This window comes from Amycolatopsis sp. NPDC003865 (genome assembly GCF_053605345.1).
Genome location: NZ_JBSGJA010000001.1, coordinates 917070 through 1079136, shown reverse-complemented (window position 1 = coordinate 1079136; position 162067 = coordinate 917070). Strand labels below are relative to the sequence as shown.

Below are 162067 nucleotides of genomic sequence, written 5' to 3'. Positions count from 1 at the left end.
CCCGCCCGGCGCGACCCCGCCGGAGCACTGCACGTCGACGTAGTAGACGGAGCCGGAGAACTGGCGCACGGCCGGCGCGTCACATTGGTTGTCCAGACGGGGGCCACGGCGCCAGCGCGGCGTCGGCGGCCAGCCACGGCCGCTCGCCGACCACGTGGCGTTGCAGATCGTCGACCGGGGCCTGCCCGGCGGCCGCGCGGTATTCGTTGACCTTGGCGCCGAAAAAGCTGTTCCAGCGCCGCGCGTCTTCTTCCCACAGAGCGCGGTTGTCCTTTTCCCCGGGCGTCCGCCACGGCATCGGCGGCGGCGCGTGCAAGTCGGAGGGCAAGGTGATGGGGCAGAAACTCGCGTGGACGTAGGCGGCGCCCAGCCGCTGCGCGATCGAGCGCGTCGCGAACTGCAGGGCCCCGCCGGCGACGAGGACGTCGCAGCCCTCGGCGGCGACGGAGATCGTCTCGAACTGGGTCGTGACGGTGTCCTCAGTGGACTTGCGGATCTGCTCGGGCGTCGGCTTGCCCCGGTGCGCCGACGCGGTCGAGCGCAGTTCGGGGCCGTCGGCACGACGTCGAAGCCCCGCTCGTCGTCGCCCCGGATTGTGGACCCGCGCCGGGGTCTTGTCGCAAGCCCGGGGGGGGGCGGCTATACCTTGGAATGGGAGAGGAGACCATCGGCGTTCTTCGCCCCACCGAACGGCGCCGCCGACGTCTTCCGGACTGCCGTCCGGGACGATCGCCCACGGTTCGCCGGGGTACGGGTTCTGCGACGCGAACGTCCGCCCGGAGCGGGCTTGGACCGCTTTTCCTTTGATCAACAGGGAAAAACGCGGGAGTTCTTCGCCGGCGGCGGTCCTCCTCGACGTCGAGGCGTGCCGCTCTCAGCCTGCACCCGGACGGGGGCCTGACGTAACCTTTTACGAAGAACCCGGACCGGTGGGAAAAACCCGGTCGGCAGGAGGTCGGGATGACACTTCGCAGCGTTCTCCTCGAAGACGAGGTCATCCTGTCCGTCGACGGGGTGTTCGACGGAGGTTTGGCTCCCAGCTACCACCGCGCGGTCGAAGACGCCTTCGCCGCCGGGGCCCGCCGGGTCGTCGTCGATCTGACGATGGCCACGGCGGTCGACGGCGGCGGAGCGGCGGTCCTGGCCGCCACGGCGGCCGGCTGCGCCGCGCGGGACACGCATCTGATCATCGCGATGCCGCGCGGCGTCGAGGCCGAGGTCAGGGACCCGGCCCAGGTGAGGCTGCTGTTGCGCAGCTTCGAGCCCTGGCAGGACGCGGGCTGACTCACGCCGGGCGGACCCGGACCGTCAGGCGGAACCGGCGCAGCTCGTTTTCCGGCGCCCACGGGCGGGCGTGGCGCGCGACCAGCGTTGTTTCGCCCGGGGCGTCCGCGTGCAGGACGAACCGGTGCTCGCCCGCGGAGCCGGCCCGGTCCGGGGTGCCCGGGTGGCGGGTCTCTTCCACCACCCGCAGCGGCGGCCCCAGGTCGTCCAGCATCCACTGGTAGCCGGTACCCGCGTTCTCGGGCAGCCGCAGCTCGAGCCGCTCGCCGGGCGCGACGTCGGCCGCCGCGCCGTCGGCTTCGAGCGTGAGCACCTTCACCAGAGGTAGATCTCGTGGACCAGGCCGTCGGTAGCCTCGGGGTAGGTGATCGAGCCGGCCAGCCGCCCCGACGAGGCGAGGGCCAGCAGCGCCTCGTGCACGCTGTCGCTGTTCGTCGCGAGGCGCTTCCAGCCGACGCCGTCGACGTAGGCGTAGCCGTTGCGGTCGGAGTTGTTGGTCCAGAGCGCCAGTACCTTCTTGTTCGACTGCCAGGCCGTGGCGGTCGCGGCCGGGGCGGACGTCTGCGGCGCGCCGGGCGGGCTGAGCACCGGGGCCACGCTCGGTTCCGCGGTCACGGTCGTCGTCGCGGCGGTCAGCTGGTCCGGGGTGAGGGGCTGGGGCGCGTTGTCCGGGCTGGCGCCGGGTGCCACCGCCGCGGGCGCGGCGGACGGGCTGGTCGATGCGGCCATCTCGCGGCTCCTAGAAGACGTAGGTCTCGATGATCGTGCCGTTGTTGTTGAACACGTTGACCGGACGGCCACCCTGCTTCGCGACGACGAGCTCGGTGAGCATCGCCTTGTTGACCACCTCGTCGTCCGAGGCGAGGTGCAGCCAGCCCAGGTCCTTGAGGTAGGCCCACGTGTTGCGGTCCTGGTCGTTGCTCCACAGCCCGAGCACCGAGGTCGAGCCGGTCCACGAGCGCAGGTTCACCGCGCCGACCTGCTCCACCTGCCAGGTCTCGATGCCGCACTCGCCGTAGGCGATCCGGAAGAAGCCGCCGTCGCCCCAGCCGGTGCTCCAGCTGTTCTTCGCGATCCAGCAGCCCTGGGCGTCGTCGTAGCCCACGAGCGTGACGCAGTGGCCGCCGGCCAGCGCGCCGGTGACGTGGCGGTACACGCCCGTCTGATACGAGAAGAAGTCCTGGTACACGAGGAAACACGCGATCAGCGCGCCGCACGCGGCGAGCTTTTCCTTCATGGCCGCCGGGTTGCCGGTCAGCGCGGCGTACGACGGCGTGGTCGCGAGCCGGTTCGGCCAGTCGGCGTTCAGCCTGGCGCCGGACCGGTTGCGCGCGCTGTACGGGAAGTAGTCCTCGTAGGTGATGCCGACGTCGTGGCAGGCCTTCAGCGCCCGGTCGGGCATCCAGCCGGTGTCGCACGTCGCCCCGTCGTTCGAGCCGTGGGTGTAGAACAGGTGCGCCTCGGACAGGTCGAGCTTGAGGCCGGGCTGGCCGCGGGTGAACGCGGCGACCGTCTCGATCGCGGCCACCGTGCCGAAGGAGACGCACGAGCCGCAGTCGCCCTGGTCCTTGACCGGCGTCACGTAGTTGGCGCCGCCCGCGTTGCGGCTGTCGAACTGCGCGGGCGCACCGGCACCGGACCCCGCGCTCGCGCGGCCGGCTTCCCCGGCGGCGAGGGACTTCGCCTGTGATTCCAGGTCGCGCCGGTCGTTTTCCGGCGGGAGCGGGACGCCCAGGCGGTGGCGGCGCTGGTCTTCTTCGAGAATGGTCATGGAGTTCTCGCCCATGACCCACGGATGGCCTTGTGCGGCCAGTTCGGTGCGAACCCGGTCGAGCTCGACCGGCGACGCGGGGGCTGCGGGATCGGCCATGATGACTCCCCAAGGTCGGTGGCGCTGTGCCCGACCCGTTGTACGCCGGGGCCGGGCGAGGTCACCAGGGCTGTCATCCCTTTGCCGAGCAGTGAGTTTTGTGGCGCGGAAAGTCAGGAGATCTCGATGCTTCCGCCGTTTTCGGGATTCGTTTCCCGCGGCAGTTCTTCGGCGAAGATCGTGTCGATCTTCCGGGCCGCGGTCCGCAGTTTCGCGACGCTCGCGACGAGCAGCAGGAGGACGGCGGCGGGGACGACCAGCAGCACGGGCGGCCAGCCGGCGAAGACGACCACACCGGCGGAGACCAAGCCGAACGCGAGGAAGAGCACCCTGGCGACGACGCGCGGCCACGCGGGAAGCGGCTTGGCGTGCCGCCCGCGAGGTGTTCCGGAAACCGGCCGCGCGAGGGCAGCGTGGACGCTCATCAAGACCTCCGTGGAGTCGGGGAACCGGCCGGGACGGGGATTCCCGGCGGAGTGCCGCGGCCAGGCGGACACGTGGTGGTTGTCGGGTCGCGCAGGGTTCCGGTTACGGCTCGTTATTGGTTCGAGTCCGAATTCCGGAAAACAATTCCGCGCTATTCAGGAGCGCTTTCCGGCACTAGGGCCGTTGGACCCGGATCACGCCCGGCCGGAGGTCCCGGGGCCGGGACCTTTGCCCTTGCCGTGGATCCGCGGAGGCGGCGGGCCGGCGGGCTTCGGGTGCTGGGGCGGCGCCGGGCTGGCGTGGGTCACGGCGGCGGGTTCGAGCTCGGCGGACTCGGTGGCGCGGGGCCCCGGGCCGGGTGTCCCGGAGGCGGCGAGCGGAGTGGAGGAGGGGGTGGCGGGCGCGGGCGAGCTGGGGGCGGGCGGCTGAGCCGGGGTGCTGGTGCTGTCCGGCGCGGAGAGGAGGAGAGCGGAAACGGCGGCGACGGCGGCGGCGGTCAACCCGGCGGCCGCGGTGAACCGGCGGCGGTGCGCGGGTTCGCTCGCCGGCGAGAGGCCGATCGCGGAGAGGATTCTCCGCGGGGCGACCGGGTGGGGCCGGCGGGTGTCGGGCACCGTGGGGGCGGGGGAGCGGTGAACGGCTTCGGGTGCCTGGGCAGGCGCCGGGGAGCTGGGCGGGAAGCCGGCTGCGGGGGGCTCGTGCGGGGCGCGCTCGCCTGAGTGGCCCGCGTGGCCCGTGTGGCCCGCGTGGCGATCTGGCGCTGAGCTGGCCAGGATGCCGGCCGCCGAAGTCTCCAGCGGGGCGCGCTCTCCCGAGTGGCCCGCGCCGGCACCACTCGCCGCCGCGAGGCGCTCTCTCCTTCCGCCGCCCGCCGGGGCCGCGCGGTGGCGCCTCAGGACCTCGCCCAGCCGGCCCGCGGGCCACGGCCGCGCCGGGACCGGTGCGTGCAGCAGCGTCCGGACCTCCGCCGCCGTCGGGCGGTCGGCCGGTTCGCGGCGGGTCATCCGGCGCACCGTGTGCGCCAGGGACGGCGGCAGCCCCTCCGGGATCCGCGGGGGCCGCGTCAGCCGTGCCATGGCCGCTTCGACCATCGTGCCCGGGTACTCGCGCCGGCCCGTCAAGCACTCCAGCAGGATCAGCCCGAGCGCGTACACGTCCGCCGGCGGTCCCGCCCGCTCGCCGCCCACCTGCTCGGGCGCCAGGTACGCCGCCGTGCCGGGGACCACGCCCGTGCCCGTGATGTGCGTCGTGTCGAGGGCGTGCGCGATGCCGAAGTCGCCGATCAACGGGCCGTCCGCGGACAGGAACACATTGGCGGGCTTGAGGTCCCGGTGGACGACGCGGCGCGCGTGCACGTGGGCCAGCGCCTCGGCCAGCCCGTCGGCCAGCGCCATCGCCTCCGCCACCGGCATCGGGCCGGACAGCAGCCGCTCCGCCAGGTTCTCGCCCTCGACGAGCTGCATCACCAGGTACGTCCGGCCGTGCTCGGTGCCGCTGTCGAGCAGCGCCACCACGCCCGGGTGGGTGATGCTGCCCTGGATGCTCATCTCGCGCAGCCGGCGCCGCTGATCCAGCGCGACGGCGTCCCGCGCGTAGATCTTGACCGCGACCTCCCGCCCGAGCCGCAGGTCGTAGGCCCGGTACACCCGGGCCGTCCCGCCGCTGCCGACCAGCCTGCCGACCTCGTACCGCCCGCCCAGCAGGCCGGGCGGACGGTCGTCGTCGAAGGAGCGCGGGGCGGTGGCGAACTCGCCGATGGCGAAGCGCGCACACGTGACGTCGTCCGCGTCGCCCATCGGCGCGTTCCCCGTTCTGCCGGCTTCGTCGGCCACGGCCGCGATGTACCCCGATCCCGTGACGGGCAAACGTCAGAAGATCACGCGAAAGCGTCCACCCCGGTCAGCTCCGCCGACAGCGTCCACAGGCGACGGGCCTCGTCGCGGTCCACGGCGTACCGGCGGACACCCGACTCGGCCAGGCCTTCGGCGTCGTCCGGGGCGAGCTCGGCGACATCGCAGTCCTCGAGGTACAACCCGCCCAGCCCGGCCAGCTGCGGTGATGTCGCCGCCCAGACCGTCGTCGCCGCGCCCTGCTCCGGCGTCTTGAACCGCATCAGGAAGTTGCCGGCTTCGTCGATCCAGCCGCGTTCGATCATCTCCTCCTTCGGGAGGTGCCGCTGCAGCGGCGTCATGATGCCGCCGGGGTGCAGCGCGAACGCGCGCACGCCTCGCGAGGCGCCCAGCTCGTCCAGCCGGACGGCGAAGAGCACGTTGGCCGTCTTGGCCTGCCCGTAGGCCGCCCACTTTTCGTAGCCGCGCTCGAACTGGACGTCGTCCCAGCGGATCGGCGAGTAGTGGTGGCCACGCGAGGACAGCGAGACGACGCGGGCGCCATCGGCGACGGCCGGCCACAGGCGGTTGACCAGGGCGAAGTGGCCGAGGTGGTTGGTGGCGAACTGGGCTTCCCAGCCGGGCCCGACGCGGGTCTCCGGGCAGGCCATCACGCCCGCGTTGGCGATCAGGAGGTCGATCCGCCGTCCGGTCGCGAGGAAACGCTCGGCGAAGGCGCGGACGCTCTCGAGGTCGCCCAGGTCCAGCTCGCCGACCTCGACGTTCTCGAAGCCGGCGAGCGCCTCCTCGGCGGTCTCGCGGCGGCGAGCCGGGACGACGACGTGCGCGCCGGCGCCCACCAGGGCACGGGTGGTCTCGAGGCCGATCCCGGAGTATCCGCCGGTGACGACGGCGAGCTTGCCCGTCAGGTCGGCACCCGCGACGGCCTCGGCGGCCGTGGTGGTGGCGCCGAAGCCCGAACCGATCTTGTGCTGTGCGGTGGTCATACCCCGACGCTACGAGCTGGAGTGCGCTCCAGCGCAAATCGCGGACGCGCCCGAAAGAGGGGACAATCGGGGGCGAGAGGCAGCCGACCCAGGAAGGCTCTGATGTCCGACTACTACGGGAACCAGCCCCAGGACGTCCGCCCGGGGATCGACGCGCGCCGGCTGTGGGCGGGCGGGGTGGCGACGGCGGTGATCGCGGCCCTGCTCGCGGTGGTCGGGTTGCTCATCGCGCGTGGCGTGTTCGAGGTCGAAGTGCTGGCCCCAAAAGGCGAGGGCGTCTGGGGCAACGCGAGCACCACGACGTACGCGCTGGTCGCCGCCGCGGTGGCCCTGCTCGCCACCGGGCTGATGCACCTGCTGAGCGTGGCCACGCCGGCGCCGTCCCAGTTCTTCGGCTGGATCATGGTGCTGGTGACGCTGATCGCCGTGGTCCTGCCGCTGACGTTGACGGTCGCACCGAGCGCGAAGATCGCCACGGCCGCGATCAACCTCGTCATCGGGCTCGTCATCGCCGCGGTCGTGAACAGCATGGCGGCCAGCGCCCGGACCCTGCACCGGCGCCGGCAGAGCGCCGCCCCGCCCCCGGCGACCCGGCAGTACCCGCAACAGCAGCCCCCGCCGACCCGGTACTACGACCAGTGACCGCCGTGGACGTACGGGAGACGAACCGCCGCGTGATCGAGCAGTTCCGGGCGGGCGGCGAGGTCGAGGGCATGCACCGCGAGCGGCTGGTGCTGCTCACGACGACGGGTCGGAAGTCCGGCAAGCCGCGCACGGTCCCGATGATGTACCACCGCGACGGCGACCGGCTGCTGGTCGTGGCGTCCAACATCGGGGCACCGAAGCACCCGGGCTGGTACCTGAACCTCGCGGAGGACCCGCGGGTGAAGGTGGAGGTGGACGGCCGCGAGTTCGAGGCGGAGGCGCTGCCGCTGCTGGGGGCGGACTACGTGCGGATGTGGACCGAACTCGAGAAGCAGTACCCGTTCCTGGCCGACCACCAGGCCAAGGCTCGGCAGGCGAAGCGGGTGATCCCGATCGTGGAGCTGTCCGAAGAGGACTGACCGAGGTCAGTCCTCTTCGGACGGTGTTACTTGCTCGCCACCCGGCGGTACTTCGCCGTCGCCAGGGGAGCGAACACCGCGATGATCCCCAGGCAGCACAGGATCGCGTACAGCGCCGCGTGCTCCGCCGGCCACCCCGTCTGCGCCGGGCCGAAGCGGTTGCCGAACAAGTCCCGGGTCGCGTTGATCACCGCCGTGAACGGGTTCCAGTCCGCGATCGCCTTCAGGAACGGCGGCAACGTCCCCGTCGGGACGAACGCCGAGGAGATGAAGCTCAGCGGGAACATCCAGATCAGGCCGAGGCTCTGCGCCACCTCGACGCTGCGCGCCGCCAGGCCGATCAGCGCGCCCACCCACGACAGCGCCCACGCGAACATCAGCATCACCAGGTAGCCCAGCAGCGCGTCCCAGAAGCTGCCGCGGATGCGCCAGCCGACGATCAGCCCGCACGCCGACATCACGACCAGCGCCACCACGCTGACCACCAGGTCGGACGTCGTCCGGCCGAGGACCACCGCGAGGCGGGACATCGGCAGCGACCGGAACCGGTCGATGATGCCCTTCTGCAGGTCGTTGGCGAAGCCGATGACCGTGAACGCCGAGTTGAACGCCACCGTCTGGGCGAAGATCCCCGCGATGAGGAACTCCCGGTACGCCGCGCCGCCCGCTTCGCCGCCGATCGCGTTGCCGAACACGTAGGCGAACAGCAGCACGAACATGATCGGCTGCAGCGTCGCCGCCATCAGCCAGTCCGGGTTGCGGCGGACGTTCATCAGGTTGCGCCAGGTGATGACGCCGCCGTCGGAAATGCCTTTCGCGAGTGTGCTCACTTCGCCACCTCCTCGGCCGAGGCGCCGTGGCCGGTCAGGGACAGGAAGACGTCGTCGAGGGTCGGCCGGTGCAGGGCGACGTCCTGGACGGCGATGCCCTGGGCGTCGAGCCGGCGCAGGGCTTCGATGAGCGCCTTCGGGCCGGTGTCGACGAGGATTTCCGCGCGGCGCGTGTGGTCGTCGCCGGCCGGCTCGCCCGTCCCCACCTCGCGCAGCACCGCCAGCGTCGCCGGCAGGTCCGCGGGCGAGGCGACGACCAGCTCCAGCCGCTCGCCGCCGATCTGGGCCTTGAGCTCGTCGGCCGTGCCGCGGGCGATCACCCGGCCGTGGTCGATCACCACGATCGAGTCGGCCAGCTGGTCGGCCTCTTCGAGGTACTGGGTGGTCAGCAGCACGGTCGTGCCGTCCGCGACCAGCTCCTTGATGACGCCCCACGTGTCGAGCCGCCCGCCCGGGTCGAGGCCGGTGGTCGGCTCGTCGAGGACGACGACGGTCGGCTCGGCGACCAGCGCGCCGGCCAGGTCGAGGCGCCGCCGCATGCCGCCCGAGTAACCCTTCGCCGGCCGGTCCGCGGCCTCTTCGAGCGCGAACCGCGCCAGCAGCTCCCGGGCGCGCGAGCGGGCCGCGGGCTTCCGCCTGCCGTAGAGGCGCCCGACCATGTAGAGGTTTTCGAACCCGGTGAGGTTCTCGTCGACGGCCGCGTACTGCCCGGACAGCCCGATCCGCTGCCGCACCTCGTCGGGCTGGGCCAGGACGTCGTACCCGGCCACGCGCGCCGACCCGGAGTCGGGCCGTAGCAGCGTGGTCAGGATGCGGACCGTGGTGGTCTTGCCGGCGCCGTTCGGGCCGAGCAGGCCGAGCACGCGCCCGGCCGGGATGTCGAGGTCGACGCCGTCGAGCGCGCGGGTCGAGCCGTAGGTTTTGACGAGCCCGCGCACCTGGACGGCGCTGTCCGGTTCCGGCATGGCGGTTTCCCCTCTCGGTGACCCCGCCAAGCTAGGCCAGCTCGTCCGCTTTGTCCTCCGGGTTTATCCCTGAGCCGCCGAGAGGGTGACGGCGAATTCCGGCGGCGTCCGCAGCGTCTGGAAGACGACGCAGTAGCGCTCGGTCAGCTTCTTCAGCGTGGCGAGCTGCTCCTCGGAGGCGTCGGTGTCCAAGGTGAACGACAGCCGGATCGCGCGGAAGCCCACCGGGGCGTCCTTGGCGACGGCGAGGGTGCCCCGGAAGTCCAGGTCGCCTTCGGCGCGCACGCGCCCGCCGCGCACCTCGAGCCCCAGTGACGTCGCCACCGCCCGCAGCGTCACGCCGGCGCACGCGGCGAGCGCTTCCAGCAGCATGTCGCCCGAGCAGGCGAGGGTGCCGTCGCCGCCCGTCGCCGGGTGCAAGCCGGCCTCCACGATCGCGCGGCCGGTCTCGACCTTGCAGGAAATTCCGAGACCGTCCAATTCGGCGTCGGCGTGCAGCGTGACGAGCGCGCTCTCGGGCTGCTCGCGGTACTTGTCCTTCAGCGGGGCCTGGGTCGCGCGCAGCTCTTCGGTGTCCATGCGCCCGATTCTGCCCCCGGGAACGGCGAAACGGGGAGACCGGCAGCCCGGTCTCCCCGTCTCAGCGGTTCAGCTTCAGCTCAGGGTGACGGCCACGTCGTCGATGACGAACGAGGTCTGCAGCGAGCTGTCTTCGGTGCCGCTGAACTTCAGCGCCAGGGTGCCGCCGGCGGCCGACGAGACGTCGATCGTCCGGAGGGTGTACCCGGAGGCCTTGTTCAGGTTGGAGTAGCTGCCCAGCGTCGCGCTGCCGTTGGTGACGGTCAGCTTGTCGTAGGCGGTGGTGGTGGTCGTTTCCGCGGTGTCGATGTGCAGGTAGAACGTCAGGCTGGCGTGGCAGCCCGCCGGGATGCTCACCGACTGGGCGACGGACTCGGTGTGGGTCGAGCCGTAGCCGTCGAGCCAGGCGCTGTACGTGCCGCCGTGCGCCGCCTCACCCGAGGACGCCCACTGGCCGATCGCGCCGGTGGTGCCGGTCCAGCTGCCGCTGCCCGACTCGAAGCCGCCGTTGACGATCTTCTGGCCGGAGCAGCCGCCGGTGGTGCCGACGGTCCAGGTGAACGACGCCGTGCCGGTCTTGTTGGCCGCGTCCTTCGCCGTCACCGTGACGTTCGAGGTGCCCGCGGTGGTCGCGGTGCCCGAGATCGTGCCGGTGGAGGCGTTGATGGACAGGCCGGCCGGGAGACCGGTGGCCGACCAGGTGTACGGCGCGGTGCCACCGGAGGCCGACAGCGGCAGGTTCACCGAAGCGCCGGTCGTGGTGGACTGGTTGCCCGGGTTCGAAACCGTGACGGTGCCGGTCGCCGAGCAGGTCGGGTCGGCCGACTGCGCCGGGACGGAGATCGCGTCCCACGCCGCCTTGACGGTGTTGAACTCGGTGCAGCTGCCCGGGAACAGGTTCTTCGCCGCGGTCAGCGTCCAGGTGCGGTACTTCAGGTACGAGCTGCTGGAGGTCTTGAGCAGCATCGCGTTGTAGAAGATCTTCAGCGCGGTCTGCACGCCGAGACCGGTGACCGTGGAGCTGTTGCAGGTCGAGCTGGTCGGCTGCCCGTTGGTCGGGTTGGTGCCTTCGGCCAGCAGGTAGAACCAGTGGTTGCCGGGGCCGGCGGCCGCGTGCACCTCACCGTTGGGAACGCTGCTGTCGTAGCAGTTCTTGTCGCCCAGCGCCGAAGGGTTGTACATGTTGCGGATCGGGCCGGAGCCGACGAGGTTGACCTGCTCGCCGACGAGGAAGTCCGGCACGTCGTACGGCGACGGCTCGTTCGCGAACCACTCGGTGGAGGCGCCGAAGACGTCCGCGACGAACTCCTGCGTGCCCGCGCCCGAGATGCCGCCCGGGGTGTGGTCGTCGATACCGTGGCCGTGCTCGTGCGCGACGACGTCGATCGAGCCGATCCAGCCGCCGGCGGTGTTCTTGCCGATCTGGACCTGGGTGCCGTCGTAGTAGGCGTTCTGGTCGTTCAGGCCGACGCGGATCGGCCAGCCGCCGCCGCTGCCGTCGAAGCTGTTGCGGCCCAGCCACTGCGAGAGCATCTTGTTCTCGGTCTGGGCGGCGAACAGCGCGTCGACGCAGCCGGTTTCGCGGTTGCTGGCGGTGCCGTTGCCCCACAGGTCGTCCGGCCCGCTGAACGTGGTGTTGTTGGCCGCGTCCTGGCAGGACGTGTTGGTGATCGTCGGGTCCTTCAGCGAGTACGTGCTGCCCGAGTGCGTGGTGTCGAGGTGCACCGGGTTCGGGCCGTTCCACGCGCTGGTGCCGTCGCCGTTGAGGACGTGCTCCTGCGTCTTGAGCACCTTGCCGGTGGCGGCGTCGACGATGACGTCGAGCCGGCTCGGGCCGTCGGCGCCGCGGCCGACGACGGTGCTCTTCCACGCCAGCGCCGGCGTGCCGAGCGCGTACACGACCTGCTCGGCGGGGCTGACGCTGTCCACGGCGGACAGCTGCTGCCGCGCGGTCGCCTCGGCCGCCGCCTTCGTCACCTTCGCGCCGGTGGTGGCGACGTTGATCGTCTGGTCCTGCGCGACGGAGGTGCCGAGCACCTGGCCCGTCGAGTTCGTCGCGACGACGAAGTCACCACCGACGACCGGCAGGCCCTTGTAGCTGCGCTCGTACGGGATGTACTGCAGCCCGTTGGTCGAGGAAATCGCTTTCTGGGCCTGGAAAACGTCGTCCGCGCTCGCGTGCAGCGCGGCCGGCCTGCTCGCCACCAGGCCGGCGGCCGCGGTCGCGGCCTGGGCCACGGCGCTCGGGGCGGCGTCGGGGGTGGCGTTCGGGGTGGGTTGAGCCTGTGCGGTGCCGGTGATGCACAGCGCGCCGACGAGGACGCCGGTTGCTGCCAAGACGACAGGACGTCTCAGATCCATCGAGGAATTCCCTCCGGGCAGGGTGAACCAGGCCCGGTGTCGAGGCCGGGCCGGATCAAGGGGACGAGAGGTGGGGCAATGGAACGGAAATCAGAATCCGGTGCCGGAGCCTCGTGAACAAGCGACGAACGTACGGTCTTATCTATCGATAACAATACTTCCCAAAAAGGACATTTCTCCTCATTGGGATTCGGGGTGGTGACCGTCCATTAAGGACTGGACGGGGATCACCGCCGTTCGGGTGATCTTTCCCGCGTCCGAAACGGCGAAGGCCCCTTCGCCGCGGGTGGGCGAAGGGGCCTTCTTGGTACGACTGTGTCAGGCGGTCGTCTCGCGCTTCGGGAGCTTCCAGCCCGGGCGCACGAAGTGGCAGGTGTACCCGTTCGGGATGCGCTGCAGGTAGTCCTGGTGCTCCGGCTCGGCCTCCCAGAAGTCGCCGGCGGGGCTGACTTCGGTGACGACCTTGCCCGGCCACAGCCCGGACGCGTCGACGTCGGCGATGGTGTCCTCGGCGACGCGCTTCTGCTCGTCGTTCTCGAAGAAGATCGCCGACCGGTAGCTCAGGCCGATGTCGTTGCCCTGGCGGTTCTTCGTCGTCGGGTCGTGCACCTGGAAGAAGAACTCGAGCAGGTCGCGGAACGTGGTCTGCGCCGGGTCGTAGACCACCTCGATGGCCTCGGCGTGCGTGCCGTGGTTGCGGTAGGTCGCGTTCGGGACGTCGCCGCCGCTGTAACCGACCCGGGTCGAGACCACCCCGGGCTGACGGCGGAACAGCTCCTGCATGCCCCAGAAGCAGCCGCCGGCCAGGACGGCCCTTTCGGTTGACGTGGTCACGGCGTCACTCCTTCTCCTCGTGTGGTGCTGCCACCTGTACAACTTCGGTGGTCAGCCGATGATTCCACGGGAGTCTTACGGAGGTGTGACGTCACCCCGCCTGCAGCTTCGCGAGGGTGAGCACCTCCCCGCCGATGCCCCAGCCGCCGTCGGCGACCTCTTCGACCAGCACCATCGTGTTCGCGCGGGCGCGGTCGCCGTAGATCTCGGCGTAGAGGTCGGTGGCGCGGGTGACGAGCTGCTCCTTCTGTTCGGCGGTGAGGGTGCCGGCGGGGACCTTGAAGTTGGCGAACGGCATGGCTGCGTCCTTCGGTATCGTTGTTCTCGACTTGACGTGATCGACGCTAACACGTGGCGCGAATCGCCGCTACCCTCTTGTTGATATCGATGGTATCCGCTGGTAGCGTCGCCGGAGTGGACGTACGGACGCGGATCCTGGAGGCGGCGGCCGAGCTGCTGGCGCGCTCGGGCGAGTTCTCCACGCGGGCAGTCTGCGAAGCTGCGGGTGTCGGCGCGCCGGCGCTGTACCGGCAGTTCGGCGACAAGGAGGGGCTGCTCGCCGCCGTCGTCGACCACGCCTTCGAGGCCTACCTCGCCGGCAAGCGGGCCGCGAAGCCGTCCGGCGATCCGGTGCGGGACCTGCGGGACGGCTGGGACAACCACGTCGCGTTCGCGGTGGCGCACCCCAGCCACTACCGCCTGCTGTACGCGGGCCTCTCGACCCCGCCGGGAGCGGCCGCCGAGGCGCACGGCCTGCTGCTCGCGGTCCTCGAGCGCTGCGCGGCGGCCGGGCGGCTGAAGGTGCCGCCGCCGCTCGCCGCGCAGATGGTGATGGCGGCCAACGCCGGCGTCGCGCTGTCGATGATCACCCGGCCGGAGCTGTACCCGGATCAGGAGTTTTCCGTGCGGGTGCGCGAAAGCGTGCTGTCCGGCGTCCTCGCCGACGATCCGCCGGAGCCCGGTGGCATCGCGGTGACGGCGACGACGCTCGCGGCCCGGCTGACCGAGGCGGCGCCGCTGTCGGCGGCCGAGCAGACGATGCTGCGGGAGTGGCTGGCGCGCTTGAGCGTCCACAATGGACATTGAGCCGGACGGACCTGCCGGGTTGGGCCGTTCGCTTGCGGCGCGAGGTTTCTTCGCGCTCCACACGGCCGTCGCGGGGTGGTGGTGGGACGATGAGCCGGGGCTGCCCCGAATCGGCCCCGGGGAGGCGCGCCATGCGCGAGCACGACGAAGCGGTGCCGGAACGGACCAGCGGCGTGCTGGTCATCGAAATCCGCGGCGAGCTGGACATCGACACCGTGCTTCGGTGGACGACGCTGATCGAAGCGGCGCTTTGCGAATTGCCGGCGCCGCACCTGCTGGTGCTGGACCTCGCGACGCTCGAATTCCTTTCGGCGCGCGGAGCGAGAGGGCTGCTCGAAGCGGTGGAATGCTGCCAGGGCCGCGGAATCGACGGCTGCCTGATCGTCACGCCGGGGAGTGTGGCCGACCGGGTGGTGCGGCTGACGGGTCTCGGCGACCGGGTCAGGGTGTACCCGAACCGGCTGACGGCGATCGCGGCCAGCCAGCCGGTGGCGATGCGGTGGTTGCCGGGCTGACAGCGGTGGCGGCCGCCGGGGCCGGTGGCGGTTGCCGGCCGCGGTCGGCGGGCTGCTCCCGCCCGGCCGCCGGCGGTTGCGGTGCGGCTGGTCCCGGCCCGCCGCGGCCGGTCGCCGGGTCTGCGCCGGCTGCCGGAGGCTGGTCTTGGCCGCCGTTCGTGGTTGGCTGAGCCGGCTGCCGGGGGCTGGTCTTGACCGCCGGTCGTGATCGGCTGAGCCGGCTGCCGGGGGTTGGTCTTGGCCGCCGGTCGTGGTCGGCTGAGCAGGCTGCCCTGCCCTGCCCGGCCCCGCCTCAAGCCGGTTCCCTCACCAGCTCGACCGCCGCCTCGGCGAACGCCCGTACCCGCGCCGGCTCCTCCCGCCACACCAGACCCCACTCCAGCGGGGGCGCGCCGGCCAGCGGGACGTACGCCACGTCCGGCCTCGGGTAGTACCTCCGGAGGTGGGCGCCGACCGGCAGCACGCCTTCTCCCGCCCCGGCCAGCGTCAGCAGCTCCTGCAACCCCGCCCGCGGCCGCGTCACCGCGGCGGGGGCGTGTTCGTCCAGCCACGGGTCCGGCAGGGCGCAGCGCAGCACCGTCACCCGTGCGAGGTCCGAAACAGCCACCGTGTCGCGCCGCGCGAACGGGTGGCCCGCCGCCATCGCCAGGAACCGCCGCTCCCGCACCAGCACCGGGCCGGTGACCAGACCGGGACCGTCCAGCGGCAGCCCGGCCAGCACCACGTCCACCTCGCCCTCGCGCAACCACGGCAGGACCTCGGCCGGGCGCGCCTCGCGGAACTCGACCTCGCAGCCGGGCATCCGCCGCCGGAACAGCTCGGCGACCCCGGCGAGCAGCTGACCGCCCGCGGCGTCGCCGAACGCGACGCGCAGCGTGCCGGTGACCCCGCGCCCGGCCTCGACCGCCCGGTCCAGTGCCGCTTCGACCGCCGCCCACGCCGGCCCGAGGTCGGCGAGGAGCTGCCGTCCCACCGGCGTCAGCTCGACGCGGCGGCTGGTCCGGGCGAACAGCGGCGCGCCGATCCGCCGTTCCAGTTTCCGGATCGTCTGGCTGACCTGCGCGGTCGACACGCGCAGCCGCTCCGCCGTCCGGCCGAAGTGCAGCTCCTCGGCCAGCGTCAAGAACGACTCGACCTCGCGCGTCTCCGCCATCGAAACCCCAGCATCGTTGAGTCGTGCTTCACGATCGTGGCACAGAAGCGCGTTGATCGGCTGGGCGGGCATCGCGAGGCTGGGGGCATGGATCTTCACGACCGCACCGGAATCATCGACGCGCTGTACCGCTTCGGCCTCGGCCAGGACCTCAAGGACCGCGAGCTGTTCGCGTCGTCGTTCGCCCCCGACGCCGAGCTGGACTTCCGGCCGGCGGCCGCCCGCTGGGGTGCCGAGCCGCCGCTGATGACGGGCCGCGACGCGATCGTCGACACGATCCTCGCCCTGTTCTCCGGCCGCGTCGACACGACGCACCAGGTGACCAACCCGCGCGTCACCGTCGACGGGGACACCGCCCGGCTGACGGCCCTGGTCGAAGCCCAGCACCTGCTCAGCGCCGACCACAGCACGCACGCGCTGCTGAAGAACCGCTACGACGTGCACCTGGTCCGCGACGGCGACCGCTGGGTGATGCGCCGGGTGGTGATCGAAAACGCCTGGTACACCGGCGATCCGGCCGCGATCTTCGGCTGAGCTACTCGCCGCGCATCGACCGGCGGATCTCGGCCAGCCGGTCCTTGGCCGCCTGGTCGCGGTCGGCGATCTTCTTGTCGAGGGTCTCGGCCGTGTTCTCGGTGCCGAGCCCGGCGACCTCCACCGAGCCGACCGAGGTCTGGTACCGGTTCTCGATCTTGTCCCGGACGAAGTCGAAGCTCGGGACGCCGCCCGCGCTGTAGTCCGGGTCCGGCGGCGGCGGCGAGGGGATCGCGATCGCGGCGGTCGGCGTCTCGTCGACGAGCTCGCCGTCCACGACGTTCGCATCGTCCTGGGGCTTGTCCATCTCCCGACTTTAGCGCCGGTGCCCGCCCGCCGGCTGCGCCAGGAACGCAGCCGGTCGTCGACGATGCCCCGCTGCAGGTCGAGCCCGGATGAACTGAAGATGAACGACAAGTGAGATCCGGCCAGTGGGTAATTCGGCCGTGGGGCGGCCCGGCCCCGGTGGGAAATGCTCTACGCGCACAGCCGGTGTCCGGAGGGAGCAGACCATGAGTGCCGGGGCCTACCGCGCCGAAACCACGGAAATGGGGACGGTCGCCAAGGCGGTCGAGGAAGTGGGGTCGTCCTTCCTGTCGACCACGCGCGACCTGGAGGGCCTGGTGCTGGACGCGTTGTCGTTCGCCGGCATCGGCAGCGGGGTGGCCGCCGCGAACTCGGCCCTGCACTCGACGCTGGGCAGCGCGCTGCAGAAGTTCCTGAGCCTGATCACCAACGTCAACCAGAACGTCCAGACCGTCGCGAACGCCTACAACGCGGCCGACTCCGACGTCGCCCAGGCCTACGGCGGCGGCCAGGCGCAGACCGCGCAGGGCGGCGGGGGAGCGGCGGCCGCGGCGGCGCCGCAGCAGCTCGACTCGCGCGTGGTCGACTCGATCATGCGCTCCGAAGGCGCGACGGGTGAGCAGGGCGGCGTGCCCGAGGCGTACGGCTTCCGGCAGAACATGCACAACGGCTACGACCGGATCATCGCCGCGCGCGAGCAGTACGGCATCGGCAGCGCGGAGGAACGCGCCGTCGTCTCGGACCTGATGACGGCGAACGCGCGCACCGCGGGCGCGCTGAACTTCACCGACCCGGGCACGCAGGCCGCGATCATGTCCGGCGCGCACATGCGCGGCGCCGGCGGCGTCCGCGCGATCCTCAACCACATGGCGGGCGACGACATCGTCCGCAGCTCGCGCACGATCAGCGACGCGGCGGTCCAGCACGCGCAGGGCCTCACGCCCGAGCAGTTCCAGCAGGAGTTCCGCGACGCGCGCATCGAATACGACCGCCAGATCTACGGGGACACGACCACCCGCCAGGGCGGGCACACCGCGAACTGGTGGGACCGCTACGGCAACGGCCTGACCCAGCGCTACGACCGTGAGCAGAACGAGTTCCTGCAGTTGTCGCAACCGCGGAACTGATCCCCGGTTCGAAGATCGGAAAACTGGGCACCCTACATCGCGTAGCCGAACGACAACGGGAGGCACACGATGAACCGGAGGATGATCGCACTACTGGGCGGGGTCGCCGCGATGGCGGGGACCGTGGCGTTCGCGGGAACGGCCGAAGCGGCGTCGACGCCGTGCAGCGCCGAAGCGAAGGCCTGCGTCCAGCGCAGTTCGAATACGGCGTGGCTGACCGACGGCGCCGGTCACGTCACCTACGGGGGTGTTCCGATCACCGTCGGGCTGCCGAAGTACCCGACGCCGCTCGGGAAGTTCCACGTGCAGTACAAGGACATCGACCACTACAGCAAGCAGTACAACGGGCCGATGCCGTACTCCGTGTTCTTCACGACCACGGGCGTCGCGTTCCACCAGGGCAGCCTGAAGGTGAAGTCGCACGGGTGCGTGCACCTTTCGCACGCGGCCGCGGTGACGTTCTACAACTCGCTGCACCCGGGTGACGTCGTCGAGGTCGTGCGCTGATCCGTCCCGTGTGGACGGTCGAGCAGCGCGCCGGCGACGGCGCCGAACACCAGGTGGTCCAGGACCTGCGGGGCGTGGGGAAGCGCCCGCACGGCCGGGTAGGCCCGGCCGGCCGCGCACAGGTCCAGCGCCGCGATCGCGAGCCCGCTCGCCGCGCCCCGGAGCGTTCCGAGGCGGTGGCGGCGGGCGATCGCGGCGAGGACCCCGGTCCAGAAGGCGGAAACCAGGACGTGCGCGACCAGCCCGGCGGCGATGCCGGGCCGCTCGCGCCGGCCGGGGAGCAGGGTACCGGCCGCGCGGCTCGCGGCGAGCGGATCACGGCCGGTGAGCAGGGCGTGGGCGGTGGACGGGACGCCGCTGACGACAGCGGCGACGGCTCCGGCTCGGACGGCGCGGCTGATCATCGGCTCGGCGGCCGGGAACGAGTCGTTCCTGGCGTGTCCGGGGCCGGGGCAGTGGCCGCGAAGGCGTCGCCGGTCACCCCGCCGCCAAGTACGCGGCCACTCGGATCCGCAACCCCCGCACGTGCGGCAACGCGATCGTGAACTCCGTCGCGGGCCGGTAACCCGGCCACCGGTCGCCGTGGGAGCAGGGGCCGGCGAAGTACACGAAGCCGTCTTCGTCGTCGTAGCGGCCGGGGGACCAGCGCGCGGCGTCGCCCGCCCGGCGGTCCGCGCACGCCGCCCGGGCGATCCAGTAGGACTCGTGCTTCATGACGCGGCGCAGCTGCGCGGCGAACCCCGGCAGCTCTTCTTCCGGCAGGCCGAGACCGCGGGCGCTCCAGACGCGCGGCGTGCGGTCGGTTGCGCGAGCGGGGCAGCCGAGCGTCACCTCGCCACCCGTGTAGTGGCGGGTCCAGCGCGGTTTTTCCGTTGCCAGCGCGGCGAATTCGGGTCCGCCGGTGATCTCCAGCGTCATGGGGGAACGATAGTCGATCACGCGCGCGGGGGTACCGCCGCGCGGGTGTCGATGTTGGATCCCATGGTGTATACAGTATGCAGTAGGCTACCGTGGGCAGAGGAGGCCGCCATGTACACAGTCACCAACCCCGCCACCGGTGAACTCGTGGAGGAGATCCCGAACGCGACCGACGAGGAGGTCCGCGCGGCGATCGACCGCGTCCACGGCGGCTTCGCGGCCTGGCGCGCGCGGCCGGTGGCGGAGCGGGCGGCGATCGTCCTGCGCGCGGCGGAGCTGTTCGCCGAACGCGCCGGCGAGCTGGCCGCGATCATGACCCTCGAGATGGGGAAGCGGATCAACGAAGGCCGCGGCGAGGTCGGCGTCGTCGTCGACATCTTCCGGTACTACGGCGAGCGCGGGCCCCAGCTGCTGGCCGACGAGCCGCTCACCCTCCGCGGCGGCGAGGCCGTGCTGACGAAGGAGCCGATCGGGGCGCTGCTGGGCGTCATGCCGTGGAACTTCCCGTGCTACCAGGTCGCCCGGTTCGTCGCGCCGAACCTGGTGCTGGGCAACACGATCCTGCTCAAGCACGCGTCGATCTGCCCGCGTTCGGCGGCGGCGATCGAGAGCGTGCTGCGCGACGCCGGCGTGCCCCCGGACGCGTACGTGAACGTGTTCGCGTCGAGCCGCCAGGTGCCGTGGATGCTCGCGGACCCGCGCCTGGTCGGGGTGTCGCTCACGGGCAGCGAGCAGGCGGGCATCTCGGTGGCGGCCGAGGCCGGGCGGAACCTCAAGAAGTGCGTGCTCGAACTCGGCGGGTCGGACCCGCTGATCGTCCTGGACACCGACGACCTGGACGAGACGGTCAAGGTCACGGCGACGGCCCGGATGCGCAACTGCGGCCAGTCGTGCAACGCGCCGAAGCGGATGATCGTGCTGGGCGAACTGTACGACGAGTTCGTCGACCGGCTGGCCAAGCGCGTGACGGAGTACTACGTACCGGGCGACCCGGCCGACCCGGCGACGACGCTGCCCCCACTGGCCTCGAAGGCGGCGGCGGACGAGGTGGCGGCCCAGGTGGAGACGGCGATCCGCGAGGGAGCGACGCTGCGCGCGGGCGGGCACCGGGTACCCGGCGGAGGCGCGTACCTGGAGGCGACGGTGCTGACGGACGTGACGCCGGGGATGGCGGCGTACCACGAGGAGATCTTCGGCCCGGTGGTGCTGGTCTTCCGCGCGGAGACGGAGGAAGAGGCGATCGCGCTGGCGAACGACACGCCGTTCGGCCTGGGGGCGAGCGTGTTCGGAACGGACCGCGAGCGGGCAACGCGGGTGGCCCGCCGGATCGAGGCGGGGATGGTCTACCTCAACAAGTCGGGCGGATCGGAGGCGGATCTGCCGTTCGGGGGGATCAAACGGTCGGGCATCGGGCGGGAACTGGGCGCGTTGGGAATCGAGGAATTCATGAACAAGAAACCTATACGCCTCTGACCTGCTGTTTTGTTGGGTTTGGTCCCGCCAGGCCGTCGTCAGGCCGTCTCGGAATCCTGGGCCGTCTGCGGCGGGCGGCGGGGCTTGAACACGCGGTTGGTGGCCGCGCGGGCCCGCTTGTGGCTCGACGGGACGAGGTGGGTGTAGATGCGGAGCGTGTATCCGGGGTCGTGGTGGCCGAGGTACTCGGCGACCTCCTTGATCGACACGCCGTTGGCAAGCATCGTGGATGCGAAGAAGTGGCGCATGCCGTGCATCCCGTCCCGGCGGTCGACGTACTCCAGGCCAGCACCCTTGAAGGCCGGCCGCCAGATGTCCTTGGTGAAGTTGGAGCCCTTGATCACGTTGCCGATCGGCTGTTTGGCGTAGACGCTCCGCTTGGTCACCCGGCCGATCAGCACTCGTACGGTCTCCGGTCGGCCGCCTGGTTCGAGCCAGGGAAGCGTCAGCGTGACCGGCTCGAAGGTGGCCATGTAGTCGTCGATGTCATCAAGCACGCCTTGCCCGAGCGGGACCACCCGCGTCTTGCCGCCCTTCGGAGGCGAGAACACCGGCTGAGTGCCGATCCACCGGATCTGGCGCTGAACGTTGACGATCATCTCGTCCCGGTCGACGTCGTCCGGGCTGAACCCGAAGATCTCCATCTGACGCAGCCCGAGGCCGGCCCCGAGCGGCACCGTGACGGTGTACTCGGCGGGCAGGGCGAGCCGGACGGCGCGGACCCGGCTATCCGGCCACGGGATGACCTTCCGTTGGACAGGCTTGGGCCGCTTGACGCTCTTCGCCCGGCACGGGTTCGCCCGGATCTTCTTGTCGTCGTAGGCCGCCTGGAGGATGGCGGACACGGTGTCGAAGAGCACCGCCCGGGTGGACGCCATCAGGCCGCGCCCGCCTTCACTCTTCGGCCGTTCCAACCAGTCGAGCCAGTCACGAATGGTGTCGGTCTTCGCGGCCACCTTGAGCGGCTTGTCGCCGAGGAACGGGAAGATCCCGGTCTTGAGATGGTTGCTCACGGTCTGCCGGGTCCCCGCGTCGGCGGACTGGCCCTTGCGCCACTGGGTCGTGTAGTCGCGAAACTTCTCTTCGCCGGACTCGGCCGAGATGTACTCACCGGCGAGCACGTCGTGTTGCATCTTGGTCAGGAAGGTTTTGGCCTTCGTGAGTTGCTTGTCCGGAAAGGACTTGCTCCGCTCGTTGCCTTCGGGATCGTAGTAGCGGACCTTGTACCGGTCGCCCTTGCCGAACAGTTCGGTCTTCTCGCGGACAGGGTGACCCTTGGCGTTGAAGACCGGCTTACCGTCCTCGTCTTTCTTCTGCCGCCACCATCGATCTTGCACATGGCCTTTCATCGTTTTCTCCTATCCTGGTTGGGTTTTGATGCGGCTTAACCCCATGCCCGAGGTCGATCGGGCATGGGGTGTCGTAGCCGGGACCTTCTATGCGGCACCGTCATGGCTGAGCTGGTCGATCCAAGCTCGTACCGCTTCGGGGGAGTACCGGACGTGTTTGCCCATCCGAATCCAGGCGGGGCCGTAGCTCTTGAAACGCCAGTCCCGCAGGGTCTTCTCGGGTATCCCGAGGAAGGTGGCCAAGTCCTCAGGCGTCCACAGGCCCTCGATGCTCACCACCTTGATCCGTGCACTCATGTCTGCCCCCTCAGGCCGCCAGAGATGGAGTTGCCGAAGTAACTTCGCCCGGTGGTCCGGCCGCGAGTAGCGCTAGGTCGTACTCCGCCTTCCACGTGATCCGCTCCGAGATGGCATGCATGACCAGTTGGTCCCGTGGCGGGCAGTGGGTATCGCCCGGCTCGACTTTGCGCCACACGAACCGATCCGGGGTCGGTTCCGGCTTGCTGATTCCGACCGCCGCCAACGCCGAGAGCACGAACCCCCGGCGGTCGGCCTTGTGATCGGCCACCGTCTTGCCGGACCACTTGCGCGACACGAGGACTCGCCGCCCCGGTAGCCCGAGGGTTGACCGACGATGCGCACGCCCCTTGCAGTGGCCCGGAACGGTCTTCCCGTTCGCTCCCTTCGGGTTGATGCCATACAGCAGCCACACCGCGCAGCGCGGCGAGCACGGCGTCACGGCCAGGTGGGCATGAAGCATGTCGTGGTGGTCCCGCTGGCCGGCCGTGTCCGCGTCGACGACCTCACCGGTCGACTTCGTGAGGTACTTGGTCAGGTAGCCGATGTGCCGCCCGGCCTCCTCCGTCCCGCCGAGGATGCCCTTCGAGTGCACCTGCGTGCCGAACCGCACGACATGAGCCGGTTCCTCTACGACAGCCACCGCGTCGTCCCACGCCGGTAACAGCTCCCGGGTCTCCGGGTCCACAAAGGAACGGGAATCGGGATCCCACAACGGGTTCCGATCCGTGTAGACCAGTTCATCGTGAGCAGGCCACCACACCTGGTGGTAGGTCGCTTCGGTGACGAGGCGGATGGTTTCGTGCGAGATCGCGCCCCGCAACGCCGTGTGCAGATGCGGGGCCGCCCGTCGCTGCGGCTCGACCGTGGCGAAGTACTGCACGTCCCAGCCGACGACCCGGCGCAGGTTCTGCCACCACCGATCAACCAGCGCCGCGAAGTGCACCGCATCCCGCGCCGCCCGCCGGTAGTCATACGACGCCGGATCGACCGGGGACCCATCGGACCGGACACGGCCGTAGGTGTCGCAGGTCAGCGTGACGAACATCGACGGCCGGAACTTCCCCGCGAACTCCCGCCCCACCGTCGTCTTGCTCACCTTCCGCCGAGGCAGGTTCGGCGCGTCCTGCCGCCGCTTCGTCGAGCGCTTCACCGCCTTCCGCTCCACCTCATCCAGCGAAGGCAGCCGACCCGTCATCCCCGAGGCCCGCAGCTCCGCGTCCACGCCCGCGACCTCTGCCCGCAGCTCTTCGGCCTCGGACTCGTCCCCGGCCGCCATGACGTCGCGGTAGTGCGCCGCCAGGTCGGCCCGGTAGGTCAGCAGCTCGGTTTGGGTCTCCGAGGGCTTCTCACGGGTGATCACCGGCTCTTCGGTCAGGTGCCAGCCTTCCCGGCACTGGGCTTGCCGTAGCGCCTTCGCCTTCCGCGCGCACGGCAGGCACACCGACTCGACGGTGGAGCCGCAGGGGACGGGGACGTAGCGGACTTCGCCGGTTTCGGTGTCGCCGACCTCCATCGTGAACGGCCGGGTACACACGCCGTGCTTCTCTGCCGTGGCCTTGACGACGTCGGCGGAGAGGGCGCCGCGGATTCGCTCGATCGGGGTGGCCGGCACCGCCTGGGCCTGCGTGTCTTCGGTGGTGGTCATGCCGACCTCCCTTCGCCCGTGCGTCGATCGGCGAGGCTGATCACCTGGGCGCCGCCGTTGGTGACGTAGTGCTCCAGTTGTTTGATCGTGTGATCGGGCACCCATCCGGCCCGCACGCGCAGCGGTTCGCGGATGCCTTCGCCCCAGACGTAGCCGACCCCGGCCGCCGATTCCGGGATGCGGTTGGCCCACGCGCCACGCTCGTACGCGCCGTCGCCGAGGACCATCGGGACCTGCGTCTTCGAGGTCAGCCGCATCGCGATCCGCCGGGGCAGCAGCTCCCGCACCGGCACCGTGTCCTTGGTCGGTTCCTGCACGTAGCCCCGGACGGTGAAGCCGAGTGCCCGGCCTTGGGTGGTCAGGATCGCGACCTTCTCCACGATGGCGTCGCGGGTCTTGCGGTCGGTGTACTTGGTCAGCGCGCCGATCTCGTCGAACTCCAGCAGCTCCACCGGGTAGTCGGCGGAGATCGGTACCTGCCGGGTGTGCCCGGCGAACTCGCGCTTGCGCGTCTCCAGCTCGTCCAGGAGCGCGTCAAGGACCTGGACCGCTTCCTGTCCGCTCTGGCCGTAGCGGGCGAAGATCCCGCGCCCGTAGGACAGCTCCATCGCCTTCGGATCGATCCCGGACACTCGCACGAGACCGGCCCGGATTGCCGAGGCCGCCGCCACGAGGGGGCACCACATCACCGAGTTCTTGCCCGACCCGGTGGCCCCGGCGACCAGGGTGTGCGCGCCGGTGCCGACGAGGGGGAGCCGCCAGGGCTTGCCATACTCAGTCGACCCGGCGAACACCGACCGCAGGTCCACCCCGGTCCCGTCTACGGAGACCATCTCCGGCACCGGCAGGCAAGCGACCGGGGAGGCGAGCAGGTCCCGGCGCATGAAGTCGATCGACACGACGTCGGGCTCGAGTTCCCGGATCTGGCAGCGGGTGACCTGCCGGGCGACCGCCAGCGCGCGGGCCCCGTCGTCGAAGTCCTCCGGCTTCTGCCCCGGCACCAGCCGCACCCGGACCTCATCCCACGAGGCCCCGGACCGGACCGACAGCAGCGTGGGCACCGCGACCCCGGCTGACCGGTCCTGACTGCGGGCGACCGTGTTCCGGCCCCGTCGACGCCCGACCAGCGACACCGTGACGTCGACCGGCACCGACGCGTCCCGGACCACCAGGCCGCAGGCGGTGAGCCAGCCGGCCAGCTTCCGGCCGTAGAGCGCCCAGCGCAGCCACCAGCCCCGCAGCCACCGGCCACACCACTGGTCATAACTCACCGCGTCCAGCCGCCACCACACGAGCTGCACCAGGCCGAGCACGACGAGGGTGATTAGGAGGGAGAGCCCACCCAGCCACCGGCACCAAGCCCACGCCGCGACGAGGGTGAGGCAGGTCCGCCAGTGCGTCACGAGTTGCCGAACAACCCACCCGACCGCCCGGGCCAGGCCCCAGAGCACCATCCCGACGACGGCGAGCGCGGCCAGCATCTCCGCGAGGCCGGCCAGGGCACGCCCGATCTTCGCCAGCACCCACAGCAGCACGGCCAGGCCACCGCCGACCGCCATCAGCGTCATCACGCCGTGCGCGTCCATCAGCGACCACCCCGCACATCAGCCGTGCGGAGCACCAGCGGCAGCATCCCCAGGCACGGGGCGCACTTGGTCTCCCCGGGCAGCAGACGCGCGAACTTCTTGCATTCCGCGCAGCGCATCCGGGTGACCCCGGTTGACTGGCGTTGGTTGTCATCATTTATCGTTTGCATCGTTCACTTCTCCAGTGGACAGACGCAGAACCGGAACAGGTTGGTAGCCAAGGGCCGGTTCTGCGTTCTAAAAGGGACACTTGCGGGCACGTGGGGACGCGTTTATCCGCCACACGTCCCCACGTGCGGAATTGCCGATTTTTTAGTTCTTCTCAGGCCTGCCGGTACTGTCCTCGTGAGCGGAGCCGGACCCCCTCGGTGAGCAGGATGTTGCGAGTTTGGTTGTAGCTCATGCCATACATGGCAGCGACTTGCCGGATCGTTCGGCCGTGCTCGTACGCGTTGACCAATCCCGGCGGAGTCGGTGGCAGGCGGATCTTCGGCGGCCGCAGCACAACTTCGGCGTCGATAAGAGTGGTCCGCACCTTTCGGTAGCTGAACGGATACTCTGCCACCAGAGACTCAATCGTCTCACCGTCGGAATAGCGCTTGACCAGCTCGATCGCGACCGCCGGATCTACCTCGCTAGTCACCTCTCCTCTCCGAAACCCGATCGCCATTCCGGCCGTTTCGTCAGCTTCTCGACTTGACGCATTTCGTAGCCGACCCAGTACAACGCCTCCCAGTGGTGACGCCGGTCGGTCTCCGCGACCCGTTCGTACATCGCCGCGTTCGCCCGGTGAAACGCCACCCACTCCGACGTGTTCGCGTCGACCTCGGGGCGCAGCACGAACACCGCCTCCCGGGCGTCAGCCAGCGTCATGACCTCGTCATGCGCCTTGACCACCGTCGCCGTCTCCATCAGATCCGACCGGTGCCGCCGCGCGAGCCGTCAGTAGAGCCGCCAGATCGTCCACGCCGTCGCGGAGCCGGAGAAGGAATGCCACGCAGGCCGGCCACTGCTCCAGATCCTCCGGAACCGTGAGAGAGACCACCGACGTCGCGCCGGTCACGACCAGCATCGGAGGACTGGCCGGATGAGGTCCGGTCTCCTCCACCGTCACCGAATCCCGGGACTCGACCCTCCACGTCACGCCGAACCCGTCGACCCGAAGCACCATCACCGTCTGCCTTACTTGCCCAATCCCGTGCCAGCTCGGCGAACCCTTCGGCTGCCGACTCCAGAGCCGCGACACACCACCACGGCAGACCACGCGTCCGCGCCAGTTCATGCCACGCCCGCGACACCCGCCGCGCCGCATGCGACGTGTTGAGCGACGACGTGGGCGAGAAGACCCGCGTGCCGTGCTCCCAGGCCGCCATGTAGTCGCGGTACGCCGATTCCCACGCCCGGACCAGCTCGTTGAACGCCGCAGCGTCGCGAACCGGCCCGGACGCGTTCATGCCGCTCACGCCGCCTTGGTCGCAGCTTCGCCAGCCGTGGCGGAGCGCGCCGACTTCGAGCCTGAACCGCTCCCGGCCGCCTTGAAGCCGGTCGCCCGGAACGTGTACGACTGGTACTTGAACTCGCCCTGGCCGGCCACCTTCGGTTCCGCCGTCAGCCCCTCCAGCTCGATCGGACGCATGCCCGGCAGGGCTTCGGAGGTGGCCGGGACCGGCTGAACGTCCGCCAGCAAGGTGATCTCGAACGAGGCCCGCTTCGCCTTCGTCTCATCCGGGTCGGTCACCGTCGCCTTCCACTGGCGCTTGCCCGTCACCTCGTCCACTCGCTGCCGAGCCGGGCGGCCTGCCGTCCGGTCCTCGCGAGACTGGTACTCCGTGTCCGCCGTAACCTCGCCGACCATGACGAGCCCCTGCGGGAACGCCTGGTCGAACGCAATTTCGAACCTGTAACCCTTGGCGATAGCCATTTCACTTGCTCCCTGGATCTTGTTTTCGGTCAGTCGCTTCTGGTGCCTGGTCGTCGACTCGTGTCGTTGTCGAGTTCAGTGCGGCCCGTACCGCTTCGAGTTCCTTGCTCAGCACCGCAATGGCGTCCGAATCCACAAGCAGGACTACCGGGAACGCCTTGCCGAACCGGATCTCGGCTCGGTTCGCGTACGAGAGCGCGCGGACCCGGATGGGAAGATCTGCCGTGACGTGGATCTGGACCGTGTCACGCATGCCGGTCGCGCCTACACCGCAAGCCGACGCAGCGCCCGCGTTCCCACATCACGCGTCCGGCCATCGAGCACGGGCCCCACGCTTCGAGTCGTCATGCCTGCCTTCCTCTCTTCGCCGCCGGGCGAACCCCGGCAATCTGCCCTCCAATCTCCGGCAAAAGGCGGGACATGATCACCACGTGGCGGGACATCTCGGGACGTCCCTGGTACGGTCGAAGACGTCCCTAAAAGTCCCAAGGGGTGCTGATGCCGAACGAACGCCTGCGTGACGCGCTGCTGCGCAACGGCCTGACCTTGGAACAGGTCGCCAAGGCCGTCGGCGTCGACCAGAAGACCGTTGAACGCTGGATCACCAAGGGGCGCCTGCCGTACCCGAAGCACCGGCACAAGATCGCGGCGATGGCGCGCGAGTCAGAGACGTACCTGTGGCCGGACTCGGTCGCGCCGGAGCGCAAGGCCGAGACGGCGGCCGCCGAAGTCGTGCGTGTGTTCCCTCACCGCAACGCCATCCCGGTCGAGCTGTGGGACCGCCTGATCAGGGAGGCGTCGGAGACCGTTGAGGTCCTGGTGCACGCCGCTTTGTTCCTGGTCGAACGCCCGCGCTTCATCAAGGACCTGACGGCCAAGGCTGCGGCCGGCGCGAAGATCCGGCTGGCCTTCGGTGACCCTGAGGGCGACAGCGTCGCGCTACGTGGCGAGGAGGAGCAACTTGGCGACGGGACGCTTCCGGCACGTATCCGTAACGCGCTGGCGTTCTACCGACCGCTGATCGGCGTGGAAGGCATCGAGATGCGGTTCCACAACACGACGCTCTACAACTCGATCTTTCGGTTCGACGACGAGATGATCATCAACACACACGTGTACGGGTTTCAGGGAGCACATGCCCCGTCGCTCCACCTGCGGCGGCTCTCCGCCGGGGACCTCTTCGAGACGTACTCGGAGAGCTTCGAGTCGGTCTGGAACCTTGCCAAGCCAGCCACCTTGTGAGGAGGCAGCATGACCCGAGTCGACTACTACAACGACCCGAACGCACCCAAAGCGAACAGCATCGCGGTAGCGGTCTCTGTGTTCATACAGGACGACACAGGCCGGATTTTGATGATCAGGCGCACTGACAACGACCTCTTCTCTATTCCAGGTGGTCAGTTGGAGCTCGGGGAGACGCTAGCGCAAGCAGCGGTTCGCGAAGTTCGAGAAGAGACCGGAGTTTCGTGCGAGATCGTGAACGTGATAGGAGTCTACTCGAACCCGAATCACGTCATTATGTATAGCGATGGCGAGGTTCGCCAAGAGTTTTCTATTTGTTTCCGCGCGACTTCGTTGGGCGGTGCACTGCGTGGCAGTGATGAGAGCAGCGAAGTCCAGTGGGTTCCTGTCAGCAAGCTCGAAGACCTAGCCGTGCATGAGTCGATTAGGCTGCGAATTTCGCATGCCTTGAGCGGGAGTCGTGACACATTCTTTTCGTAAATATCATCTGAGTCCATGGCAGTGGGATAGTCGACTGGCAAAGGCAATAGATCGTAAATGGAAAATACGAATTTCTTCTCGGATGACCCGATTAAGTCCAATGGAGAGGATCGAATCGGTCGGCTAACCTTCGCGGGGCAAATTGCAGAGATTTGCGAACAGGTTGGCCAACAGAGTAAAACCTCTGTCATGGCACTGATTGGGCCGTGGGGTAGCGGAAAGTCGTCTCTTCTTGAGTTGTCCAAGAATGTTCTAGAAAGTCGGTCCGATCGCTGGAACGTGGTAAACTTTAACCCCTGGTTATTTTCTGACATAGAGAGCCTGCTTGGCAACTACTTTAGCACGCTGAAGTCTGCGCTCCCGGAAGACAAAGGTGAAAAAGCGCGCGAGAAGTTGGCTAATTATGCTGAGGCTCTTTCTCCGTTGGGCAAGCTAGCCTCGTTGGCCGGTTTTGATGCTAGTGGGATTGCCAAGAAAGTGGGGGAGGTGATCCGAGGGGACACGTCAATAGATAAACGTCGACAGGGGCTTGAGGAAGCTCTTGAAGTCTACGATAAGAAGATCTTGGTCGTTATTGACGATATTGATCGACTCCAGCCTCAAGAACTTCTGCTTATTTTCAAGCTCATACGGCTCATCGGTCGCCTGCCAAATATCTACTACATTCTTGCCTACGATGAGCGTACTGTGCTAGGAGCGCTGCAACGCTCTGATCTTGTCTATGAAAACGCAGAACGGGCTCACGACTACCTAGAGAAGATTGTTCAGATCCGACTGGACCTGCCTCCGTTGCATCCCGAGTATCAGGAGGCGCTGATCGATGAGGGTCTAGAGAACTTCTTCTCGCGATTCGATGTGTCGTTTTCTGATTCTGACCAGCAACGCTTTGGGTGGGTCTACCACTCATACCTCAAAGATGACTTGCGTGAGCCGCGGGCCATCAATCGGTTTATCGCGCAATTATATGCTATGTATGCCCTCGTGCACGGAGAAGTCGACGTGGTCGACTTTCTTATACTAACATTTCTGCGCACTTTTTACCCGGGTCTTTATGGGAGCATTCTAGCGAACCGTGAAGAACTTGTAGGCCAGTCTCTACGGCTTGCCGCAAGGAGGGCGACGCCTGAAGAAAAGAAGGAGCGATGGTTAGGTATAGCTGCGGAATCCCGCGTTCCGCAGCGAGCGCAGGAAAGAATCTTGAACCTGTTAGTTAATCTTTTCTCTGACTGGTTCAGTGGCCACTCATCTGGTGGACGAACTGTGCGGTCGGTTCAAAATGGAGACTATTTCGACAGGTATTTCCACTTCGGAGTTCCGCAGTCTGATATCCCTGACTCTATTGTTTTGCGAGCTCTGGCGCAGATGCCAGACGGTGACGGCGACGAATTGCGATCAGTTGTCGGAGCAATGCAGAGAAATCCATCTCGTGTACTGCGGAAAATTAGCGCGATCAGTGATCAGGGGGCTCTGGATAACACGTCAGGGGTGTTCGCCTTTTTGGCTGGGCAATATAGTATTCTTCCGCCTCGATCAGGATTCCTCGACTCGCCGGACGTTTCCCTTCAGATCGTTGCTATGGACCTGCTTGTCGCGCTCGATAAGCGAGAAGCGACGAGAATTTTGATGCAGGCTATTGATAATGGCGACCTAACGTTCGTGGCTGACATTACCATGCGTGCAATCCGGAAGTCGAATGAAACCGGTAGGAATTTTGAGTGGGTGACGGAAATTAAGTCCGTCGTGGTTGAAAGGCTTGAGCAGCGTTCCTTGGAACTTGGCCGGCAATCCATAGGGCGCATATACAGTGATTTCCCAATTATCTACCGGCTCAACTGGCTGCTGGAGGATAAACGCAAAATAAAAGAGATCTTGTGGGATAACATTCGCTCCGGCGAGTGGGATCTGATAGAGGTTCTTGGGAGGCTCGTTAGTGAAGGCGTATCAAGTGGTGGGACGAGGACGATCTTTGGTCTCGAAGAATCCGCAATTGAAGACTTGCTTGGAATAAATGCAGTTGTCGCAGAGTTGGGCGACGTGCTTGATCGGGAGGGTCCTTCGCTTTCGGATGCCGAGGACGTCCCTCCCACTAAAGAAAGCAAGGAGATCTATGCATTGTCTTTCATGCGAGTAATGAAGCGCAAACATTCGACGGAGTAGTCGGCTGTTCGTTGGTCGTCCAGTCATCTTGCGAAGTAGCGAGCGATGATTGCCGAATTCAGCTCTATGGGATCAAGGCGCGCCGCCGCAGGCGGCGCGCACGTCACCACCCGTGCGGCGGGCTCGCCCGCATGCGACACGGACGGCCTGCCGCTCCGCTCCGGCCGCCGGTCGCCGGGCGGCCCGCCGGAGGGCCGGCTGCGTACGCGCGCCGCCGCGAGCTGGTTGATCCACTCGTCCCCATACGCCCAGAGACGTCGGCGAGTCGATCAGTGTTACGCCGACCGGAGCACGATCAGGTGACCGCTCCCTCGTCAGCGATCGTTTAACACCGGCTGACCGCCCTCAAGGGCGCCTACGGCGTCGCTGCGCGATGGACGCAAGCGCCCACCCTTGACACCGGCCCTCCGGCGCTAACAGCAGCAGGGACGAGGAAGACGGGGCAGGGCTGCCACCAGGCCAGAGGGGCACGGCAGCAGCGAGGAGCCAGGCCGTCTACAGGCCGTCAGACGTCCAGACAGGCCCGGACGCGACCGGACCCAACAGACGCAAAAGAGCAGGTCAGAGGCGGTGCGCCCAAGAACGCCTCCAGGCCCACCGGCCGCCTGGATAGTTCATGAACAAGAAGCCCATTCGCCTTTGAGCGGAGCCGGCTTCACTCCCGTTCTTCGCGGTCCCTGACCGAGCGGGCCATCTCGCGGTCGATCTCCGCCTGCTCGCGTTTGTTGCGGTCGGAGGCGGCCGCCAAGCGGTCTCTCGCGCGGGTCACCTCGGCGCCGGCCCGGTCGAGGGCCTCGTGGTCGAATCTGGTGAGGTTCGACTCGAAGTCGGCCGCGGAGCCCGGGCTGGTCTCGAAGCGGGCTTCGTAGTGCCTGATGCGGGCTTCACGCTCGTCCGCCTGGGCTTCGCGGCGGTCGGCCATTCCTTCGCGCTCGTCGGCCCGGCGCTCGCGGCGGTCGGCCCGGCGGTCGCGGTCGTCGGCCCGGCGGTCGCGCTCGTCGGCGATACGGGCGCGTTCGTCGGCCCGCCGGTCTCGTTCGTCAGCCCTGCGGGCTCGCTCGATGCCGCCGTCCAGCTCCGCTGACTCCGACTCGCTCATCACTTCACGATACTGCCGGTGGCGGAGCCCGGCCGAGCGGCTCAGGGGATGATGCCGCGCGAATTCAGTGCGTCCGTCAGGCGCTCGCGCAGCTCCTGGGCCGTGGCCTGGACGTCGATCTCCGCCGGTGGGGAAAGCACCTTCGAAATCACCGTCGACAGGTTCTGGTACGCCGGGGTGAGCGGGCGGACCGCCGCGTCCGTCAGGGCCGCCTGGATGTCGCCCTTCATCGGGTACTGGTCGGCCATCGTCGGGTTCTCCTTCGGGTCCGCCGGTTTCGCGGCGTCCAAAGGCGCGTTGTCGCGGTAGATCGACGCGATGCTCGGCGGGATGCCGTCCACTAACGCCTGATACTTCTGCGAAGTCGCGTTGCGCAGGCACAGCGCCGCTTCGAACGCTTCCGGCTTGTGCTGCGAATACGTCGACACCGCCAGGTTGAACCCGCCGATCGTGACCCGGCTCGGCTGGCCCGCGACCACCGACGGGTACCGCGTCCACTTGAAGTGCGCCAGCTCCTGCGGCTTCTCCTTCGCGTAGGAGGCATACACGAACGGCCAGTTCAGCTCGGTCGCCGCCTGGCCGCGCTGGAACGCCTGGCGGATGTCGTCCTCCTTCTGGTTCGTCAGCGACGGGTCCGTGATCCCCGCCGTGGTGAGCTTCTTCAACAGCTCCAAAGCGCGAACCGCGCCGTCGTCCATCACCACGGACTTGCCGTCGTCGGACAGGATGTGCCCGCCCGCGGACGCCACCAGCGTGTTGTAGAAGACCACCAATCCTTCGTACTGCGCGCCGGTGAACACGACCTGGTACGGCTTCCCGGCCGCCTTCAGCTGCTGTGCCTGCGTCATGAGCTCGTCGAACGACTTCGGCGGCGACGGCGTGATCCGGTCGTCGTACCAGAGCAGCTGGACGTTCGTGTTCTTCGTCGCGCCGTAGAGCTTTCCGTTCCACTTCGCGGTGGCCAGCGGCCCGGGCAGCACGTCGCTCGTGGCCGCCGCCGCGTTCGCGCCCGTCCACTCCTCGGCCCAGCCCGCTTCGGCGAACTCCGGCACCCACGTGACGTCGAGGCCGAGCACGTCCAGCGAGGTGTCGCCCGCGGCGAGCCGGCGGACCATCTGCTCGCGCTGGCCGTCCGCGCCTCGCGGCAGCTTGTTGTAGACGATCTTGTACCGGCCGCCGGCCTCCTGCGTGCACCGGTCGACCACCGTCTGCAGGTGGTCCTCCGGCGAGATGTACAGGTTGATCGTCAGGCCGCTCGCCGACGAGCACGCGGCGAGCGCGGTCGCGGCCAGCAGGGTCGCACCGGTGAGCGGGAGGAGCTGGCGCATGTCGGCCTCCTTGCCGGACAGGCAACGCCATTGCAAGCGCTTGCATCGATGATTAGCCTTGATCAAGGCAACTGTCAATGGCGGAGACGCGGATGGTTGCAAGCGCTTGCAACAGATGGGGCAGAGCATGCCGGACAAGCTCGACGACGTGGCCCGGCTCGCGGGCGTCTCGTCCGCCACCGTGTCGCGGGCCCTGCGCGGGGTGCCCGGGGTCGCCGAGCGCACGCGGACCCGGGTGCTCGCGGCCGCGGCCGAGCTCGGGTACGCCGTCTCGCCCGCCGCGTCGAGCCTGGCCACCGGGCGGACCGGCACGGTCGGGGTGATCGTGCCCTTCGTCGACCGCTGGTACTTCTCGCGCCTCATCTCCGGGGTCGAGCGGGTGCTGCGCGAGGCCGGGCTGAGCCTGCTGCTCTACAACCTCGGCGACGACCCCGGCCGCGCCCGCTTCTTCGCCGACTTCCCGCTGCGCCGCCGGGTCGACGCGGTGCTCGTCCTTTCCCTGCCGCTGAAGGAATCCGAACGCGAACTGCTGCGGGGGCTCGGCACGCCGCTCGTCACGATCGGCACCGAGGAGCCCGGCGCCGACTCCGTCGGGATCGACGACCACGGGGCGGCGGTCACCGCGATGCGCCACCTCGTCCAGCTGGGCCACCGCGAGATCGCGTTCATCGGCGAGAACGCCCCGGTCCCGCTCGGGTTCACGACGCCGTTGCGGCGGCTGGCGGCCTACCGCGAGGTCTACCACGGCGTCTGCCGGGAGGACGGCCGTGTGCCGGAACCGGCGTTCGAGACCGGCGGCGGGTTCACCGTCGCGGGCGGGGAGCGGGCGATGGGCGCGCTGCTGGGCCTGCGCCGCCGTCCGACGGCGGTGTTCGCCGCCTCGGACGAAATGGCGTTCGGGGCGCTGCGGACGCTGCGCCGGGCCGGGCTGCGGGTGCCGGAGGACGTCTCGGTGCTCGGGTTCGACGACCACGACCTCGCCGACCTGCTCGAGCTGAGCACGGTCGCGCAGCCCGTCGCCGGGCTGGGCGAGCGGGCCGGGCGGCTGATCCTGGCGCGATTGTCCGGCGGAAAAATCGCGACATCGCCGTCGATTCTCGGGACACGACTAGTCCTTCGCGGCAGTACCGCGCCACCGGCAGGGCGTTGACCTGCGGTTTTTCCGGCGTTGCTCTGTTCGGTCGATTGCGGCCTACTCGATCTTTAGGTCAAATAATCGCCGACAAGGATTAATCGCCGTGAGGAGCTGGCTGTGCACTGGGGGTCCGTGCTCGAAGAAGGCGGGGCCGGGATGGTCCGCCCGTACTTCCGCACCCATGGCCGAACGCGTCCGACCCGGGATCTCCCGATCGAGACGCTCGTGTCGATCACCCAGCGGGGGCGGGCGGTCGTGCGGGGGAGCACGACGGAGGAGACGGAGATCTGTGCGCTGCTGCGGACCTCCCAGTCGGTCGCCGAGGTCGCGGCGCGGCGGCGGATCCCGCTGGGCGTGGCGCGGGTCCTGCTGTCGGACCTGGCCGACCGCGGGCTGGTCGCGGTGCACACCGCCCGGCGCGGCTCCGGGAACCGGCCGAGCCTCGAACTGATGGAACGCATCCTGCACGGCCTCAGCCGGCTGTGAACTCCCGGATCAGCCGGGCGAGCTCTTCCGGCCGGTCCAGCGGCAGCAGCGTGTAGCTGTCGTCGACGGAGACGAGCTCTGCCTTGGGCAGCAGGGCGGCCAGCCGCGCCCCGTGCTCCGGCGGCATCACGCGGTCTTCGCTCGCCCAGGCCACCAGGGCCGGCCGGTCGAACTCCGGGAGCCGGTCGGCCGCGTCGAGCAGAACCCCCGGGGTCGCTGCGAAAGCTCGCAGCATCCTTACTGTGTCCCGCCGGACGCCGGCTTCGTGAAGCAACGGCCGGAGCCAGCCCGCGGACACCGCGTCCCCGCGCTTGGTCAGCCACCCGAACGCGATCGGGAGCCGGCGCACCGCGCGCAGTCGCATTTGCTGCATGAACAGCCCGAACAAACCCGGTGACAGCTTCCCGGTCAGGAAGAGCGTCCTGCCGGTGAGCCCGGGCGGGAAGTTGCCGAACGCGTCGCACGAGGCCAGCACGACCCGGCTCACCCGCGGCTCGCCGGCCGCCATCACCAGCTGGACCAGCGCGCCGCCGGTGTCGACGCCGACCAGCGTCACCTCGCGCAGGTCGAGGCGCTCGAGGAACTCGGTGAGCAGCGCGGCGATCCCGGGCAGCGAAAGGTCGGCCTCGGGGCGCACCGGGTGGCGATGCGCGCCCAGCGGCAGCGTCGGGACGACACATCGGCACCCCGGCAGCGACGCGACCACGCTGTCCCACAGGGAGCCGTCCATCAGCAGGCCGTGTGCGAAAACGAGCACCGGGCCCGGCCCGCCCGTGTCGGTGTACTCGACGGTGCCCGCCCCCAGCTCGATCTCCATACCCAAAGTGAACCACGCGGTTCACAAAGTGTCGAGGGCTTCCTCCCGCTCGACCGCGCGCAGCAGCGCCTCGAACCCGGCGGCCGCGCCGGCGCCGTCCGGGCTGGTCAGCAGGTCGACGAGGAAGCCGCGCAGGGTCGCGAGGATCATCGACGCGACCTCGAACTTCCGCCGCTCCGGCCAGGCGGGCGGGCAGAACGACACCAGCGTCGGCAGGTACTGCTGCGACGCGCCCTGCCCCAGCGCCGCGTACCGGCCCGGGTCGTACATCGCCAGGCCCATCGCCTGGTCCAGCACGCGCCGCAGCTTCGTCTCCTCGTCGCGCAGGCTCACCCACGCGGCCCGGACGCGGTCGGTCAACGTGGCGGGGGACTCGGCGATCACCGTCAGCGCGTTGCCGATCCGCCGTTCCCGCAATGCGAAAACCACCTGCCGCAGCAGGTCTTCGACGCCGTCGAAGTGGTAGAGCAGCACCTTGTGCGTCGTCCCGGCCGACCGCGCCGCCCGCCGCAGCGAGAAGTCGACGAGACCGTTCTCGGCCACCTCGTCGGTGATCTTCGCCAGCAGCTCCCGGCGCCGGGCCTCGCCGCGGGCCGAGCCGGTCGATCGCCGGTAGCCGGTAGCGTTGTCCATGGCGGACAGCTTGGCACGGGGAGGGGACGCCGATGCGGGTGCTGGTGACCGGCGGCAACGCCGGGATCGGCTACTTCGTCGCCGAACAGCTGGCCTCGGCGGGTGCGGAGGTGGTGATCGGCGGCCGTGACCCGGCGAAGGCGGAAACCGCCAAGACCGCCATCCGTGCGGGAGTCCCCGGGGCGAAGGTCGCCCACGTCCGCCTCGACCTCGCCGATCTCGCCCAGGTCGCCGGCGTCGACCCCGGCCCGCTCGACGCCGTCGTCTGCAACGCCGGCGTCATGCTCGACCACCCGCCGCGCAGGGAGACCGAAGCCGGTCACGAGCTGATGTTCGGCACCAACCACCTCGGGCACTTCGCGCTGGTCGCCCGGCTGATGCCGGTGCTGGCGCAGGACGCGCGGATCGTCACCACCGGCAGTTTCGCGGCGAAGTCGGCGAAGCTGGACTTCGCCGACCTCCAGAGCGAACGCGATTACGTCCCGAAGCGCGCGTACGAGCGTTCGAAGCTGGCCCAGATGCTGTTCGCACTCGAACTCGACCGGCGGCTGCGCGAAACCGGCTCGAAGCGGCTGAGCGTCGTCGCCCACCCCGGTGGCGCGCTCGACTCGCTGACGCCGTCGCGCCCGCCCGTGCACGTCCGCACCACCGGCCAGTGGCTGCGCGGCCTGCCGGCCCGGGCCCTCCTGCAGGGCAAGGACGGCGGCGCGCGGCCGGCTGTCCGCGCGGTCCTCGGCCCGGACGTCACCGGGGGCCAGCTGTGGGGCCCGGGTGTGTTCGGGCTGCGCGGCCGGCCGAAGCTCGAAGAGCGCTGGGCGAACCTGACCGACGACGCGGCTGCCGGCCGCCTGTGGGCGGAAAGTGTCACGCTGACCGGAGTGGACCCGCTGGGCTGAATGCACAGCGCCGACGCCCCAGCTGTGCGCATCGCACGGTGACGTCACCGGGACCACTGCTTACGGTGCGGGGAACCGTTCCCCTTCCCGGATTAGGAGGTCGGCGTGGCCTCAACAGTCGGTGTCGATGACTATGCCCTCACCAGAGTGCCGGACCACGCCCGGTACTCGTGGTGGTCGGTCGCCGTCCAGCGGTTCGGCCAGGTGTCCGCCCTGTCCCAGTTCCTGCTCGGAGCCACCGTCGGCTTCGGGATGAGCTTCTGGAACGCGGTACTGGCGTTCACGCTCGGCTCGGTCATCCTGGAGCTCATCACCATCCTCGTCGGCGTCATCGGCGTCCGCGAGGGCCTCTCGACGTCCATGATCGCCCGCTGGACCGGCTTCGGCCGCGGCGGCTCGGCGCTCATCGGGCTCGCCATCGGGATCAGCCTCATCGGCTGGTTCGGCATCCAGTCGGCCGTCTCCGCGCAGGGTCTCGTCTCGCTCATCGGCGGCCTGCCGGAGTGGGGCTGGGCGCTCGTGTTCGGCCTGCTCGTCACCGCGATCGTGGTGCGGGGCTTCCACTCCATGGCCTGGACGGCGTACCTGACCGTGCCGGCGTTCCTGGTCCTCGTCGGCTGGTCGGTCATCTCCGAGCTGACCCGGCACGACCTGGGCGCGCTCGTCTCGTCGGCGCCGCCCGGGCCGTCCCTGAGCCTGCTGCAGGGCACCACGCTCGTGGCCGGCGGCTTCATCGTCGGCGCGGTGATCACCCCGGACATGACCCGCTTCAACCGGTCCACTTCGGACGTCGTCAAGCAGACGCTCGTCGGGATCACCTTGGGCGAGTACGTCATCGGCCTCTCCGGCGTCCTGCTCGCCCACGCCGTCGGCAGCGCCGGCATCACCACCATCGTGACGTCGTCGGTCGGCTGGGTGGGCCTGCTCATCGTCATCGCCGGCACGATCAAGATCAACGACTGGAACCTGTACTCGTCGGGCCTGGGCGTCGTGAACTTCATCGGCACGGTGTCCGGGCGCAAAGCCCACCGCGGCCTGGTCACGGCGGTGCTCGGCGTCGCGGGCAGCCTGCTCGCCGCGGCCGGGATCCTGGCCAGGTTCACCGACTTCCTCACCGTGCTGGGCGTCGCGTTCCCGCCGATCGCCGGGATCATGGTCGCCGAGTACTTCGTCGTGAAGAAATGGCGCGGGGATCTGGAAGCCGCCCGGGCGCGGGGAACCGTGCCCGAGGACGCGCCCGTGTGGGTGCCCGCCACGATCGTCGTCTGGATCGCCGCGGCGCTCTTCGGCGAGTTCGTCGAGTGGGGCCTGCCGAGCATCAACTCGCTCGTCGTGGCCTTCGTCCTGTACGTCGTCGCCGGGAAGCTCGGCCTGGTGCGGGGGATCGGCAGCAGCCGGACCGCCGACGCCGAACCCGCTCCCGCAGTCTGAAAAGGAGAATCCTTCGTGCGCATCGGCATCGACGTCGGCGGCACCAACACCGACGCTGTCCTGCTCGACGGCCGCCAGGTGCTCGCCTCGGTCAAGACCAGCACGACCGCGGACGTCACCTCGGGCATCGTCGCCGCGATCGACGGCCTGCAGCGGCAACGCGCGTTCGACCCGGCGGCGGTGCGGGCGGTGATGATCGGCACCACGCACTTCATCAACGCCCTCGTCGAGGCCCACCGGCTCGCGCCGACCGCGGCCGTGCGGCTGAGCCTGCCGGCCGGGGCGTCGCTGCCGCCGATGGTCGACTGGCCGCAGCGGCTCGTCGACGCGGTGTCGGGGCGCAGCTACCTGGTCCACGGTGGCCACGAGTTCGACGGCCGCCACATCGCGGAGCTCGACGAGAGCGAGCTGCGCAAGGCCGCCGACGACATGGGGGCGGCCGGGGTGCGCAGCGTCGCGATCACCTCGGTCTTCTCCCCGGTCAACGCCGAGTTCGAGACCCGCGCGGCGGAGATCATCGCCGCGCAGCTGCCGGACGTCGCGATCTCGCTGTCCCACGAGATCGGCCGGATCGGCCTGCTGGAACGGGAAAACGCGACCGTGATCAACGCGGCGCTGCGCGAGCTGGCCGCGCACATCGTCGACGGGCTGTCGGCGTCGGTCACCGGCGCGGGCATCACCGCGCCGCTGTACCTGAGCCAGAACGACGGCACCCTGATGGACGTCGACTTCGCCCGCCGCTACCCGGTCGCGACGTTCGCTTCCGGACCGACGAACTCGATGCGCGGCGCCGCCGTGCTGTCCGGGTTGGACACCTGCGCGGTGGTCGACGTCGGTGGCACGACTTCCGACGTCGGCGTGCTGCGGCAGGGGTTCCCGCGTGAGGCGACCACGGACGTGAGCGTCGCCGGGATCCGGACCAACTTCCGGATGCCGGACGTCCTTTCCATCGGGATCGGTGGTGGCAGCCGGGTGCGCGGGAACGTCACCGTGGGCCCGGACTCGGTCGGCTACGAGCTGACGTCGAAGGCCCTGGTCTTCGGGGGCGACACGCTCACCGCGACCGACATCGCCGTCGCCGCCGGGCGCGCGGAGATCGGCGACCCGTCGCTGGTGTCGCACTTGGACAAGGGACTGGTGCGCGCGGCGCTGGACCGGATCGCCGCGGACGTGTCCGATGTGGTCGAACGGATGCGGACCTCGGCCGAGCCGTTGCCGGTGGTGGCGGTCGGCGGTGGTTCGGTGCTGCTGCCGGACGAGCTGGCCGGCTGCGGCGAGGTGCACCGGCCCGAGAACTACGCCGTGGCCAACGCGATCGGCGCGGCCATCGCGCAGATCGGCGGCGAAGTGGACCGCGTCTACGTGATCGAGCCCGGCCGGCGGGAAGCCGTGGTCGACGAGGCGAAGCAGGAGGCCGTCGACCGCGCGGTCGCGGCCGGTGCGTCGCCGGCGTCGGTCGGCATCGTCGACTTCGACGAGGTGCCCATCCCGTACCTGCCCGGCAACGCCACGCGCATCCGCGTCAAGGCCGTCGGCGACCTGCAGCTGGGGGCGTGATGCGCGAGATCACCGAGCACGACCTCGACGACATCGCCCGCGGTGCCGCCATCCTCGGCACCGGGGGCGGGGGTGACCCGTACATCGGCCGGTTGCTGGCCGCTTCGGCGGTGCGCTCCCACGGATCCGTGCCGCTGGTGCCCCTGGCGGACGTGCCGGACGACGCCGTCGTGCTGCCGGTCGCCATGATGGGCGCGCCGACGGTGATGGTCGAGAAGCTCCCGTCGGCCGAGCAGGTCGGGCTCGCCGCCCGCACGCTCGCCGGCTACCTCGGCAAGGAGCTGACGCACATCGCGTGCGCCGAGGCGGGCGGGGTCAACTCCCTCATCCCGGTCGTCGCGGCCGCGCAGCTGGGCCTGCCCCTGGTCGACGCCGACGGCATGGGCCGGGCCTTTCCCGAGCTGCAAATGGTTTTGCCGACTTTGTACGGCATCCGCGCCACCCCGATGTCCATCGCGGACGAGAAGGGCAACCGTGGGGTACTGGACACTGTGGACAACCGGTGGGCCGAGCGGCTGGCGCGGTCGGCGACCATCGACATGGGTTGTTCGGCGATGATCAGCAACTACGCCATGTCCGGCGGCCAGGCGCGGGAGTCGCTGGTGCCCGGCACGCTGAGCCTGTGCGCCGAGCTGGGTGCGCTCGTGCGGTCGGCGCGCGCCGCGCACGAGGACCCCGTCACGAAGGTCGTCGACCGGCTGGGCGGGCGGCGGCTGTTCAGCGGCAAGGTCGTCGACGTCGCCCGCCGGACGGTCACCGGCTTCGCCCGCGGCGAGGCCCGGTTGTCCGGAATGGACGATGACACGGGCGCCGAGCTGGTGCTGCGGTTCCAGAACGAGCACCTGGTGGCCGAGCGCGACGGCGTCGTCGAGGCGTCCGTGCCCGACCTGATCTGCACGCTGGAACGCGAGTCCGGGGAAGCCGTCACCACCGAAGGCCTGCGGTACGGCCAGCGCGTCACGGTGCTCGCCGCGCCCGCCGACCCGCGCTGGCACACGCCCGAGGGCATCGCGCTGGCCGGGCCGCGGTACTTCGGCTACGACATCGACCCGATCGGAGTCGCCGGGTGAGCTGGACCCTGACCGAAGCCGACCTGCCCGACCTCGCCCGCGGCGCCGCCGTGCTCGGCACCGGCGGGGGCGGCGACCCGTACGTCGGGCGGCTGCTCGTGCGCGAGGCGATCCGCGAGCACGGGCCGATCACGATCCTCGACCCGTCCGAAGTGGACGACGACGCCCTGGTCGTCCCGACCGCGCAGATGGGCGCGCCGACCGTGGTGCACGAGAAACTGCCCAACGGCGCCGAGCCCGTGCTGGCGCTGCGGACGCTGGAGAAGCACCTCGGAAAGCGCGCGGACGCGACGATGCCGATCGAGTGCGGCGGCATCAACTCCATGATCCCGCTGATCGTCGGGGCCCGGCTCGGGCTGCCCGTCGTCGACGCCGACGGCATGGGCCGGGCGTTCCCCGAACTGCAGATGGAGACCTTCGGCGTCTACGGCGTCAGCGGGTCGCCGATGGCCATCGGCGGTGAGCGCGGCGAGACGACGGTGATCGACACCGGCGCGGACAACAAGCGGATGGAGTGGCTGGCCCGCGGCGTCACCATCCGGCTCGGCGGGGTGGCGCACATCGCCGAGTACGCGATGAGCGGCGCCGACGTGAAGCGGACGGCGGTACCGCAAACGCTTTCGCTGGCGCTGACCGTGGGCCGGACGATCCGGGAAGCGCGCGAGCGCAACGAGGACCCGGTTTCGCGGTTGGCCGCCGCGCTGACCGACACGCCGTACCAGCACCTACGGGTGCTGTTCCGCGGCAAGGTGTCCGATGTGGAGCGGCGGACCGAGGCGGGCTTCGCGCGGGGCCGCGCGGCGGCGGTGTCGTTCGACGGCTCGAGCAAGCTGGAGATCCTCTTCCAGAACGAGAACCTGCTGGCCACCGTGGACGGTGTGGTGCGGTGCCTCGTGCCCGACCTGATCTGCGTGCTGGAATCCGCGACGGCCGAGCCGATCACCACCGAGACGCTGCGGTACGGCCAGCGGGTCACCGTCGTCGGCATCTCGACGCCGCCGCTGATGCGGACGCCGGCGGCCCTGGACACGTTCGGCCCGGGCGCGTTCGGGCTGCCGCACGGCTTCGCGCCCGTCGAGGAGATCGGATGAGCCTGGCCGGGAAGCACGTCGTGGTCATCGGCGGTGGATCGGGCATCGGGCTGGAAGTGGCCCGGCGCGCCGCCGCGGCGGGAGCGTCGGTGCACCTCGGTGGGCGCACGGCGGAGAAGCTGGCGGCGGCGGCCGGCTCGATCGGAGCCACCTGGCACGTCGTCGACAGCACCGACCAGGACTCCCTGGCCGCGTTCTTCGGCGCGCTCGACCGCGTCGACTGCCTGTTCACGCCCGGCGCGTCCTACACCGTCGGGCCGCTGCGCGAGCTGAGCGACTCCGACGCCGCCAGCCCGTTCGTGACGAAGTTCTGGGGCCAGTACCACGCGGTCAAGCACGCGGTGCCCCGGTTGGCCCCGGACGCCTCGATCGTGCTGATGTCGGGTGCGGCGAGCGTCCGGCCGCCGGGCGCCGCGCCCGCGTACGTCGCTTGCAACGCGGCCGTCGAGGGGCTCGGGCGCGGGCTGGCGGTCGAACTGGCGCCGGTCCGGGTGAACGTCGTCGCGCCCGGGACGATCGACGGCAACCTCTGGGCGGGGCGGCCCGCGGACGTGCGGGAGGCGAGCTTCGCGCAGTACCGCGCCGACACGCTGCTGCACCGAGTCGGCAAGGAGTCCGAAGTGGCCGATGCGGTGCTGTACCTGTTCGGCAGCACGTACACCACCGGGTCGACGCTCTACCCCGACGGTGGCTACGCCCTGCGCTGAGCTCGTCTACTGTGGTCAGTCATGCGCATCACCGCCGGTGACGTGGCCGCCCTCGAACGCGGGGTGGCCCTGCTCGGGTCCGGCGGTGGCGGGGACACCGTCACCGCCGCCGTGCTGCTGCGCCGGTTGCTCTCCGGTGGCCGCGAGCTCGTCGTTTCGCCGGTCGCCGAACTGGCGCCGTCGGCCAAGGTCGTGCCGATCGGTGTCGTCGGCGCGACGGCGGCGTTCACCGAGAAGCTGCCGGGCGGGGACGAGTTCGCGTCCGCGGTGGCGGCGATCGAGCGGTGGACCGGGGAGCGCGCCGACGCGCTGATGTCCATCGAGATCGGCGGCCTCAACGGGCTGCTGCCGCTGGTCGTGGCCGACCAGCTCGGGCTGGGCTACGTCGACGCGGACCTGTCCGGGCGCGGGCTGCCGCGGCTCGACCAGTTCTCGGTGGCCGCGACCGGCCGCGGGGTGGCGCCGGCGGCGCTGGCCGAGCCCGGCGGGCAGGTGGTCGTGCTGGCGGCCGGGTCCGACGTCGTGATCGAGCGCGGCACGCGGGCGTTCCTGGCCAGCTCGGGCGGGTGGGCGGCGTTCGCGCTGGCCCCCATCCCGGCCGGCGAGCTGGCGTCGTGCTCGGTGACGGGGACGACGAGCGGCGCGCTGGAGCTGGGCCGCCGGGTGCTCGCGGCCGGGGAGAGCCCGGCGCGCCCGGTTCTCGAAGAGGCGCTGGCGGGCTCGGTGCTGGCGCGCGGCCGGGTCTTGGAGGTGGCGCGGCACCCCGGTCCGGGCCGGCACGGCAGCCCGGGGTTCGGCCGCGGCAGCGTCACACTGGCCGACCACCGCGACGGCGGGCTGGTGCGGCTGGAGATGGAGAACGAGTACCTGCTGGCCCTGCGCGACGGCGCACCGGTGGCCTCGACGCCCGACGTGCTGTCGGTGCTGGACCACCGGACGGGGATCCCGGTGTCGTGCGACGCGATCCGCGCGGGGGTGGAGGTGGACGTGGTCCGCCTGGCGGCGGCGGAGTTCTGGACCGACCCGCGCCGGCTGCCGGTGCTGCAGCCGAGGGCGTACGGCATCGACTGCGACCCGGTGGTGGTCCCGTGAGCCTGCGCCGAGTGCTTTCCCTGCCCGGTTGGTCGGACCACGTCCGCGTGCTCGCCGGCGCCGCCGGGCTGGACCGTCCACTCGCGACCGTTCAGGCCACTTTGGACGCTTCGCACCTGCCCGCGTCCGGCGAGCTCACCGTCGTCGCGCGGCCGATCGCCGGCACCGACTGGCAGATCGATGCCCTGCTCCGCCGCTGTGCCGACGCCGGGGCCACCGCCGTCCTGTTGTCCGGGACCGAGCCGCTCGGCGCGTCCCGGCTGCTCGCCGACCGTCTCGCCGTTCCGCTGCTCGTCACCTCGGCTTCGCCGCTGGACCTGCTCGTCGAGGCGCGGCTGCTGCTCGCCGCGCCCGAACTCGACCGGGCCGGTCTCCTGCTCGCCACCCACCGCGCGCTCGGGGACCGGCTGCGGCCGCCCGAAGAGGTCGTCGCCGTCCTGCGGCGGCTGCTGCGGTCGCCCGTCGCCGTGCTCGACGACCGTGGGGTGCCGCTCGCCGGGGAAGTCGCCGGGCGCGTCCGGCTGGACGAAGCCGTGCCGCAGCGGACCGGCCTCGACGACGGCGTCCTGCTCGCCCACCCCGTCCTCCTGCAGCGGCCCGCGCTGTGGCTGGCCGCCGAGCTGCGGGGCACCGAGGCGGCGCGGGCCGACGTCGTCCCGCCCGCCCTCGCCGTCGCCGCCGGGGCGTTGCAGCGGTGGCTCCTGGCCAACCGCCTCGAACTGGAACGTGACGCGCGCTCGCGCACCGCGTTGCTCGGCGACCTGCTGCGCCTGGACACCGAGCCGGGCGCGGACCTGCGCCGCCGCGTCGCCGACGCCGGGTGGCGGCTCGGCGGCTGGCACGTCGGGCTGCACCTCGGCGTCCCGGCGGCCGTCGACACGGTCGCGCGCACCCAGGAGGTCATGCGCGCGCTGGACGTCGAGGCGGTCGTCGAGCACGGCGACGGCTGGACCGGCTGGGTCACGTTCGACCACGAACCGACGGCGGAGCGGGTGCGCGCACTGGCGACCCGGCTGCAGGCGGCGCACCGGACGTTGCGCCTGGGCGCGCACATGGGTGTCGGGCGGCCGCACCCGCGTCCGGAAGGACTGGCCGCGACGGTCGCGGAAGCCCTCGACGCCGCCCGGCTGGCCGCCACCCGCCCCGAGACGGGGCACTTCCTGCACGTCGACCAGCTCGGCATGGCCCAGCTGCTGCTGGAATGGACCCGCACGGACACGTTCGAGCCCGCGGCGCGGGCACTGGTCGCGCCGCTGCGCTCGGCGCCGGGCGACCTCGTCCGGACCCTCGCGGCCTACCTGGACGCGGAGTCGTCGATCGCCGAGACCGCCACGGTGCTGGGCGTGCACCGCAACACCGTGGCGGCCCGGGTCGCGCGGATCGAGCAGCTGCTCGGCGTGGACCTGTCCCGCCCGGACGAGCGGCTGGCCCTGCACCTCGCGTCCCGGGCGGTGATCATCTCGGGCGGGTGACTAGTCGTCGTCCCCGCCGCCGGTGACGTTCCCGATGCTGGCGGGCACGCCCTTGATCATGTCGACGACGGTCTTGCCCGCCAGGCCCGACTTCCCGAACCACGGGTCGGTCATGATCTTGATGGCCGACTCGAACCGCTCGGCGCCTTCCTTGCCGAAGACCTTGCCGAGCTCGTGCACGGAGAAGTTGCTGATCTTGTCGAACTTCTGCATGATCTCGGGCGTCACACCGTCTATTTTGGACAGCTTGTCCTTGATGACGTTGGTCATCTGATCGGTGAACGGCTTGTGCGGCTTGGGATCCGGCGTCGGCGCCGGCGCCGGGTCCGGAGTGGACGAAGAGGACGACGGTGCCGGGTCCGGCTTGGGATCCGGGGTGGCCGAGGAGGGCTTGGGATCCGGTGTGGCCGAGGACGAGGACGGCGCCGGATCGGGCTTCGGGTCCGGCTTGGGGTCCGGCTTCGGCTCGGGGGTCGCCGAGGACGACGATGGCGCCGGGTCGGGCTTGGGGTCCGGCTTCGGCTCGGGCGTTGCCGAGGACGACGATGGCGCCGGGTCGGGCTTGGGCTCGGGGGTCGCCGAAGAAGACGACGGCGCCGGATCCGGCTTGGGCTCGGGCTTCGGCTCGGGGGTGGCTGAGGAGGGTTTGGGTTCCGGGTCGGGGGTCGCCGAGGACGAAGACGGTGCCGGGTCGGGCTTCGGTTCCGGGGTGGCCGAGGAGGGCTTCGGATCCGGTGTGGCGGAGGACGAGGACGGTGCCGGATCGGGCTTCGGGTCCGGCTTGGGCTCGGGCTTCGGTTCCGGGGTAGCCGAGGAGGGCTTCGGATCCGGTGTGGCCGAGGACGAGGACGGTGCCGGATCGGGCTTCGGGTCCGGCTTCGGTTCCGGCGTAGCCGACGAGGGCTTCGGCTCCGGAGTAGCCGAGGACGGCTTCGGCGCGGGCGTCGTGTCCGGCTTCGGGGTTGCCGGCGGTGGCTTGGGGGTCGGTGTCGGGGTCAGGCTGCTCGTCGGGGGCTTCACCGCCGCGATCTCGTCGCCCGCCTTGCCCATCTTCGCCAGCGCCTTCACCAGGTCGCCCAGCTTCTTGGCCAGCTGCATCAGCTTCGTGCCGATCTTGCCCAGCGCCGTGGCGACCGTGCCGATCGTCGTCGTGATGAACAGCGCGATCGACGCCCCGAACGTCACCGGGGCGAGCGCCGCCGCGATCAGGGCGCCCTTGATGATCGTCGCCAGCAGCATCGCGATCAGGTCGCGCAGGATGCCGCGGAACGCGCCGACGATGCCGCCCGCGATCATCATGTTCTTGCCGGCCTGGTCGAGGTAGCCGCCCAGGGACGTCAGCTGCTCGGTGACCGCTTCCATGTCCTTCTTGAACTGGTCCGCGGCCTTGCCGGACCAGTCGTTCATGAGCGTCTTGAGGGCCTCCTGGTGCTGCTGGGACCACCCCTCGAGCTTCTTCTTCTCGGCCTTGAGCGCCTCGCTCGCCGCCTGGATGCCGATGGGGTCGCCCATCAGGATGTCCAGCGGCCACCGCAGGATCGTGATGTGCTCGATGAGCCAGCCGATCCCGGCCGTGAGCAGGCTGCCGATCGGGTCCAGCACGAGACCGATGGTCTCCAGCGCCATGCCCGCCGCGCCGATGCCGATCGCGACCTTGTCGTTCTCCTTGACGGCCTTGTCCAGGCCGACCGCCGCCTCGAAGAACCCGGCACCGGCCGCCGCGTTGTCCTTGTTGAACAGTTCGGAGCCGTGGAGGCTGACGTCCTTGCTCTGGTAGTCGTCGCCCACTACTCGAACCTCACGATCGACTCGATGGCGTCTTCCTCGCCCGACTGGTAGCGCTTCGCCGCCTCGGCGACCTTGTCCGAGAACTCGCCGATGGTCTTGGCGTAGTCGCCGAACTGGTGGCGCGCCTTGTCGGTCCACGTGCTCGCGCCCGCCGCCATCAGCTGGCACGCCGGGTTGATGCCGAACATGCCCGGGTCGCAGACCATGCCGCCGACGAGGTCGGCCGTGCTCTGCAGGTTGCTCTGGAGCTCGTCGAGGTGCTTCCCGAAGGTGGCCAATGGCTCCGAATTGACCTTGAACCCGCCGCCGCTCACCAGGGGTTCGATTCGTCGTCGAAGCGGTCGTCGGCCGGGGGACGGCGACGCGGGGCGGGTCCGCCGGCCGGCGGTGCGGGCGGCCGCGCCGGGGGAGCGGCGGGCGGCGGCGGTGGGGTCCGCTCGGGCTCGGGCGCGCTCTCCGGCGCCGCGAAGTCGCCGTCCGGCGGCGGGTCCGGCGGCAGGAACGACCGGACCATGTCGGTCGACTCGCCGTCGCCGTTGATGGTGGCGAAGGAGTCCGCGACGGTGCGGGCGGTCTGGCGCTGTGCTTCCCGCACGGTGCCCATGATCGCCGCGGTCAGCCGCGCCGGGCCCAGTTCGCACGCCCGGTGCCCGAGCTCGAGGTTCGTGAGCGCCCCGTTCGGCGCGAGGGTGACGGTGACCGAGCCGTCGCGGGAGCGGACGGTGGCACCGGCGGCGGAAAGCGCTTCACTCAGCGCCGCCGCCTTCGACTGCATGTCCCGGACCTGCCGCTCGAGCAGCAGCTGGAAGTCCTCGCCTGGCCCCAGGTTCGGTTGCACGAATTCGACTCCTCGCCACGCCGGGGTGCGGGGCACCGGGCCCCTGATCGCGCCAGATTAGCGCACACCGGACATTCATCTGGTGATAGTCGGGGGTATGCCTGGATGACTCCCCGATGTTGCCCGCGAATGCCCTCGATCGGGTTTGACCCGGACCACGCTCCGGGTTGCACGATCGGGTGCATGACACGACTGGACGACTACCGGGCGCTCGGCCGCTCCGGGCTGCGGGTGTCCCCGCTGGCGCTGGGCGCGATGACCTTCGGCACCGGCCCCTTCTGCGCGGACGACGACATGGCGCGGAAGGTCTTCCGCGCCTACGCCGAGGGCGGCGGCAACTTCGTCGACACGGCGGACAACTACAGCGACGGCCGCAGTGAGGAGCTGGTCGGGGAGTTCCTCCGCGATGTCGACCGCGACGACGTCGTGCTCGCCACCAAGTACTCCGGCCCGGAGTTCTCCGGCGGGGGCCCGTACTCCGACCCGCGCCGCCGCAGCAACGGCCGCAAGAACATGGTCGCCTCGCTGGAGGCGTCGCTGCGGCGGCTGCGCGTCGACCACGTCGACCTGTACTGGCTGCACATCTGGGACGGCTTCACCCCGGCCGAGGAGGTCATGGCGGCGTTCGGCGACCTCGTGCGCGCGGGCAAGGTCCGCGCGGTGGGGCTCAGCGACGTCCCGGCCTGGTACGCGACGAAGGCCGCGATGCTCGGCGGCCCGCCGGTCACCGCGTTGCAGCTGGAGTATTCGCTGCTCGAGCGGGCGATCGAAGCGGAGTTCGTGCCGCTGGCCCGGGAGTTCGGCACCGCGATCCAGCCGTGGGGCGCGATCGGCGGCGGGTTCCTGTCCGGCAAGTATTCCCGCGACGGCGCGGGCACCGGCCGGCTCACCGGCGGCGCGGCGTTCCGGGCCCTGCCCGAGGTGCGCTGGGCCATCCTCGACGTCGTGCGCGAGGTCGCCGCCGAGACAGGCGCGACACCCGCTCAGGTGGCCCTGCACTGGGTGACGCGCCGGCCCGGGATGCCCGCGCCGCTGATCGGCGCGCGGTCACCCGAGCAGCTCGCCGAGACGCTCGGCGCGCTCGACCTCGAGCTGACCGAGGTCCAGCTCGACCGGCTGACCGCGGTCAGCGCGCCGGACCTGCCGTTCCCGCACAGTGTCCTGGCGCGCCTCAACGCGGGACTGCCGGGCTAGCCGCGGCCCCGGTGGCCGCCGCCGTCGTCGGCGACGGTTTCGGCGTGCGGCTCGCCGTCGCGGCACGTGACGGTCACCCGGTTCTCGGCCTGGTCGCTCTCGAACTTCACCGACGCTGTCGTGGCCGGGCCGCGGGAGACGTCGTCGATGTGGAAACCGGGAGCCGGGCTCCAGGAGTTCAGCGTGACCAGGGCCCCCGCGCACGTGGCGACGACGGTGCCGCCGGGAAGGGTCAGGCCGCGCGGTGCCGGGTCGCTCGACGGCGAAGGTGCCGGCGGCACCGAGGTGGCACTCGAGGGCACGGTGGCCAGGGCGCGGGCGACGTCGCCGGCGGACAACGGCTGGTTCTGCGGGCCGAGGATCCCGGCGCCGACGAGGTCCAGGGCCACCGTGCCGGCGCCCGCGGTGACGGCGGCGGCCAGCAGCCACCCCGCCGTCATCAGCACCCCGCGCCCGCTCATGCGTCCACTGTGCCACCCGGGCGGGTTAAGGCATGGCTAAGGAAGGCATAGCGTTCGCCGGCCGGCCGGCGCCGCGGCTTTCCGTGGGTAGCCTCCGGGCATGGCGACCGTGCTGCTCGTCGAGGACGACCCGACCATCCGCACAGCCGTGCTGCGCGCGCTGACCGAGCGCGGGCACGCGGTGACGTCCGCGCCGACCGCGATGGCCGGGCTGCAGGCGGCCGTCACCGACCGGCCCGACGTCGTGCTGCTCGACCTGGGGCTGCCCGACCTGGACGGCCGCGAGGTGCTGCGGATGGTGCGGGCGGTCAGCGCGGTGCCGATCATCGTGGTCACCGCCCGCGGCGCGGAGGAGGAGATCGTCCGGCTGCTCGACGCGGGCGCCGACGACTACGTGGTCAAGCCGTTCGGCGGGGCCCAGCTCGACGCGCGGATCCGCGCGGTGCTGCGGCGCGCCGAGCCGGAGGAGACGCACGAGCCGGTGGTCGTCGGCGGCCTGTCGGTCGACGCGCGGACGCGGCAGGCGTCCCTCGACGGCGCGCCGCTGGACCTCACGCCGCGCGAGTTCGACCTCCTGCACTACCTCGCGAGCCGGGCCGGGACCGTGGTGAGCAAGCGCGACCTGCTCGCCGACGTCTGGAAGCTGCCCTACGCCGGGGCGGACAAGACCGTGGACGTGCACCTGTCGTGGCTGCGGCGCAAGCTCGGCGAGACCGCCCAGGAGCCGCGGTACCTGCACACCGTCCGGCGCGTCGGCGTCCGGCTGGCCGAACCGGGGGCCGAGGCGTGAGGAAACGGCTCGCAGTGCTGGTCGCGGCCGCGATGAGCCTGGTGCTCGTGGCGTTCCTCGTGCCGCTGGCGATCCTGCTGCGGTCGGTCGCCGCCGACCGCGCGGTGACCGCCGCGACGGCGAAGGCGCAGTCCCTGACGTCCCTGGTGGCGACGTCCGACGCGGCGGCGCTGCGGCCGGCGGTCGACCAGCTGAACACGACGGCCGGGCACCCGGTGACCGTGTTCCTCCCCGACGGCACCGTGCTCGGCGCGCCGGGCACGCGCACGCCGGGTGTCACGCTGGCCGCGGCGCAGGGCGCCAGCCTCACCGTCGAGGACGCCGCCGGCCGCGAAATCCTCGTCGCGGTCCAGGGCCTGCCGCGCGGGACCGCCGTCGTGCGCGCGTTCGTCGACCGCGCCGAGCTGACCCGTGGCCTGGGCTCGGCGTGGCTGCTGCTGGCCGGGCTCGGGGTGGTGCTGCTGGCGCTCGGGGTCTTCGTCGCCGACCGCCTGGCCCGCTCGATCGTGCGGCCGGTCCACGAGCTCGCGGCCGTCTCGCGCCGGCTCGCCGAGGGCGACCTCGACGCGCGGGCCGTGCCCGGCGGGCCGGAAGAGGTGCGGTCGGTGGCGGCGGCGCTCAACCTCCTGGCCGCGCGGATCCGGGACCTGGTGCGCCAGGAACGCGAGGCGGTGGCGGACATCTCGCACCGGCTGCGGACACCGCTGACCGTGCTGCGGCTGGACGCCGAGTCGTTGCGCGACGCGGGCGAAGCCGAGCGGATCACCGGCCACGCGGAGAGCCTGGAGCGCCAGGTCACGGCGTTGATCGACCAGGCGCGGGCGCGGGACTCGGCGCCCGGCTCGTGCGACGCGGCTTCGGTCGTGGCCGAGCGCGCGGAGTTCTGGTCGGTGCTGGCCCAGGACCAGGACCGCGCGGTGACGGTCGAGGTCGCGCCGGGCCCGCTGCCGGTCGCGGCCGGGCCGGCCGAGCTGGCCGCGTGCCTGGACGCGTTGCTGGGCAACGTCTTCGCGCACACGCCGGAGGGGACGAGCTACGCGATCCGGTTGACGGGCACGCCCGAGGGGGCCCGCCTGGAGGTGTCGGACGAGGGGCCGGGGTTCGCCTTCGACGACGTCGAGCGCGGCGCGAGCGGAGCGGGGTCGACGGGCCTCGGCCTCGACATCGCGCGCCAGACCGCCCGCGCGTCCGGCGGGACGTTCACGGTCACGCGGGGCGGGCCGCGGGGGGCGCGGGTCGTGCTGGAGCTCGGGAAGCCCTTAGGGATGCCTTAAGCCGTGGGCAGCGCGCCGCTATCGCCGGGTGCGTGAAGCTTCTTTCGTTGGCAGGGAACGAAAAGGAGCAGACATGCGCAAGATTCTGGTGATCGCGGCGGCCGGTGCGGCGCTCGCGGTGGGCGGGACCACGGCGGCCCTCGCGCAGTCCGGTGCCGACGACACCCCACGGGTGCCGGCGACGGGCGCGCCCTCGGCGGTCACGGAAACCCCGGGCAGCGGCGAAGCCACGGAAACGAGCCGCCCGGCGCCGGGCACGTACTCGAGCACGCCCGCGCCGAGCACGCACCCGAGCCGCCCGGCGCCGGGCACGTACCCGACGCGCACCCACGACCTGGACGACGACCACGGCGGCCGCGGTGCCGAACCCGGTGACGACCACGGCGGCCGTGGCGGCGAAGCGGGCGACGACCACGGCGGGCACCACGAGGGTGGCGACGACCACGGCGGCCGCCGCTGACCCGCCGTCCACTTCGGACCGGGGGCGGCACTTTCACGTGAAAGTGCCGCCTCCGTCAGGACTCCGCGGCGGCCCGCGCGGCTCGCTCGATCTCCGCGCACCGCTCGGTCCAGAACCCGCGGTCCCGGGCCGGCGCGCTGGTCGTCCCGTCGAGCTGTTCGCGCAGGATGTCGGCGTGCCCGGCGTGCCGGGTGGTCTCGGTCAGCCGGTGGACCAGGACAGTGAACAGCAGCACGTCCGGCCGCGGCCACCACGGCACGTGCCCGGGCGCGTCGACGGGCAGCGCCTCGATCGTCGCGTCGGCGTGCGCCGCCGCGCGGTGGTATCCGTCGATCACCTCCGCGCGCGTCTCGTGCTCGGTCGCCCAGAAGTCCCGGCCGCGCGCCCCGGCGTCGTCCCAGCGGGGCAGCGGCTCGGGGAACGGCCTGCCGAACACCTCGCCCAAGTACCGCGTTTCCCACAGCGCCAGGTGCTTCACCAACCCGAGCAGGTTGGTCCCGGTCGCGGTCAGGGGACGCCGGACGTCGTATTCGCTCAACCCCTCCAGCTTCTCCAGCACGGCCTCGCGGGCCTCGCGCAGATCGTCGTGCAGGTACCGCTTCGCGAACTCGTCGATCACGGCACCCAGCTTGCCAGGATCACCCGACCGGCACCCCGCGCACTGCGACCGGCCCCCGCGTCGGGTCCAGCTCGACGGCCTGGTCCACTCCGGACGGCGTCAGCACATCCAGGGCCTTCGGGGCCGTCGCCGGGTCCGCCGCGCAGATCGGCGCGGTCCCGCCCGCGGCGCACAGGCCGAACGTGTACTGGCCCGCCGTCGGCGTGAACGGCCGCGCCTGGTCGGGGGAGTTGCCGTCCTGCCCGGTCAGCACCACCGCGAACGTCCAGCCGGCCGCCGGGGTCCCGAACGCCGACTTCGCGACGCTCATCGTGATGTACCGCGTCGCCTGCGAAGCCTGCACCGAAGGCGTCGCCAGCGTCGCGCCCGAAGCGTCGACGAGCGCCGGATCGGCGAAGCCCTGGACCTCGATCCGACGGCTCCACGCGTCTTGAGCCGCGATCGTGTACGCCCGGCTCGGGAACGGCGGGGCGGTCGACGTCGCCGTCGCGGCCGGGTCGTGCGCGTAGATCGTCAGCAGCTGCGCGCCCAGCGGCGAGCCGAACGTCGGCGTCAGGTCGCGGACCTGGGCGCGGAACACGAGGTTCGTGCCCGAGTCGATGACCTGGAACCGCTGCAGGTCGAACGCGCCCGCGTGGAAGTCCCCGGCCGTCGGGTAGGTGAACGCGGCCGGGCCGTTGTCGTCGCCGTCCGGGTCGGCCTGGTCGAGCAGGACCGTGCCGGTGACGAAGTCCGAGCTGATCGTCTTCTGCGCGTACCCCGTGCCGCCGCCGGAGGTGGCTGCCGCCGTGACGACGTTCGCGCCCAGCGGGGTCGGCACCGTCGCGCCGAACGTCCCCGCCGCCGTCGCCCGCACCGACACCACCGACGTCGTGCCGCCGTCGGTGTTCGAGACGGCCAGGTCGACCTGGCTGCCCGCGGGCGCGGTCCCGGTGACCGCCGCGGTCGCGGTGGACACCGACGCCGGCGCGTCGAGCGTGACCGCCAGCGCGGCCGGCGGGGCGTGCGTGACGTACCGGGCGCGGACGTCGGCGGGCTGCTCGGGCAGGCGGCCGTCGTCGAGGGCCCTGGCCAGCCGCACCGACTGCGACTGGGCCCAGCTCAGCGGCGCGACCGAACCCGCGGGCTGTCCGGGCGCGAAGCCGATCGACGCCGTGCGCGGGTCCGAGCCGTAGGGCGACGCGGGCAGCGCCGGGTCTTCCCACGTCTGCTCGGGAATCAGCCCGGTGCCGCCGGTCTGGGCCCGCATGGCGCGCAGCAGCGCCGCCGCGCCGGCCCGGTCGCCGGTCTGCACGGCCTGCTCGCCGCGTTCGCCCGCGAGCACCGGCCAGAGGTGGCCGGACCCGGTGTTCGGCCCGGGCCACGGTGCCCCGGTCGGCGCGCAGTTCGTCGGGTCGGGCTCGTAGCAGTCGCCGTAGCCGTCTTCGCTGCCCGCCGCGGAAGTCCCGTAGCGGTACCAGCCCGGGCCGGTGGGCGTGTCCCGCTTGATCACCCGGTCGACGACGCCGAGCGACGCAGTGACGTCCGCGTCGTTCGCCGGCAGCACGCCGAGGCGGGTCAGCTCGAGGAACCCGGCGTCGACGACCGCGCGCTGGTCGGCGTCGACCGAGCCGTTGCCGAGGTTGTAGATCCACTCGGAGTTCGGATCGCCGTTCTTGGTCAGCCGCAGGAAGTACCGGCCGCCGTACGGTCCGTTCTGCGTGACCGTCCAGCCCTTGATGCTGCGCTGGAAGTGGTCCGCAGTGGCCCGGTAGACGCGGGCGCGCGCACTGTCGCCGTTGCGGTCGGCGATCACGCCGGCGGCGACGAGCCCGGCGATCTCGGCGGCGATCGTCGAGGGGGAGTAGCCGCCCTGTTCCTCCCAGCGCTCGGAGCCGAACGCCGGGCCGTGCGCGACGACGAAGTCCGCGGCCGCACGGATGTGGTCGGTGTAGAGCGTCCGGTCGCGATCGAGGCCCGCTTGCAACGCCATCAGGATCGGGTACGCGCTCTCGTCGAGCTGGTCGCCGCCGGAGTCGGGGGCCTTCTTGCCGTTCAGCATCGAGTTGCGCGGGAACCGGCCGTCCGGCTGCTGCTGGCGCGAGAACAGCCATCGCACGCTGGCCTGCGCGGTGTCGCGGTCACCGGCCGCCAAGAGCCCCGAGAAGCTTTCGTAGAGGTCGCGGGCGAAGATCTCGCGGTACGACCCGAAGTAGACGGGCTTGCCGCCGGGCGCGTCCCCCGCGGAGACGGCCTGCCCCCACGGGCTGCCGAGCGACGCGACCACCGCGCCGGGGAACGTCTTGTCCTCACTGGCCTTCAGCACGTTGACCGACTGGAAGTACGCAGTGGCGTCTTCGGAGTCCTTGCCTCGCAAGGGAATCAGCCCGTTGTCGTAATCGCGCCAGCCGCGCGCGTACTCGCGGTAGCTCTGGTCGAACGGCGTCCGCAGGCTCGCGCCGGCGGTCCGGACCGCCGCGCGCGCGTCGGACCCGAAGCCCAGCGCCAGGGTGACCGGGCGGCGCGGTTGCAGGTCCAGCTGCGCGGTCTGCACGACGTTGCCGTTCACCGCCGACGGCGTCCGGTCGGTCAGCCGGTGGTCGCGGTCGAGCTGGGCCAGCCCGTCGCCGGCGGTACCGACGAACCCGCTGGAGGTGCTCAGGAACCGGCGGTCGGCGCGCAGCGCGGCGGCCAGCGGGGTCCCGTAGTCGCGGGCCGGCGCGCTCGAAACCGTGTTCGGGTCGGCGCTGACCAGCGCGGACGTCGCGGCGTCCACCGAAGCCGTGTCCCCGCCGCCGTTGGCCGGGCCACCACCGCCGTTGCCGTTGATGCTCGCGTCGAACCGCACGTAGACCTTGAGGTCGCTCCCGGATCCGCGCAGCGGGTCCAGGCGGGTCCGGATCAGCACGCCGGTGCGCGCGGGGTCGGTCAGGTACTCGGTGACCAGCTTGTACCTGCCGTTGCGCGGGGTCGAGGTCACCTCGCACGCCATCCCGCCCGCGCTCGTGCGGACGGTGTAGGTCATGTCCCGCGCCTGCAGGTCGGTGAACGTGCGGCCGTCGGTGACGGCGAACTGCAGCGTCTCGACGTTCGTGTTGTCGATCACCGGCGCGTAGACGTCGGACAGCACGCCGCCCGCGACCGTGAACCACGCCTTGCTGGTGGTGTTCCGGGCGGTGCCCAGGCAGTCCTTGCGGGCCAGGCCGAAGTGCGAGAGCGCGCCCGGCCCCGGATCCGGGGCCGCGGCGGCGGCCGGGACGGGGAGGAGGGCGGCGGCCAGCACCGCGCACAGCACCACGGACGACGTCGACCGAGTCATCGGCACATCCGATCACGCCCGGTCGCGGCGCACCAGGTCCGAAAGCAGCAGCCGGAGCCGTTACCCGTGATTGAGAAACCGGACCGGTGGGTAGCAAACCCACAGTCCCCCGGGGAGGTGAACGTGGAAGAGCACGAAGCGGACGGCTGGCGGTACCGCGGCACCATTTCGCCACGGACGCTGCCGAGCCTGCGGCGGCACCTGGTTTCGTGGCTGCGCAGACGCGCCGGCGACGAGGTCGGGCGGCAGGCCGACGACGTCGTCCTGGCCTGCTGGGAAGCGATGGCCAACGTGCTGGACCACGCCTACCACGGCCGGCCGGGGCTGATCGACGTCCGTGCGCGGATCGACGAAGACGTGCTGATCGTCACCGTCGCCGACCAGGGGCGCTGGACGTCGGTCACCGAGCGGCCCGACCGGGGCCGTGGCCTGCGGCTGATCCAGGCGCTGGTCGACGGGCTCGACATGCGCTCGACCGACGACGGCACGGTGATCACGCTGACCTGGCCGTTCCCGGCCCGCCGCACCGCCTGAGCGTCAGTCCGCCGAGGACAGTCCTTCCACGAACCGCGCCGCGACGTCCCGGAGCTTCACGTTGGTGTGCTGGGACTCCGCGATCAGCCGCTTCATGGCGTCGTCGGCGGTGATCCGGTGCACGGCCATCAGGATGCCCTTGGCCTGCTCGATCACCGCCCGCGAGCTCATCGCCGTCTCGAGCTCGGCGACGCGGCGGCGGGCGGTCAGGTAGCGGCGGGTGGAGCGCAGGCCGAACGAGACGATCGTGGTGTAGAGCGCCAGCAGCCGCGAGTCGGTCTCGGCGAAGCCGTGGTCGCCGTAGCCGAACAGGTTCAGCGCGCCGGCGAGGGCGTCGTCCACGCGCAGCGGCGCGGCGAGGTAGCTGCCGACACCCTGTCCGCGTGCGTAGCTGGTGAACTCGGGCCAGACCGCCCCCGCCGTGGCGAGCGGCAGCCGGACGATCTCGCCGGTCTCGGCCGCCCGCAGGCACGGGCCTTCGCCCGCCTCGTACTGCACCCGGTCGATGTCGACGGCGCGGTCGTCGGTGGAGGCGGCGGTTTCCGGCTCGCCGTCGCGGATCGCGGTGATGCTGGCCATGTCGGCCCCGGGCACGGCCCGGACGGCTTCGGCGCAGACGGCCTGGAGGATTTCGGACTCGGACGGCTCGGTCTCGAGGGCCGTGGCCAGGTCCGCCATCGCCGCGGTCAGCTCGTCGAAGTGCTCGGGCGGGATCGGTTCGCCGGTCACTGCGGTCACCTCCGTCCGGCTGCTGCGGCGAACGATACCCGCGCCGGCGGACGAGGAGGGGGCGGTGGCTCCCGGCCCGGCGCTCGCTGCTGAACGTCGTGGGTTGGGCGCCGGGGCCACCTGGCGACAGCCGGCAGCACAACCCACCCCGCGACCGTCGCTGCCGCCCGCTTACCCCGTTGGCCGGTGGCCAACCCCTCAGCGGATCGTCACTTTCGCGACCAGGGTGAGACCCGAGACACGCAGGACGCGGTCGAGCAGGCGCGGCGCGATCAGGCGCACGTCGTGCCCACCCGCCCGGTCGAAGAGCGCGGCGATGCCGGCGCTGTCGAGGTAGGCCACCCCGGTCAGGTCGACGGTCAGCGCCACCCCGGCCGCCAGCTCACGCTCGAGGGCCGCGCTGAAGTCCGCGGCGTTGCCCATGTCGATCTCGCCGGTCACGGTCAGGATCCGGTCTCCGTCGTCGCCCGCGGAGGCGACCAGCGTGAGTGCCGTGGTCACGAACCGATTCTCCATTCCAGGGTGACGGTGGTGCCGGTCGCGTCGTGCCGGACGGAGACCGCGTCGGCGAGCGCCTCCATCATCGGCATCCCGCGGCCGCGCAGCACGTGGTTGTCCGGTGGTGCCTGCTTCCAGTGTCCGCGATCGGTCACCGTGACGACCAGGTGCGCGCCGGCGAAGCGGGCCGACAGGTGCGCGACCCCCTCGGCGCCGGGGTAGGCGTGTTCGACGGCGTTCGCGCAGGCCTCGCCGGCGGCGACGAGGATGTCCTGCGCGAGCTCCTCGCCGAGCGAGGCGGTGCCCAGCCACGCGCGCAGCCAGTGCCGGGTCGAGGCGAGGTTGTCCGGGTGCGCCGGGAAGTCCAGCTCCAGCGGCGGCACCGACCGCCGGTACAGCAGCAGCGCGACGTCGTCCTCGTAGCCGTCCGCCGGCCGCAGCCTGCCCATCAGCGTGGCCGCCAGATCGGCGAGGTCGGCCTCCCGCGCGCCGTGGGCGACCGAGGTTGCCCGGTCGATGCCGTCGTCGAGCGCCTCGCGGCGGCGCTCGACGAGACCGTCGGTGTAGAGCATCAGCAGTGAGCCGACCGGGACGACCGCCGTGGCCTCCGGGCGCGCGACCGGGACGCGGACCGCGAGCGGCACGCTGCCGCCCGCGTCGAGGAACTCCGCCGAGCCGTCCTGGTGCACGAGCGTGGCGGGCGGGTGCCCGGCGCTGCTGTAGGTGAGCGTGCCGGTCGCGGGGTCGAGGACGCCGCAGAAGACGGTGGTGCACAAGGCACCCGGCAGCCGGTCGGCGAAGCGGTCGAGCGTGGTCAGGGTGTGCGCCGGGCCGTTGGCCTCCAGCAGCAGGGCGCGGCAGGCGCTGCGCAGCTGGCCCATCACCGCGGCCGCGGCGAGCCCCCGGCCGACGCAGTCGCCGACGACGATGCCGATCCGGTCGCCCGACAGCGGGACCACGTCGTACCAGTCACCGCCCACCTCCAGCGGCGGGTTCGCCGGTTCGTAGCGCACCGCGAAGCCGTCGGGCAGCAGCGCCGGGCCGAGGATCGAGCGCTGCAGCGCGATGGCGACCTCGCGCTGCCGGTCGTCGCGGTGGGCGCGGCGCAGCGCGTGCGCCAGCGTCCCGGCCAGCAGCGCCAGCAGCGTCCGGTCCTCGATGCCGAGCGGGCGGCCCGGGTCGGGCTCCACCCAGAGCGTCAGCCGGCCACCGGGGTGGTCCAGCGTCGCGCCGGCGCCGCCCTCCGCGGGCGTCGCGTGCAGCGCGGGCAGGGACCGGACCTCGCCGAGCTTCGCGCGCAACGGCGCCGCCAGGTCGGTCCACCGCCGGTCGCCGGCGTCGGTGGAGGTCAGCTCCGGTTCGCCCTCGCGCACCCACGTCACCGCGAGCACACGCTCGGCCTGCCACAGCTCGCGCAGCAGGTCCAGCGCCGTGCGGAGCACTTCGGGCACCCCGCTGACGCCGGCGAGCCGCTGGTTCATCGCGGCCAGCGCGGTTTCCCGCTGCACCGCGTAGCGCTCGGCCGTGACGTCGCGGATCGTGCCGACGAGCCGGCGACGGCCCTCGTCGTCGTGCAGCTCGTTGTAGGAGATCGCGGCCCACACCCGGTGCCCTTCGCGGTGGCGCAACGGCAGCACGAAGTTCCCGGACGGCTCGGTCCGCGACCGGCCCAGCGCGTCGGCCACCTGCCGGTAGGCGACCGGGTCGTCGTCCGGGTCCGGCGCCCACGGGAACGGCGGCGAGTAGGGCAGGCCGTCGGGCCCGTACCCGATCAGGTCGCTGCACGCGGCGTTCATCTCCACGACCCGCCCGTCGGCGTCGCAGACGAAGAAGCCCTCCTGCATCGACTCGATCATCGCCGCGCGCCACCGCGAGTGCTGCGTCCGCAGCCGCGCCAGCCGGATGGTCGTGCGGACGCGGGCGAGCAGCTCCCGCGCGGAGAACGGCTTGACCAGGTAGTCGTCGGCCCCCGCGGCCAGCCCGTCGACGGCGGCCTCCTGCCCGGCGCGGGCGGAGAGCAGCAGCACGGGCACCGCGGCGGTGCGCGGGTCCCGCCGCAGCTCGGCGAGCAGGCCGAGCCCGTCCAGCCGCGGCATCATCACGTCGCTGATGATCAGCTCGGGCGGCTCGGCGGCCGCGGCGGCGAACGCCTCGACGCCGTCGCGGACCGCCGTGACCACGTAGTCCTCGCGCAGCAGCCGGGCCAGGTAGTCGCGCATGTCGGCGTTGTCGTCGGCGACCAGCACCCGGGCGCCCGTGGCCGGGGCCGCCCCGGCGGCGGGTCCGGGATCGTCCTCCGGCAGCCAGCGCAGCGCCTCCTGGACGTACGGCTCGACGGTGTCCGCGGCGAGCCCGCCCGCCGACGGCTCCGAGGCGACGTGCTCGGCGGGCAGGTGGCGGGTGCCCAGCGGCAGCCGGATCCGGAAAGTCGTGCCCTCGCCCGGCGTGCTCTCGACGGCCACCGTGCCGCCGTGCATCCCGACGAGCTCGCGCACCAGGGCCAGGCCGATCCCGCTGCCTTCGTTCGAGCGCGACCGCGAGGAGGGGATCCGGTGGAACCGCTCGAACAGCCGGGGCAGCTCGTCCGCGTCGATCCCGATCCCGGTGTCGGAGACGACGACTTCGGCGTGCTCGCCGTCGAGGGCGGTGCGCACCCCGATCTCGCCGTCGAAGGTGTACTTGACCGCGTTGGACAGCAGGTTGAGGACGACCTTCTCCCACATCCCGCGGTCGACGTGCACCGGCCTGCCCAGCGGCGGGCAGCCGACCTCGAAGCGCAGCCCGGCCCGCTCGACGGCGGCGCGGAACACGCTCGCCAGCTCCGCGGTGAACGCCGAAAGGTCGACCGGCTCGAAGCGCGCCTGCATCCGGCCCGCCTCGATCCGCGAGAAGTCGAGCAGGTTGTTCACCAGCCGGCCCAGCCGCAGCGCGTTGCGGTGGATGACGGCGACCTCTTCGCGGACGCGCTCGTCCGCGTCCTCCAGCGTCTTGGCCAGCTCGGCGACCGGGCCGAGGATCAGGGTGAGCGGGGTCCGGAACTCGTGGCTGATGTTGGCGAAGAACGTCGTCTTCGCCGCGTCCAGCGCGGCCAGCTCCTCGGCGCGGCGCAGCTGGGCCTGGTAGGCGAGCGCGCCGTTGACCAGCGCCGCCGTCTGCTGGGCGACGAGCCCGAGGAACGTCCGGTAGGACTCGTCGAGCGCGCGCCCGGCGCTGGCCGCCAGCACGATCACGCCGGTGGCCGCGGTTCCGGGTGCGCCGGGCAGCGGCAGGACCATCGCCTCGGTGGGCGGGGTGGACCACTCGCCCGACGGCAGCTCGCCGAAGGCGGTGGTCAGATCGGAGACCGTGCGCGGGGTGCCGTCGGCGAGCACCTCTTCGAGGGGCCAGCCGCCGGTGTGCCCGGGCCCGCCGGGGGTGGCGGCGGCGAGGGCGAGCCCGCCGTCGTCCTCGCGGACGTGGATCGCCGAGTACGGCACGTCGGCGCCGGCCCGGCCGAGCACGCCGGCGACCAGCTCGCAGGCCTCGCCGACGGTGCGGGCGATGCCGGCCTGGGCACCGAGCTCGCGCAGCGTGGCCATCCGGCGCTCGCCGATCACGCGCTCGGTGGTGTCGGTGACCGCGGTGAACACCGCGCGCACGACGCCTTCGTCGTCGTGGACCGGGCTGTAGGAGTAGGTCCAGTAGGTCTCTTCCCAGTAGCCGTGCCGGTTCATCGGCAGCAGCAGGTCCTCCGACCAGGTCGCCTCGCCGGTGGCCATCACGCTGTCGAGCATCGGGCCGATGATGTGCCAGATCTCGTCCCAGACCTGAGCGCCCGGCTTGTCCAGCGCGGGGTGCTTGGTGCCGAGCAGCGGCAGGTAGGCGTCGTTGTAGAGAAACCGCAGCTCCGGGCCCCACCAGACGATCATCGGGAAGCGTGAGGTGAGGCAGATCCGCACCGCCGCGGTCAGGCTCGCCGGCCAGCCCGCCGGTTCCCCGAGCGGCGACGACGCCCAGTCGAAGTCCCGCATCCGGGCGGCCATCTGGCTGGTGCCCGGGAAGACGGCCCGCTGGCCGGATTCCTCGCCGACGGTCATCACACTCCCGATCACGCGGCCCCGGCCGAGCCTACCCGCCCGGGACGGGCCCCGCCGCGCACGCGAACGCCACACGCACGGGTGACGCGGGCCACGGAAGCCGGTCGTGCGCGGCGGTGCGATCGACGTGTGGTCGGGACCGCCCGGCGAGCCGCCACCGGCCGAAGCGGCCCCCCGCGCCCCGGTGCGGCGGCTTCAGCCGAGCCAGGTCATCGTGACCGTCGTGCCGTCCTCGCGGTGCACCTGCGCGCTCTGGTCGGCGAGGCTGTCGATCAGCAGCAGGCCGCGGCCGCGCAGCCCGTTCGTCGCGGTGGGGGTGCGCCAGGCGCCGTAGTCGGTGACCGTCACCGTCAGCCGCCCGTTCAGCTCTTCGGCGCGGACGTCGACCGGACCCGGTTCGCCGTGGCGGTAGGCGTGTTCGGCGGAGTTGGCCATCGCCTCGTAGCCGGCCAGGACGATGTCCTCCCGGCGCTCTTCGCTCAAGCTGAGGGCGCTCAGCCAGTCCGCCAGCGCTTCGCGCAGCTCCGGCAGCCGGTCGGCCACCGCGGCGATGCGCCGGTGGAACGACGCCGGCGGCGCGGGCGCGCCCGGGGGGAGGGGGTCCGTCATGCTGGGTCCTCTCCGCGGTGGCGCACGTGGATCAGGGCGATGTCGTCGTCGTGCCTGCCGAGGGTCAGCTCGGTGACGAGCTTGTCCCAGGCTGTGCCGAGGTCGGCCGCGGCGAGCACGGAAGGGATGCCGGCCAGCAGCCATTCGACCCCGAGGGTGAGGTCGCGCGTGCGGCTTTCGACCAGCCCGTCGGTGTAGAGCACCAGGTCCGCGCCGGGCGGGAACCCGGTGCCGCGCTGGGGGAACTCCGAACCGACGCCGAGCGGTTGCGCCAGCGCCTCGCCGATCTGCTCCGGTCCGCCGTCCGGCCGGACCAGGATCGCCGGCAGGTGACCGGCGTTGGCGTAGGTCAGCGTGCCCTCGTCCGGCCGGTGCACCGCGTAGAAACACGTGACGAAGCTTTCGCCGAACAGCCCGCCGGTCAGCGCGGAGACATTGCGCAGCACCTCCGACGGGGGCAGCTCGAGCAACGCGTAGCAGCGGATGGCCGTGCGGACCTGGCCCATCACGGTCGCGGCCGTGACGCCGTGGCCGACGACGTCGCCGATGACGAACGCGGTCGCGCCGGACGGGAGCGCGATGACGTCGAACCAGTCGCCGCCCACCTTGCTCCCGGTCACCGCGGGCAGATACCGGGTGACGACGTCGAGGCCGGGCGTCGGCGGCGCGACCGGGAGCATGCTGCGTGACAGCTCCGAGGCGAGGGTGCGTTCGCGCTCGTACAGGCGGGCGTTGTCCAGCGCGATGGCCGAGTAGGCGGCGATGCCCTCGGCGAGGTACTCGTGCCGCGCGGTGAACCGGTCGGGCTCGGAGTGGCCGAAGAAGAACCCGCCCAGCACCTCTCCGCTGGTCGGGCTGAGCACCGAGACGGCGAGGTAGCTGCACACGGGCAGGTGTCCCGCCGGCATCCCGTGGTAGGGCGCGTTCCGCCCGAACCGCGGGTCCTTCGTGATGTCGGGGCTGCGCACGGTACCGGTGCCGTCGAAGGTCGGCGCGAACACGTCGGTGTTGCGCGGCATGGGAAACCGCTCGAACGCCGCCCGCGGCACGCCCGAAATCGTGTACAGCGTGTAGGACTCGCCGAGCTCGTTCACCAGGTTGTAGAAGAACGCGCCGAACTCGGCGCCGGTCGCTTTCGTGGCGGCGTCGGTGGCGTCCTGCACGATCCGGTCGAGGTCCAGCTGCGCGGTCAGCTCGCGGCCGGTGGAGTGCAGCGCGTCGAGCACGACCGCTTCGCCGCGCAGCTGCCGCACGGTGGCCGACAGGCGGGCGGTCGCGGCTTCGACCGCGGCGGCGACGGCCGACGGTGCCCCGGTGACCGCGCCGGTGGTGTGGACCAGCGCGCCCCCGTCGTCGGCGGCGACGGCGATCGCGGCGGTGATCCCGCGGCCCGGCACCAGATCCGCGAGCAGCGCGGGGTCGGTCACGGCCACCGCGACGCGGTCGCCGAGCACCGCGCGCGCTTCGGCGGGGTCGAGGGGCCGGACTTCGGTGGGCACGGGGGAACCGGAGGCGTCGGCGAAGGCCCGGCGCACGGCACCGAGCAGCTCGTCGAACTCCGGGGTGGTCATCCGGCGGCCAGTGCCTCGGCCAGCGACGGGTAGATCGCCAGCTCGTCGGTCAGCCGGGTCAGCTCCAGCGGGCGCAGGGTGATCCGGCCGGTGGCCACCACCCGCAGCGGTGCCGACACCGTCCGCCCGCGGTGCGCCCGCACGAGTTCGGCCATGCCCGCCGAGGCCAGGAAGGTGACGCCGGTCAGGTCGATGACGAGCACCGCGGGTTCCAGGCGCGCGGCGCGTTCGGCGAGCTGCCGCAGCTTCGGCGCCAGTGCGAGGTCGAGTGCGCCGTCGACGCGCAGCACGGCGGTGCCGTCGTGGTGGTTCAGCGCCACCGTGCCCGCTGAGCTCGCCGCGTCCCCGAGTGTGTTCCCGGTCGCGTCCGTTTCGGCCATGCGGCTCATCCTGCCTGGTCCCGGACGCCCCGCAAAGCGGAGGGGGTGCTGACACGGCGGCGGCCGCGGGGTGCGGGCATGATTGATCCCGGTTGAGCAGACAGCCTTCGTGATCACGCGCGCCCTCCGGACGTTCCGGGGCGCTGCCGAAGGCGAGGAGAAACACGATGACGGAGCACATCCACACTGAGGGCTCGGCCACCGCTGTGCCATTCGGCGAATTCCGGATCGCCCGGATGGAGCAAGGCGACGCGGTCGTCGTCGAGGTGGCGGGAGACGTGGACACGACCACCGCGCCCGCCCTCGTGCAAGCCGCGGAAGAGGCGCTGGCGGCGGCCCCGCCGCTGCTGGTCGTCGACCTGACCAGGGTGGAGTTCCTCGCCTCTCCCGGGTTGACGGCGTTGCTGACCATCCACCGCGACGCCGGTCCCGGCACCGTGGTGCGGATCGTCGCGTCCGGCCGGGCGACCCTGCGCCCGATCCAGCTGACCGGGCTCGAGGACAGCCTCTCGCTGTTCCCGACCCGCGAGGCGGCGCTGACCGCGTCGTGAGGGGCGTCCCGGCCGGGGTCAGTCGCCGGCCGGGACAGTCAGGCGCTGGATGGCCAGCAGGGCGACGTCGTCCTGGGCCGCCCGGTTGCCGATCATCGTGGCCATCAGCTTCGCGCAGACCCGCTCGGGGGCGTCGGCGCGCAGGACTTCCGCCAGCTGCCGCATCCCGGTGTCCACCGGCCGGTCCCGGCGCTCGACCAGGCCGTCGGTGTAGAAGGCGAGCACGCTGCCCGGTGCCAGGTCGAGCACCGTGGTGTGCCGGTGGGGCTCGCCGATGGTCAACCCGATCGGGGGATCCGGTCGCACGTCCACCAGCCGGCCCGGCTCGCCGGGCACCGCGACCGCCGGCGGCAGGTGCCCGGCCAGCGACAGGGCGATGCTCCCGCGGCCCGGCCCGACGATCCCGTAGGCGACGGTCGCCATCGCGCCGTGCTCGAAGTGGTTGGCCTTGCGGTCGAGCTTGGCGAGCACCTCGTCGGGGCTTTCGCAGTCGAGGGCGTACGCGCGCAGGGCGCTGCGCAGCCGCCCCATGATCACGGCGGCCTCCAGCCCGTGGCCGGAGACGTCGCCCATCACGATCCCGAGCCGGTCGCCGGGCAGGACGAACAGGTCGTACCAGTCGCCGCCGAGCCCGCTCTCCGCGCCCGGCACGTACCGCGCGCCGAAGGCCAGGCCGGGCACCTCCGGCAGGCTGCTGGGCAGCAGGCTGCGCTGCAGCGCCATGGTGGCGGTGCGGTTCTCTTCGAGCGCTTCCACCTGGATCGCCATGGCGAGGCGGTCCGCGAGCAGCTGCATCGTCGCGACTTCGGCCTCGGTGAACTCCCGCGGGGTGACGGACCCGACGTGCAGCACGCCGACGAGCTCGGACCCGGCGACCATCGGCACACCGAGCATCGCGCGCAGTCCCCGCTCCCACAGCAGCGAGTTCACGACGGTCGTCTCGTCGACGTGGTCGAGCACGACGGGCCGGCGCTCGAGCGCCACCCGGCCGGCGAACCCGCTGCCGATCGGCACCCGGACACCCTGGTGGACCTCTTCTTCGATGCCGGCCGCGGCGAAGGCGACGAGCTGGCGCCCGCTGGCCTGGTACCGCAGCACGGTCGCGGTGTCGACCTCCATCACCTCGCGCAGGCGCTGCAGCGTCTCGGCGAGCAACTCGGCCAGCCCCAGGTGTTCGGCGGGTACGCCGAGGATCTTCTCCAGCTGCTGCAGCCGGTCGTGGGCGCCGAGACTCCGGGACATGGAAAGACCCTAGCCGGAACTCCTTTGCGCGCCTAACCATCCCGGGTTTCGGCGGCGGGTCCCCGCGGGTAACCACCCGGGCGTGAGCGTCGACTTGGAGTGGGTGGCCGTGCTGCGCCACGGGCAGAGCACCGGGAACGTGGCCAGGGAAGAGGCGGAGTCGGCGGGGGCGGATGTGATCGACATCGCCGAGCGCGACGCCGATGTGCCGTTGACCGACCTCGGCCGCGAGCAGGCGAAGGCCGCGGGGGAGTTCCTGGCCGAGCGCCCGCCGGATCTCGTCGTCACCTCGACCTACCGCCGCGCCTGGGACACCGCGCTCCTGGCGACGCCGGACGGGGTCCCGGTCGTGCCCGACGAACGGCTGCGCGACCGCGAGCTCGGCGTGCTGGACCTGCTGACCTCGCACGGTGTCGAAGAGCGGTGGCCCGACGAGCTGCGGCGCAAGCGGCGGCTGGGCAAGTTCTACTACCGGCCGCCCGGCGGGGAGTCCTGGGCGGACGTCGTGCTGCGGCTGCGATCCCTGATGCGGGAGCTGAGCGCGGATCACGGCGGCAAGCGCGTGCTGCTGGCCGCGCACGAGATGACCGTCTTCGCCCTGCGCTACCTGCTCGAAGGCCTGCCGGAGCCCGACCTGCTGCGCGCGGCGAACACCACCGAGGTCCCCAACGGGTCGGTGACGGCCTGGGAGCGCGACCGCGACGGCGGGTTCACCATGGTGCTGGCCCAGGAAGTCGGCCACCTGCACGCCACCGACACCCCGCCCACGGCGGACGACGATGCCGCCGAGCAGCTCTCCTGACCCGGCGCCGATCAGCCCCGCGCTGTTGCGGGAGGAGCGGATCGGCACCGAGGACCGCGGCACCGTGCTCGTGCTCGGCGGCGCCCGGACGGTGCCGGGTGCGCCGGCGCTGTCCGGGACGGCCGCCCTGCGCGCCGGGGCGGGCACGCTGCAGCTCGCGGTGAGTGAGCGGCACGCGGGCGCGCTCGGCGTTGCGGTACCCGAGTCGTCGGTGTTCGGGCTGCCGGAAACGGAGTCCGGGGCGATCGCCGGGGACGCCGTCGACCGGCTGGCCGACGTGCTGCCCGGCGCCGGCACCGTCGTGATCGGACCCGGGCTCACCGGTGCCGGGGAAACCGAGGACCTGTTGCGGCGCTTGGTACCCGCCATCGCCCCGGACGCCCGCGTGGTGCTCGACGCCTTCGCGCTCGGCGCGCTGAGCCGGGCGCCGGAGCTGGCGAAGCCGCTGTCCGGCCGGCTCGTGCTGACGCCGAACCGGACCGAAGCCGCGTTCCTCGACGGCTGCGACGAAGCCGACGTCGACGACCTCGAGACCGCGATCCGGATAGCCGAGCGCTACGAAGGAGTCGTGCTGCTCTTCGGGGTGGTCGCGGACCCGGACGGGCGAACCTGGCGGGACGGCAGCGGCCACATCGGGCTGGCGACGTCCGGCAGCGGCGACGTCCTGGCCGGCCTGACCGGCGGCTTCCTCGCCCGGGGCGCGGACCTCGGCCAGGCCGCCCGCTGGGCGACGCACGTCCACGCCGTGGCGGGACAGCGGCTGATCCCGGACACCGGCCGCACGGGACTGCTGGCGCGCGAGCTGGTGGACGGGATCCCGCGGGTGATCGCCGAGCTGGAACGCTGACTACCGCTGGGCGGTGGGCCGCACGATGACTTCGTTGACGTCCACGCCGTCCGGCTGCCCGATCGCGTAGGAGATCGCGCCGGCGATGGTGTCCGGCGGCAGCGTCACCGCGCGGTAGGCCCGCATCGCTTCCCGCGCACCGGCTTCGGTGATGGAATCGGCCAGTTCGGACTCGACGACGCCGGGCGAAACGGTCGTGACGCGGATGCCGGGCTCCGCTTCCAGCCGCAGGCCTTCGGTGATCGCGCGGGCGGCGTACTTCGTGCCGCAGTAGACCGCGGCCGTCGGCACGACCTCGTGCGCGCCGGTCGAGGCGATCGTCACGAAGTGCCCGGTCCCCTGCCGCCGGAAGTGCGGCAGGGCGGCCGCGATCCCGTGCAGCAGGCCGCGGACGTTGACGTCGATCATCCGGTCCCACTCGTCGACGTGCAGGGAGTCCAAGCGGGACAACGGCATCACGCCGGCGTTGGCGACGAACACGTCGAGCCGGCCGTGCGCTTCGACGGCGGCGTCGGCGAAGGCGGTGACGCTCGCGCGGTCGGTGACGTCGAGCCGGTGCACGTCGGCGGTGCCGCCGGCGTCGTGGATCTCCTTCGCCAGCGCGGTCAGCCGGTCCTCCCGGCGGGCGCCGAGCACGACGTGGTGGCCTTCGCGGGCCAGGCGCAGCGCGGTGGCGTGGCCGATGCCGCTGCTGGCGCCGGTGATGAGGACGGTTTTCACGCGGTTCCTTCCGGGAAGTCGGCGGCGAGGGTGGTCTCGCGCCAGGTCTCGAAGCCGGCCCGCAGGGTGTCGAGCCGGGCGGTGGCGATGTCGTAGGCGGCCTTGCCGAGCAGCAGCCGCAGCGGTGGTTCTTCGGCGTGCACGGCGGCGAGGATCGCCTCGGCCGCGCGGACCGGGTCGCCGGGCTGGTGGCCGTAGGTGGCGGTGGTCGCCGCGCGGCGCGCGCCGGCGGTCTCGGCGTAGTCGTCGATCCGGATCGACGACTGCCGCATCGACGGCCCGGACCAGTTGGTGCGGAACGCGGCGGGCTCCACGATCGTCACCTTGATGCCCAGCGGCGCCACCTCGGCGGCGAGGGACTCGGAAAGCCCTTCCACGGCGAACTTCGTCGCGTGGTAGTAGCCGGTGGCCCCGAAGGCGGCGAGCCCGCCCAGCGACGACACGTTCACGACGTGCCCGCCGCGCCGGGCGCGCATGCCGGGCAGGACGGCTTTCGTGACGTCGGCGAGACCGAAGACGTTGGCGTCGAACAGGTTCCGGACCTCGGCGTCCTCGCCTTCCTCGATCGCGGCGAGGTAGCCGTAGCCGGCGTTGTTGACCAGGACGTCGATCGCGCCGAACGCGCTTTCGGCCTGCTTGACCGCGTCGACGACCTGCGCGTGGTCGGTGACGTCGAGCGGGAGGGCGAGCGCGCGGTCGCCGTGGTCCGCGACGAGGCCGGCGACGCTCGCCGGGTCGCGGGCCGTGACGGCGGCGCGGTGGCCGCGGGCGAGCACGGCTTCGGCCAGTGCGCGGCCGAGGCCGGTGGAGCAGCCGGTGATGAACCAGTTTTCGGGCATGACGAAGAAACCCGTCCTTTCCGACGGTGTGTGAGGGTGGTTCAGCTCGCGGCGAGGCTGCCGAGCAGGGCGAGCGCCGCTTCGGACGAACTGCCGGGCTCGGCCTGGTAGACGACGAGCTGCTGGCCGGGCGCGCTGTTCACGGTCAGCGCCTCGTAGCTGAGCGTCAGCTCGCCGACCTGCGGGTGGTGGAACCGCTTGGTTTCGTGGGTCTTCTGCCGGATGTCGTGGCGGGCCCACAGCCGGCGGAAGTCCGCGCTCTTGACCGACAGCTCGCCGACGGTCTCGATGAGCCGCGGATCGTCCGGGTCGATCCCGGCGGCCACCCGCAGGCCGCCGACGGTGTTGACCGCGACGCGCTCCCAGTCCGGGTAGAACTCGCGCGCGTCCGGGTCGAGGAACACCAGCCGGACGAGGTCACCGCTGTGGGTGTGCCCGGCGAACAGCGCCTCGCCCAGCGCGTTGTGCGCGAGCACCTCGAGGCAGCGGCCGAGCACCAGCGCGGGCGTGTCCGGCCAGCGGTCCATCAGGCGCAGGAGGTTGGGGCTGACCTGCTCCCGGCGACGCGGGCGGCGACGCTGCGGAGCGGGCCGGGCCAGCCGGTGCAGGTGGGCGGTGGCGTCCTCGTCGAGGGCCAGCCCGTGCGCGAGCGCGTCCAGGACCTGCGGCGACGGGTTGCGTTCGCGGCCCTGTTCGAGCCGGACGTAGTAGTCGGTGCTGACCCCGGCGAGCACCGCGACCTCTTCGCGGCGCAGGCCCGCGACCCGGCGCGCCCCGCCCGCGTGCAGGCCGAGCTCCTCGGGTCCCACCTGTTCGCGGCGGGCCCGGAGGAACTCCCCGAGTGCGTTGTCCCTGGTCATGACCCGACCCTAACGCCGATCACCGGCACCTGGGTGGCCGCGCCGCACCCACCCTCAGGCGAGCCGGATCGGCTCCCCGTCGTGGTCCGGCCGCAGGAGCGTCGCGGTGGCTTCGCGGCCGTCGACGTCCAGCGTCATCACGGCGTTGCCGAAGTGCGGTCCCGACACGCAGCTCCAGGTCAGCGGCGCGGGCGGGACGCCGACGCGGCGCGCCAGCCACCCGCTCAGCCGGGTCAGCCCGCGCGCCCAGCCGGCCCGGAACAGCCGGTTCATGTACCAGGGCACGGTGTTGTGGACCGGCGAGCAGGTGAGCTGGTGCACCGGCGCGCCCGGCAGGTCGGCACGCGCGACGTACGCGTGGTGGACGTCGCCCGAGAGCACGTTCACCGACGCCGGACCGTCGTCCGCGACCCGGGCGATCAGCCGGGTCAGCCGGTCGAACGACGCGTGGAACGCCGGCCAGTGCTCCAGGTCGGCGAGCTGCCGGAACCACTCGGACACGCGCCCGATCAGCCCGGGCCGCGCGCAGAGCCGCTCGTTGACCGACTGCGCGGCCGACAGCGCGGTCGGCATCAGCCACGGCAGCGACGTGCCGATCAGCAGGTGGCCGAAGTCGCCGTCGGTCTGCTCTTCGATCCAGCGGAACTCCTCTTCGCCGATCATCGACCGCTGCCCGCCCTCGAGGATCCGCCCGGCGCGGGAGTCGATGACCAGGAGCCGGACCGGGCCGAAGTCGCGCCGGTAGGACCACCGGGTGCCCTTGGCGCCGTCGGCCTCGCGGTCGGCCCGGTCGGCGAACTCGCGCAGCAGGCCGGCGTTGTCGATCCCCGACTTCACGACCTGCTGGAAGACGTCGTCCTCGGCCAGCTCGCGCGGCCCCAGGTTGCCCAGGTGCTGGTAGACCCAGTACGACACGAGCGCCCCGCGGATCCGCTCCGGCCACCACGGTTCGCGCGCCATCTGCTCGCGCCACGCCTGCGAGGTGTTCCAGTCGTCGCGGACGTCGTGGTCGTCGAAGATCATCGACGTCGGCACGGTGGACAGCAGCCAGCGCACCGACGGTTCGCACCAGGCCTCGAAGTACAGGTGGCAGTACTCCTCGAAGTCGGCGACCTCCTTGCCCGGCGGCACTTTCGGGTCACGCCGGCCGGCGAGCCACTCCTGTGTCGCGTCGGTGGTTTCGTCGGCGTAGACCTGATCGCCCAGCAGGAGCAGCGATTCCGGCCATTCGGCCTCGTCGAGCCCGGCCATCCGGTGGGCGTAGGCGGCGAGCGCGTCCGGGCCGAGCGCGTCCTGCTCCCGCGGCTTGCGGCACGACCCGAACACCAGCCGGAACCGCGGATCGCCCGGCGTCAGCGTCCGGATCCGGCTGGGCGGCAGGTCGCTGTCCGGCTCGGGCCACACGAGCTCGTCGTCGAGCCGGACCTCATACGGCGTGCTGCGCCCCGGCGCCAGCCCGGTGAGCACGACCAGCGCGTAGTGGTGCCCGGACACCTCGAAGGTCCGCGCCCGCGCGTCGGCGACCCGGACTTCGCACGGTCCGCTCGTCTCGACCCAGATCGTCGCCGAGGTGGCGTCGACGTGTCTCAGCAGCGGTCCCAGGAGCAGCTCCGTCATGCCCCGGATCCTTGCAGCAGCAAGCCAAGCCGGCAGTTCGAGAGGTCCCGAAACTTTCCGAAAATCGTTGACCGGTCCCGGGCGGCGAACGAACGATCGTCGCAGCTGCGCCCTGCTCCCGGAAAGGATTGACTCGAGTGCGAAGACTCTTCACCGCCCTCCTCGCCGCGGTGCTGTCGATCGCCGCCGCCATCGTTCTGGTGGTCACGGCGCAGCCCGCGTCGGCAGCCGCGCTGACCCGCGTGACCGGTTTCGGCACCAACCCCAGCAACCTGAACATGTACGCCTACGTCCCGGACCACGTCGCCGCCCGCCCGGCGCTGCTGGTCGCCATCCACTACTGCACCGGCTCCGCCTCGGCGGTGTTCAACGGCTACGCGCGCGACTACGTCACCGCGGCCGACCAGTACGGGTACGTCATCGTCTTCCCGGAGGCCACGCGCAGCGGGCAGTGCTTCGACGTCTCCTCGCCGCAGGCCCTCACCCGCGGCGGCGGCAGCGACCCGGTCGGCATCCTGTCGATGGTCGACTACGCCAAGGCGCACTACAACGTCGACCCGGCGCGGGTGTTCGTCACCGGGTTCTCCTCCGGCGCGATGATGACCAACGTGCTGGCGGCGGAGTACCCGGACGTCTTCGCCGCCGGCTCGGCGTTCATGGGCGTGCCCGCCGGCTGCTTCGCCACCACCGACGGGTCGAGCTGGAACAGCCAGTGCTCGGGCGGCCAGCTGATCAAGACCGCGCAGCAGTGGGGCGACCAGGCCCGCCAGATGAGCGGCGGGCGCAGCGGCCCGTACCCGCGGATGCAGCTGTGGCACGGCACCGCCGACGACACCCTGCGCTACCCGAACTTCGGGGAAGAGATCAAGCAGTGGACCAACCTGCGCGGGGTGAGCCAGACGCCGTCGTCGAGTGATTCACCGCAGTCCGGCTGGACGCGCACCCGCTACGGCGGGACCGGCGTGCAGGCGCCGGTCGAGGGCATCAGCGTCCAGGGTGCCGGGCATTCGCTGCCGCAGAACGGGATGGTGGCGTACGCGATCGCTTTCCTGGGCTTGAACAGCGGCTCCACCACCACCACGACGACGCCGACCTCGCCTTCCGCCGGTACCACGCTGGGCAGCGCGGCGAGCGGGACCGGACGCTACTTCGGCACCGCTGTCTCGGCGAGCAGGCTCTCGGACAGCGTCTACACGGGCATCCTCAGCCGTGAGTTCTCCATGATCACCCCGGAGAACGAGATGAAGATCGACGCCACCGAGCCGAACCAGAACCAGTTCAGCTACTCGAACGCCGACCGGATCGTCGCCCAGGCGGCGAGCCAGGGCGCCCGGATGCGCGGGCACACACTGGCCTGGCACGGGCAGCAGCCCGGCTGGATGCAGAGCATGGAGGGCTCCGCGCTGCGGTCGGCGATCCTCAACCACATCACCCAGGTCGCGACCCACTACCGCGGCAAGATCTACGCCTGGGACGTCGTGAACGAGGCCTTCGCCGACGGCGGTTCCGGCGCCCGCCGCGATTCGAACCTGCAGCGCACCGGCGACGACTGGATCGAGGCGGCGTTCCGCGCCGCGCGGTCCGCCGACCCGGACGCGAAGCTTTGCTACAACGACTACAACACCGACGACTGGAGCCAGGCGAAGACCCAGGCCGTCTACCGGATGGTCCAGGACTTCAAGTCCCGCGGCGTGCCGATCGACTGCGTCGGCTTCCAGGCGCACTTCAACGCCAACAGCCCGGTGCCGTCGAACTACCGGACCACGCTGCAGAACTTCGCCGACCTCGGCGTGGACGTGCAGCTGACCGAGCTGGACATCGAAGGGTCGGGCAGCACGCAGGCGGACAACTTCCGCACGGTCACCAACGCCTGCCTGGCGGTGGCGCGCTGCGCCGGCATCACCGTGTGGGGCATCCGCGACACGGACTCGTGGCGGGCGTCGGCCACGCCGCTGCTGTTCGACGGCAACGGCCAGAAGAAGGCGGCCTACACCGCCGTGCTCGACGCGCTGAACGGCGGGACGACCCCGACGCCGACCACCACGCCGACCACCCCGACCACCACCACCCCGACCACCACCACCCCGACCACCACCACTCCGACGACGACCACCACCCCGGCGCCCGGTGGCTGCACCGGCACCTACGCCAAGACGGCGGAGTGGAACGTCGGCTTCAACGGCCAGGTGACGGTGACCGGCTCGAACAACTGGGTCCTGACGATCACCTTCCACGCGCCGCAGAAGGTCATCGGCAGCTGGAACTACACCGGGACCTGGGACAGCACCGGGTACGTGCTGACCGCGCGGCCCAACGGCAGCGGCAACGTCATCGGCTTCACCGTGCAGCACGGCGGGAACCTGACGGACCCCACTGTCACCTGTTCGGTGGGCTAGAACAACCGGCCGACCTCGTCCGCGGGCGGTTCCTCGAGGCTCAGGAGGAACCGCTTGCGGGCGAGGCCGCCGGCGTACCCGGTCAGGCCGCCGCTGGTGCCCACCACCCGGTGGCAGGGCACGATGACGCTGATCGGGTTCCACCCGTTGGCGTTCCCGACGGCCTGCGCGGCGCCGGGGTCGCCCAGCTCGGCGGCCAGCTGCCCGTACGTGCGGGTTTCGCCGTACGGGATCTTCGTCAGCAGTGCCCAGACCTGCTTCTCGAACGCCGAGCCCCGCGGCGCGAGCTCGAGGTCGAACTCGCGCCGCGTGCCCGCGAAGTACTCGCCGAGCTGGGCTTGCGCGGCTTCGAAGGCGTCGTCGTCGCGGGGACCGAGGTCGGTGAGGCGGGGTGTCCGGAGGTGGCCGTCGAAGTAGAGGCCGGCCAGTGCCGCGCCGTCGCCGACCAGGGTCAGCGGTCCGATCGGTGACGCGATGACGGCGTGCTTCATGGCGCCAGCCTACGGGTTCAGCTGTCGCTGACCTTCACCGACAGCGAGTCGATGCTCATTTCGGCGCCGGGGGTGATGTCCGCACCGGGGGAGGTGCAGCCGCAGACCTTGTTCGGGTAGGAGCCGCCGATCGCGACGTCGAAGATGACGAAGAAGCCGTGGTCGACGGCGGCCTTCCAGGTCGCGTCCGAGACCTGGTTCTGCTTCACCGAGAAGGTCTGGGCGCCGTCCAGGTAGAAGCGCAGTTCCTCGGCGGCGGCGTCGCGCCGGTCCACGACCACCGAGTAGCTGTGGTAGCCGTCCTGGCAGCCGGCGCAGTCCTGCAGGTCGCTGGTGATGCCGTCCGGGTCGTGGCACTCGCCCTGCCACTGTCCACAGTGGAAGGTGGTGGAGTGCTTGCTCAGCGCGTTGACGTCCTCCATGATGTCCAGCTCGCCGATGCTCGGCCAGTTCGTCGCGCCGACCGGGCGGGCGTCGGCGCCCATCGCCCAGAACGCCGGCCAGTAACCGAGACCGTGCTCGGGGGAGGGCTGCTTCAGCGTCGCGCTGATTTCGAGCTGCCCGCCGGCGGGGGCGGCGAAGTCGGTGCGCTGCGTTTCGATCCGGCCGGAGGTCCACTGGCCGGAGCCGTCGCGCAGGGGCTTGATCGCCAGGTGGCCCTGGCCGTCGTGGTGGACGTTGTCCGTCGAGTTCGTGGCGGTCTCGATCTCGCCGGTGCCCCAGTTCGCCGCGCCGCCGGGGTAGCCGGTTCCGGTGTCGTAGAGCCAGTCCTGGGTGTTCAGTCCGGTGCCGGCGGCGCCGTCGAAGTCGTCCTGGAAGACGGTGGTCCAGCCGGCTTCGGCGTGGGCCGGGGCGGCGGTGAGGGTGAAGGCCAGTGTTGCCAGCACGGCGGTCAACGACTTGGTGGTGCGCATGAGGTCTCGCTTCCTCGCGAAGAATCTGGTCGTCCACGACCTGCGAGGCCGTCCACTGTCACGGTTCTTCCGCGCCCGCGTCAAGGGATGTGCCCGGAAGTACCCGGCACGCGGTACCCGTGGGCAGTCCTGGGGGAGTCCGGTTTGGAATTTCTTCCGCCGGGGCACCGCGCGGGCCGGGTGTGGCGGTGGTCTGGACCTTCTTTCGAAGGGTTGCCAGGTAACCAAATGGTGGTCATAGTTTGTTGGCGTCCACAACGAATCCTGCGAACCGTCCTCGGACGTCCACTATGGACTCCGCCGTCTCCTCAACGTGGAGGACACCATGATCTCCCGTCGCTCGTTCCTCGGCCTCACGGCCGCGACGCTCGCCACCGCGGTTCCCCTCGCGCGCGCCGCGTCCGCCGCGACGCCGGACACGTTCGGCCTCAAGCTGGTGAACAACTCCGGCTCCGGAACCGTGTACGCCTATGTCACCGGCACCACCCCGGACGGCCGGCTCGTGCTGCTGCGCGCCGACGGAACGCCGTACTACCCGGCGTCGCCCTCGGCGCCGACGACCCCGCTGCCGGAAGACTGCGCCATCCCGATCGCCTCCGGCGCGCAGGTGCCGGTGCCCAAGATGGGCGGTGCGCGCGTCTACGTCGTGACGGACGCGAAGCTGGACTTCTTCCTCGACCCCGGACCCAACCTGGTGCACCCGAGCTTCCTCAACGCCGGCGACCCGAACCACGGGAAGAACTGGTCGTTCAGCGAGTTCACGTTCAACGACACGCAGCTGTTCGCGAACATCAGCTACGTCGACTTCGTGGGTATCCCGATGGGCCTGTCGCTGACCTCCGGGTCCGGCACGTCGACGGTCGACGGCCTGCCGGCGGGCGCGCTCGACCAGATCGCTTCTTCGCTTTCCTCTTTGGGCGGCGAGTGGGCGAACCTGGTGCAGACGGGCGGCGGCGGGAACCTGCGGGTGCTGTCCCCGCACCACCACGCGGCGCAGTTCGGCGGCTACCTCGACGGCTACCTCGACCAGGTGTGGCAGAAGTACGCGGGCACGGACCTGGTCGTCGACTCGCAGAACCCGGGCCTGGGGAAGTTCACCGGCCGCGTTTCGGGCGACCAGCTGGTGTTCGGAACGGAGTCGTTCGCGAAACCGTCGACGGCGGACGTGTGGAGCTGCGACAGCGGCCCGTTCGCGTTGGCGCAGGGCGCGAGCGACGCGCGCAAGGCGATCGTCCCGCGCCTGGCGGCGGCGCTGAACCGCACGACGTTGCTGGACAACCCCAACCAGCCGACGGACGAGGACCCGGCCCGCTTCTACGGCGGCGACGCGACGAACCACTACGCGCGGATCGTCCATTCGAAACTGCCGGACAACCGGGGATACGCGTTCCCGTACGACGACGTGAGCCCGGGCCCGGACTTCAGCGGAGCGGTCTTCGCCGGCGACCCGCAGGTGCTGACGATCACGGTCAACGCGGCGCACACCTAGAGGCAGTGCGAAAACTGTCGGTGGTGACGGCTAGCCTCATGGGCATGAACACGGACGACGCGACGGTCCCGGCGGACCAGCTGACGAAGGGCCAGTGGTTCTGGCACGAGCCGGCGCCGGGCCTGCCCGCGTGGCAGCTGCAGGTGACCTCGGCGGAACTGCTGGGGGATTCCGTCGAGATCTTCACGACGGACGAGGAGAGGGAGCTGGTTTCCTACCCGCGGGGGCGGCTGGTGCGGTTGGCCGATGTCGCTTGAGGGGTTTGTGAAGTAGGACACTCCGGGGCCAGGGTTAAGGGCCAAGGGGTAGGGGCAGGGGTCCGGGCCGGAGCCGGGGCCAAGGAGTAATGGGCCGGGGACCGGGGCTGGGTCGAGTCCGAGCCGGGGAGTCGGGGGAGGGGCCGGGGCCGCGGGCCGCGTCATGCACTCATGCGCGTGCGGCCCGCTCTGCGCCCGCAATCCCTTGCGGGCGCAGAGACTTGCAGCTTCGGTCCTGCTCGCGGCCCGAGCCGCCCTTGTCTTTCCGGCCGTGTCTTTCCGGCCGGCCGGTTGCCGAGCGCCGCCCGGCTCGCGTAGCCGCGTCTCAGGCCGGGCTCTCGTCCCTCAGCGCCGCCGGGCGCCAGGTCATGCGGACCGTTGTCCCGTGCTCGCCCGACTCGATGTCGGACTGGTCCGTCACCTTGTCGATCAGCACCAGACCCCGGCCGCCCGAGGTGCGCAGTCCCGGTTGGCGGGGGCGCGTGGCCGGGATTCCGCAGCCGGTGTCCGTCACCGTCACCGTTACCGCGTCGCCCGTGCGCGCCGCCTCCAAGCGGGCCCAGCCGTTGCCCTTCGGGTAGGCGTGGGCGGCCACGTTCGCCAGCGCTTCGTACGTCGCCAGCGTGATGTCGTGCGTACTGCCCGGGTCGAGGGGCAGCTCGGCCAGCCAGTGGGTCAGCTTGCGGCGCAGGCCCGCCATCTCGTTCGGCAGCGCGGGCGCCAGTTCTTCGAACGTCGAGGTGACCACGGCGCCGGCGCTCGGGCGCGCCGGGGACGTGGTCCCGGTTTGGTCGGCGTCGGCTCCCTCGCCCGTATCGACGCCAGGTTCCGGGATATGTCGATACACGATCCGCTCCCATCGTCAGCCGCGGGTCCCCCGTTCTCGGGCTTCACTTCAGACCTACCCACCGCGACGAGGTCTTACCCGTTGTGCTTTCCGTGACGTCGCGCTAACGTGGAGGTGCTCCTCGCGGATGCCGGCCCCTCGGCCGCCCGGAGGAAGCTCTCGGATCCAGGCTCATCCGCCTCCTTCCGCCTCCCCGGCCCCGCCGTTTCGCGTGGGCCGTTCACCTCATCAGGAGACACCCATGTCCTTTCACGGAATCCTTGACACATCCGGAAAAACTCCGTTCGTCCGCACCGGCTACCGGCCGGCCCCGGACGACGTCGCACTGCCGCTTTCCCTCGTCCGCAAGCACAAACTGCGCCCGGGCGACGAAATCACCGGCACCACCGAGGAAATCCTCAGCGTCAACGGTGCCGATCCGGGCCGGTCTCGGCCGCACTTCGCCGAGCTGGTCCCGGTGCACCCGGACGAGCGCCTGCTGCTCGAAACCACCCCAGCACGCCTGCTGACGCGCGTGGTCGACCTCGTCACACCGCTCGGCAAAGGGCAGCGCGCACTGGTCGTTTCGCCACCCAAAGCCGGGAAGACGACCGTGCTGCGTGACATCGGTCACGGCATCTCGGTCAACCACCCCGACTGCCGGCTGATGGTGCTGCTCGCCGACGAGCGGCCGGAGGAGGTCACCGAGCTGCGCCGGACCGTGCGCGGCGAGGTGATCGCGTCCACTTTCGACCGTCCGCCCGCCGAACACGTCGCGGTGGCGGAACTCGCGGTCGAGCGCGCGAAACGGCTGGTGGAGCTCGGCGAAGACGTCGTGCTGCTGCTCGACTCGCTCACCCGCCTCGGGCGCGCGTACAACCTTTCGGCCCGCCCGTCGGGGCGCACGCTGTCCGGCGGCGTCGACGCGGCCGCGTTGCAGCCGATGAAACGCATCCTCGGCGCGGCCCGCAACCTCGAAGGCGCCGGTTCGCTCACGATCGTCGCGTCGGCGCTGGTGGAAACCGGTTCGCTGGCCGACACGGTGTTCTTCGAAGAGCTGAAGAGCACCGGCAACGCGGAGCTGAAACTCGACCGCAAGGCGGCGGAGCGCCGCACCTTCCCGGCGGTCGACATCCCGGGTTCCGGCACCCGCCGCGAGGAACTGCTGGTCACCCCGGGCGAACTCGCCGCGATGCGCGACGTGCGCCGCGCGCTGCAGGGCCCGCACGCGATCGAGCAGCTGCTCGACCAGCTCCGCAAGACCGGTTCCAACGCCGAGTTCCTCCTGCGCGTGACGGGTGCCGCGTTGCCCGCGGCGGCTTGATCCGCGGCCGGCCGCGTCACCGGGGCGGCTGATACGGAGTGGCACGCGGGTAGGACGGCCGCTCGGGCCCGCGATTCAGCGTGGCGACGAGAAAACCGAGCCCCACAACGACGACCACGAGCGGCGCGGCCCCCGGCGAGACAGCCCACCAGGCCAGCCCGCCGACGCCGACCACCCAGGCCACGACGAACGTGCGCTTCGCGGTCAGCGGATAGGGCTTCCGCAGTTCGCGAAGAGTGGTCGCGCCGAGCACGAGCAGCCCGGCCAAGGCCGCGAGCAGCACGGTCAGGTACACGGCATGCCTCCTTCGGGGTCGGACACCTGAGCAGTGATTACCCGTGGGAGAGGGGGACACGCCGTGGCGAGAGGCACACGATCCGCGGCGAGCGGCTGCCCGCAAACGGAATCGCAGCACCCGGCTCGCCGGGCCCCGTCAGGCGCCCCGGCCGGTGGCGCGCTGCAGCTCGTCGATCCGCGCCGAAGCCTCGGCCTTGGTCAACCCGTCCGGCACCTCCTCGCCGGCCTCCTGCGCCAACGTCTGCAGGTACGACTTCTGCGGCCCGGTCATCGGCTCGTCGCCGGTCGTCCAGTCGCTCGGGTCCTTCTCCGGGTTCGGTTCCACCTGGTCGGTCACGACATCCTCCGATCGAACACCTGTTCGCTTGGCTCCGACTGTAGCGCAGAGACCCGGCGATCGCCGGTCACGAGCCGGCCGGCGGGGCCGACGGCGCGCCCGCCTCGTGGCCCGGCCTGCCGTGCGTCCGGCGGTCGTCCTTCATCTGCTGTTCGTGCAGGTGGCGGCGGCCGTTCGTGAGCGACTCGAGCAGCGATCGCTCGAAGTCGCGGCACGCCTTGTAGTAGCCGTCGTCGTACTCCTCGACGACCTGGAACGTCCACCGATCGGGTAACACGTTGAGCCCGATCAGCTCCTCGTTCAGCCGGCGCGCCCACTCCGCGTGGCCGGCCTTCTCGAGCTTCTCGACCGCTTCGCCGAGCGCCAGGTCCGCGCTTCCGGTCAGCTGGTGGAACGAATAGAGGTGCCCGCGCGCCCGCTCGATCGTCTCGAGCGCTTCGGTGACTTTGCCGACGGCCTCGACCGTCGCGGCGTCGTAGTTGTCGACCATGCGCGGAAGATGCCCCGTTCCGCGATTTCTACACCTCGCGGAACGGGGCACCCGGTTACGCCGTGGGTCGCGTCGCGCCCGCGTACTGGCTCAGCAGCGGCGAGATCTTGACGACGTCGCCGGTGGTCGGGGCGTGCACCATCTTGCCGTCGCCGATGTACATCCCGATGTGGGACACGGGGGAGTAGTACGCGACCAGGTCGCCCGGCTGCAGCTGGTCGCGCGGCACGGGCGTGCCGAAGCCCGCCTGCGCCGACGACGTGCGCGGCAGCGAGATCCCGGCCTGCTTGTACGCCCACTGCATCAGGCCGGAGCAGTCGAACGTGCTCGGCCCGGTGGCGCCGTAGACGTAGGCGCTGCCGAGCTTGCTGAGCGCCGCGTCGACCGCCTTCTGCGCGGCCGGGGTGGCCGCCTTGACGGTCGGCGCCTTGCCGCCGGTGTCCTTCTGGGCGGTCTTGTCCGCGGTGCTGAGCGTCTTGCTCTGCGCCTCGATCTGGTCGATCTGGGCCTGCAGGTTCTTCTTCTTGCCTTCGATGTCCGACGCGAGCTTGGCCGCGGCGTCCCGGGCGTCCTGCGCCCGCTTCGCCGCGTCCGTCGCCGCCTTCTCGGCGGCGGTGGCCTTTTCGGCCGCGCCGCTGAGGTTGTCCATCGCGGCGTTCTTGTCGGTCGCGATGACCTCGAGGGCCGCCGAGCGGTCCAGGAAGTCCTGCGTCGACGTGCCGGCCAGCAGGGCCGACAGCTTGTTCATCTGGACGCCGCTGGTGAACGACGCGCCGGCGAACTTGTCGACCTGCGTCTGGTACTTCTGCTTCGCCTCGATGGCCTGGGCGCCGGCGTCCTTGGCCGCGGTGACGTCGGCGTTGGCCTTGTCGAGCTGGCCTTGCTTGGCGGTCAGGTCGTCCTGCGCCTTGAGCAGGTCCTCGTTGAGCTTTTCGGCCTGCGCCGAGAGGTCGCGGTACTTGGCCAGGGCGTCGGACCCGGTGGGTGGGGCCTGGAGGGCGGGGACGGGGGCGGCGGTGGCCGTCGGCTGGGCCATGGTGACGACAGTGATCACCGACGCCGCGGCGAGGGCACCTGACACCACGCGCTTGACGGGATGCGAACGCATTCTCGCGCGGGTCTCCTTTGCTGATCGGCCGCCGTCGGGCACCGGGGGCGAGTCGGGGGCCTCGCCTCGGCCCGGCGCGCGCTCGACCGCAACAGGAAGAGCCCGCGAAGGGGTCCGGTACCCGTCAGGGGGTATCGGCGGCGATCTCGCGTCGCCGTCTCATCGACGACCGGGGGCCGCGAGATCTCGAACAGGTTACGAAAGGAGCACGGGAACGTCCAGAGCTGGCCCATGACAACTCTGCGTGACCTCAAGAAACACGGCTGGACCAGCGGGAGCCGGATCGGTAGTGGCTGGGATTACACGTCGTGACACCGGGCCGAATGCCGCTTTTGTACGTCCCTTGTACCGCCGGGCGTGATCCTCGTGGCCGTAGTGATTCCGACCAGTGGAGGACAGGGATGTTCACGAAGGCCGCCGTCCTGACGGCACTCACCGCCGCGGCGTTCGCCGTGGCCGCCCCGGCGCAGGCCGCGCCGGCGGCCACGACGGCGCTGCCCACGGCGAACATGGAGGCCGTGCTGAAGGCGGCCCAGATCGACCCGCGCCGCGCCGACGACACCCAGACGCCGGGCGCGCACGACAGCGTCCTGCTCGTCGAACAGGCGCTGCAGGCGAAGGGCCTGCTGGCGAGCACCTACGTCGACGGCTACTTCGGCACCACGACGATCACCGCGTACTCGCAGTACCAGAAGTCGCTGGGCTACACCGGCATCGACGCGTCCGGGCTGCCGGGCAAGACGTCCCTGGAGAAGCTGGGCGAGGGCCGGTACACGGTGACGAACCCGGTTTCGGCGGGCAGCCACGTGACCTACCACGGCGTCACGCTGAACACGCGCACGAAGGCGATGCTCGTGGCCGCCGAAGGGATCTTCGGCTCGTCCGTGAGCCTGACCCAGGGTTCGTACAACCCCGGCGGCGTCGACGCTTCGGCCGGTACGCACGACGGCGGCGGCGCGATGGACATCTCGGTGTCCAGCCTGTCGTCGACGAGCCGGACGAACCTGCTGAAGGCGTTGCGGAAGGTCGGGTTCGCGGCTTGGCTGCGCACCCCGGACCAGGGCTTCGCCTACCACATCCACGCGATGGCCATCTCCGACCCGGACCTTTCGTCGGGGGCCCAGCACCAGACCGGTGACTACTACCTGGGCATGAACGGCCTCGCCGGCCGCGGCGCGGACGACGGCCCCGCGGTCACCAAGGTGACCTGGGAGGAGTACCAGCGCGGCTGACCGGCGCTCCCCGTCCGGGGCGTCTCGCGGTGGCACCGCGAGACGCCCTGGTGGTTTGATCGAAATCACCAAACCAACCTGGGGAGTGCTGCGATGGGGAAGAAGGCGTTCCGGTTCGGCGTGGTCGCGGGCGCGGCCGAGGGTGGCGCGAAGTGGCTGCAGACGGCGCGACGGGCCGAAGAGCTCGGCTACTCCACCCTCCTCTGCCCCGACAACCTCAACCTCCCCACGCCGACCGCCGCGCTCGCGGCCGCCGCCGCCGTCACCACCGATCTCCGGGTCGGCTCCTTCGTCCTCGCCAGTCCGCTGCGGACCGCACGGGCCGCCGCCTGGGAGTCGCACAGCCTGACCGTCGTCACCGGCGGGCGGTTCGAACTCGGGCTCGGCACCGGGCTGCCCACCATGCGGCAGCAGGCCGGGGAGCTCGGCCTGCCCTACGGCTCGGGCCAGGACCGGCTCGACTCGATCTCCGAGACCGTCGACCACGTCCGGCGGCTCGACGGCGACACGCACACGCCGGTCATGATCGCCGCTGGCGGTCCCAAGGCGCGGCGGCTCGCGGGGGCGAAGGCCGACATCGTCACCCTCGCCGGGGGCGTGCTGACCACCCGCGAAGAGATGGCCGGCCACGTCGAGGAGATCCGGGCCGCCGCGGGGGAGCGGGACATCGAGCTCGCGCTCAACATCTTCGTCGTCGGGGAGCAGGTGCCGCCGTGGATCCGGGGCTTCATCGGCGTCGACGCCGAGACGCTCGTCGAACACGATTCGCTCGCCATGATCCGCGGCAGCGTCGACGACATGGCCGCCGAGCTCGAACGGCGGCGCGCCGAACTCGGCGTCTCCTACGTCAGCGTCAACGGCGCCTTCATCGAGGAGTTCGCGCCGCTGGTGGCGCGGCTGTCGGGGAAGTGAGCGTCGCCGGGTCGGTGTTCGCGCCGCACAGCAGCACCGCGACGCGTTCCCCGGCCGACGGGCGGTAGGCGCCGCTCAGCAGCGCCGCGAACGCCGTCGCGCCGCCGGCCTCGACGGCCAGGCGGTAGCGGTCCCACAACGCCGCCCGGGCTTCGAGGATCGCCGAGTCGTCCACCAGCACGGAGCCCGCGTCCGTGCGGGTGGCGACCGTGAACGCGATGTCGCCGAGCCGGGACGCGCCCAGGGAGTCCGCGGCGACGCCGGACACCTCGACTCCGACCGGCTCGCCCGCCGCCAGGGCCGCGTGCAGCGTCGGGGCCGTGCGCGGTTCGACGCCGACCACCCGGGCCCGGCCTTCGACCGCGGCCGCGATGCCGGCCAGCAGCCCGCCGCCGCCCACCGCGACCAGGATCGTGTCGACGCCGCCCGTCTGCTCCAGCAGCTCCAGACCCACCGTGCCCTGGCCGGCGCAGATCTCCGGCTGGTCGTAGGCGTGGCAGAAGAGCGCGCCGCGGTCCGCCGCATCCTTCACCGCCGCGTCGTAGGCGTCGGCGTACCTGTCGCCGATTAGCTCGACCGCCGCGCCCAGCTGCCGCAGCTTCGCCACCTTCACCGCCGGCGCGTTGACCGGCACGTACACCCGCGCGGCCACGCCGAACTCGCGGGCCGCGTGGGCGACGGCGAGCCCGGCGTTCCCGCCCGACGCGGCGACGACACCGGCCGCCGAAAGCGGACCGGCGGCGATGATCCGGTTGAACGCGCCCCGGGCCTTGAACGACCCGGTGTGCTGCAGCTGCTCGAGCTTGAACCACAGGTCGTCGCAGGCGAACACCGGCGTCCGGCGGACCCGGCCCTCGATCCGCGCGGCGGCCTGCTCGACATCCGAAGTACTGATCACGGGCCCAGCATGCGCGCAAAACCGCCGTAAGCACCAGCGAGGTCTTCTAGGCTGGCCTCAGCAACACTTACGGCCGGAGGTCCCGTGCTCGACGCTCGCCGCCTCGCCCTGCTCGCCGAGGTGGCCCACGCGGGCTCGATCGCCGCGGCGGCGCAGAAACTCGCTTTCACGCCGTCCGCCGTCTCCCAGCAGCTGGCGAAGCTCGAACGGGACGTCGGCGCGTCCGTGCTGCACCGCCACGCGCGCGGTGTCACGCTCACGCCGGTGGGGGAAGCGCTGCTGGTCCACGCCGAGACGATCGCCGGGGAACTGCGCGAGGCGGAAGCCGTGCTCCGCGCGGAGCCGGCGCGGCTCGCCGTCGGCACGTTCGCCAGCGCGGGCACGGCGCTCGTCCCCGCGGCGCTCGCGGCGTTCCGCCGGGCACACCCGGCCGTCGCGCTGCGGCTGCTGGACCTCGAACCGCCCGACGGCTACGACCTGGTCCGCTCGCGCGAACTGGACCTGCTGATCACCCACCGCTACCCGGGCGCGCCGCTGCCCGGCGCGCGCGGGCTGACCCGGTCGCTGCTGCGGGCGGAACGGTTCCGGCTGATCCTGCCCCCGGACCACCCGAAGGCCCGGGTCCGCCGGCTCACGCTGGCGGCGCTGGCCGGGGAGGACTGGATCTCGGGCAGCCCCGGCGTGCCCAACCGCGCGTGCCTCGACCAGCTCGCCGACGCGGCAGGCGTCACGCTCGGCGTGACCTACGAAACCCGGGACTACCAGGTGATCCTGGCGCTGGTCGAGGCCGGCCTGGGGGTCGCGTTCGTGCCGGAGAGCGTGCTCGAGCGGGCGGGGACGGCACGGCTCGAGGTCCGCGAGGTGGCCGACGCGCGGCCGGCGCGGGACATCTTCCTGGTGCACCACCGGCGGCCGGGCGAGCTGGTCACGGAGATGGTGGACCGGCTCGCCCCGCGCTCTCGAACCGCGCGGAGGCCGCTTTGAGGGCGTCCAGGCACGCGCGCACCGCCCCACGGTCCTCTTCCCCCGCCCGGCAGATCGCGTGGATCGTGCGGGTCAGCGCCGGCCGGGTCGTCAGGATGCGGACCCCCTCGGGCAGCCGCTCCCGGGCCAGCCGCGGGACCAGCGCCGCGCCGACGTTGCCCGCCACCAGTGCCAGCTGAGTCGGGTAGCCACCGACCGTGCAGCTGATCCGCGGCTCCAGCCGCTGCTTGCGCAGCACCTGCACCAGCCACTCGTAGCAGCCGGACCCCAGGCTCCAGCCGATCCACGGCAGGTCGTCCACTTCGGACAGATCGACCGCCTTGCGGTGCGCCAGCCGGTGGCCGGCGGGCAGGGCGAGGTCCGCGACGTCGGAGAACAGCGCGATCCGCGTCGTCGACGGCGGGAGCACCGTCGGGCGGTCCGCCCAGCTCTCCAGCACCGCGACGTCGAGGTCGCCGGCCAGCACGCGGGGCATCGTCTGCTCCGCTTCGCCTTCGTGCAGCGTTACCGCCAGCCGCGGGTGCTGCGCGGCGAGCGTCGCCAGCGCGGGCGGGAGCAGCGCGTGCACCGTCGTGGGGATCGCGCCGATCCGCAGCGGCCCGATGACGTCCTCGCGCAGCAGCTCCAGGTCCGACTTCGCCGCGGCGACCTGGGCCAGGATCCGCTCGGCGTGCGCGGCCAGCACCTGACCCGCCTTCGTCAGCCGGACCCCGCGGCCGCGGGGCTCCAGCAGCGGCTGCCCCGCTTCCCGTTCCAGCTTCGCCAGCTGCTGCGACACCCCCGACGGCGTGACGTGCAGGGACGTGGCCGCCGCGGCGACCGAGCCCTGCGTGGCGACGGCGTGCAGCGCGCGCATCCGCTCGAGTCCGAACACGGTAGCGATCCTACCGAATTTCGCGCACAAACATTCGCTTGTCCTTGACATTTGTAACCCGCACGCTGGACCCCGTGACCACGACCGCACCCCGCCCGATCACCCCGACGCCGTTCACCGAGCGCGTCGACCCGCGCCTGCTCGCCGCGCTCGGCGGCTTCTGCATCTCGCTGTCGTCGGTCTTCATCAAGGTCTCGCACGCCAGCGGCAGCACCAGCGCGTTCTGGCGCTGCCTGCTGGCCCTGCCGGTGCTGCTCGTGCTCGCCGCGCGGGAACGGCGGAAGTCCGGCAGCGCGCCCCGCGCGCTCCTCCCGCTGCTGGCCGGCGTCGGGCTCGGCCTGGACTTCGTGCTGTGGGGCGAGGCGATCCCGCGGGTCGGCGCCGGCATCGCGACGGTGCTGCTCGCCGTCCAGGTGGTCATCGTGCCGCTGCTGGCGTTCGCGTTCCTGCGGGAACGGCCGGCCAAGCGGTTCCTCTTCGCCGTGCCCGTGCTGCTCGGCGGTGTGGTGCTGGCCGGCGGGTTCGCCGGGAGCGGCTCGTTCGGCCCGGACCCGGTCACCGGCGCGGTGTTCGCGATGCTCGCCGGCGCCGGGTACGCGGTCTACCTCTTCCTGATCCGGCTCAGCGGCGGCCGGGGCGCGCAAGCGCAGTCCCTGGTGCTGGCGACGCTCTCGGCCGGGGTGGTCGCCGCTGTGCTCGGCCTTCCGACCGGCACGCTCGACCCGAGCCCGAGCGCGGAGACGTTCGGCTGGCTGGTCGCGCTCGCCGTCGTCGGCCAGCTGATCGGGTGGATCCTGATCTCCGCCGCGCTGCCCCGGATGCCGGCCACCACCGGCGCGACGCTGATGCTGCTGCAGCCGGTCGGCGCGGTCCTGCTGGGCATCGGCCTGCTGGGGGAGACCCCGAGCGTGCTGCAGCTGACCGGCTGCGCGGGCGTGGTCGCCGCCGTCTGCTTCGCCGGGCGGGGCCGCCGCGGATGATCTGCGGGCGGCGTCCGTCCCGGCTACCGTCGCCGGTATGCGTGTGCTGGTGGCCGGGGCTTCGGGGTTCGTCGGCAGCAGGTTGTGCCCGGCGCTGGAAGACGCGGGCCACGACGTCCTCGCGATGACCCGCCACCCCGCGAAGTACCGCGGCGCCGGGACGCCCGTGCGCGGCGACGTCGCCGACGTCGGATCGCTGCGGGACGCGCTCAAGGGTGCCGAAGCCGCCTACTACCTCGTGCATTCGCTCGACAGCACGGACTTCAAGCGCCGCGACGCCGACGCGGCCCGCGCGTTCGCCCGGGCGGCGTCGGACGCGGGGGTGCGCCGGATCGTCTACCTCGGCGGCCTCGGCGACGACGAGGATGTCCTGTCCGAGCACCTGGCCAGCCGCCGCGAGGTCGAGCGGCTTTTGGGGGAGACCGGCGTGCCGGTGACCGTGCTGCGCGCCGGGATCGTCATCGGGCACGGCGGGACGTCGTGGGAGCTGACCCGCCAGCTGGTCGAGCACCTGCCCGCGATGGTCACGCCCCGCTGGGTGAGCACGCGCACCCAGCCGATCGCGATCGCCGACGTCGTCCGCTACCTGGCCGGCGTGCTCGACCACCCGGAGGCCGAGGGCCGGACGTTCGAGATCGGCGGTCCCGAGGTGCTGGCCTACCGGGACATGCTGCAGCGGGTCGCGGCGATCGAGGGGCGGCCGCTGGTGATCGTGCCGGTGCCGCTGCTCTCACCCCGGCTGTCCTCGTACTGGCTTTCCCTGGTCACCGACATCGACGTCACCACCGGCCGGGCGCTGATCGACTCGATGACGAACGAGGTCGTCGTCCGCGACGACGCCATCCGCCGGATCGTCGAGTTCGAGCCGATGGGCTACGACGAAGCCGTGCTGCAGGCGCTCGGCGAGCGGGCGAAGAGCCGGCGGCCCGCGTGAAGAAAGCCCGTCTCGCCGGAGTACTGGCCACCGGATCCGGGTTGCTGGGCGCGTCGCTGGCCAGCAACCCGGGTTCGCGGCGCTTCCACGTCCTCACCGCGTCGGTCGCGGCGACCTGGTTCGCCGGCTCCGGGCGGGTGCCGCGGGGCCGCCGGGACGTCGTCCAGCCGGTACTGGCGGGCGCGGGCGCGTTCGGCGTGTTCTACGGCTGTGCCCTGGTGGCCCGCCACATCCCGCCGCTGCGCCGCGCCATCGCCGGCGTCCTCGACCACGCCCACCGCGGTTCGACGCCGTCGGTGGTGACGACCGCGCTCGTCACCGGAGCGGCGGAGGAAGTCTTCTTCCGCGGCGCGCTCCACGACGCGTTCGGGCCAGGCAAGGCGACGGCGCTGTACGTCCTCTCGACGACGGCGACGCGCAATCCCGCGCTCGTACTGGCTTCGGCGGTGATGGGGACGCTGTTCACCGTGCAGCGCCGCCGGGCGGGCGGGGTGCAGGCGCCGCTGCTGACGCACGTCGTGTGGTCGGCGCTGATGCTCGCCTTCCTGCCGCGCCTGTTTCCCCCGCCTACCCCGTGATCCCGTCGTAGGCGGCCATGACCGCGCCGAGGCCGCGGTCGTACCCGCCGTCCCAGAGGACCTGGTTCATCACGTACGCCACCACCATGCGGTTCTCCGCGTCGACGAGGACCACCGAGCCGCCCCAGCCGCCCCACGAGCACGTTCGGCCCTCCAGCCGGTAGCCCAGGCCGTAGCGCATCGGCGCGCCGAGGACGCGGTCTTCGCCGTGGAACTGCTCCTCGAAGACCCGCTCGGCGCCGGCCGCCGACAGGAGACCACCGCCCGCGAGCACCGATTGCACCGCGGCGACCGACCGCGCGTTGCCGTACCCGTTGACGGCGGGCAGTTCCGCGCGCCGCCAGGCTTCGGAGTAGGAGTCCGAGACACCGACCAGGAAGCCCGGCGGCTTGTCGCCCCGGGGGTCGGGGATCAGCGGCGCCACGCGGTGGTCGTGCTCGGCGGCGAGCCCGATGTGGAAGTCGGCGCCCAGCGGGCCGGCCACCTCCTCGGCGAAGAACGTGCCGAGGCTGCGCCCGGTCACGCGGCGGACGACTTCGCCGACCAGGAACCCGAAGGTGACCGAGTGGTATCCGCCCGCGGTGCCGGGCTCCCACGCCGGGGCCTGCGCGGCCAGCCGGGCGGTCACGGCCGGCCAGTCGAAGAGGTCTTCGACGGCGATCGGGCCGTCGAAGTCCGGCAGGCCGGCGGTGTGCCCGAGCAGGTGCCGGACGAGGGTCTTTTCCTTGCCCGCCGCGGCGAATTCGGGCCAGTACGCGGCGACCGGCGCGTCGAGGTCGAGCTCGCCGCGGTCGGCGAGGACCAGCGCGCACACGGCGGTCATCGTCTTGGTGGTGGACCAGACGGTGGTGATGGTGTCGCGGTCCCACGCCGTCGTCCGGGCGGGGTCGACGTACCCGCCCCACAGGTCGACGACCGGCTCGCCGTCCACGAAGACGGCGACGGAAGCACCCACGTCGTCGGTGTCGAGTGACGCCGCCAGGACGTCACGTACCTTGCTGAACCGTTCTTCGCACGTACCGGAGATGTCGGCCACGGCGGCCAGCAAACTCCGTCCGGGGCGGGCGCACCACTCATTTTCCGGTGGCGAACCATTGTCCGGAACGAGCCAGAACCGGGCGGAAACCTTCACCGACCGCGGCCCGGCTTCCTATGCTGGAGCGAACCCCGGTGCGTGGAGAGGGATGTCGATGCGGACATTGCTCGTGCTGCTGCTCGTGTTCGGTTCCCTGACCCCGATCCCCGCCGAAGCGGCCACGGCGGTGTGCGTGACGTCGTGCGACCAGCTCGACCCGTCGCGGGCCGCGCGGGAGAGCTTTCCCCTGCCCGACAAGGTGATCAACGGGCGAGTGCTGCGCCTGCACGCCTCCGACCCCGACGGCATGGCGTGGGCGAGCATCGACAACGGCGTCGCCGGCGACGCCGTCTGGCTCGACCGTTCCTGGGATGCCGGCGCGAGCTGGGAAGGCTTGCTGGGCAAGGCGAGCATCCCCGGCTCGTGGACCGGCACGCGCACGCTGATGTACAACCTCACCGATCCGGCGCACCACCGCCGCGGCTGGGTGCGGGCGTGCGGGGACGCCCAAGGCGTCGGCTGCACGGCGTGGATCTACCCGGACGTCTGCGACGCGGCGTGCGACCGCACGCCACCCGGCACCGGGGACAGCCAGCCGGTCGCGCCGACGACGCTCTTCGGCCGCACCATCCGGCTCCACTTCGACGGCCGCGGCCTGGCGTGGGCCGGGATCGAAGCCGGCGGCGCCGGCGACGAGATCTGGCTCGACCGCTCGTGGGACGCCGGGACGAGCTGGCCGGACGGTTCCTCGCTGGGCCGCACGAGTGTCGCCGCGGGCGCGACTTCCACGCGCACCACGGCGTTCGCGACGCGCGACCCCCGCGGCCGGCTCTACGGCGGCGCCGTGCGCGCGTGCGGCCGCGAAGCCACGCACGCGCAGGGAAGCTGCACCGCCTGGGCGCGGCCGGCCACCACTCGCGCGGCCGGCGTGCTGGACGCCCTGATGTGGTCTTACGATCCGTACACCGCGTGGTGGCCGTCGAGCTGGTGGAACTCGGCGGTCGCGGTGACGGCGGTGGCCGACGCGGGCGGGTTCGACGCCGCGCTGGCCCGCACCTTCGACGTCAACCGCGCCGCTTTTCCCGCCGGGGCAAGGAGTTCCGACGCGATCGAGGGCGACTTCGTCAGCCGCGCCATCGACGACAGCGCGTGGTGGGGCCTGGCCTGGATCGCCGTCTACGACCGCACGCACGACCCGCGTTACCTCACCGAGGCGACGACGATCGCGAACTACGTCCACGGGTTCTGGGACACGGGCAGCTGCGGCGGCGGGGTGTGGTGGAACCGGGAGCGGACGTACAAGAACGCCGTCACGGCGGGGTTGTACCTGCGGCTGACCGCGTCGCTGCACAACCGGCTCGCCGGCGACACGGTGTGGGGCCAGCGGGCCCGCACGGCGGGCGACTGGTACCTGAACAGCGGGCTGATCAACTCCGCGGGCCTGGTGAACGACGGCCTGACGTCGTCGTGCGCGAACAACGGCCAGACCGTGTGGACCTACAACCAGGGCCTCGGCATCGGCGGGCTGCTGGAGCTGTGGCGGGCCACCGGCGTCCAGTCCTATTTGGACGCTGCCGAGCGGCTCGCGGACGCGGCGATGACGCGGCTGACGTCGAACGGCGTGCTCGTCGAGTCCTGCGACACCGGCACGGCTTCCTGCGACGACAACCAGAAGCAGTTCAAGGGCATCTTCCTGCGCTACTTCGGCGACCTCGCGACGGCGACGGGCTCGGCGGCCTACTCCGCGTTCGCCCGGAAGCAGGCGGACGCGCTGTGGGCGAACGACCGGGACGCGCTCAACCGGATCGGCCAGCGCTGGACCGGGACGACGCCGAACGTGACCGACTGGCGCACCCAGGCCTCGGGGCTCGAAGCGATCCTGGCGGCCGGGTAGCTCCGCACGCCAGAATGAGCGGCGTGCGGATCCTCCTGCTCGCGGCCGTCGCCGTGCTCGCCACCGGGTGCCAGGCCGAGGTCGCGGGGCACGCCGCGCCCACCGGGTTCGTCGTCACCGACGGCACGCAGCTGCGGTTCCGCCCGGTCCTCGCCGAACTGCCGCCGGGGCCGGCGACCGGCTCGGCGACCGACCGGCAGAGCACCGACCCGGCCGTGCAGCAGGCCGCGGCGCAGGCGTTCGACTGCGCCCAGGGCGAGCCGGACCCCCTGGCCGGCCGGGACGATCCGGCGTTGCCCCTGGTCAGCTGCGACCGCGCGCAAGGCACGAAGTACGTCCTCGGCCCGGGCTTCCTCAGCGGCGCGGACGTGAGCCGCGTGGACGCCGTCCTCGACCCGCAGACGGGCGGTTCGGTCATCACCCTCAGCTTCACCGCCAAGGGTGCGAGGACCTGGGCCGAGTGGACCGGGCAGAACGTCGGCAAGCAGGTCGCGATGGTGCTGAAGAGCCGCGTCCTGACCGCGCCCACCGTGCAGTCCGCCATCACCGGCGGGGAAACGCAGATCACCGGGAAGTTCACGCTGCCCGAAGCGCGGCAGCTGGCCCGCGACATCGCCGGCGGCTGACGCTCAGCAGGTCGGCGGCAAGGCTTCCCGGCAGGCTTCGGTGTTCGTCTTGTTCGTCGCCTGCTGCAGCAGTTCGTAGAGGGTCTCGCGCTGCTCGTCGCTGAGCCCGCTGAACACCTCGTCCTCGACCGCGGCCAGCGCGAACTCCGCGCGCGCCAGCAGCTTCGCGCCGACGTCGGTGAGCTCGACGACGTGCCGGCGCCGGTCGACCGGCGACCGGCGGCGCTCGATCAGGTTCTCGGCTTCGAGGTCGTTGAGCAGCCCGACGACGTTCGTGCTGTCCATCTCCAGGGTCTTCGCCAGGTCCTGCTGGGAGCTGCCGCCCTGGTCGCGCAGGACGGTGAGGGCGATCAGGTGCCGCGGGCGCAACCCGAGCGGGGTGAGCACCGACTCGCTGCGCGTCTGCAGCCGGCGCGTGAGCTGGCCGAGCAGCGCCCCACACCGGTGGGGCGGCTGGTTGACGACCGGCAGCGACGACATGAGCCCAGTATATGGGCACCCCAACGGTCGATGTGCTATTAATGGTTTGTCCAACACCAACGATCTATGGGCGGCTAACGACATGGCGCATCTCCTCCACATCGACTCGAGCATCCAGGGCGAGCGCTCGGTGAGCCGCGCGCTCAGCGCGCGGGCCGCGGCGGCGTGGCGCGCCGCGCACCCGGACGGCACGGTCACCTACCGCGACCTCGGCGCGAACCCGCTGCCCCACATCGACGCGGCGAGCGGGCTGGCCGGCATGGTGCCGCCGGAGCAGCACACGCCCGAGCAGGCGGCGGCGTGGGCGCGGACCCGCGAGCTGGTCGACGAGATCAAGGCGGCCGACACGGTCCTGCTGGGCCTGCCGCTCTACAACTTCGGCCCGCCGAGCAGCGTCAAGGCGTGGGTCGACCACCTCATCGCGCCCGGCCTCTCGGTCGACCACGAAACCCAGACCGGCCTGCTCGGCGGCCGCGAGTTCATCGTGCTGGCCTCCCGCGGCGGCGGTTACGGCGAGGGAACGCCCCGCGAGGGCTGGGACCACGCCGAGCAGTGGCTCCCGCACGGCGTTTCCCTGACCGGCCTCGAGCCGCGCTTCATCACCGCGGAGCTGACGCTGGCGCACGTGAACCCGGCGATGGCGGAGCTCATCCCGCTGGCCGACGCGAGCCGGGCCACCGCGGAGAAGGTCATCGACAACCTGTGGGTTCCCGCCCGCGTCTGAGGAGTGGTCGCCGGGCGCCACGGCGTCCGGCGACCGTTCGGCGCGCGAATCCTCGCCTTCGACGACGGTGCGTGGGCCCCCGGCGCCACCGCGGTCACCCGGCCGGTACCGTGCCGCCGGAGGCCGGGTGGCAAGATGCCGGGACCCGGACAGTCGACCTGGGCGAGGAAGGTCAGGTTTGAGCGCGCACACCTCCCAGATGGACGATATCCGCCTGGTCGCGCAACCCAGCGCGTTGCCGGTCACGGAGCTGTTCGTCCGCCTGATTCTCACCGACTGGTCCCTGCTGCCGATGCTGGAGCACGTGACCGCGACCGCGAGACGGCTGGTCGAGACCGTCATCGAAGCCGGCGACCCGCGGTCACCCGCGTTCGTCACGCTGCGGCTGCGGCTGCGGGCCGACGTGCTGGTGATCGAGGTCGACGACGACGTGCCGGGCCTGCCCGAGCCGAAGGTCGTCGGACCCGGCGAGCGCGTCGGCGTCACGCCCGGCGTGGGCGGTGCCCGCACCACCTGGTGCGAGCTCGAGCTGCCCGGCGGGATGAACGCCAAGCAGGTCCGCCTGCCGCGGCGCCAGGACCGCCGGACCCTGGTCGACGAGCCCGTCTCCGGTGACCCGGTGGCGGCGGACCCGGAGGTGCTGGAGCGCCTGCTCACCCGGCTGAGCGGCTGGTCCGGCCAGGGCTGACGGTTTCCGCACCACCGGCCGCGGGCTGAACCGGACCCGCCTCCCGATCCGTGCATCCAGGCAGGGAGAGGACGAGGAGGCGGCCGTAGTGCGGATTGTCATCGCGGAGGAAGACGCCCTGCTGCGGGAGGGGCTCGTGCTGCTCCTGCGCAGCGAGGGCTTCGACGTCGCGGCGGCGGTGGACCACCCCGGCGACCTGCCGGCCGCCGTCGCGGCGGAGGCACCGGACCTGGCCGTCGTCGACGTCCGGATGCCGCCGACGTTCACCGACGAAGGACTGCGGGCCGCCCTCGAAGCGCGCCGGCTCATGCCGGGGCTGGCGATCCTCGCGCTCTCGGCGTTCATCGAAGACGGCTACGCGGGCGACCTCCTGGCCGCCGGGGGCGGCGGCGCGGGCTACCTGCTCAAGGAGCGCGTCGGCAGGCCCGGCGAGTTCCTCGACGCCCTTAAGCGCGTCGCCGCCGGGGGCACAGTGCTCGACCGCGACGTCGTCGCCGTCCAGCTGGCCCGGCCGCGGCCCGGCGACCCCGTCGCCACGCTCAACGCGCGCGAACGCGAAGTCGTCGCACTGCTGGCCGAAGGCCACTCGGTGCCGGCGATCGGGCGGCTGCTCGGCATCGGCACCGCCGCCGCCCGGCGGCACGCCGGGGACGTCAGCGCGAAGCTGCGCGTCCCCGACGGCGCCCAGGCGATGCTCAGCTACCTGCGGGCGTGAGGACCTCGGCCCGCTTCTCCCGGTACCGGGCGACGTTGGCGAGCTTGACGTCCTCGTACCCGCGGACCAGGTCCGGCAGCTCGGCCAGCGCCAGCACCCGGGCCCGGTCGACGTCGGCGGCCGTGAAGGCCTCGAGCACCATCCCGCGGTAGTCCTCGATCAGCTCGCGCTCGACCCGCCGCACCTCGGCGCGGCCGAACGGGTCGAACCGCGTGCCGCGCAGCCGCCGCAGCGCGTGCAGCAGCCGGAAGGCCGGGCGGAACCACGGGCCCAGGCTGATCTTGCGCTTCATCCCCAGCGCCCGCAGCACCGGCGGGTGCAGCCGGTAGGCGTACTTCGTGCCTTCGCCGAACTGCTCCTCGAGACCCGCGGTGAACGCCGGGTCGAGCGAAAGCCGCGCGACCTCGTACTCGTCCTTGTACGCCATCAGCTTGTACAGGTGCTTCGCGACGGCTTCGGTGATCTCCGTCGGCCCGTCCTCCAGCACCCGCACCCGCTCGACGAACTCCGCGTACGCCCGCGCGTACCGCTTGTCCTGGTAGGCGACCAGGTCCGGGATCCGGACGTCGAGCAGCCGCGCCAGCTCCGAACCCGGTTCCGCGTGCACCAGCTTCCGCACGGACGGCTGCGCGACCGGCCGCGCCGGAGCGGGGGTGCTCGTGAGCGCGGTGGGGTCGGCGATGAGCTGGCGGCCGCGGCGGAAGGCCTGCAGGTTCGCCGCCACGGCGGTGCCGTTCAGTTCGATCGCGCGCTCGATCACCGCGGCGGGCAACCCGATCGCGCCGGTCTGGAACGCCGCGCCGAGCTGCAGCACGTTCGCGAACTGGTCGTCGTCGAACAGCTCTTCGGCCAGGCCGCGCGCGTCCAGGGAGACCGTGCGCTTCGCCGCGGCCTCCAGGGGCGCGAGGACGCTGCTCGGGTCCGGGAAGGACACCGTCGTGTCGACGACCATCCGGCCGGTCGGCACCTCTGTGGTCGACACGACCGCGGTGGTGCGCGCGGCGTCGGCCACGCCGAGGTTCGCCGCGTCCGCGCCGACCAGCGCGTCGCACGCCAGGTAGAGGTCGCACTCACCGGCGGCCAGCTTCGGGGCCTGCTCGACCGGCTCCGCCGTCACCTTCAGGTCGGACACCACCGCGCCGCCCTTCTGGGCCAGCCCGGTCTGGTCGAGCGTGCGGACGTGCCGCCCGTCGAGCACCGCGGCGGTGGCGAGGATCTGTGTCACGGTGACCACACCGGTACCGCCGATCCCGGTGATCCGCACGGTGAAGTCCGTTGCGGACACCGGGGGAGCGGGGACGGCATCGGCGGTCAGCTCGCCGAGCTTCCGGCGCTGCTTCTTTCCGGTCGGCACGACGGTGACGAACGACGGGCAGTCCCCGGCCAGGCACGAGTAGTCGACGTTGCAGGACGACTGGTGGATCGCGGTCTTGCGGCCGAACTCGGTCGCGACCGGCTGCACCGACAGGCAGTTCGACTTGGTGCCGCAGTCGCCGCAGCCTTCGCACACGCGCTCGTTGATGACGACGCGGGTCGTCGGCGTGGCCTGCTTGCCGCGGCGGCGCTTCCGCCGTTTTTCGGCCGCGCACTCCTGCTCGTGGATCAGCACGGTGACGCCCTTGACGGCGGCCAGTTCCTCTTGGGTGGCCAGGAGTTCCGTGCGATCGCGGACCTCGACGCCGGCGGGGAGCCTGCGGCGTCGCAGCTTCGCGGGCGCGTCGCTGGTGATCACGACCTTCTTCGCGCCTTCGACGAGCAGCAGTTCGGCGACCTTCTCCACCGGCAGCCCGCCGACGGCGTCCTGGCCGCCGGTCATCGCGACCGCGGAGTTGTAGAGCAGCTTGTAGGTGATGTTGACGCCGGCCGCGACGGCCGCGCGCACGGCGAGGCTGCCGGAGTGGGTGAACGTGCCGTCACCGATGTTCTGGACGAAGTGCTCGGCCTCGACGAACGGCGCCATGCCGATCCACTGGGTGCCCTCGCCGCCCATCTGCGTCACGCCGAGGACGGTGCCGACCTGGTCGGGTTCCATGAACAGCGCCATGGTGTGGCAGCCGATCCCGCCGCCGACCAGCGTGCCCTCGGGCACCTTCGTCGACGAGTTGTGCGGGCAGCCGGAGCAGAAGTACGGCGTGCGCGCGAGCAGCGGTACCGAGATGCGCTCGCGGCGACGGCGCGTTGTGAAGGCGTCCACCGAGGCGATGCCCGCGGGCAGCCGCCGGGCCAGGCCGGCCGCGATGCCGTCCGGGTCCAGCTCGCCGAGTTCGGTGAACAGCGTCCGGCCATCGCGGTCCTTCTTGCCGGTGACCGCGGGCGCGCCGGGGACGCCGTAGAGGACCTCCTTGAGCGCCGTCTCGACGAAAGACCGCTTCTCCTCGACGACGACGATCTCGTCGAGGCCCTCGGCGAACTCGCGGACGATCCCGGGCTCGAGGGGGTGGATCGCGCCCAGCTTGAGCACGCGGATGCCGTACTCGGCCAGGCTTTCCGCGTCGAGGCCGAGGGACCGGAACGCCTGCTGCAGGTCCAAATAGGACTTCCCGGCGGAGACGATGCCGATCCGGTCGGCGGGGCCGCGCGCGGTGATCCGGTTGACGCCGCTCGCGCGCAGGTAGTCGGTGACCAGCGGCAGCCGGACGGTGAACAGGCTGCGTTCCAGCTCGGCGAGGCTGGTGCCGAGCAGCCGGGACGTCGGCGTGTGCCGGTAACCCCGCTCGAGCACCGGTGCCGTCCACTGCGGATCGACGATGGCCGTGCCCGAGGCGTCGGCGACGTTGGCCACGATCTTCAGCGAAGTCCACACGCCGGCGGCGCGCGACAGCTCGACCGCGTGCATGCCGAGGTCGAGGACGTCCTGGGGGTCGGCCGGGAAGAAGATCGGGATCGCCAGGTCGGCGAGCGCCAGTTCGGACGCGCACGGGACGGTCGAGGACTTCGCGTTCGGGTCGTCGCCGACGAGGGCGACGGCGCCGCCGCGCGGGTCGGTGCCGGCCAGGTTGGCGTGCCGCAGCGCGTCGGTGGCGCGGTCGAGGCCGGGGGCCTTGCCGTACCAGAACCCGGTGACGCCACGCCGCCCGCCGGCGCCGGCCACGAGCTGGCTGCCCATCACCGAAGTCGCGGCCAGCTCTTCGTTGAGGCCGGGGCGGTGGACGACGTCGTGCTTCTCCAGCAGCTTCGCGCGCCGGCCGAGCTCGAGGTCGTAGCCGGCCAGCGGCGAGCCCTCGTAGCCGGAGACGAACACGGCGGGGTCGCCGCCCCGGGCGCGGTCGTGGCGGACGCGGTCGAACAGCAGCCGGACCAGGGCCTGCACCCCGGTCAGGTGCACGGTCCCCGCTTCCCGCAGGTAGCGGTCCTCCAGCGTGAACGTCTCCACGGCCCGGCTCCTCTCGTGTGCTTCCCGGCACAGTGCGGCGTGGGTCACGCGCACGCAACAGGCGATGCCGGATCAGCATCCCAGACGCAAACTTCGGCAGGATTTCGCGCCGGCTGGCCCGGATTTTTGCGCCCGGTTACGCTCGGGCGCATGACCGAAGACCTGCTCGACGCGACCGACCACGAGATCCTCGGTCTGCTGCGCGAAGACGCCCGCCGCACGCTTTCGGACATCGCCGGCCGCGTCACGCTGTCGACGGCCGCGGTCAAGCGCCGCATCGACCGGCTGCGCGAGACCGGTGTGATCACCGGGTTCACCGTGCAGGTCGACCACGCGAAGCTGGGCTGGGGCATCGAGGCGTTCACCGAGCTGCGGTTCGTCGGGAACACGAAGGTCGCGGAGATCCTGCGCACGACCACGCGGATGCCCGAGGCGCAGGCGGTGTTCACGATCGCGGGCGACCCGGACGCGCTCGTGTGGCTGCGGGTGCGGGACATGGCCCACCTGCAGAAGACGATCGACGAGATCCGCCGCCAGCACCAGGTCACCGGCACGAAGACGCTGATCGCGCTGGAATCCTGGTCGCGGGGCACCTGACGTGCTCGTGACGCTGGCGCAGCGCCCGGACCTCGCCGACGCCGTCTACGCGATCCCGTACCCGCCCGGCTCGCCGTCGTTCATGGCGGGCAGCCTGACGAGCCTGCTGGTGCGCAGCCGCCGCGTGGCGCGGCGCTGGCCGCACCTGGTCGTCGCGCTCCTGGAGGACGGCCGGCCGGTGGCGCGCGGGATCATGGTGCCGTTCCGCGGCCGCGGAACGCTGCCCGCGCGAGGCTGGGACGAGGTCGCGGTGTGGGCGGCGGAGGACGCGCTCGACGGCGTCACCGCGGACACCGCGTGCGCGCTGGAGATCGCGGTCCACCCGGACCACCACGGTCGCGGCCACTCGGGGACGGTGCTGTCGGGCATGCGCGCGGCCGCGGCCGGGCTGGACGCGCTCGTGGTCCCGGTCCGGCCGCCGGACAAGGCGGCGGTGCCGGAGGTGCCGATGCGCGAGTACGCGGCCGAGACACGGGCGGACGGCCTGCCCGCCGACCGCTGGCTGCGCACCCACGTCCGGGCGGGCGGCCGCATCGAGGCGGTCGCCCCCTGCTCGGCAACGGTCCAGGCGCCCCTGGAGGACTGGCGCCGCTGGACCGGGCTGCCGTTCGCGAACGACGGCCCGGTCCTCGTCCCGGGTGCGCTCGCCCCGGTGATCGTGTCGGTGGCCCAGGACTTCGCGGTGTACGTCGAGCCGAACGTCTGGGTGTCGCACCGCGTCGGCTAACCGCGCAGCAGAACCCCGGACGTGCGCTCGCGCTCGATGAAGAACTCCGGCCACTCCAGCCCGTCCGGCGGCGCGTCGATCGCGGCCGCCCGGCGGCGGAGTTCGTCCAGGTAACCGGTGTCGAGGAGCGTCCGCGCCGACAACGGCTCCCTCAGCAGCAGGTCGGCCGGTCCCTGGTACAGGTACGCGTCCACGCCCGGGAAGCCCTTGCTGCCCGACGGGTACTCGCGGTTCGTCGGGAAGTACGTCGTGTCGAGCGCCCCCAGCCAGGACCCCGCGATGGGTGTCAGCGACGGCCACGAACCCAGGCGCTGCTCCAGCCGGGCATTGTCCGAAGTGAACCCGTAGTGGTCCGCCACGACGTACGCCGCGCCGGGGTACTCACGCTCCAGTTGCGCGACGGCCCCGCTGCCGCCGTCGTGCTTCAGGTGCCCGAGCCCGAACAACATGAGCGCCTTGCGGTGCTTCTGCAGCACCTGCGTCTTCACCACCGACGTGATCGACGCGTCGCGGTCGTGGAACACCTCCATGTCCGCCGGGCTGGTGATCCGGCTCCAGTCGATGGGCGGGTCGCCCGCCAGCACGCGGATCTTCCGTTCGGCGGGCAGCTTCGTGTCGACCTGCCGCACCAGCGCGAAAAGCTGTTCGTAGAACAGCGAAAACCCGCAGCTCGGCTGGGTCGTGTCCCGCCAGACGCGGCTGATGTCCGGGACGTCACCGCCCGCGATGTAGGCGTCCAGCACCGGCTGGAGGCGCGAGTTGCCGCACTCCACGACGACGTCGTTCACGCGGGCCGGGAAGCGGGGATCCCGGACGAGGTCGAAGACGAACGGCCCGGGGTCCGGACTGGACTTCGCGACGATCGAATGGGTGTCGAACGCGGCGAGCAGGGCACCGACGGGGTCGGCGGGCGGCCGCGGCTGGCCCGCGTCGGCCGGCGCGGCCACCAGTGCGGCGGCCGCGAGCACGGCCAGGACGGTCTTCACCAAGCGCATGACAGCTCCCCAGAACGGATTACCTATTGTCTTACAACTGTAGGACAACTCGGTCAGCATCCAGCTCCGCCCGGGCCGCTGTCAAGGCCGGGTCAGTGCTTGAACGCCTCCGCGAGCCACCACGAACCGCCGTCGTCGGCGATCTTGGCGTCGATGACCAGCGGGGCGTCGCGCGGACCCGCCAGCCATTCGCGTACCGCGAAAAGGTCTTCGGCCGACCGCACGGTCACGCCGTCGGCGCCGAAGCCGCGGCCGATCGCGGCGAGGTCGGAGTCGGGGAACCGGACCGTGGTCATGTCGGCGTCGCCGAAGTGGTGGATCTCCGCGCCGTAGGCGGCGTCGTTGTAGACGATCACCACCAGCGGCAGGCCCAGCCGGACCGCGGTGTCCAGTTCGGACAGTGCCATGTGGAACCCGCCGTCGCCGGTGCCCAGCACCGGCAGCCGGTCCGGACGGGCGAGCGCCGCGCCGATCGCCGTACCCAGGCCCAGCCCGATGCTCTGGAACGCCTGCGTGAAGCAGAATCCCTGCTCGTCGGGCACCGACAGGTACGCGCTCGGGTAGCCCATGAAGTTGCCGGAGTCGATCGAGACGATCCGCTCGGCGGGCAGCATTTCGTCGAGCAGCCTGCTCAGCGTCCGCGGGTCGATCCGGCCACCCCGGGAGAGGTCCTCGTGCTCGACATCGTTCCAGCGCCCCGCCGCGATCCGGGCCGCGACCTCGTCGGTGCGGTAGCCCCGCTGCTCCTTCGCCGCGGCGAAGACGTCGGCGGCGGTGACCCCGACGTCGCCGACGATCCCCAGGTCGATCGGCCGGTGCGCGCCCAGCGCGCTCTGCTCGACGTCGACCTGGACGAGCTTCGCGTGCGGGCTGAGCAGCTTCCCGTGGCGGGTGGTCCACATGTTCAGCGCGCAGCCCCAGCCGACGACGAGGTCCGCGCCCAGGATCAGCTCGGCGGCCGTCGGCGACGCGAACCCGCCCGAAATGCCCAGCGCGAACGGGTCCCCGTGGAACAGCCCGTGCGCGACGGCCGACGTCGCCAGCAGCGCGCCGCACCGGGAAGCCAGCTCCCGCAACGGTTCCCGGCTGCCCCGAGCGCCGCGGCCGGCGATGAACACCGGCCGCTCGGCGGCCGCGAGGAGGTCCGCGAGCGCGCCGGCCGAACCGGCGTCCGGGCGCACCGCCGCGGGTCCCGCGATGTCCGGCACGGGCGCCGGCGAAGGTGCCGGCTCGGCCTGGACGTCGAGGGGCAGGTTCAGCACGACGGTCCGGCGCTGCTGCCGCGCGGTCCGGAAGGCTCGCACGGTGTCGGCGAAGGCGCTCGCGGCCGAGTGCACCCGCTCCGGCACGGCGCCGATCGCGGTGGCCAGCCCGTCCTGGTCCACGCGGAAGTTCGACAGCACCGACGCGCTCGCGGAGTCCGCGGTGACGACGAGCATCGGCGTCCGGCTCTTGGCCGCCTCGGTGATGCCGGTCATCGCGTTGGTCAGCCCGCACCCCTGGTGCAGCGACAGCACCGAAACCTTGCCGCTCATCCGCGCGTACGCGTCGGCCATGCTCGCCGCGCCGCCTTCGTGGCGGGCGGCGACGAACCGGACGCCGCCCGCGCGCAGCGCGTTCGTCACCTCGAAGTTGCCGCTGCCCACCACGCCGAACGCCGGGCCCACGCCGAGACCGGCCAGGGTCCGGCCGACGAGTCCGGCGACGTTCACCGCTCCACCAGGGCCAGCACCCGGGCCGGGCTGCCGGAGCCGCCGACGATCGGCAGCGGCGAGACGACCAGCAGCGTGCCGGTCGGCGGCAGCGCGGCCAGGTTCTGCAGCTGGGTCAGGCCGTGCTTCCCGGCGCCCAGCAGGAGTTCGTGGCAGGGGAACATCGGCTCCAGGCCGGGCGCCTGGCCCGCGTCGGTGCCGACGGTCTCCACACCGAGCCCGGTGATCGGGGTCTGCTCGGCCAGCCACCGCGCGCACTCGGGCGAGACGCCGGGGGAGTGCGAGCCGGTGTCGTCGGCGTTGAGGAAGGCGTCCTGGTCGTGGCTGCGCGCGTCCCAGCCGGTGCGGTAGAGCAGCCAGCCGCCTTCGGGCAGCGGGCCGTGCTCGGACGTCCACGCGGTGACGTCGTCGATCGACAGCAGGAAGTCCGGGTTCTCGGCCGCCCGCGCGGAGAAGTCCAGCACGACCGCGGGCGCCACCAGTGTCTTCAGCGGCACCTGCGAGACATCGTGACCGTCCTTTCCGGACACCCAGTGCACCGGGACGTCGAGGTGGGTGCCGGTGTGCTCGCCGGTGTGGATGTCGTTCCAGTACCAGCGCGGGCCGCGCTCGTCGTAGCGGCTGATCTCCTCCAGCCGGAACGGGATGGTGTTGGCGAACGGTTCCGGCAGCCGCAGGATCGGCGTGCTCGCGCTCAGGGGCGCGGTGAGGTCGACGATCTCGACCGACCCGTCGCCGAGCGCCTTGCTCAGCCCGTCCAACAACGACATGCCTGCCTCCCGGGTGCCGGTGTGCGTCTCGATCGAGACCCTATGCCCGCGGGACGCTCCTTGACAGCTGTGTGCTCGCGGGTGTTGTCTTAATGTCGTAAGACAATAGGAAGGTGTTGGGTGATCGAGTTCGTCCTGGACGGCCGCTCGCGGGTCGCCACGTACATGCAGCTCGTCGTCCAGGTGAAGCAGGCGCTGAGGGTCGGCCTGCTGCGCCCCGGCGACCAGCTGCCGAAGGTGCGCGAAGTGGCCCAGGCGCTGGCGATCAACCCGAACACCGTGCTCAAGGCCTACCGCGAGCTGGTCCTGGAGGGGCTCGCGGAGGGCAGGCCGGGGGTGGGCACGTTCGTCACCGGCGACCTGGCCGGGCCGTCGCTGGGCAACCAGGCGCGGCTGCGCGACGAGCTGGTGGCCTGGCTGGAGCGCGCCGAAGCCGCGGGGATGTCGCCCGACGACATCGCGGCCCTGATCGAGACCACGTTGCGGGGCACCGCGGTGCCCCGCAACCTTGCGTAGGGAGTTCCGGAATGGAGCTGGCCGTGCAGACCCGGGCGCTGGGCAAGCGCTACGGGCGCACCTGGGCGTTGCAGGACTGCGCGCTGGACGTCCCCGCCGGGCGGATCGCCGCGCTGGTGGGCCCGAACGGCGCGGGCAAGACGACGCTGCTGCACCTGGCCGTCGGGCTGCTGCGGCCCGACGCGGGGGAGGTGCGCGTGTTCGGCCGCGACCCGCGGTCCGTGCTGCCCGACATCGGGTTCGTCGCCCAGGACACCCCGCTGTACCGCGACTTCACCGCGGCCGAGCTCGTCACGATGGGCGGCAAGCTGAACCGCCGCCGCTGGGACGCCGCGCTGGCCCGCGAGCGGCTCGCCATGCTCGGCATCCCGCCGGACCGGCCGGTCGGGAAGCTGTCGGGCGGGCAGCGCGCGCAGGTCGCGCTGGCGCTGGCCCTGGCCAAGCGCCCGCGGCTGCTGCTGCTCGACGAGCCCATCGCGAGCCTGGACCCGTTGGCGCGCCGTGAGTTCATGCAGGCGCTGATGGGGGCGGTGGCCGAGAGCGAGACGACCGTGCTGCTGTCTTCGCACCTGCTCGCCGACCTCGAGCGCAGCTGCGACTACCTGATCGTCCTGCAGCAGTCCCGCGTCCAGCTGACCGGGGCGGTCGACGATCTGCTCGACACGCACCGCACGCTGGTCGGCCCGCGGGCCGGCAGCGAGTCGATCGCGGGGGTGGCGAAGGTGGTCCGCGCGAGCCACACCGAACGCCAGTCGACGCTGCTCGTCCGCCGCGGCGACGGACCGGTCGATCCTTTGTGGACGGAGCACGAGGTGACCCTGGAGGACCTGGTGCTGGCGTACCTGGCCGAGGCGACGGAGACCCGGGTCGAGTGGGAGGTGCCGGCATGATCTGGCTGACCTGGCGCCAGCACCGCAAGCAGGCGCTGTTCACCCTCGGCGCGCTGGCCGTGCTCGCCGCGATCATGGTCCCGACGGGCCTGGCGATGCACACGAAGTACGACAGCCTCGGCTTGCCCGCCTGCCGGGCGGCGCTCGGCACCGCGTCGATGATCACGCAGACCGAGGCGGTGGGGCGGTGCGAGGGCCTGGGACACCAGTTCCAGCAGCAGTTCAGCGGCATGGTGTTCGTCGCGGTCCTGTTCGTGGTGCTGCCGGTCCTGGTCGGCGTGTTCTTCGGCGCGCCGCTGGTGTCCCGTGAGTTCGAGCAGGGCACCCACCGTCTCGTGTGGACCCAGGGCGTCAGCCGACTGCGGTGGGCGCTGGTGAAGTTCGGGCTGGTCGGCGCGATCACGGTGGTGCTGGCGGTCGGGTACGCGCTCGGTGTGTCGTGGTGGTTCCAGCCGCTGGTGTCCGCCTCGACCGGCCGGCTGACGTACTTGTCGTTCGACGTCCAGGGCGTGGTCCCGATCGCGTACACGCTGTTCGCGCTGGCGCTGGGGATCTTCGCGGGAACGTACTGGCGCAAGGTGCTGCCGGCGATGGGGATCGCGCTGGTCGGCTTCGCGGCGGTCCGCGTGGCGATCGAGGTACTGGCCCGGCCCCGCTACCTCCCGGCGCGGACGTTGTCGTTCTCGCCGTCGGGCACCCAGACGCCCAACCCGGCGTCGGGTGACTGGGTGATGTCCGAGGGCGTCCGCAACGCGGCGGGGGAGATGGTGCTGCCGAACGCCCGGATCGGCCCGTGCCCACCCAGCGGCTGCGGCGCGGGCCCGGGTCCCGGCGAGGCGGGGGCGGGTGCGTACAACTGGATGGAGTTCCAGCCGGGGGACCGGTTCTGGACGTTCCAGGCGATCGAGACGGGGGTCTTCGCGCTGCTGACGGCGGCGCTGGTCTACTTCGCGCTGCGCAGGCTGCGCACGATCGCCTGACCGGAAGCCCTGCTCAGCGCTTGACGCCGACGATCCCGGCCACGCACTTCGCCGAACCCGACAGCGGCGTAAGCCGGGGGCCGTCCGGCCACCACTCGTCGCACACCGCCAGGCCCGGGCCGGACGTCGCGTTCGGCGGGAGGAACTCCAGGCCCGGCAGCATCGCCTCGATCTCGACGCGGGTGCGGAACCGGCCGGCGCCCAGCGGGCCCTGCACCAGGATCTGCTCGATCCGCTTCGCGATCGCGGTCAGCTCCGGCACCTCGGGGTCGAAGAAGTGCGACAGCACCACGTACGAGCCCGGGGCGAGCGCGTCGATGTACTCGCGCATGACCTCGACCGCGCCGTCGCCCTCGAAGTGGTGCATCGTGCCCACGTGCAGCAGCGCGACCGGCTCGGAGAAGTCGATGTGCCGCCGCACGTCCTCGTGGGTGAGCACCGCCTCGGGCTTGAAGATGTCGGCCTCGACCATGTGCGTGAAGTCGTTCTCCACGAGCAGCGCGCGGCCGTGCGCGAGGACCACGGGGTCGTTGTCGACGTAGACGACGGTGTTGTCCTTGTCGATGCGCTGGACGATCTGGTGCGTGTTCTCCGCCGTCGGCAGGCCCGACCCGCAGTCGAGGTACTGCCGGATCGACGTCTGGCTCGCCAGCATCCGCAGCGCGCGGTTGTGGAAACCGCGGTTGCCGCGGGCGATGTCGACCGCTTCCGGAACCGCCGCGCGGATCTTCTCCATGACGAGCCGGTCGACCTCGTAGAAGTTGTTTCCGCCGAGGAAGCCGTCGTAGATCCGCGCGATGCTCGGCCGGTCGGGGTCGACTCCCACCGGCTTCTGGCTCGGGGACAGCGTCTCGGACATGGCGACCTCACTGGACTTCGACGTGGAGGCCACCCAGCGTAGTAGTTCGCGTCCGCGCGGTAAACGCGAGGTCAGCCGCTCGGACGAAGCCGCTGGTCGGGGATGACGTCGCGGGCGCGCTCGGCGCGTTCGCGACGCAGCCGTTCGAGGTGCTGCTCGATCCGCCGGTCGAGGTCCAGCGCGGCCTCGGACAGTTCCGTCAGGTCGCGACGGGACGCCGGGTGGCCGACGGCCCCCGTGTCCACTTCGTCCCCTGCCCTGTCCACTCGCGGCACCTCCCGGATCGGATCTGCCCTGACCCCGTTCAAAGGCGTTACTGCCCCAACGGGCGCTTGCCAAAACACGGGGGGTCGTGATGCCGGGCACGCCGGTGCCGCCGTCCGGTGGACCGGCGGCCGAATCCCTGGTGCCAATTTTGACCAAGTGGTAGAAATTCAGCGAACCCCGCGACCTCCAGGAGCCGGTGATGAGCGAGCTTTCCGTGCAGCTGTACTCGGTCCGCGACGCCTTCGCGGCCGATCCCGACGGCACCCTGCGGCAGCTCGCCGCGCTCGGTTTCACGCGGGTCGAGCCGTACGGCGTCGTCGAAAACGCCGAGGCGCTGCGGGCCGGCCTGCCCGCCCACGGCCTGACCGCCCCGACCGCGCACGCCCGGCTGATCGGCGTCGACCAGGCCGCCGTCTTCGCCGCCGCGGCCGAGCTGGGCATCGGCCTGGTCGTCGACCCGTACGTCGAGCCGGAGCGGTGGCAGGACCCGGCCGACATCGCCGCGACGGCGGACGCGCTCAACGCCGCCGCCAAGGTCGCCGCCGAGCACGGCGTGCAGGTCGGCTACCACAACCACTGGTGGGAGCTGCGGGCCCGGATCGACGGCCGCAGCGCCTTCGAGGTCTTCGCCGACCAGCTCGACCCCGCCGTCGCGCTGGAGGTCGACACCTACTGGGCCACCGCCGGCGGCGAGGACGCGCCCGCGCTGCTGCGCCGGCTCGGCGACCGCGTCCGCGCGATCCACGTCAAGGACGGCGGCCTCGCCACCGACGCCACGGGCCAGGTGCCCGCCGGCCAGGGCCGGGTGCCGGTCGCCGACGTGCTCGCCGCCGCGCCGGACGCGCTGCGCGTGATCGAATTCGACGCCTACGACGGCGACCTCTTCGCGGCCATCGCGGCCAGCCGCGCCTTCCTGACCGGGGCCGGCCGATGACCGGCGGGCCGGTCGGCGTCGGGATCGTCGGCACCGGCGTCATCAGCGGCACCTACCTCGAGAACCTGACGAGCTTCCCGGACGTCCGCGTGCTGCGGGTGGCCGACCTCGACGCCGGGCGCGCGGCCGCCCGCGCGGCCGAGTACGGCGTGCCGGCCTCGGGCACGGTGGCCGAACTGCTCGACGATCCCGAGGTCGAGATCGTCGTCAACCTGACCGTCCCGGCTGCGCACGTCGACGTCGGCCTGGCCGCCCTCGAAGCGGGCAAGCACGTCTGGGCCGAGAAGCCCCTGGCGCTGGACCGCCAGACCGGCCGCAAGCTCCTCGACCGCGCACGGGAGAAGAACCTGCGCGTGGCGAGCGCGCCCGACACCGTCCTCGGCGCCGCGCTGCAGACCGCGCGGCGAGCCGTCGACGCGGGCCGGATCGGCGCGCCCATGACCGCGCTGGCCCTGTTCCAGGTGCCGGGGCCGGAAGCGTGGCACCCGGCGCCGGAGTTCTACTACCAGCCCGGTGGCGGGCCGCTGCTCGACATGGGCCCGTACTACCTGACGACGCTGGTGCACCTGCTCGGCCCGATCCGGCGCGTCACCGGCGCGGGCGGCCGGGCGCGCGACACCCGGGTCGTCGGCTCCGGCCCGCGCGCGGGGACGGAGTTCCCGGTGCTGGTGCCGACGACGGTCACCGCGCTCGTGGAGTTCGAAGCCGCCTCGGCGCAGATCGTGCTGAGCTTCGATTCGGCGCTCAAGCGGACCGGGCTCGTCGAGCTGACCGGCACCCTCGGCACGGCCGTGCTGCCGGACCCCAACCGCTTCGACGAGCCGACCCGGCTGCACCTGCTCGGCCACGAGGAGCCGGAAGAGCTGGCGGCGCACGGGCACGCGGCTTCGCGCGGCACCGGGACGCTGGAACTCGCGCGGGCGATCCGGGCCGGCGTGCCGGAACGCGCGTCCGGCGAGCTGGCCTACCACGTGCTCGACGCGATGCTGGCCATCGACGAGTCCATGACCCGCGGGCAGGCCGTCGAGGTCGCGAGCACCGTCGGCGTCCCGCCCGCGCTGCCGGCCGGCTGGGACCCGTACGCGAAGACCCTCTAGAGCGGGACGGTGAGCAGGTTCTGCAGGTAGAAACGCAGCGAACCGACCAGGTCGACGTCGCCGGGGACGGTCAGCCACTGCACCTGCAGGCCGTCCATGAGCGCGATGAACGTCAGCGTGGCCAGCTCCGGGTCGACCCCGTCCCGGAGCTCGCCGCGGGCGGCCAGCACCGCGAACGATTCGTGCACGCCGGCGCGCGCGGCTCGGTAGTGGCGGACGAAGTACGCGTGCGCCGGGTGGTCCGCGGCGACGGCTTCGGCGGCGAGCCGCGAATAGAGGTCGACGATCCCGGGGTGGCGGACGTTGTGCTCGGCGAGCGCGACGAAGTGGCGCAGCACTTCGAGACCCGGCGGCACGGTCAGCTGTTCGCGCTCGGAGTCCTCGCTGTCGCGCCGCTCGAGCACGGCGGCGAGCAGCGCCTCCTTGGTGGGGAAGTAGTAGAGCAGGCCGGCGTGCGAGATCCCGACCCGCTTGGCGATCTCCCGCAGCGACGAGCCGTGGTAGCCGAGCTCGCCGTACGCCGCAGCCGCCGCGGTGATGATGTCCTCGCGGCGGATCCGGCCCTTCAGGTAGCCCCCGGTCACGGGGTCGCGGTGGTGTCGGCGGCGTGCACGCGCCCATCATGCCGCAGCGGTTTTTCGCACAAGCAGCGTGAGCGGATGAACAAATCGGTTGTGCGAACGCCCGCGGCTTGCGAGCATCGCCGGGTGAAGAGCGCGGAACGGCAGCGGATCATCGTGGAGCGGCTGCGCGACGCCGACCAGGTCGCCGTCGCGGAGCTGGCGTCGGCGACCGGCGCGTCCGAGATGACCGTGCGCCGGGACCTGGACCAGCTGGCCTCGCGCGGTGTCCTGCGGCGCGTGCACGGTGGGGCCGTCCCGGCGTCGCCGTCCGGGATCGAGCCGCCGTTCGCCGCCCGGGCGACGGCGGAGCTCGCGGCGAAGCGGGCCATCGCGGCCGCGGCGGCCGAGCTGATCCGCGACGGCGAAACGATCGTCCTCGACAGCGGCACCACCGCACTCGAGCTCGCGCGGCTGCTGCGGGGGCGCCCGGTCACGGTCATGCCGCTGTCCCTGCACGCGGTCCGCGAACTGGCCGACGACCCGTCCGTCCGGCTGCTGCTGCCCGGCGGCGAGCCGCGGCCGGGGGAGCAGGCCCTGGTGGGGCCGCTGACGTGCGCGTCGCTGCGGGCCCTGCGGTTCGACGTCGCCGTGCTGAGCCCGTGCGCGTTCGCCCTCGACGCCGGGCTGACCGCCTTCGACCTGGTCGACGCCGAGGTCAAGCAGGTGGCGCTCGACGTCGCGGCCCGCGCGATCGTGCTCGCCGACGGCGCCAAGTGGGGCCGCGCCGCGCTCGCCCACGTCTGTCCCGCCGACCGCGCCGATGTAGTGATCACCGACCCGGGCGCGCCCGAGGACCAGCGCGCGGCGCTGGCCGGACTGGGTGTGCTCGTGCACGTCGCCGTCCCCCTGGAGAGCCGATGACCGCCCCGCCCCGCCCGCGCGCCGCCCGGTTCGCGACCTTCATGTTCTTCGGCCTCAACGGCTTCGCGATGGGCATGTGGGTGGTGCACATCCCGAACGTCGAGCGCGCGACCGGCATCTCGCACAGCACGCTGGGCGCGCTGCTGCTGGTGCTCGGCGGCGCGGCGTTCGCGGGGATGCAGATCTCCGGGCCGCTCGTCGACAAGCTCGGCCACCGCCGCCTGGTCCCGGCGGCGGGCGTGCTGCTCGGTCTCGCCGTGTGCGCGCCGGGATTCGCGAACTCGTGGTGGACGCTGGGGCTTTCCCTGATCTTCTTCGGCTTCGGCAACGGCGCGATCGACGTCGGCATGAACTCGCACGCGGTGGTGGTGGAGCGGGCCTACCCGCGCCCGATCATGGCGGCGTTCCACGCGATGTGGTCGATCGGCGGCGCGTTCGCGGCGGTCATCGGCGCGGCTACGCTCGGCGGCGGCGTGCCGACCGGCGTCACGCTCACGGGCACCGGGCTGCTGTGCGTGGTGCTATCCCTGGCGTCGGCGCGGTTCCTGATGGAGCCGTCGGACGCGCCCGCGGAGGTCTCTTCCGAGCCTTCGCCGGCGGTTCGCCACCGCACGCCGGGGCGCGTGGTGTGGCTGCTCGGCCTCCTCGCGCTGGCGCTGATGCTGTCGGAGGGCGTGGCGAACGACTGGGCGGCGCTGCACATGGAGAAGGTCCTGGGCACGTCGGCCTCGACGGCGGCGCTGGCGTACGGGGCGTTCGCGGTGGCGATGACGACGGGCCGGTTCCTGACCGACCGGGTCGCGGCGTGGGCGGGCCCGGCGGCGATCGTCCGGTACGGGGCGACGCTGGCGGCGATCGGGCTGACGACGGCCGCGGCGGCGCCGTGGGTCCCGCTGTCGCTGGTGGGCTGGGCGCTGTTCGGCCTTGGCCTGTCGGGCGGGGTCCCGCAGCTGTTCACGGCGGCGGGAAACCTGGACACGCGGGCGTCGGGCGCGTTGATGGCCCGGGTGGTCGGGCTGGGGTACGTGGGGCTGCTCGCCGGGCCGGCGCTGATCGGCGGGCTGACGCGGTGGATGCCGCTGAACGTGACGTTCGCGGTGCCGGTGGTGCTGTGCGTGCTGGCGGCGGTGTTCGCGGGCGTGCTGAGCCCGAAGCCGGACCCGGTGGAGGAACCCGTCGGTTAGGGCACGCGTTCCCCGGCCGGTTCGGTGTGGACGACGACCGCGGCCAGGTGGGGCACCGCGTGCACCATCCGGTGCTCGACCTCGTGCGCGAGCGTGTGGGCGGCGCGGACCGTCAGCTCCGACGCGACCGCGACGGCCAGTTCGGCCCGCAGGTGGTGCCCGATCCAGCGCATCCTCACGTCACGGACCTCGACCACACCGTCCACTTCGGACGCCGTCCGCTCGGCCAGCTCGACCGACGCCGGGTCGACGGCGTCCAGCAGCCGCCGGAACACCTCCTTCGCCGCGTCGCGCAGCACGAACACGATCGCGACCGTGATGCCGAGCCCGACGACCGGGTCGGCGGCGGGGAAGCCGAACGCGACGCCGGCCGCGCCCGCGACGACGGCGAGCGAGGTGAAGCCGTCCGTGCGGGCGTGCACGCCGTCGGCGACCAGCGCGGCCGAGCCGATCTCCCGCCCGACCTTGATCCGGTGCCGCGCGACGAGTTCGTTGCCGGCGAAGCCGATCACGCCCGCCGCGGCGACCACCCACGGGTGCCCGACCGGCTGGGGATCGAGCAGCCGCCGCACCGACTCGTACCCCACGAGGACCGCCGAAGCGGCGACGACGAGCACGACGACCACGCCGGCGAGGTCCTCCGCGCGGCCGAGGCCGTAGGTGTAGCGCCGCGTCGCGGCCCGCCGGCCGAGCACGAACGCGACGGCGAGCGGGACGGCGGTCAGCGCGTCGGCGAAGTTGTGGATGGTGTCGCCGAGCAGCGCGACCGACCCGGTGACGAGCACGAGCGCGAGCTGTGCGACGGCGGTCGCGAACAGGGCGGCGAACGACCAGGTCAGCGTGCGCAGCCCGCGCCGGCTGGTCTCGAGGGCGTGGTCGACGCGGTCGGCGCTGTCGTGGCTGTGCGGGCGCCACCGGGAGTGGCCGTGTCCGTGTCCCATGGTGTGAGTCTATCTGCGCACACACGCAGATACGCAAGTAGTAAGGTTCAGGGCATGCACGCGTCGCTGCCGGACTTCGACATGCCCACCGACGAGCAGGTCCACCTGGCGGCGGAGTCGTTCCGCCTCCTCGCCGACCCGACCCGCATCAAGGTCCTCTGGGCACTGCTGCAGGGCGAGTCATCGGTGGCGTGCCTGGCCGAGCTGGCGGGAGCGGCCCCGACGGCGGTGAGCCAGCACCTGGCGAAGCTCAGGCTGGCGGGTCTGGTGAAGGGCCGCAGGGAGGGAACATTCGTGTACTACTCGGCGGCGGACAACCACGTGCGCGGCTTGCTGGCCCAGGCCCTGCACCACGCGGACCACCTGGACCGCGATCTGCCCGCCGAGCACGCCCACCGGCCCTAGCCGATCGGCTCCTGCAGCTCCGTCACCCACCCCGCCGGGTCCTCGGGGCAGTCCAGGTACAGCTCCCGCTGCGGCCCCGCCGACGCGAACCCCTGCCCGTCGGCCCACCGCACCACCGCCTGCCAGCTCGGCAGCACGCCGTCGATCGGGCCGTGGTGGACCAGCGTCGCCGCGCGCGTCGCCGGGAGGTCCGCCACCGTCAAGCCGTTCAGCGGCCCCGGTCCCACCGACGCCGGGACCGCCGCGTGCACCACGACCTCGTCCTCCGCGAGCTGCTCGTAGTAGCACGTCAGCCGTCCCGCCGGGGTGACGTCCGCGGTGGCCAGGCGGCGGCCGAGTTCCGCGCACAGCGGGCGGACCACCGGCCCGATCGCCTCCGGCGCGAACCCCGCCGCCAGGCCGGTCAGCTCGACCACCCGCGTCGACGGCAGCTCCTTGACCACGACGTCGGGCGCGCTTCCTTCCGCCTCGATCGTCCGCAGCCTCGCCTCGACCTGTGCCAGCCGCGCCGCGCCCTCCGCCAGCGCGGCCTCCAGCTCCGCGCGCCGCAGCTCCAGCATCCCGCGCACCTGCTCCGCCGACACCTCGTCGGCCAGCAGCGTCGCCACCTGGTCGAGGGTGAACCCCAGGTCCTTCAGCGCGACGATCCGGTTGAGCCGCGCCAGCTGGCCCGCCGCGTAACTGCGGTAGCCCGTCGCGGGGTCGACGCGCGCCGGGCGCAGCAGCCCGAGCGCGTCGTAGTGGCGCAGCATCCGGACCGACACGCGGCCGTGGCGGGCGAAGTCGCCGATCGAGAACACGCGCCGATCATCCCGCAGGCGGGACGAAGCCGCCGACGACGTCCGCGGCGAGCTCGGCGAACGTGATCGCCGTGTCGTCCTCGCGGGACGGCCCGACCACCTGCAGCCCGGCCGGCAACGGGCCGCCGACCGGCGCGCTCACCGCCGGCAGCCCGGGCAGCGACGCCTGGGCGATCCAGAACACCTGGTCGTCGTAGCGGCGCCGGTCGTCGTGCGCGGGCGCCGTCGTGAACACCGTCGGGGTCAGGAAGACGTCGAAGTCCGTGAAGTACCGGGCCCACGCCGCGCCCAGCGCCGCCCGCTGCCGCTCCTGCTCGTCGGCGCCGTCCGGTTCACGGCCTTCCTGCGCCGCGAAGAACCACTCGACCTGGAAGCCGAACGCCTCCGCCTGGACCACCGGGTCGACGCCGTCCGGCCAGCCTTCGACCACGGGCACACCCGCGACGGCGAGCGCGTCGACGGCGTCGGACAAGGCGGCGCCGACCTCGTCGGTCACCGGGCAGGCCGGGTCGTCGAGCGCCACGCCGACGCGGAAGTCCGCCGGCCGGGACCGCCGCGACGGCGCGAGCGCCTCGCCGGTGACGCTCAGCGCGAGCCGCAGATCGGCGGCCGAGCGGGCCAGCGGGCCGACCGTCGACGGGAACTCCCGGCTGAGGTCGGTGACCGGCCCGGGCGGCTGGAAACCCCGCAGTGGCACCATTCCCGGCGTCGGCTTGAGGCCGTAGACGCCGCAGTAGGCCGCCGGGATCCGGATCGACCCGGCCAGGTCCGAGCCGTACTCCACAAAGGACAGTCCGGCGGCCAGTGCGGCCGCCGCGCCGCCGCTCGAGCCGCCCGGCGTCCGCGTGCGGTCCCGCGGGTTGAGCGTCCGCCCGAACACCGGGTTCTCCGTCCGGCCGAAGTCGGCGAGCAGGTGGTGCACGTTCGACTTCCCGGCGACGATCGCGCCCGCCGCCTGCAGCCGCTCGACGACGACGGCGTCGGAGTCCGCCACGGCTTCGGCGAACGCGGGCTCGCCCCAGGTCGTCGGCAGGCCCGCGACCGCGAAGGCGTCCTTGATCGTCATCGGGACGCCGTGCAGCGGGCCGCCGGTGGTCGCGTCGGCGCGCGAAGCGGCTTCGAGCGCGAAGTCGCGGCGGGTGGCGACGACGGCGTTGACGTCGGAGGCGTCGATGCGCGCGAAGAGCTGTTCGGTCAGCTCACGCGACGACAGCGCGCCCCGGCGGAGGCCGGCGGCCACGTCGGTGGCGGTGCGGAAGAACGTCATGGGTCCGGAGTACGGCCTGACACGGTGTCAGGGTCAACTGTCGAGTTCGCCCGCGCTCGTTCGTCCTCGGGGAAATCCCCTCGGCGAAGGAGCGAAATGGACACGATGGACTTGTACCGGCGCGCCCAGGACGGGTTCGACGCGGTGCTGGCGGCGGTGCGGGACGACCGGTGGGACGCGCCGTCGGCGTGCGCCGGGTGGTCGGTGCGGGACGTCGCCGGGCACGTCGTCTGGGGCCAGCGCCAGTTGCGGGCGTGGGCGAGCGGCGAAGACTACGGCGAGACCGCGGGCGCGCCGGGCGCACCGCACCCCGCCGTGCTGGCCGGGACGGACCCGGTCGCGACGTGGCGGGCGGCCTCGGTCCGGACGCTGACCGAGGCCGAGCTGGGCCGCAAGGTTTCGCTGCCCGGCCTCGGCGAGGTGCCGGTCGCCGGGATCGTGCCGCTGCTGATCACAGATCTGGTCGCGCACAGCTGGGACATCGATCAGGACGTGCACCTCGCGCCGGAGCTGGTGGCGGTGGCGTTCGGCTGGGCCCGGGCGAACGTCGTGCGCCGGCCGGGCTTCTTCGGCCCGGAGCTCGAGCCGCCGGCCGGCGCCGGCGAGCAGACGCGGATGCTCGCCTTCCTCGGGCGCCGCGCGCCGGTGGCCGCGGGGGTTTCCGGATCGGGCCCCGGTGGTAGCCGAAGGTGATCGCTGTCCGAAGAGCGGACGGCGCAGCGTGGCGGAGGGAAGACCGATGCCGACCGCAGCCCGCATGACCGCACCCCCGGCGCCGCCCGAGCCGATCCCGCCCGATCCGGTCGGTCCGGACCCGGACCCGGTGCCGCCCGGGCCGGACCCGGTGCCGCCCGGCCCGGGTCCGGACCGGCCCGCGCCCGAGCCCGGCACGCCCGTCCCCGACCCGGTGCCGCCGGAGTCGCAACCCGGACCGGAGCGACACTGATACGAGTCGCAGATAATACGAGTTCCATATGAAATGGTGTACGGTCGTGGCATGACGACAGCGCAGAGGTACCGGCGGATGGTCAACGCCGGCAACAAGATCGTGGTGGGGCTCCAGCGGCTGGGTGTCGCGTTCGGCCCGATGCAGCTGCTCACCGTCCCGGGACGGCGCACGGGGGTGCCGCGCACGTTCCCGATCGCGGTCATCCCCATCGACGGCGGCCGCTACATCTTCCAGGCCTACCCGAAGGCGGCGTGGGTGGCGAACGCCCGGGCGGCGGCCGAGGTGACGCTCACCCGAGGCCGCCGGACTTCCCGGGCGCGCCTGACGGAGGTGCCGGTGGAGCAGCGCCGGCCGCTCCTGCGCCGCCTGGTGGCGGAGAGCCCGGCGAGTGTGGGAAAGCGGCTGGTGACCACGGGGCTGGCCGAAGCGCCCACGCCGGACGCGGCCGCGGCGGCGGCCGAGCGCATCGCGGTGTTCCGCGTCGAACCGGCCTGAGCCCCCGCGGGGCCGCGGGCCTCAGAGGCCGGTCAGCTCCGTCGGGCTGGGCTCGAACGCCCGCAGCACCTGTTCGGCGGCGCCGCGCGCGGCGGGGCCCGGATCGATCGTGCGGTCCCCGGCGGGCTGCGGCGCCGGTGCGCCGGCCAGCAGTTCCACCAGTGCGACGGCGAGCTCGCGCACCTTGACGTTGAACTGCTGGCTGGCGCGCCGCAGCGTCGCCCACGCCTCGTCGGGATCGCAGCGGCGCAAGGCCATGACGATGCCCTTCGCCTCCTCCAGCGCGGCGCGCGACTGCAGCAGGTCCAGCATCTGCTCGGTCCGGTCGGGCCGGGCCGCCTCGGCGACGACCAGCGCCAGCGCCGTGAACCTTTCGTGCCGCCGCAACACCTTCAGCGTCTCGTCGGTGGCGGGCCGGTCGAGCGTCATCGACAACACGAACCTGCCCTCGGTGTCCCACGGCGCGGGCAGCGCGGCGACGCCCCGGACCCGCGACCAGTCCGCTCCGGGATGGCGCTCGAGCAGAGCGGCCGCCGTGAGCGACGGCCAGCGTTCGTCGGCGAAGACGTCCGCGGTGACGACCGGCAGGCCCGTGTCCCCCGCGGTCGCGACCGGTCCGCCGAGCCCGTCCAGCTGGGCCGGGACGAAGATGCCCCCGAGCCCGTAGGCGGCGGCCACGTGCAGCGGCAATCCGTGGTGGTGCACGGAAATGGCGACGCCGAGGGCACCCGGCACGTCGGCGGCGATGCGCTCGAGGAGCTCTTCGAGCAGCGCGGTCACGGACTCGGTGATCACGTGGTCGTCCTGGACGCTGTGCGGGCGTTCAGGCCGCGGTTCGCCGGCTGCCGCCGGAGCTCGGGTCGCGAAAGGATCCGGTGGGCTGCGCCATCGGGAACCACCTCCGGCAACTCGACGTACGGTTGTTCCTGTTCTAGCATGTCATCGAAATGATGACAACATGAGGGTCGTCGGAAGGATGACGAATGGGTGATAGCGATCCCACCGGCGCCGTGAGCCGGATCCACGAGGTGGTCGCGGCGGCCCGCGCGGGCACCGCGGACCGGGAGGGCCTGCTGAGCGCGTTGGCCGGCCTGCGCGTGCTGCGCGAGGAACTGGCCGCCTGGGAACCGGAGCTCATCACGGCCGCCCGCACGGCCGGCGCGAGCTGGGTGGCGCTGGCACCGGCGCTGGGGGTGGCCAGCCGCCAGGCCGCGGAACGGCGGTACCTGCGGCTGCAGCCGTCGGACACGGGCGAGAAGACGGGCGAGGCGAGGGTCGACGCGGAGCGCGACCGCCGCGCGGGCGACCGGGCGGTCGCCGACTGGGCCCGCCGCAACTCGGCGATCCTGCGCAAGCTCGCCGGCCGGGTGAGCGCGCTGGACGGCCTTGGCCCGGCGGCGCAGGAAAACGTGGACCGGCTGGGGGCCGCCCTGGGTGACGACGACCCGGCCACGCTGCTGCCGCCGCTGGCCGCGGCCCGGTCCCACCTGGCCGATGATCACGCGGGGCTGGCGGAGGAGCTGGGGGAGATCTCGGAGCAAACGGACCGCCTCCGCCGTGACGCGGCCGGCAACCGGCGCGCGAGGGACTGAGGCGGCCGCGTTTGCCCGCTTTTTCGCCGGGCACCCGTCGCGGAAGCGACCGCGACGGAAGGACCCGCCATGACCGCCCAGCCGCCGGATCCGGACCCGGGCCGGACCCCGGACCTCGAGGCCGGTGGTGGCGTGCCGCCGGGCAGTACGCCACCGGACTCCGCGCAGACCTCGGGCCTCTCACACCCGCAGCCGATGCCCGGCAAGACCGCGCCCGTGCTCTGGCTGATCCTCACCGGCGTCCTGGTGCTGATGGTCGCCGGGCTCGTCATCGCCCTCGCCGTCGGCTGGCTGGGTGTCTGAGCGCCGCCGTGATCGGGTACCACCCCGGCATGGACGACAAGATCCCCGACCGGACGGAAACCCGCGCCGAGCTGCTGCCGGAGGAACAGGCCGCCGACAGCGCCGATCCCGAAGCCCAGGCCCGCCAGGTCCTGGAGGACTCCGACCGCCGCACCGAGGACCCGAAGCCGACGATGCGCCGCCGTCCCGAGGAGACGGCCTAGTCGCCGCCGCGGAAGTTCTCGTGCGCGCCGGGGTGGCCCGGCCGCGCGCGGGCTTCCTCATCCTCCAGCGGTCCTTCCGGCTCGTCGCGGCGGGGCGGCACGTCGACCGTGTTGCCGCTCGAGTCCTCTTCGCCGACTTCGTCGTGTGGTTGCGTCATCCTGGCGGCTACCCGGCGGACGCCGACGTCAATCGCGACGACGTCCGCGTCTCGCCGCGCAGCATCAGCACGGCGACCAGCCCGAACGCGGCCACCACGGCGAAGAAGTAAAAGCCCCAGGGGTAGGCAACCCCGGCGGTGACCAGCGCGCCGGTCACGAACGGCCCGAGGATCGAGCCGAGCCGGCCGACCGCCGACGTCAGCCCGAGCGCCGTCCCGCGCGCCCGCGCCGGGAACGCCTGGGCGACGTACCCGTAGATCAGCACCTGCGCGGAGAACACGAACACGCCGGTCAGCAGCACGACGGCGTTGAGCAGGACGGCGTTGCCGATCTTCAGGCTCAGCGCCGCGAGCAGCACGGCTCCGGCGCCGAACCAGATCCGGGCGATCGGCCGGATGCCGAACCGGTCGGCGATCGTGCCGGCCAGCACCAGCCCGAGCACCGCCCCGATGTTGAGCACCAGCAGCAGCGTGATCGACGTCGAAATCGGGTAGCCCGCCGTCCGCATCAGCTGCGGCAGCCACGTGTTGAGGCCGTAGACCAGCAGCAGTCCCATGAACGACCCCGTCCACACCGCGATGCTGATCCGCCGGAAGCGCGCGCCCAGCAGGTCGCGCAGCCCGACGCGGTCGGTCGCGGGTTCCTCCTTGGCGGCCAGGTAGGCCGCGGACTCGGGCAGCTTCCACCACATCAGCGGCACGGCCAGCAGCCCGACGATCCCGCCGCCGTAGAACAGCAGGTGCCAGTCTTCCTTCGCGGACAGCGCGAGGATCGACGTCAGCACCGCGCCGACGTGGTAGCCGGTCATGGTGAACGTGCTCGCGCTGGCACGCCGCCGCGCGGGCAGGTTCTCCGACATCACGGTCAGCGCCACCGGCATGCACGCGCCGAGCCCGAGGCCGGCGACGAACCGGAAGACCCCGAACGTCGCGACGTTCGGCGCGAGCGGTGTCAGCAGGGTGAACAGGGAGAACAGCAGGACCGAGCCGATCAGCATCACGCGGCGGCCGAACCGGTCGGTGAGCGGGCCGAGGCAGGCCGCGCCGACCGCCACGCCGACGAGCGACACGGTGGCGACCGCGGTCGCGCCGGCCGCGGTGAAGCCGAGGTAGCCGCTCTTGAGCAGGGTCGGGATGGTGGCGCCGAGCGCGACCAGATCGTAGCCCTCGAGCAGGACGGTCAGCCAGCAGAGGACCGCCGTCCACACGGGACGGGAAGACGTCGTTGTCATGGTTTCCTCAGAACGGGTAGCCGGCGATGTCCGCGCGGACGGTCAGCCACTGGGTTTCGGTGAAGGCCTCGATGTTGGCTTGGGCGCCGCCGAAGCGAGAGCCGTTGCCGGAGTCGCCGACGCCGCCGAACGGCGCGGTGGGCTCGTCGCCGACGGTCTGCTCGTTGATGTGCACCTTGCCCGAGCGGACCTCGTCGGCCAGCGTCATCGCGGTGCCGACGTCGCCGAGGATGCCGACCGACAGGCCGTAGTCGGAGGCGTTGACCAGCCGCGCGGCCTCGTCGAGGTCGCGGTAGGCGCGCACCGGCGCGACCGGGCCGAAGATCTCCTCGCGCCACGCCGGGGTGTCGTCGTCGAGTCCGAAGAGGACGGTCGGCGGGTAGAACGGCGCGTCGGGCTTGCCGCCGGCCAGCACGCGGGCACCGGCGGCGACACTGCGGTCGACGACGTCGGTGACGTGCGCGAGCTGGCGGTCGTCGATGATCGGGCCGAGCGCGACGGCGCGCTCGGCCGGGTTCCCCACGGGCAGCCGCCGTGCCTTTTCCGCCAGCGCCTCGACGTATTCGTCCACTTGGGACTCGTGGACGAGGTGGCGGCCGGTGGTCATGCAGATCTGGCCCTGGTGCAGGAACGAGCCGAACGCGCCGGCGGACGCGGCCTTGGCGACGTCGGCGCCCGGCAGCACGACGAGCGCGTTGTTCCCGCCCAGCTCGAGGTGGACGCGCTTGAGCGAGCGCGCGGCGGCCTCGCCGACCTTCCGCCCGGCCGCCGTCGAGCCGGTGAAGGACACGATGGACACCTCGGGCGCGTCGACGACCGCGGCGCCGACGGCGGCGTCGCCGGGCAGCAGGTGCAGCAGGCCTTCGGGCAGGCCGGCCTCCTCGAAGACGCGCAGGATGCTCACCCCACCGGACACCGCGGTGCGCAGGTCCGGCTTGAGCAGCACGGCGTTGCCGAGCGCGAGGGCCGGCGCGACCGACCGGATCGCCAGGATCAGCGGGAAGTTGAACGGCGAGATCACCGAAACCACGCCGGCCGGGACACGCCGGGCCAGCGACCACCGCGGTTCGCCGGTGCTCAGCACCTCACCGCGCGGGTGGGTGGGCAGCGCCGCGGCCTCGAAGCAGATCCCGGCGGCCAGCTCCGTCTCGATCCCGGCCTTGGGCCGCGTCGAGCCGGCTTCGCGGACGATCCAGTCCTGCACCTCGGCGGCGTGCGCCTCCCACAGCTCGCCCGCGCGGCGCAGCACCGCGGCGCGCTCGGCGGGCTTGCGCCGCGCCCAGTCGCGCTGGGCCTTCGCCGCCGCGGCCGCCGCTTCGGCGACGTCGTCCGGCGTCGCGATGCCCACGCTGCCCAGGGTTTCCCCGGTCGCCGGTTCGACGACCGCGTGGGTCCCGCCGCTGCCGCGCAGGAACTCGTGCTCCAGCAAGGTCATGATCACTCCGGTGTGGTCGGTTCGGTGTCGACCTGGAGCAGCCGGGGGCCGTCCGGGATCGTCTTGAGCTCGGTGTAGAGGTGGTCGAGGTCGGCGACGGCGGTGCCGGGGACGCCGTAACCGGTGGCGATCGCGGTGAAGTCGAGGCCGGGGATCTCGGTGCCCGGCACGTCCGGCGTGCCGAGCAGCTCGCCGAACCACTTCAGCGCGCCGTAGACGCCGTTGCGCAGGATCACGAACGTGACGGGGACGCGGTAGTGCGCGGCGGTCCACAGCGCCGTGATGCCGTAGTTGGCCGAACCGTCGCCGATGACGCCGACGACCGGGCGGTCCGGGCTGCCCAGCGCGACGCCGACCGCGGCGGGCAGCCCGAACCCGAGGCCGCCGGCGGCGGGGAAGAAGTACGAACCCTCGCGGCGCAGGTCCATCTGCCGCCACCACGCCGAGTTCGTCGACGTCGACTCGACGACGTACCGGGTGCCGGTGGCCTGCGTTTCGCGCAGCGCCGCGAAGACCTGCTCGGGGTGCAACGCCTTCCCGGCCGTCTTGGGCTCGGGGTTGCCGACGTAGTCCCCGCTTTCCGCCGTGCGGGCCGGGAGCTTCCGCAGCAGCGCCTCGATCACCGGCGCCGGGTCGGCGACCAGTGCCTCGCCCATCGGCGCGCGGGCCGCGGCGCCGAAGTCGTCGGTCACCTGGACCAGCCGCGTGCCCTCCGGCAGGTAGGCGCCGGGCACGTACTGGTGGTAGCGGAAGACGGGCGCGCCGAGCACGAGCACGAGGTCGTGCCCGGTCAGCGCGGCCGAGACGGGCGCGATGCCGGCCGGCAGCACCCCGCGGAAGAGCGGGTGCCGGTTGGGGAAGGGCAGCCGGTGCGGCGAGGGCGCCACCCAGGTCGGCAGGCCGAGGTGCTCGGCCAGGGCGACGGCGCGGTCGAACAGGCCGAGGGCGTCGATGTCCCCGCCGAGGACGAGCGCCGGGTTCTTCGCCTTCTTGAGGCCCTCGGCGAGGTTCTCGAGCTGGGTCCCGCTCGGCGAGAGTCCTCTTTGGACGTTCCGGTCCAGTGTCACGGCGGCGGTGGCGTCCAGGTCCGCGGTCCAGTCGTCGTAGGGCACCGACAGGTAGCTCGGGCGCCGGTGCAGCTCGGCCTCGAACACGGCCTGGGCGAGCGAGCGCGGGACGTCCTCGGCGCAGCTCGGCTCGCCGGACCAGGCGGCGAGGGGGCGCATCAGCTGCGTGGCGTCGACGTTGGCGAGCATCGCCTCCTGCCCGATCGCCGCGCGTACCTGCTGACCGGCGGTGAGCACCAGGGGAGAGCGCGAGTAGACGGCGTTGGTCAGCGCGCCCATCGCGTTGCCCGAGCCGGCCGCCGCGTGCAGGTTGACCAGCACCGGGCGGCCGGTCGCCTGGGCGTAGCCGTCGGCCATCCCGACGACGGCGCCTTCGTGCAGCCCGAGGACGTAGGTGAAGTCACCGGGCAGCTCGGCGAGGAAGGGCAGCTCGTTGGAGCCGGGGTTGCCGAAGATCGTGGTCAGGCCGCGGCGGTGCAGGAACTCGTGGGCGAGCCGGCGGGCGGTGGGCATGCGCTTGTCCTCCTCGGGCGGGTTGGACCAGACCCTAGGGAGCCGGCGTCGTGTGTTCCAATAAATGTTGCCTCGGTAGTTCATAGACAGGATCGATGATGCGGGAATTCGACCTCAACCTGGTGCGCACCTTCGTGCTGCTGTACGAGACCCGCAGCGTGACCGCGACGGCCGAGTCCCTGCACGTCACGCAGCCGACGATCAGCTACAGCCTCCAGAAGCTCCGGCGCCGCTTCTCCGACGAGCTGTTCCGCCGCACGGGCGGCGGCCTGGTCCCGACGACGACGGCCCGCGCGCTGTACGAGCCGCTGCACAGCGCGCTGTCCGGCATCGAGCGGGCGGTCAGCGGCGCGTGGTCGTTCGATCCCGCTTCGGCCAGGGCGGCGTTCACGCTGTGCCTGTCGGACCTGGGGGAGATCTCGCTGCTGCCGCGCCTGATGGCGGCGTTGCCCGCGGTCGCGCCCGGCGTGACCCTGACGGTCCGCCCGCTGGACGTCGACCGCGCGGCCGACCAGCTCGGCCGCGGCGAGATCGACGCGTTCATCGCGTCCCCGCTGATCAGCTCGCAGCGCGTGGCACGGATCCCGCTGTTCTCCGAGGGGTACCTGGGCATGGTGGCGCACGACCACCCGCGCCTGGGCGCTTCGGTGGACTTCGCCTCGCTGGCGGCCGAGCGGCACGTGACGGTGTTCGGCCCCACCGGCCACGACGGCCCCCGCCGGGCGCTGGAGGCGCACGGGCTCCTGGACCGCGTGATCCTGGAGGTGACCCGCTTCGCGGCGCTGCCGTACCTGGTCCAGGACGGCGAGCTGGTGGCGATGGTGCCCCGGCTGGTGGCGGAGATGTTCGCGGCCCAGCACCGGGTCCGGCTGTTCGAGCTGCCGCTGGAGGTGGAGCCGGCCCAGGTGTCGGTGTACACGCGCCACACGCACGCCCGCAGCCCGGCGCAGCATTGGCTTGTGACATTCATGCGTGAAGTGCTCAGCTGATTTAACACGCATTTTTCTTGCGTGCCCTTTTCCCGCCGAAAGGTCTGGGCCGATCGTGTAGTGCTTGGTGCTGAACCGATCCCGCCCTGCCTAGTGTCGATCTCGGTCCTGACAACCGCACTAGGGAGGAATCCGGTGAAGCTCGTCCGCCTGGTCAAGAAAGCGCTTCCCAAGAAGAGCCTGAAGGCTTACGCCTGGTACGGCTGGATCTGATCGCGCGGCCGGTCCCGGTCACCGGGACCGGCCCGTTCCTGTGCGAGGAGTGCCGAACGTGGTCATCGCCCCCGCCCACCGCACCGTCGTCTTCGCGCCCCGCCTCGAGGAACTGCTGCGCGAGCACCGGGACGGCGGGCTCTTCCGCCTCGAGCCGGACACGGTCGGGATCGCCGATCCCGACCTGATGGACGCCGTGCTGCGCGCGCGCCCGGCGGGTGCGGAGGAGCGCCCGACGTTCAAGCCGGTGCTGGGCCGCAAGGTCACCCGCGCCGAGTCCGCGAGCCTGATGCAGGCGCTGGGCGCCGACGTCCGCGCCGCGCTGAAGCGGCCCGCCGACGATCCCGATCTCACCGGTTCGTGGCCGGCCGTGCCCCACGACTACCTGCGCCGATTCGTCTTCGGGCCGGAGACGCGCCGGTTCCGCGTGCTCGTCGACCGCCGCCTGGAGCTGACGCCGAAGCTGACGTGGTCGGCCGTCGCCGCCGGGGCGGCGCTGGCGCGCCGTCCGGGTCCGGACGCGGAGCTGTCGACGCTCGCCCGGCAGGTCCTCGCGGCCGGAACCCTGGCCGAGCGGCGCTTCCGGATGTACCTCTACCGCCGGGTCGCCGCGCCGATCTGCTTCACGGTCGCGGCCCTGGTGACCAACGCGGTGTGGCTGGGCGCGCCGTTCGACGACGACGTCCCGAACGAGTACGTCCTCAACGAGGCGCTGCGGCTGCTGCCGCCGTCGTGGAACATCCTGCGCGTGCGCTCGCCGGAGTTCACCGAGGTGGACGCCCGCATCACCCCCGGCGACGACGTCCTGCTGCTGCCGCTGCTGAGCCACCGCTCACCGAAGCTGTGGGAAGCGCCCGACGAGTGGCGGCCGCGCCGCTGGGCCGGCCTCGACGCCGACCGGCACCCGGGTTACCTGCCGTTCGGGCACGTGAGCGAGCGCTGCTGGGGCCGCCACCTGGTGCTGCCGCTGGCGAGCCGCCTGCTCGACGTCGTCCGCGCGGAGGGGCTGGCACCCGACCCGCGGCGCACCCGCGCGCGCGTCGAGCTGGACGGCCTGCTGGAGCTGGCCGACGTGCGGATGGTCAGCCCGCGTCGCAGCGGGCGCCGTTGAGGGTGAACGCGGTGGGGGCCGGGTTCCCGTGGTCGAAGGCCCCGTTCAACCCGGTGCTGACGGTGGCCCCCGGCGCGAGGGTGGCGTTGTAGGACTCGGCGGTGACGGACACCCGGCTGCCGCTCTGGCTGTAGGTGCCGTCCCAGCCGTGGGTGACCCGTTGCCCGGCGGTGAAGGTCCAGGTGAGCGTCCACGGCGAGAGCGTCTTGCCGCTGTTGTTGGTGATGGCGACGCCCGCGGTGAAGCCGTCGTTCCACTGGTCGGTCACGGAGAAGCGCACAAGGCAAGCGGCGCTCTCGACCGGCGGCGGCTTCGGCGCGGCCGAGGTCGAGGACGTCTGCCGCAGCACGGTGGGTATGGGCGTAGGGCTCGGCCGGCTCACGGTGGGACGCGAGGTCGTCGTCGCGGGCGCGAGCGGGTCCAGTGGCGTGGCCTGCCGAGGCTGCGCGCTACCGGAGGTGACGGCGATGAGAACGAGGCTGCCGAGCACCACCAGGGCACCGGCAAAGGCGGAGATCCACCGAATCCGCCGCCCGGCCCGCTGCTGCCCGGCGGCGGCCTCACGAGCGCGTTGCTCAAGCCTTTCCCGGTAGCCGTCACCAGTGTCTTCCTCACGGGCGGCCGAGGAGGCGAAGGGCCCCCCTAGAGAGCGCGGCGTGGCTCCGGTCTCCCGAAGCAGCTCGGCGACGGAGAGTTCGTCGTCGTCCCGCCGCCGACCCATCCGAAACCTCCCGTCCTGCGGCCCGACCGGCGAATCCTAGAAAGCGGCGTGGAGGTTGTAAACCATGTGCACGCGGCGTGCACCCGCGGTACACGAGCGGCTGATCCCCAGCCGGTTCCGTGGGGCACCGCCCGCTTCTGGAGTGGGCACTCGCCTTGGAGTCCCTGGTGGATGCGTCCTTGCCGGAGGTGCCAGGCCCGGCCGTCCTCTGAATCGATGTAGATGGCCGAAACCGGCTGATGATGCCAGAGGGTCCGGGGGTGCGGATCGAGACCCCCCTGAACGAGGCGTCGGAGGCGCCGTATACTCTTCCTTCAGCAGGTCCGAGTGGCGGAATGGCAGACGCGCTAGCTTGAGGTGCTAGTGCCCTTAACGGGCGTGGGGGTTCAAGTCCCCCCTCGGACACCAAAAGTGGTGAACTTTAACCAACTCTCTCACATCGAGCCGATCACCGTTCATGGTGGTCGGCATCTTGCGTTCCGTAGCCGGATCACCCTTTCGGGGCGGTGGTCGGCGTGATCGTGGCACCCGTGATCCTCGGCTCGGCTCCGGACGGACTTCTGGACCGTTTGGCCTCTCCTGCGGTGGCTCTGCCGTTGCCTGAGCTGCTGCCTGATCGGACTCGGACGGGGCTGGAGTACGCGATAGCGCGAATCAGCCCCTCCGGCCGGGTTTGTGTGTGGCCGTTGCTGGATCGGCTGGGCTGGCACGACGACGTCCGTCTCGCCGTGACGGCGGTTGGGACGTCGCTGCTGATCCGGCCGGACGCCGGCGGTGTGTTCGCGCTGGGGAAGCGGCGGATGGTCGTGTTGCCGATCGTGCTCCGGCGTCAGTGCGGGATCTCCGCTGGCGAGGACGCGTTCATGGTCGCCGATCCGGCGCGCGATGTCCTCGTCGTGCATCCCGCCAGCGCTCTCGACCAGATGGTCACCGACTATCACGCGTCGCTGGCTGGTGGTGATCGTCGATGACCGCTAGTCCGATGGAGCTGGACGCGGCCCGGTTGCTGCTGTCGAAGATGGGTATCGCTCCGGCGGATCTCCTTGCCGAGACCGAGGAGCAGTGGACGGTCCCGACGTTCTCGGAGTACATCCCGCAGGTCTCGCGGGCGGTCTCGCCCGCGACGGCCAGGTCATACGGTTCGTACTGGCGCCGGGTCGAGGAGGCGTGGGGTGGCCGGCGGCTTGATGAACCGTCGCCATCGGAGATCAAGCAGCTGGCCGAGCAAAGCCGCGCGAACGCGCTGGTGCGCCGCAACAGCCGGGGCGGCCGCAACGCGGCGGAGAACCTCATCGCCGCGGTCCGCTGTCTTTACCGGCACGCGGTGAACGACCGGCTGCTGACGGAGGGACAGAACCCGGCGTTGAAGGTGGCCAAGCCCCGCCGGTTGCCGTCGCCGCGGCGAGCTTTGGCCGACCACGAGTTGGTCGACATCAACACCGCGGCCGCGACCACCGGCGACGACCCGCACCTGGACACCCTTCTGCTGCGCCTGCACACCGAGACCGCGTGCCGCCGCGGGGGAGCACTCGGTCTCCGGCGACGAGACTTGGAGGAGACCCAGTGTCTCGTCCATCTCCGGGAGAAGGACGGCACCAGCCGCTTCCAGCCGGTTTCACCGACGCTGATGCGCCTTCTGGTCGCCCATGGCAACGAGCGAGGCGCGAGCCATCTGGAAGCGCAGTTGCTGCGTTACCGCACGGGTGAGCCGATCACCAAGCGCCGTTACGACCACCTGTGGGATCGGATCGGGCGGCAGGTGCCGTCGGTGCGCACGCAGAACGTTTCCACGCACTGGCTCCGCCACACGACGCTGACGTGGGTGGAGCGCCGCTTCGGCTATGGCGTGGCCCACGCCTACGCGGGCCACTTCGACTCCGCCGACAGCGCGACGGTCACCTACGTCAAAGCCTCGCTCCACGACGTCGCCACCGCCCTAGCCGTCCTGACCGGCGAGCCCCATCCGCTTGCCCATAACCATGCCCGTGGAGGTGCGTCATGACCCGCACGGATCGATGGACAACCGCCCTGGTGATCCAGTGCGCCTGCACGGGCATGGTTGCACTTGGCGCGGCGTATGCCTCGTACCGTCACGGCCGGGTCTTCGCGCTCCGCTTCGGCGGCGACCCGACGACGGCGTCGATCTGGCCCCTGATCGTCGACGGCCTGCTGACCATCGCCACGGTGGAGTTGTGGAAGACCGGCCACGACACGGGGCGCCGAATCGCATGGGTGGCGTTCGGGTTCGGGATCTGCCTGTCGTTGTGCGCCAATGTCGGATCCACTGAGGACCACACCGTGTTCGGGGTGATCGTGGCGGCCAGCCCGCCGCTGGCCTTGCTGTTGGCCGTCGAGCTGCTGAACCGATCTCTGCGCCGCCGTCGAGCCCACGGCGAGACCGACGAGACTACCAAGATATCGGAAGGAGACCTCGTCTCGGAGGGACTGGAGGGGACGGCGGAGCAGCGGATGTGGCAGCACTACCTCCGCGAGCACGCGCGCGGCCGCGTCCCCACCGGCGCAGACCTGGATCGTGTCGCCAACACGTCCAACTACGGCCGCCGGATCCTCCGCACCTGGAAGGCCACTGGTCGGCTGGATAAATCGGGACGACCACTTGAACGTCTTGGTCTGGTCTCGGCAGACCCGCCTCGCGACCAACGCGGCTGTCTCGTAGGGCGATCCCGTTCGAACCTTGCCAGTCGATCTAAGCGCGTCTCCTAGCGAGCTGCTCCGCCGTTGGCCGAGACATCTGGAGTCGGGCGGGGTCTTCCCCACCCCGCCCGACATCGCCAAGCGTAGAACATACGTTCGACTCTGTGCAAGTTGGGTGCCGCCGAGGTCGAGGCGTCCGAGCACGCCGTGTGGAAGTGACCACGACCCGACCCGCTGATTAGGAGTGGTGATCTTGAGGTTTCGGATGGTGCCGAGTAATGCCGGGCAGGTCGTTTTCTTCGGTCGTGGGGTTGGCGGCGGTGTCGGCCCGTGACGCAGTCTGTCGTTGCGTCCATGTGCTCTCGGGCTCCCCTCGGGCTCGCAAATGCCCGGCAGTGTCGCCTGGTCCAATCCTCTCGTCAGCGTTACTTGATCGGACGGGCGAGCGCGTTCGGAAAGCTGTCGAGCCCAGGAGAAGGCCGAGCGACCATGAGTCGGGTCGGGGCTGGCTTGCTCAAGACCTTGCCCTGTCCGTTCAGTGCTTCTGTACGGGGCTGGTCGCGCTCGGGGCGGCGTATGTCGCGTATCGTCACGGACGTGAGTTCGCGCTCCGTTTCGGCGCGGACACGGAGACGGCGTCGGTCTGGCTGCTCTTGGTCGACGGTCTGCCGACGATTGCGACGGTCGAGCTGTGGAAGGCCCATCGCGGCGGCGGCGGGTCGGGCCGGTGGGTGGCGTGGCTGGCGTTCGTGTTCGGCATCTGTCTGTCGTTGGTGGCGAACATCTGCTCGGCGCCCGCATTGAGCCTGTTGCAAGTCACGGTCGCGGCGTGTCCTCCTCTGGCGTTGCTGTTGGCGGTCGAGTTGTTTGAACGGGGCATCGATGCGGCGGTCTCGCGAGACTGGCTCCGAGCCCACTGGTGCTGGTAGCGAGACGTCCGGTCAGCATTTCGGGACGGCGGCGGACGACGAGACCTCGCCGCTGGTTCAGTCGGTCATCATCTCACCGTCGAATATGCAGCACTCCGGGCGAACGGCTGAGCAGCGGATGTGGGAGTACTACGTCGGCGAGCGGGCGCGGCCGCATGCCAACGGGCGCTGATTTGGATCGGTTGGCCGGAACGCACAACTACGGCCGACGAATCCCCGAAAATGGCGAGCTGGGAATTGTCAGCTCACTCGGATGCGTCAGCCGGCTGCGCCGCCTTCTAGTCAACGGGAGGGAGTAGATGCTGCTCTGGTCGTCCGCTGACATCCGCTCGTAACCGATGAGGGGGCGAAACCGGCGAGCCTCAGCGTGACGCCGTGCAGGATGACCGATGATCACAGCCGGACGCCGGGCGGTTTCCGTGATCGGCCGGTGGGCGCGAATGTCCGGCAGAACCAAGTATGTTGCGTGGAGCGGTGGTCGACTTCGGGGAGTGGGGACATGGGGCTGGAAGTGGCAGTGGGTTTCCTGATCGCGTGGGCAGTCGGAAAAGCGCGCCGGGTGGGCAAGCAGTTGGACGGGGTCGCCGATCAGGTGATGGATGCCTCGGCTGTGCGGTTGCGGGACATCCTGGTGCGCAAGCTGGGCACGGACTCGGCGGTGCAGCGACTGCAACTGGAAGCCGCGGAGTCCCCGGAGATCAGCGAACGCACACTCCAGCGTGTGACGTTGGCTCTCGAAGAAGCAGTCGTGCAAGACGGCGAATTCGCGGCCGAGCTCGAGTCAGCGCTGGCGGAGGTAAGCGATTCCGACGGGACGCCCCAGACGATGGCGGTTTCGGGGTCGGCGGTGGCGCACGGGGGCGGCATCGCGATCGGCGCGGTCGGGCGAGACGTGCACCTTGGGCAGGCACCGGACCCTCAGGGCCCGGACCGGGGATAGAGCGTCCCCGGTCCGGGGCTGGACCTGCTCGGCCCGAACCGGCACGGGCGCAGGCCTCGAACGGTGGCTTCGCCGCCGGCGTCATCGCGGGGAACGTGACTATTCACCAAGCCACCATGAGCCGTGTCGCCGCAGTGGTCACGGTGGTCAGCGACCGGCCGCAGGACACACCCGAGCTGTTCGTCGGTCGCGAGGCGCAGGTGGACGAGCTCTTGCGGCTACTTGCGCCCGTATCCCACGATCGTGGCGCGGTCGTCACCGGAATGGGCGGGGTCGGCAAGACCGCGCTGGTCCGTCACGCGTCGTCGATCGCCGCGGGACGAGGCTGGTTCCCGGGAGGGGTGCTATTCGTCGACTTGCGTGGCTACGACCTTGACGACGACCACGTCCGGCCGGAGCAGGTCTTCGCGCCGATGCTGCGGGTCCTCGACGTCCCGGACGACGAAATCCCGGCTACCGCGGATGAGCAAGCCGCGGTGTACCACCGGGTCCTGGACCGGCTTGCGGGACGGGACGAGCCAGTGCTGGTCGTCTTGGACGACGCCGCGACCGGCCGGCAAGTGGCGGATCTGATCCCGCGCCGCGCGGCTCACCGGGCCTTGATCACAACCCGAGACGCCGTCGCCGTCCCGGTGGCGGGCCGGCTCGACCTCGACGTCATGCCCGAGCACGAGGCCGTGCAGCTGCTCGGCGCCATCCTCACCCGACGCCTCGCCGACGACGGCCGCGCCACTCGCGATCCGCGCGCAGCCGCTGACCTGGTCTCGGTTTGCGGCGCGTTGCCGTTGGCCGTCGAGATCACCGCCTCGATCCTGGCCGACGAACCTGACCTGGCGATCGGGGGCCTGGTGACCGAACTTTCCGCGGCGGAAGGTCCCGGCGCACACCGGGTCCGGTATGGCGAGAACACCCTGACCACGGTGTTCCACTCGTCGTGGCGACGGCTTCGCATCCGCGAGCCGGAAGCGGCAGAGCTGCTCCCCTTGCTGAGCCTCAATCCCGGTTCGGACTTCTCGAGCGACACTGCGGCCGCTCTTGCCGGACAACCGCCGGCGCGAGTCTCGCCTTGGCTGCGCGCTCTTCGTCAGGCGAGCTTGCTCCAGTGCCGCAACGGGCGGTGGTCCTTGCACGACCTGATTCGCCTCAACGCTCGCGACCAGTGTGCCGCCCGGGAGCGGGAGCCGGCTCTGGATCGCCTTTTCGCCGCGTTCCGGCGGAACGTCACGGCCGCGAACGACCATCTGCGGGTCCTGCCCGGCGAGCCCCTTCTAAGTCGCTTCGGCAGCCGGACCGAAGCCCTCGCCTGGCTCGACGCCGAACATGCCAACCTTGTCGCGGTCGTGGTTCTCGCGCTCGAGACGGGCCGGCACGTCGTCACCATCGGGCTCGCCAACCAGCAGGCGAGATATTTCGCCTGGCGGCGGCATTTCGCCGACTGGGTTACGGTCAGCCAGCTCGCGCTCGCCGCCGCTCGGCACCTGGACTCGCCTGCCGGCCTCGCGGCGTGCTTGAACCACTTCGGACTCGCGTTGCAGTCTGTGCGGCGGTTCGAGGAGGCCGTGGCAGCCTTGAAGCAGGCAGCTGCGATGAACCGCGAGATGGGGGACCTGCACGGCGAAGGCGCAGCACTGAACAACCTGGCAGGAGCCCTGAAGGAGATCGGACGGCTCGACGAGGCGGTGGCGGTTTACCAACGTGCCATCGCGGTCTTGCGGGACGACGGTGACCACCGCCTGGTCAGCCAGGGGTTGAACAACCTCGGAGCCGTCATGACCGCCGTCGGCCGACTCGACGAGGCCGTGAAAGTCCATCGGGAGGCCGCACTCGTCTTCAGGCTGCTCGGTGATCGGCACAGTGAGGCCATGGCACTGAACGGCCTGGGGCTGGCCCTGGAGCGGTCAAGCCGATTCGAGGAAGCGGCCGCTGCCTACCGGCTGGCCGGCACACTCCACCGAATGACAGGTGACCGGTACGGCGAGGGCCAGGTGTTGAACAACCTCGGGGCGACGTTGCTTGAGGTGTCCCGGTACGACGAGGCAGTCGTCGAGTTGCAAGCCGCCGCGGCAGTCTTCCGGGAGTTCGGCGACGACCGTTCTGAAGGGCAGACGTTGACGAACCTCGGGCTGGCGTTGTGCGGTGCCGGAATGTCCGAGGCGGCGGTCGCCGCCTTCGAGGCTGCCGACGTGTGCCACCGTAAGGCGGGTGACATCGCCGGCTACGGGCGTGCGTCGGGCAAATGCGGACTGGCGTTGCAGGCGGCGGGCAAAGTCGAGGAGGCCGTCACGGCCCACGGGAAGGCGGTCGCCGCCTATCGCGAAATCGGTGACCTTCGCCGCGAAGGCCAGGCGCTCAACGGACTGGCGTTAGCCTTGCTCGAGCTGGAGCGGTTCGGCGATGCAGCAGCCTCCGCCGGTGCCGCAGCGGCGATCTTCCGCAGGCTCGGTGACCGGCGCGACGAGGCCATTGCGTTGTTCAGCTTGGGACAAGCTTGGCATGCGGTCGGCCGGTCCGCCGACGCGGAGAAGGTCGGCAAGCGTGCGGTGGCCGCCTTTCGCGAGTTTGACGACACGTTCTGGTTGGAAGACGCGGAAACCTGGATCCGAGGGCTGGCGTAATGCCGGCGCGGTGTCTACGGCGTGACCAGACGGGTCATCCTGACCTCAGCCTCCGGTACTCTCTGTCTACTTCTTCAGGGATTGCGACCACGGTCCCGGAGTAGGCGCGGAACGGGCGTCCGCCACCGCGGAAAGCCAGCCAGGGAAAGTCCGATACCACCCATATGCCGTCGTAGATCAAGGCGTTCCCGTGGTGGTCGTCCGTGGTGTGGTGGATTCGAAGCCGGTTGTGGTAGCGCCTCGCGAGTTGGTCCAGGTCCCGCTCGGCGGCGCCGTCTTCTCTCGGAAATACCAGGTCGGTCTGGACGTTTCGCTTCAGCGCCTGTTCCAGTTTGCCGAGAAACGTTGCATCCACGACCGAGCGGGTTGCTCCGTCGGTGACGATCAGGAGCCGATCCGTTGCCTCCTCGAGCGCGGTCATCAGGATGATCTGGTGTTCGAAAAGCCGGATTTCGCGGAAGAATGGTGTGCCACCTTCCGGCTGTGGTCCCCGGTCGACCTTTTCGCGTGCGACACCGAGGTGCGGAGGCAACGGCGCGGCGGGACCGGTCGGAACGACGCGAAATCCCAGGCCGGCGGGGCCGCCGAGGGTGTTGAGCACCGATTCGTGGGCTTCGCTGGGATCACCGTCCAGGACGACGGCGGTTTCGACCTCGCCGCGGTCCGGGTCACCGTAGATCAACATCTCCACCGGCATGTACCGATGCGTCGACGGCGTCACGTCGTTGACGTCCAACACGTCGATCTTCACGTCCCGGCCCGGTGGCCGCAGAATGGCGTTCACTCCCGACGGGGTGACGTCCGAGGTCTTGATGCGGGTGGTGCGCTGTGCGGGCAGGAGGAGGTAGCCCTCGGCGAGCGCCACGCGCTTGGTCATGAGGTCCCGCGGCTCATAATCGGCCACCCTCCAGGTCAGCCGATCGAAGGCCAACTTGAAGGTCTTCTGGACCGGTCTGATCGACTCGAGCTCGTCGGCGAGCCGGCGCCCGCGACCGGTCAAGGTCAGCTGCCCGAGCGCCGGGCCGAACTCCAGCGCACCCTGCCGGTAGTGATCGGCGACGACGGCGTTGACCAAGTCTTGCTCCAAGCCCAGGAAAGCGGCGATCTCGGCCGCGCCGCGGACGTTGGCTTTGGTCAGACGCAATACGAATTCGTCGAGCAGCGGCAGAGCTTTGACCTCCTGGGCCAGGATGTCGGCGGCGACGATGGTGACTGGCACAGCGGCTTTCTCAATACCGAGCAGGGTCAGGCCCGGGCGTTCCTCCCGGAATCGTTTACTGAGCAGAAGATTTGCGTCAACCACGGTCCACCCCTTGGATCTCGCAATCGTCGGGATGCTTGGCGATGTACTCGACGATGTCCTTCAGCGCGCCGTTGCCGGTCCGGCAGAACTCGGCGTCACCCACGATGGTCATCCCATAACGCGCCCGGGAGACTGCGACGTTGATGCGACGCCAATGCTCGGCACCGAGGAAGCCGAGCTTCAGCCTGGGGTTACTCCGCGTAACGGAAAACATCGCCACGTCGCACTGCCGGCCCTGGACGGCATCCACGGAAAGCACGTCCACGGCCAACCGGCTGAACCCTGCAGGGGAGAGCCGGCGGCGCAGCTCGGCCACCTGCCGACGGTACGGTGCGATGAGCAGCACCTCCAAGTGCTGCTGGGAGTCCGGAACCTGAACCACTCCTCGCTCGATGGCGTTGTTCAGCGTGGTGAGCCGCTGGAAGACCACTCTCGCTTCGGCTCGGTTGGCGTAGCTGATGCCTCCCGGGCCGCGGTCCTCCCGGCGTTCCTCGCCGAGTTGCGAAGTGTCCAGCCAGAGGACGGGCTTGCCGAGCATGCTGTAGCCCGGCAGGCCGTCGTCCTTCGGGGATCTGAGTTCTCCCTCGTAGAAGCAGTGCGACACCATGTCACCGATCGGCCGGATCATGCGGTACTGGTCACGCAGCCGGAACTTCGAATGGTCCGGCAGCCGGTCGGCGAACCACTTGAACAGGGTCTCCTGGACCAGTTCCCGGTCGATGCTGTGTTCGTTGAGGATTTCCTGGGAACGGAGAAGCTCTTCCTCCTGAGGGGGCAGCTGGTTCGTGTCTCCGACCAGGATCGCCCGGCGTGACCGGGACAGCGGCACCAGCGCTTCGGTGGCCGTGGCCTTCGACGCCTCGTCCAAGATGCACAAGTCGATCTCCAGGTTGCGCACGGCGGCCTGGCCGACGAAGCCGACACAGGTTCCCGCGATGACCTGGGCGGTGCCGAGGAACGCCTCGGCGAGGCGGTGGTCGGTCCTGGTGCGCTGGAGCCACTCCGCCTGCAGTTCGACCAGCGTGAGCAGTCGCTGGGACGATGCTGACGTCCCGAGCAGCGCTTGCGCGGCCGTGAGCGCGTCACCTGCGGTCAGCTTCGGTGCCAGCGTCAAGTCCCCCTCGAGATGGCCGTCGGCCTCGGCGCACAGCTGGTTGTAGCGGTTGTCGAGTTCGTCGATGCGCTCTTGCAGACCGCTGTCGTCCTCGACGATCTCCAGCGAGGTGGCCAGCATGGAGGTCGTGGTGCCGCTACCCGCCCGGCGATCGATCTCCCGTCTGAGATCGTCGCGTTCGCGCACGACCTCGGCCAGCTGCTTCAGAGCCAGTGCGGCTCGCAGGTGCCGGACGTCGATCCCCTGCTTTCCCGCTACCTTCTCCAGGTAACGCTGGGCGCTGCGTCGGATTCCTTCGGCCCATTTCGTCATCTTTTGGTTAAGCAGCATGTGGTGCACGGACTTGTCGACTCGGGGATCGTCCGGGTGACCCAAGCGGACGATCTTCGAGATCCCGGCCCGTTCGAGGCGGGCCAACGCGTTATCCACCGCGACGTGCGTCTGGCTGACGATGAGAATCCGTGCGTTCGGCCGCTCGCGCAGCGACTGCACGACAGTTTCTGCGATTAGGTCGGTCTTCCCGGTTCCGGGCGGTCCTTCGACGAGCAGGATGTCCGACATGCCGAGTGCAGACTCGACGACCTTCTTCTTACCGGTGTCGAGCACTCCCGACCAGTCCTCGACGACGTGCGGTACCGGTGCATCGACCAAGGCCGGATCCTGGATCTTGGCTCGCAGTTCCGGTCGGGCTGCGGTGCCGTCCCGAAAGGCAGAGATGGCGTCTCGTTGACGTTGCAGGGCCTTCCTCGTCGGTCCCAGGAACGGCCGGATGGTGCCTTTTCGCTCGAGGGATGGGATACGCGCCTTGGCTCGCAACGTGATCGCGTCGTCGTCTTGGCCGATGACCTGGCCGTAGGCGAGCACACGACGCGAGTCTCCGGCGACGATTTCCCAGTCGGTGCCGATGATGTCGTCCTCGATCGGATCCTGCAGTTCGAGATCGACCTCGCGGGCCCGGATGGTCCTGTTTAGGTAGCGGATCGCCCGGAGAGAGCCGCGCGCCAGGTCTTCGCGCGCCTGCAGGACCTTGTTCCACTCGTGGAAGATGTCCAAGCCGTCATAGCCGGTGGCGAGGTCCGTATTGCGCTTGGCCTCCTTGTCTTCGTCGAATGCGTCGAGAGAACGCAGCAAGTCGTGGCGCCCATTCTCCGCCTGGACGCGGTTGCGGGGCTCACGGCAAACCCAAGTCGTGAAATCGGCGACGTTGAGGGCGTCTTTGCGAAAACGTTCAAGCTCTTCGTATTCGGGTGTCCGAGCTCCGGTGACGACCATGGTCGGCGGCTCATCGAGCTTGACGGTAAATTTCCACCGCTTTCCCGCCAGGAACACCGTCGAACGGTCGGTGGCGCGCTTCGCGCTATCGTAGCGGTAAGCTGCGTGCACGTCATCGCTCATGTCGTCCAGAACGGCGGCCTCCGCGCTCATGCCGGGGCCTGCCAGCTTCTGCTTCGCCGAGTGTTTGAGGTGCAGCCAAACCGTGCTTCTGCTGGCGACTGGAAGAACGGACCGGCCACGAAGGACATTCTTCAATTCGTCGTCCAAGGCGGCACCGTTGACGGGGCGCAGAGTGTGGTCCGGTTGGACGCATCGACTCAGCAGCTTTCGCACATCAGGCGGCACATTGATCGCTTGCAGGGCAGGCTCGATGTCCGCGAAGTTCCGCAGCTTCTCCTGGTGCAGCGCTTGAATCAGCAGTACGCCCGTCGAGTAGACGTCACGCACGTACTTCACGTCCCCGTCTCCCTCGGGTGGAGTGTAGGGACCGGAACGAAAGTGCATGACGGTATGTTCTGTGGGGCTCCCTTGCGCCACCTTCGCTATGCCGAAGTCGGCGAGCAACGGGGAACCCGCATCGGTCATGAGGACGTTGCTCGGCTTGATGTCGCGGTGCTCCACCCCTTTGAGGTGTGCATACGCCAGCGCTTGGACCAAGGGCGTAGCCACTTCGCCGGCCAGGTCGTCCCACGTGTATGGGCCGTTCTCCTTTAGCACGTCGGAGAGTGAGGCCTCCACCCAGTCCAAAACCAGGTAGTGCGCGTTTTGGTCTTCGTCGAAACCGGCATCTCGCAATTTGATGATGCTGGGGAAGCTCAGCGCGCGAAGGCTCTCCAGTTCCCTTACGACGGCGAGCTCCCGATGAGGGTCGTCCGATCTGACCACGAGCTTGACCGCGACGAACGTCTGGTCGGTGATGTCGATCGCCTTATGGACGCTGGCGAACCCGCCTGGTCGGGGTGGTGTTTCGAGCAGTACGTACCTGCCGCCGATCGCGTCTACCACGTCGTCGCACCAGTCCTGAGAAGCTCGCGGAACGCATTTGCGTTCTGCGGCCGATCGGCCGGATCCTCGCGCGTCGCCGCTACTACGATCGATCGCCACGGCTCGTCTTCCGGCAGCAATGGCGATCCGTTTGCCGGTAACCGCCCCGTCCGTGCCCAGCCGATGATCTGCCCGAGGCTGTAAAAATCGGCACTGGCGCTGGCGGCGTGGGCATCGACCGCCTGCTCCGGAGCGGCGAAGCCGATCGTGCCGAAGAACTCACCCTTGGTCGTCCGGCCCGTGAAGGTTGTGTCTCCCTGTGGCCGTCGGCCGAGCCCCCAATCCGCGACTGTCCACCGGCCGTCCAGTGACAAGAGGTTGGCGGGCTTGAGGTCACGGTGCACCCAGCCTGCTTGGTGCGCCTCTTCCAGCGCCGAGCAAACGGCCAGGAGCAAACCGGTCAGTGTGTCGTCGTGGGCCAGTGAGGACCTGACCTGCTCGGCATTGCCCTTTGCCAACGGCATCACGAACCAGTCGTGGCCCTTGCCGTGGTCGAGAACCGGCATGATGTGCTCGTTTCCGAGCAGGAGTTGACCGAACTCGATCTCGCGCTGCATCCGCGCCACTGCTTCGACGCCGAAGGAAAGCCGTCGCTTGAGCGCGATCGGCGTCCCGGTCGGCCGGTGTTCACCGGGGAAGACCTCTGCTTGCCCACCCTGTCCCAGGGGCCGCGGACCCAGGCGGTACGCCCGCCGGTCGTGGCGCGGAGCGTCCCCCAAAGGATCGTTCCAGGTCAATTCCGTTCCCTCCTCGCCCGGACGAGCGACATCCAGGGAAGACACACTACCGAGCGCGAATCCGGCAGTCCGAGGGGCCAAGCGCGGTCCGTTCCGCCGAAGCGACGAGCTCCCCGTGGCGGCTGAACGATCACGGGAACGCGTCGGGTCGGCGCCGATCGCGGCTGTGACTGATAGCTTGTTGCAGCGCGCAACGCTGGTGGGGCGGTTCTTAGTTCGACTCGATTGCCGAATGTGATTGCTCCTCACTCTGAGTGCGCTTTCGGGCCAGTCGTCCGGCAGGGCCGGAAAGAAGAGTGGATCTCCGGTGACGCCGATCCCCTGTTCAACACGTGGGTAGAGAGGTAGTACCTCCTTCAGTGCCGGATGGCCACGTCGCGCCCGGGGTGTCCTTAATTTCAATAGACGACGTGCGGTGGTTGAGGCACCGATCGGTCAGCGGGCATCGCTGCGCCGGCGCGGCGCGTCCCTCCCACGATCTCCCGTCGTAGGCCGGTTGGTGGATACCCTGCTTCGGCGCGCGTTGTTGGTGCACACTTGTCCGGTGCCTGCGCCTTCTTTGCCGGATGGTCTCGAACGGGAGCCGGGTGTGTCGGGACGTGCTCGCCGTGCCGGACTCCTCTCCTTCTCGCTGCTCGGTCTGACCATGATCGTGTTCGTCACCGTCGGCGAGACGTTGAGGCCGGAGTCATTGGTGCTCCTCGGCGTCGGCTTCCTTTTTGTCGTTCTGGGCTTCTTCCTGCTCAGGGTCGGCAACTTGGAGGCCCTGCAATGGGATGAAGACGACGAATGGAATGTTGGCAGGAAGCAACCGGACGACGAAATCTCGAGGTATCTCCGAAGTCCAGAGTTCGACGACTTCGGCACCTGGACGGCCCGCCTTGCGCTGCGGGTACTGGTCGAGGACGCCTTGGCCGACGAGACCGTGATCAAAGCCCTGGCGGGCGAGCACCTGCAGCGTGAGGACGCCAGGCTGAGCATTCTGGCAGACGACTCGCTCACCGGGCGAATTCGGATCGAACAAGACCGGGTGGCCCGTGCCGAGGAACAGCATTCATGGCCCGGACTGCACCCCTTGGTCCGGCTGGCGAACTTGCCTGCCGGGCACTACGGCTGGCTGACTGCCGTTGCGGTGTTCGACATCGGGTACATCTCGTTGATGCGAGCTGTCTGGCCTTGGTTGCCGCTGCCCTTGCATGTCATCGCCGTGGCCGGATTCATCTCGGTGGCCGTGTTGTCGGTCCGGACGGTCGGCCGGCGCGCTCCGGGTGTTCTCGGCTGGACGGGCGACGATATGGCCGAGGAACCGCACCCGGAGCTTCTCATCCTCGGCGACCGGCGTGAATACCTGCTGGTCGAGGTCGTGGTTCCAGCCATCCACGAATTCGTCCGCGCGAACCGATCGGTTCGTTTCGGAACGCGGCTCGTCCACGCCGATATCGGGAATCTCGCCGAGGTGGACGACGGTGAGACGGTCATGACCGCCGGAGCGGAGCGGATGCGGCGCATCATCGAGCGGTCCGGGGCCGGGGCGGTCGCACTCGCGGGTTCCCGGGGCGTCGGCAAGACGACCGTCATCAGGGCGATGCGGGAAGGGAGGCTGAGCGCTGGCGAGTCGCGACCGCTCGTGGTCATGGCTTCCGCACCCGCCAACTACGAGGCCAGGGACTTCGTGCTGCACCTGCACGCACTCCTGTGCCGAACAGTGATCGACGAGATGAACCTCGCCTTGTACCCCTTGCTGCCCGACGGGCCGGAAGGGCTCTGGGCGGCAGTGCGCCGAAGTGGAGAACGGGTCGTTCGATTCCTGATCTTCGCGGTCGTGTGCTGGAGCCTGGCGTGGTTCCTCTGGGGTGGCTCCCTGTCGACGCTGTGGCAAGAGGTGCGCGCGCTCGGCTCTGCCGCAGTCGCGAGTTCGCCGTCGTCCGTAGACGCCTTGTGGACCGAGCAGCCGCTCGGGCACCGCATTGCCTTGGGGCTGATCGGTCTGGTCGCGTTGCGCGCCGCCTTGGCGCTGGTGGTGGTGCCGGTTGCGCTGCTCGTGTCCTACATTCGGCGTCGAATGCGCGATGATTTGCTCGATCTTCGCAAGTCGGCTCTGCAGCAGCTGGCGGAGACCAGGTTCTTGCAGACGCACACCAGCGGTTGGTCGGGCAAGCTGAGCCTGCCACTGAAAGGGGAGGCCGGCCGAACGTGGTCGACGCAGCGGGCCGAGCAGCAGTTGACGCACCCGGAGATCGTCGAGAAGCTGCGGTTGTTTGCTGAAGAGAGTTCTGAGGTACTGCGGGAAAACGGCGTTGTCGACCGAATGGTCATCGCCATCGACGAACTGGACAAGATCGGCGAGCCGGAGAAAGCGCAACAGTTCATCAACGACATCAAAGGTGTGTTCGGCGTTCCTGGCTGCTTGTTCTTCGTATCGGTTTCCGACGATGCGGTGCACAACTTTGAGCAACGCGGATTGGGTGTCCGAGACGCCTTCGATAGTGCGTTCTCGGAAATGGTGCGCTTGGAGCACTTCACCCTGAACGAGAGTCGTCAATGGGTGATGTCCCGGCTTCCGCGGGTAACCGAAGAGTTCTGCTACCTGCTGCACTGCCTCTCGGGTGGTCTCCCTCGCGATCTGCATCGCTACACGGTCGAAGTGATCGACGTGGCTGCCAGGGTGTACGAGCCGAGTCTTGCCGTGGTGGCGGGCACTCTCGTTCAAAAAGATCTTTCGAGCAAGGTGCACGCCCTGGTTGCTCACCTGAGCACCTTGGACGTCTCGTCGGAGCAGTTGGCATTCATTGCGAAGCTGCTCGCCGTCCGGGAGGCCGAGGGTGCGTTCGAGCTCGGCCGCGTGGCGCGGGACCTCATTCGCGACACTCGTCCGGATTCGGTGAACCGGATCGACATCCTTCGGTGGAACGCCGGATGTGCTGGATTGTTCTGTGCGACTGTTCTCGAGATTTTCGCCGACGACCTCGCTCCGGCGTCGTTAACCGACGAGTTCAATGAGCTTGCGCTCGCGCGCAGACAGATGCAGGCGCAGCCACACCTGGCGTGGCAGCGGATCGTGACCTTCCGCAAAGCACGAGATCTGGAGCCTGAAGCGTACGTCGGCAACTGAACACGGGCGGCAAGGCGCACCTGTGCGAACTGGAGCCGGAAGATGGGTCGCATCGCACTCCTCGGTCAGGCGGCCAGGGCTCCTCGGCGTGCAAGCGCGGGTTGACGGTACTCCACTCCCGTCGTACCGGTCGAGTGGGCGAGCCAAGGCGCGCCGGGCGTCATCTCGGAATTTCTGAGAACACTTTTGGTACACTTCTGCGGTTGGATCCCAAGGGGAAGAGGGTTGATGGCCGATACGGCAGCAGTGGCGCGCATGGTGCGCCTGGTTCGCGAGGCCAGGAGCTGGGCGCAGCACGACCTGGCGACCGCCGCCGGGATCTCGCAGGGCTTCGTGTCGAAGATCGAAAAAGGTCTCCTGCCTCTGACGGATGACTACCTCGACAAGGTCGCTACCGCCCTTGCGGTGCCGCCGGACCTGCTCCGAACTTCGGATCCGATCGGCGGCGTCGAGGTCACGTGCCTGCACCACCGGCGCCGTTCCAGCGTCATGTCGGTGACGACGATGCGGGCGGTCGAAGGGCTGACACACCTGACGCGGCTTTCCGTTGATGGCTTGTCGAGGGGCGTGGACACGCTGCCGCGGCGCGAGCTGATCCGGATGCCCGTCGAAGAGCATGGAAGCCCGGCGACGATCGCGGGCGCGCTCCGGAAGATCTGGGACTTGCCTTACGGTCCCGTCGACGACGTCGTAGGCCTGCTCGAATCCGCAGGTGTCCGCGTCATGCGTCGTGACCTGGGCACGACGGCACAGGATGCGGTGAGTACCTGGCCCGCCGGGGAGCAACCCCTGATCCTGATCAACCATGGTCTACCGCCGGATCGCGAGCGGTTCACGCTCGCGCACGAAGTCGGCCACCTGATCATGCACGAGTTGCCGTCAGAGGAGCAGGAGAAGGAAGCCAACCAGTTCGCCGGTGAGTTCCTCACGCCAGCGACGGACCTCGAACCGCTGCTCGAAGGCCTGACAGTGCGGCAGTTCCCGAAGCTGGCCGAGCTGAAGCTGACTTGGAAGGTCTCGATGGCGATGCTGATCCAGCGCGCTGCTGACCTCGACTGCATCTCGGCCAACCAGTTCAAGTCGTTCCGCATCCGGCTGAACCAGTACGGCTGGAGCCAACGCGAACCCGGTGACCTCCGCGCGGAGTCGCCGCGGCGCATCGCCAGCCTGGTAAAAACCCAGCTCGACCGGCACGGACACGATGTCGACACCGTCGCGGGAATCGCGCTCATGCTGCCGGAGCCCTTCCGACGTCACTATCTGCCCCTTGTGGTGGACGAATCCGGACCGGCGGCGGTGCGATCATGAAATCGGACAACCTGGGACCCGAGGGGGTCAGCGTGGTCGAACCCATCTCCATCGCGTCTGCACAGGACTCGCCGTACAGCCGTCTGAAGACGGCCCTCGCCGACGTCCTCCTCGTGCAGGCCGACGCGAGCGATGCGCACGTCGACATCGCGATCGAGCGCGCGAACCGTGCGGGCGGCGGCATCGTACTGACCGGGGAAAAAGCGCTGCAGAAGGCCGAGCACCTCGTCCGCGTGCAGCGCTACGAGCGGCCGATCTTGGTCGACCGGTCTCGGTACACGGGCAAGAACCGGTTGCCGGCAGCGGCCGCCTTCGACGCCGGCTGGATCCGGCGGCAGCGCCTGCTGGGGCTGCCTGCGGTGATCCCGGACGGCGGGTACGTCGACGATCACGACGAGGACGGGCTCCGCAGCGTGCTGAGGCGGGCCGCGGAATGGGGGCCTGATGTCGTGGCGCCGCTGTTCCTCCACGTGAGGTGGCTGCACCCGGACAACCTGCCGTGCCTGGTCGAGGCTGTGACGGAGGCAGGAGTTCCGATCGTGGTCGCCCTCGAACACCTGGACGACCCGCTCAGTACGAAGTGGGCGGTCTACGGGCTGGTTGCTCTGTTGCAGGTGCCCGTTCCGGTGCTGCTCCTCCGGTGCGACACATCGTCGATCGGCGCCCTGGCGTACGGCGCTGTCGCCGCCGCGGTCGGGACGCGCTCGAACCTGCGGCACTTCTACCCGAGCTCGGATGGCGGCGGAGGCCGTACACCCAAGCCCGCGGCCGTCGTCGAACGGCTCCTGTCCTACGTCCACCTCGACAAGATCGACCAGACCGCGCAACTGGACCCAGATCACCCGGATTGGCACTGCTCGTGCGACTGGTGCAACGGCCGGTCGCTGCAAGCACTTGCGTCGGCGCCGGACCCTGAGTTGGCTGCGTTCCTGCACTCCATCGAGATCCTCGACCGGATCCGAAGCGACATCCTCCGGGCTGGCGACCTCGCAGCACGGCGCCAAGCGTGGACCGAGCAGTGTTCGTCCGCGCAGTTCAAGCACATGGACATCAACGACACCCGGTTCGTCTGGAGCGTCCCGAAGTACCTCGGGCACTGGACCGGGAGGGGCAACGATCAGGCTGACCTCAGCGCGCCGGCGATGCCTCGACAAGGCCGTCTTCGATGAGACGCGCGTAGACCAGTTCCTCGGTCCACCGCGTCACCGTCGTCGGTCGTGCGGTGGCGACCGGGCCCACGCGGCCCTGATGTTCGACGACCGCGCCCGATGAGCTGCCCCGCACCACCCAGACCCCGTAGCGCTCGGCGTCCGCGAGGCAGGATCTTGGTGCCGGCGTGTCCTGGGGGAGAACCAAGACAGTCGAGCTGAAGCCTGCGAAGCCGCTGACCGCCTTCAGTCCTTGTTGCCAGCGCGACCCGGTTGCCAGGACAGCCGAGAGCGTGACTGCCGATGGCGGTGCGGTCAGCTCGGGCCACTCCCACAGCGCGACCGACGCGCGCTCGGTGACGGGCGGTGTGTTCGTCCGTTGCCGAAAGGCGTGAGCCTCCTCGTCGACCTGTGCCAGGACCGAGACGCGGCTACCGAACAAGGTGATGTTCTTGATCAGGCTTCCACGCCAGCCGAGAACCTGGACTGCGAGCTCTTCGAGAGCCTCGCCGTCGCGGTCGGCGGAGATGAGCAGGCCGCCTCGCCGCTCACTGGACATCGGTCGTGCCTTCTTCCCGGATTCGTGCTGACGGCCGGTCCTGGAGCCTAGACGCGTCACTCGATCGGGCACCAGGGTGTGGGTCTTTATCACCGCCTGTGTAGCGACTGTGCACCTGCCATTCGGCCACGATGGTGAGTTCGCCACTCGTCTCGTCGCGTAGTTCGAAGTACACCGAGTCACCAGGTGCCAGGCCTAGCGCGCGTAGCAGCTTGACGGGGATCGCGACCTGGTTGACCGGCGAGATCTTCCGTGGCCCCACCAAGTCCTGCATTTTTGTAATCCTACAAAAACTATAAGTTCCGGTCCAGGCCGACGGCCGAAAGTCAGGCAGTGGGAAAGACGCCGTTGACCTCGCGGTTTCCCGACCAACGGCACCTGTCGACCTGGAACCTTTCGAGTGAACCTCGGCTTGCTCCCGAGCGGGGCAAAGATCCGAACCAGCGAAGGACCGAGCAGCGGCTTCGACGCTGGCGCGGATTCTGTTCGTCCGAGCTGAGGAGCCGTTGTCATGACCGCGTCGACCCGTCCGTCCCAGCCGAACAGCCCGCTGACCTCGCTGCAACGCCAGTTCGGCCATCCGCGTGTAGTCGCCCGCTTCGACCGGGCTCTGCTCGGCTGGTCCGCCGAGGACCAGTCACTTGAGGCCGTCACGTGCCATCGAGATCTGGCGGCAGTCTTGGTGACACGGGACTACGCGCGGCACGACGAGGTGCTGCACGCGTTGCTGGTCCGGGCCGCCGAGCAGAGCGTGACCGGGGTTGTGGCCACGGAAGTTGTGGTCAACGCGATGCTGCCGGTCGTGCCGGGTATCGTCGGCCGGGTCGTTCGGGCGGCTCGCGCGGCCGCCGGCGGAAGCGGCGTCCGGCGTGGAGTGACCGGCGGCGGTGTCTCGACCTCGGAGGACAGCCGTGACATCCAGGCTTCGGTGATCGGACACCTGTGGGAGCAGACCCGCTGCTACCCGCTGCGGCGCCGGCATCACGTCGCAGCGAACCTCATGCGGGAGACTCAGCGCGCCGCGCAGCGAGACTTCGGTGTCGACCATAGCCAGGCGGCCGCGGACGTCGTCAGCATCGACGATGACGAGGTGCACCGGCCGTTGGCCGCCGCGCCGACGGAGGTGGACGCCTCGGAGGAGCTGCTTGAGCTGCTGTCGTGGGCGGTCGAGCAGGACCGGCTCGACGAGCATTCCGCTGCCATCCTGGTCACCCGCTACTTCGGCGATCCGGTCGGCCGCGACGGTGTGGCCACCGATCGCCAGATCGGGGCGTCGATTGGGCTGAGTCAGCCGACGATCACCCGTCACCGCCGCCGCGCGTTCGAGCAGCTGGCCGAAGCTGCGGCGGAGTACCCGGGCCACGAGCTTCCTCGGGCCGGCTGAATCAGACCGCGGCCCGGCGTGCGTGCCTTCGAATGGGGAATCTGGACCGGCGGAGGAGGTCGTGTAGTGCTTGGTCGTCGCGCCCGCCCTGATCGAGGAGCGCTGGCTGAGCTGTTGCCGGACGCGGATGCCGAGACCGTGATCTGTGGCGCGACTCGTCGTGCCGGCAGGGTCGCGGCGTGGCTGGCCGTGCTGGCCGGCCCGCTGCTGATCATCGCTGGTCTGGTCGTTCTCCAGCCAGCGGGTGCGCCGTCGATGCGGGACGGCGGCGCACCCGCGACCTCCACCTCTCCGGAGGGCTGGGCGGAGATGTACGTGCGTGCCTGGCTCTCGGCGACCCGGGACGACTCCGCCGAGCTCGAGGTCTTCTACCCGCCGGGGATGAAATCGCAGCGAGCTGTCGGCACGCAAGTCCCGGTCGATACCGCGGTCGTATCGGCGACTTTGTCGGCGCCTGGGGTGTGGTCGGTCGTCGTGGTCGCAGACGTGCTGGTGCTGCAGCCGGACGGCAAGCGCAAGGCGTCACTCCTGTGTGCACAGGTTGCGATGGCCGGGACCGGCGACACCTATGTCGCCACCTCGCTGCCCTCGCCGGTTGCTTGCCCCGGCACGCTCGGCGCCGCTGCGCTCGCCTACGACGAGGTCGCCGATCCGGCTGGTCCGATCGGGCGGTCGGTCACGGGGTTTCTGGCCGCCTACCTGGCGGGGCAAGGCCAGCTCGATCGGTTCGTCAGCCCGGGAGCAAGCCTCGGTCTGCCGAAGCCGGTGCCGTTCGCCGCGGTGCAGCTGACCGAGGTGCGGACGCACGAAAAGTTCGAGCCGGGGCAAGCTGCCCGGCCGCCCGACGGGACCACCGTCCACAGCCTTGCGCGGGCCTCGGCCTGGGATGCCACCGGACAGAGCACGCCGGTCGACTACGCGCTGGCACTTGTCGCGCGGGCCGGCCGGTGGGAGATCAACCGCATCGATCCGGCGCCGCTGATCGCGGGCCGCTAAGGCCGAGGAGAACTCCGATGATCGTGCTCGCCGCGGACGTGAAGTCCTGGATTGACACCAACCTCGCCTGGGGAGATCAGTCCGTTCGACGGCTGATCCTGCTGGCCGCGATCGTCGGCGGGATCGGGCTGCTGATCGGTACCCGCGGGAACTTCACCCGGGCGATCAAGTACGGGGTGATCGCGGCGATCTTTCTCGGCATCCTGCTCAACCTCGACGGGGTCGCCGGCATGTTCGGCGCCTGGTTCACACATTGAGCGCCCCGAAGAGCCGCGGCGAGGTCCTGATCGGCCGCTCCTACACGCGTTCGCGGCGGTTTCCGCGGATGTTCGGGCGGATGCCCGGCCGCGACGGCGGCTACCTGCCCGGCGGCCCCTACACCGTCACCCAGGGCGCCCTGTTCCTAGTGCTGCTGGTCGTGGTGTGGAAGCTGCCGCTGTTGGACTGGCTCGGGCCGGCCCGCTGGGGGCTGCCGTTGTCGGCGGTGTTCCTCCGGCGCGCCCGGATCGAGTCGCGGACGCCGCTGGGCTGGCTGGTTGGGCTCGGCGCTCACCTGCTCGCCCCGAGGGCCGGCACGCTCGGCCGTCGTCCGTACCGGCCGGCACGACCCGAACGGAGCCGCGCCAGCCTCTACGTGCACCTGCCGGACGAGGGAGTCGAGGAGACGCCGGTGTCGCCGCTGCAGCTGGTGCTGGCCCAAGCCCGGGAGCGGTGATGGAAAGCCCGGTGACCGACGTGGCCGGCAACCTGCTGTTCTGCGTCGACGGCTCGACCTGGGCGGTGTGGCGGGTGCTGCCACACGAGAGCGCCCGCTCCACCGGACGCCAGCTCCGCGAGCTCTACGACCGCACCGTCACGCTGATGAAGTCCCTGCGGGGCGAGGTCATGATCGCCTCGCTGTGCGGGCAAGTCCACGCCCACGCAATCGTCCAACGCTGCCTCCAGGGCATCGACCTCGATGCGAACCCGCACTGGGCGGAGACCGTCCACAACGCCTGGGACCAGCTCGACACCCTCGACGTCCTCGGCCGCAGCTACTGGCTCGCCAAGCCCCTGTCCGGGCGCGGCTGGAAGGACACCGCCCAGGCCATGTTCCGCGCGACCAGCGCGGTGCTTGGCAACCAGCTCGGACTTCCCGCTCGACCGGCATCGGCAGCTGCGGTCGCGGCCGGTCGAGAGCGCGCTCGGGCAGCGGCGCAGGAACTCGGCGGCGCCGTCCCGATGCGGCCGGCGACCGAGGCCGAGCTGCTGTGGTGGCTCTGCCGCGCGCCGGTCCGCGGCGTCGACGAGCCGCAGCTCGATCGCGCGGCCGCGGTACACAACACGGGAGCGACCCTGCGACGGGGGAGCGGACGCGCCCGGCTCACGACCTTGCGCTCATGCGTGTTCGACGAGGGCGGCCGCACCGACCCGCCCGTGGACCGCCACGGCTGGGGCCCGCTCCGACTGCTGAACCGCCGGTTCGTCAAGTGCGTGACCCCGCGCGATGACGGCGCGGTCGCCAGCTACCAGGCCTTCCTCGTGCTGGCCGAGATGCCGCGCGCGTTCACCTTCCCCGGCCACGAGATCCTGGCCAGGCTGGCCGACATCGGGTTCGGTGTCGACTACGCGCTGCGGATCACCGCCCGCTCGAACGAGGACGCCAGAGCGGCCAACCGCCGCCGCACCCGGGACCTGATGAGCCAGGACGAGGAGCACGCCGGCGACACCGCGGGTGTCCCGGCGGACGTCGTGTCGGCGCAAGAGGAGATCCAGCACAAGAACGCCCGCCTCGGCGCCAGTTCCACCGAGATCGACCTCGAAGTCGGTGTCGTCGCCTGCGTCTGGGGTGAGACCGCCCGCGACGCCGACGCCCGCGCGAAAGTGTTGCGGCAGGCGTTCCTGGGCGGGGAGTGCCGGTGGGAACGACCGCTCGGCGGCCAACGGCAGCTGTATCAGACGCTGCTGCCGGGCAGCCGGACGCCGATGGTGGTGCGCGAATGCAGCCAGAACCTCCTCGCCACCGACGCCGCGATGCTGCTGCCGGTCTCGGCGACCGACTTCGGGGATCCCGCCGGCGCGCTGTTCGGGTTGACCGTCGACGGCGGTGCCATCGCCCCGTTCCTGCTCGACCCGACCTACGGGCCGACTCACGACTCCTCCGGCGGAATCGCCGTGATCGGCGAGCTCGGCGCCGGGAAGTCGGTCGTGCTGAAGAACGTCGCCGCGGTCGTGCGGCTGATGCTCGACGGGCGGGTGATCGTCATCGACCGGACCCGCAGCCGCGAATGGGCCCCCGTCGCAGCCGCGCTGCCCGGCGACGCGCAGATCGTCGACATCCTCGACCCCAGCCTCGACGACCGCCCTGCCGCGGCCGAGCTGCGGCACTCCTGCGATCCGCTGCGGGTCTTCCGCACCGCCGGGAAGTCCAGCACCGGCATCGCCGAGACCTTCTTCGCGTCCTGGCTCGACCTGGAGTCCAACTCCGCCGAGCGGGACGCCCTCGGCCGCGGCCTCGACGCCGTCAGCGGACACCCCGAAGCCTCCAGTAACCGCCTTGTCGACATCCTCCGCAAGCACGGTGGACGCGATGCCGCTGCTCGCGCGCTGGCCGATCGGCTCGAGCGGCTGCGCCGCGACCCGATCACCCGCCCGATCTTCGACCCAGACCTCGCCCCGGTCGACCTGTTCGGCGCGGACATGGTCGTGTTCTGCACGAATGAGATCCCGCTGCCCAGCGCGCTGGAGATGAGCAACGAGCGGATGGCCGCCCGGATCCCGCCGCGCAAGCTCTTCGGCCGCGCCTTCCACCTGCTCATCGCCGCGATCGCCAAGGAAATCTGCTTCACCCCGGGGCGGTGGGGTGAGTTCATCTGCGACGAGGCCTACAACGTTACCGGCACCCCCGAAGGCCAGCAGATCGCCTTGGAGTTCGTCCGCGACGGCCGCAAGCACGGCGCCGACGCCGCCTTCGGCTCGCACGCTCCGAGCGATCTCGGCGATGACGTCCTGCGTGGCTTGATCGCGGTGCGGTTTCTTGGCCGCCACCGCGACAACGGGCTGGCTCGCAATGGCCTGGCGTGGCTCGGCGTCGACCCCGCCGATGCTCGCTACCACGAGGTCGTCACCAAGGACCTCTCGCCGCTGAACCCGGCCGGCGGCGAAGACGAACGCCGGCTCCGAGCGGGCGAGTTCCTCGTGCGAGATCACGCTGGCCGCGTCGGCAAGGTCAAGGTCATCACCCAGCCGTACCGCACCCTGCCGGAAGCCGTCCTGACCACCCCTACCGTCTCCCGAGGCCGCCAGACCCCTTGAAGTCTCTCGAGGGCTCGGCTCGACGAATCGCGCTAGTCGTCGTCGCTGACCGGGCCCGTTCGCCACATCGAGATCACGTAGTGCTCCGGCCCGGCGGATTCGTTGGCTGCTGTGTGGACGTCGGTGCTCGATCGGGCCCGCTCGTCGAGGATCTGCTGGCGGCGCTCGGCGGCCGCTTGGCGGCCTTCGTGCTCGACGATCACAGAGTAGGCGCCTGGCTCGACTTCGATGCCGATCGCGTCGCCGGTCGGTGAGCCGAGCGCGAGTTCCCCGCTCGGGCATTGGAGGTCGAGTACGGGACTGCGGTCGATCGCACGAGATAGCTCGGGTGATTCATTCCGGACGTCGACGGACACGGTGACGGACAGGATGTCCTGTGCGCAGTCGATGAAGAGCTCGTAGCCATCCGACGCGGCGACCGCTCGACGTGCGTCGTCGATCGTGCTGGCGGAGTCCGGGGCCGCGTCGCAATCTTGGTCGCGCAGAGTGATCAAGCGGTACGAAGGCACCATGACCAGCTGATACGTCGCAAGGGGGGCAACCTCGTCGTCGTGTGGCATGCAGCCGATTGTGTCGTGCCCGTGGTGGGACGGCACCCGCGCGGTGCCGTCCCACTCCTGAGCTGTGGCTATGGCACCACGGTCACGGTGAACGGGTCATGATCGAGGACGCGGTTCGCGCCGTAGAACTTGCCGAGCTCCGTCCCACCCTTGCCGTTGTCCGCGGCGGGGATGGGGCGGGCTGAACCGTGCCAGCTGCCTGGGTGGCCGTCGGTGGACACGCTCGAGCCTTCGTAAGTCGACTTGAAGGGGTACTCGTCGCATTCCATGTCGCCGGCCGTGTAGTTCGGGCCCCAGATGTCGGTGCATATCGCCACTGACGCCGTGTGGTTGGAGTCGGCTCGGTCTTTGTCCATGAGCCGGTGCAATGGGTCGTCGGTTGTTTCGCCGGGTGCGTTCTTGCCGATCAAGGCGGGGAAGGTGCGTTCGGGATGATGGAGCGTGTCGTCGACGTGACGCGCTTCCTCGTCGTACCCGGCTCCGCTGAGGTGCAATTCGAGCCTCGGTGCGTTGTCGGTGAAGACGGTTCCCTTGAACTTCCCGTTGCCGAGGGCGGCGTTCGCGCTGTCGAATCGAACACGGTTGATCGCCTGCGTGTCCTTGTAGAACGGGACGGTGTTCCCGTTCCGGTACTCGCCGGTAAAACCGATGGTCTCCATGAAGTCGACGATCTTGTAGGGGCCGGTGCCCACGTCGTCTGGCGACGTGATCGTGATCGTGTCCATCGTGGACTTGGTGTACCAGCCCCGGATCGTGTCTGTTCGGGACAGATTTGTGCTGCAGCTGACCTCGGAGGATCGGCAGTCGAAGCGGATGGTCAGGAAGGTGAGGTCGTCGGAGAGGGATGTGCTCTGGTGTACGTTCTCGACGCTGGTGACGTAGTCGACGCGCCGGCTGCCGTCATAGGCGAAAGCGAGGATCCAGAGCTCGAAGTCGAAGTAGCCGTAGTAGTTTCCGTTGGTGTCGTACAGGTTTACCTTCTCGGTGGAGTGGTAGCACTGCTCGAACCGGCTGCGGGCCCATCCCTGAACACGGGCTGCTTCGGTTTGGTGCCGGCCGCAGTCGGTGCGAAGGTCGTCGGCCAAGGCTGCAGTGACCCGGGAAGGGGCGGTCGCGGCGTCGGCTGGCGCCGCTGCCAGCGTGCCGCTGAGCGCGACGGCGGCAGCCGCGACTGCAAGCGCCCGGCGAGTTCGTTTCCAGGTCATGAGGCGTCGCGTCATCGTTTCCCCCGGTACTTCGCGTCGACGAAGGCTTGAGCTCGCAGCTCGAGCTCGTGGGCTTCAGCGGCATCGACGGTGGATTGAGCGGCTGCATCGGTCCGCGCGGACGCGGCTCCGGGCCGGACGATCGGCTTGGTGACGTCCCACGACGTGACGTAGGGGTAGCTGGACCCCGGAGTTGTCCTGACGGCGGTGTCGAAGCGGAAGCAGTAGTTCGGGTCCGCGCCAGGAGCACAGTTGCCGGCCGGTGCCCTCGTCGAGGTGTTGGCCTGGGCGAAACGCTGGAACTGGTAGTTGCCGTTGAGGTACATCACCCGGTTGCTGGTCGTGCTGAGCCCCACAAGTCCAGACATGTCGACGAGCGACCAGCCGGTGACGAGGTGGTGGGAGGACGGCCCGGGCTGTGTACCGGTCGTCCCGACCAGGGCGAAGTCGTAGTAGATGTCCCAAGTCGTGCAGTTGTCGCAGTGGGGCATGGCCATGAAGGTGTGCAGTCGGCTGTCGGACTGCGTCTTCGCGCTGCCGATCTTCTGGTACGAGTAGCCGGCGGTGTAGTCCACCCAGTAGGGCTGGAAGTCGGTCTGCGTCCCGATGTAGTGCATGTTCAAGCCGAAGCCGAAGGATTTCGTCATCGCTTCGTCGGTGAACATCTGGGTTTCGTTGTAGAAATCGGCCGAACCGAAAGGTGGTGGGCCGCCGTATGAGGGAGTCGGGTACGTGAACGTCACGAACATCCCGTACATGTATTCGTCCTGGTCGCCGCACATTTGCGCGACGGCGTCCCGCGGTTCCCGCTGGCAGATGCTGGGGCCCGCTGCATTCGCGGGTGCGGCATTCATCAGGATTTGCGTGACGGCGAGCAGGCAGAGTGCAGCCAGAGTTTTTATTCTTCGTCGCATGAGTGTCTGAGTCCCCTCGAGTCTGAGCGCGCCCGTTATCGGCGGGCGCGCACAGAGGCTCACGATAGGGTGACACTTGATCGGGCGACCAGTGCTGATCGGAGAATCAGTCGGCTAGCTCAGCTCCGACGGTCAAAGTGCAACACAGAGTAGGCGTCAACGGTTAGTTGATCACCGTGTTGGCCTAGCGCGACGGTAAACTGTGTGGTCAGGACCCTGCGCGGCCGCGCCGACGCTGGTCAAGGACCGCCAAGGCAGCACAGATTGCGGCGGCCCCGCCGGCGACACTGCCGACAACCGTTTGCCGAGTTCGCGCATCGCGGCACGCTTCGATCTGCTGATGCGCTTCCTCGGACACCAGCACCTGACTGGACGGTGCACCGCCACCGAGGAGGCGGTGGACATCGTCGGACCAGGAGAACGCGTCTCCGCACGGAAGCGTCGTACCTGACGTCGAGATGCTGACGTCCACGGTCAGTGCCCAGTAGGCGACAACGGCAGAGATCGCAGCCGCAATGCCCAACCACAGACCCACGCGCATAGCAAGATCATATCCCGCCGCCGTCCAGCGCAGAGCCTTGCGCGGACTGCATGGAAGCGCGCCCGCGACGACCTGTCTGAAAGGACATGTCGTCGCGGGGAGGGCCGATGAGGCTGGCACTTGCTGTGGCAATCGCTGCCGCGATCACCTTGCTGGGAGCGGGAGGAGCCCAGGGGCAAACGTCTACGAATCCGTGCGAACCGTATCCGACGTGCCTCTGGGTGCCCGGCAACCAGCCGGCACCACCGAAGCCGGACCCGGACGTGCCGCCACTGCCGTTGCAGGACGACCCCGGGCATCACGTTCACCTCGGCGGGATCTTCAGCATCGACGACGGCTATGGCCGCGACCTGCACAACTACGACCTCTTCGCCAATCTGCCTTCGCTGCTGGACAATCCGATGCCGGCGATCTGGCTGTGGCTGGGCAACATCGGCTTCGCCGCAGGCAAGTACGCGGTCGGGTTCTCGGTCTGGTTCACCGAATGGGCCGCCTCCACCCAGGTCTTCGACTGGATCAAGGCGCCGGCCCGCGACCTCGAAGGCATCTGGCAGACCTCGGTCATCGGCGCGCTGAAGCTGCGCGAGATCGCGCTGCTCATCGCGACCTGCTACCTCGGGCTGCTGTTCGCCCGCGGCCTGACCACCCGAGCGTGGCGGGAGACGGCTTCCACCATCGCGGTCAACGTCCTCGCCATCGCGATCCTCACCCACCCCGTCGACTTCCTCATCGGCGACGACGGCGTGCTGTCCCTCTCCCGCGACCTCGGCGCCGACGTCTCGAGCGTCATCATGGGCCAGGAGCCCGGCGGCACCGGAAACCCGGCCGCGCCGATCGGCCAGGCGTTCATCGACAACCTGCTGGTCACGCCCTGGGAGACGCTCAACTACGGCACGCCGATCAGCCGCGTCAAGGGCATCTCCGGCGCGTGCCAGTACTCGGTCAAGAAGGTCCTCGACGATGGGCCGTGGTCCGGCAAGGACGACAGCACGAAGGCTCGTGAGCTCGACGGCTGCCCCGGGGACTACGGGAAGTACAACGAGGTCGCCGACGGCGACCGCGCCCTCGGCGCCTGGCTGTACGCGATCGCGATGCTCCTGTTCGCGATTCTGGTGGTTTGCCTGAATACCGTCCAGGTTCTCGCCCCGTACCTGCTGCTGTTCGAAGGACTTCTGCTCGCACTCGCGTTGGTTGCTGCGCTGGTGCCCTCGATGCAGCACCAGCTCGCCTACCGGGTCAGCTGCATCGCCGCCACCATCGCCAAGCTCCTGGCCGGCATGGCGTTCCTCGCCGTCATGACCGTGCTGCTGCGCACCCTCATGCTGGCCGACCTCGGTCCGCAGCTCGTCCGGTTCGCCGTGATCGACCTCGTCGTCTTCTCCGGCTTCGTCTTCCGCAAACGACTCGCCGCGAACCTCCAGCGTGTCCGCGGCCAGGTCAGCTCCCGGTTGCAGCGTTTAGGCCGGCCTCGGCGTGCTCCGAAAGCATTGCCGACGCCGGTCGTTCCGGCCGGCCCGGATCGGCTGGCCCGGACGGTCAAGGCCGGGACGTCAGCGTTTGCGGAGACCTTCGCCCCGGTCGGACGGCTGAAGGAGCGCCTGGTCACCGCGGGCCGCGCCGGTGGTCAGGCCGGCGGGAAGGTGCTCAAGTACACCGTCGGGGCGCCGGTCTCCTGGCCGCACGCCGCTCAACGCGCGCAGACGGCGCTCACCGCGAAGGCCGGCGTCGCCAAAGTCGCGCTGGCTCGCCGTGCTGACGCCGCGAAGACCTACTCGGTCGCCTACGCCGGCAACCTCGGCACGGCGACAGGCGCCGTACCGGCCTGGCACGCTGCCTCGACGGTGCTCACCGCTCTCGGTGAGCGCACGGACCGGCAGAAGCAAGGACCGTCGACCTACCTCGCCACCGAACTCGCTGGGGCGACGCCGCCGGCCGCCGGCCGGAAACCGGAGTTCGCCGGCGCAGACCTCGCCGCCGCAGCCCACGACCGCGGATTCCTCTCGAAGCCAACGACGCAGCCAGTGGAAACAACTCTGCCGCCTGCAATGCTGCCGCCGTCCGTGACCTGGGCGCAGCGACTGCGTGACCGGCTCGGCGACTCCGCCGGCCGACGATGAACCCGCTACTCGTCCTGCGTGCTGCCGAGTTTGTGCGAGAACAGGTCCGTGAGCATCCCGGCCGCTGGGGATGCCTCGCCGTGCTGCTGCTCTGCGGGCCACCCGCCATCTGCGTGCTGATCGTCGTCGTCCTGTTAACCACGCTCTCCGGCACCGGCGACACGAGCTCGGCAGCTGCGCCGAGCGACGGCGCGGTGGCCGACATCCCGCCCGACTACCTCGTCCTCTACCGCCAAGCCGCCCAGACCTGCCCCGGGCTCGACTGGTCGATCCTCGCCGCCATCGGCAAGATCGAAACCGACCACGGCCGCTCCACGTTGCCCGGCGTCCACAGCGGAGAGAACCGCGCGAAAGCCGGCGGTCCGATGCAGTTCCTGCAGTCGACGTTCGACAGCGTCATCGCCCGCCACCAGATCCCATCCGGCGGCGCGCACCCGCCGTCGCGGTACAACCCGCACGACGCGATCTACGCCGCCGCGGCCTACCTGTGCGACTCCGGCGCCCGCGACGGCCGCGATCTCCACGCTGCGATCTTCGCCTACAACCACGCCGAGTCGTACGTCCAGAAGGTCCTTACCCAGTCCGAGCGTTACAACTGCGGAGCCGTGCAGGCGCCGAACCACGAGGCTCAGCTCGCGATCACCTTCGCGTGCAGCCAACTCGGCCTCCCCTACGTCTGGGGCGGTAACGGCCCGGCCAACGGTGACCGAGGCTTCGACTGCTCAGGGTTGACCAAGGCGGCGTACGCCTCGGCGGGGATCGACCTGCCGCGGACGGCGGAGGGCCAGTACCTCGCGGGACCGCAGATCGCGCCTAACGATGTCCAACCTGGAGATCTCGTCTTCTTCGGAAGTAGCCCGAGCCACATCACCCACGTCGGACTCGTCCTTTCCAACGGGTCGATGATCAATGCCCCGGACTTCGGCAAGCCTGTTCAAGTCGACAACATCGGGAAGGCGTTCGGGGCCAGCCGGCCTGCGCAATGAAAGATGCAGCTAATCCCGGCGTCGGCACTCTGGATGCGTGCTGGACTCAGCATTAGAGCCACCGAGGCCGGGTTCCTCGGAAGTCCTCAACTCAGGCTGTAACTGAACAGACAGCCCCAGCGACTCCTCAGCCAGGCTCCTCGGGGAGCTACGGACGCGGTGACTTCGAGAGGAACTGGGATGAAGAAGCTCGTGATACCGGGAATCTTCACGCTCGTGGCTGCTGTGATCGCCGGCATCTTCGGCTTGGTTCAAGCGAACATCAACAAGCCACCGTCGCCCGCGTCCCAACCGGTCACCCCGACTTCTTCGACGGCGCCGAGTTCTACGCCGGTTCCGACTCCTGCGTGCGTCAAGCGGGTGGCCATCACCACGCCGTCGACGGGAATCGAGATCGACGGAATCCAGGGCGTCAAGGTCAGCGGAACGATTTGTGGTCTCACGGAAGGAGAATCGGTCTGGTTGTTCGACTTCGACCCCTACGATCAGAACTACTATCTCGTCTACGACCCCGAGGTCGGGCCGCAGCCGGCGGCGAACTCGAACGACACCGAATTCGCCATGCTGGATCATCCAATCGGCGATCCAGGAGACCGGCGAAAAAGTACGTGATAACGGCCGTCGTCGCCACGGCCGGGTGTGCCGACAAGATCAAGGAGAGAAAGCCGGACAGCGAAGGCAACTATGTCTTCCACCCGCTCCCGCCGACTTGTGATATCAAGGACCAACGGCAGATCTTCGAAAGCCAGCGGTAAAGCAGCAGCAGCGACTTGCCGACGGCGCTTGGCGCATAGAAGCGCGTCGAACACGACCTGTCTTGTCCCATGACAGGAGCAAGTACTCAAGATGGTGCGGTCGCGGCGTCGACGAGCTGGAGCAGAGCGATCGTTCGCCCTCGCGTTGGCGGCGCGTTCGCATCTGCCGTTCAACACCGCCCTTCCCCTGGTCAGAACAGACTTCCAGGCCTGGCCCCTAATGCCGACATGTTCCCCAGCACGCATGGCCGCCAGGCCATGCTGGAGAACAGCGCGCCGGAGGCGCTCCGTCTGGGCGACGTCCTCGCGAGCGGCGCGTTCTGGTGGGTGACCACCGCCGTAGTCGCGATCCTGATCGCGGTCTTCGTCCTCCACCGACACCTTCGTTCCCACCACCTCCGCTCCCGTGTCCGGTTCGACCTCCTGCCGACCGTCGGCTTCGATCCCTCGCCGCAAGCCGTCGTCGGGTTCGCGCACCAGCTCGGGCGTGTCCGGCCGGTGCGCGGATGGGTGCCGCAGGCCGTGGTCGGCGTGCGGATCCGGTTCAGCACGGACCCGGAGTTCGGGAAGATGGTGATGAGTGTGGAGGGGCGTGAGTCGGTGACCGGTGTGCTCAACAAGCTCGTCTATCCCGACGTCGAGATCAGGCGAGCGAGGTACCGAGGTGAAGCGTCCTCCTTCGGCGGTGAGGGAGATTCCGCCTCGATCGCGAAAGGGCGGTCGTAGCACACGTCCAGAACTTGAACTGTCGGAGAAATGCACATGCATTTGCGTGTGCTGTCCGGCTCTGTTGACAGTGCGCGTTCTTCGCCGCCGGCTTGGTGAAGCTGTCAGCCTTTTGTCCAGTCTCTATGAGCAGTTCGTCAACAGTCGGGGAATGTGCCGTTGACCTGGGACATCTATCCCTCCGGATTGTGTCCACCCCTCTTCTCGGTGATCACGAAAGCATCTTGCAATCGGGAAATCGCCTGGTTCACGTACACAGCTTGTAATTGATCAGTTACGGTGACTAGTGCGGCTGATCCGCCGTGCTGGTCATTTCTGATCGGCTCGGCAGGTCAGCCCGGCCGATCACCCAGCTGTCGGGAGCGGGGGATCGAAGGACACGCAGCGCTGAGCAGGAGGGGTTCACGCGGCCGTGGCACAACCACACACAGATGTCGATCCGTGGCTGGCGGGTGTCGACGTACAAGTCCAGGACAGTACCGGCGCAACGACGTCGGGAGCGGGTTTCAGCTTGTCGTGGGGTGAGGCGAAGACGATTCTTGCGCAGGCATTCAATGCGCTCGACCAGCTTCAGCAGCTCCAGCGGCAGACTCAGATCCTGAAGCAGGTCAGCCCCGCAGCACACGACCCGGCCAGCATCGCCTACAACGCTCGACTGGCGAGCGGGCACGGTGTCTTCGACGCGGCCGGCGACCACGTCAACGCCGAGGCCAAGTATCTACATGAGCTGATCGCGAAGATCCAGGTTGCCCTGCGCCAGATCGGTGATCGCGACGGCGAGGCCGCTCGTGAACTCGGTTCGCCCAACGGGGGGGTGGCGGGATGAATCGCTGGCACTACGTTGTCGTCGCGTTCGGCGTCGTCGGTCTGGCGAGTAGTTGTTCAGTACCGGACAGCACCCAAGTCGCAGGGAACGCCCTTCCGGCGCCGGCCGGCCAGAACGCCTCGGCTCCCGGCCTGCCCTTTGCCGGTGCGCCCAGAGTCAGTGATCCTTTGCCGGTGTCAGTGCTTTCCGGCGATCCGTGCGCAGACGCTCTCACCCCGGAGCAAGTTGTCGCGGCCGTCGGCGTCAGCGTCGCTGGAAAACGCGAAGATCTGGCTCAGACCGGTCCGGCATGTGCGTGGTCCAATCACGGAACCGGAGGCGCCGTCGGCGTCTCCTACACCGTCAACACCCACGTCGGACTCAGCGGGGTCTACGCCAACACGCAACCCCAATCGGCCGTGTGGCGCGTCCTCCCGGACATCCAAGGCTTCCCAGCGGTCGCGCACGCAGGAACCAAAGGCGGCGAAATACCCGTCGGGTTCTGCCAGGCGAGCATCGGTCTCGCCGACAGCATCTCGATCGACGTGAGCCTGACCTTGGGCGCGAGCAAGCGCGACACCGAAGACGCATGCAGCCTGATCCCTCAGATCGCTGACATGACAGTCACGACGCTGAGAGCGAAGGCAGGTTCCTGATGTTTCCCTTCGATCAACTGGGGACGGCCGCGCATCACGCCCTCCGCGACGCCGAGGAAGCAGGCTCCGCGCTCGTGCACACCGTGCAGGATGCCGTCCGATGGGCCGGCGACCTCTTCGCCGGCAACGTCGGCGTCCAGGCGATGCCGGTTCCCGCTGTCGTCAGCCACGTCATGGCCGGCAACAGCTCCAGCTGGACCACGAGCGGCATCGGGTCCGGCGACGCCGCCGCGGCACACCACCAGATAGCCGCGGAACTGACCACGATGCTGAACAACCTCGAGCCGACGTGGACCGGCAAGGGCGCAGAAAGTGCGAAGCAACGCACCAAGGCGTTCAGCGATCTGGTCGAGCGCGCGGCGAAGACGCTGGGTTCGAATGGCAGCAACGTCACCGACGCCGCGTACGGCTTCGAGCTGGCGAAACGCTCGATGGAACCCATGGGCGACCGCCCGGACAAGTCGTTCTTCGACGTCGCGACTCCCTGGGACACCGACACCGAGGACGCCATCGCGGCCTACAACGCGAAGGCGCAGAAGAACCTCGAGATCTACAATGCCTACGTCGCACACCTGGACGGGCAAGGGCAAGGCTTGTCCGGCGATTACGGCCAGCTCAACCCTGCGACGTCCGCCGTGCCGGAGGACACGACACCGGCCGACACGCACCGCGTGACCGCGGCTCACGACGAACGCCCAATCGAGCAACGGCGGAACGGCGGCGATACCACCTCGTCGGACCGACAACTGCGTCTCGATGTCAGTCCGGGAAATACCGAAGATCGCCGTGGAAGCGATGCCCACGTACCTGCCGGCACGTCGGGGCCCGGGGTGCAACCTGACCCTTCCGAGCCCGCAGGCGTGACCAGCACGGTCGGGGTGCGGGATGGGCGGACGCTCAGCGGTCTGCCGTCGATGTCGCAGCTGGAACAGGCCGTCGGCAGTCCGCTTTCCGACTCGGATGGCCGGAAGCTCGCTGGGTTCTCGTACTCGCCGCTCTCCTCGGCACCGAATGCGGCGTCGCCGCGGGCCGGCACAGGCGAGGTGGGCAGCGCACCGCCTCGCAGGTCGCCGAGTGCCGGCGGGCGGATCACCAGCGCCGGTCGAGGCGTCGGACGGGCGGGGATTGGAACTGCCGGCGTCGGCCCTGCGGGCCCAGCACGTCCGGCTGAGGAAGACGAGGAACACCAGCGCAAGTACGTCTGGGACGACGACAGCGTGTTCGCCGACGTCGAGGACGGGCTTGTCGATCCGCGCACCGGTTTCGTGCCGGTCCCGCCGACTATCGGCACCTGACGCACTTCGGGTGTACCGGCATTGGCCTTCCCC

At 70.8% G+C, this 162067-nt stretch carries 165 protein-coding genes, 1 tRNA gene and 1 pseudogene; 86 read left to right on the top strand and 81 right to left on the bottom strand.

All coding sequences use genetic code 11. The annotated features are described in order from the left end of the window. Positions 1 to 79: 79 nt before the first annotated feature. Positions 80 to 811 carry a hypothetical protein gene (locus ACWEVP_RS04845; RefSeq protein WP_452061297.1) on the bottom strand — a complete coding sequence of 244 codons (732 nt, stop codon included), beginning with the start codon at positions 809 to 811 and terminating at the stop codon, positions 80 to 82. Positions 812 to 960: 149 nt separating this feature from the next. On the opposite strand from ACWEVP_RS04845, the gene ACWEVP_RS04840 reads away from it, so the two are divergent. After that, positions 961 to 1284: an STAS domain-containing protein gene (locus ACWEVP_RS04840; RefSeq protein WP_452061296.1), complete on the top strand. Its 324-nt coding sequence runs from the start codon at positions 961 to 963 to the stop codon at positions 1282 to 1284. 1 nt (position 1285) lies between these two features. Here the strand turns inward: ACWEVP_RS04840 and ACWEVP_RS04835 are convergent, their stop codons facing one another. The 6 genes from ACWEVP_RS04835 to ACWEVP_RS04810 form a co-directional block, all read right to left on the bottom strand. Further along, positions 1286 to 1603: a protease inhibitor I42 family protein gene (locus tag ACWEVP_RS04835; protein WP_452061295.1), complete on the bottom strand. Its 318-nt coding sequence runs from the start codon at positions 1601 to 1603 to the stop codon at positions 1286 to 1288. Then, on the bottom strand, positions 1600 to 2013 hold the full coding sequence (locus ACWEVP_RS04830) for a hypothetical protein (RefSeq protein WP_452061294.1): 414 nt from the start codon (positions 2011 to 2013) through the stop codon (positions 1600 to 1602). Before ACWEVP_RS04830 ends, ACWEVP_RS04835 begins: the two co-directional genes overlap by 4 nt. Positions 2014 to 2023: 10 nt before the next feature. Beyond that, entirely contained in the window at positions 2024 to 3154 is a 1131-nt protein-coding gene (locus tag ACWEVP_RS04825) for a C1 family peptidase (RefSeq protein ID WP_452061293.1), read from the bottom strand. A 113-nt stretch (positions 3155 to 3267) separates the two neighbouring features. Next, the gene (locus ACWEVP_RS04820; protein WP_452061292.1) at positions 3268 to 3579 is read right to left on the bottom strand and encodes a hypothetical protein; all 312 of its coding nucleotides are present in this window, start codon (positions 3577 to 3579) and stop codon (positions 3268 to 3270) included. Between the two features lie 195 nt (positions 3580 to 3774). After that, positions 3775 to 5412, bottom strand: coding sequence for a protein kinase domain-containing protein (locus ACWEVP_RS04815; protein WP_452061291.1), 1638 nt, complete (start codon positions 5410 to 5412; stop codon positions 3775 to 3777). A 44-nt stretch (positions 5413 to 5456) separates the two neighbouring features. After that, entirely contained in the window at positions 5457 to 6416 is a 960-nt protein-coding gene (locus ACWEVP_RS04810) for an SDR family NAD(P)-dependent oxidoreductase (RefSeq protein WP_452061290.1), read from the bottom strand. Positions 6417 to 6518: 102 nt separating this feature from the next. Here ACWEVP_RS04810 and ACWEVP_RS04805 point away from each other — a divergent pair, with 102 nt between their 5' ends. Then, on the top strand, positions 6519 to 7058 hold the full coding sequence (locus ACWEVP_RS04805) for a DUF6069 family protein (RefSeq protein ID WP_086682824.1): 540 nt from the start codon (positions 6519 to 6521) through the stop codon (positions 7056 to 7058). Then, a complete protein-coding gene (locus ACWEVP_RS04800; RefSeq protein WP_452061289.1) occupies positions 7055 to 7480 on the top strand; it encodes a nitroreductase/quinone reductase family protein in 426 nt (141 codons plus the stop codon). Before ACWEVP_RS04805 ends, ACWEVP_RS04800 begins: the two co-directional genes overlap by 4 nt. 26 nt (positions 7481 to 7506) lie before the next feature. On the opposite strand, the gene ACWEVP_RS04795 is transcribed toward ACWEVP_RS04800, so the two are convergent. From ACWEVP_RS04795 to ACWEVP_RS04770, 6 genes are all read right to left on the bottom strand, one after another. Next, on the bottom strand, positions 7507 to 8310 hold the full coding sequence (locus tag ACWEVP_RS04795; protein WP_452061288.1) for an ABC transporter permease: 804 nt from the start codon (positions 8308 to 8310) through the stop codon (positions 7507 to 7509). Next, a complete protein-coding gene (locus ACWEVP_RS04790) occupies positions 8307 to 9275 on the bottom strand; it encodes an ATP-binding cassette domain-containing protein (protein ID WP_452061287.1) in 969 nt (322 codons plus the stop codon). The genes ACWEVP_RS04795 and ACWEVP_RS04790 overlap by 4 nt, the downstream gene beginning before the upstream one ends. 63 nt (positions 9276 to 9338) lie before the next feature. Next, positions 9339 to 9854, bottom strand: coding sequence for an OsmC family protein (locus tag ACWEVP_RS04785; protein WP_452061286.1), 516 nt, complete (start codon positions 9852 to 9854; stop codon positions 9339 to 9341). Between the two features lie 75 nt (positions 9855 to 9929). After that, the gene (locus ACWEVP_RS04780) at positions 9930 to 12215 is read right to left on the bottom strand and encodes a M4 family metallopeptidase (RefSeq protein ID WP_452061285.1); all 2286 of its coding nucleotides are present in this window, start codon (positions 12213 to 12215) and stop codon (positions 9930 to 9932) included. Between the two features lie 318 nt (positions 12216 to 12533). Continuing rightward, positions 12534 to 13049 carry a peptide-methionine (S)-S-oxide reductase MsrA gene (msrA, locus tag ACWEVP_RS04775; protein WP_452061284.1) on the bottom strand — a complete coding sequence of 172 codons (516 nt, stop codon included), beginning with the start codon at positions 13047 to 13049 and terminating at the stop codon, positions 12534 to 12536. Positions 13050 to 13140: 91 nt separating this feature from the next. Continuing rightward, positions 13141 to 13347 (bottom strand): tautomerase family protein, encoded by a 207-nt coding sequence (locus ACWEVP_RS04770; RefSeq protein WP_364464538.1) that lies wholly within the window; start codon positions 13345 to 13347, stop codon positions 13141 to 13143. Between the two features lie 116 nt (positions 13348 to 13463). On the opposite strand from ACWEVP_RS04770, the gene ACWEVP_RS04765 reads away from it, so the two are divergent. Both ACWEVP_RS04765 and ACWEVP_RS04760 read left to right on the top strand, forming a co-directional pair. Further along, on the top strand, positions 13464 to 14135 hold the full coding sequence (locus tag ACWEVP_RS04765) for a TetR/AcrR family transcriptional regulator (protein WP_452061283.1): 672 nt from the start codon (positions 13464 to 13466) through the stop codon (positions 14133 to 14135). 131 nt (positions 14136 to 14266) lie between these two features. After that, complete coding sequence (locus ACWEVP_RS04760) at positions 14267 to 14650, top strand: STAS domain-containing protein (RefSeq protein ID WP_452061282.1); 384 nt, start codon at positions 14267 to 14269, stop codon at positions 14648 to 14650. A 292-nt stretch (positions 14651 to 14942) separates the two neighbouring features. On the opposite strand, the gene ACWEVP_RS04755 is transcribed toward ACWEVP_RS04760, so the two are convergent. Beyond that, positions 14943 to 15803, bottom strand: a complete 861-nt coding sequence (locus tag ACWEVP_RS04755; RefSeq protein ID WP_452061281.1) for a LysR family transcriptional regulator — start codon at positions 15801 to 15803, stop codon at positions 14943 to 14945. An 87-nt stretch (positions 15804 to 15890) separates the two neighbouring features. Between ACWEVP_RS04755 and ACWEVP_RS04750 the strand changes: the two genes are divergently transcribed. Continuing rightward, the gene (locus ACWEVP_RS04750; RefSeq protein ID WP_452061280.1) at positions 15891 to 16337 is read left to right on the top strand and encodes a nuclear transport factor 2 family protein; all 447 of its coding nucleotides are present in this window, start codon (positions 15891 to 15893) and stop codon (positions 16335 to 16337) included. A 1-nt stretch (position 16338) separates the two neighbouring features. Here ACWEVP_RS04750 and ACWEVP_RS04745 read toward each other — a convergent pair whose 3' ends face one another. After that, complete coding sequence (locus ACWEVP_RS04745; protein WP_452061279.1) at positions 16339 to 16644, bottom strand: hypothetical protein; 306 nt, start codon at positions 16642 to 16644, stop codon at positions 16339 to 16341. 205 nt (positions 16645 to 16849) lie between these two features. On the opposite strand from ACWEVP_RS04745, the gene ACWEVP_RS04740 reads away from it, so the two are divergent. Then, positions 16850 to 17770: a hypothetical protein gene (locus tag ACWEVP_RS04740; RefSeq protein ID WP_452061278.1), complete on the top strand. Its 921-nt coding sequence runs from the start codon at positions 16850 to 16852 to the stop codon at positions 17768 to 17770. 69 nt (positions 17771 to 17839) lie between these two features. Then, complete coding sequence (locus tag ACWEVP_RS04735; protein ID WP_452061277.1) at positions 17840 to 18277, top strand: L,D-transpeptidase; 438 nt, start codon at positions 17840 to 17842, stop codon at positions 18275 to 18277. Here the strand turns inward: ACWEVP_RS04735 and ACWEVP_RS04730 are convergent. Together ACWEVP_RS04730 and ACWEVP_RS04725 are read right to left on the bottom strand one after the other, a co-directional pair. Further along, positions 18232 to 18681, bottom strand: coding sequence for a hypothetical protein (locus ACWEVP_RS04730; RefSeq protein ID WP_452061276.1), 450 nt, complete (start codon positions 18679 to 18681; stop codon positions 18232 to 18234). The two genes, ACWEVP_RS04735 and ACWEVP_RS04730, sit on opposite strands and share 46 nt — an antisense overlap. A 73-nt stretch (positions 18682 to 18754) precedes the next feature. After that, positions 18755 to 19195, bottom strand: a complete 441-nt coding sequence (locus ACWEVP_RS04725; protein WP_452061275.1) for a hypothetical protein — start codon at positions 19193 to 19195, stop codon at positions 18755 to 18757. 111 nt (positions 19196 to 19306) lie between these two features. Here ACWEVP_RS04725 and ACWEVP_RS04720 point away from each other — a divergent pair, with 111 nt between their 5' ends. After that, the gene (locus tag ACWEVP_RS04720) at positions 19307 to 20668 is read left to right on the top strand and encodes an NAD-dependent succinate-semialdehyde dehydrogenase (protein WP_452061274.1); all 1362 of its coding nucleotides are present in this window, start codon (positions 19307 to 19309) and stop codon (positions 20666 to 20668) included. 38 nt (positions 20669 to 20706) lie between these two features. Here ACWEVP_RS04720 and ACWEVP_RS04715 read toward each other — a convergent pair whose 3' ends face one another. The 8 genes from ACWEVP_RS04715 to ACWEVP_RS04680 all read right to left on the bottom strand — a co-directional run bounded on the left by ACWEVP_RS04715 (position 20707) and on the right by ACWEVP_RS04680 (position 27722). Continuing rightward, positions 20707 to 22017: a tyrosine-type recombinase/integrase gene (locus tag ACWEVP_RS04715; protein WP_452061273.1), complete on the bottom strand. Its 1311-nt coding sequence runs from the start codon at positions 22015 to 22017 to the stop codon at positions 20707 to 20709. Positions 22018 to 22104: 87 nt separating this feature from the next. After that, positions 22105 to 22314, bottom strand: a complete 210-nt coding sequence (locus ACWEVP_RS04710; protein WP_285993152.1) for a helix-turn-helix domain-containing protein — start codon at positions 22312 to 22314, stop codon at positions 22105 to 22107. 10 nt (positions 22315 to 22324) lie between these two features. Continuing rightward, on the bottom strand, positions 22325 to 23962 hold the full coding sequence (locus ACWEVP_RS04705) for a replication initiator (protein ID WP_452061272.1): 1638 nt from the start codon (positions 23960 to 23962) through the stop codon (positions 22325 to 22327). Further along, positions 23959 to 25548, bottom strand: a complete 1590-nt coding sequence (locus ACWEVP_RS04700) for an FtsK/SpoIIIE domain-containing protein (RefSeq protein WP_452061271.1) — start codon at positions 25546 to 25548, stop codon at positions 23959 to 23961. Before ACWEVP_RS04700 ends, ACWEVP_RS04705 begins: the two co-directional genes overlap by 4 nt. Before the next feature lie 322 nt (positions 25549 to 25870). Further along, complete coding sequence (locus ACWEVP_RS04695; RefSeq protein ID WP_452061270.1) at positions 25871 to 26191, bottom strand: helix-turn-helix domain-containing protein; 321 nt, start codon at positions 26189 to 26191, stop codon at positions 25871 to 25873. Then, positions 26188 to 26460: an AMED_5909 family protein gene (locus ACWEVP_RS04690; protein WP_452061269.1), complete on the bottom strand. Its 273-nt coding sequence runs from the start codon at positions 26458 to 26460 to the stop codon at positions 26188 to 26190. The genes ACWEVP_RS04695 and ACWEVP_RS04690 overlap by 4 nt, the downstream gene beginning before the upstream one ends. Positions 26461 to 27007: 547 nt before the next feature. Then, entirely contained in the window at positions 27008 to 27469 is a 462-nt protein-coding gene (locus tag ACWEVP_RS04685) for a hypothetical protein (RefSeq protein WP_452061268.1), read from the bottom strand. A gap of 1 nt (position 27470) precedes the next feature. Beyond that, complete coding sequence (locus ACWEVP_RS04680) at positions 27471 to 27722, bottom strand: hypothetical protein (protein WP_452061267.1); 252 nt, start codon at positions 27720 to 27722, stop codon at positions 27471 to 27473. Between the two features lie 245 nt (positions 27723 to 27967). On the opposite strand from ACWEVP_RS04680, the gene ACWEVP_RS04675 reads away from it, so the two are divergent. From ACWEVP_RS04675 to ACWEVP_RS04665, 3 genes are read left to right on the top strand one after another with little or no spacing between them, the layout of a single operon-like run. Beyond that, positions 27968 to 28711 (top strand): helix-turn-helix domain-containing protein, encoded by a 744-nt coding sequence (locus ACWEVP_RS04675; RefSeq protein ID WP_452061266.1) that lies wholly within the window; start codon positions 27968 to 27970, stop codon positions 28709 to 28711. A gap of 9 nt (positions 28712 to 28720) precedes the next feature. Continuing rightward, complete coding sequence (locus tag ACWEVP_RS04670) at positions 28721 to 29191, top strand: NUDIX hydrolase (RefSeq protein ID WP_452061265.1); 471 nt, start codon at positions 28721 to 28723, stop codon at positions 29189 to 29191. Between the two features lie 57 nt (positions 29192 to 29248). Continuing rightward, positions 29249 to 31348 (top strand): KAP family P-loop NTPase fold protein, encoded by a 2100-nt coding sequence (locus ACWEVP_RS04665; RefSeq protein ID WP_452061264.1) that lies wholly within the window; start codon positions 29249 to 29251, stop codon positions 31346 to 31348. 655 nt (positions 31349 to 32003) lie between these two features. On the opposite strand, the gene ACWEVP_RS04660 is transcribed toward ACWEVP_RS04665, so the two are convergent. After that, on the bottom strand, positions 32004 to 32447 hold the full coding sequence (locus ACWEVP_RS04660; protein ID WP_452061263.1) for a hypothetical protein: 444 nt from the start codon (positions 32445 to 32447) through the stop codon (positions 32004 to 32006). Positions 32448 to 32488: 41 nt separating this feature from the next. After that, entirely contained in the window at positions 32489 to 33775 is a 1287-nt protein-coding gene (locus ACWEVP_RS04655; protein ID WP_452061262.1) for an ABC transporter substrate-binding protein, read from the bottom strand. 127 nt (positions 33776 to 33902) lie between these two features. Between ACWEVP_RS04655 and ACWEVP_RS04650 the strand changes: the two genes are divergently transcribed. After that, complete coding sequence (locus ACWEVP_RS04650; RefSeq protein WP_452061261.1) at positions 33903 to 34925, top strand: LacI family DNA-binding transcriptional regulator; 1023 nt, start codon at positions 33903 to 33905, stop codon at positions 34923 to 34925. A gap of 102 nt (positions 34926 to 35027) precedes the next feature. Beyond that, complete coding sequence (locus tag ACWEVP_RS04645; protein ID WP_364467177.1) at positions 35028 to 35396, top strand: DUF742 domain-containing protein; 369 nt, start codon at positions 35028 to 35030, stop codon at positions 35394 to 35396. On the opposite strand, the gene ACWEVP_RS04640 is transcribed toward ACWEVP_RS04645, so the two are convergent. Then, complete coding sequence (locus ACWEVP_RS04640; protein ID WP_452061260.1) at positions 35383 to 36213, bottom strand: alpha/beta fold hydrolase; 831 nt, start codon at positions 36211 to 36213, stop codon at positions 35383 to 35385. The genes ACWEVP_RS04645 and ACWEVP_RS04640 overlap by 14 nt on opposite strands. Positions 36214 to 36234: 21 nt before the next feature. After that, positions 36235 to 36846: a TetR/AcrR family transcriptional regulator gene (locus ACWEVP_RS04635; RefSeq protein ID WP_452061259.1), complete on the bottom strand. Its 612-nt coding sequence runs from the start codon at positions 36844 to 36846 to the stop codon at positions 36235 to 36237. A 32-nt stretch (positions 36847 to 36878) separates the two neighbouring features. On the opposite strand from ACWEVP_RS04635, the gene ACWEVP_RS04630 reads away from it, so the two are divergent. From ACWEVP_RS04630 to ACWEVP_RS04595, 8 genes are all read left to right on the top strand, one after another. Then, the gene (locus ACWEVP_RS04630) at positions 36879 to 37742 is read left to right on the top strand and encodes an SDR family NAD(P)-dependent oxidoreductase (RefSeq protein ID WP_452061258.1); all 864 of its coding nucleotides are present in this window, start codon (positions 36879 to 36881) and stop codon (positions 37740 to 37742) included. Positions 37743 to 37847: 105 nt separating this feature from the next. Continuing rightward, on the top strand, positions 37848 to 39173 hold the full coding sequence (locus ACWEVP_RS04625) for a purine-cytosine permease family protein (protein WP_452061257.1): 1326 nt from the start codon (positions 37848 to 37850) through the stop codon (positions 39171 to 39173). A 15-nt stretch (positions 39174 to 39188) separates the two neighbouring features. Beyond that, positions 39189 to 40730, top strand: coding sequence for a hydantoinase/oxoprolinase N-terminal domain-containing protein (locus tag ACWEVP_RS04620; RefSeq protein ID WP_452061256.1), 1542 nt, complete (start codon positions 39189 to 39191; stop codon positions 40728 to 40730). After that, positions 40730 to 41800 (top strand): DUF917 domain-containing protein, encoded by a 1071-nt coding sequence (locus tag ACWEVP_RS04615; RefSeq protein ID WP_452061255.1) that lies wholly within the window; start codon positions 40730 to 40732, stop codon positions 41798 to 41800. The genes ACWEVP_RS04620 and ACWEVP_RS04615 overlap by 1 nt, the downstream gene beginning before the upstream one ends. Further along, on the top strand, positions 41797 to 42891 hold the full coding sequence (locus ACWEVP_RS04610; protein WP_452061254.1) for a DUF917 domain-containing protein: 1095 nt from the start codon (positions 41797 to 41799) through the stop codon (positions 42889 to 42891). The genes ACWEVP_RS04615 and ACWEVP_RS04610 overlap by 4 nt, the downstream gene beginning before the upstream one ends. Next, complete coding sequence (locus ACWEVP_RS04605; RefSeq protein WP_452061253.1) at positions 42888 to 43598, top strand: SDR family oxidoreductase; 711 nt, start codon at positions 42888 to 42890, stop codon at positions 43596 to 43598. The genes ACWEVP_RS04610 and ACWEVP_RS04605 overlap by 4 nt, the downstream gene beginning before the upstream one ends. A gap of 21 nt (positions 43599 to 43619) precedes the next feature. Next, on the top strand, positions 43620 to 44690 hold the full coding sequence (locus tag ACWEVP_RS04600) for a DUF917 domain-containing protein (RefSeq protein ID WP_452061252.1): 1071 nt from the start codon (positions 43620 to 43622) through the stop codon (positions 44688 to 44690). Continuing rightward, positions 44687 to 46162, top strand: a complete 1476-nt coding sequence (locus ACWEVP_RS04595) for a helix-turn-helix domain-containing protein (protein ID WP_452061251.1) — start codon at positions 44687 to 44689, stop codon at positions 46160 to 46162. The genes ACWEVP_RS04600 and ACWEVP_RS04595 overlap by 4 nt, the downstream gene beginning before the upstream one ends. On the opposite strand, the gene ACWEVP_RS04590 is transcribed toward ACWEVP_RS04595, so the two are convergent. From ACWEVP_RS04590 to ACWEVP_RS04580, 3 genes are read right to left on the bottom strand one after another with little or no spacing between them, the layout of a single operon-like run. Further along, positions 46163 to 47950, bottom strand: a complete 1788-nt coding sequence (locus ACWEVP_RS04590) for a hypothetical protein (RefSeq protein ID WP_452061250.1) — start codon at positions 47948 to 47950, stop codon at positions 46163 to 46165. Continuing rightward, a complete protein-coding gene (locus ACWEVP_RS04585) occupies positions 47950 to 48264 on the bottom strand; it encodes a hypothetical protein (RefSeq protein ID WP_452061249.1) in 315 nt (104 codons plus the stop codon). The genes ACWEVP_RS04590 and ACWEVP_RS04585 overlap by 1 nt, the downstream gene beginning before the upstream one ends. Then, positions 48261 to 48788 carry a YbaB/EbfC family nucleoid-associated protein gene (locus ACWEVP_RS04580; RefSeq protein WP_452061248.1) on the bottom strand — a complete coding sequence of 176 codons (528 nt, stop codon included), beginning with the start codon at positions 48786 to 48788 and terminating at the stop codon, positions 48261 to 48263. Before ACWEVP_RS04580 ends, ACWEVP_RS04585 begins: the two co-directional genes overlap by 4 nt. A gap of 183 nt (positions 48789 to 48971) precedes the next feature. On the opposite strand from ACWEVP_RS04580, the gene ACWEVP_RS04575 reads away from it, so the two are divergent. Then, on the top strand, positions 48972 to 49982 hold the full coding sequence (locus ACWEVP_RS04575) for an aldo/keto reductase (protein ID WP_452061247.1): 1011 nt from the start codon (positions 48972 to 48974) through the stop codon (positions 49980 to 49982). On the opposite strand, the gene ACWEVP_RS04570 is transcribed toward ACWEVP_RS04575, so the two are convergent. Beyond that, positions 49979 to 50443, bottom strand: a complete 465-nt coding sequence (locus ACWEVP_RS04570) for a hypothetical protein (RefSeq protein WP_452061246.1) — start codon at positions 50441 to 50443, stop codon at positions 49979 to 49981. The genes ACWEVP_RS04575 and ACWEVP_RS04570 overlap by 4 nt on opposite strands. A gap of 100 nt (positions 50444 to 50543) precedes the next feature. Between ACWEVP_RS04570 and ACWEVP_RS04565 the strand changes: the two genes are divergently transcribed. The 3 genes from ACWEVP_RS04565 to ACWEVP_RS04555 all read left to right on the top strand — a co-directional run bounded on the left by ACWEVP_RS04565 (position 50544) and on the right by ACWEVP_RS04555 (position 52967). Beyond that, positions 50544 to 51233, top strand: coding sequence for a response regulator transcription factor (locus tag ACWEVP_RS04565; RefSeq protein ID WP_452061245.1), 690 nt, complete (start codon positions 50544 to 50546; stop codon positions 51231 to 51233). Further along, positions 51230 to 52507 carry a sensor histidine kinase gene (locus ACWEVP_RS04560; protein WP_452061244.1) on the top strand — a complete coding sequence of 426 codons (1278 nt, stop codon included), beginning with the start codon at positions 51230 to 51232 and terminating at the stop codon, positions 52505 to 52507. Before ACWEVP_RS04565 ends, ACWEVP_RS04560 begins: the two co-directional genes overlap by 4 nt. A 73-nt stretch (positions 52508 to 52580) precedes the next feature. Next, complete coding sequence (locus ACWEVP_RS04555) at positions 52581 to 52967, top strand: hypothetical protein (RefSeq protein WP_452061243.1); 387 nt, start codon at positions 52581 to 52583, stop codon at positions 52965 to 52967. A gap of 55 nt (positions 52968 to 53022) precedes the next feature. Here ACWEVP_RS04555 and ACWEVP_RS04550 read toward each other — a convergent pair whose 3' ends face one another. Beyond that, positions 53023 to 53586 (bottom strand): DinB family protein, encoded by a 564-nt coding sequence (locus ACWEVP_RS04550; RefSeq protein WP_452061242.1) that lies wholly within the window; start codon positions 53584 to 53586, stop codon positions 53023 to 53025. A 19-nt stretch (positions 53587 to 53605) separates the two neighbouring features. Next, positions 53606 to 56884 carry a glucodextranase DOMON-like domain-containing protein gene (locus tag ACWEVP_RS04545; RefSeq protein WP_452061241.1) on the bottom strand — a complete coding sequence of 1093 codons (3279 nt, stop codon included), beginning with the start codon at positions 56882 to 56884 and terminating at the stop codon, positions 53606 to 53608. A gap of 123 nt (positions 56885 to 57007) precedes the next feature. On the opposite strand from ACWEVP_RS04545, the gene ACWEVP_RS04540 reads away from it, so the two are divergent. Further along, on the top strand, positions 57008 to 57418 hold the full coding sequence (locus ACWEVP_RS04540; protein ID WP_364461223.1) for an ATP-binding protein: 411 nt from the start codon (positions 57008 to 57010) through the stop codon (positions 57416 to 57418). A gap of 3 nt (positions 57419 to 57421) precedes the next feature. On the opposite strand, the gene ACWEVP_RS04535 is transcribed toward ACWEVP_RS04540, so the two are convergent. The 6 genes from ACWEVP_RS04535 to ACWEVP_RS04510 form a co-directional block, all read right to left on the bottom strand. Further along, positions 57422 to 58147, bottom strand: coding sequence for an ANTAR domain-containing protein (locus ACWEVP_RS04535; protein ID WP_452061240.1), 726 nt, complete (start codon positions 58145 to 58147; stop codon positions 57422 to 57424). Between the two features lie 198 nt (positions 58148 to 58345). Then, positions 58346 to 58648 carry an STAS domain-containing protein gene (locus ACWEVP_RS04530; RefSeq protein WP_452061239.1) on the bottom strand — a complete coding sequence of 101 codons (303 nt, stop codon included), beginning with the start codon at positions 58646 to 58648 and terminating at the stop codon, positions 58346 to 58348. Then, positions 58645 to 62721 carry a SpoIIE family protein phosphatase gene (locus ACWEVP_RS04525; RefSeq protein ID WP_452061238.1) on the bottom strand — a complete coding sequence of 1359 codons (4077 nt, stop codon included), beginning with the start codon at positions 62719 to 62721 and terminating at the stop codon, positions 58645 to 58647. The genes ACWEVP_RS04530 and ACWEVP_RS04525 overlap by 4 nt, the downstream gene beginning before the upstream one ends. Positions 62722 to 62916: 195 nt before the next feature. Then, on the bottom strand, positions 62917 to 63330 hold the full coding sequence (locus ACWEVP_RS04520) for an ATP-binding protein (RefSeq protein WP_452061237.1): 414 nt from the start codon (positions 63328 to 63330) through the stop codon (positions 62917 to 62919). After that, on the bottom strand, positions 63327 to 64901 hold the full coding sequence (locus tag ACWEVP_RS04515) for a PP2C family protein-serine/threonine phosphatase (RefSeq protein ID WP_452061236.1): 1575 nt from the start codon (positions 64899 to 64901) through the stop codon (positions 63327 to 63329). The genes ACWEVP_RS04520 and ACWEVP_RS04515 overlap by 4 nt, the downstream gene beginning before the upstream one ends. Continuing rightward, on the bottom strand, positions 64898 to 65281 hold the full coding sequence (locus ACWEVP_RS04510) for an STAS domain-containing protein (protein WP_452061235.1): 384 nt from the start codon (positions 65279 to 65281) through the stop codon (positions 64898 to 64900). Before ACWEVP_RS04510 ends, ACWEVP_RS04515 begins: the two co-directional genes overlap by 4 nt. 167 nt (positions 65282 to 65448) lie before the next feature. Between ACWEVP_RS04510 and ACWEVP_RS04505 the strand changes: the two genes are divergently transcribed. Continuing rightward, positions 65449 to 65832: an STAS domain-containing protein gene (locus ACWEVP_RS04505; RefSeq protein ID WP_452061234.1), complete on the top strand. Its 384-nt coding sequence runs from the start codon at positions 65449 to 65451 to the stop codon at positions 65830 to 65832. Between the two features lie 18 nt (positions 65833 to 65850). Here ACWEVP_RS04505 and ACWEVP_RS04500 read toward each other — a convergent pair whose 3' ends face one another. Next, positions 65851 to 67074, bottom strand: coding sequence for a PP2C family protein-serine/threonine phosphatase (locus ACWEVP_RS04500; protein ID WP_452061233.1), 1224 nt, complete (start codon positions 67072 to 67074; stop codon positions 65851 to 65853). Positions 67075 to 67156: 82 nt separating this feature from the next. Here ACWEVP_RS04500 and ACWEVP_RS04495 point away from each other — a divergent pair, with 82 nt between their 5' ends. Beyond that, positions 67157 to 67876, top strand: a complete 720-nt coding sequence (locus tag ACWEVP_RS04495) for a histidine phosphatase family protein (protein ID WP_452061232.1) — start codon at positions 67157 to 67159, stop codon at positions 67874 to 67876. Then, positions 67854 to 68723 (top strand): NAD(P)H-hydrate dehydratase, encoded by an 870-nt coding sequence (locus tag ACWEVP_RS04490; RefSeq protein WP_452061231.1) that lies wholly within the window; start codon positions 67854 to 67856, stop codon positions 68721 to 68723. The genes ACWEVP_RS04495 and ACWEVP_RS04490 overlap by 23 nt, the downstream gene beginning before the upstream one ends. Here ACWEVP_RS04490 and ACWEVP_RS04485 read toward each other — a convergent pair whose 3' ends face one another. From ACWEVP_RS04485 to ACWEVP_RS04470, 4 genes are read right to left on the bottom strand one after another with little or no spacing between them, the layout of a single operon-like run. Then, a complete protein-coding gene (locus ACWEVP_RS04485) occupies positions 68724 to 69443 on the bottom strand; it encodes an SDR family oxidoreductase (RefSeq protein ID WP_452061230.1) in 720 nt (239 codons plus the stop codon). Then, positions 69440 to 70282: an oxidoreductase gene (locus ACWEVP_RS04480; protein ID WP_452061229.1), complete on the bottom strand. Its 843-nt coding sequence runs from the start codon at positions 70280 to 70282 to the stop codon at positions 69440 to 69442. The genes ACWEVP_RS04485 and ACWEVP_RS04480 overlap by 4 nt, the downstream gene beginning before the upstream one ends. Positions 70283 to 70323: 41 nt before the next feature. Further along, a complete protein-coding gene (locus ACWEVP_RS04475) occupies positions 70324 to 71142 on the bottom strand; it encodes a helix-turn-helix transcriptional regulator (protein ID WP_452061228.1) in 819 nt (272 codons plus the stop codon). A gap of 54 nt (positions 71143 to 71196) precedes the next feature. Further along, positions 71197 to 72759: an alkaline phosphatase D family protein gene (locus tag ACWEVP_RS04470; RefSeq protein ID WP_452061227.1), complete on the bottom strand. Its 1563-nt coding sequence runs from the start codon at positions 72757 to 72759 to the stop codon at positions 71197 to 71199. Between the two features lie 137 nt (positions 72760 to 72896). Between ACWEVP_RS04470 and ACWEVP_RS04465 the strand changes: the two genes are divergently transcribed. Beyond that, complete coding sequence (locus ACWEVP_RS04465) at positions 72897 to 75155, top strand: extracellular catalytic domain type 1 short-chain-length polyhydroxyalkanoate depolymerase (protein ID WP_452061226.1); 2259 nt, start codon at positions 72897 to 72899, stop codon at positions 75153 to 75155. On the opposite strand, the gene ACWEVP_RS04460 is transcribed toward ACWEVP_RS04465, so the two are convergent. After that, positions 75152 to 75646 carry a methylated-DNA--[protein]-cysteine S-methyltransferase gene (locus tag ACWEVP_RS04460; protein WP_452061225.1) on the bottom strand — a complete coding sequence of 165 codons (495 nt, stop codon included), beginning with the start codon at positions 75644 to 75646 and terminating at the stop codon, positions 75152 to 75154. The two genes, ACWEVP_RS04465 and ACWEVP_RS04460, sit on opposite strands and share 4 nt — an antisense overlap. 17 nt (positions 75647 to 75663) lie before the next feature. Further along, a complete protein-coding gene (locus tag ACWEVP_RS04455; protein WP_452061224.1) occupies positions 75664 to 76560 on the bottom strand; it encodes a glycoside hydrolase family 16 protein in 897 nt (298 codons plus the stop codon). 325 nt (positions 76561 to 76885) lie between these two features. Here ACWEVP_RS04455 and ACWEVP_RS04450 point away from each other — a divergent pair, with 325 nt between their 5' ends. Next, entirely contained in the window at positions 76886 to 78049 is a 1164-nt protein-coding gene (locus ACWEVP_RS04450; RefSeq protein ID WP_452061223.1) for a glycoside hydrolase family 64 protein, read from the top strand. Positions 78050 to 78093: 44 nt separating this feature from the next. Then, a complete protein-coding gene (locus ACWEVP_RS04445) occupies positions 78094 to 78306 on the top strand; it encodes a hypothetical protein (protein WP_364461269.1) in 213 nt (70 codons plus the stop codon). Between the two features lie 325 nt (positions 78307 to 78631). On the opposite strand, the gene ACWEVP_RS04440 is transcribed toward ACWEVP_RS04445, so the two are convergent. Continuing rightward, the gene (locus ACWEVP_RS04440; RefSeq protein ID WP_452061222.1) at positions 78632 to 79054 is read right to left on the bottom strand and encodes an ATP-binding protein; all 423 of its coding nucleotides are present in this window, start codon (positions 79052 to 79054) and stop codon (positions 78632 to 78634) included. Positions 79055 to 79394: 340 nt separating this feature from the next. On the opposite strand from ACWEVP_RS04440, the gene rho reads away from it, so the two are divergent. After that, positions 79395 to 80456, top strand: coding sequence for a transcription termination factor Rho (gene rho / locus ACWEVP_RS04435; protein WP_452061221.1), 1062 nt, complete (start codon positions 79395 to 79397; stop codon positions 80454 to 80456). 16 nt (positions 80457 to 80472) lie between these two features. Here rho and ACWEVP_RS04430 read toward each other — a convergent pair whose 3' ends face one another. The 4 genes from ACWEVP_RS04430 to ACWEVP_RS04415 all read right to left on the bottom strand — a co-directional run bounded on the left by ACWEVP_RS04430 (position 80473) and on the right by ACWEVP_RS04415 (position 82688). Next, complete coding sequence (locus ACWEVP_RS04430) at positions 80473 to 80751, bottom strand: hypothetical protein (protein ID WP_452061220.1); 279 nt, start codon at positions 80749 to 80751, stop codon at positions 80473 to 80475. Between the two features lie 138 nt (positions 80752 to 80889). After that, positions 80890 to 81090: a DUF3072 domain-containing protein gene (locus ACWEVP_RS04425; protein WP_452061219.1), complete on the bottom strand. Its 201-nt coding sequence runs from the start codon at positions 81088 to 81090 to the stop codon at positions 80890 to 80892. Positions 81091 to 81157: 67 nt separating this feature from the next. After that, positions 81158 to 81580: a hypothetical protein gene (locus tag ACWEVP_RS04420; protein WP_452061218.1), complete on the bottom strand. Its 423-nt coding sequence runs from the start codon at positions 81578 to 81580 to the stop codon at positions 81158 to 81160. Between the two features lie 55 nt (positions 81581 to 81635). Next, on the bottom strand, positions 81636 to 82688 hold the full coding sequence (locus tag ACWEVP_RS04415) for an NlpC/P60 family protein (RefSeq protein WP_452061217.1): 1053 nt from the start codon (positions 82686 to 82688) through the stop codon (positions 81636 to 81638). Between the two features lie 401 nt (positions 82689 to 83089). Here ACWEVP_RS04415 and ACWEVP_RS04410 point away from each other — a divergent pair, with 401 nt between their 5' ends. After that, on the top strand, positions 83090 to 83920 hold the full coding sequence (locus ACWEVP_RS04410; protein ID WP_452061216.1) for a peptidoglycan-binding domain-containing protein: 831 nt from the start codon (positions 83090 to 83092) through the stop codon (positions 83918 to 83920). Between the two features lie 93 nt (positions 83921 to 84013). Continuing rightward, positions 84014 to 84832: an LLM class flavin-dependent oxidoreductase gene (locus ACWEVP_RS04405; RefSeq protein ID WP_452061215.1), complete on the top strand. Its 819-nt coding sequence runs from the start codon at positions 84014 to 84016 to the stop codon at positions 84830 to 84832. Here the strand turns inward: ACWEVP_RS04405 and ACWEVP_RS04400 are convergent. Then, positions 84786 to 85730 carry a threonine/serine dehydratase gene (locus ACWEVP_RS04400; RefSeq protein ID WP_452061214.1) on the bottom strand — a complete coding sequence of 315 codons (945 nt, stop codon included), beginning with the start codon at positions 85728 to 85730 and terminating at the stop codon, positions 84786 to 84788. The two genes, ACWEVP_RS04405 and ACWEVP_RS04400, sit on opposite strands and share 47 nt — an antisense overlap. Positions 85731 to 85814: 84 nt before the next feature. Between ACWEVP_RS04400 and ACWEVP_RS04395 the strand changes: the two genes are divergently transcribed. Then, positions 85815 to 86714, top strand: a complete 900-nt coding sequence (locus ACWEVP_RS04395) for a LysR substrate-binding domain-containing protein (RefSeq protein WP_452061213.1) — start codon at positions 85815 to 85817, stop codon at positions 86712 to 86714. Here the strand turns inward: ACWEVP_RS04395 and ACWEVP_RS04390 are convergent. Beyond that, a complete protein-coding gene (locus tag ACWEVP_RS04390; protein ID WP_452061212.1) occupies positions 86656 to 87588 on the bottom strand; it encodes a LysR family transcriptional regulator in 933 nt (310 codons plus the stop codon). The genes ACWEVP_RS04395 and ACWEVP_RS04390 overlap by 59 nt on opposite strands. Before the next feature lie 74 nt (positions 87589 to 87662). Between ACWEVP_RS04390 and ACWEVP_RS04385 the strand changes: the two genes are divergently transcribed. Genes ACWEVP_RS04385 through ACWEVP_RS04375 form a run of 3 tightly spaced genes read left to right on the top strand, consistent with a single transcriptional unit; the run spans position 87663 to position 90080 of the window. Next, positions 87663 to 88568, top strand: a complete 906-nt coding sequence (locus ACWEVP_RS04385; protein WP_452061211.1) for a DMT family transporter — start codon at positions 87663 to 87665, stop codon at positions 88566 to 88568. A gap of 37 nt (positions 88569 to 88605) precedes the next feature. Next, positions 88606 to 89502, top strand: a complete 897-nt coding sequence (locus tag ACWEVP_RS04380) for an NAD(P)H-binding protein (protein WP_452061210.1) — start codon at positions 88606 to 88608, stop codon at positions 89500 to 89502. Beyond that, entirely contained in the window at positions 89499 to 90080 is a 582-nt protein-coding gene (locus tag ACWEVP_RS04375; RefSeq protein ID WP_452061209.1) for a CPBP family glutamic-type intramembrane protease, read from the top strand. The genes ACWEVP_RS04380 and ACWEVP_RS04375 overlap by 4 nt, the downstream gene beginning before the upstream one ends. Here ACWEVP_RS04375 and ACWEVP_RS04370 read toward each other — a convergent pair. Further along, positions 90070 to 91116 carry a serine hydrolase domain-containing protein gene (locus ACWEVP_RS04370; protein ID WP_452061208.1) on the bottom strand — a complete coding sequence of 349 codons (1047 nt, stop codon included), beginning with the start codon at positions 91114 to 91116 and terminating at the stop codon, positions 90070 to 90072. The two genes, ACWEVP_RS04375 and ACWEVP_RS04370, sit on opposite strands and share 11 nt — an antisense overlap. 154 nt (positions 91117 to 91270) lie before the next feature. Here ACWEVP_RS04370 and ACWEVP_RS04365 point away from each other — a divergent pair, with 154 nt between their 5' ends. Together ACWEVP_RS04365 and ACWEVP_RS04360 are read left to right on the top strand one after the other, a co-directional pair. Then, the gene (locus ACWEVP_RS04365) at positions 91271 to 93049 is read left to right on the top strand and encodes a glycoside hydrolase family 76 protein (protein WP_452061207.1); all 1779 of its coding nucleotides are present in this window, start codon (positions 91271 to 91273) and stop codon (positions 93047 to 93049) included. A 23-nt stretch (positions 93050 to 93072) separates the two neighbouring features. After that, complete coding sequence (locus tag ACWEVP_RS04360; protein ID WP_452061206.1) at positions 93073 to 93675, top strand: SecDF P1 head subdomain-containing protein; 603 nt, start codon at positions 93073 to 93075, stop codon at positions 93673 to 93675. Positions 93676 to 93678: 3 nt separating this feature from the next. Here the strand turns inward: ACWEVP_RS04360 and ACWEVP_RS04355 are convergent, their stop codons facing one another. Beyond that, positions 93679 to 94155 (bottom strand): MarR family winged helix-turn-helix transcriptional regulator, encoded by a 477-nt coding sequence (locus ACWEVP_RS04355; RefSeq protein ID WP_452061205.1) that lies wholly within the window; start codon positions 94153 to 94155, stop codon positions 93679 to 93681. An 82-nt stretch (positions 94156 to 94237) separates the two neighbouring features. Here ACWEVP_RS04355 and ACWEVP_RS04350 point away from each other — a divergent pair, with 82 nt between their 5' ends. From ACWEVP_RS04350 to ACWEVP_RS04340, 3 genes are all read left to right on the top strand, one after another. Next, a complete protein-coding gene (locus ACWEVP_RS04350) occupies positions 94238 to 94879 on the top strand; it encodes an FMN-dependent NADH-azoreductase (RefSeq protein WP_452061204.1) in 642 nt (213 codons plus the stop codon). 178 nt (positions 94880 to 95057) lie between these two features. After that, a complete protein-coding gene (locus ACWEVP_RS04345; RefSeq protein ID WP_452061203.1) occupies positions 95058 to 95567 on the top strand; it encodes an ATP-binding protein in 510 nt (169 codons plus the stop codon). Between the two features lie 88 nt (positions 95568 to 95655). Then, positions 95656 to 96282 (top strand): response regulator, encoded by a 627-nt coding sequence (locus tag ACWEVP_RS04340; protein ID WP_452061202.1) that lies wholly within the window; start codon positions 95656 to 95658, stop codon positions 96280 to 96282. Here the strand turns inward: ACWEVP_RS04340 and ACWEVP_RS04335 are convergent. Continuing rightward, on the bottom strand, positions 96263 to 99655 hold the full coding sequence (locus tag ACWEVP_RS04335; protein ID WP_452061201.1) for an indolepyruvate ferredoxin oxidoreductase family protein: 3393 nt from the start codon (positions 99653 to 99655) through the stop codon (positions 96263 to 96265). The two genes, ACWEVP_RS04340 and ACWEVP_RS04335, sit on opposite strands and share 20 nt — an antisense overlap. A gap of 150 nt (positions 99656 to 99805) precedes the next feature. Between ACWEVP_RS04335 and ACWEVP_RS04330 the strand changes: the two genes are divergently transcribed. Together ACWEVP_RS04330 and ACWEVP_RS04325 are read left to right on the top strand one after the other, a co-directional pair. Continuing rightward, positions 99806 to 100252, top strand: a complete 447-nt coding sequence (locus ACWEVP_RS04330; protein ID WP_452061200.1) for an Lrp/AsnC family transcriptional regulator — start codon at positions 99806 to 99808, stop codon at positions 100250 to 100252. Between the two features lies 1 nt (position 100253). After that, positions 100254 to 100979: a hypothetical protein gene (locus ACWEVP_RS04325; protein WP_452061199.1), complete on the top strand. Its 726-nt coding sequence runs from the start codon at positions 100254 to 100256 to the stop codon at positions 100977 to 100979. Here the strand turns inward: ACWEVP_RS04325 and ACWEVP_RS04320 are convergent. The 3 genes from ACWEVP_RS04320 to ACWEVP_RS04310 all read right to left on the bottom strand — a co-directional run bounded on the left by ACWEVP_RS04320 (position 100976) and on the right by ACWEVP_RS04310 (position 104456). Then, complete coding sequence (locus ACWEVP_RS04320) at positions 100976 to 101974, bottom strand: hypothetical protein (protein ID WP_452061198.1); 999 nt, start codon at positions 101972 to 101974, stop codon at positions 100976 to 100978. The genes ACWEVP_RS04325 and ACWEVP_RS04320 overlap by 4 nt on opposite strands. 92 nt (positions 101975 to 102066) lie before the next feature. After that, complete coding sequence (locus tag ACWEVP_RS04315) at positions 102067 to 103686, bottom strand: thiamine pyrophosphate-binding protein (protein WP_452061197.1); 1620 nt, start codon at positions 103684 to 103686, stop codon at positions 102067 to 102069. Continuing rightward, the gene (locus ACWEVP_RS04310; protein ID WP_452061196.1) at positions 103683 to 104456 is read right to left on the bottom strand and encodes a cyclase family protein; all 774 of its coding nucleotides are present in this window, start codon (positions 104454 to 104456) and stop codon (positions 103683 to 103685) included. The genes ACWEVP_RS04315 and ACWEVP_RS04310 overlap by 4 nt, the downstream gene beginning before the upstream one ends. A 120-nt stretch (positions 104457 to 104576) precedes the next feature. On the opposite strand from ACWEVP_RS04310, the gene ACWEVP_RS04305 reads away from it, so the two are divergent. Genes ACWEVP_RS04305 through ACWEVP_RS04295 form a run of 3 tightly spaced genes read left to right on the top strand, consistent with a single transcriptional unit; the run spans position 104577 to position 106842 of the window. Beyond that, on the top strand, positions 104577 to 104972 hold the full coding sequence (locus tag ACWEVP_RS04305) for a GntR family transcriptional regulator (RefSeq protein WP_452061195.1): 396 nt from the start codon (positions 104577 to 104579) through the stop codon (positions 104970 to 104972). An 11-nt stretch (positions 104973 to 104983) separates the two neighbouring features. Then, the gene (locus ACWEVP_RS04300; RefSeq protein ID WP_452061194.1) at positions 104984 to 105862 is read left to right on the top strand and encodes an ABC transporter ATP-binding protein; all 879 of its coding nucleotides are present in this window, start codon (positions 104984 to 104986) and stop codon (positions 105860 to 105862) included. Beyond that, positions 105859 to 106842 carry an ABC transporter permease gene (locus ACWEVP_RS04295; RefSeq protein WP_452061193.1) on the top strand — a complete coding sequence of 328 codons (984 nt, stop codon included), beginning with the start codon at positions 105859 to 105861 and terminating at the stop codon, positions 106840 to 106842. Before ACWEVP_RS04300 ends, ACWEVP_RS04295 begins: the two co-directional genes overlap by 4 nt. Positions 106843 to 106855: 13 nt before the next feature. Here the strand turns inward: ACWEVP_RS04295 and ACWEVP_RS04290 are convergent, their stop codons facing one another. Beyond that, on the bottom strand, positions 106856 to 107701 hold the full coding sequence (locus ACWEVP_RS04290) for an SAM-dependent methyltransferase (RefSeq protein WP_452061192.1): 846 nt from the start codon (positions 107699 to 107701) through the stop codon (positions 106856 to 106858). Positions 107702 to 107772: 71 nt separating this feature from the next. Continuing rightward, positions 107773 to 107967 carry a hypothetical protein gene (locus ACWEVP_RS04285; protein WP_452061191.1) on the bottom strand — a complete coding sequence of 65 codons (195 nt, stop codon included), beginning with the start codon at positions 107965 to 107967 and terminating at the stop codon, positions 107773 to 107775. Between the two features lie 200 nt (positions 107968 to 108167). On the opposite strand from ACWEVP_RS04285, the gene ACWEVP_RS04280 reads away from it, so the two are divergent. Both ACWEVP_RS04280 and ACWEVP_RS04275 read left to right on the top strand, forming a co-directional pair. Further along, positions 108168 to 108902 carry a sugar phosphate isomerase/epimerase family protein gene (locus tag ACWEVP_RS04280; protein WP_452061190.1) on the top strand — a complete coding sequence of 245 codons (735 nt, stop codon included), beginning with the start codon at positions 108168 to 108170 and terminating at the stop codon, positions 108900 to 108902. After that, the gene (locus ACWEVP_RS04275; protein WP_452061189.1) at positions 108899 to 109999 is read left to right on the top strand and encodes a Gfo/Idh/MocA family protein; all 1101 of its coding nucleotides are present in this window, start codon (positions 108899 to 108901) and stop codon (positions 109997 to 109999) included. The genes ACWEVP_RS04280 and ACWEVP_RS04275 overlap by 4 nt, the downstream gene beginning before the upstream one ends. Here the strand turns inward: ACWEVP_RS04275 and ACWEVP_RS04270 are convergent. Further along, positions 109996 to 110583, bottom strand: a complete 588-nt coding sequence (locus ACWEVP_RS04270) for a TetR/AcrR family transcriptional regulator (protein ID WP_452061188.1) — start codon at positions 110581 to 110583, stop codon at positions 109996 to 109998. The two genes, ACWEVP_RS04275 and ACWEVP_RS04270, sit on opposite strands and share 4 nt — an antisense overlap. A 123-nt stretch (positions 110584 to 110706) precedes the next feature. Here ACWEVP_RS04270 and ACWEVP_RS04265 point away from each other — a divergent pair, with 123 nt between their 5' ends. Both ACWEVP_RS04265 and ACWEVP_RS04260 read left to right on the top strand, forming a co-directional pair. Further along, positions 110707 to 111483, top strand: coding sequence for a DeoR/GlpR family DNA-binding transcription regulator (locus ACWEVP_RS04265; protein WP_452061187.1), 777 nt, complete (start codon positions 110707 to 110709; stop codon positions 111481 to 111483). Further along, positions 111480 to 112667 carry an MFS transporter gene (locus ACWEVP_RS04260; RefSeq protein ID WP_452061186.1) on the top strand — a complete coding sequence of 396 codons (1188 nt, stop codon included), beginning with the start codon at positions 111480 to 111482 and terminating at the stop codon, positions 112665 to 112667. The genes ACWEVP_RS04265 and ACWEVP_RS04260 overlap by 4 nt, the downstream gene beginning before the upstream one ends. On the opposite strand, the gene ACWEVP_RS04255 is transcribed toward ACWEVP_RS04260, so the two are convergent. Further along, positions 112664 to 113608 (bottom strand): cation diffusion facilitator family transporter, encoded by a 945-nt coding sequence (locus tag ACWEVP_RS04255; protein ID WP_452061185.1) that lies wholly within the window; start codon positions 113606 to 113608, stop codon positions 112664 to 112666. The genes ACWEVP_RS04260 and ACWEVP_RS04255 overlap by 4 nt on opposite strands. A 54-nt stretch (positions 113609 to 113662) precedes the next feature. Here ACWEVP_RS04255 and ACWEVP_RS04250 point away from each other — a divergent pair, with 54 nt between their 5' ends. Further along, positions 113663 to 114013 (top strand): ArsR/SmtB family transcription factor, encoded by a 351-nt coding sequence (locus ACWEVP_RS04250; protein WP_364449355.1) that lies wholly within the window; start codon positions 113663 to 113665, stop codon positions 114011 to 114013. On the opposite strand, the gene ACWEVP_RS04245 is transcribed toward ACWEVP_RS04250, so the two are convergent. Then, positions 114010 to 114813, bottom strand: a complete 804-nt coding sequence (locus ACWEVP_RS04245; RefSeq protein WP_452061184.1) for a MerR family transcriptional regulator — start codon at positions 114811 to 114813, stop codon at positions 114010 to 114012. The two genes, ACWEVP_RS04250 and ACWEVP_RS04245, sit on opposite strands and share 4 nt — an antisense overlap. A gap of 7 nt (positions 114814 to 114820) precedes the next feature. Further along, entirely contained in the window at positions 114821 to 116080 is a 1260-nt protein-coding gene (locus ACWEVP_RS04240; RefSeq protein WP_452061183.1) for an amidase family protein, read from the bottom strand. Positions 116081 to 116176: 96 nt separating this feature from the next. Between ACWEVP_RS04240 and ACWEVP_RS04235 the strand changes: the two genes are divergently transcribed. The 3 genes from ACWEVP_RS04235 to ACWEVP_RS04225 are packed head-to-tail and all read left to right on the top strand — an operon-like array spanning position 116177 to position 117524. After that, positions 116177 to 116773, top strand: coding sequence for a TIGR03086 family metal-binding protein (locus ACWEVP_RS04235; RefSeq protein ID WP_452061182.1), 597 nt, complete (start codon positions 116177 to 116179; stop codon positions 116771 to 116773). A gap of 46 nt (positions 116774 to 116819) precedes the next feature. After that, positions 116820 to 117026, top strand: a complete 207-nt coding sequence (locus ACWEVP_RS04230) for a hypothetical protein (protein WP_452061181.1) — start codon at positions 116820 to 116822, stop codon at positions 117024 to 117026. Positions 117027 to 117077: 51 nt separating this feature from the next. Beyond that, positions 117078 to 117524 carry a nitroreductase/quinone reductase family protein gene (locus tag ACWEVP_RS04225; protein WP_452061180.1) on the top strand — a complete coding sequence of 149 codons (447 nt, stop codon included), beginning with the start codon at positions 117078 to 117080 and terminating at the stop codon, positions 117522 to 117524. Between the two features lie 21 nt (positions 117525 to 117545). On the opposite strand, the gene ACWEVP_RS04220 is transcribed toward ACWEVP_RS04225, so the two are convergent. After that, complete coding sequence (locus ACWEVP_RS04220; protein ID WP_452061179.1) at positions 117546 to 118319, bottom strand: ANTAR domain-containing protein; 774 nt, start codon at positions 118317 to 118319, stop codon at positions 117546 to 117548. 188 nt (positions 118320 to 118507) lie between these two features. Here ACWEVP_RS04220 and ACWEVP_RS04215 point away from each other — a divergent pair, with 188 nt between their 5' ends. From ACWEVP_RS04215 to ACWEVP_RS04205, 3 genes are all read left to right on the top strand, one after another. Next, positions 118508 to 119116, top strand: a complete 609-nt coding sequence (locus ACWEVP_RS04215; protein ID WP_452061178.1) for an HSP18 transcriptional regulator — start codon at positions 118508 to 118510, stop codon at positions 119114 to 119116. A 69-nt stretch (positions 119117 to 119185) separates the two neighbouring features. Further along, positions 119186 to 119419, top strand: coding sequence for a DUF6480 family protein (locus ACWEVP_RS04210; protein WP_436392231.1), 234 nt, complete (start codon positions 119186 to 119188; stop codon positions 119417 to 119419). 29 nt (positions 119420 to 119448) lie between these two features. Next, positions 119449 to 119622 (top strand): hypothetical protein, encoded by a 174-nt coding sequence (locus ACWEVP_RS04205; protein WP_167379575.1) that lies wholly within the window; start codon positions 119449 to 119451, stop codon positions 119620 to 119622. Here the strand turns inward: ACWEVP_RS04205 and ACWEVP_RS04200 are convergent. The 4 genes from ACWEVP_RS04200 to mdlC are packed head-to-tail and all read right to left on the bottom strand — an operon-like array spanning position 119619 to position 124027. Continuing rightward, on the bottom strand, positions 119619 to 119780 hold the full coding sequence (locus ACWEVP_RS04200) for a hypothetical protein (RefSeq protein ID WP_452061177.1): 162 nt from the start codon (positions 119778 to 119780) through the stop codon (positions 119619 to 119621). The genes ACWEVP_RS04205 and ACWEVP_RS04200 overlap by 4 nt on opposite strands. A gap of 8 nt (positions 119781 to 119788) precedes the next feature. Continuing rightward, entirely contained in the window at positions 119789 to 121012 is a 1224-nt protein-coding gene (locus ACWEVP_RS04195) for an MFS transporter (RefSeq protein WP_452061176.1), read from the bottom strand. A 7-nt stretch (positions 121013 to 121019) separates the two neighbouring features. Further along, complete coding sequence (locus ACWEVP_RS04190; protein WP_452061175.1) at positions 121020 to 122447, bottom strand: benzaldehyde dehydrogenase; 1428 nt, start codon at positions 122445 to 122447, stop codon at positions 121020 to 121022. 2 nt (positions 122448 to 122449) lie between these two features. Then, on the bottom strand, positions 122450 to 124027 hold the full coding sequence (gene mdlC, locus ACWEVP_RS04185; RefSeq protein WP_452061174.1) for a benzoylformate decarboxylase: 1578 nt from the start codon (positions 124025 to 124027) through the stop codon (positions 122450 to 122452). Between the two features lie 95 nt (positions 124028 to 124122). On the opposite strand from mdlC, the gene ACWEVP_RS04180 reads away from it, so the two are divergent. The 3 genes from ACWEVP_RS04180 to ACWEVP_RS04170 are packed head-to-tail and all read left to right on the top strand — an operon-like array spanning position 124123 to position 126340. Further along, entirely contained in the window at positions 124123 to 125016 is an 894-nt protein-coding gene (locus ACWEVP_RS04180) for a LysR family transcriptional regulator (protein WP_452061173.1), read from the top strand. 21 nt (positions 125017 to 125037) lie between these two features. Beyond that, positions 125038 to 125229: a tryptorubin family RiPP precursor gene (locus tag ACWEVP_RS04175; protein WP_452061172.1), complete on the top strand. Its 192-nt coding sequence runs from the start codon at positions 125038 to 125040 to the stop codon at positions 125227 to 125229. Positions 125230 to 125287: 58 nt separating this feature from the next. Continuing rightward, positions 125288 to 126340 carry a cytochrome P450 gene (locus ACWEVP_RS04170; RefSeq protein WP_452061171.1) on the top strand — a complete coding sequence of 351 codons (1053 nt, stop codon included), beginning with the start codon at positions 125288 to 125290 and terminating at the stop codon, positions 126338 to 126340. Here the strand turns inward: ACWEVP_RS04170 and ACWEVP_RS04165 are convergent. After that, positions 126312 to 126608, bottom strand: coding sequence for a cellulose binding domain-containing protein (locus ACWEVP_RS04165; protein WP_452061170.1), 297 nt, complete (start codon positions 126606 to 126608; stop codon positions 126312 to 126314). The genes ACWEVP_RS04170 and ACWEVP_RS04165 overlap by 29 nt on opposite strands. A gap of 774 nt (positions 126609 to 127382) precedes the next feature. Between ACWEVP_RS04165 and ACWEVP_RS04160 the strand changes: the two genes are divergently transcribed. The 7 genes and pseudogenes from ACWEVP_RS04160 (at position 127383) to ACWEVP_RS04130 (ending at position 134200) form a co-directional block, all read left to right on the top strand. Next, positions 127383 to 127469: transfer RNA gene (locus tag ACWEVP_RS04160), tRNA-Leu, on the top strand. 107 nt (positions 127470 to 127576) lie between these two features. After that, positions 127577 to 128032, top strand: a complete 456-nt coding sequence (locus ACWEVP_RS04155) for a hypothetical protein (protein WP_452061169.1) — start codon at positions 127577 to 127579, stop codon at positions 128030 to 128032. 11 nt (positions 128033 to 128043) lie between these two features. Continuing rightward, a complete protein-coding gene (locus tag ACWEVP_RS04150) occupies positions 128044 to 129063 on the top strand; it encodes a tyrosine-type recombinase/integrase (RefSeq protein ID WP_452061168.1) in 1020 nt (339 codons plus the stop codon). After that, positions 129060 to 129785 (top strand): DUF2637 domain-containing protein, encoded by a 726-nt coding sequence (locus tag ACWEVP_RS04145; protein WP_452061167.1) that lies wholly within the window; start codon positions 129060 to 129062, stop codon positions 129783 to 129785. Before ACWEVP_RS04150 ends, ACWEVP_RS04145 begins: the two co-directional genes overlap by 4 nt. Positions 129786 to 130243: 458 nt before the next feature. Next, positions 130244 to 130967: pseudogene (locus ACWEVP_RS04140) on the top strand (DUF2637 domain-containing protein). 177 nt (positions 130968 to 131144) lie between these two features. Continuing rightward, the gene (locus ACWEVP_RS04135) at positions 131145 to 131585 is read left to right on the top strand and encodes a hypothetical protein (RefSeq protein ID WP_452061166.1); all 441 of its coding nucleotides are present in this window, start codon (positions 131145 to 131147) and stop codon (positions 131583 to 131585) included. A 116-nt stretch (positions 131586 to 131701) separates the two neighbouring features. After that, positions 131702 to 134200, top strand: a complete 2499-nt coding sequence (locus tag ACWEVP_RS04130) for a tetratricopeptide repeat protein (protein WP_452061165.1) — start codon at positions 131702 to 131704, stop codon at positions 134198 to 134200. 34 nt (positions 134201 to 134234) lie between these two features. Here the strand turns inward: ACWEVP_RS04130 and ACWEVP_RS04125 are convergent, their stop codons facing one another. The 3 genes from ACWEVP_RS04125 to ACWEVP_RS04115 are packed head-to-tail and all read right to left on the bottom strand — an operon-like array spanning position 134235 to position 139673. After that, positions 134235 to 135503 (bottom strand): hypothetical protein, encoded by a 1269-nt coding sequence (locus tag ACWEVP_RS04125; RefSeq protein WP_452061164.1) that lies wholly within the window; start codon positions 135501 to 135503, stop codon positions 134235 to 134237. Continuing rightward, positions 135496 to 138897, bottom strand: a complete 3402-nt coding sequence (locus tag ACWEVP_RS04120; RefSeq protein ID WP_452061163.1) for an AAA domain-containing protein — start codon at positions 138895 to 138897, stop codon at positions 135496 to 135498. The genes ACWEVP_RS04125 and ACWEVP_RS04120 overlap by 8 nt, the downstream gene beginning before the upstream one ends. Then, a complete protein-coding gene (locus tag ACWEVP_RS04115) occupies positions 138891 to 139673 on the bottom strand; it encodes a protein kinase domain-containing protein (protein ID WP_452061162.1) in 783 nt (260 codons plus the stop codon). Before ACWEVP_RS04115 ends, ACWEVP_RS04120 begins: the two co-directional genes overlap by 7 nt. Positions 139674 to 140217: 544 nt before the next feature. Here ACWEVP_RS04115 and ACWEVP_RS04110 point away from each other — a divergent pair. The 3 genes from ACWEVP_RS04110 (at position 140218) to ACWEVP_RS04100 (ending at position 145262) form a co-directional block, all read left to right on the top strand. Beyond that, positions 140218 to 142785 (top strand): hypothetical protein, encoded by a 2568-nt coding sequence (locus ACWEVP_RS04110; protein WP_452061161.1) that lies wholly within the window; start codon positions 140218 to 140220, stop codon positions 142783 to 142785. Positions 142786 to 143013: 228 nt separating this feature from the next. Then, a complete protein-coding gene (locus ACWEVP_RS04105; RefSeq protein WP_452061160.1) occupies positions 143014 to 144093 on the top strand; it encodes a helix-turn-helix domain-containing protein in 1080 nt (359 codons plus the stop codon). After that, a complete protein-coding gene (locus ACWEVP_RS04100; RefSeq protein WP_452061159.1) occupies positions 144090 to 145262 on the top strand; it encodes a hypothetical protein in 1173 nt (390 codons plus the stop codon). Before ACWEVP_RS04105 ends, ACWEVP_RS04100 begins: the two co-directional genes overlap by 4 nt. On the opposite strand, the gene ACWEVP_RS04095 is transcribed toward ACWEVP_RS04100, so the two are convergent. Then, complete coding sequence (locus ACWEVP_RS04095) at positions 145222 to 145800, bottom strand: hypothetical protein (protein ID WP_452061158.1); 579 nt, start codon at positions 145798 to 145800, stop codon at positions 145222 to 145224. The two genes, ACWEVP_RS04100 and ACWEVP_RS04095, sit on opposite strands and share 41 nt — an antisense overlap. Before the next feature lie 511 nt (positions 145801 to 146311). Here ACWEVP_RS04095 and ACWEVP_RS04090 point away from each other — a divergent pair. The 5 genes from ACWEVP_RS04090 to ACWEVP_RS04070 all read left to right on the top strand — a co-directional run bounded on the left by ACWEVP_RS04090 (position 146312) and on the right by ACWEVP_RS04070 (position 151474). Continuing rightward, positions 146312 to 147184, top strand: a complete 873-nt coding sequence (locus tag ACWEVP_RS04090; protein WP_452061157.1) for a hypothetical protein — start codon at positions 146312 to 146314, stop codon at positions 147182 to 147184. Positions 147185 to 147298: 114 nt separating this feature from the next. Further along, positions 147299 to 148180 carry a conjugal transfer protein gene (locus tag ACWEVP_RS04085; RefSeq protein WP_452061156.1) on the top strand — a complete coding sequence of 294 codons (882 nt, stop codon included), beginning with the start codon at positions 147299 to 147301 and terminating at the stop codon, positions 148178 to 148180. Between the two features lie 17 nt (positions 148181 to 148197). After that, positions 148198 to 148437: a hypothetical protein gene (locus tag ACWEVP_RS04080; RefSeq protein WP_086676642.1), complete on the top strand. Its 240-nt coding sequence runs from the start codon at positions 148198 to 148200 to the stop codon at positions 148435 to 148437. Beyond that, a complete protein-coding gene (locus ACWEVP_RS04075) occupies positions 148434 to 148895 on the top strand; it encodes a hypothetical protein (RefSeq protein ID WP_452061155.1) in 462 nt (153 codons plus the stop codon). The genes ACWEVP_RS04080 and ACWEVP_RS04075 overlap by 4 nt, the downstream gene beginning before the upstream one ends. Before the next feature lie 11 nt (positions 148896 to 148906). Beyond that, positions 148907 to 151474, top strand: a complete 2568-nt coding sequence (locus ACWEVP_RS04070) for an ATP-binding protein (RefSeq protein WP_452061154.1) — start codon at positions 148907 to 148909, stop codon at positions 151472 to 151474. A 32-nt stretch (positions 151475 to 151506) separates the two neighbouring features. Here the strand turns inward: ACWEVP_RS04070 and ACWEVP_RS04065 are convergent, their stop codons facing one another. The 4 genes from ACWEVP_RS04065 to ACWEVP_RS04050 form a co-directional block, all read right to left on the bottom strand. Next, complete coding sequence (locus tag ACWEVP_RS04065; protein ID WP_452061153.1) at positions 151507 to 152034, bottom strand: hypothetical protein; 528 nt, start codon at positions 152032 to 152034, stop codon at positions 151507 to 151509. A 68-nt stretch (positions 152035 to 152102) separates the two neighbouring features. Continuing rightward, entirely contained in the window at positions 152103 to 153239 is a 1137-nt protein-coding gene (locus ACWEVP_RS04060; RefSeq protein ID WP_452061152.1) for a NucA/NucB deoxyribonuclease domain-containing protein, read from the bottom strand. Positions 153240 to 153250: 11 nt separating this feature from the next. Further along, positions 153251 to 154153, bottom strand: a complete 903-nt coding sequence (locus ACWEVP_RS04055) for a hypothetical protein (protein ID WP_452061151.1) — start codon at positions 154151 to 154153, stop codon at positions 153251 to 153253. Between the two features lie 208 nt (positions 154154 to 154361). Next, complete coding sequence (locus ACWEVP_RS04050) at positions 154362 to 154694, bottom strand: hypothetical protein (RefSeq protein ID WP_452061150.1); 333 nt, start codon at positions 154692 to 154694, stop codon at positions 154362 to 154364. Between the two features lie 221 nt (positions 154695 to 154915). On the opposite strand from ACWEVP_RS04050, the gene ACWEVP_RS04045 reads away from it, so the two are divergent. The 7 genes from ACWEVP_RS04045 to ACWEVP_RS04015 all read left to right on the top strand — a co-directional run bounded on the left by ACWEVP_RS04045 (position 154916) and on the right by ACWEVP_RS04015 (position 162034). Continuing rightward, positions 154916 to 156811: a hypothetical protein gene (locus ACWEVP_RS04045; RefSeq protein ID WP_452061149.1), complete on the top strand. Its 1896-nt coding sequence runs from the start codon at positions 154916 to 154918 to the stop codon at positions 156809 to 156811. Continuing rightward, positions 156808 to 157797, top strand: coding sequence for a C40 family peptidase (locus ACWEVP_RS04040; RefSeq protein ID WP_452061148.1), 990 nt, complete (start codon positions 156808 to 156810; stop codon positions 157795 to 157797). The genes ACWEVP_RS04045 and ACWEVP_RS04040 overlap by 4 nt, the downstream gene beginning before the upstream one ends. A gap of 180 nt (positions 157798 to 157977) precedes the next feature. After that, positions 157978 to 158409 carry a hypothetical protein gene (locus ACWEVP_RS04035; protein WP_452061147.1) on the top strand — a complete coding sequence of 144 codons (432 nt, stop codon included), beginning with the start codon at positions 157978 to 157980 and terminating at the stop codon, positions 158407 to 158409. A gap of 371 nt (positions 158410 to 158780) precedes the next feature. After that, complete coding sequence (locus tag ACWEVP_RS04030) at positions 158781 to 159278, top strand: hypothetical protein (RefSeq protein ID WP_452061146.1); 498 nt, start codon at positions 158781 to 158783, stop codon at positions 159276 to 159278. A 412-nt stretch (positions 159279 to 159690) separates the two neighbouring features. Beyond that, positions 159691 to 160104 carry a hypothetical protein gene (locus ACWEVP_RS04025; RefSeq protein WP_452061145.1) on the top strand — a complete coding sequence of 138 codons (414 nt, stop codon included), beginning with the start codon at positions 159691 to 159693 and terminating at the stop codon, positions 160102 to 160104. Then, positions 160101 to 160739, top strand: coding sequence for a DUF3558 family protein (locus ACWEVP_RS04020; protein WP_452061144.1), 639 nt, complete (start codon positions 160101 to 160103; stop codon positions 160737 to 160739). Before ACWEVP_RS04025 ends, ACWEVP_RS04020 begins: the two co-directional genes overlap by 4 nt. Further along, a complete protein-coding gene (locus ACWEVP_RS04015) occupies positions 160739 to 162034 on the top strand; it encodes a hypothetical protein (RefSeq protein WP_452061143.1) in 1296 nt (431 codons plus the stop codon). The genes ACWEVP_RS04020 and ACWEVP_RS04015 overlap by 1 nt, the downstream gene beginning before the upstream one ends. Positions 162035 to 162067 lie beyond the last annotated feature (33 nt).

Coding starts and splice junctions, on each gene's coding strand:
- ACWEVP_RS04480 (WP_452061229.1), bottom strand. CDS start 70,282: ATGCCCGAAAACTGGTTCATCACCGGCTGCTCCACCGGCCTCGGCCGC.
- ACWEVP_RS04505 (WP_452061234.1), top strand. CDS start 65,449: ATGACGGAGCACATCCACACTGAGGGCTCGGCCACCGCTGTGCCATTC.
- ACWEVP_RS04700 (WP_452061271.1), bottom strand. CDS start 25,548: ATGGACGCGCACGGCGTGATGACGCTGATGGCGGTCGGCGGTGGCCTG.
- ACWEVP_RS04290 (WP_452061192.1), bottom strand. CDS start 107,701: ATGTCCGAGACGCTGTCCCCGAGCCAGAAGCCGGTGGGAGTCGACCCC.
- ACWEVP_RS04730 (WP_452061276.1), bottom strand. CDS start 18,681: ATGATCAGCCGCGCCGTCCGAGCCGGAGCCGTCGCCGCTGTCGTCAGC.
- ACWEVP_RS04455 (WP_452061224.1), bottom strand. CDS start 76,560: ATGCGCACCACCAAGTCGTTGACCGCCGTGCTGGCAACACTGGCCTTC.
- ACWEVP_RS04350 (WP_452061204.1), top strand. CDS start 94,238: ATGGCGCATCTCCTCCACATCGACTCGAGCATCCAGGGCGAGCGCTCG.
- ACWEVP_RS04255 (WP_452061185.1), bottom strand. CDS start 113,608: ATGGGACACGGACACGGCCACTCCCGGTGGCGCCCGCACAGCCACGAC.
- ACWEVP_RS04015 (WP_452061143.1), top strand. CDS start 160,739: ATGTTTCCCTTCGATCAACTGGGGACGGCCGCGCATCACGCCCTCCGC.
- ACWEVP_RS04755 (WP_452061281.1), bottom strand. CDS start 15,803: ATGGCGGAGACGCGCGAGGTCGAGTCGTTCTTGACGCTGGCCGAGGAG.
- ACWEVP_RS04705 (WP_452061272.1), bottom strand. CDS start 23,962: ATGACCACCACCGAAGACACGCAGGCCCAGGCGGTGCCGGCCACCCCG.
- ACWEVP_RS04510 (WP_452061235.1), bottom strand. CDS start 65,281: ATGGCCGAAACGGACGCGACCGGGAACACACTCGGGGACGCGGCGAGC.
- ACWEVP_RS04300 (WP_452061194.1), top strand. CDS start 104,984: ATGGAGCTGGCCGTGCAGACCCGGGCGCTGGGCAAGCGCTACGGGCGC.
- ACWEVP_RS04280 (WP_452061190.1), top strand. CDS start 108,168: ATGAGCGAGCTTTCCGTGCAGCTGTACTCGGTCCGCGACGCCTTCGCG.
- ACWEVP_RS04105 (WP_452061160.1), top strand. CDS start 143,014: ATGGCCGATACGGCAGCAGTGGCGCGCATGGTGCGCCTGGTTCGCGAG.
- ACWEVP_RS04405 (WP_452061215.1), top strand. CDS start 84,014: ATGGGGAAGAAGGCGTTCCGGTTCGGCGTGGTCGCGGGCGCGGCCGAG.
- ACWEVP_RS04720 (WP_452061274.1), top strand. CDS start 19,307: ATGTACACAGTCACCAACCCCGCCACCGGTGAACTCGTGGAGGAGATC.
- ACWEVP_RS04665 (WP_452061264.1), top strand. CDS start 29,249: ATGGAAAATACGAATTTCTTCTCGGATGACCCGATTAAGTCCAATGGA.
- ACWEVP_RS04725 (WP_452061275.1), bottom strand. CDS start 19,195: ATGACGCTGGAGATCACCGGCGGACCCGAATTCGCCGCGCTGGCAACG.
- ACWEVP_RS04770 (WP_364464538.1), bottom strand. CDS start 13,347: ATGCCGTTCGCCAACTTCAAGGTCCCCGCCGGCACCCTCACCGCCGAA.
- ACWEVP_RS04840 (WP_452061296.1), top strand. CDS start 961: ATGACACTTCGCAGCGTTCTCCTCGAAGACGAGGTCATCCTGTCCGTC.
- ACWEVP_RS04545 (WP_452061241.1), bottom strand. CDS start 56,884: ATGACTCGGTCGACGTCGTCCGTGGTGCTGTGCGCGGTGCTGGCCGCC.
- ACWEVP_RS04740 (WP_452061278.1), top strand. CDS start 16,850: ATGAGTGCCGGGGCCTACCGCGCCGAAACCACGGAAATGGGGACGGTC.
- ACWEVP_RS04260 (WP_452061186.1), top strand. CDS start 111,480: ATGACCGCCCCGCCCCGCCCGCGCGCCGCCCGGTTCGCGACCTTCATG.
- ACWEVP_RS04030 (WP_452061146.1), top strand. CDS start 158,781: ATGTTCCCCAGCACGCATGGCCGCCAGGCCATGCTGGAGAACAGCGCG.
- ACWEVP_RS04040 (WP_452061148.1), top strand. CDS start 156,808: ATGAACCCGCTACTCGTCCTGCGTGCTGCCGAGTTTGTGCGAGAACAG.
- ACWEVP_RS04250 (WP_364449355.1), top strand. CDS start 113,663: ATGCACGCGTCGCTGCCGGACTTCGACATGCCCACCGACGAGCAGGTC.
- ACWEVP_RS04660 (WP_452061263.1), bottom strand. CDS start 32,447: ATGAGCGAGTCGGAGTCAGCGGAGCTGGACGGCGGCATCGAGCGAGCC.
- ACWEVP_RS04295 (WP_452061193.1), top strand. CDS start 105,859: ATGATCTGGCTGACCTGGCGCCAGCACCGCAAGCAGGCGCTGTTCACC.
- ACWEVP_RS04060 (WP_452061152.1), bottom strand. CDS start 153,239: ATGACCTGGAAACGAACTCGCCGGGCGCTTGCAGTCGCGGCTGCCGCC.
- ACWEVP_RS04100 (WP_452061159.1), top strand. CDS start 144,090: ATGAAATCGGACAACCTGGGACCCGAGGGGGTCAGCGTGGTCGAACCC.
- ACWEVP_RS04415 (WP_452061217.1), bottom strand. CDS start 82,688: ATGCGTTCGCATCCCGTCAAGCGCGTGGTGTCAGGTGCCCTCGCCGCG.
- ACWEVP_RS04180 (WP_452061173.1), top strand. CDS start 124,123: ATGATGCGGGAATTCGACCTCAACCTGGTGCGCACCTTCGTGCTGCTG.
- ACWEVP_RS04555 (WP_452061243.1), top strand. CDS start 52,581: ATGCGCAAGATTCTGGTGATCGCGGCGGCCGGTGCGGCGCTCGCGGTG.
- ACWEVP_RS04450 (WP_452061223.1), top strand. CDS start 76,886: ATGATCTCCCGTCGCTCGTTCCTCGGCCTCACGGCCGCGACGCTCGCC.
- ACWEVP_RS04805 (WP_086682824.1), top strand. CDS start 6,519: ATGTCCGACTACTACGGGAACCAGCCCCAGGACGTCCGCCCGGGGATC.
- ACWEVP_RS04210 (WP_436392231.1), top strand. CDS start 119,186: ATGACCGCCCAGCCGCCGGATCCGGACCCGGGCCGGACCCCGGACCTC.
- ACWEVP_RS04230 (WP_452061181.1), top strand. CDS start 116,820: ATGCCGACCGCAGCCCGCATGACCGCACCCCCGGCGCCGCCCGAGCCG.
- ACWEVP_RS04615 (WP_452061255.1), top strand. CDS start 40,730: ATGCGCGAGATCACCGAGCACGACCTCGACGACATCGCCCGCGGTGCC.
- ACWEVP_RS04090 (WP_452061157.1), top strand. CDS start 146,312: ATGACCGCGTCGACCCGTCCGTCCCAGCCGAACAGCCCGCTGACCTCG.
- ACWEVP_RS04630 (WP_452061258.1), top strand. CDS start 36,879: ATGCGGGTGCTGGTGACCGGCGGCAACGCCGGGATCGGCTACTTCGTC.
- ACWEVP_RS04035 (WP_452061147.1), top strand. CDS start 157,978: ATGAAGAAGCTCGTGATACCGGGAATCTTCACGCTCGTGGCTGCTGTG.
- ACWEVP_RS04600 (WP_452061252.1), top strand. CDS start 43,620: ATGCGCATCACCGCCGGTGACGTGGCCGCCCTCGAACGCGGGGTGGCC.
- ACWEVP_RS04150 (WP_452061168.1), top strand. CDS start 128,044: ATGGAGCTGGACGCGGCCCGGTTGCTGCTGTCGAAGATGGGTATCGCT.
- ACWEVP_RS04410 (WP_452061216.1), top strand. CDS start 83,090: ATGTTCACGAAGGCCGCCGTCCTGACGGCACTCACCGCCGCGGCGTTC.
- ACWEVP_RS04810 (WP_452061290.1), bottom strand. CDS start 6,416: ATGACCACCGCACAGCACAAGATCGGTTCGGGCTTCGGCGCCACCACC.
- ACWEVP_RS04020 (WP_452061144.1), top strand. CDS start 160,101: ATGAATCGCTGGCACTACGTTGTCGTCGCGTTCGGCGTCGTCGGTCTG.
- ACWEVP_RS04500 (WP_452061233.1), bottom strand. CDS start 67,074: ATGTCCCGGAGTCTCGGCGCCCACGACCGGCTGCAGCAGCTGGAGAAG.
- ACWEVP_RS04650 (WP_452061261.1), top strand. CDS start 33,903: ATGCCGGACAAGCTCGACGACGTGGCCCGGCTCGCGGGCGTCTCGTCC.
- rho (WP_452061221.1), top strand. CDS start 79,395: ATGTCCTTTCACGGAATCCTTGACACATCCGGAAAAACTCCGTTCGTC.
- ACWEVP_RS04710 (WP_285993152.1), bottom strand. CDS start 22,314: ATGAGTGCACGGATCAAGGTGGTGAGCATCGAGGGCCTGTGGACGCCT.
- ACWEVP_RS04460 (WP_452061225.1), bottom strand. CDS start 75,646: ATGAAGCACGCCGTCATCGCGTCACCGATCGGACCGCTGACCCTGGTC.
- ACWEVP_RS04275 (WP_452061189.1), top strand. CDS start 108,899: ATGACCGGCGGGCCGGTCGGCGTCGGGATCGTCGGCACCGGCGTCATC.
- ACWEVP_RS04135 (WP_452061166.1), top strand. CDS start 131,145: ATGGGGCTGGAAGTGGCAGTGGGTTTCCTGATCGCGTGGGCAGTCGGA.
- ACWEVP_RS04670 (WP_452061265.1), top strand. CDS start 28,721: ATGACCCGAGTCGACTACTACAACGACCCGAACGCACCCAAAGCGAAC.
- ACWEVP_RS04130 (WP_452061165.1), top strand. CDS start 131,702: ATGAGCCGTGTCGCCGCAGTGGTCACGGTGGTCAGCGACCGGCCGCAG.
- ACWEVP_RS04235 (WP_452061182.1), top strand. CDS start 116,177: ATGGACACGATGGACTTGTACCGGCGCGCCCAGGACGGGTTCGACGCG.
- ACWEVP_RS04190 (WP_452061175.1), bottom strand. CDS start 122,447: ATGACCTTGCTGGAGCACGAGTTCCTGCGCGGCAGCGGCGGGACCCAC.
- ACWEVP_RS04575 (WP_452061247.1), top strand. CDS start 48,972: ATGACACGACTGGACGACTACCGGGCGCTCGGCCGCTCCGGGCTGCGG.
- ACWEVP_RS04520 (WP_452061237.1), bottom strand. CDS start 63,330: ATGACGGACCCCCTCCCCCCGGGCGCGCCCGCGCCGCCGGCGTCGTTC.
- ACWEVP_RS04745 (WP_452061279.1), bottom strand. CDS start 16,644: ATGGACAAGCCCCAGGACGATGCGAACGTCGTGGACGGCGAGCTCGTC.
- ACWEVP_RS04825 (WP_452061293.1), bottom strand. CDS start 3,154: ATGGCCGATCCCGCAGCCCCCGCGTCGCCGGTCGAGCTCGACCGGGTT.
- ACWEVP_RS04055 (WP_452061151.1), bottom strand. CDS start 154,153: ATGCGACGAAGAATAAAAACTCTGGCTGCACTCTGCCTGCTCGCCGTC.
- ACWEVP_RS04790 (WP_452061287.1), bottom strand. CDS start 9,275: ATGCCGGAACCGGACAGCGCCGTCCAGGTGCGCGGGCTCGTCAAAACC.
- ACWEVP_RS04785 (WP_452061286.1), bottom strand. CDS start 9,854: ATGGACACCGAAGAGCTGCGCGCGACCCAGGCCCCGCTGAAGGACAAG.
- ACWEVP_RS04470 (WP_452061227.1), bottom strand. CDS start 72,759: ATGACGGAGCTGCTCCTGGGACCGCTGCTGAGACACGTCGACGCCACC.
- ACWEVP_RS04445 (WP_364461269.1), top strand. CDS start 78,094: ATGAACACGGACGACGCGACGGTCCCGGCGGACCAGCTGACGAAGGGC.
- ACWEVP_RS04380 (WP_452061210.1), top strand. CDS start 88,606: ATGCGTGTGCTGGTGGCCGGGGCTTCGGGGTTCGTCGGCAGCAGGTTG.
- ACWEVP_RS04320 (WP_452061198.1), bottom strand. CDS start 101,974: ATGCGCTTGGTGAAGACCGTCCTGGCCGTGCTCGCGGCCGCCGCACTG.
- ACWEVP_RS04475 (WP_452061228.1), bottom strand. CDS start 71,142: ATGACCAGGGACAACGCACTCGGGGAGTTCCTCCGGGCCCGCCGCGAA.
- ACWEVP_RS04490 (WP_452061231.1), top strand. CDS start 67,854: ATGCCGCCGAGCAGCTCTCCTGACCCGGCGCCGATCAGCCCCGCGCTG.
- ACWEVP_RS04780 (WP_452061285.1), bottom strand. CDS start 12,215: ATGGATCTGAGACGTCCTGTCGTCTTGGCAGCAACCGGCGTCCTCGTC.
- ACWEVP_RS04750 (WP_452061280.1), top strand. CDS start 15,891: ATGGATCTTCACGACCGCACCGGAATCATCGACGCGCTGTACCGCTTC.
- ACWEVP_RS04215 (WP_452061178.1), top strand. CDS start 118,508: ATGGGTGATAGCGATCCCACCGGCGCCGTGAGCCGGATCCACGAGGTG.
- ACWEVP_RS04570 (WP_452061246.1), bottom strand. CDS start 50,443: ATGAGCGGGCGCGGGGTGCTGATGACGGCGGGGTGGCTGCTGGCCGCC.
- ACWEVP_RS04145 (WP_452061167.1), top strand. CDS start 129,060: ATGACCCGCACGGATCGATGGACAACCGCCCTGGTGATCCAGTGCGCC.
- ACWEVP_RS04330 (WP_452061200.1), top strand. CDS start 99,806: ATGACCGAAGACCTGCTCGACGCGACCGACCACGAGATCCTCGGTCTG.
- ACWEVP_RS04680 (WP_452061267.1), bottom strand. CDS start 27,722: ATGCGTGACACGGTCCAGATCCACGTCACGGCAGATCTTCCCATCCGG.
- ACWEVP_RS04365 (WP_452061207.1), top strand. CDS start 91,271: ATGCGGACATTGCTCGTGCTGCTGCTCGTGTTCGGTTCCCTGACCCCG.
- ACWEVP_RS04655 (WP_452061262.1), bottom strand. CDS start 33,775: ATGCGCCAGCTCCTCCCGCTCACCGGTGCGACCCTGCTGGCCGCGACC.
- ACWEVP_RS04240 (WP_452061183.1), bottom strand. CDS start 116,080: ATGACGTTCTTCCGCACCGCCACCGACGTGGCCGCCGGCCTCCGCCGG.
- ACWEVP_RS04205 (WP_167379575.1), top strand. CDS start 119,449: ATGGACGACAAGATCCCCGACCGGACGGAAACCCGCGCCGAGCTGCTG.
- ACWEVP_RS04195 (WP_452061176.1), bottom strand. CDS start 121,012: ATGACAACGACGTCTTCCCGTCCCGTGTGGACGGCGGTCCTCTGCTGG.
- ACWEVP_RS04635 (WP_452061259.1), bottom strand. CDS start 36,846: ATGGACAACGCTACCGGCTACCGGCGATCGACCGGCTCGGCCCGCGGC.
- ACWEVP_RS04760 (WP_452061282.1), top strand. CDS start 14,267: ATGCGCGAGCACGACGAAGCGGTGCCGGAACGGACCAGCGGCGTGCTG.
- ACWEVP_RS04515 (WP_452061236.1), bottom strand. CDS start 64,901: ATGACCACCCCGGAGTTCGACGAGCTGCTCGGTGCCGTGCGCCGGGCC.
- ACWEVP_RS04820 (WP_452061292.1), bottom strand. CDS start 3,579: ATGAGCGTCCACGCTGCCCTCGCGCGGCCGGTTTCCGGAACACCTCGC.
- ACWEVP_RS04420 (WP_452061218.1), bottom strand. CDS start 81,580: ATGGTCGACAACTACGACGCCGCGACGGTCGAGGCCGTCGGCAAAGTC.
- ACWEVP_RS04355 (WP_452061205.1), bottom strand. CDS start 94,155: ATGTCGTCGCTGCCGGTCGTCAACCAGCCGCCCCACCGGTGTGGGGCG.
- ACWEVP_RS04065 (WP_452061153.1), bottom strand. CDS start 152,034: ATGCCACACGACGACGAGGTTGCCCCCCTTGCGACGTATCAGCTGGTC.
- ACWEVP_RS04640 (WP_452061260.1), bottom strand. CDS start 36,213: ATGGAGATCGAGCTGGGGGCGGGCACCGTCGAGTACACCGACACGGGC.
- ACWEVP_RS04715 (WP_452061273.1), bottom strand. CDS start 22,017: ATGAAAGGCCATGTGCAAGATCGATGGTGGCGGCAGAAGAAAGACGAG.
- ACWEVP_RS04685 (WP_452061268.1), bottom strand. CDS start 27,469: ATGGCTATCGCCAAGGGTTACAGGTTCGAAATTGCGTTCGACCAGGCG.
- ACWEVP_RS04735 (WP_452061277.1), top strand. CDS start 17,840: ATGAACCGGAGGATGATCGCACTACTGGGCGGGGTCGCCGCGATGGCG.
- ACWEVP_RS04310 (WP_452061196.1), bottom strand. CDS start 104,456: ATGTCGTTGTTGGACGGGCTGAGCAAGGCGCTCGGCGACGGGTCGGTC.
- ACWEVP_RS04605 (WP_452061253.1), top strand. CDS start 42,888: ATGAGCCTGGCCGGGAAGCACGTCGTGGTCATCGGCGGTGGATCGGGC.
- ACWEVP_RS04525 (WP_452061238.1), bottom strand. CDS start 62,721: ATGACCGTCGGCGAGGAATCCGGCCAGCGGGCCGTCTTCCCGGGCACC.
- ACWEVP_RS04565 (WP_452061245.1), top strand. CDS start 50,544: ATGGCGACCGTGCTGCTCGTCGAGGACGACCCGACCATCCGCACAGCC.
- ACWEVP_RS04830 (WP_452061294.1), bottom strand. CDS start 2,013: ATGGCCGCATCGACCAGCCCGTCCGCCGCGCCCGCGGCGGTGGCACCC.
- ACWEVP_RS04050 (WP_452061150.1), bottom strand. CDS start 154,694: ATGCGCGTGGGTCTGTGGTTGGGCATTGCGGCTGCGATCTCTGCCGTT.
- ACWEVP_RS04675 (WP_452061266.1), top strand. CDS start 27,968: ATGCCGAACGAACGCCTGCGTGACGCGCTGCTGCGCAACGGCCTGACC.
- mdlC (WP_452061174.1), bottom strand. CDS start 124,027: ATGCCCACCGCCCGCCGGCTCGCCCACGAGTTCCTGCACCGCCGCGGC.
- ACWEVP_RS04200 (WP_452061177.1), bottom strand. CDS start 119,780: ATGACGCAACCACACGACGAAGTCGGCGAAGAGGACTCGAGCGGCAAC.
- ACWEVP_RS04690 (WP_452061269.1), bottom strand. CDS start 26,460: ATGGAGACGGCGACGGTGGTCAAGGCGCATGACGAGGTCATGACGCTG.
- ACWEVP_RS04080 (WP_086676642.1), top strand. CDS start 148,198: ATGATCGTGCTCGCCGCGGACGTGAAGTCCTGGATTGACACCAACCTC.
- ACWEVP_RS04225 (WP_452061180.1), top strand. CDS start 117,078: ATGACGACAGCGCAGAGGTACCGGCGGATGGTCAACGCCGGCAACAAG.
- ACWEVP_RS04095 (WP_452061158.1), bottom strand. CDS start 145,800: ATGTCCAGTGAGCGGCGAGGCGGCCTGCTCATCTCCGCCGACCGCGAC.